This window comes from Streptomyces sp. NPDC001880, assembly GCF_053594575.1.
Genome location: NZ_JBSFET010000008.1, coordinates 1 through 168474, shown reverse-complemented (window position 1 = coordinate 168474; position 168474 = coordinate 1). Strand labels below are relative to the sequence as shown.

140 protein-coding genes and 1 pseudogene are annotated in these 168474 nt (G+C 70.9%); 54 read left to right on the top strand and 87 right to left on the bottom strand.

The window, feature by feature from the left end; all coding sequences use genetic code 11:
- The first annotated feature begins 606 nt into the window (after positions 1-606).
- Complete coding sequence (locus ACWCQ6_RS07735; protein WP_451086505.1) at positions 607-1785, top strand: Cmx/CmrA family chloramphenicol efflux MFS transporter; 1179 nt, start codon at positions 607-609, stop codon at positions 1783-1785.
- A gap of 124 nt (positions 1786-1909) precedes the next feature.
- On the opposite strand, the gene ACWCQ6_RS07730 is transcribed toward ACWCQ6_RS07735, so the two are convergent.
- The 4 genes from ACWCQ6_RS07730 to ACWCQ6_RS07715 form a co-directional block, all read right to left on the bottom strand.
- Positions 1910-2689, bottom strand: coding sequence for an exodeoxyribonuclease III (locus tag ACWCQ6_RS07730; RefSeq protein ID WP_451086503.1), 780 nt, complete (start codon positions 2687-2689; stop codon positions 1910-1912).
- A 48-nt stretch (positions 2690-2737) separates the two neighbouring features.
- Positions 2738-3394: an MBL fold metallo-hydrolase gene (locus ACWCQ6_RS07725; protein WP_451086501.1), complete on the bottom strand. Its 657-nt coding sequence runs from the start codon at positions 3392-3394 to the stop codon at positions 2738-2740.
- Between the two features lie 13 nt (positions 3395-3407).
- Complete coding sequence (pcaDC, locus tag ACWCQ6_RS07720) at positions 3408-4685, bottom strand: bifunctional 3-oxoadipate enol-lactonase/4-carboxymuconolactone decarboxylase PcaDC (RefSeq protein WP_451086499.1); 1278 nt, start codon at positions 4683-4685, stop codon at positions 3408-3410.
- A 147-nt stretch (positions 4686-4832) separates the two neighbouring features.
- Entirely contained in the window at positions 4833-5270 is a 438-nt protein-coding gene (locus tag ACWCQ6_RS07715) for a contact-dependent growth inhibition system immunity protein (RefSeq protein ID WP_451086497.1), read from the bottom strand.
- Positions 5271-5404: 134 nt separating this feature from the next.
- Between ACWCQ6_RS07715 and ACWCQ6_RS07710 the strand changes: the two genes are divergently transcribed.
- The gene (locus ACWCQ6_RS07710; protein ID WP_451086495.1) at positions 5405-5707 is read left to right on the top strand and encodes a hypothetical protein; all 303 of its coding nucleotides are present in this window, start codon (positions 5405-5407) and stop codon (positions 5705-5707) included.
- On the opposite strand, the gene ACWCQ6_RS07705 is transcribed toward ACWCQ6_RS07710, so the two are convergent.
- From ACWCQ6_RS07705 to ACWCQ6_RS07665, 9 genes are all read right to left on the bottom strand, one after another.
- A complete protein-coding gene (locus ACWCQ6_RS07705; protein ID WP_451086493.1) occupies positions 5695-6411 on the bottom strand; it encodes a hypothetical protein in 717 nt (238 codons plus the stop codon). The two genes, ACWCQ6_RS07710 and ACWCQ6_RS07705, sit on opposite strands and share 13 nt — an antisense overlap.
- A 373-nt stretch (positions 6412-6784) precedes the next feature.
- Positions 6785-9028 (bottom strand): protein kinase domain-containing protein, encoded by a 2244-nt coding sequence (locus tag ACWCQ6_RS07700; protein WP_451086491.1) that lies wholly within the window; start codon positions 9026-9028, stop codon positions 6785-6787.
- Positions 9029-9465: 437 nt separating this feature from the next.
- Positions 9466-11457, bottom strand: coding sequence for an acetoacetate--CoA ligase (locus ACWCQ6_RS07695; RefSeq protein WP_451086489.1), 1992 nt, complete (start codon positions 11455-11457; stop codon positions 9466-9468).
- A 52-nt stretch (positions 11458-11509) separates the two neighbouring features.
- The gene (locus ACWCQ6_RS07690; protein WP_451086487.1) at positions 11510-12070 is read right to left on the bottom strand and encodes an RBBP9/YdeN family alpha/beta hydrolase; all 561 of its coding nucleotides are present in this window, start codon (positions 12068-12070) and stop codon (positions 11510-11512) included.
- Complete coding sequence (locus ACWCQ6_RS07685) at positions 12067-13398, bottom strand: MFS transporter (RefSeq protein WP_451086485.1); 1332 nt, start codon at positions 13396-13398, stop codon at positions 12067-12069. The genes ACWCQ6_RS07690 and ACWCQ6_RS07685 overlap by 4 nt, the downstream gene beginning before the upstream one ends.
- 31 nt (positions 13399-13429) lie before the next feature.
- Positions 13430-14347 (bottom strand): TauD/TfdA dioxygenase family protein, encoded by a 918-nt coding sequence (locus ACWCQ6_RS07680; RefSeq protein ID WP_451086483.1) that lies wholly within the window; start codon positions 14345-14347, stop codon positions 13430-13432.
- An 85-nt stretch (positions 14348-14432) separates the two neighbouring features.
- Positions 14433-15404: a quinone oxidoreductase family protein gene (locus ACWCQ6_RS07675; RefSeq protein WP_451086481.1), complete on the bottom strand. Its 972-nt coding sequence runs from the start codon at positions 15402-15404 to the stop codon at positions 14433-14435.
- Positions 15405-15508: 104 nt separating this feature from the next.
- Positions 15509-16567 (bottom strand): 3-keto-5-aminohexanoate cleavage protein, encoded by a 1059-nt coding sequence (locus tag ACWCQ6_RS07670; RefSeq protein WP_451086479.1) that lies wholly within the window; start codon positions 16565-16567, stop codon positions 15509-15511.
- Between the two features lie 384 nt (positions 16568-16951).
- The gene (locus ACWCQ6_RS07665) at positions 16952-17971 is read right to left on the bottom strand and encodes an AraC family transcriptional regulator (RefSeq protein WP_451086477.1); all 1020 of its coding nucleotides are present in this window, start codon (positions 17969-17971) and stop codon (positions 16952-16954) included.
- 320 nt (positions 17972-18291) lie between these two features.
- Here ACWCQ6_RS07665 and ACWCQ6_RS07660 point away from each other — a divergent pair, with 320 nt between their 5' ends.
- The 4 genes from ACWCQ6_RS07660 (at position 18292) to ACWCQ6_RS07645 (ending at position 25713) form a co-directional block, all read left to right on the top strand.
- Positions 18292-19377: a TauD/TfdA family dioxygenase gene (locus ACWCQ6_RS07660; protein WP_451086475.1), complete on the top strand. Its 1086-nt coding sequence runs from the start codon at positions 18292-18294 to the stop codon at positions 19375-19377.
- Positions 19378-19409: 32 nt separating this feature from the next.
- A complete protein-coding gene (locus ACWCQ6_RS07655) occupies positions 19410-20915 on the top strand; it encodes a long-chain-fatty-acid--CoA ligase (protein ID WP_451086473.1) in 1506 nt (501 codons plus the stop codon).
- A gap of 122 nt (positions 20916-21037) precedes the next feature.
- A complete protein-coding gene (locus ACWCQ6_RS07650) occupies positions 21038-24397 on the top strand; it encodes an outer membrane protein assembly factor BamB family protein (protein WP_451086471.1) in 3360 nt (1119 codons plus the stop codon).
- A gap of 14 nt (positions 24398-24411) precedes the next feature.
- Positions 24412-25713, top strand: a complete 1302-nt coding sequence (locus tag ACWCQ6_RS07645) for a nickel/cobalt transporter (RefSeq protein ID WP_451086469.1) — start codon at positions 24412-24414, stop codon at positions 25711-25713.
- Positions 25714-25847: 134 nt separating this feature from the next.
- Here ACWCQ6_RS07645 and ACWCQ6_RS07640 read toward each other — a convergent pair whose 3' ends face one another.
- Together ACWCQ6_RS07640 and ctaD are read right to left on the bottom strand one after the other, a co-directional pair.
- Positions 25848-26210, bottom strand: coding sequence for a hypothetical protein (locus ACWCQ6_RS07640; protein ID WP_451086467.1), 363 nt, complete (start codon positions 26208-26210; stop codon positions 25848-25850).
- 62 nt (positions 26211-26272) lie between these two features.
- Positions 26273-27994, bottom strand: coding sequence for an aa3-type cytochrome oxidase subunit I (gene ctaD, locus ACWCQ6_RS07635; RefSeq protein WP_451086515.1), 1722 nt, complete (start codon positions 27992-27994; stop codon positions 26273-26275).
- A 466-nt stretch (positions 27995-28460) separates the two neighbouring features.
- Here ctaD and ACWCQ6_RS07630 point away from each other — a divergent pair, with 466 nt between their 5' ends.
- Positions 28461-30155, top strand: coding sequence for a sensor histidine kinase (locus ACWCQ6_RS07630; protein WP_451086465.1), 1695 nt, complete (start codon positions 28461-28463; stop codon positions 30153-30155).
- Positions 30156-30181: 26 nt separating this feature from the next.
- Here ACWCQ6_RS07630 and ACWCQ6_RS07625 read toward each other — a convergent pair whose 3' ends face one another.
- On the bottom strand, positions 30182-30943 hold the full coding sequence (locus ACWCQ6_RS07625; protein WP_451086463.1) for a response regulator: 762 nt from the start codon (positions 30941-30943) through the stop codon (positions 30182-30184).
- A 241-nt stretch (positions 30944-31184) separates the two neighbouring features.
- On the opposite strand from ACWCQ6_RS07625, the gene ACWCQ6_RS07620 reads away from it, so the two are divergent.
- Positions 31185-32522: a globin domain-containing protein gene (locus tag ACWCQ6_RS07620; protein ID WP_451086461.1), complete on the top strand. Its 1338-nt coding sequence runs from the start codon at positions 31185-31187 to the stop codon at positions 32520-32522.
- Here the strand turns inward: ACWCQ6_RS07620 and ACWCQ6_RS07615 are convergent.
- Positions 32473-33237, bottom strand: coding sequence for a vitamin K epoxide reductase family protein (locus ACWCQ6_RS07615; RefSeq protein ID WP_451086459.1), 765 nt, complete (start codon positions 33235-33237; stop codon positions 32473-32475). The two genes, ACWCQ6_RS07620 and ACWCQ6_RS07615, sit on opposite strands and share 50 nt — an antisense overlap.
- Complete coding sequence (locus ACWCQ6_RS07610) at positions 33234-33713, bottom strand: hypothetical protein (RefSeq protein ID WP_451086513.1); 480 nt, start codon at positions 33711-33713, stop codon at positions 33234-33236. The genes ACWCQ6_RS07615 and ACWCQ6_RS07610 overlap by 4 nt, the downstream gene beginning before the upstream one ends.
- A 183-nt stretch (positions 33714-33896) precedes the next feature.
- On the opposite strand from ACWCQ6_RS07610, the gene argB reads away from it, so the two are divergent.
- Positions 33897-34745 carry an acetylglutamate kinase gene (gene argB / locus ACWCQ6_RS07605; protein ID WP_451086457.1) on the top strand — a complete coding sequence of 283 codons (849 nt, stop codon included), beginning with the start codon at positions 33897-33899 and terminating at the stop codon, positions 34743-34745.
- Positions 34746-34778: 33 nt separating this feature from the next.
- Here argB and ACWCQ6_RS07600 read toward each other — a convergent pair whose 3' ends face one another.
- A complete protein-coding gene (locus tag ACWCQ6_RS07600; RefSeq protein WP_451086455.1) occupies positions 34779-35300 on the bottom strand; it encodes a GNAT family N-acetyltransferase in 522 nt (173 codons plus the stop codon).
- A gap of 17 nt (positions 35301-35317) precedes the next feature.
- Entirely contained in the window at positions 35318-35527 is a 210-nt protein-coding gene (locus tag ACWCQ6_RS07595; protein ID WP_451086453.1) for an MbtH family protein, read from the bottom strand.
- 263 nt (positions 35528-35790) lie between these two features.
- Here ACWCQ6_RS07595 and ACWCQ6_RS07590 point away from each other — a divergent pair, with 263 nt between their 5' ends.
- Positions 35791-36918 (top strand): alpha/beta hydrolase-fold protein, encoded by a 1128-nt coding sequence (locus ACWCQ6_RS07590; RefSeq protein WP_451086450.1) that lies wholly within the window; start codon positions 35791-35793, stop codon positions 36916-36918.
- A gap of 235 nt (positions 36919-37153) precedes the next feature.
- On the opposite strand, the gene ACWCQ6_RS07585 is transcribed toward ACWCQ6_RS07590, so the two are convergent.
- From ACWCQ6_RS07585 to ACWCQ6_RS07550, 8 genes are all read right to left on the bottom strand, one after another.
- Positions 37154-38854 carry an ABC transporter transmembrane domain-containing protein gene (locus tag ACWCQ6_RS07585; protein ID WP_451086448.1) on the bottom strand — a complete coding sequence of 567 codons (1701 nt, stop codon included), beginning with the start codon at positions 38852-38854 and terminating at the stop codon, positions 37154-37156.
- Positions 38841-49733 carry an amino acid adenylation domain-containing protein gene (locus tag ACWCQ6_RS07580; RefSeq protein WP_451086446.1) on the bottom strand — a complete coding sequence of 3631 codons (10893 nt, stop codon included), beginning with the start codon at positions 49731-49733 and terminating at the stop codon, positions 38841-38843. The genes ACWCQ6_RS07585 and ACWCQ6_RS07580 overlap by 14 nt, the downstream gene beginning before the upstream one ends.
- A 286-nt stretch (positions 49734-50019) precedes the next feature.
- Positions 50020-51831 carry an ABC transporter ATP-binding protein gene (locus tag ACWCQ6_RS07575; protein ID WP_451086444.1) on the bottom strand — a complete coding sequence of 604 codons (1812 nt, stop codon included), beginning with the start codon at positions 51829-51831 and terminating at the stop codon, positions 50020-50022.
- The gene (locus ACWCQ6_RS07570) at positions 51831-52880 is read right to left on the bottom strand and encodes an iron-siderophore ABC transporter substrate-binding protein (RefSeq protein WP_451086442.1); all 1050 of its coding nucleotides are present in this window, start codon (positions 52878-52880) and stop codon (positions 51831-51833) included. The genes ACWCQ6_RS07575 and ACWCQ6_RS07570 overlap by 1 nt, the downstream gene beginning before the upstream one ends.
- A 146-nt stretch (positions 52881-53026) precedes the next feature.
- Positions 53027-53899 (bottom strand): ABC transporter ATP-binding protein, encoded by an 873-nt coding sequence (locus ACWCQ6_RS07565; RefSeq protein WP_451086440.1) that lies wholly within the window; start codon positions 53897-53899, stop codon positions 53027-53029.
- A 39-nt stretch (positions 53900-53938) separates the two neighbouring features.
- On the bottom strand, positions 53939-55000 hold the full coding sequence (locus tag ACWCQ6_RS07560) for a FecCD family ABC transporter permease (protein ID WP_451086438.1): 1062 nt from the start codon (positions 54998-55000) through the stop codon (positions 53939-53941).
- On the bottom strand, positions 54997-56055 hold the full coding sequence (locus ACWCQ6_RS07555) for a FecCD family ABC transporter permease (protein ID WP_451086436.1): 1059 nt from the start codon (positions 56053-56055) through the stop codon (positions 54997-54999). Before ACWCQ6_RS07555 ends, ACWCQ6_RS07560 begins: the two co-directional genes overlap by 4 nt.
- 11 nt (positions 56056-56066) lie before the next feature.
- The gene (locus ACWCQ6_RS07550) at positions 56067-57419 is read right to left on the bottom strand and encodes a lysine N(6)-hydroxylase/L-ornithine N(5)-oxygenase family protein (RefSeq protein WP_451086434.1); all 1353 of its coding nucleotides are present in this window, start codon (positions 57417-57419) and stop codon (positions 56067-56069) included.
- 245 nt (positions 57420-57664) lie between these two features.
- Between ACWCQ6_RS07550 and ACWCQ6_RS07545 the strand changes: the two genes are divergently transcribed.
- Positions 57665-58612, top strand: coding sequence for a methionyl-tRNA formyltransferase (locus ACWCQ6_RS07545; protein WP_451086432.1), 948 nt, complete (start codon positions 57665-57667; stop codon positions 58610-58612).
- 294 nt (positions 58613-58906) lie between these two features.
- Here the strand turns inward: ACWCQ6_RS07545 and ACWCQ6_RS07540 are convergent, their stop codons facing one another.
- From ACWCQ6_RS07540 to ACWCQ6_RS07510, 7 genes are all read right to left on the bottom strand, one after another.
- Complete coding sequence (locus ACWCQ6_RS07540; RefSeq protein ID WP_451086430.1) at positions 58907-59497, bottom strand: hypothetical protein; 591 nt, start codon at positions 59495-59497, stop codon at positions 58907-58909.
- A 14-nt stretch (positions 59498-59511) separates the two neighbouring features.
- The gene (locus ACWCQ6_RS07535) at positions 59512-60675 is read right to left on the bottom strand and encodes an ROK family glucokinase (protein WP_451086428.1); all 1164 of its coding nucleotides are present in this window, start codon (positions 60673-60675) and stop codon (positions 59512-59514) included.
- 130 nt (positions 60676-60805) lie between these two features.
- Positions 60806-61666 (bottom strand): ATP-binding cassette domain-containing protein, encoded by an 861-nt coding sequence (locus tag ACWCQ6_RS07530; RefSeq protein WP_451086426.1) that lies wholly within the window; start codon positions 61664-61666, stop codon positions 60806-60808.
- The gene (locus tag ACWCQ6_RS07525) at positions 61663-62715 is read right to left on the bottom strand and encodes an ABC transporter permease (RefSeq protein ID WP_451086424.1); all 1053 of its coding nucleotides are present in this window, start codon (positions 62713-62715) and stop codon (positions 61663-61665) included. Before ACWCQ6_RS07525 ends, ACWCQ6_RS07530 begins: the two co-directional genes overlap by 4 nt.
- On the bottom strand, positions 62712-63725 hold the full coding sequence (locus ACWCQ6_RS07520; protein ID WP_451086422.1) for a sugar ABC transporter substrate-binding protein: 1014 nt from the start codon (positions 63723-63725) through the stop codon (positions 62712-62714). Before ACWCQ6_RS07520 ends, ACWCQ6_RS07525 begins: the two co-directional genes overlap by 4 nt.
- A gap of 164 nt (positions 63726-63889) precedes the next feature.
- Entirely contained in the window at positions 63890-64888 is a 999-nt protein-coding gene (locus ACWCQ6_RS07515) for a sugar ABC transporter substrate-binding protein (RefSeq protein WP_451086420.1), read from the bottom strand.
- A gap of 92 nt (positions 64889-64980) precedes the next feature.
- Positions 64981-65739 carry a GntR family transcriptional regulator gene (locus tag ACWCQ6_RS07510; RefSeq protein ID WP_451086418.1) on the bottom strand — a complete coding sequence of 253 codons (759 nt, stop codon included), beginning with the start codon at positions 65737-65739 and terminating at the stop codon, positions 64981-64983.
- Between the two features lie 137 nt (positions 65740-65876).
- Here ACWCQ6_RS07510 and ACWCQ6_RS07505 point away from each other — a divergent pair, with 137 nt between their 5' ends.
- Positions 65877-66899: a Gfo/Idh/MocA family protein gene (locus ACWCQ6_RS07505; protein ID WP_451086416.1), complete on the top strand. Its 1023-nt coding sequence runs from the start codon at positions 65877-65879 to the stop codon at positions 66897-66899.
- Between the two features lie 24 nt (positions 66900-66923).
- Here ACWCQ6_RS07505 and ACWCQ6_RS07500 read toward each other — a convergent pair whose 3' ends face one another.
- The 8 genes and pseudogenes from ACWCQ6_RS07500 to allB all read right to left on the bottom strand — a co-directional run bounded on the left by ACWCQ6_RS07500 (position 66924) and on the right by allB (position 73505).
- Positions 66924-67349, bottom strand: a complete 426-nt coding sequence (locus tag ACWCQ6_RS07500) for a PaaI family thioesterase (protein ID WP_451086414.1) — start codon at positions 67347-67349, stop codon at positions 66924-66926.
- A gap of 16 nt (positions 67350-67365) precedes the next feature.
- Positions 67366-68562, bottom strand: a complete 1197-nt coding sequence (locus tag ACWCQ6_RS07495; RefSeq protein WP_451086412.1) for a cytochrome P450 family protein — start codon at positions 68560-68562, stop codon at positions 67366-67368.
- A gap of 63 nt (positions 68563-68625) precedes the next feature.
- Entirely contained in the window at positions 68626-68886 is a 261-nt protein-coding gene (locus ACWCQ6_RS07490; RefSeq protein ID WP_451086410.1) for a hypothetical protein, read from the bottom strand.
- Positions 68887-68989: 103 nt separating this feature from the next.
- Positions 68990-69173, bottom strand: a pseudogene (locus ACWCQ6_RS07485) (EamA family transporter); the annotation flags it as partial.
- Positions 69174-69272: 99 nt separating this feature from the next.
- Entirely contained in the window at positions 69273-69896 is a 624-nt protein-coding gene (locus ACWCQ6_RS07480) for a dihydrofolate reductase family protein (RefSeq protein WP_451086408.1), read from the bottom strand.
- A gap of 451 nt (positions 69897-70347) precedes the next feature.
- A complete protein-coding gene (locus ACWCQ6_RS07475; protein WP_072486142.1) occupies positions 70348-70677 on the bottom strand; it encodes a putative quinol monooxygenase in 330 nt (109 codons plus the stop codon).
- Between the two features lie 366 nt (positions 70678-71043).
- The gene (alc, locus tag ACWCQ6_RS07470) at positions 71044-72159 is read right to left on the bottom strand and encodes an allantoicase (protein WP_451086406.1); all 1116 of its coding nucleotides are present in this window, start codon (positions 72157-72159) and stop codon (positions 71044-71046) included.
- A 2-nt stretch (positions 72160-72161) separates the two neighbouring features.
- Positions 72162-73505 carry an allantoinase AllB gene (gene allB / locus ACWCQ6_RS07465; protein ID WP_451086404.1) on the bottom strand — a complete coding sequence of 448 codons (1344 nt, stop codon included), beginning with the start codon at positions 73503-73505 and terminating at the stop codon, positions 72162-72164.
- A 363-nt stretch (positions 73506-73868) separates the two neighbouring features.
- On the opposite strand from allB, the gene ACWCQ6_RS07460 reads away from it, so the two are divergent.
- Positions 73869-74669, top strand: a complete 801-nt coding sequence (locus ACWCQ6_RS07460; RefSeq protein WP_451086402.1) for an IclR family transcriptional regulator — start codon at positions 73869-73871, stop codon at positions 74667-74669.
- Positions 74670-74722: 53 nt separating this feature from the next.
- Here the strand turns inward: ACWCQ6_RS07460 and ACWCQ6_RS07455 are convergent, their stop codons facing one another.
- Positions 74723-75403, bottom strand: coding sequence for an ABC transporter ATP-binding protein (locus ACWCQ6_RS07455; protein WP_451086400.1), 681 nt, complete (start codon positions 75401-75403; stop codon positions 74723-74725).
- On the bottom strand, positions 75400-76494 hold the full coding sequence (locus ACWCQ6_RS07450) for an ABC transporter permease (RefSeq protein ID WP_451086398.1): 1095 nt from the start codon (positions 76492-76494) through the stop codon (positions 75400-75402). The genes ACWCQ6_RS07455 and ACWCQ6_RS07450 overlap by 4 nt, the downstream gene beginning before the upstream one ends.
- Positions 76495-76604: 110 nt before the next feature.
- Here ACWCQ6_RS07450 and ACWCQ6_RS07445 point away from each other — a divergent pair, with 110 nt between their 5' ends.
- Together ACWCQ6_RS07445 and ACWCQ6_RS07440 are read left to right on the top strand one after the other, a co-directional pair.
- A complete protein-coding gene (locus tag ACWCQ6_RS07445; protein ID WP_451086396.1) occupies positions 76605-77813 on the top strand; it encodes a sensor histidine kinase in 1209 nt (402 codons plus the stop codon).
- A complete protein-coding gene (locus tag ACWCQ6_RS07440) occupies positions 77810-78454 on the top strand; it encodes a response regulator (protein ID WP_451086394.1) in 645 nt (214 codons plus the stop codon). Before ACWCQ6_RS07445 ends, ACWCQ6_RS07440 begins: the two co-directional genes overlap by 4 nt.
- 21 nt (positions 78455-78475) lie before the next feature.
- Here ACWCQ6_RS07440 and ACWCQ6_RS07435 read toward each other — a convergent pair whose 3' ends face one another.
- Positions 78476-78778 carry a DUF5955 family protein gene (locus ACWCQ6_RS07435; protein ID WP_451086392.1) on the bottom strand — a complete coding sequence of 101 codons (303 nt, stop codon included), beginning with the start codon at positions 78776-78778 and terminating at the stop codon, positions 78476-78478.
- A 257-nt stretch (positions 78779-79035) separates the two neighbouring features.
- On the opposite strand from ACWCQ6_RS07435, the gene ACWCQ6_RS07430 reads away from it, so the two are divergent.
- Together ACWCQ6_RS07430 and aceB are read left to right on the top strand one after the other, a co-directional pair.
- The gene (locus tag ACWCQ6_RS07430) at positions 79036-79641 is read left to right on the top strand and encodes a nucleotidyltransferase family protein (RefSeq protein ID WP_451086390.1); all 606 of its coding nucleotides are present in this window, start codon (positions 79036-79038) and stop codon (positions 79639-79641) included.
- A gap of 234 nt (positions 79642-79875) precedes the next feature.
- The gene (gene aceB, locus ACWCQ6_RS07425; protein WP_451086388.1) at positions 79876-81495 is read left to right on the top strand and encodes a malate synthase A; all 1620 of its coding nucleotides are present in this window, start codon (positions 79876-79878) and stop codon (positions 81493-81495) included.
- Positions 81496-81564: 69 nt separating this feature from the next.
- Here the strand turns inward: aceB and ACWCQ6_RS07420 are convergent, their stop codons facing one another.
- Positions 81565-82833: an ABC transporter substrate-binding protein gene (locus ACWCQ6_RS07420; protein ID WP_451086386.1), complete on the bottom strand. Its 1269-nt coding sequence runs from the start codon at positions 82831-82833 to the stop codon at positions 81565-81567.
- Between the two features lie 120 nt (positions 82834-82953).
- On the opposite strand from ACWCQ6_RS07420, the gene ACWCQ6_RS07415 reads away from it, so the two are divergent.
- Both ACWCQ6_RS07415 and ACWCQ6_RS07410 read left to right on the top strand, forming a co-directional pair.
- A complete protein-coding gene (locus ACWCQ6_RS07415; protein WP_451086384.1) occupies positions 82954-83583 on the top strand; it encodes a TetR/AcrR family transcriptional regulator in 630 nt (209 codons plus the stop codon).
- Positions 83584-83779: 196 nt separating this feature from the next.
- Complete coding sequence (locus ACWCQ6_RS07410; protein ID WP_451086382.1) at positions 83780-84841, top strand: amidohydrolase family protein; 1062 nt, start codon at positions 83780-83782, stop codon at positions 84839-84841.
- Between the two features lie 50 nt (positions 84842-84891).
- On the opposite strand, the gene ACWCQ6_RS07405 is transcribed toward ACWCQ6_RS07410, so the two are convergent.
- Both ACWCQ6_RS07405 and ACWCQ6_RS07400 read right to left on the bottom strand, forming a co-directional pair.
- Entirely contained in the window at positions 84892-87021 is a 2130-nt protein-coding gene (locus ACWCQ6_RS07405; protein WP_451086380.1) for a hypothetical protein, read from the bottom strand.
- 101 nt (positions 87022-87122) lie between these two features.
- Positions 87123-87806: an alpha/beta fold hydrolase gene (locus ACWCQ6_RS07400; RefSeq protein ID WP_451086378.1), complete on the bottom strand. Its 684-nt coding sequence runs from the start codon at positions 87804-87806 to the stop codon at positions 87123-87125.
- A 259-nt stretch (positions 87807-88065) separates the two neighbouring features.
- On the opposite strand from ACWCQ6_RS07400, the gene ACWCQ6_RS07395 reads away from it, so the two are divergent.
- A complete protein-coding gene (locus tag ACWCQ6_RS07395) occupies positions 88066-88374 on the top strand; it encodes an SH3 domain-containing protein (RefSeq protein ID WP_451086376.1) in 309 nt (102 codons plus the stop codon).
- 192 nt (positions 88375-88566) lie between these two features.
- Positions 88567-89445: a chitosanase gene (locus ACWCQ6_RS07390; protein WP_451086374.1), complete on the top strand. Its 879-nt coding sequence runs from the start codon at positions 88567-88569 to the stop codon at positions 89443-89445.
- Positions 89446-89656: 211 nt separating this feature from the next.
- Here the strand turns inward: ACWCQ6_RS07390 and ACWCQ6_RS07385 are convergent, their stop codons facing one another.
- The 6 genes from ACWCQ6_RS07385 to ACWCQ6_RS07360 form a co-directional block, all read right to left on the bottom strand.
- The gene (locus ACWCQ6_RS07385) at positions 89657-91048 is read right to left on the bottom strand and encodes an 8-oxoguanine deaminase (RefSeq protein WP_451086372.1); all 1392 of its coding nucleotides are present in this window, start codon (positions 91046-91048) and stop codon (positions 89657-89659) included.
- Positions 91049-91279: 231 nt separating this feature from the next.
- Positions 91280-92212 (bottom strand): factor-independent urate hydroxylase, encoded by a 933-nt coding sequence (gene pucL / locus ACWCQ6_RS07380; protein ID WP_451086370.1) that lies wholly within the window; start codon positions 92210-92212, stop codon positions 91280-91282.
- Positions 92213-92217: 5 nt separating this feature from the next.
- Positions 92218-92610 (bottom strand): hydroxyisourate hydrolase, encoded by a 393-nt coding sequence (gene uraH / locus ACWCQ6_RS07375; RefSeq protein WP_451086368.1) that lies wholly within the window; start codon positions 92608-92610, stop codon positions 92218-92220.
- Positions 92611-92615: 5 nt separating this feature from the next.
- Complete coding sequence (gene uraD, locus ACWCQ6_RS07370; RefSeq protein WP_451086366.1) at positions 92616-93125, bottom strand: 2-oxo-4-hydroxy-4-carboxy-5-ureidoimidazoline decarboxylase; 510 nt, start codon at positions 93123-93125, stop codon at positions 92616-92618.
- A 191-nt stretch (positions 93126-93316) separates the two neighbouring features.
- Positions 93317-93694 (bottom strand): helix-turn-helix domain-containing protein, encoded by a 378-nt coding sequence (locus ACWCQ6_RS07365; RefSeq protein WP_451086364.1) that lies wholly within the window; start codon positions 93692-93694, stop codon positions 93317-93319.
- Complete coding sequence (locus ACWCQ6_RS07360; RefSeq protein WP_451086362.1) at positions 93691-93942, bottom strand: hypothetical protein; 252 nt, start codon at positions 93940-93942, stop codon at positions 93691-93693. Before ACWCQ6_RS07360 ends, ACWCQ6_RS07365 begins: the two co-directional genes overlap by 4 nt.
- A 390-nt stretch (positions 93943-94332) precedes the next feature.
- On the opposite strand from ACWCQ6_RS07360, the gene ACWCQ6_RS07355 reads away from it, so the two are divergent.
- From ACWCQ6_RS07355 to ACWCQ6_RS07345, 3 genes are all read left to right on the top strand, one after another.
- Entirely contained in the window at positions 94333-95058 is a 726-nt protein-coding gene (locus tag ACWCQ6_RS07355; protein WP_451086511.1) for a hypothetical protein, read from the top strand.
- A 29-nt stretch (positions 95059-95087) separates the two neighbouring features.
- Entirely contained in the window at positions 95088-95642 is a 555-nt protein-coding gene (locus ACWCQ6_RS07350) for a GNAT family N-acetyltransferase (protein WP_451086360.1), read from the top strand.
- A 76-nt stretch (positions 95643-95718) separates the two neighbouring features.
- Complete coding sequence (locus ACWCQ6_RS07345; protein WP_451086358.1) at positions 95719-95940, top strand: hypothetical protein; 222 nt, start codon at positions 95719-95721, stop codon at positions 95938-95940.
- A 22-nt stretch (positions 95941-95962) separates the two neighbouring features.
- Here the strand turns inward: ACWCQ6_RS07345 and ACWCQ6_RS07340 are convergent, their stop codons facing one another.
- Complete coding sequence (locus ACWCQ6_RS07340) at positions 95963-97570, bottom strand: AMP-binding protein (RefSeq protein ID WP_451086356.1); 1608 nt, start codon at positions 97568-97570, stop codon at positions 95963-95965.
- Positions 97567-99243: an AMP-binding protein gene (locus tag ACWCQ6_RS07335; RefSeq protein WP_451086354.1), complete on the bottom strand. Its 1677-nt coding sequence runs from the start codon at positions 99241-99243 to the stop codon at positions 97567-97569. Before ACWCQ6_RS07335 ends, ACWCQ6_RS07340 begins: the two co-directional genes overlap by 4 nt.
- Before the next feature lie 135 nt (positions 99244-99378).
- Here ACWCQ6_RS07335 and ACWCQ6_RS07330 point away from each other — a divergent pair, with 135 nt between their 5' ends.
- The 3 genes from ACWCQ6_RS07330 (at position 99379) to ACWCQ6_RS07320 (ending at position 102087) form a co-directional block, all read left to right on the top strand.
- Positions 99379-100221, top strand: a complete 843-nt coding sequence (locus ACWCQ6_RS07330) for a response regulator transcription factor (RefSeq protein ID WP_451086352.1) — start codon at positions 99379-99381, stop codon at positions 100219-100221.
- A gap of 437 nt (positions 100222-100658) precedes the next feature.
- Positions 100659-101534 (top strand): DMT family transporter, encoded by an 876-nt coding sequence (locus ACWCQ6_RS07325; RefSeq protein WP_451086350.1) that lies wholly within the window; start codon positions 100659-100661, stop codon positions 101532-101534.
- A gap of 127 nt (positions 101535-101661) precedes the next feature.
- Positions 101662-102087, top strand: a complete 426-nt coding sequence (locus ACWCQ6_RS07320) for a cold-shock protein (protein WP_451086348.1) — start codon at positions 101662-101664, stop codon at positions 102085-102087.
- Positions 102088-102136: 49 nt separating this feature from the next.
- Here ACWCQ6_RS07320 and ACWCQ6_RS07315 read toward each other — a convergent pair whose 3' ends face one another.
- Entirely contained in the window at positions 102137-102367 is a 231-nt protein-coding gene (locus ACWCQ6_RS07315) for a DUF6296 family protein (RefSeq protein ID WP_451086346.1), read from the bottom strand.
- A gap of 245 nt (positions 102368-102612) precedes the next feature.
- On the opposite strand from ACWCQ6_RS07315, the gene ACWCQ6_RS07310 reads away from it, so the two are divergent.
- A complete protein-coding gene (locus ACWCQ6_RS07310) occupies positions 102613-103071 on the top strand; it encodes a DUF5709 domain-containing protein (protein WP_451086344.1) in 459 nt (152 codons plus the stop codon).
- Between the two features lie 93 nt (positions 103072-103164).
- On the top strand, positions 103165-103299 hold the full coding sequence (locus tag ACWCQ6_RS07305) for a hypothetical protein (protein ID WP_451086342.1): 135 nt from the start codon (positions 103165-103167) through the stop codon (positions 103297-103299).
- 42 nt (positions 103300-103341) lie between these two features.
- Here the strand turns inward: ACWCQ6_RS07305 and ACWCQ6_RS07300 are convergent, their stop codons facing one another.
- Positions 103342-103842 carry an SRPBCC family protein gene (locus tag ACWCQ6_RS07300; protein ID WP_451086340.1) on the bottom strand — a complete coding sequence of 167 codons (501 nt, stop codon included), beginning with the start codon at positions 103840-103842 and terminating at the stop codon, positions 103342-103344.
- Here ACWCQ6_RS07300 and ACWCQ6_RS07295 point away from each other — a divergent pair.
- The 10 genes from ACWCQ6_RS07295 to ACWCQ6_RS07250 all read left to right on the top strand — a co-directional run bounded on the left by ACWCQ6_RS07295 (position 103841) and on the right by ACWCQ6_RS07250 (position 115471).
- On the top strand, positions 103841-104155 hold the full coding sequence (locus ACWCQ6_RS07295; protein ID WP_451086338.1) for a hypothetical protein: 315 nt from the start codon (positions 103841-103843) through the stop codon (positions 104153-104155). The two genes, ACWCQ6_RS07300 and ACWCQ6_RS07295, sit on opposite strands and share 2 nt — an antisense overlap.
- Positions 104152-104868: a nitroreductase family protein gene (locus ACWCQ6_RS07290; RefSeq protein WP_451086336.1), complete on the top strand. Its 717-nt coding sequence runs from the start codon at positions 104152-104154 to the stop codon at positions 104866-104868. The genes ACWCQ6_RS07295 and ACWCQ6_RS07290 overlap by 4 nt, the downstream gene beginning before the upstream one ends.
- Before the next feature lie 213 nt (positions 104869-105081).
- Positions 105082-106635: a peptidoglycan-binding protein gene (locus ACWCQ6_RS07285; protein ID WP_451086334.1), complete on the top strand. Its 1554-nt coding sequence runs from the start codon at positions 105082-105084 to the stop codon at positions 106633-106635.
- 265 nt (positions 106636-106900) lie between these two features.
- Positions 106901-108352: an MFS transporter gene (locus tag ACWCQ6_RS07280; protein WP_451086332.1), complete on the top strand. Its 1452-nt coding sequence runs from the start codon at positions 106901-106903 to the stop codon at positions 108350-108352.
- A 94-nt stretch (positions 108353-108446) separates the two neighbouring features.
- Positions 108447-110018, top strand: a complete 1572-nt coding sequence (locus ACWCQ6_RS07275) for an FGGY family carbohydrate kinase (RefSeq protein WP_451086330.1) — start codon at positions 108447-108449, stop codon at positions 110016-110018.
- Positions 110019-110092: 74 nt separating this feature from the next.
- Positions 110093-111766 (top strand): FAD-dependent oxidoreductase, encoded by a 1674-nt coding sequence (locus ACWCQ6_RS07270; protein ID WP_451086328.1) that lies wholly within the window; start codon positions 110093-110095, stop codon positions 111764-111766.
- The gene (locus ACWCQ6_RS07265) at positions 111763-113316 is read left to right on the top strand and encodes an FAD-binding oxidoreductase (RefSeq protein ID WP_451086326.1); all 1554 of its coding nucleotides are present in this window, start codon (positions 111763-111765) and stop codon (positions 113314-113316) included. The genes ACWCQ6_RS07270 and ACWCQ6_RS07265 overlap by 4 nt, the downstream gene beginning before the upstream one ends.
- A 48-nt stretch (positions 113317-113364) precedes the next feature.
- Positions 113365-114027 carry a glycerol-3-phosphate responsive antiterminator gene (locus ACWCQ6_RS07260; RefSeq protein ID WP_451086324.1) on the top strand — a complete coding sequence of 221 codons (663 nt, stop codon included), beginning with the start codon at positions 113365-113367 and terminating at the stop codon, positions 114025-114027.
- Positions 114028-114032: 5 nt separating this feature from the next.
- Complete coding sequence (locus ACWCQ6_RS07255; RefSeq protein ID WP_451086322.1) at positions 114033-114335, top strand: putative quinol monooxygenase; 303 nt, start codon at positions 114033-114035, stop codon at positions 114333-114335.
- Entirely contained in the window at positions 114332-115471 is a 1140-nt protein-coding gene (locus ACWCQ6_RS07250) for a zinc-binding dehydrogenase (RefSeq protein WP_451086320.1), read from the top strand. Before ACWCQ6_RS07255 ends, ACWCQ6_RS07250 begins: the two co-directional genes overlap by 4 nt.
- 66 nt (positions 115472-115537) lie before the next feature.
- On the opposite strand, the gene ACWCQ6_RS07245 is transcribed toward ACWCQ6_RS07250, so the two are convergent.
- Positions 115538-115972, bottom strand: a complete 435-nt coding sequence (locus ACWCQ6_RS07245) for a nuclear transport factor 2 family protein (protein ID WP_451086318.1) — start codon at positions 115970-115972, stop codon at positions 115538-115540.
- 356 nt (positions 115973-116328) lie between these two features.
- Here ACWCQ6_RS07245 and ACWCQ6_RS07240 point away from each other — a divergent pair, with 356 nt between their 5' ends.
- Positions 116329-117375 carry a hypothetical protein gene (locus tag ACWCQ6_RS07240; protein WP_451086316.1) on the top strand — a complete coding sequence of 349 codons (1047 nt, stop codon included), beginning with the start codon at positions 116329-116331 and terminating at the stop codon, positions 117373-117375.
- A gap of 54 nt (positions 117376-117429) precedes the next feature.
- Here ACWCQ6_RS07240 and ACWCQ6_RS07235 read toward each other — a convergent pair whose 3' ends face one another.
- Positions 117430-117945, bottom strand: coding sequence for a DinB family protein (locus ACWCQ6_RS07235; protein ID WP_451086314.1), 516 nt, complete (start codon positions 117943-117945; stop codon positions 117430-117432).
- Between the two features lie 239 nt (positions 117946-118184).
- On the opposite strand from ACWCQ6_RS07235, the gene ACWCQ6_RS07230 reads away from it, so the two are divergent.
- Entirely contained in the window at positions 118185-119420 is a 1236-nt protein-coding gene (locus tag ACWCQ6_RS07230; RefSeq protein ID WP_451086312.1) for an MFS transporter, read from the top strand.
- A 204-nt stretch (positions 119421-119624) separates the two neighbouring features.
- Here ACWCQ6_RS07230 and ACWCQ6_RS07225 read toward each other — a convergent pair whose 3' ends face one another.
- The 5 genes from ACWCQ6_RS07225 to ACWCQ6_RS07205 form a co-directional block, all read right to left on the bottom strand.
- Positions 119625-123386, bottom strand: a complete 3762-nt coding sequence (locus ACWCQ6_RS07225; protein ID WP_451086310.1) for a S8 family serine peptidase — start codon at positions 123384-123386, stop codon at positions 119625-119627.
- Between the two features lie 136 nt (positions 123387-123522).
- A complete protein-coding gene (locus tag ACWCQ6_RS07220) occupies positions 123523-124674 on the bottom strand; it encodes an XdhC family protein (RefSeq protein WP_451086308.1) in 1152 nt (383 codons plus the stop codon).
- A 92-nt stretch (positions 124675-124766) separates the two neighbouring features.
- A complete protein-coding gene (pucD, locus tag ACWCQ6_RS07215) occupies positions 124767-127151 on the bottom strand; it encodes a xanthine dehydrogenase subunit D (RefSeq protein ID WP_451086306.1) in 2385 nt (794 codons plus the stop codon).
- Between the two features lie 2 nt (positions 127152-127153).
- On the bottom strand, positions 127154-127747 hold the full coding sequence (locus ACWCQ6_RS07210) for a (2Fe-2S)-binding protein (RefSeq protein WP_451086304.1): 594 nt from the start codon (positions 127745-127747) through the stop codon (positions 127154-127156).
- Positions 127748-127749: 2 nt separating this feature from the next.
- Positions 127750-128640 carry an FAD binding domain-containing protein gene (locus ACWCQ6_RS07205; protein ID WP_451086302.1) on the bottom strand — a complete coding sequence of 297 codons (891 nt, stop codon included), beginning with the start codon at positions 128638-128640 and terminating at the stop codon, positions 127750-127752.
- A 433-nt stretch (positions 128641-129073) separates the two neighbouring features.
- Between ACWCQ6_RS07205 and ACWCQ6_RS07200 the strand changes: the two genes are divergently transcribed.
- Positions 129074-130798, top strand: coding sequence for a PucR family transcriptional regulator (locus tag ACWCQ6_RS07200; RefSeq protein ID WP_451086300.1), 1725 nt, complete (start codon positions 129074-129076; stop codon positions 130796-130798).
- A 161-nt stretch (positions 130799-130959) separates the two neighbouring features.
- Positions 130960-131745 (top strand): hypothetical protein, encoded by a 786-nt coding sequence (locus tag ACWCQ6_RS07195; RefSeq protein ID WP_451086298.1) that lies wholly within the window; start codon positions 130960-130962, stop codon positions 131743-131745.
- 17 nt (positions 131746-131762) lie between these two features.
- Here the strand turns inward: ACWCQ6_RS07195 and ACWCQ6_RS07190 are convergent, their stop codons facing one another.
- Entirely contained in the window at positions 131763-132512 is a 750-nt protein-coding gene (locus ACWCQ6_RS07190) for a GntR family transcriptional regulator (RefSeq protein WP_451086296.1), read from the bottom strand.
- A gap of 146 nt (positions 132513-132658) precedes the next feature.
- Between ACWCQ6_RS07190 and ACWCQ6_RS07185 the strand changes: the two genes are divergently transcribed.
- Entirely contained in the window at positions 132659-133507 is an 849-nt protein-coding gene (locus ACWCQ6_RS07185; protein WP_451086294.1) for a (2Fe-2S)-binding protein, read from the top strand.
- 191 nt (positions 133508-133698) lie between these two features.
- Positions 133699-134772, top strand: coding sequence for a DUF2637 domain-containing protein (locus tag ACWCQ6_RS07180; RefSeq protein WP_451086292.1), 1074 nt, complete (start codon positions 133699-133701; stop codon positions 134770-134772).
- Between the two features lie 41 nt (positions 134773-134813).
- On the opposite strand, the gene ACWCQ6_RS07175 is transcribed toward ACWCQ6_RS07180, so the two are convergent.
- Complete coding sequence (locus ACWCQ6_RS07175) at positions 134814-135188, bottom strand: ATP-binding protein (protein WP_451086509.1); 375 nt, start codon at positions 135186-135188, stop codon at positions 134814-134816.
- A gap of 389 nt (positions 135189-135577) precedes the next feature.
- Here ACWCQ6_RS07175 and ACWCQ6_RS07170 point away from each other — a divergent pair, with 389 nt between their 5' ends.
- Positions 135578-136000 carry a ribonuclease domain-containing protein gene (locus ACWCQ6_RS07170; protein ID WP_451086290.1) on the top strand — a complete coding sequence of 141 codons (423 nt, stop codon included), beginning with the start codon at positions 135578-135580 and terminating at the stop codon, positions 135998-136000.
- A 109-nt stretch (positions 136001-136109) separates the two neighbouring features.
- On the top strand, positions 136110-136499 hold the full coding sequence (locus ACWCQ6_RS07165) for a barstar family protein (RefSeq protein WP_451086288.1): 390 nt from the start codon (positions 136110-136112) through the stop codon (positions 136497-136499).
- A gap of 98 nt (positions 136500-136597) precedes the next feature.
- On the opposite strand, the gene ACWCQ6_RS07160 is transcribed toward ACWCQ6_RS07165, so the two are convergent.
- The gene (locus ACWCQ6_RS07160; protein WP_451086286.1) at positions 136598-138982 is read right to left on the bottom strand and encodes a M9 family metallopeptidase; all 2385 of its coding nucleotides are present in this window, start codon (positions 138980-138982) and stop codon (positions 136598-136600) included.
- A 330-nt stretch (positions 138983-139312) separates the two neighbouring features.
- Here ACWCQ6_RS07160 and ACWCQ6_RS07155 point away from each other — a divergent pair, with 330 nt between their 5' ends.
- Complete coding sequence (locus ACWCQ6_RS07155) at positions 139313-140791, top strand: aminopeptidase P family protein (RefSeq protein ID WP_451086284.1); 1479 nt, start codon at positions 139313-139315, stop codon at positions 140789-140791.
- Positions 140792-140868: 77 nt separating this feature from the next.
- On the opposite strand, the gene ACWCQ6_RS07150 is transcribed toward ACWCQ6_RS07155, so the two are convergent.
- From ACWCQ6_RS07150 to ACWCQ6_RS07120, 7 genes are all read right to left on the bottom strand, one after another.
- On the bottom strand, positions 140869-141597 hold the full coding sequence (locus tag ACWCQ6_RS07150) for a GntR family transcriptional regulator (protein ID WP_451086281.1): 729 nt from the start codon (positions 141595-141597) through the stop codon (positions 140869-140871).
- Between the two features lie 88 nt (positions 141598-141685).
- Positions 141686-142636, bottom strand: coding sequence for an ornithine cyclodeaminase family protein (locus ACWCQ6_RS07145; RefSeq protein ID WP_451086279.1), 951 nt, complete (start codon positions 142634-142636; stop codon positions 141686-141688).
- Positions 142633-143634 carry a proline racemase family protein gene (locus ACWCQ6_RS07140; protein ID WP_451086277.1) on the bottom strand — a complete coding sequence of 334 codons (1002 nt, stop codon included), beginning with the start codon at positions 143632-143634 and terminating at the stop codon, positions 142633-142635. Before ACWCQ6_RS07140 ends, ACWCQ6_RS07145 begins: the two co-directional genes overlap by 4 nt.
- Positions 143635-143932: 298 nt before the next feature.
- Positions 143933-144841 (bottom strand): dihydrodipicolinate synthase family protein, encoded by a 909-nt coding sequence (locus ACWCQ6_RS07135; RefSeq protein ID WP_451086275.1) that lies wholly within the window; start codon positions 144839-144841, stop codon positions 143933-143935.
- A gap of 175 nt (positions 144842-145016) precedes the next feature.
- Entirely contained in the window at positions 145017-146483 is a 1467-nt protein-coding gene (locus ACWCQ6_RS07130; protein WP_451086273.1) for an FAD/NAD(P)-dependent oxidoreductase, read from the bottom strand.
- Positions 146464-146790: a (2Fe-2S)-binding protein gene (locus ACWCQ6_RS07125; RefSeq protein WP_451086271.1), complete on the bottom strand. Its 327-nt coding sequence runs from the start codon at positions 146788-146790 to the stop codon at positions 146464-146466. The genes ACWCQ6_RS07130 and ACWCQ6_RS07125 overlap by 20 nt, the downstream gene beginning before the upstream one ends.
- Before the next feature lie 52 nt (positions 146791-146842).
- Positions 146843-147997, bottom strand: coding sequence for an NAD(P)/FAD-dependent oxidoreductase (locus tag ACWCQ6_RS07120; RefSeq protein WP_451086269.1), 1155 nt, complete (start codon positions 147995-147997; stop codon positions 146843-146845).
- A gap of 158 nt (positions 147998-148155) precedes the next feature.
- Between ACWCQ6_RS07120 and ACWCQ6_RS07115 the strand changes: the two genes are divergently transcribed.
- Positions 148156-151275: an alpha-mannosidase gene (locus ACWCQ6_RS07115; RefSeq protein WP_451086267.1), complete on the top strand. Its 3120-nt coding sequence runs from the start codon at positions 148156-148158 to the stop codon at positions 151273-151275.
- Positions 151276-151310: 35 nt separating this feature from the next.
- On the opposite strand, the gene ACWCQ6_RS07110 is transcribed toward ACWCQ6_RS07115, so the two are convergent.
- From ACWCQ6_RS07110 to ACWCQ6_RS07100, 3 genes are all read right to left on the bottom strand, one after another.
- Positions 151311-153053, bottom strand: coding sequence for a pyruvate dehydrogenase (locus tag ACWCQ6_RS07110; protein WP_451086265.1), 1743 nt, complete (start codon positions 153051-153053; stop codon positions 151311-151313).
- Positions 153054-153119: 66 nt separating this feature from the next.
- Complete coding sequence (locus tag ACWCQ6_RS07105; protein WP_451086263.1) at positions 153120-154376, bottom strand: protein phosphatase 2C domain-containing protein; 1257 nt, start codon at positions 154374-154376, stop codon at positions 153120-153122.
- A gap of 126 nt (positions 154377-154502) precedes the next feature.
- Entirely contained in the window at positions 154503-158270 is a 3768-nt protein-coding gene (locus ACWCQ6_RS07100; RefSeq protein WP_451086261.1) for a S8 family peptidase, read from the bottom strand.
- A 209-nt stretch (positions 158271-158479) separates the two neighbouring features.
- On the opposite strand from ACWCQ6_RS07100, the gene ACWCQ6_RS07095 reads away from it, so the two are divergent.
- The 3 genes from ACWCQ6_RS07095 (at position 158480) to ACWCQ6_RS07085 (ending at position 160294) form a co-directional block, all read left to right on the top strand.
- The gene (locus ACWCQ6_RS07095; RefSeq protein WP_451086259.1) at positions 158480-159469 is read left to right on the top strand and encodes a helix-turn-helix domain-containing protein; all 990 of its coding nucleotides are present in this window, start codon (positions 158480-158482) and stop codon (positions 159467-159469) included.
- A 56-nt stretch (positions 159470-159525) separates the two neighbouring features.
- Complete coding sequence (locus tag ACWCQ6_RS07090; RefSeq protein WP_451086257.1) at positions 159526-160008, top strand: DUF456 domain-containing protein; 483 nt, start codon at positions 159526-159528, stop codon at positions 160006-160008.
- Positions 160009-160111: 103 nt separating this feature from the next.
- A complete protein-coding gene (locus ACWCQ6_RS07085; protein WP_451086255.1) occupies positions 160112-160294 on the top strand; it encodes a hypothetical protein in 183 nt (60 codons plus the stop codon).
- Between the two features lie 6 nt (positions 160295-160300).
- Here ACWCQ6_RS07085 and ACWCQ6_RS07080 read toward each other — a convergent pair whose 3' ends face one another.
- Positions 160301-161653 (bottom strand): DNA-3-methyladenine glycosylase 2 family protein, encoded by a 1353-nt coding sequence (locus ACWCQ6_RS07080; RefSeq protein WP_451086507.1) that lies wholly within the window; start codon positions 161651-161653, stop codon positions 160301-160303.
- Between the two features lie 102 nt (positions 161654-161755).
- On the bottom strand, positions 161756-162928 hold the full coding sequence (gene rsgA, locus ACWCQ6_RS07075; protein ID WP_451086253.1) for a ribosome small subunit-dependent GTPase A: 1173 nt from the start codon (positions 162926-162928) through the stop codon (positions 161756-161758).
- Positions 162929-163303: 375 nt separating this feature from the next.
- On the opposite strand from rsgA, the gene ACWCQ6_RS07070 reads away from it, so the two are divergent.
- The gene (locus tag ACWCQ6_RS07070; protein ID WP_451086251.1) at positions 163304-163804 is read left to right on the top strand and encodes a DUF5949 family protein; all 501 of its coding nucleotides are present in this window, start codon (positions 163304-163306) and stop codon (positions 163802-163804) included.
- A 160-nt stretch (positions 163805-163964) separates the two neighbouring features.
- Here the strand turns inward: ACWCQ6_RS07070 and ACWCQ6_RS07065 are convergent, their stop codons facing one another.
- The 6 genes from ACWCQ6_RS07065 to ACWCQ6_RS07040 form a co-directional block, all read right to left on the bottom strand.
- Entirely contained in the window at positions 163965-164375 is a 411-nt protein-coding gene (locus tag ACWCQ6_RS07065) for a rodlin (RefSeq protein ID WP_451086249.1), read from the bottom strand.
- 119 nt (positions 164376-164494) lie between these two features.
- Entirely contained in the window at positions 164495-164695 is a 201-nt protein-coding gene (locus ACWCQ6_RS07060; protein WP_451086247.1) for a hypothetical protein, read from the bottom strand.
- Positions 164696-164957: 262 nt separating this feature from the next.
- Positions 164958-165368: a rodlin gene (locus tag ACWCQ6_RS07055; RefSeq protein WP_451086245.1), complete on the bottom strand. Its 411-nt coding sequence runs from the start codon at positions 165366-165368 to the stop codon at positions 164958-164960.
- Between the two features lie 187 nt (positions 165369-165555).
- The gene (locus tag ACWCQ6_RS07050; RefSeq protein ID WP_451086243.1) at positions 165556-165846 is read right to left on the bottom strand and encodes a hypothetical protein; all 291 of its coding nucleotides are present in this window, start codon (positions 165844-165846) and stop codon (positions 165556-165558) included.
- A gap of 250 nt (positions 165847-166096) precedes the next feature.
- Entirely contained in the window at positions 166097-166330 is a 234-nt protein-coding gene (locus ACWCQ6_RS07045; RefSeq protein WP_451086241.1) for a chaplin, read from the bottom strand.
- Between the two features lie 305 nt (positions 166331-166635).
- The gene (locus ACWCQ6_RS07040) at positions 166636-167037 is read right to left on the bottom strand and encodes a rodlin (RefSeq protein ID WP_451086239.1); all 402 of its coding nucleotides are present in this window, start codon (positions 167035-167037) and stop codon (positions 166636-166638) included.
- A 533-nt stretch (positions 167038-167570) separates the two neighbouring features.
- On the opposite strand from ACWCQ6_RS07040, the gene ACWCQ6_RS07035 reads away from it, so the two are divergent.
- Complete coding sequence (locus ACWCQ6_RS07035) at positions 167571-168347, top strand: chaplin (protein ID WP_451086237.1); 777 nt, start codon at positions 167571-167573, stop codon at positions 168345-168347.
- The last annotated feature ends 127 nt before the right edge of the window (positions 168348-168474 follow it).

Sequence of the window (168474 nt, the reverse complement as noted above, 5' to 3'; positions counted from 1 at the left end):
CCCAGCCAACTCCCAATTCCGGCGAGTCGGCCCGAGTAACCGCAGGTCAGAAGCCATCCCTGGAACGTTATTGGAACGTGAAAGGGATGTTCATGCCACTCAGGGTCGCATCCCTCCCGTGTTGTGCACCACAGGGCGCGCGGCCTGTCGTTCGAGTGGTGAATCCGACGCGCGCTCCCCGCCACGCGCACCGGGTGCACCGTCTCACGGTTCCGGCCGAAAAGGGGTGGAGGCGAGGCGATCCGGCCTGGTAGCTTCACAATCATGTCCAGCCCCGAGTCCGACAGAGGCTAGTGCCGGTCCGCTGACGGCCGATCCGCCGCAGAATCGCTCCCTCGCGCCGCATAGCCGGCCCACAGACGATTCCCACCGGCTGCCGCCGCCGCAGGACCACCGCTGTGTGGGCTGCGTTCCTCCCGTCCGCGCTCATGGGCCGCTCTCGATGCGGCCGTGCGCGGAATCTCCGGCTCCGGCGCCCGCCGCCGTCGTCGAGTCACGTCCATGAACTCCTGTGACGTTCTTCCGCGTTGCCGCCCCTCGCGACGGGCGGGCGTGGGCCCACACCCCCTGCCTGGTCCATCCATCTGCCGTCCATGGGGTTCCTTCATGCCATTCGCCGTCTACGCGCTCGGGCTCGCCGTCTTCGCCCAGGGCACCTCCGAATTCATGCTCTCCGGTCTGCTCTCGGACATCGCCGACGACCTGAGCGTGTCCATCCCCGCCGCGGGGCTGCTGACCTCGGCCTTCGCGATCGGAATGATCGTCGGGGCGCCGTTGACGGCGCTCTTCAGCCGGAACTGGCCGCGCCGCCGCGCCCTCCTGTTCTTTCTCTGCGTCTTCGCCGCCGTCCATGTCGTCGGCGCACTCACTCCCGGCTACGGGCTGCTCCTCGCGACACGGGTCGTCGGAGCGCTGGCCAATGCGGGCTTCTGGGCGGTGGCCCTGGTGACCGCGGTCTCCATGGCCGGGCCCGAGGCCCGGGCACGCGCCACCTCGGTGGTGGTCGGGGGCGTCACCGTCGCCTGCGTGGCCGGGGTGCCCGCCGGTGCGGCGCTGGGCGGGCACTGGGGGTGGCGGTCGGCGTTCTGGGCCGTGGCCCTGGTCTCCGTACCGGCCGTCCTCGTGATCGCCAGGGCCGTTCCGGCGGGGCGGCCGGAGTCCGCTCCCGCCCCCGCGAGCATGGAGCTGCGGACCCTGGCCGGACCGCGGCTGCTGCTGACCCTGCTGACGAGCGCCCTCGTGCAGGGGGCGACGTTCTGCGCGTTCTCCTACGTGGAACCGCTCGCCACCCATGTCACCGGGCTCGCCGCGGGCTGGGTCCCCGGGCTGCTGGCGCTCTTCGGACTGGGCTCGTTCATCGGCGTCACGATCGCCGGCCGGCTCGTCGACACCAGGCCGGTCGCCTTCACCGCGACCGGTCTGGTGGCGCTGGCGACCGGCTGGGCCGGCTTGGCGCTGACCGCGGGCAGCCCGTCGGCGACGGTGGTGCTCGTCCTCGTCCAGGGAATGCTCGCGTTCGGCACCGGTACGGCGCTGATCTCCTGGGTGTTCCGGCTGGCGGCCGACGCACCGACCCTGTCCGGCTCGTTCGCCACGGCCGCGTTCAATGTGGGTGCCGCGCTCGGCCCCTGGCTGGGCGGCCTGGCGATCGGCGCGGGCTTCGGCTTCCGGTCGCCGCTGTGGGTGAGCGCCCTGCTGATGGTCCTGGCCCTGGGCGCCGCCGGGGCGGCACTGGGGATGAACCGTGCCGCCGATCACCGCCGAGGCGGCGTCGCCACGACCTGACCGGCAGCGGTGGATCGGAGCCCCGCCCGGCGCTGAACGGGCGGGGCCGTCCCGGTCACAGCAAGCAGCCAGCAAGCGGAACAAGGACAGGAACCACGCTATCGGCCGCCACTGACAACGGGCCTCAGATGTCGAGGTCCACGACCACCGGGGCGTGGTCGGACGCGCCCTTGCCCTTGCGCTCCTCGCGGTCCACATAGCTGTCCTCGACCGCCGCGACAAAGGGCGCGTTGCCGTAGACCAGGTCGATCCGCATGCCCTTGTTCTTCGGGAAGCGCAGCTCCCGGTAGTCCCAGAAGGTGTACGGACGGTCGTACTTGAGCGGGCGCGGCATGACGTCCGACAGCCCTTCCTCGCGCAGTGCGGCGAGGGCGGCGCGCTCGGCGGGGGTGACATGCGTGGCGCCCTCGAACAGCGCCGGGTCCCAGACGTCCTCGTCGGTCGGGGCCACGTTGAAGTCGCCCAGGACCGCGAACGGCTGCGAACCGGCGGCGTCCGCGGCGACGGCCTTCTGCAGGGCCTCGAACCAGCGCAGCTTGTACGCGTAGTGCGCGTGCTCGACCTCGCGGCCGTTGGGCACGTAGACCGACCAGACCCGGACGGGGCCGCAGGTCGCGGAGATCGCCCGCGGCTCCTGCACCCCCTCGTAGTCCGGGCCGTCCGGCAGTCCCTCGACCACGTCGGACAGGCCGGCCCGGGAGACCAGCGCCACGCCGTTCCACCGGCCCGTGGCATTGACCGCGGACTCGTAGCCGAGCTCGCGGAGCGCGTCCGCCGGGAACTGTTCGGCGGTGCACTTGGTCTCCTGGATGCACAGCACATCCGTGCCGGTGCTCTCCAGCCAGGCCAGCAGCCTCGGGAGCCGGGCGGTGATCGAATTGACGTTCCAGGTGGCGATGCGCATGTACGTAAACCTAGCGGCTCGCACCGACAGCCGCCGGACGGGCGCCGGTCACAGACCGGTCGAGTCCCCCGGGACCAGACGGCCGTGGTCGGCGCCGCCGAGGCTGCCGATCTGGTTGTCGTAGATCGGGCGGGCGAGATCGGTGAGCAGCGCGTCGTGGATGTCGATGGCGCGCCGCGGCCTGACCTCGCGCACGTAGTCGATGACCTCGGAGATCTTGTTCCAGGGGGCCATCACCGGGAGCAGCAGGGTGTCGACCGGCCGGTCGGGGACGGTGAGCGCGTCGCCCGGGTGGAACAGCGAGCCGTCCACCAGGAAGCCGATGTTGGTGATTCTCGGGATGTCCGGGTGGATCACGGCATGCAGCTCGCCGTGCACCTGTACGTCGAAGCCGGCCGCGGTGAAGGTGTCGCCGTGGCCGACGGTGTGGACCCGGCCGGGGAAGGCCGCCGTGAGCCGGTCGGCGACGCTGCGCAGCGTCCAGATCTCTGCGGCCGGGTTGGCCTCCATGCCCGCGCGCAGCCGTCCCTCGTCGAAGTGGTCGGGGTGCTCGTGCGTCACCAGCATCGCGTCGGCGCCGACGGCGGCGTCCTGCTCGGAGAAGCCGCCCGGGTCGATGACGAGCGTCCGCCCGTCCTTCTCCAGACGGACGCAGGAGTGCGTCTTCTTGGTCAGTGTCAGGTGCACGGGGTTCACGGCGTCCATGGCTCCCATCCTTCTACGGGCGGGGCCGCGTTTCTTCCTGAATCACGGTCCGGGCGACGGAGAAGGCGGCATCGGCGGCGGGCACGCCGCAGTACACGGCGGTCTGCATCAGCACCTCCTTGATCTCGGCCGGGGTGAGGCCGTTGCGCAGGGCGGCCCTGACATGTGCGGCCAGGCTCTCCATGCGGCCGGAGGCGACCAGCGCGGTGAGCGTGACACAGCTGCGGGTCCGGCGGTCCAGGCCCTCCCGGGTCCACACCTCGCCCCATGCGTAGCGGGTGACCAGCTCCTGGAAGTCCTCGGTGAAATCATCGGCAGAACCCAGGGCCCCGTCCACATGGGCATCGCCCAGCACCTCGCGGCGCACCTTCAGACCGGGCTCGTACGGGTCGGGGCGTCCACCGGTGGCGGGCCGGGGCTGCGGGGCGGCGGCGGTGATCTCCGCGACGGGCAGCACGGGCGTGGAGAGCTGCGGGGTGGACGGCGGGACGGGGATGGCGGCGAGGGTGTCCTGCCAGGCCGTCGAGAAGTGGGTGAGCAGCAGATCGGTGACGGCTCCGGGCTGCTCGACCGGGGCGAGGTGGGAGGCGCCGGGGACGAGGGCGAGCCGGGCGTCCGGTATGCCCGCGACCAGGACGCGGGCGTCGCCCGGTCCGGTGACCCGGTCCTCGGCGCCGACCAGGACGAGGGTCGGGGCGGTGATGCGGCCGAGCTCGCCACGGACGTCGAAGGCGGCGAGGGCCTCGCAAGCGGCGATGTAGCAGCCGGGATCAGTGGTACGGACCATCTGGACAGCCCAGTCGACGATGGCCGGCTGGGCGGCGGCGAACCCGGGGGTGAACCAGCGCTCGGGCGCGGTGCGTGCCATCGGCTCCAGCCCGTTGGTACGCACCACCACCCCGCGCTGACGGAATTCGTCGGCGCTGCCGAACCGGGGCGAGGCGGCGACCAGGGCCAGCGAGGCGACCCGGTGCGGGTGGCGCAGCGCCAGGTCGGCGCCGATCGCGCCGCCGATGGAGCAGCCCGCGTATCCGAAGCGCTGGACGCCGAGTCCGTCGAGGGTGGCGAGCAGCCGGTCGGTGAGGTCACCGATGGCGGTGGCGGGATGGGCGGGGGCGCCGCCGTGACCCGGGAGGTCGTAGCGGAAGACCCTCCAGTGCGGGATGAGCTCCGGTATCTGCCGGTCCCACATGTGCCATGAGGTGCCGAGGGAGGGGCCCAGGACCAGGATCGGTGCGTCCTCGGGGCCGTCAAAGCGGTATTGCAGGGTGTTCGGTGGTGTCTCGCTCACTCTTCAGACCCTCTCATCTCTCACGGAAGCTCCTGTGGCGGGGGGCGGTCCGAAGACGGACCACATCGTGTCACGAGGGCCGAAGCGACAAGGTCACGTCCCGGCCTGAGCGCAACGCTCGGCACCGGGGGACGTGCAACGCCACGGTCAGCTGTCAGGTCGGCGCAGCGTCTCGGGCCGTGCGACGAAGCGGGCGAGATCCTCGGCGGCACCGCGAGGCAGGTCGGCGACCATCGCCTCCGGCAATGTCGTGATCACGGCCCGCAGGCGCGCGCCGAGCTCAGACAGCGGGGACCAAGCCGAAGCAGGGGCATTGACGGCAGCAAGGAGCAGGTCGCCTTCGTAGAAGCAGGCGTCGAGCAGCGGCTCCTCGATCAGCAGGCGCACGGCGAGTGGAAGGACGTAGGACAGTGCCACCTGCTGTGAAAGGAGAGTGCGCAGATCCGCCGCGCTGAGTTCGCCCAGGGGCACACGCCGCAACTCATGCACTGTGTGCACCAACCGGGTCGCGTCAGCGGCAGGAGGCGCCCACCGGGGTGGGTCCAGCTCATCGAGCGTGCGATTGAGGTGCAGCAGATGGTCCATGGGGTCCATGTTCGCCGAAACAGGCAAGGACTCTCAGAACCCCGACCGCGAGCGGGCTGAGGAGGTCGGCGTTTTCGGACCGGATGCGTACGGTGAAACCGTGCCTGTCGGCGAGCCGGAGGACCGGCCGGACATTGCCGGACATCAAGCGATGGCTGTTGGCGCATCCACGGTTCCACCCTCACCTCACGCCGACCAGCGCGTCCTGGCTGAACCTGACCGGACGGTGGTTCGCCGAGCTCCCCCAGAAGAAACTCAAGCGCGGCGTCCACCGCCCCGTCCAAGCCTTCGAACGCGACATCCGGATCTGGCCGGCCGACTGGAACGAGCAGCGCCGGCCCTTCGCCTGGACGAAAACCGCAGACGAGATCCTCGACGGAGTCGCCCACTACTGCCGACGTCTCTGGCTCAGGTCACTGAGCCGTCACGAGTGGTAGAGCACCCGCACGACCATCGTGTCGCCGGGCAGGCCGTCCAGGTAGGCGTTGAACATCCGCTCGTAGTCGAGGCCACCGGCCTCCACCCACCGGCCGTCGAGGGTGAGCAGGGCGGGGGTGGGCAGCACGGCGGCCACATGGCGGGTCACGTAGGTCTCCAGGTCCTCGTCGAAGCAGCGGACGGGGTCGAATGTGAACCGCTCCTCCAGGGCGGGGTCGGCCTCGATCGCCTGGATCAGGGGCTGTTCACGGAAGGCGGCGACAGCGGCCTCCCTGGCGTGGTCGGGCTCCAGGTTCCTGACCCGCTCGGCGAAGTGGCGGAAAGGCAGCGCGGGCGGGTAGCGGTCGGCGAAGGCGTGGTACGCCGTCCAGGTGCCGGCCGCCCGGCGGGCCTCGGCGGCGCGGGGAGTGTCGAGGTCGAGGATGCCGCGCGGGCCGCCGTGGCAGCGGGAGGGCGGCAGGTCCTCGGGGGGGTTGGTCCAGTCGTCGTTCCGCACGAGCCGGGGGTCGGCCTCGTGGCCGGGCAGTACGTCGAAGAGACAGCCGGCCCCGGAGACGAACCAGTAGCTCCACTCGCCCACCCAGTCCGGGTGGGGGCGGTCCTCGCGGTCGTACCAGAAGGGGGCCATGACTTGTCCGATCGCCTGCTTCAGCCCGTCGTGGCCGACGGGTGGCAGGCAGACGGTGATGCGCTGTTTACCCATGTGTCCCCTTGTGTGGTGTGGTGTGCGGTCCACCTCGGCAAGCCGCGCCGGTCAGGCGGTCGGCGGGGGCCGCAGGAGATGACGACGTTGTCGCAGCCGCGTTCCAGTGTCTTCCAGCCCTCCCAGATGAACGCCAAGTCGCCGAGGATGCCGGCGCCGTTCATCACCTTGCCGCCGAGACCACCGCCGCCGGGCCTTTCGCCTGTGGCCCAGCCGCCGCGGAACCCGGCCCGGCACAGAAAACGGCTCCGCGCCCCTCCCGGGTGCGCGGAGCCGCTGTACATGTCCACTCCGGCTTGTCCGGCGCCTGCGCACCGAGCGCCGCGGCAAGCGGCGGCAAGTCCGAAGCGGCCGTTGTCCGGTGCCGCCCGGGTCAGCCCGACTTCGGCGGCTTCTGCGTGTCGAAGGCGAAGAGAGTGTTCTTGGCCGCGGCCACGACCACCGCACGCCCCGCAACGGTCACGCGCGGGCTTGCGCCCTGCTCGCCCGTCAGACCATCGGCCTGCGGGTCTGTTGACCACAGGGCTTTGCCATCATGCGGCGACAGCGCGACCACCCGGCCGGTGGCCGAGCTGAAATACAGCGCGTCGGCTCCCGCAGCGGGACCCGACGCACCCTCCACGCCGGTCTGCCGCGACCACTTCTTCCGGCCGGTCGCGGGGTCGAGCGCTGTGACGAGACCGGTCTGGCTGCTCACGTAGAGGGTGCCGTCCGCCATGCCGGGCGTCCCCGCGTAGGTCTCGGCCAGTCGGGAGTACGTGACCTTCCGCGAAGCCGGGTCGACCCGCGCCACCCCGTCGTAGCCGTCCCGCGCCGGTCCCTCCATGTGTACCTGAAGGAGTACGAGCCTGCCGTCGGCGACGCCCATCGGCACGGCGGGGCCGTCGACCGCGATGGGCCTGCCCAGTGTCCCCGAGGCGCGATCGACCGTGTACAGGGTGGGGTGGCGCACCTCTGAGGCATCGACCTCCGCACCCGTCGCGCACATCGCGAGGAGCTGTGGGCCCATCGGGACGGGAGCGCATTGCGTACCCGCGGGGAACGGCGTCGTCCAGGTGACCTCACCGCTGTGCGCGTCCCGGGCCTCGAAGCGGGAGTTGGAACCGTCGACCGTCACGACGGCGGAGCCGACGACAAGGGCGTCCTGAGTCCGGCCCGTGACCGCCGTCGACTGGGCGCCGGACGGCACGGACCACAGTTCGCGGCCGTCGTTCGCGTCGATGGCCACCACCTCGCTGGGAGGGTCCTGCGGGGCGTCCTGGGCGGCGATGCGGTATCCGAGCACCGTGTCGTCGGTGGCGCCCACCAGGTGCATGCCCTGGACGGGGACACCCGGGCTCTTCGCCGTCCACACCCGCGAGCCGTCCTGGACCCTGATACGGGTCGCGACAACACCGCCGCCCCCGCAGAACAGCGCGTCGCCGTGCGCGACGCAACGCAGTTCGTCGGGGATGTCCTCGCGACCGCCCTGCACGGTCTTGCGCCACGGCTCGAAGCCGTCCGGAAGTGCGGCACTCGGCGCCGCAACGCTGTTGTCCTTGTCGCCGCCGCCGTTTCCCCCGAAGCCGCCCGACTTCAGTGCGGCGACTCCCCCGCCGATCGCTGCCACCGCGACCGCGGCCGCGAGGACGGGACGCCATCGGCGGCGCAGACGGCGGCCGATGGGGGTGCCGGTGGTCCCCGTATCGGGACCGGGCGGGGTGGTGGGCGGGGCAGTCGGCGCCGGAGTGGCCCGCACCGCGAGGTGATGCTGGGTGATCATGTCGCGGGTGCGGCCCGCGCCGGCCCCGTTCGCGTCGGTCCCGCCGAAGTCCGCCGGCAGGTCCCGCAGCAGCACGAGGAGTTCCTCCGCAGAGGGGCGCGCCTCGGGATCCTTGTCCAGGCACGGCTCGACGACCGCGCGCAGAGCCACCGGCACGGCATCCAGCGACGGCTCCTCGTGCACCACCTGGTAGGCCGTCATGTACGGGCTGTCCGCGTCGAAGGGCCCGCGGCCCGTCGCCGAGTACACCAGCAGCGTCCCCAGCGAGAAGACATCGGACCGCGGCCCCACACCACGCGGCGCCTGCAACTGCTCCGGCGACATGAAGGGCGGCGTACCGATGACCCGCCCGGTCATCGTCAGCGTCTGCTGGTCCACGGCGCGCGAAATGCCGAAGTCGATGACGCGCGGGCCCTCGGGCGAGAGCACGACGTTCGAGGGCTTCAGGTCACGGTGGACGACCCCCACCCGGTGGATGTCGCGCAGCGCCTCCGCCAGCCCGATGGCGAGCCTCCTCAGCTCCGCTCCGTTCAACGGGCCCTCCGCGGCGATGCGCTGGGCGAGCGTGGGCCCCTCGATATAGGTCGTCGCCATCCACGGCTGCTCGGCCTCGGGGGCGGCGTCGACCACGGCGGCGGTGAACGCGCCGCTCACCCGCCTCGCCGCCGCCACCTCCTGCCGGAAACGGATGCGGAACTCGTCGTCATGAGCGAACTGCTGGTGGATCAGTTTGATGGCGACAGGTCGCCCCGAACTCGTACGGGCCAGAAAAACCGTGCCCATGCCACCCGAGCCGAGCCGTGCCTCGAGCGGATAGCCGCCGATCTCGGCTGGATCACCTCCGCGCAGCGACACTCTTCCCGACCTCCCGTCCCCCGTGCACCTCTGTCACCACGGGCCTGCGTACCTGTCCTGACACAAACTAGCCGCAGGGCAGTACGGCAGAGCACAGCGGGTGACGAACAGGGAGCTCAGGGATGCTCCCCTTGCCGCACACAGAACCTCCGTCGGCACAGGCCGACGGGGGTTCGTGACCTCTCGCACGGGTGTCACCGACAACGTCGTCGGCGCCCCTGGACCACAATGGCCTGACCTGCGCTGACGTACCTCACAGGGACCACCTGGACCGCACAGGACACGATCTACGGCCTGTGCCGTGAAGTGCCGAGGGAGAGGCCCAGGACCAGGATCGGTGCGTCCTTGGACCCCTCAAGCCACGAGCTGACCGTCCGCGACCGGAGCCGGGATGAGACGCCCTCATCCCCCTTTCGGGGCCGTAAGCCTCGTCGCCACTACGAACCGGAGGTACGACGGGTGGCGAAGTCGGCGAACCAGGTCAGCATTTCAGGATGGGTGACGGCACCCTCGGCGCTCACATCAGCGACCCGAGCACCCTGGAGGATGCGCTTGACGGGAACTTCCAGTTTCTTTCCCGTCAGTGTCCGCGGCACGGCCCTGATCTGGACGATGGCGTCCGGAACGTGCCGGGGCGAAAGGCTCTGCCTGATCGACGTGGCGATGCTGTTCCGGAGCGCGTCGTCGAGGGTTGTGCCCTCGTCGAGGACTACGAACAGCGGCATGAAGTACCGGCCGTCCTGAAGTTCGGCACCGACGACGAGGCTGTCGGAAATCCGTGGAAGACGCTCGACGACGGAATAGATGTCGGCGGAGCCCATCCGCACACCCATCCGGTTGAGCGTCGAGTCCGAGCGCCCTGCCACCACGACCGACAGGTCGGCGTCGACCGTGACCCAGTCGCCGTGTCGCCACACTCCTGGATATACGTCGAAGTAGCTCTCCAGATAGCGGCGGTTCCCGGGGTCGTCGACGAAGTGCAGGGGCATCGAGGGCAGAGGCGCCGTCACCACCAGCTCTCCCTGGTGCCCGACCAGCGGCTGCCCCGAGGGATCCCAGGCGGCGAGGGCGACCCCCAGGGCGGGGCACTGGATCCGGTTCGCACGTACGGGAAGCAGTGGGGAACCGCCGGCGAGTACCGAGCAGATGTCGGTCCCTCCGCAGATCGACTGCAGCCATACATGCGGGGCAAGACGGTCGTAGACCCAGCGCCACGTGCTTTCGGGAAGCGGCGATCCGGTCTGCAGAATGGATCGCACGGCGCTCAGGTCCACATCCGCCACCGGGCCCGTGTCCGCCTTCTCCGTGGCGACGAGGTAGGCCGCCCCCACGCCGACCATCGTCGCACCGGTCTGCTGGGCGACCTTCCAGACGCCATTGACGTCGGGACAGGTGGGGCTGCCGTCGTACAGGACGAGCGTGGCCCCGTGCAGCAGGCCTGCGACCATGAGGTTCCACACCATCCAACTGGTGGACGTGTGGAAGAAGTAGCGGTCGTCGCTCCGCAGGTCGAGGCCGAGTCCGAGGGCCTTGAGCAGTTCCACGACAATGCCGCCGTGGGACTGCACGATGCCCTTCGGTACGCCTGTGGTGCCGGACGACCACAGGATCCACAGTGGGTGGTCGAACGGGACGTCGGCAAAGCTGAGTTCCGCCTGCCGCTCCACCAGTTCGGACCATGCGTGCTGCTCCACCGCAGGCTGCCGCGACCATGGCGATCCGGCCGAGGACGTGTGGAGGTGGTCGATCGCGAGCAGGTGCCGGACCGTGGGCAGCCCGTCCACGATCTCGGCGATCGCCGGACGCCGGTCGAACTCCTTCCCGCCGTAGTGGTATCCGTCGGCCGCGACAAGAACCGTCGGCTGTGCCTGCCGCAGCCGTGCGATCACACTGGCCGTTCCGAAGTCCGGCGAACACACCGTCCACACCGCACCGACAGCGGCGGCGGCCAGCAACGCGACCACGGCGTCCGCCGTGTTCGGCAGGTACCCGGCGACGCGGTCGCCGGGCCTCACGCCCATGTCCCGGAGGGACGCGGCGACGGCCGAGACCCGGCGTCCCAGCAGGTCCCACGACATCTCCACAGGTGCGCCGCCCTCGGACACACTGATCAGGGCGGGCCGCGCGGCGGTGGCACGGGCGAAGCATCGCTCGGCGAAGTTCAGCCGTGCCCCCCGGAACCAGGATGCCCCGGGCATCGACGGGTCGGCCAGCACCTCCTCGTAGCCGCTGACGGCGTCGAGGCCGTAGAACTCCCATACGGCCGACCAGAATGCCGGCACGTCGGCGGTGCTCCACCGCCACAGTTCCGTGTAGCCGGAGAAGGACAGTCCACGTGCTTCGCTCAGCCAGCGCATGAAGCCGGCGGTGTTGGAACTGTCGGCCGCCGAGCGGCTCGGGGACCACAACAGGTCGGTTTCGGTGCTCATCAGCGCCTCCGGAGGCGGGGTCGTGCGGGTGGGACCGGGTGTCGGACGGAATTCAGCCGAGCTCGCGGACGAGCTCTTCGGCCCGGGGCCATTCGCCGTAGCCGGATGCGGGGTTGAGGTGTCCTACCTGGCCGAGATTCACGAGGCGGCTCCCCCACGCCCTGGCGAGATCGGCGACGCGCTCGAAAGCGGACAGGGGGTCGTCGGTGCCCGCGGCGACGATGCTGGGGAAGGGCAGGGGCGCCAGCGGCACGGGAAGCCAGCCGTTCTCGCGCAGGGCCTCCTGAGTGGGGTAGCCCTCGGGCAGCGGCGTGCCGAAGTCCGGGGGCGCCGCCAGCAGCGCCCCCTCGATCGGGCGCCGGTGTTGTCGCGCCCAGTGTGCGACGGTCATGACTCCGGCGCTGTGGGCGACCACGACGACCGGACCGGAGATGTCCGCCAGCACGTCGTCCAGCGCGGTGACCTGGGCTCCGCAGCTCAGCCTGCCGCTTGTCAGCGGCGGAACGGTCCGGGCGCCGGCGATCCTGCCGGCGAGGATGGTCTGCCAGTGGTCCGGCACGTGATCGCGCAGTCCGGGGACCAAGACGACCGTCGGTGTTGCGGTGGGATTCATGTGGACAGCTCCGGATTCGTGAGAGTCACGGCGGGAAGCAGGGTCGAGCGGCGCAGATCGTGCTCGTAGCGGAGCTTGCCGATGACGAAGGCCACGCCGCTCAGGACCGCGACGAACGGGACCAGGCGCAGTGCGCCGAGCAGGCCCATGCGGTCCGCGAGCATGCCCGTCACCGCGGGCCCCGGGGCAAGCCCGAGCAGGCTGTTGGCCAGGGTGAGGGTGGCCATGGCCGTTGCCGCGACGGCGGCAGGGGTCAGATTCGCCACCATGGCCGCCGCCGGGCCGGCCGTGGCGTTGGACAGCAGGGTCCCGGCGCCGATCAGCAGCAGCTGCCACGGGCCGACCGGCAGGTGGAATCCGGCCGTCAACAGCACGAGCGTCCCGAGACTGCAGATGATCGCAACGGTCCACTTCCGGCCGCGGATCCGCCGGCTGAGGCGGTCGGTGACGAACCCGCAGAGGATCATGCCCGCCCCTGTGATCAGTGCGAAGGCCCCGGCCACCACGCCGGCCTTCGCGGTGGGCATGTCGTAATAGCGATTGAGGAAGCTGGGCATCCAGGCGAGCAGGGCCATCGCGATGAACATCTGAAGACCGCTGCCGATGTAGGCGCAGAGCACCGAGACCGAGGAGAACAGCCGCGGCAGCAAGGTCCGGACCGGGGCGCGTCCGCCGGATGGGCCACCGCCGCCGACGGCCCCCGGCCCCAGTCGCTTCTCCTTGACCACGATGCCGTAGACGGCGGCCATCACCAGTCCGGCGATCCCCATGACCCCGAACGCCCAGCGCCAGCCGAGGTGCTGGGCGACGACGCCACCGATCGACACACCCAGCACGGATCCGAAGGCGCCTCCCGCGATGAACGCGCCGGAGAGCGTGGCCCGCAGGGTGACGGGAAAGACGCTGAGGACCACCGCGATGCCGACACTCCCGTAGGCCGCCTCGCCGACACCGACCATGAACCGCCCCAGGAACATCTGGCCGTAGCTCGCCGCGACGGCGCAGCCCAGCGTCGCCAGGCTCCACACCGTCGCGGCGACGACCAGGCTCCTGACCCGGCCCCAGCGGTCCGCCAGGAGCGACAGGGGGAAGGTGAGCACACCCACCATCAGGGCCACGATGCCGCTGAGCGAACCCAGTTGGGCATCGGCGAGCAGCCACTCCGCCTTCAGCAGGGGAAAGACCGCGTTGAGGACCTGCCGCGACATGTAGTCGATCAGCAGGAGCCCGAAACTCAGCGCGAACACCAGCCGGGCGTACCCACGGGATACGGCCGGCGTGGCGTGAGACGTGCCGGGCACTGCCGTGCCGGCGGTGTGAACTCCCATTGGCGTCACCTTCTCGTCTCCGGTCGGGGGCTCAGAAGGGTCTGTCGCCGACGATCCCGGCGCGCTCCATCCTGCGGACGGCGGGCCAGTAGTCCTGGACGGCGTAGTGCTGGGTGGAGCGGTTGTCCCAGATGGCGAAGCTGTTCCGCGTCCAGCGCCAGCGCACCTGGTACTCGGGGACGGCCGCCTGGCTGATCAGGTAGTTCATGAGGTTGTTCGCCCCGGGCGCGTGGTCCTGGCCGAAGCGCACGTTGTCGGGCGTGTGGAAGTTGACGAAGTGGGTGGTGAACGCGTTGACGAAGAGGATCTGCTCACCGGTCTCCGGGTGGGCGCGCACCACCGGGTGTTCCGCGTCCGGGTACCGGGCCTTCAGCCGGTGGCGCTGTTCCATGGGCATGACGGCACCGAAGCTCGCCTCGATGCTGTGCCGTGCGCGCAGACCCGCGATCTGTGTCTTGATGTGCTCCGGCAGCCTCCGGTAGGCCTCCGCCATGTTGACCCAGACCGTGTCTCCGCCGACCTCGGGTCCTTCCACACAGCGCAGCACGGCCCCCATGGGCGGGCACTCGCGCCAGGTCCCGTCGCAGTGAAGCGCGTTCTCGTAGTGCTCGGGCTTGCTGTCCAGGTCCTTGTAGATGCGGACCAGCCCCGGATGGTCGGGATCGCTGCCGGCCACGGGGTGGTCCTCCAGCGGGCCGAAGCGCGAGGCGAGGGCGACGTGCTCGGCCCGTGTGATGTCCTGGTCCCGCAGGAACAGGACCTTGTACTTCAGCAGCAATTCCCTGACCTCGGCGAACAGGTCGTCGTCGCGCGAGGCGTCGCCGAGGTTCACTCCGAAGAGCTCGGCGCCGATGGTGCAGGTCAGCGGCTCGGCCTTGATCGATGTACGGAGGACGCCCGGCCGCACCAGGGCGGGCGCGTGTTCCCTCGGGCGGACTGATTGAGGCATGTGTTCACTCCTGGGGTGAGGTGCGAGGCACAGCGTGTTCAGAAGTGCCGGGCACGGCGTTCTCGAGGTGCGCGGCACGGAGTGTTCACAGGACGAAGACGGATGATCCCGTGGTCCGTCCCGCTTCCAGATCGCGGTGTGCGTGTACCGCGTCCTGGAGTGAGTAGCGCTGATTGATCTGGATCTTGATACGTCCGGACGCGACGTGCCCGAACAGTTCGCTCGCCAGGGCGTCCCGCTCCGCAGGTTCGGCGATGTAGTCGGCCAGCGCGGGCCGGGTCACGAACAGGGAGCCGTGGACGGCGAGTTGCATGGCGTCGAGGGGCGGCACGCCGGATGCCGTGCCGAAGCACACCAGCAGGCCGCGGCGCCGGAGCGAGGCCATGGAACCGGCGACGGTGTCCTTGCCGATGCTGTCGAAGACGACGGGGACCCCTGCGCCGTCGGTCAGTTCCCGCACCCGCGCGGCCACGTCCTCGCGGCGGTAGTGGATGATGTGGTCGCAGCCGTGTGCGCGGGCGATCTCGGCCTTCTCCTCGCTGGAGACCGTGCCGATCACATTGATTCCGAGCAGCTTCGCCCACTGGGAGAAGATCAGGCCGACGCCTCCCGCCGCCGCGTGGAGCAGCACGGTGTCGCCGGGCTTCAGCGGATGGATCCGGCGCAGCAGATAGGCCGAGGTGAGGCCGCGCATGGTCATCGCGGCGGCGGTCTCGCAGCTGATGCCGTCCGGCAGCTTGATCAGCGACCCGGCGGGCATGACCCGCTCGGTGCTGTAGGCCCCCAGCGGACTGCCGGTGTAGGTGACGCGGTCGCCCTCGGCGACTTGTGTCACCCCCCCGCCCACGGCCTCGACCACACCGGCGGCCTCGACGCCGAGCCCCGCGGGCAGCGGGGCCGGGTACAGACCGGAGCGGAAGTAGGTGTCGGCGAAGTTGAGTCCGACGGCGACGTGCCGGATCCGTACTTCGCCCGGACCCGGGTCGCCGACGGGGACCTCCTCCCACCGCATGACGTCGGGGCCGCCGGTCTCATGGAAGCGGATGGCGTGTGCCACGGGTTGCTCCGTTCGCTCGTGTGCGGGTACGGCGGTCGCGGGGCGACCCGGATCGGCCGGGACGGATGCCGTATCTGCCCCGGGACCGCCTGGTGGGGGGTGGGTCAGTTCTTGATGTCGCGCAGCATGAATCCGCGCCGGCCGGGGCGGCGGTTGGGCACCATGCCGAGCCGGTCCAGGGTCTCGTCGGTGTCCGCGTACCACTCACCGAGCTTGTAGATCTTCTTCGCCTCCGGCCCGGTGGCGATCTCACGGCCGAGCGCGTCGGCGATCTTGACCATCTGCTCGACCTGCTGCACGGAGGACATCCGCTCGCCCTTGCGCCGCCAGAGGTTGTCCTCGTTGCCCACGCGTACGTGCGTGCCCAGGGCGATGCCGATCGCGTTCATCGGCGCCACCGCGCGCATGGACGCCTCGATGCTGAGCACGGCGCCGTCCGGGACGCGTCGGATGAACTCGATCAGGTCGGCCGGATGCCGGCCGGCGAACCCGCCGCCGATGGCGACGTAGTTGAGCACCATCGGCCCGTTGTAGACGCCCTTGCGGACAAGCCGTTCCACGGTCTCCAGTTGTGCCATGTTGGCGAGTTGGAAGTGCGGCTGGACGCCGTTGGCGCGCAGTCGCTCCAGGTGCTCCAGGTAGAAGTCCGGTCCCGCCTCGACCACCATGTCCCGGTAGGCCTTGTAGTACGCGGGCTTGGCCATCGAGGTGCCGTCGATGTCCTCGTCGTCGAAGAGTTCGACGATGTTCATCTGGTTGGTGTTGATCGCGATCGTCACCTGGTCCGGGCTGGGGGTGATCTCCGCCAGCAGGTGGCGCGTGTCGTAGCTCAGCCACTTGGCATCGGCGCCCTCGTCCTCGGGGGCGAAGGAGATCGACCCACCGATCTGGAGGATCATGTCCGGCACGGCTTCGCGCAGCCGGGCCATCAGCTCGTTGAACATGGACATGCGCTTGGAGCCGTGGCCGTCCAGCTCGCGCACGTGGATGTGGAGTGCCGTGGCGCCGGCGTTGTAGCAGTCGACCGCCGCCTGCACATGCTCGTCCATGGTGAGCGGGAGGTCGTCGGCGTCACCGGGCAGCCACTCCGGCCCGTAGGGGGCCGCCTGGATCACCAGCTTCTCCTGGTTCTCCGGATAGAGGGAATCGTCGAGGAAGTGCACGGTCCATCTCCTTTGTCGGACGGGGCTTCACTCGCCGCGCGTCACTGCCCGTCATGCGTGGCCCGAACGGCCTGGTGCGGGGATCAGCGAGCTCGCGTGCGGGGTTCCCGGGCCCGCTGGGCGGCTCGGATTCGATCAGCGGGTCCGGAGGGGGCTCTCGGCTGCGAGCAGGGGTCCTGCTCGCCCTTGTGGGGGCCGTCTGTATCCCCTGCGGTAATGCAACGTTAAGCGCGGGTTACACGCCGCGCTTTCCCCTGGGTGACAGCCCACTTGTCACTTGGGGACAGGCCCTGCTCCCGTCGGCGCCACCCCGGCCCGGCCCAGCCCGGGGCGGGGCGGGGCGGCCGGGCCGCTGCGGGTCCGGCTCCCGATCGTCGGTGATCACTACTCGCCGACGTGCTGCTGCCCGGTCCTCCCCATGCGCCACTGCCTCGGGCTGCTGCCGAACTGCTCACGGAACCAGCGGGAGAAGCCGCTCGGCCCGGAGAATCCCAGCAGCCCGGAGATCTCCGTCAGCGAGCGGCGCGGGTTCGCCACGAGTTGCTCCGCGAGCTCGGTACGCGTCGCGTTGAGGAGCGAGGAGAACGTCTCTCCCGAGCCGGCCAGGTGCCGGTGGACGGTTCTCCGGTCGACGCCGAGGCTGGACGCGACCTGCTCGATCGAACAGCGCCCGCTCGGCAGCAGGACTTCGATCAGCTCTCGCACACGGTCCGGCACAGACGTGTCCCGTGAGACCGCGATGGACTCGAAATACTGCTGTGCGTAGTTCCGGAGCAGCGGATCCGACATCGCATTGGGAGTATCGAGGTCGCTCGCGCAGAAGACGATCCCGGTGAATTCTTGGTCGAATTCCACCATCCGGCCGAAAATGCGCCGATAAGTACTGAGATCTTTGGGGGCGCTGTGCGTGAAACATACGGATACCGGCTGCCACCTGGCGCCGAGGAACGTCCGGAGAAAACCATGAAAGGCACCCACGGCCAGCTCCTTGGCCTGCCGGGCCTCCATTGCCTCACCCAGCTCCAGCCCCACCTTGAGGGTGGCCAGGCCGTTCACCTCGGAGACTCGGCCCCGGAGCATTTCGTTATACATGTAGTCATGCCGCATGAGCAGCCCGAGTGCGCTGCGGACATCGGGCTCCTCGCGGATGACCAGGCTGATCGGCCCGAGGTTGGCGAAGCGGCGGCGTTCGGCGAGGAGCAGGCCGAAGTCCTCGCGGCGCGAGGCCGCCGCGGAGAGTTCGAGCAACTGGGCCGCGGCCACGCCGGAGATCCATCTGTCCTGGACGGTGAGACCCACGGGGTCCAGACCGACGCTCTTCATCAGCACCTGCGGATCGATGCCGAGGGACTGGCTGAGCTCGACGTAGCTGTTCAGCGCTGCATTGCGGACCAGTGGCTTCAACGGCGCACTCCAAGGCTCTGTCCCCAAATGGTAAGTACGATGTCACCTCAAGTAAAGCGATGCGCCAGGCCGTGACCTAGCGTTGCAGCACCGCGATGGAGGCAGCCTCCCGGGTTCGGCGTCCCGGCCGATCGGAAATCCTGCGGAGAGCACCATGACAAATACTCCGAACATTGACCAGCCCTCTGGAAAATCGGCAGGGAATCCCATGCAGGTGAATGACTCTCGACAAAATGACCTGATTCGGACCCGCGGAATTCTTCCGCGCGGAAAGGAGCAGGTTTCCGGCCGGACGGATGCACGACCCGAGTGAGGCCGGTATGACGAGCGTGGACAATATGCTGCGCCGGCCCTGTGCGGGGCCGGCAGTGTGGAAGGGCCCGGATCTGGCGGACTCCACCGAGTGGGTCCTGAGACTGTCGCCGACGCAGACCGGCGAACTCGACGCGGCTCTGCGGTCGGTGCGTGAGCGTGGCCTTCCGCTTCTGAAGGTGACCGCCGACGACTTCCCGCTGCCGACCCTGGCCGGCGAACTGGCCCGACTCTCCGACGTACTGGAGAACGGGCGGGGCTTCGTACTCGTCAAACGCATTCCGGTCGAACAGTACGGCCGGGCGGCGGCGAGCACCGTTTTCTGGGGGCTGGGTCAGCACCTGGGCGTCCCGGTGTCGCAGAACGCCGCGGGCCACATGCTCGGTCATGCCCGGGACACCGGCGCCACCTTGGCCGACCCCGCGACACGCGGCTATCAGACAAGGGCGCGGCTCCCGTTTCACACCGACGGTTCCGATGTCCTGGGGCTGTTGTGCCTGCGAGCGGCGCGCACCGGCGCACGGACAGCCGTCGTCAGCTCGGCGGCGCTCTACAACGCCGTGCTGGCGCGGCGGCCGGACCTGGTCGAGCGCCTGTACCGCACACACTTCCTCGACCGCCGGGAGGAACAGTCTCGCGGTGAACTCCCTTACTCCGCAGTGCCGTTCGCTTTCTGGAACGGAGGGAAGCTGAGCGTGCGGTACAACCGCTGCTACGTCGAGTCCGCACAGCGTTTCTCCGATGTTCCCCGCCTGGAGCCGGCGGATGTGGAGCTGTTCGACCTCATCGACGAACTGGCCGAGTCGCCGGAATTCCGGCTCGACATCGACTTCGAGGCCGGTGATCTGCTGCTTCTCAACAACCATGCGGTTCTCCATTCCCGCACGGAGTACGAGGACTTCTCCGCACCCGAGCTGAAGCGCCACGTGCTGCGGCTGTGGCTGGCCCTGCGGCAGGGACGCGACCTGCCGCCGGGCTTCTGGGGGAATCCGCGCAGCGCCTGCGACCGCCCCGGCCGCGGCGGGATCACCCCGCGCGACGTGATCGCGAAGCAGAACCCCGCGGGCCCCTTCGGCGCCCGCGGCCCATGGTGACCGTCATCAGCTCAGTTCGAAGGGGAAGCCGAATGAACAACCTCGCCTCGCTCCTGGCGGAATCCGCCTCCGCCGGTGGCGACCGCATCGCCGTACGACAGGACGAGACCGTCCTCACCTATGCCCAACTCGACCATGCGAGCGCCCGGTTCGCCAGTCTGTTGTGCGCCAGGGGTGTCCGGCCGGGCGATCGGGTGGCGTTGGTCGTGCCCAACGTCATCTGCTTTCCGATCGCGTACTACGGCATCCTCCGCGCAGGCGCCGTAGTGGTTCCGATGAACCCACTGCTGAAAGCCCGTGAAATCGAGTTCACTCTCCTGGATTCCGGATCCCGCATCGTGGTGGCGTCCCCGCTGTTCGCCGGCGAGGCCACGACGGCCGCCGCGGCGGCAGGGGCCGAATGCCTGATCACTGACCCGGCGTCGTCCCGCGCCCTGGTGCGGTCCGCCGAGCCGGTGCCCGGGATCGTCGAGCGGGGTGCGGACGACACCGCCGTGATCCTCTACACCTCGGGCACGACGGGGACCCCGAAGGGCGCCGAACTGACCCACCGCAATCTGATGACCAACGCCGCCACCACGGTCGAGACGCTGATCCCCGTCGGGCCGGGCGACGTACTGTTCGGCGGCCTGCCACTGTTCCACGCCTTCGGGCAGACCTGCGCCCTCAACACGGCCGTCGCCGCAGGCGCCACCCTGACCCTGTTGCCGCGATTCGATCCGGCGAAGGCGCTGGAGGTCATGCACCGGGACGGGGCCACCGTCTTCCTGGGCGTCCCCACGATGTACACGGCCCTGCTCCGGGCCGAGATCCCCGAAGGCCATGACCTCTCGCGGCTGCGCCTGGCCGTTTCCGGCGGTGCTTCCCTGCCGGTCGACGTACTCCACGGCTTCGAGCGGGAATTCGGCGTCACCGTGCTGGAGGGCTATGGGCTCTCCGAGACTTCTCCGGTCGCCGCGTTCAACCCTCCGGACCGGCCACGCAAGGCCGGCTCGATCGGGCTGCCCGTCCGCGGGGTGGAACTGAGGCTCGTCGCGGACGACGGCAGCACGGTCGGTCCGGGTGAGGTCGGTGAGATCGCGATCCGCGGCGAGAACGTCATGAAGGGCTACCGGAACCGTCCCGGTGCGACCGCGGAAGCCATCCGGGACGGGTGGTTCCACAGCGGTGATCTCGCCCGGGTCGACGAGGACGGCTACTACTTCGTCGTCGACCGGAAGAAGGACCTCATCATCCGCGGCGGATACAACGTCTACCCGCGCGAGATCGAGGAAGTGCTCTACGGACACCCTGCCGTCGCCGAGGCGGCGGTGGTCGGCGTGCCGCACCGGACGCACGGGGAGGAGGTGGCCGCCGTGGTCACCCTCCGGGACGGCGAACGGGCGACGGCCGATCAACTGCGCGACTACGTCAGACAGCGTGTGGCCGCCTACAAGTACCCCAGGATCGTCACGTTCACCGACGGACTCCCCAAGGGTGCCACGGGCAAGATCCTCAAGCGCGAGATCGCCCTGGAGCACCAGGCGTTCGAGGACTGAACCGATCCGGTTCCGCGCCGGACCCGACGACTGGGGATCGCAACTGAACTCTCGTGGACGGCTTGATGAAAACCGTTCGATCTTGATCGAACAGCCGCGACCGTTGGCTAGCGTCCGCTTATATGAAACATATACGCACAGCGGCCGGGCTCTGTCTGGCGCTGCTGTTCCTCGCACTGGGAGTCGGCACCCAGCCGGCGCTGGCGCATGTCTCGCGCCAGCATGCAGAACTCGTCGTCGCCACCGGGGACGACGTCACCAGCGGCCGCCTCGTCGTCCACCGCGGCCTCGTGTCCCCGGAGCAGGCCGGAGCGTGGGCGACCGGGCTGCTCGCGGCCGACTGCCCGGCCGGCGGCTCCGGCGTTCCGGGCGACAACGGCGGGGTGCCCGGCGGGGTCGTGATCGAGCTGGCGTGGAGCTGCCACATCGACGCGCTCGATCTGAGCCCGCTCATCGACAAGGGCGGACTGACCCAGGTCGTCGTCGAGTTCGACGGAACGGCGGTCGATGCCACCGCTGCCACGCCGCTGGTCGACGCCGAAGGCGCGCACGCCCTGCCCCGCTTCCCGTGGCTCACCGTCGCACTGACAGCGGCGGCCGCTCTCGCGCTGGTACTCGCCGCGCTGCGACTGCCTGCCCTGCTTCGGTCGTCGCCGACACGCCGCCGGTTCCAGCTCGCCACCACGGGTGCCGTCGCTCTGTCCTGCCTCGCTCCGCAGGCGGCTTTCGCCGACGACACGGCACCGTCCACCGTCACCGTCGAGGGCACCGTCTTCAAGGACGCCAACGGCAACGGCAGGCGGGACAAGCGGGAGCGTGCCATGTCCGGCATCGATGTCACCGACGGCGCCGTGTGGACCACGACCGGCGCCGACGGCTCGTACTCCCTCGCCATCGATCCGAGCCGGCGCGAGACCGACATCGTCAGCATCGTCTCGCCCGACGGCTATACGCCCGCCCTGCGCAAGGACTACATCCCGCAGTTCTTCCACAAGGTCCCCGAGACCGGCGGCAGGGACGTCGACTTCGCGCTCGTACCGGACCGCCATGCCTCCGACCCGACCGAGACCTGGGTCATGAACTCCGACCCCGAGGTCAGCAACGTCAGCGACGCCCAGGCGCGCACGGCGCTGCCCCAGTGGACGGGACAGGTCCAGGCCATGTCCGAGGTCGACGGTGCGACGATGCAGATCGCGACCGGCGACCTCACCGTCACGGACTACGCCGCCGAGCCGCGCCGCCAGGCCGCGTACGACATCTTCAGCAAGGGCCTGGAGCAGGGGCGGCTCGGCCACCCCTTCTACCCGGTCATGGGCAACCACGACTTCGGCGGCACGGCCACCTCCCAGGGCTACGCCGGCAGTCTGGAGTACTACCGCCGCAACCTGGCCCCGGAGTGGTACAGCTTCGACCGCAACGGCCGCCACATCGTCGTCCTTGAGGACAACTACGACGCGAGCGGGCTGAAGCCGCAGCTGGAGTGGCTGCGCAGGGACCTGGCCCGGCACGCGGTCGGCAAGCAGGTGCTCGTCTTCGCACATCGCTCGCTGTTCACCCAGTGGGGCCCTGGCGCAGGCATGCAGCCGACGATCGACGAGCTGGCCAAGTACGACGTCCGGCTGGTCGCGGCGGGCCACAACCAGCAGGCCGAGTTCCGCCGTGGTGCCTTCGAGCGGTCCGTGGAGATCAACAACCAGGGCACCTACGGAATCGACGGCGCCCACCCCGATTACAAGGTGCTGGACTTCAGCAGAATCACGGACGATCCGCGCACCCGCCGCAACGAGGACACCGGCCATGTCACCGGTATCCACCGGCAATTCGACATCGACGACGACAGCGCGCTGGTCAGCCCCGCACCGCGCAGCGTGCACGGCTCGGCCGGAGTCCCCGTCGAGGTGTACGCCGAGGACGACGGCCGCACCCCGGCCAGGGCCTCGCTGACCGTTCGGGACAGCCGCGGGCACGTCGTGAAGCGGACCGGCCTGCGCTTCGGCCGGGAACCCGGCAGGCCCGGCATCGAGAACTGCTACACCCCGCCGGGCGGCAGGCCCGAACCGTGCCCCGACGCGCGCGGGGCGTGGACCCGGGCGAGCAGCACACTGCACGGGCTGCGGCCCGGCACGTACACCGCCAGCACGACCGTGTACGACACCCGGGGCAAGGCGTTCCCCGCGCTTCCCGCGCTCGGAAGCACCTTCGACGTCGTACGGCAGTCCGAGCTCTCCGAGCCGAGGGCCGGGCAGAACTGGCTCCGGCAGGGCGGCGACGAGGCCGGGCGGTCCTCGGCCGCCGACGAGCCGGGCACCGCACTGGATCTGAAGTGGGCCCGGCACACCGGCGAGCAGTTCAACCTGAACGGCTCGGTGGTCGCGGACGGCAAGGTGATCGTCTCGTCCCGCGCGTTCGACTCCCCGTACAGCATGATGCTGGCCTACGACATCGAATCCGGGCGGGAGATCTGGCGTACCTACCTGGACGGCGACGCCGAATCGGCGCCCACGCTCCACAAGGGACGGGTGTATCTGACGACCGGTGTCGGACGGATCTACGCACTGGACGTCCGGGACGGCCATGTCGCCTGGGAGTCGGTCGACCGCGAGGAGCAGCACGGCGACACGGTGCGCCGCTACGGCCGTGCGGGCGGTCCGGTCAGTGTCTTCGCACTCACCGGCCAGGACCGCACGGTGGCCGTCTACCAGGACTGGGACACCGTCCGCTGCCGTGACGCGAAGACCGGCACCCTGTTGCCCGGCGGCTTCGGCGCCGCCGCCTCCTGGGGTCAGTCCCACAGCACCGCGGTGCGCGAACCCGGTTCCGACACCGCCTATCTGCACTCCTCGTCGAGCAACACGGTCATCGCCATGGACCTGACGAGCTGCAAGCAGCTGTGGGTGAAGGACACCGCGGGCGGCATCGACAGCCACTCGTCGCCCGTGCTCACCGATCCCGCGTCGGGCCCGGCTCAGCTGGTCACCTTCACCGCCTCCGGCACCCGCGGGCACGACCCGGCGACGGGTGCGGTGACCTGGGAGTCCGCGATGGGCGGCAGCAGCACCTGCGAGCCGGGCAGCGCCCCGCTCACCAGCCCGGCCGTCCGGGGCGGCACGGCCTACGTGGCGGGACGGGACGGTGTCGTACGCGCCTACGACACGAGCGCGGCCGATCCCTCGGAGCCGGTGTGGGAGACCAAGTCCGGCTATCTGCCCGGGAAGAGTCCACTGGACGACAAATGGCGGGTCGCCATGGGGTGTTCGGTCGGCGACGGTTCGCCGACGATGCATCCGCTGGTGACAGAGTCACTGGTGTATGTGGGGACGTGGGACGGGCGCCTGCTCGTCCTGGACCGTGCCACCGGCCGGCAGCTCGCCGCGTACAACCTCGGCGCAGGCGTCGCCTCGGCCCTCTCCGTCAGTGGTGACTGGGTTTTCGTCCTCACGGACGACGGCACGGTCCACGCACTGGCCGCGCGCCGGAACTGAGAGGAAGCACCACCGTGCGATCACTCCGCACCGGGGTGCTGCTCCTGCTGGCCGCCGTTCCCGCGCTGCTGTTCGGCAGTGCGGGGACGGCCCTGGCGCACCCCTTCGGCACACCCCCCGTCGTCAGGGTCGAGGCGGCGGGCCCCTCCGCCGTGAACGCGACCTGGTCCGCGCAGCAGGACGACGTCGCCGTCCTGCGGAAGAGCTCCGGCGGCGATGTGACGGGCTATCTGCGCGCGCACATCGTCGTACGCCAGGACGGCAGCCCCTGCCCGGCGGACCGGGTGGACGGCATGACGCTCCACTTCTCCTGCCCGCATCCGGTGGACCGGATCACGCTGACGGTCACCGCGCTGACGGACACCGATGCCGCCTACCGAACGCTGTCGGTGACCGATGCGGGCGGCGGAGGACTGCACACGGCGAAGGAGCCGACGCGCACGCTCGCGCTGAAATCCGACGCACAAGCCGACTCGGTCTCCTCCGGCGGGAGTTGGACCACTGATCTGAGCTCGCTGCTGGACCGCGGGGTGGCCCTTCCGATGGCGCTGCTCGTAGCGGCGGCCGTGGGCGCGCTGCATGCCTGTGCTCCCGGGCACGGCAAGTCGCTGGCCGCCGGATATCTGGTGGGCGGCCGGGGCAGACCGCGGGACGCGGTGTGGCTCGGAGGCGTCGTCGCCGTGATGCACACGCTCTCGGTCACCGTCCTCGCGATCGGCTGGTGGCTGGCGGCGAAGAACGCGCCTGACATGAAGGCGCTGACGGAATGGCTGCAACTGGCCGCCGCACTGGTGGTGGCAGGGGTGGGTGCGGGCCTGCTGCGGCGGAATCTGCGTCACCGCGGCCACCGTCACAAGCACGAGCACGAGTACCAGCACGGGCATGAGCACGAGCACCGGCACGGGCACCGTCATTCGCCCGACGGCCACGACGCGAGTGGGCACGGCCACGGTCACAGCCACGAGATCCCCGACGCCCCCTCGCTGCTCACCTGGCGCGGGCTGGCCCTGCTCGGTGCGTCCGGCGGCCTGTTGCCCTCGCCGTCCGCCTTCCTGGTCCTGCTCACCGGGCTGCTCACGGGCAGGGCCGGTTTCGCCCTCGCGATGGTGGCCTCCTTCGGCGCGGGTATGGCCCTCACCCTGACGGGTGTCGGACTGATCGTGCTGCGCGGCCGTGACGCGTTGCTGGACCGTGTCTCCCGTTCCTCGCTGCTGCGCACCTGGACCCCGAGGATTCCGCTGTTCGCCGCCTCGGCGGTGGTGGCCGGCGGCACGGTGGCCTCGGCGCTCGCGGCGGTACGGCTTCTGGCACCGTAGAGGGGCTTGAAGAAACCGTCGACCGACCCGCGGGCGGAGCCCGGCCGACGGAGCGGTACCGGCGGACGAAGATCCTCCACATCCGGCTTCGCCCGCCGGCGCTCCGTGGTCCCGGGACCGGGACCACGGAGCGCTCACCGCTCGTCCTCGGTGGTCCCGGCCGGGCCGGCGGTCCGTACCGGAAAGAGCGTGGACCAGCGCGCCTCCTCCTCACGCTGTTCCTGGCCCCGTCGCAGCCGTGCCTGGACGGCCAGGCACACCACGGCCGCGCCGCCCGCGATCGCCGGCAGCGCGGCCAGGACCCGGGCGACCGGCACGAGCAGCAGAAACATCGTGAGGGCCGCCGAGCCCCACCCGGTCAGCACGGCGACCGCGGCCGGCCGCCGGGAGCGCGGCCGGTCCTGGCCCGCCCGCAGGTCGACATAGGCGGGCAGGTACCAGACGTTGCCGGCCGCGAGGAACACGACGACACCGACCGCCAGAACACCGTGGGACATCGGCAGCACTCTCCTGAGGGCGGGCTTGCGGGGACGGGGCCGAAAGAGCGGAGCAGGAAGGGTCAGTGCGGTACGGCGGGTTCGAGTTCGAGTGCGGCGATCTCCGGGTGGTGCAGATCCAGGGCCGGGGACTCGCTGCGGATACGGGGCAGGGAGGTGAAGTTGTGCCGGGGCGGCGGGCAGGACGTGGCCCATTCCAGGGAGCGGCCGTATCCCCAGGGGTCGTCGACGGTGACCTTCTTGCCGTACTGGCTGGTCCTCCAGACGTTGTAGAAGAAGGGCAGGAAGGACAGCCCGAGCAGGAACGACCCGATGGTGGAAAGGGTGTTGAGAGCGGTGAAACCGTCGGCGGCGAGATAGTCCGCGTACCGGCGAGGCATTCCTTCGGCTCCGAGCCAGTGCTGCACGAGGAACGTGAGGTGGAAGCCGACCGTCAGCACCCAGAACGTGATCTTGCCGAGGCGCTCGTCGAGCATCTTCCCGGTGAACTTCGGCCACCAGAAATGGAATCCGGCGAACATCGCGTACACGACCGTACCGAAGAGCGTGTAGTGGAAATGAGCGACGACGAAGTACGAGTCGGAGACATGGAAGTCGAGCGGCGGCGAGGCCAGGATGACTCCGGTCAGTCCGCCGAATACGAAGGTGATCAGGAATCCGGTGGTCCACAGCATCGGCGTCTCGAAGGAGAGCGATCCCTTCCACATCGTGCCGATCCAGTTGAAGAACTTCACCCCCGTCGGTACGGCGATCAGGAAGGTCATGAAGGAGAAGAAGGGCAGCAGCACCCCACCGGTCACATACATGTGGTGGGCCCAGACGGTGACGGACAGTCCGGCGATGGCGATCGTGGCGGCGACGAGACCGATGTAGCCGAACATCGGCTTCCGGGAGAAGACCGGGACGATCTCGGAAACGATTCCGAAGAACGGCAGGGCCAGTACATAGACCTCGGGATGGCCGAAGAACCAGAAGAGGTGCTGCCACAGGAGCGCGCCCCCATTGGCCGGATCGAAGATGTGCGAGCCGAACTTGCGGTCCATCTCCAGCGCGAAGAGCGCCGCGGCCAGGACCGGGAAGACCAGGAGGACGAGTACGGCGGTCAGCAGGACGTTCCAGGTGAAGATCGACATCCGGAACATGGTCATTCCCGGGGCACGCATGCAGATGATGGTGGTGATGAAATTGACCGCGCCGAGAATGGAGCCGAAGCCGGAGAGCGCCACCCCCATGATCCACATGTCGGCTCCGATGCCCGGTGAATGCGTGGCGTCGGACAGCGGGGCGTAGGCGAACCACCCGAAGTCGGCGGCGCCCTGAGGGGTGAGGAACCCCGCGGCGGCGATCAGTGAACCGAACAGGAAAAGCCAGTACGCCAGCATGTTCAGCCGTGGGAACGCCACGTCGGGCGCGCCTATCTGAAGCGGCATGAGCCAGTTGGCGAATCCGGTGAACAGCGGCATCGCGAACAGCAGCAGCATCACCGAACCGTGCATGGTGAATGCCTGGTTGAACTGCTCGTTGGAAATGATCTGCGTCCCGGGGCGGGCGAGTTCCGCGCGCATCACGAGTGCCATCACGCCGCCGATGAGGAAGAAGACGAACGCGGTGACGAGATAGAGCGTGCCGATCTGCTTGTGGTCGGTCGTGGTGAGCCACGAGACGACGATCCGCCCGCGGGAGGAACGGCCGTTCCCGGTGGGGTGCGTGTCGGCGGTGGCGGCTTGGGGGCCGGGGGGCCTCGGCCCCTGTGCGGGGGCGGCTCTGTTGCCCTGCGATTCCATTGCGTCCACCGGACCGTGTCCTCCAGCTCTTGCGGTTCTTCGAGCGCTCCCCGGCCGCACGGGCGGCGGGGAGCGGTCGGAAAGGTCCGGCGGTTTGCGAGGGGACGGGACCGGACCTTCCCGGCCGCACCATGCTGGCCGCGCCCCTCGGGGCCCTCCAGGGACCGACGGGCACGTGCCGCCGGGCCGACCGGCCCTACTCGCCGGGTCGTCGGGGGAGCCGGCCGGCCTCACCGGGCCGGCCCCGCAGCCGACGGCGTACGGCCGGACGCGCCCGGCGGCTGCCGTAGGCTGACCGTCCGTGGACCGGTCCCAGCCCTGTGTTGATCCGGTGAGCGATTTCCCGGCATACGGCACACGGACCCCCGAGAGCGGCATCCCGATGACAGAGACAGCACCCAGGGCCTTGCCCGACTCCCCCTGCGCCGGCCCGGCGGCCTGGCCCCAGCCCAGCCGGCCGGACAGGATGCGCAGTCTGCTGGATGCCGTGATGAGCCTGGGGCGGGGCCTGGAACTGCCCGAGGTGCTCCGCGGGATCGTGGAGGCCGCGGTGACCCTGACCGACGCGGAGTACGGAGCGCTCGGCATCGTCGGGGACGGGCAGAAACTGCTGGAGTTCCTGCCGGTCGGTATATCGGAGGAGCTCGCCGCCGTGATCGGCCAGACGCCGTGCGGGCGCGGAATCCTCGGCGAGCTGATCCGGCACCCGGAGCCGCTTCGGCTCACCGATCTCAGCAGCCATCCGCGCAGCTTCGGCTTTCCGCCCCACCACCCCCCGATGCGTACCTTCCTCGGGGTGCCGGTGCGGGTCCGGGACGAGGTGTTCGGCAACCTCTACCTCACCGAGAAGCGGGGCGGGGTGAGCTTCGACGCCGACGACGAGGCGGTGCTGACCACCCTGTCGATCGCGGCCGGGGTAGCCATCGACAACGCCCGCATGTACGACGAGAGCCGTCGCCGGGAGCGGCGGCTGGAGGCCCTGGGCGAGATCACCCGCACCCTGCTCTCGGGGACGGACGCCGACGAGGTACTGCATCTGATCGCCGAGCGGGCGATGGAGGTGGCGGGGGCCGACCGGGCCGCGATCCTGCTGCCGACACCCTCCTCGTCCCTCTCCGGGGCTTCGGAGACCTCCGGGGCCGAGGCCCGTCTGACCGTTGCCGTCGCCCACGGCAGGGACTCCGAACGCGTCACGGGGCTGTCCGTCCCCGCGCGGGGTTCACTGGCCGGGCTCGCCGCCCTTACCGGGACCCCGGTGCACTGCGCCGATGTGCGCACCGATCCCCGGGCCCACCCCTTCGGCGACGGTGCCGAGGACGGTCTGGGGCCGGTGGTGACGGTGCCCCTGCGGGTCGACGCGGAGACCAGGGGCGCGCTGCGCCTGGGGCGGCCGGTGGACCGTCCGCCGTTCGACGACACCGAGGTCGCGCTCGTCTCCGGCTTCGCCGACCAGGCGGCCATCGCCCTGGAACTGGCCCGCAGACGGGCCGAGTCCGAGGAACTCGCCGTGATGCACGACCGGGACCGGATCGCCCGCGATCTGCACGATCTGGCGATCCAGCGTCTCTTCGCGACCGGGATGACCCTCCAGAGCACCACGCGTGCCATCGCGGACCGGCCGGACGCGGCCGAGCGGGTCAGCCGGGCGGTGGACGATCTGGACACCACGATCCGGATCATCCGGTCCACCATCTTCGATCTGCGGACGGCGACCGGTTCGGGCCGTGGCGGGCTGCGGCACCGGATGGCGGAGACCGCTCGCACGGCGTCCCGTGCCCTCGGTTTCCGGCCCTCCTTGCGCATCGACGGGCCGGTGGACACCACGGTCCCGGACGAGCTGGCCGAACATGTGGTGGCGGTCGCCGCCGAGGCGGTGTCCAATGCCTCGCGCCATGCCCGTGCCACACGTATCGGCATCGTGCTGTCGGCCGACGACGTGGTGACCCTGACCGTCACCGACAACGGCATCGGAATCCGGGACGGTGTCACGACCGCGCCCGGGAGCGGGGCGGCGGGCGATGCCGGAGAACCGGCCCCCGAGCGCCTCGGAGGGCTGGCCAACATGCGTACGCGGGCGGAACTGTGCGGCGGCACCCTGGCCGTCGAACGGCCGGCGGACGGCGGCACCCGGATCATCTGGCGCGCACCGCTCCACGACTGACGCCCGGAAGCACGTCCGATCTCCCGTCAGGCTCTCGGTCCCTGCGGCCACCCCTGGCGGTCCTTGACCCGGCCGACGAGCATCGCGGCCTGGATCCGGCGGCCCACGCCCAGTTTGGCGAGGATCGAGGAGATGCGGTTCTTGACGGTCTTCTCGGCCAGGAAGAGGCGTTCCGCGATCTCGCGGTTGGTGAGTCCCTCGCCGATGAGATCCAGGATCTGCCGCTCCCTGGGCGTGAGTCCGTCCAGTTCCGATCCCTCCGACGCCTCGGCAGGCGGCCGCTCGGTGCCCCGCAGCCGTGCCATCACGCGGGCGGTCGTCCGCGGATCGAGCATCGAGGTGCCCGACGCGACCCTGCGTACGGCGGTGATCAGATCGGCTCCGTTGATCTGCTTGAGCACATACCCCGCGGCGCCCGCCATGATGGCGTCGAACAGTGCCTCGTCGTCGTCGAACGACGTCAGCATCAGGCAGGCGAGTTCGGGCATCAGGGCGCGCAGCTCCCGGCACACCTCGATGCCGGCGTGATCGCCGCCCCGGTCGTCGCCGAGGCGTACGTCCAGCACGGCGACCTGCGGCCTGGTGGCCGGTACGCGGGCCAGCGCCTCCCGGGCGCCGGACGCCTCGCCGACGACCTCGATGTCGCCCTCGGCCTCCAGCAGATCGCGTACGCCGCGCCGGACGACCTCGTGGTCGTCGAGGATGAAGACGCGTACGGGGGCCGCGGTCTGCGGCGGGTTCGTGCTCGACGGGGTCGTGCTCGGTGGGGTATTCGCGAACTCATTCACATCGGGCTCGATCGGTTCGGGGAGGGGTCCGGCAACAGTATGTGCCCGTCCGCGGGGCTGCCCGCGCCGGGGTGCGACAGCATGGAAAACGGCATCTGAACAGGGTCGAAAGACCCTGTGAACAGGGGCCGGTCAGCGGGTGGGGCGCGGTGCCATACTGACGCCGCCAAGATCGTCCGGGCACCACGGACATCTCCCTTCCCGGCCACCCCACTGTGCTGCAACGAGGAGCAACCGGCCCATGAACACCCCGAGCGAGGACTACCACGCACTGCTCGCACGGCATGACGCGATGCGGCTTCGACGACGGATCCTGGCCCCCTCCGGCAGCCGCGCCGGGGAGTGGAGCGCAGAGGCCCCGCAGGCGTACGACGGAACAGCCGACCAGCGGCTGATCAGTGACACGCTGCCCCTGGTGAACCCGCTTGAGGAGCTGATCGCCGAGCTGTACCGGATCCTGTTCGAACGGCACCCGTATCTGCGGTCGTTGTTCCCCGAGTCGATGGCCTTCCAGCAGGCCCATCTCGCCCGGATCTTCCGCCATCTGATCGGCAATCTGCACCGTACGGACGAAATGATCGGCGTCTTCGCACAGTTGGGGCGTGATCACCGCAAGCTCGGTGTGCGCCCCGCGCACTTCGAGGCCTTCGAGGCGGCGCTGATCGAGGCGCTGCGCCTGCGCGCGGGCGCCCGGTGGACCCACGCGCTGGAGCAGGCCTGGCTGCGGATGCTGCGGCTGGCCGTTTCGGCGATGGTCAGGGGCGCGGACGAGGCGATCGCCGAACCGCCCAGCTGGGAGGCGACGGTGACCTCGCACGAACTGCGCACCCCCGATCTCGCGGTACTGCGGGTTCGACCCCATCAGCCCTACGCCTTCGAGGCCGGGCAGTACGCGTCCCTGGAGTCGCCGCTGCTGGAGCAGGCCTGGCGTCCCTACTATCTGGCCCGCGCCCCGCATCCGGACGGCGAACTGGAGTTCCACGTGCGGGCCCGGGGCGCCGACGGGGTGAGCGATGCGCTGGTGCACGGTACGCGGGAGGGCGGCACCGTCCGTCTCAGCGCCCCGCGCGGCGCACTGGCCCTGCCGGATCACCTTGCGGCCGCGGACCTGCTGCTGATCGCCTCCGGTACGGGCTGGGCCCCGATGAAGTCGCTGCTCCAGCGGATCGACGCCGACCGCTCCCGCACCCACCGGGTACGGCTGCTGCTGGGTCCCGCGGGACCGGAGGAGATGGCGGCGGCCGAGGTGATGTACGACGCGGCGTATCTGGAGGCGTTCCGGCACAAGCGCCCCTGGCTGACCGTCATCGCGGCCGACGCGGCGAGTGCCCGCTTCGCGGGTGCCGGACTGCGGGCCCTGAACGGGATACTGCCCCCGCAGCCCGGGGCCGCCGCCCGGCAGCATGCCTTCGTGGCGCTGGCCCCCGAGGCCGCCACGGCCGGGCCGACGCAGGCAGTCTCCGACCGGCTGGCCGCCGCCGGGGTACCGGCCGAGCAGATCCGTCACGACGTCACCGACATGGTCGCGGTCACAGAAATGTCCGCCAGTACGGCCAGAACCGGATTGCTATCAGCATGACGACGGCCAGGCACCAGGTCACCGGCACCACGAGGGGGAACTCCAGCACCGCCGCGACCAGGGCGCGCGGCGCGGGCAGGACCCCGTGGCGCAGGTTGTGCACCGTGGTGTGCCAGAACATGAAGATGGTGGCCACCCACACGAGCACGCACCACAGGCAGAGCGCGCCGATCTCGAACAGCGCCTGTGTCATCAGCCACATGCAGAAGCCTGCACCGAACAGCGTGCCGAGGTTCAGCCCCAACCAGTACCAGCGCCGGTAGCGCGCACCCGCGAGCAGGCCCGCGCCGGTCCCCATCACCGTCCCGAAGGCGACCAGCCCGATGAGCGGGTTGGGAAATCCGAACGCCGACGCCTGCTCGCTGCGCATCACATTGGTGCAGGACACCACGGGGCTCAGCGAGCAGGCGGGCACGAAGCCGGGGTCGGCGAGCAGTTCGAACTTGTCGATCGTGATGACGAACGAGCCGAGCAGCCCGAGCGCGGCGGTGACGACGAGCAGCCACCCGAACCCCCGCCTCGGGCGTGTTTCGGAAGTCCTGCCCGGCCCAGAACGCCCGGCCCCGCCCTCCGGGCGGACGACGCTACTGTCGCAACACGCCCCAGCCGCGGCGCACTCCCGCTCGTCGCCCGCCCCGGACGCGCCGGCACAGACCGGCTCGCCTGCCCGGAGTCCTACCGCAGCACTCGCCGTCCCGCGCTCCGACAGCTTCATCCCCGCCCCCGTACGGACCCGTCCGGCCAGACGACCTCCACGCGGATTCCTCGCGCACGCGCGAAGGCGACCAGATGCGCGGTGGCGTCCCGGCCGTCCGACGGCGATCCGTCCCACACGGCGATCACGGTCCGGCAGGTTTCCACCAGCTGTTCATCGGCACCGACACACGCATCGCGGTCGGCCGGATCGAAGGCCAGCAGCCGTACGTGTTCGGCCAGGACCAGCAGTTCACCCGCGGCCGACCGGTCCCGCTCGGGCAGCACGGCGGGAACCGCGCCCTGAGCGGGCAGCATCACCGTCAGCTTCCGCCCGGCCTCCCGGGCGGCCCGCCCGAACACCAACGGAAGCCCCGCCCCGGCCCGTACCAGGGCGGCGGCGCCTTCCGCCAGGCGGTCCAGCCGCGCTCTCAGTTCGGCTTCCACCAGCTCCAGGGTCCTGTTGCCGAGGTCCCTGTGCCCGACGACTGCGATCACCATGATTCCCTCCTCGCGCACCCGCGGCGTGCGATGCATCGCAGTGAACCCACCGGAGGCCCGGCACCGCTAGGGCCGATCGGCCCTGTCGGCCGGACCTCGGTCGAATCGGCTGCGAAGCGAACGGCAACTCCCTTCACACACAAAGGATCACGGCGATTTAGGTTAGGCTAAGCTAATCTCGTGAACACGGTGCGGGGCGGCACGGTCGTCGTCAAGTTCGGCGGGAACGCCATGGTGGACGCGAGCCTGAAGCGGGCGTTCGCCCGGGATGTCGTGGAGTTGTGGCGCACAGGACTGCGCCCGGTCGTCGTGCACGGGGGCGGGCCGCAGATCAGCGCGATGCTGGATCTCCTCGGCCTGGAATCCCGCTTCGAGGCGGGGCTGCGGGTGACCACGCCGGAGACCATGGACGTGGTGCGCATGGTGCTGAGCGGCCGGGTCCAGCGGGAGTTGGTCGGCCACATCAATGAGCACGGACCCTTCGCCGTGGGGATGACCGGTGAGGACGCGCACACGATGACGGCGGTGCGGCGGCCGGCCCGGGTGGACGGGCGGCCGGTGGACATCGGCCTCGTCGGCGACGTGGTGGACGTGAACCCGGGCATGGTGCGCATGCTTCTGGAGCAGGGACACATCCCGGTGGTCTCTCCCGTGGCACGCGGCGAGGACGGGCAGGTCTACAACGTCAACGCCGATCTCGCGGCGTCCGCCCTGGCCGTGGCTCTCGGGGCCGAGCGGCTGGTGATGCTCACCGATGTGGCGGGGCTGTACGCGAACTGGCCGCACAGCACCGAGGTGATCGAGCACCTGACGGCCGACGCGCTGGACGGGATGCTGCCGGGGCTGGCGAGCGGGATGCTGCCGAAGATGGAGGGCTGCCTGCGGGCCGTCCGCGGCGGAGTGCACAAGGCCCATGTGCTCGACGGCCGCGTACCGCACGCGATGCTGCGCGGCGTCCTCGACGGGACCGGCCCCGGCACCACCGTGGTTCCGGGCGGCAGCCCGGACCACCGCGGCAGCACCGTGTGACCAAGGCGGCCGGCGCGCACGGGCGGCCGGCCGTCACAGGGTCTTCGAGAGGATCCGCGCGTTGCGCCGGGGGTCCAGGGACCGCGCCCAGGACGAAGGCGCCCGGCACGCGGTCGTGGGCGCGAAACCGTACCGGAGGAACAGACCGCCACCGCCGGTCGTCGCCGTGAACAGCGCATCGAGCGACCGGGCGTGCGCCACGGCCAGCGCGGCGCGCAGGAGCCCGGCCCCCACTCCGCCGCCCTGCCGGTGGCCGGCCACGCAGAAGTTGTACAGAACGCCCACGGGACCGTGGCCCTCCTCGGGCCCGGCCGGGTGCACGCGCAGGCCGAGGGAGCCCTCGATGGGGCCCGAAGGGGCCCGCGCCACGAGGAAGTCGGACGCGTGGGCGGCGTAGAGGGAGACGGGCCGCTCCCGCAGCGCTCCCGAGCGCACGAACGGCCGGGACAGTGCGGCGAGTTCGGCGGCGTCCTCCTCGCGGGCCGAGCGCACCGAGTACGCCGGTACGGAGCGCGCGGGCGGCGGCGGGGCGGGCCGGGGCGAGACCGTGATCAAGACGTTGCCTGATCGGTTCAGTCGGTGGACGCGGCGAGGGAACGGGGGCGCAGGTCGGTCCAGTTGGCCTCGATGTAGTCCAGGCACGCCTCCCGGGTGTTCTCGGCGAGGACGGCCGTCCATCCCCCGGGAACCTCGGCGAAGGACGGCCAGAGCGAGTGCTGTCCCTCGTGGTTCACCAGCACCAGGAAGCGGCCTTCGGGGTCGTCGAAAGGGTTGGTACTCATGTGTCGGTGTCTCCTCGGGCCCAACGGGCCGGCGCCGGCCACGTCGTGACTGTGCGTCGGATCGAGGGGCGGATCGGGAACAGAGGGAGCAAAAAGCATTAGGTTAGGCTCACCTAATGCAGGATCAGCCTAACTTCTCCCTTTCCCTCTCACAAGGAGACGTACATGCGCCTGGTGATCGCACGGGTCCGCACGAAGGAGGGCACGAACGCGCCCTCGGGCACACGCCGCCGGACCACGAACGACCGCCGCACCGGCCGGCCATGACCTCTCCCGGTTCCGGCCCCACGGCCGACGAGGCAGGCCCCTTCGCCGAGTTCGGCCTGCCCGGCAGCCCCGGCACCGACGCGTTCTGGGCGGCGGCACGGACCCCCGCGTCGGTGGCCGACGGCGACGGCGGCTGGCGGACCCTGTTCCTGTGGCGGGGGTCCGGGGCCCGCATCGATTTCGAGAGCTGGTCGCCGCCGGTTCCCCTGCGCCGATGGGACGATACGGACTGCTGGTACGCCGAAGTGCGCATGCCCGCGCGGCTGCGGGTGACCTACCGGATCGTCGCGGGCGACGCGGCCCACGCGGATCCGTACAACCCGGCCGGTGCCGGCGCGGACCGGTCCATCGCCGCGACCCCGGACGCCCCGGCGCAGCCGCACTGGCCCGTCGTCGGCCCCGACGACATCCTGCCCCTGCCGTCGGCCCGGATCCGCTGGAACAGCGCGCGGCTCGGCGGGCGGCGCACCGTGCGCATCCACCCGGCAGGTGGCGGCGGGCCGGTGGTCCTGCTGCTCGACGGGGACGACTGGCTCCATCTCCACCCGGCCATGGCCGCGTTCGACTCGGCCGTCGCCAGTGGCGCGATGCCCCCGGTGACGCTCGTCTTCGTTCCGGCCAAGGACCGGGCGGCCGAGTTCGGGTGCAGGCCCGAACTGTGGGAGGCGGTCCGGGACGAACTCCTGCCGCTGGTCGCGGAATCCGGCGTACCGGCCGGCCTGGACCGGCTGGTGGTGGCCGGGCAGAGCCTGGGCGGGCTGAGCGCGCTGTACGCGGCGCTGGAGTTCCCGGACCTGGTCTCGCGGGTCGCTCTCCAGTCGGCGTCCTTCTGGTGGGCACCCGGCGTCATGGACCTGGCGGACCCCCTGGGCGGCCCGGTCGGCGGCGCCGTCGCCGCGCGGCTGCGCCGGGGCGCCGATCTGTCCGGCCTGCGGTGCGCGTTCGACGTGGGGGAACACGAGACGCGGATGCTGCCCCACTGCGAGCTGGCCGAGACCCTGACCGAACAGGCCGGCGCGACGGTGCGGGTCTCCCGGTCGCCCTCGGACCACGACCGGGCGGGCTGGCGGCACGCCCTGCTCAGGGATGTCGCCTGGGCCCTCGCCCGAGAGGCTGTCGGGTGACCTCCGACCGGGCGGCCACGCCCTGGCACGCACGCTTCCCGCATTGTCGTCGGTCGCCGACGCTCCTTCCCCGAGCTCTCGGCTCCGCTCGAGCAGGGGAGGCCCCACCCGACTCCCTCCTCCGCCTTGGAATCGCACGCACCGGACCGCGTCCGCTTTCCGATCCGAGGTCACCCGAGAGCCTCTGAGCGGTTCGGGGACGTGTCCGGGCACGCCCCCGAAACCACCGGGCGTTTCACCGGGCCACGGCCAGGCAGTAGTCGGCGTCGCGGGCCAGGAGATTGCGGTGGGTGTCCTCGGCGGTGATGACGCCCTCGTCCAGGACGAGAACACGGTCGGCGGCGTCCAGCAGGGCCGGACTGCTGGTGATCACGACGGTGGTGCGGCCGCGGCGCGACTTCGCGACGTTGCGCGCGATGAGCTGCTCGGTGACCGCGTCGACCGCTGTCGTCGGGTTGTGCAGGACCAGTACGTCGGTTTCGGCGGCCAGGGCGCGGGCCAGGGACAGCCGCTGGCGCTGCCCCCCGGACAGGTTCGCGCCGCGGTCGCGGACCGCGTGGTCGAGTCCGTCGCGGTGGAGGGCGACGACATCCGTCAGCATCGATGCCTCGACGGCCTCGGCAATCGTCCGGCTGGTTCCCGACGGGTCGATGTTCGTGCGGAGCGTGCCCGCGAAGATCTCCCCGTCGTACGGATTCACCAGCATGTGCTCGCGGACCGCCTCGACCGACAGCTCCGCGATCGGCTGCTCGCCGAGCCGCACCACTCCCTCGTACGCGTCCGGGGCGACGTTCACCGCGAGGACCGCCGCGAGGTCGGCCGCCGAGCGCGGCTGATAGACGGCGATAGCCACGAACTCACCTGCGGCCACGTCGAACTTCAGCCCGCGCAGCGTCCCGTGCCGAATACCGTCGACCGCGAGCCCTTGGCCCGGGGCCGTGCGCCGCGAGCCCGGGGTCGTCACCGGCGGCGCGGAGAGCACCAGTGCCATCCGCTCGGCCGAGGCACGCGCCGTCATCACGTACTTGGGCATCTCCGAGAACATCTTGAGCGGCTCGATGATGAACTGCGCGAGGCCCACGGACATGACCAGTTCCCCGATGGTGATCCGGCCCTCGAACGCCAGGTGGCCCGCCGTCAGGGACACGGCGGCGGCGAGGACCGCGTTGAGGGCCAGCGCGGTGCCCGCGTACGCGCCGTTGACCCGGGCGACGGTGACCGCCTGGCGCTTCGCGTCCGTGCTGACTTTCCGGTACGACCCGAACGCGGCGTGGTTGCCGCCGAAGCCGTGCAACGGGCGCAGGCCGATGATGAGGTCGGCGACCTTGGCGCCCGCCCGCGCCACCCGGGCCTGCTGTTCGCGGGTACCCGCCCCGATCCGCCTGGACATCACGGCCAGGACCGACAGGATCGCGACGGTCCCCACGATGACCAGCAGGCCGAGCCGGATGTCGGCCAGACTCAGCGCGAGGGCCGCGACCACCACCGCGACCAGCGAGCTGATCAGCAGCGGCACCACCTCGACGATGTCGGCGGTCTGGTCGGCGTCCTCGGTGGCGATGGTCAGCACCTCCCCGGACTTCAGGCCGACGTCCCTGGCCACCGGCTGGAGCCCGCAGGCGGCCACCCCCACTCGCCAGCGGTGCGCCTCCGTCGTGTTGGCCTTCTGCAGGACCCGCATCCCGAACCGCCACGACAGCGACACCGTCGTGATGATCACGGCCAGCGCGCCGATCGACAGGCCGAGCGCGGCCGGGCTGCGGTTCTGCATCGTGTGCTCGACGATCAGGCCGAGCGCGATGGGGAAGGCGGTCTCCCCCGCCTGGTACAGGCCCATGAGGACGGTGCCCCGGACCATGGCGCCGACGTTGCGGCGCAGCGCGGTGCGCAGGATGTCCGCCCCCGGCCCGGGGCGCTGCGTGTCAGGAGTTTTCATCAAGGTGACGGGCAATCGCTTCCGGGGTTCGCAGGGTGAACAGATCACGGATGGTGATCACGGGACCGTACTCGCGGCGGAGCAGCCCGGTCAGCCGCACCGCCAGCATGGAGTGCCCGCCGAGGGACACGAAGTCGCTCACCGCGCTCACCTCGTCGTCGTCCAGGTCCAGTGCCTCGGCGAAGTACTCGCACACCACGGTCTCGGTGCCGGTCTCCGGGGCGCGTTCACCGGCCGTGGCCAGCGCACCGAGCGGCCTGGCCTCCGGCAGTGCCTTGGTGTCGGCCTTCCCGTTCACGGTGAGCGGGATGCTGTCGACCCGGGCGAAGTGCGTCGGGCGCAGGAAGTCCGGCAGCCCGGCGCCCACTTCGGCGGCGACCTGCGCCAGGTCGGCGCCGTCCAGTACGAGATAGGCGGCCAGCCGGTACGCGCCGTCGACCTGGGGGTCGGGCTGGGCGACCGCGGCGGCGAACCGCACCGCCGGGTGCGCCGCGAACACGGCCTCGACCTCTCCGAGTTCGACCCGGTGCCCACGGATCTTGACCTGCTGGTCGGTGCGGCCCAGGTACGTCAGGTTCCCGTCGGGCCGGCGGATCACCAGGTCGCCGGTGCGGTACATCCGCTCGCCGGGTCCGGCGAACGGGCAGGCGACGAAGCGGTGCGCGGTCTGGGCGCTCTGCCCAAGGTAGCCGCGCGCGATGCCGATGCCCGATACGTACAGCTCGCCGGGGACACCGTCGGGCAGCGGGCGCAGCCACGGGTCCAGTACGTACACCTCGGTGTTGTCGATGGCGACGCCCACCACCGGGTCCTGGCACTCGAAGGTGCCGACGCCGAGGGTGTTGATGGTGTACTCGGTGGGGCCGTACAGGTTGTAGCCGGCCGTTCCCTCGGTGTCGGCGAGCCGCTGCCAGAGCGTCGGGGTGACGGCCTCGCCGCCCAGCAGCACCAGCGCCGGCCGCCGTGCCGGATTGTCCAGCAGGCCCTCGGCCACGAGCTGTTGTGCGTAGGTCGGGGTCGCATTGATGACATCGATCGCGTGCTCACGGCAGTAGTCGACCAAGCGGGGTGCGTCGCGGCGCAGTTCCTCGTCGCAGATGTGGACCTCGTGGCCGTCGGCGAGCCACAGCAGTTCCTCCCACGACATGTCGAACGCGAACGAGACGGTGTGCGCGATCCGGAAGACCCGGTTGCCGTGCTCGGCGAGGACCGGTTCGAAGATGCGGCGCTGATGGTTGATCAGCATGTTGGTGAGCCCGGCGTATTCGGTCACCACACCCTTGGGCTTCCCGGTGGAGCCGGAGGTGTGGATGGTGTACACGGGGTGCCTGAGGCGGTCCGGGTCGCCGGGCGCGAACGTCACGTACGGATCGGCCTCGGGCAGGGGCCGGTCCAGCTCGATCAGCTCGCCGCCGAGCCGGGGCGACACGGTGCTCACGGTGAGGATCACCTCGGGCCGGGCGTCCGCGACGATGGCCGCGATCCGCTCGTCCGGGTGGTCCAGTTCCAGTGGTACGTACGCGGCGCCGACGCGCAGCACGGCGAACAGCGCCACGATCGAGTCCATCGAGCGCGGGATCGCCAGACCCACGGTCCTCTCGGGGCCGATGCCCCGGCGGGCGAGTACACCCGCCAATGCCCGGCTGCGGTCCTGTAGTTGGGCGAAGGTCATGGTCGAGCCGTGGGCGACGAGCGCGACCCGCCCGGGATCACGGTCCGCCGCCAGGTCGAAGCGGTCGACGACGGTGTCCGTGCCGATGTCGGTGCGTTCGGCGGGCCCGGGGGCCGGGGCGAGCCCCGGCAGCGCGCCCACCCGCCCCGTCGACCGGGCGAGGTCCTCCAGTACGCGGAGGTAGTCGCCGAGGAGACGGCGGGCGCCCTCGGGGTCGTCGTCGCGGTGCTCCAGCTTGACCGTGAGCCGCTCTCCGGGTGTGACGACCCAGGTGAACGGGTAGTGCGTGGAGTCCTCGGCCCGCACCGAGGTGATGCCGTGCCGGCTGTTCATCTCGGCGAACGCGTCCAGGTCCAGGAAGTTCTGGAGCACGAACAGGTTGTCGAAGAGGACGTCGTGCCCACTGGCCCGCTGGATCTCGCCGAGCCCCAGGTGCTCGTGCTCCATCGCCTCGACCCGGGCCGCCTGCACGGCCGACAGGTACGCGCCGACCGTGTCGCCGGGCCGGGCCCGCGTCCACATGGGCACCGTGTTGAGCAGCACACCGACGATGCCGGAGTGGCCCTCGCCCTCCCGGCCCGAGACGGTCACACCGAACACGGCGTCACCGCGGCCGGTACGGGCGCCGAGGAGCAGGCCGAAAGCGCCGGTCAGCACCGTGTTCAGGGTGACGCCGTGCACCCGGGCCGCGTCCCGCAGCAGGTCGGACAGTTCGGCGGAGAAGGTGTGCGTGAGCGCGCGCGGCAGGTCGTCCGGGAGTGCCGGGGCCGGCCCGGCGAGCAGCGTCGGGCCCGGCAGGAGGGCCAGGTGCTCCGCCCAGAAGCGGTTCGACACCTCGGGGTCCCTGGCGTCGAGCGCTCGGGCGTAGTCCTCGAAGCTCGGTGCGGCGGGGACCGCGACCGGCGGCTCCCCCGCCACGACGGCCTCGTACGCCTCGAACAGGTCCCGCAGCACGATCTCGCGGGACCAGCCGTCCCAGAGCAGCAGGTGGTAGCTGAGCAGCAGGCCGTCCCGGCCGTCGGGCAGCCGCACCACGGTCAGCCGGATCAGCGGCGGCCGGCCCGGGTCGAATCCCGACTCGCGGTCCCGGGTGCGCAGTTCCTCGGCCTCCGCGTCGCTCGTCACGGCGATCGTGCGGACGTGGACCCGCCGGTCCGCCCTGAGGACCTGGACCGGGTTTCCGCTCTCGTCGGTGGTGAAACCGGCGCCCACGACCGGATGGCGCGCGATCACGTACGCCATCGCCTCGGACAGCGCGTCGGGGTCCAGGCGCCGGTCGAAGGTGAACCAGCTCTGCGCGACGTAGTGTCCGGCCGTGCCCGCCATCTGGGCCTGGAAGAACAGGCCCCGCTGGAGCGGAGTGACCGGTGCGGTGCGCTCGGCCGTGGCGGAGGCGTCCGCGATGTGCTCCAGGGCGGTGCGCCAGTGCCCGGTGATCTCCTCGGGTATGCCCCCGGCGAGGGTGAAGGCCGCGTGCAGGCATCCGGATACGTCGTCGGTCCAGGCGTTGACCTCGACGGCGTACGGGCTGCCCTGGTCGCCGCCGGTGAGGTGGAGGGCCCGGGACTCGCTGCCCCGGCCGAGGTAGTTGAAGAGCACCTGCGGGCGGGCGTCCAGCAGCGGGGCCGTCTGCGTGTCGAGGTACCGGAGCCGGCCGTAGGCGACGTGTTCGCGCTCGTCCGGCAGGCGTTCGGCGACCTCGCGCGCCGCCGCGACGGGGTCGGTGTGCGCCGTGAGCCGTACCGGTGCGATGGCGGTGAACCAGCCGACGGTACGGGAGTAGTCGTGGTGCTCCAGGGCCGGGACCCGGCCGTGCCGCTCCAGTTCGACGGCGAGATCGGTGGGCGCGGGCTGGATGCGTGTCAGCGCGGTGCGCAGCGCGCCGCACAGCAGTTCCGTGAGGCCCACGCCGAGGGCTGCGGGGGCGCTGCGGGTCACGCGGTCGCTCACCTCGGGGGCGAGCACGACCGTGGTCTCGCGCAGGTCCTGGACCTCGGGCAGCAGGGCGGGCGCCGCCAGCGTGGTGATCCAGTGTCCGAGGCCGGCGGCCCCCCGGCCGGACTGTACCGCCAGCGCCTCGGCGTACTCGGCGTAGGACGTGGTCGGCGGCGGCAGGGGCGCGCCGGCGAGGGCGGTGGCCAGGTCGTCGAGGAGGATCAGCCAGGACACCGTGTCGACGGCGAGGTGGTGGACGGTGACCACCAGGGTGCGGCTCGCCGCCAGCCAGGAGAACGCGATGACGTCCCCGGACTCGGGGTCGAGCCGTCCGGCGGCCTCGTTCGCCGCGGCCGTGGCGTCGGGGGCGTGGGTCGGTGTGACGGCGACCTCGCGGGCGGGTTCGGTGCTCAGGGTCCACACCCCGTGCTCGACGCGCAGCCGCAGCCGGAGGGCCGGGTGTGCGGCCACGACGGCTTTCGCGGCGCGCCGGACGCATGCGAGGTCGGTGCCCTCCGCCACCACCACCGCCCTGGCCTGGGCGAACCGGGTGAGCGAACCGCCCAGTTCGCGTCGGCGCAGGATGATCGGGGTGGCAGGCAGCGGGCCGTCCTCGCGGCGGGCCGGTGCGAAGGCGGCGGGCTGCGGGGTGTGGGTGGCCAGATGCTCGGCGAGCGCGCGCGGTGTCTTCAGCAGGAACACGTCCCGGGGGGCGATCCGCAGGCCGATCGCCCTGGCCCGGTTGATCACGGTGATGGCGACGATGCTGTCTCCCCCGGCGCCGAAGAAGTCGGTGTCGGCGTCCACGGCGACGCCGGGCAGCGTCCCGGCGAAGATACCGACCAGTGCGGTGAGTGCGGAGTCGCTCGTGGCCACCGGGGTGTCGTCCTGGGCGGCGCGCGCGGTCAGGGCCTTGCGGTCCAGCTTGCCGTTGACCGTCAGCGGCAGGGCGTCGGACGGCAGCACCCGGCCCGGCACCATGTGCACGGGGAGCTTGGCGGACAGCAGGGCGGTGAAGTCACCGGGCACCCGGCCCACGACGTGTGCGACGAGGTGGTCGCCGCTGTCCGCCACGGTGACGGCCGCGTCGACGACGCCGTCGAGCTCCCGCACGGCGGACTCCACCTCGCCGAGCTCGATGCGGAAGCCCTTGAGCTGCACCTGGTCGTCGGCGCGGCCGGTGAACTCCAGCTCGCCGTCGAGGGTGCGGCGGGCGAGGTCACCCGTGTGGTACATGCGGGAGCCGTCGGCCGCGAACGGGTTCGCCACGAAGCGGCCCGCGGTGAGTCCCGGCCGGCCCAGGTAGCCGAGCGCCACCTGGTCCCCGGCGACGTAGATGGCACCCACCCGGCCCGGCGGCACCGGCCGCAGCCGTTCGTCGAGCAGATGGACGGCCAGACCGGGGATCGGCCCGCCGATCGGGCTGACGTCGTCACCGGGGCCGAAGTCCTCGTCGGTCAGGACCCGGTGGGTGACGTGGACGGTGGTCTCGGTGATGCCGTACATGTTGACCAGTTCGGGCGCACGGGTGCCGTGCCGCTCGACCCAGCCGCGCAGCCGTCCCAGGTCCAGTGCCTCGCCCCCGAAGACGATCCTGCGCAGCGCCGTGACCGGTTCGGCGGCGAGCCGGTCGGCCTCGATGAACTGGTGGAACGCCGACGGGGTCTGGTTGAGCACGGTCACCCCGTGCTCGCGGACCAGCCGGTGGAAGTCGACCGGGGAACGGGTCAGCGCGTACTCCGGAACCAGCAGTTCACCGCCGTGCACCAAGGCGCCCCACAGCTCCCAGACGGCGAAGTCGAAGGAGAAGGAGTGGAACTGGACCCAGACGTCGTGCGGGCCGAAGTCCATGTCGGGCCGGGTGTTCGCGAGGAGCGTCACCACGGCGGAGTGCGGGACCGCGACGCCCTTGGGGCGGCCGGTCGAGCCGGAGGTGTAGATCACGTACGCGGGGTCGCGCCAACCGGCCTTGGGCCCGGTGGTGGTGGCCTGCGCCGGCGCCGGCTCCTCGCCCTGGACGAGCACCCGGGCCTCCACGCCCGCTCGGGCCAGCAGGCGGGTGAATCGGCCCTGGTGTTCGCGGTCGACGAGCACGACCTGCGGGGCGGCGTCGGCGAGGATGTACTCCAGCCGCTCGTCCGGGTAGGCCAGATCCAGCGGTACATACGCGCCACCCGCGGTGACGACCGCGACCAGGGCGACGACCTGCTCCAGGGAGCGCGGCAGGGCGACGGCGACCCGCGTGCCCGGCCCGGCCCCGGACGCGCACAGAACCGAAGCCAATTCGGTCTTCGAAGCGCTCAGTTGACCGTACGTCAGTGACCGGATGGTGCCGTCGAGGGCGCACTGGGTGACGGCGGTGGCTGCCGGGTCGCGGTCCGCGGCGGCGTCGAACAGCTCGCCCAGGGTCGCCGGGAAGACCGGCGCAGGGCTCCGGCCGTCCTCGGGGGCCAGGAGGTCGTCGACCGGGGTGTCCGGCCGTTCGAGCAGGCCGGTGAGGGTCCGGGTGAAGGTGTCCAGGATCGCCTCGGCGCTCTCCCGGCGCAGCAGCTCCTCGTCGTGGATCAGGCCGAAGCGAGGACGGCCGTCGGCGGCGCGTTCCACGACCAGCGTCAACGGGTAGTGCGGGGCGCCCTCGTTGACGATGTCGGTGATGACCAGTTCGTCGCCGGGTCCGCGCAGCGCGTCCACATCGGTCGCGACGTCGAACACCACGAGGGTGTCGAACAGCGGACCGGTGCCGGCCCGGCGGCCGATCCTGGCGAGCGAGACGTGCTGGTGCGCCAGCACCCTGCTCTGGTGTTCCCTCACCGAGGCGAGCAGCTCGCCCGCCGTGGTGTCCGCGGACCAACGGGCCCGCAGGGGAATCGTGTTGATGAACAGGCCGACCATGTCCCCGATGCCGGCCACCTCCGCGTCGCGCCCGGAGGCCGTGGAGCCGAACACGACGTCCCGGCCATGCAGGATTCCGCCCAGCGTCACCGCCCACGCGCTGTGCACGGCCACGCTCAGCGGCACCCCGGCCGACCGGGCGGCGGAGTCGATGTCGACGGCGGGCTCGACGGCGGTGTCGGCGAACCGCTCGGAGGGGGTGTGCCCCTCGGCCACCAGCGAGGGGCCGGGCAGACCGGCCAGCTCGTCGTGCCACACCCGGTCGCTCTCGTCCTGGTCTCGCCCGGCGAGCCAGGCCAGGTAGTCGCGGTAGCCGCCGAGCGGGTACACGCTCCCCGGCGTGTGGTATTCGGCGAGCAGCGCGCGGAGCATCGGCGGCACCGACCAGCCGTCGGCGACGATGTGGTGCACGGTCTGCACCAGGACGTTGCGGCCGGAGCCTGCGCGGATGAGCGTGTACCGCATCAACGGCCCGGCGGCCAGGTCGAATCCGGCGCGGCGGTCCCGCTCGGCGTGGTCGCGGATCTCCTCGTCCGTGAGGCCGGGGCGGTCCAGCGTGGTGAAGGGCGCCTGTGCGCCGCTCTCGACGACCGAGACGACCCGGCCGTCGGCGAGAGCGGTGAACCGGGCGGCCAGGTTGGGGTACAGGGTGAGCAGCCGGGTGGCCGCTGCCGCGAGCCGGTCGGCGTCCACCTCGCCGTCCAGCGTCAGGATCTGCTGCTCGACGTAGCTGCCGGTCGCGTCGTCGTCGAAGACCGAGTGGAAGTACAGGCCCTCCTGCAAGGGGGTCAGCGGCAGGACGTCCCGCAGCGCCGGGCCGTCCAGGTCGTCGACATCGGCCTGGGTGAGCCGCACCAGGGCGAAGTCGCTGGGCGTGTGGCCGCCTTCTTCGAGCGCGGCCAGGCCGGACAGGGCGGCCCGGAAGTACTCGCCGAGGGCGGTGATGTCCTCGTCGGTGAACATCCCCTCGGGCCAGGAGATGGTGGTGACCAGTTCGTATGCGCCGCTCGCGTCGGGTTCGGCGATGGCGTTGAACTCCAGGGCGCGCGGAAGTCGCATTCTTGGGTCGCGCTTCTCACCCAACTGACCTGTGATACCGGCCAGTTGCCAGTCGCCGGACGTGCCCGCGCCGAAGCGGCCCAGGTAGTTGAACAGCACCTGGGGTGCGGGTGCGGTCAGTCCGGTGTCGCTCAGGTAGCGCAGGGCGCCGTACGAGACGCCGTTGCCCGGCACTGCGGCGAGGTCCTCCTTGACCGCCTTGAGGGCAGCGGCCAAATACGCGGGGGCGGTGAAGTCGGCCGCGGCGCCGGGGTCGACGGTCACCGGAAACAGGGTGGTGAACCAGCCCACGGTCCGCGAGAGTTCCGGTTCGAACCCGGTCGCGTCCGCCACATGGCTTCCCTCGCGGCCGTGTCCCTCCAGTTCGATGTGGGCGAACGTCTGGTCCTGTCCCCGGTCGCGGCGCCACCGGGCGAGGGTGACGGCGAGCGCGGTCAGCAGTACGTCGTTGACGCCCGCGTGGAACTGTGCGGGGATCGTGCCGAGCAGCGCGGCGGTGTCCTCGGGGCCCACGGAGACGGCCCGCGTCCGCTCCCGGGCGACGGTGTCGGCCCCGGACGGCGCCCGTCGGCCCAGCGGTGCGTCGGCTGCCGGCAGGGGGCGCAGGAAGTGGGTGCGGTCGCGGTCGAAGGCCGCGCGGCCCAGCAGTTGTGTCCAGCGCCTGAACGACGTTCCCACGGGGGGAAGTTCGACCGGTGCGCCCGCGACGTACAGGCGCCAGGCCGTGGCCAGGTCGTCCATCAGGATCCGCCAGGACACACCGTCGATGACGACGTGGTGGGCGACCAGGACCAGTTGCCGTGCCTCGCGGCGCCACACGGCGCGCAGCATCACACCGTTGTCCGGGTCGAGCCCGCCTGTGGCGAGCTCCACGCACTGGGCCGGCGGCCGGTCGCTCTGCTGCCACCCGGCCGCGGCCCGTCCGGCCTCGGGAATGTCGAAGCTCCAGCGCTCGCCGCGCACCAGCCTGGCGCGCAGCATGTCGTGCCGCCCCAGCAGCGCGGCAAGGATCTCGTCCAGCGCGCCGGCGGTCAGCTCAGCCGGTGTGTTCAGCACGACGGACTGCACGAAGCCGTCGATCGCGTCCGTGGTCCGGCCGAGCCACTGCACGATGGGCGATCCCACGACGGAGCCGGTCGCGACGTCGCCGTGGTCCACGGCGAAGACGTCCTCGCGGCTCGCCACCGCGGCCAGCGCTCCGAGGACGCTGTGGGTGAAGATCTGCCGTGCGGTGACGTGGAGTCCGGCCTCCCGCAGCGCGCTCAGCAGTGAGATCGCCAGAATGCTGTCTCCGCCGAGCTGGAAGAAGTCCTGGTCGACCCCGGCCTTCTCCAGCCGCAGCACCGCCGCGACGGCCGCGCACACCACCCGCTCGTTCTCGGTGGCGGGCGCCACGACGGAGCCCGTGCCGGTCTCGGGTTCCGGCAGGGCGCCCCGGTCGAGCTTGCCGTTCGCGGTGAGCGGGAACTCCTTCATCACGACGAGGTGGGCGGGCACCATGTACTCCACCATGTGCCGGGCGGCCCATTCCCGGACCTCGTCCGCCCGCAGCTCCTCGTGGCCGGCGGCCGGGATCACGTACCCGACCAGGTAGGTGCCGCCCGACGTGTTCTTCTTCGCGACGACGCAGGTGTGCCGCACGCCGGGGTGTTCGGCGAGGCCGACCTCGACGTCCTCGATCTCCAGCCGCATGCCGCGGATCTTGATCTGGTTGTCGGCGCGGCCGAGGAAGTCCAGCGACCCGTCCGGGGCGAACCGCGCCAGGTCGCCGGTCCGGTACAGCCGGGACCCGTCGTCGGCGAAGGGGTTCGCCACGAACCGGGAGGCGGTCAGACCGGGTGCGTTGACGTACCCGCGTCCCAGCAGGAGCCCACCCACGTACAGTTCGCCGCCGACCCCGACCGGGACCGGGCGCAGCTCGTCGTCCAGCACGTACAGCTGGGTGTTGGGGTTGGCCCTGCCGATCGATGTCGACAGGCGTTCGGCCTCGCCCCGGTAGACGACGTGGGAGACACCGATGGTCGTCTCGGCCGGGCCGTAGCCGTGGTACAGGGGGATGCCGAGCCGGGCACGGAACCGCTCGTACAGCTCCGGGGTCAGCACCTCGCCGCCGCACCAGACGTGCCGCAGGCTGTCCAGGCGGCCGGAGTCGCCCGCGATCTCCAGCAGCACGTCCAGCATGGACGACACCAGGTAGGTGAAGGTGACGCGCTGCTCGGCGATCACGCTCAGCAGGTGGTGCGGGTCGCGTTCGCCGCCGGGCCGCAGGATCACCAGCCTGCCGCCGGAGACCAGGGGCAGGAAGATCTCGTTGATGGAGATGTCGAAGGACAACGGTGCCTTGAACAGCGAGGCGTCGTCGTGGCCGAAGCGCAGGATCTCGTCGACCTGCCACAGCAGGCGCTCGCTGATCGCCTCGTGCCGGATCATGGCGCCCTTGGGCCGTCCGGTCGAACCGGACGTGAAGATCACGTACGCGAGGGCCGTGCCGGGGACGGCCGTCCGAGGCCCCTCGGTGGGGTGGCCGCCGAACCGCCAGTCGTCGAGGTCGACGGCCACGGCGTCCGGTTCATCCGGACCGTGCTCGCCGGAGTCGTTGAGCTGGAGCACGACCCGGGCGTCCTCGACGACGACGGCGCGGCGCGCCGCGGGCCACTGCGGGTCGAGCGGCACGAACGCGCACGTGGCCCGGAGCACGGCGAGGAGTCCGATGACCATGCCGGCGGAACGGCCGAGCGAGATCCCGACGACCTGCTCGGGGCCGAGGCCGCGTTCGATCAGGTGGTGGGCCAACTGGGCTGAGTATTCGTCTGCTTGACGGTACGTCAGGGTGTGATGCTCGTCGACGATCGCGATGGCGTCCGGCCTGGCGTGTGCCTGCTCGCGGAACATCTCCATGATGGTCGGGCGGACCCGGTCGGCCCGGTTGTCGTTCCACTCGGCCAGGGCTTCGAGCCTCGCCGCCACGCCGGACGGGCCGATGGTGCCGAGGGGGCGGTCCGGGAAGTCGGCCAGGTCGTCCAGTGCGAGCTGCGCGTCGGCCGGGCCGGCGCCGTCGGGAACGGCGATGCTCCAGCCGTCCGCGACCGGCTCCCAGCCACCGCTCCCGGCACCGCCGTTGTCGACCCACCCGAGGACATCGGTGAACAGTGTGCCGGGGGTGAGGTCCATGCCGTCGGGACCGAGGCCGGTCGCCCAGTACGACAGCCCGATGGCACAGGCTTCGGCGATGGTCCGGTCATCGTAGTCGCCGGTTCGCCGGCGCACGCCGGCCAGGCTGGCGGGAGACAGCAGTACGCAAGGAACGCTCGGTTCCGTCATCGAAGACTCAGCATCCTTCCACGGCATGCAAGTTGACCCAACCTGACTCCGGTTCACCCGACTCGGGATCACCTGGGGCGTGTTTCGAAAGTGGCGTCGTCCGCCCGGAGGGCGGGGCCGGGGGCGCCCGGTGCGTGCGCTCGCAAGGCGGAGGGAGGAGAGCGCAGCGGGCTGCGCCGACGACCGACAACGCGGCGAGCGATGGGCTCTCCCCTGCTCGAGCGAAGCCGAGAGCTCGGGGTGGTGCCGGACGCCCCCGACCCGGCGGGACCTTCGGAGACACGCCCTAACTGCCCTCGCGCCAGGCGCGCCACAGACGCGCGTACTGACCGCCCAGGGCCACCAGTTCCCCGTGCGTTCCCTCCTCCACCACGCGCCCCGCGGAGAGCACGGCGATCCGGTCCGCCGCCATCGCCTGGGTGAGCCGGTGCGCCACGAACAGCGTGGTCCGGCCCGAGCACGCGGCAAGCACGGCCCGCTCCAGCTCGGCGGCGCCCTCGCTGCCCGCCTCGGCGGTCGACTCGTCGAGCACCACCACCGGCGCACGGCCCAGAACCAGCCGGGCCAGGGCGATCTGGGCGACCTTGGTGACATCCAGGCGCTCGCCGCCCTCGCCGACCGTGGTGTTCAGCCCGTCGGGCAGCAGCTCGACCCACTCGCCCGCGCCGACCGTGCGCAAGGCATCCATCAGCTCGGCGTCGCCCGCCCCGGGTGCGGCGAGCCGCAGATCGTCGGCGAGCGGCCCGGAGAACACATGGGTCTCCTGCGTCAGGATGCTCACCAGGGCCCGCGCCCCGGCTTCGTCCAGACCGGCGAGGTCGTGCGGACCGATGCGTACCGAACCGGACTTCGGGGTCCCGATGCCGGCGATCAGCGCGGCCAGAGTCGACTTGCCGGCACCCGTCGCCCCCACCAGGGCCAGCGAACCACCGGCCGGGACGGACAGGTTCACGTCCCGCAGGACCGGTTCCTCGGTGTCGGGATAGCTGAAGGTCAGCGCCTCCACCGTCACCGGGTACGGCCCGGCGCCGGCCTGCGCGACGGACACGTCGCCCACCAGCCGGTCCTCCGCGGGCTCCCCCAGCACCCCGACCAGACGGGTGAGACTCGCGCCCGACTTCTGCGCCTCGTCGAAGGTGAACATGATGGCGCCCAGCGGGGTGAACAGCCGGTGGAACATCAGCGGGGCCGCCGAGACCTCGCCCAGGCTGGCGGCGTCGGCCTCCAGCAGGGCGTACCCCACCACCACGATCAGGACCAGCCCGATGAACTCGGCGCGGTTCTCCCTGCCGACGAACCGCCCGAAGAGGCGGAACACATCGATGCCGAGATCGCGCACCCGCCACGACTCGCGGGTGACCTTCTCGCGGACGGCGTCCTCCAGGCGGTACGCCCGGACCGTGTCGATCCCGTTCAGACCGCTGATCAACGCCTGGGCGCGGTCGGCCTGGGCGGCCCGCTGCTTCCGGTAGAGCGGTGCGGACCTCGGCAGGTACCACCGCAGCGCCAGCCCGTACGCGGGCAGCGCGCCGGCGCCCGCCAGGCCGAGCCGCCAGTCCAGTCCGAACATGCCCGCCGTGGCGATGACGACCAGCACACCTGCGGAGAACACCGTGGGGACGGCGGACCGGATGCCCTTGGACAGCACGGCCACGTCGTCGCCGACCCGGGACAGCACATCGCCCCGGCCGACCTGCTCGACGCGTGCGCTCGGCATCCCCAGCACGGCGCGGACGGCGCCTTCCCGCAGCCGGGCGAGCAGATCCGCCCCCAGCCGCCCGATCAGGTACGTCGACACGGCGGTGGCTGCCGCGCCGAGCAGCGCGGCAGCCACCATCAGCACCCCGACCCTGACGAGCACCGAGCGCGATTCGCCCTCGGTCACTCCGTCGACCACCTGGCTCAGCAGGAGGACGGGGAGCACCTGGAGCGCCGCCCCGGCCACCGTGGTGAGCAGGGTGGAGGCCGTCAGCCACGGGGCCCGGCGGCAGTGCGCCGCGACCCACCCGGCGGCCTCACCCCCGGTCGCCGTGCGCAGCTGCCGAGAGCACGCACCGGACGCCGCTCCTTGACGGGCGAACGTTGCCTGCCGCGGCACTAGCCGACCGACTTGACGAGTTCGTCGATCGCGTAGGGCAACGACAGCAGGGTGCCCTGGGACATGGCCGCGCCGACCGCCGGACCCTCGCTGTCCAGCAGGTAGGACACCTTGCCGTCCCTGACCGCGGACAGGTTGGTGAACAGCTCGAACTTCTTCAGCGCTTCCGTGTCCGCCTTGTCGTTGATGACGAAGATGCGGTCGACGTCGACCAGGTCGACGCGCTCGGGGGACAGCGTGGTGAAGAACTTGCCGTCCGCGATCGTGTCGATCTCGGTCTGGTACGTGAAGCCGATGCCCGTCGTCAGCCGCCCGCGCACATCGGTGGAGGTGAACGGTGCGACGGAGTCCTTGTACCAGGAGAGCGCCACGGCGGTCTTGTCGGCGAACTCCGGGTGCGCCTTCTTGGCCGCGTCGAGCTTGTCCTGGATGCCCTGCACCAGCTCGGTGCCCTCGCGCTCCTTGCCGAGCGCCTTGGCGATGTGTACGGCGTTGTCCTGCCACGGAGCGCTGAAGGGCTCCTTCTCCCCCTTGGTGCGGCCCACCGTCGGGGCGATCCTGGAGAGCTTCTCGTAGGCGGCCTTGTCGATCTCGGAGTAGACCGCGACGATCAGGTCCGGACGCAGGGAGGCGATCTTCTCGTAATTGGGGCCCGAGTCACCGTTGTTCATGACGACCTCGGGGCGGGTGTCGCCCCACTTGTCCTTCACCCAGGGCCACTGGGTGTTGATGTCGGGGGACTTGCCCGCCGGGTTCGGGTACTGGTCGACCATGCCGACCGGCTTGATGCCGAGCGCCAGGACGGCCTGGTCGTCCGTGTAGCCGACGGAGACGACGCGCTGGGGAGCCTTGGTGATCTCCGTGGATCCGAATGCGTGCTCCACGGTGACCGGGAACGCGCCGGCGGCCGCAGCCGGGTTGGCGTCGCTCTTCCTGTCCTCCGAGTCGGAACCGCATCCCGCGAGGAGACCGACACCGAGGGCCGTGGCGGACAGCGTCGCCGCCACCCGCCGCCAGGGCTTCACAAGCGTCGTTCGATGGAGAAGCATCCGGAATCCCTTGCTTTCACACAGTCCGCCGCACCTCTTCATAAGGGCAGCCAAACCTTACCTTGCATAAGTGAGGGTAGCCTAGCCTAACCAGACAAATTCCCTCCGTCGGCCACGAGTTGAGCTCTCGGCCGCACTCATGACCGTCAGAACAGCCCCTGCGGATCCAGCCGTACGTGCGTGCGTCCGATCGGCACGATGAGCGGCCGGTCCCCCACCGGGTCGTCGATCACCATGGCGCGCAGCCCGAACGCCTCGTCCAGCAACTCGGCGGTGATCACGTCACGCGGGTGCCCCTGCGCCAGGACGGATCCCGCCCGCATCACGATGAGGTTGTCGCTGTACCGCGTGGCCATATTCAGGTCGTGCAGCACCATGACCACGGTCCGCCCCGACTCGTGCAGATCGTCCACCAGATCGAGTACGTCGATCGCGTGCGCCAGGTCCAGATAGGTGGTCGGCTCGTCCAGCAGCAGCAGGTCGGTGCCCTGGGCCAGGGTCATCGAGATCCAGACGCGCTGGCGCTGCCCGCCGGACAGCGAGTCGACCGGGCGGTCCGCCAGCTCCAGGACCCCGGTCATGGCCAGCGCGCGCTCCACCACACCGGCGTCGTCCGAGGACCACTGCCGCAGCCAACTCTGGTGCGGATGGCGCCCCCTGGCGACCAGGTCGGCCACCGTCAGCCCGTCCGGCGCGACCGGCGCCTGCGGCAGCAGGCCGAGCTTCTTCGCCACGTCCCTGGTCCTGAGCCGAGCGATGTCCTCGCCGTCCAGTACGACCGAGCCACAGGCCGGCTTGAGCAGCCGGGTCAGGGTGCGCAACAGGGTCGACTTTCCACAGCCGTTGGGACCGATGATCGTGGTGATCACCCCCGGGGGGATCGTCACGTCGAGATCGTCGATGACCGTCCGGCCGCCGTACCCGACCGTGACGCCCCTGGCCGCCAGCCGCGGGATCCCCTCGACTCCGGTCTCCCGCACCGTCCCGGCCTCGGCCTCGGTGATGAACTGAGCGGCCACGAGCCCCCCTTGGTTGGATTCGCCTTGATTTCTCACCGTCTACCTCAGGTTCGCCCGCACCAGCAGATACACGAGGAACGGGCCGCCGATCGCGGCGGTGACCACGCCGACCGGCAGAGTGACCGGCAGCGCCGTGCGCGCGACCAGGTCCGAGCCGATCAGCAGCAGCGCCCCCACCAGGCCGGACGCCACCATCGGCGGCGTCGGGAACCTCACCAGACGCATCGCCACCTGCGGCGCCACCAGAGCGACGAACGGAACCGGGCCCGCCGCGCTCACCGCCACCGCGGCCAGCAGCACCGCGCACAGCAGCAGGACCGCCCGCACCCGCGCATACCGGACGCCCAGACCGGCGGCGACCTCGTCACCGAGGTGCATCGGCCTGAACTGGAACGCGGCAGCGGCCACCACGACGACGAGGACGGCCGTGCACCGGAGCGCCACCTCGATCTCGTCCCACGACCGGTCGGCCAGCGAACCGACCAGCCACGCCTGGGCCCTGGCCACGTCCCTGATGTCGGCCTGGACCAGCAGCCAGGTCGTGATCGCCTCCATCACGGCGCTCACCGAGATGCCGATGAGGATGAGCCGGAAGCCGTCGATCCCGCGCCGCCACGCCAGGAAGTACACCAGCAGCCCCGTGCCGAGACCGCCCGCGAGCGCCGCCGCGGGCAGTCCCACCGAGCCGACGACCGCCGCGGCGGTGCCCCCCGACATCGTCACCAGGAAAACCGCGACCGCGCCGGCTCCCCCGGTGATGCCCAGGATGTCCGGGCTGGCGAGCGGGTTGCGCGCGACGGACTGCGTGATCGCCCCGGACACCCCCAGCGCGATCCCCACGACGAGACCGGCCAGCGCACGCGGCATCCGCAGATCCATGACCACGAACTCGTCGACCTGTTCGCCCCGGCCGAGGATCGTGGCGATCACCCGGGACAGGCCGATGGGGAAGTCCCCGACGCCGATGGAGAGGCAGAACACCAGGAAGGTCGCCGTCGCCAGCACCACCGTGACCAGGACCGGCCAGGGCCGCCATACGAACGACACCTGCCCGAACCGCACGCCCGGCGCCACCGATGGGTTCACTTCTGTCCCGTTCATGCGTTCCTGAACTTTCCGCGCCACACGAGAATCGCGAAGAACGGGGCGCCGAGGAGAGCGACCACCACACCCGCGTCCAGCTCACCCGGCCGCACCACCAGACGCCCCACGATGTCGCAGACCAGCAGGACGACGGCCCCGAGCAGCCCCGCGTACGGCACCAGCCAGCGGTAGTCCGGCCCGGTGAGGTACCGGGCCACATGGGCCACCATCAGCCCGAGGAACGCGATGGGGCCGCAGGCCGCAGTGGCCGCCCCGGCCAGCAGGGTGACGGCCACGATGCCGATGGTCCGGCTCAGCGCGATGTTCACGCCCAGCCCCCGTGCCACGTCGTCGCCCAGGTTGAGCAGATTGAGGGCGGGCAGGGTGATCAGCGCCAGTACCAGTCCGACCGCGATGAACACGGTCACCGGCCGGATGACGTCGAACCCGGCACCGGCCACGGAGCCCGCGTTCCAGAACCGCAGCGCGTTCAGCGACTTCTGGTCGGACAGCGCGACCGCCGTGGTCATCGCGGCGAGGAACACCGTGATCCCCTGCCCTGCCAGGGCGAGCGTCAGCGGATTGCCCGCCCCCCGGCCGATGCTCGCGAGGCCGAAGACGACGACGCCGGCAACAGCCGCCCCCACGAAGGCGAACCAGACGTACTGGAAAGGGTCGGCGAAGCCGAACACGGCGATCACCGACACCACGGCGAACGAGGCGCCGGCGTTCACTCCCAACAGGCCCGTATCGGCGATCGGGTTGCGTGTGTACCCCTGGATCAGCGCACCGCCGGTCCCCAGAGCGATGCCCGCGACGATCGCGAGCACCGTCCGGGGCACCCGCACGGTCTGCACGATGAGCCTGATCTCGGTGAGCCGCCGGTCGGATTCGGGTGCGGCGAACAGTCCGTGCCAGACCTCGGCAGGACTCAGCGCGCGGGCGCCGACGGCCAGGGACACCGCCGCGGCGCTCACCAGGACCGCCACGAGGACGAGCAGACCCACAAGCCGCCGCCGACGGGCCCCTGTTGTCCCCCCGGGGGCAGCACGCTCAACTGCAGTCGTGCGCATGTCGGCGTTCGTTATCCCTTTGTCCCGGTGCCGTCGGCGACCGGCCGGGCCTCGTCGGAGGCGGACCTGGCTCCCCGGTCGAGCAACGAGTCCAGGATCTCGCCGACGCGTACCGCGGTGTTGGACAGCAGGGACGTCGTGATGCCGTGCGTGTGCTCGGTGCCGCCCTGGAGGTAGATGCCGCAGCGCAGATCGGGGCCGGTCGAGACGCGGTAGTCGCGCTCGACGCGCACGCGGCCCTCGTCGTCGCGCCGGCAGCGGTCGGCGACCTCGCCGAGCAGACCGAGCGGGTCGGCGGGGCTGTAACCGGTGGCGAACACCACGACATCGGCGTCCAGGTGCGTCTCCTCACCCGTCACCAGGGACTTCACGGTGGTGCGTACGCTCTCGGGTGTCTCCTCGACATCGCTGACCCGGGACACGTTGAGGAAGCGCAGCCGTTCGGTGCCCAGGACCTTCTCCTGGTACATCTGCCGGTACAGGTCGTCGATCAGGTCGATGTCCACCACCGAGTAGTTGGTGTTGCCGTGATAGGCCATCAGCCGGTTCTTGACGCTGTCGGGCGCGCTGAAGTAGTCGTCGACCGCCCCGGGGTCGAAGATCCGGTTGGCGAAGCTGCTGTCGTCGGCGGGGCTGTAGCCGTAGCGGGAGAAGACCGCGCAGACCTCGGCCCCGGGGAAGCGGCGATGCAGGTACGCGACGTTCTCCGCGGCGCTCTGTCCGGCGCCCACGACGACGAACCGCCGGGGCGAGCCGCCCTCCAGCCCGTCGACCTTGTGCAGCAGCTCGGAGTTGTGCCAGACGCGGTCACCGCGCTCGACGCCCGCCGGCAGGAGGGGGCGCAGCCCGGTGCCGATGACGAGGTTGCGGGCCCGGTGGACCTCCAGCCCCTCCTCCGACCGGACGGTCACGTCCAGGTACTCCACGACACCGTCGTGGACGAAGGGCGTGACGGAGACGACCTCGTGGCCGTAGGAGACCATGTCGTCGACCTTGGCCGCGGCCCACTCGAAGTAGTCGTGGAACTCCACCCGCAGCGGGAAGAGGTTCTTGTGGTTGATGAAGTCGATCAGCCGGCCCTTGCTCTGCAGATAGCAGAGGAAGCTGAACTCGCTGGCCGGGTTCCGGAGCGTCACCAGGTCCTTGAGGAAGGAGACCTGCATGGTCGCGTCGTCGATCAGCATGCCGCGGTGCCAGCCGAAGCTCCGCTGCTGCTCGAAGAAGTGAGCGGTGACCGGCTCCTGCCTGCCGACGCCTGAGTTGTGCTCGCTCAGCGCAATCGCCATGGCCACATTGGAAGGGCCGAAGCCGATCCCGATCAGGTCGTGGACCAGTGGTGCGTCGCCAGGAAGAACCTGTGACATGTCACTCCCATCGTGCGGGAAAGCCGCCTATCAGGCGTGGGGAAGGTACGAAAGGCGGGCACGTCGACAGAGCCGCCCAGAAAACTTAGGTGAGCCTAAGCTAATCAAGCGGGGTTGTCGATAGACCGACCCACCGCGAATGCACTGACAGACCGTCAAGCGTGTTCCGAGATCACCCTGTTGCAAACTAAGGTAAGCCTTGCTTTACTTGCCGCCGATCCATTCCTGCCCTGAGGAGGAACCCCATGCGGGTCGTCATGTTCGGTTACCAGACCTGGGGCCATCGCACCCTGCAAGCCCTCCTGGACTCCGAGCACCAGGTGGTTCTGGTCGTGACGCACCCCAAGAGCGAGCACGCGTACGAGAAGATCTGGAGCGATTCCGTCGCCGACCTCGCCGAGGAGCACGGCGTCCCGGTGCTGATCCGCAACCGTCCGGACGACGAGGAGCTGTTCGAACGCCTCAAGGCGGCCGCCCCGGACATCATCGTGGCCAACAACTGGCGGACGTGGATCCCGCCGCGGATCTTCGGCCTCCCCCGCCACGGCACGCTGAACGTGCACGATTCGCTGCTGCCGAAGTACGCCGGCTTCTCCCCGCTGATCTGGGCCCTGATCAACGGCGAGTCCGAGGTGGGCGTCACCGCGCACATGATGGACGTCGAGCTCGACGCCGGCGACATCGTCCGCCAGGAGGCGGTTCCGGTCGGTCCGGCGGACACCGCCACCGACCTCTTCCACAAGACCGTCGGCCTCATCGCCCCGGTCACCGTCGGCGCACTCGACCTGATCGCCGGCGGGCAGACGGAGTTCACCAAGCAGGACCGCTCCCTGGCGAGCTTCTTCCACAAGCGGTCCGCCGAGGACATCCGCATCGACTGGAACTGGCCGGCAGAGGACCTCGAACGTCTGGTCCGCGCCCAGTCCGAGCCGTACCCCAGCGCCTTCACCTTCCACAAGGGCAGGCGCCTTGAGGTCCTCGCCGCGGTGGTGTCCCAGAACCGCTACGGCGGTACACCCGGCCGCATCTTCTACCGCGAGGGCGAAGGCGTGGTGATCGTCGCCGGAGCCGACGCCCGCACCGGCCGCAACCACGGCCTGGCCCTCACACGCGTACGGACCGAGAACGGCCGGGAGATGCCCGCGACGGAGTACTTCACCTCCATGGGCGGCTACCTGACCGACCGAACCTGACGCTCCGTCATCTCCATGGTTCCGGGGCGCCTCCCACGGGCCCGATGGCCGGGACCATGGAAGCGGTCCCTGAGTTCTGGGGCCTGCCGCCGCGGTTCATGCCGGAAACCGCACCCGCCTCGGGGGTGCGCTCATCCACTCGTGCGCCGGCCTCGCGGGTTGCTTCTCGCTCCGGTTCCTCGCTGCCGTCAGGGCGGACACCGGTTCCTGCGGCACCGGCCTGTCCGTCGTCTCCGGCGTGGAACTCGTAGCGGTGGCACCGGTCGCCCCCTGATCCGTCCGGGACCGGCCGGATCAGGGGGTCGCCGCGGACACGACGTAGACGACGGGGTTCATCGGATCGGTCATGTTCACCGTGATGTCCTGGGTGGGCCGCGGGTCCTCGTTGGTGTGCGTGGTGCCCGCCCATTCGACCCCGGGGCCGAACTTCCAGCCCGAGACCTCCTGGTCGCGATCGCTGATGGTCACCTTGCCGGTCTCCAGGTCGGAGCGCCCGCTGCCCATCCGGCCGAGGAAGCGGTCCAGCCCGGCGGACGTGGTGCGGAACTCCACGTACAGCCGGCTGGCCTTCCAGTTGTTGGTCTCGTAGTACTGCACGTCCTGGGAATTGCCGGGCATCGGCAGTTCGTAGATCCGGCGCTGCATCCGGGACGGCCAGCCCTCCTGGAGCCCCTGCGCGGCGGCCTCGGCCTCCTTGTTCTGGCCGGAGCGGCGGCTCTGTCCGGCGGAGATCAGCAAATAGCCGGCCGGGATACCGATGAGCAGCACGATGATGGTCGCCGTGATCAGCCGGCGGTAGATCATCCGGCGCCGGTCCTGCGGCGGCCGCCCGTCGTCGGGCGGCGAGGACTGACGCGGCAGGACGGGGTGCTCGGCTGCGGTCATGTGTCTGGGGATCCCTAGGAGGTGCGGGTATTGCGCGTGTTACGGATGGTGCTCGCGGCCTGGTCGTAGATCTGGGCGTACCGCTCGTGACGCTCGACGCGGCGACGGTTGGTACGGCGGAATCTGCGGGCCACCAGCCGGGCCAGGTCCGCGGCGCCGACCATACCCGCCTCCGGGCCGAGCTGTGCCTTGGCGATCCGGGCCTCGGGCCGGTAGCCGCGACCGGTGAGATGACGCTTGAAGGCGTCCCTGGCGGGGCTGATGAGCAGGTCGTCGGCGGCGCTGACACCGCCCCCGATGACGAAGCAGGAAGGGTCGAGCGCGGCAGCCAGGTTGGCGATGCCCACACCGAGCCACTGGCCGATGTCCTGGAGCAGCTCGACGCACATCGCGTCGCCCTCGCGGGCCAGTTCGGTGATCAGCGGACCGGTGATGTCGGGGATGTTGCCCTTGACCCGCTCGATGATTCCCTGGGCCACCGGGGAGTCCGCGGCGGCCAGCTCCTTGGCCTCCCGGACGAGCGCGTTGCCGGAGCTGTACTGCTCCCAGCAGCCGCGGTTCCCGCAGGGGCAGCGGTGGCCCCCGGGCACCACCTGCATGTGGCCGAACTCACCGGCGACGCCGTACTTGCCGCGCTTGACCTGGCCGTCCTCCAGGATCGCGCCGCCGATGCCGGTGCCGAGCGTGATCATGACGAGGTGGTCCTCGCCGCGGCCGGCGCCGAAGCGCCACTCGGCCCAGGCGGCGGTGTTGGCGTCGTTGTCGACCATGACGGGGACGACCAGGCGGGAGGCGAGGGCGTCGCGCAGGGGTTCGTCGCGCCAGGCGAGGTGCGGGGCGAAGAGCACCCTGGAGCGGTCCGCGTCGACCCATCCGGCCGCGCCGATTCCCACGGCGTGCACATCGTGCCGGTCGGAGAGGTCCAGGACCAGCTCGACGATGGTGTCCTCGACGACCTTGGGGCTCTTGGACTTGTCCGGCGTCTCGGTGCGCAGCTGCTCCAGGATGTTGCCGTCCGCGTCGACGACGCCCGCCATCACCTTCGTACCGCCGATGTCGATGCCGACGGTGGGAACCCGCGGGGCCGTGAGGTGCGAGCGCCGCTCCCGGGTGCCCACGGTCCGCAGGACGGTGGCGCGGGCGGAGCCGCGGTGTGTGAAGTCGCGGTACGTGCTCATCGTCCCTGCGGGGTCTGGGGGAGCCGGGCGGTACTCCCGGCGGCGGACTGCGCCCGTCGGGCTCGATTCTGCCACTGCCGGGGCGCCGGGGCTGGCGGACCGTGGGTACGGGGCCGGTCCCGGCCGGGGGCTACTCGGGCTTGCGGGGGACCGGATGACCGCCGAGACGGGTAGGCGCGGGGGCCCGTTCCAGCTCGTGGCTGAGCTCCTCCAGCTCGCTGCCGCCCGCCATCTGGCGGGTCAGCTCGTCCAGCGTGACGCTCGCCCTGGTGTGGCTGCCCGACATCGCGCCGCGCTTCAGCAGCACGAAACGGTCACCGACCAGATACGCGTGGTGCGGGTTGTGCGTGATGAGAACCACGCCCAGACCCGCGTCGCGGGCGGCCGCGACGTACTTCAGCACGACCCCGGACTGCTTGACGCCGAGCGCGGCGGTGGGCTCGTCCAGGACGAGGACCTTGGCACCGAAGTAGACGGCCCGCGCGATGGCGACGCACTGGCGCTCGCCGCCGGAGAGGGTGCCGATCGGCTGGTCGACGTCGCGCAGGTCGATACCCATGCGCAGCAGCTCGGAGCGAGTGGTCTCGCGCATCAGCCGTACGTCGAGGCGCTTGAAGGGGCCGGAGCCGGTGGTCGGCTCGGAGCCGAGGAAGAAGTTGCGCCAGACCGGCATCAGGGGGACGACGGCCAGGTCCTGGTACACCGTGGCGATGCCGCGGTCCAGGGCGTCGCGCGGGTTGGCGAGGGTGGTCTCCTCGCCGTCGATGAGGACGGTCCCGGCGTCGTGCCGGTGCAGCCCGGAGATGATCTTGATCAGGGTGGACTTGCCGGCGCCGTTGTCACCGAGCACGCAGGAGATCTCGCCCGCGTGGACCTCCAGCGAGACGTCCGTCAGGGCCTTGATGTTGCCGTAGTACTTGCTGACGTGGTCCAGCTCGACGAGCGCCCGGTGGGGCGCCTCCTGGCCGGCCGGTGCCTTGGGGGCCGTCATTTCGTCGCCTCCGCGCGCTTGCGTACCCATGCGTTGAGCAGGGTGGCCAGGAGCAGCATGGCTCCGAGGAAGAACTTGAACCAGTCCGGGTTCCACTCCGCGTACACGATGCCCTTGCTGGTCATGCCGAAGATGAAGGCACCGACCGCGGAGCCGATCGCGGAGCCGTAGCCGCCGGTGATCAGACAGCCGCCGATGACGGCCGCGATGATGTAGATCAGTTCGTTGCCGACGCCCTCGCCGGACTGCACCACGTCGAACGAGAACAGCAGGTGCTGGCCGGAGACCCAGGCGGCGAAGGCGACCCCGAGGTAGAGCCCGATCTTGGTGCGGACCACCGGGACGCCGACCGCGCGGGCCGCGTCGGCCTCGCCGCCGACGGCGTAGATCCAGTTGCCGAAGCGGGTGCGGAGCAGGATCCAGGTGGCGATCGCGACGAGTACGGCCCACCACAGGATGGTGACCTTGAACTCGACGCCGCCGACGGTCCACTGCGAGGCGAAGACCTTGCGGGCCGAGTCGAAGCCCTCCATGTCGCCGATGGCCTTGGTGGACACGGTCCCGCTGATGAGCTTGGTGAAGCCCAGATTGAGGCCGGTCAGCATCAGGAACGTGCCGAGCGTGATGATGAAGCTCGGCAGTTTGGTGCGGGTCAGCATGAAGCCGTTGAACGCCCCGATGGCCAGGGTGACCAGCAGTGAGACGAAGACGCCGACCCAGACGTTGGCCGTCATCTGATAGCTGAACATCGACGAGATCAGCGCGGAGCTGGTGACCAGCACACCGGCGGAGAGGTCGAACTCGCCGCCGATCATCAGCAGCGCCACCGGCGCGGCCATGATCCCGATCGTCGAGGCCGCGTAGAGCACCGTGCCGAGGCTGGAGGCGCGCAGGAAGCTGTCGGCGACGATCGAGAAGAAGACGAAGACGGCCGCGGCACCGACCACCGAGCCGAGCTCGGGGCGGCCGAGCAGCCTGCGCAGCGGTGAGGTGCGCATCAGCCGCTCGTCCGCCCCGGCCGGGGCGGACGGTCCGGCGATCGTGCTCATCGGGTCCCCCGCTTCGTGTACTGGGCGAGTTCGGCAGCGTCCTTCGAGGTGATGATCTGCGGTCCGGTGAGGACCGGGCGGCCGCCACCGAGCACATTGCCGTTGTAGCGGTAGAGCCAGAGCAGGTCGACCGCCTCGTACCCCTGGAGGTAGGGCTGCTGGTCGACCGCGAAGCCGAGGGTCTTGTCCTGGAGGGCCGTGGCGACCTTGGCGTTCAGGTCGAAGGTGTCGATCTCGGCCTTGCTGCCCGCGGTCGTCTTCGCCTTGACGGCGGCGTCCGCGAACGGCGCGCCGAGGGTGACGACCGCGTCGATGCTCTTGTCGGCCTGGAGCTTGGCCTCGATGGACGCCTGGACGTCGGGCATGCTGGTGCCCTCGACGTACAGGTTCTGCATCTGTCCGTCGAAGGTCTTCTTCGCTCCGGCGCAGCGCTGCTCGTGACCGACGTTGCCCTGCTCGTGCAGGATGCAGAGCGCCTTCTTGCGGCCCCGTGCGTTGAGCTCCTCGCCGACCGCCTCGCCCGCGATGGACTCGTCCTGGCCGATGTGGGCGAGCGCGCCGAACCGCTCGGACTCCGCGGAGCCCGAGTTCACCGTGATCACCGGGATGCCGGCCTTGGTGGCCTTGGCCACGACGTCCTTCATGGCATCGGGCTTGGCGAGGGTGACGATCAACCCGTCGACCTTCTGGTCGATGGCGGCCTGCACGAGCTGGGCCTGCTGCTGCGCCTCGTCGCTGTGCGAGTACAGGAACTTGATGTTGTCCTTGGCGGCCGCCTGCTCGGCACCACGCTGGACGATGTCCCAGAAGGTGTCCCCGTCGCCCGAGTGGGTGACCATGGCGAAGGTCCAGCGGGGCGTGTCCACCACGGGCCGGCCCTCGGCGGCGGCACGGGCCTCGCGCTCCTCCGCCCGCTTGCCACCGGTGCTGCTGCATCCCACGAGGGAGGCCCCGAGCACCGCCGCAAGCACGGCGCCCATCGCACGTACCCCTGTCCGAACCCTTGCCACGACGCCGTGCCCTTCTTGTGCTGCTCGCTGTGCTGCCAGGTGGGGCCGGGGATGGTACACACCCGGCCCGGCTGGCCAAGTATCCCCGAGCGGTCGGCGGCGCCGCCCGGCAGGGGCGGGACGCGTGTGTCGGCACCGGGTGCGCACCGGGGTGTCCGGAAGGTTCACCGGGTACCGCGCGCCGTGTACTTCTCCAGCTGCGGAACGTCCTCGGCGGTGACGATCGCCGGACCGGTGAGCACCGGCTTTCCGCCGCCGACGACGTTGCCGTTGGTCCGGTTCAGCCAGAGTTCGTCGACGGCGAGGTAGCCCTGGAGATAGGGCTGCTGGTCGACCGCGAAGCCGACCTCGTGCGCCTTCAGCCGCTTGACGACCTCGGCGTTCAGATCGAAGGTGTCGACCTCCGCCGTGCTGCCGGATCCCTCCTTGGCCTTGACGGAGGCGGCGGCGAAGGGGGCGCCGAGGGTGACGATCGCGTCGATGTCCTTGTCCGCCTGGAGCTTCGCCTCGATGGAGGAGGTGGAGGCCGGCATGTTGGTGCCGTCGACGTTGAGGTTCTCGACCCGGCCGCCGAAGGTCTTGCGGACCCCGGCGCAGCGCTCCTCCAGCGAGACGTTGCCCTGCTCGTGGATGACGCAGACGGCCTTCTTGCGGCCCCGTGCGTCGAGTTCCTCGCCGACCGCCTCGCCCGCGACCTTCTCGTCCTGGCCGATGTGCCCGAGCGCGCCGAGCCGCTCGGAGAACTGCGCGCCCGAGTTGATGGTCACCACGGGTATGCCGGCCTTCACAGCCTTGGTGACGACGTCCTGGACGGCTTCCGGTTTGGCGAGGGTGACGATCAGCCCGTCGACCTTCTGGTCGATGGCGGCCTGCACGAGCTGGGCCTGTTCCCTGCCCTCCTTGTTCGCCGAGTACAGGAACTCGGCGTTGTCCTTGGCCGCCGCCTGTTTCGCGCCGCTCTGCACGATGTCCCAGAAGGTGTCGCCCTCCCCCGAGTGCGTGACCATCGCGATCTTCATCCGGGGAGTGGTGGCGGCGCCGGCGCCCGCGCCCGCGGGCTTCTCCTCGGCGCTCCTGCCGCCGGAGCCGCTGCAGCCGGAGACGGCGATGCCGATTCCGAGGGCGACGGTGATCAGGGTTGCTGCCTTGCGAGAGCTACGCATGGTGGGTCCGCCTTCTCTCCCGGCCGCCCGAGTGCGGCTGGAGGATTTCTAGCGGCGGGCGTACGGGACGTCAACGGGCCCTGCGGCCGTCGTCAGCGTACGAGCAGCTGGAAGTCGAAGCTGTAGCGCGAGGCCCGGTAGACGTGGGAGCCGAACTCGACGGCCCGTCCGGTGTCGTCGAAGGTGGTGCGCTCCATCGTCAGCAGGGCGGCGCCCTCCGTCTCGGCGAGCCCGGCAGCCTCGTCGGCGGTGGCGAGCCGGGCGCCGACGGTCTGGCGGGCGCTGTGCAGGGTGATGCCGGCGCCGCGCAGCAGCCGGTACAGGCCGGTGGCCTCCAGCCGTTCGGTGTCCAGGTCGACGACTCCGGGCGGCAGGTGGTTGCGCAGCAGTGCCAGCGGCTCGCCGTGGGCGTACCGCAGCCGCTCGACGAGGTGTACGCCGGTGCCTTCGGCGACCGCCAGGGCTTCGGCCACCTCGGGGCCGGCGGGCTCGACGGCGTTGCGCAGCACGCGGGTCGCAGGGTGTCCGCCCGCGGCCTCCAGGTCGTCGTAGAGGCTGCTCAGTTCGAGCGGGCGCCGGACCGCGCTGTGCACGACCTGGGTGCCGACGCCTCGGCGGCGGACCATCAGCCCCTTGTCGACCAGCGACTGGATGGCCTGGCGGACCGTGGGCCGGGACAGGCCGAGCCGGGCCGCGAGCTCGATCTCGTTGCCGAGGAGGCTGCCGGGGGCGAGCCGGCCCTCTTCCACGGCCGCCTCCAGCTGCTGGGCCAGCTGGAAGTACAGCGGGATCGGGCTGGTGCGGTCCACGCCGAGTTCAAGTGCGGCGGGGTCGGTGGTGGGTTTGGACACGCGTGGAGGGTAACCCTCACGTCAGAACCTCCGGTAGTCCGGTCGTCCTGTTGTCAGGACAGCAGGACGAACGAACAAGCCGGACATTGTCAGGACATATGGTTGACAGCGCAGCCGGCGGGCGGCACGTTGGGTCCATGCGTATCGGACTCATCGGCACCGGCCGGATCGGTTCCTTCCACGCGGGCGTGCTGGCCCGCCATCCCGAGGTGGACGCTCTGATGGTGACGGACACCGACGCGGCGCGGGCAGCCGAGGTCGCGCACCGCACCGGCGCGACGGCCGTGCCGGGCGCCGCCGAGGTGTTCGGCGCGGGGGTGGACGCCGTGGTGATCGCCTCGGCCACCTCGGCGCACGCGGAGCTGATCGGCCGGGCGGCGCGGGCGGGACTCCCGGCCTTCTGCGAGAAGCCGATCGCCCTGGACCTGCCGGGGACCCTGGGCGCGCTGCGCGAGGTCGACCGGGCCGGCAGCGTGCTCCAGCTGGGCTTCATGCGGAGGTTCGACGCGGGCTACCGGGCGGCCCGCGCCGCCGTGCGGGCCGGTGCGCTGGGCAGGCTGCACACCGTGCGGGCGGTGACGATGGACCCCGCCCCGCCGCCCGCCGCGTACCTCCCGCTCTCCGGGGGGCTGTACCGGGACTGCCTGGTCCATGACTTCGACATGCTGCGGTGGGTGACCGGCCGCGAGGTGACGGAGGTGTACGCCGCCGGGTCGGATGCCGGGCCCGGGATGTTCCGGGCGGCGGGCGACGTCGACACGGCGGCGGTCCTGCTGACCCTCGACGACGGCACCCTGGCCACCGCGGCGGCCACCCGCTGCAACGGCGCCGGGTACGACGTACGGATGGAACTGGCGGGCGAGCTGGACCAGATCACGGTCGGCCTGGACGGCCGCACACCGGTCACCTCGGCCGAACCCCAGGGCCCGCCGGCCCCTGCCGGCCCGTGGCCCGGTTTCCTGGAGCGGTTCGCCCCGGCGTACGAGGCCGAACTGGACGCGTTCGTACGGGTGGTGCGGGGTGAACTGCCCAATCCCTGCGACGGCCGGGAGGCGTGGTTCGCGCTGCTGGTCGCGGAGGCGTGCGAGGTGTCCCGCCGGGAGCGCCGCCCCGTGACGATCGCGGAGATCGCCGACGGCGCGGCGCGGCCCTCCGCCTGACCGGCGACGGGCTCGCCGTCCGGTTCAGGAGGACGGCGGGGCGGCCGACAGCACGGTCCCCTGGGCGACCGCGCAGAGAGTCCGCTCCCCGTCCTTCCCCTCGGCGAACAGCTCGCAGCGGACCACCGCCTGACGGCGGCCGCTGTGCGCGACCTCGGCGTGGGCGACGAGGGTGGCACCGGTGGCGGGCCGGACGTACTGGATGGAGAAACCACCGGTCAGTACGGCCGGGCCGAGCGTGGTGCCGGCGGCGAAGGTGATCGCATTGTCGGCCGCGTAGGCCAGGACCCCGCCGTGCAGAAAGCCGTTCTGCTGCTGGAGGTCCTGACGCATGTCCACTTCGAGGGTGGCCGAGCCGTCCCCGAAGGCGGTGATCCGCGCCCCCACGAGTCCACTGAACGGCTGGCTGTCGAGCACCTTCCGCGCCATCCGCAGGTCAAGTCCGGTCATGACGGAGCTCCTTGTCTCACCAGCGGACGGGCAGCCCGCGCACCCCGCGCATCAGCATCCCGGGAATCCAGTCCAGCTCCCCTGCTGCCGCGTCCGGGGCGAGGGAGGGGCAGCGCTCCAGCAGTGTACGGATCGCGATCCGGCCCTCCATGCGGGCCAGCGGCGCACCCACGCAGAAGTGGACGCCGTGGCCGAAGGCCAAGTGCCCCTGGGTGTCGCGGCGGATGTCGAAGGTGTCCGGTTCCGGGTAGCGGCCGCGGTCCCGGTCGGCGCCCGCCAGGGACACCAGGACCGGCGCGCCCGCCGGAATGACCCGCTGCCCGATCTCGACCTGCTCACGGGGATAGCGGAACGTGGCGTTCTCCACCGGCCCGTCGTAGCGCAGCATCTCCTCGACCGCGCCGCCGATCAGCTCCGGGTCGTCCCGCAGGGCCGCCAGCTGGCCGGGGTGGTCGAGCAGCGCCCGTACCCCGTTGGCGATCAGGTTGACCGTGGTCTCGTGTCCGGCGACCAGCAACAGGAAGGCCATGCCGACCAGTTCGTCGGGCGAGAGACCGTCGCCCTCCTCGTCGCGCGTCCTGACCAGAGCACTCATCAGGTCGTCGCCGGGCGAGCACCGCTTGTCCTCGATGAGTTCGCGCAGGTACTCGTTCATGGCGCGCACCGCCTCGAACTCCTGCTCCGGCGAGGCGGGGGTGATGACACCGTTCGACAGCCGTCGGAAGGCACCGCGGTCCAGGTCCGGGACACCGATCAGCTCGCAGATGACGGTCATCGGCAGCGGGAAGGCGAGCGCGTCGACGAGATCGGCGCGCCCGGCGGGCACCATCGCGTCGAGGAGTTCGTCGGTGATCTGCTGGATGCGCGGACGCAGGGCCTCGACCCGGCGGGCGGTGAACTCCCGGGCGACGAGCTTGCGCAGCCGGGTGTGGTGGGGCGCATCCAGGTCCAGCATGTTGAGGAAGATGGGGTCGCTCTCGACGGGTGCGCCCGGCAGGCCCCGCCAGTCCTTGGCGAACCTCGGGTCGGCGAGGGTCGCGCGGGCCTCGTCGTACCCCACCACCAGCCAGACGCACTCGAACTCATCGGTGCGCACGGTGTGCACCGGGCCCGCTGCGCGCAGCTTCCCGTAGTACGGATACGGGTTCGCGGTGAAGTCCGCGAACCCGCGCAGATCGACATCGACCTCGGTACGGCCACTGGCATCGGACATGGGATCGCCCTTCCCGGTCTGACGGCTCGTTCGGCCCGGTCGCTCCGGACCGGCCGGTTCACCCTATGTCGCCGGCTGTACGCCGTCGTCGTCGAGCAGGCCCGCGTCGTGCACCAGCAGCGCGATCCGGACGCGGTCGGTGAAGCCGAACCCGGCCAGGATCCGGGACACCCCTGTCGTCACGCCGGGACAGGGCGTCGCGGCGGTCTCGGCGTCGGAACGGCCGCGCGCGGGGGCGCCCGCGACCTCGCGTTCCCGCTCGGTGAGTAACGAGGTCTCCGGGTCGGGGCGCAGATACGGCTGTACGGGGCGAGGACCAGGCAAAGCCACCCGGGCCGGACGGATGACCCCGGCCGCACGGACGCGTCGGACGACCAGAGTCCCGGAACACGAGACGTTCGGACGGGTGTGGAGGCCGCCGCCTCGCTCAGGGAGCGGCCGGAGTCACCGCACGGCGGCCCCAGGCGGTACCGGCCAGGACGAGCACCGCGCCGGCCGCTCCGAGCACCCCGAGCCGTTCGCCTCCGATCGCGATGCCCACGGCGGCGGCCCAGAGCGGGCTCGGTGCCGAGCAGCAGGCTCACCCGGGACGGCGAGGTGCGGCGTACCGACGGGTTCTCCTGGTTCTCCACAGGGACGATGTGGAGACCTCGACGGCTCGCACGGGGAATGATCACCGTACCGGCGTCGCCCCGTCCCGAACAGCCCTCTCAGGCGTCGATCGGGAAGCTCCCGAACCGTGCCGGGCCCGCGGGCCGGTAGGTGTGGATCGAGATGCCGCTGGGGGTCTCCCGCGCTTCGGTCCGCTCGAAGGCGGTCGGCAGCCCGCCCTGCGGGAAGAGACGGTCGCCCCGGCCCAGCACCACCGGGTAGACGAGGAGGTTGTACTCGTCGATCAGGCCGTGGGCCATCAGGGACCGGGCGAGCGCGCCGCTGCCGTGGATCTGGAGCTCGCCGCCCTCCGTGTGCTCCTTGAGGCGGGCGATCTCCTCGGTGACTTCGGTGGAGATGACGGTCGTGTCGTGCCAATCGGGCGATTCGAGGGTGGTCGAGACGACGTGCTTGGGGAGCGCGTTGAGGCGGCTCGCCACCAGGTGGCCGGGGTCGGTCACCCTGGGCCAGTACGCGGCGAAGATGTCGTACGTGCGGCGGCCCAGGAGGAAGGCCGCCGCACGTCCGAACAGCTCGTTGATGAAAGACATCATGTCTTCGTCCGCGAACGGCACGGTCCAGCCGCCGTACTCGAATCCGCCGCTGCGGTCCTCGTCGGGGGCGCCCGGTGCCTGCATGACACCGTCGAGCGACAGGAATGTGGTGAGAGTCAGTTTCGTCATGGTCCTTCTCCTGTTGCGGTCGGGGGGGGCGTCCTTCTCTTCCGACCCCGCCGCCGCCCGGAACTCATCGGTCCGGCCCTGGGCGGAGCCCCGCGTCGGCGCCCGATTCCCGCCGGTGGCGGCCGGCCGGAAGGACTTTTCTCGTCCGTACGGAGCGCACGACGCATGTCGAGGCGCCCGAGGAAACATCACCGACCTGCGAGGACTCCATCATGAGCAACACCGTCACCGACACGGCCCGGGCCACGCTCGTCACCGGGGGCAGCCGGGTGCATCGGCGCCGCTGCCGCCCTGCGGCTCGCCCGGGACGGCGTCGATGCGGCACTGACATACGTACAGGACGAGGCGGCCGCGCCGGCGGTCGTCGAGGAGGTCCGCTCGTACGGCCGGCGCGGCATCGCCCTGCGGGCGGACTCGGCCGGCCCGGAGGCGGTCCCGGCGGCGTGCGACGTCACCGGGAGCGCGGGGTGACCTCCGCCATCCGGGACCAACCCTCGCCCGGCACCTCGACGTTGATGATCTCCGGGGTCTCGGCGACGAGATCCGCCATCAGGTCCATGGCCGAGGCGAAGTGCTCGGACTTCACATGGGCCTCGCCGGCCTCGGGGGAGGCGAAGGCTTCCAGCAGGACGAACTGGTCGGGGTTCTCGACGCTGTACGACCACTCGAAGAAGACGTTGCCCGGCTCCTGCCGGGTGGCGAGGGTGAAGGGCTCGACGGCCGGGAGCCAGTTGTCGCGCTCTTCGCTGCGGACGGTGAACTTGACGGCGATGAAGATCATGCGCCAAGGGTCGCATATGCCCTGGACGAGGACGCATCGGGCACACCCGGACGGCGTCGGACCCGGTCCCGGACTCCTCGTCCGGACCGAGGTCCGATGCATGTGGAAGCCGAGGGCTGTCCCGTGATGCCCGGTGGATCGGCGCGCGGCGTCGGATGCGGTACGCCGAAAGGCGGAGGGAGGTCCGCGCACCGGCCGCATTCGGGCGTTTCGACAACGCGGCGAGGTGCCGCAACTGTCGTCGTGCAGCTCGCCGGTGATTACGGGACAGCCCTCAGGGCTCGCAGAGAATTGACTTGTCTGCTCTGGGACCTTACGTCCCAGGTAAGCACGATGCTCGCGCGCAGGTTGTATATCTGCGAGCCCTCAGCCTCCCAGCTCGCGGTGGCGGGCCGTCAGCCGTGCGGCGCCTTCCTCGGTCGGTGAGCCGAACAGCCGCAGCCGGGAGATTCCGCCGTCCGGGAAGATGTCGATCCGGACGTGCGTGGCCCGGACCGCCTCCGGCAGGACGAAGCGGTGGTCGGTGTCGGGCTGCAGCCGGGTCCGGGGCAGCACCTCGGTCCAGTCGCCGCTCTCGCCGTCACGAGCGGAAAGGCTCGCCCAGCCCGCCGCATTGCCTTTCAGATACGCGGTGTCGATCTCGACGGCGCGGATCTCCGCCTGCTCGACGAGCCGGTAGCGGATCCAGTCGTTGCCCCGGTCGCGCCTGCGGCGGGTCTCCCAGCCGTCGTCCATCTTGCGGGACCGGCCGGGCTGGATGGTGTTGGTGGCCGGGGAGTAGAAGCGGTCGGAGGCGTCCTCCACCGTGCCGCCGTTCTCCAGGGCGACCAGGTCGAAGGTGCCGAGGGCGGCCAGCCAGGCGGGGTCGGGGGTGACCTCGCCGTACACCCGCAGGCGGGCTATTCCGCCGTCGGGGTGCTGGTTGACCCGCAGATGGGTGACCCGCTGCTCGGCCGCGATCACGAAGCCGTTGGCCGCGTGTCCGCCAACGGGCGTACGGGGTACGAGCGTTGTCCACTCGACCTCGGGCGCGAGGAGTTCCTCGGGCGACGGGGAGCCGGGCACACAGGCTGCCTCGACGGAGACCGCCTGCGGGTAGTTGCCGCGGAAGTGGGCGGTGTCGACGACGATGCCGCGGACGATTCCGGGCGCGCCGAGCCGTACCAGCGCCCAGTCGTGGTCCTCGTCGGCCGGGTGCGGCACGTCCGCGCTCGCGCCGCGTCGGCGGCGGGTCTCCCAGCCGTCCATGATCTTGCCCTTGTGGCCGAAGCGCTCGGGGTCGAACTCGGCGGGCTCCGGCCTCAGCAGGTTCTCGCGCTCGGCGAAGAACTCGTCGTTGGCGGCGATCACGCCCGCGCCGAGCCGCCGGTCGGCGAGGTCGACGAGGCCGGTGAAGGGGAAATCCGCGGTGCGGTAGTCGGCGTACGGGTCGCCGCCGCCGTACGGGTTCGCGTCACCGGTGAAGCGCTCGGTCGCCGTCATGGTCACTGGTTCCTTTCGAGGAGTCGGCCGGTGGGTCCGGCGACCGCGCCGTCGGCCGCGATCCGTTCGCCGCGCAGCCATGTCGACCTCACGACGCCGTGCAGGGTCTTTCCGGCGTACGCGGTGACCTGGTTGCGGTGGAAGAGTTCGGCGGGGTCGACGGTGAACGTGTCGTCGGGGGCGAGCACGGCGAAGTCCGCGTCCCGGCCGGCCTCGATGGCACCCTTCCGGGTGAGCCCGGCCAGTTCGGCGGGGGCGGCCGACATCCAACGGGCGAGGTCGCCGAGCGAGTGTCCGCGCCTCCTGGCCTCGGTCCAGATGGCGGGCAGTCCGAGCTGGAGGGAGGAGATCCCGCCCCAGGCGGAGGCGAAGTCCGGCGTCTTGAGGTCGGTGGTGCACGGCGAGTGGTCGGAGACGATGCAGTCGATCGTCCCGTCGGCCAGCCCCTCCCACAGCCTGTCCTGGTTGGCGGCCTCGCGGATCGGCGGGCAGCACTTGAACTCCGTGGCGCCGTCCGGGACCTCCTCGGCGGTGAGGGTGAGGAAGTGCGGGCAGGACTCCACCGTGATCCGTACGCCTTCGCGCTTGGCTGCCGCGATCATCGGCAGGGCGTCGCCGGAGGACAGATGAAGGACGTGGACGCGGGCGTTCAGCCGCCTGGCGTGCGCGATCAGGCCCTCGATCGCGGTGTTCTCGGCGTCGCGCGGCCGGGAGGCGAGGAAGTCGGCGTACGCGGGGCCGCTGCGCTGCGGGGCGGAGGCCAGGTGGCGCGGGTCCTCGGCGTGCACGATCAGCAGCCCGCCGAATCCGGCGATCTCCGCCATGGAGCGGGCCAGCTGCTCCTGGCCGAGCTCCGGGAACTCCTCCACGCCGGAGGGCGAGAGGAAGCACTTGAAGCCGAACACCCCGGCCTCGTGCAGCGGCCGCAGGTCCTTGACGTTGGACGGGATCGCACCGCCCCAGAAGCCGGTGTCGATGTGCGCCTTGGGGGCGGCCACCTGCTGCTTGGTGCGCAGGTGGCCGACGGTGGTGGTCGGCGGGAGGGAGTTGAGCGGCATGTCGAGCAGGGTGGTGATGCCGCCGGCCGCCGCCGCGCGGGTGGCGGTGAAGAAGCCTTCCCACTCCGTGCGGCCCGGGTCGTTCACATGGACATGTGTGTCGACGAGTCCGGGCAGCAGGACGTCGTCGCCGAAGTCCACGAGCCGGGCACCGGCCGGCACCTCGGTGTCGTACGGCAGGACGGCGTCGATCCTCCCGCCGGCAACGGCGACCGCTGCGGGGTGCGTCCCGTCCGGGGTGACCACACGCGTCGAGCGCAATACCAGCCTCACGTCCGCACCGGACACCCGTGCTCCTCACTTCGGACTTTCGAACGCCGACGAATTCAACGAACTGTTGAAGGAGTCTTCACTCGGGATTCGGACCCGTCAAGACCTCACTCTCCTCGCCGGACAACCGCCGGGCCACCCCGCGCCCACGACTGGAGATTTCCACAAAGTAAAAGACACATTTTGAACAGCGGAACTTAACATGGGACCGGTACGCCCCCCGCAGAACTGCCCCGCCGACAGCCGGCACCCGGACAAACGTGCTCTGACCGGCCAGGACGCCGCACCCGGAGCTGTGCGCCGACCGGGAACCGCCCGGTAGGCTGCTGGGTGCCTCGCCGGGCGGGGCACCAGCTCTTCCGCCTCGAAAGGACCGTTGACGTGCCGCCGTCCCACGCCAGCACATCCGACTCCAAGCCCGCCGCGCCCAGCGGTGGTGTGCAGTCCCTTGAGCGTGCCTTCGATCTGCTGGAGCGGATGGCGGACGCCGGGGGTGAGGTCGGGCTGAGCGAACTCTCCGCGAGCAGCGGGCTCCCGCTGCCGACCATTCACCGTCTGATGCGCACGCTGGTGCTCTGCGGATATGTGCGCCAGCAGCCCAACCGGCGCTACGCGCTGGGCCCGCGGCTGATCCGGCTCGGCGAGTCCGCGTCCCGGCTCCTGGGAACCTGGGCCCGCCCCTACCTCGCCCGCCTGGTCGAGGAGACCGGCGAGACCGCGAACATGGCACTGCTCGACGGCGACGAGATCGTGTACGTGGCGCAGGTGCCGTCCAAGCACTCGATGCGCATGTTCACCGAGGTGGGCCGCCGGGTGCTGCCGCACTCCACCGGGGTCGGCAAGGCGCTGCTGGCGCACACGCCCCCGGAGGAGGTACGCGCCCTGCTCGCCCGTACCGGCATGCCCGCCGCCACCGAGAAGACGATCACCACTCCCGACGGCTTCCTCGAAGCGCTGGAGCAGGTCCGCCGGGCCGGCTACGCGGTCGACGACAACGAGCAGGAGATCGGGGTCCGCTGCCTGGCCGTCCCCGTCCCCGACTCCCCCACCTCGGCGGCGATCTCGATCTCCGGTCCGGCGGGCCGGGTGACGGACGCGGCGACCGAGCGGATCGTGCCGATCCTCCAGCAGGCCGCGAAGGAACTCTCCGACGCGCTGGCGAGCAGCGGCTCCACCGGCTGAGACAACGCGAGAGGGGGTGGGTGGCGCCCGGCCACCCACCCCCTCTCCCCTTCTCAGACCGGTTCGGCCGCCGTCAGACGGCCGTCGTCCATCCGGACCGTGCAGTCCACCCGGTCCAGATGGGTCCGGTCGTGGGTGACCAGCACCGTCGCCGTCGAGCGTTCCCGGGTCAGCGTGACCAGCAGGTCCAGCACCGCGGCGCCCCGCTCGTGATCGAGCGCGCTGGTCGGCTCGTCGACCAGCAGCACCGCCGGGTCGTTCATCAGGGCCCGCGCGATGTTGATCCGCTGGCGCTGTCCGCCCGACAGCTGGTGCGGTCTGCGTCCGGCATGGTCCGCCAGGCCGACCGCGTCCAGCAGTTCCAGCGCCCGGCCGCGGGCTCCGCGTACCGCGCCGCCCGAGAGGTGGGTCATCACCTGGAGCTGTTCGGCCGCAGTGAGCGACGGCAGCAGGTTGGGCTGCTGGAATACGATGCCGATCTGCTCGCGGCGCAGCTGCGCCTGTTGCGCGCGGCCCAGGCCCGTGGTGTCCGTACCGGCGACGACCACCCGGCCCTCGTCCGGGGTGACCAGGGTCGCGGCCACCGCCAGCAGGCTGGACTTGCCGGAGCCGGAGGGGCCGACGACCGCGGTGAGCGTCCCGGCGGGCACGTCCAGCGAGATCCGGTCGAGGGCGGTGAGCCGGCCGTCGCCGTCCGGGTAGGTGAGGGTGACGTCGGCGAGGGTGAGGGTCATCGGGCACTCCCGAGTGCGGTGAGCGGGTCGACGGCGGTGATCCGCCGGATGGACAGGGCCGCCCCGAGCGCACCGAGGACGATCATGATGGCCGCCGGGACCAGGACGGTCGCCGCGTCGAGGACGAACGGCACGGCCCCGCCGCTGATCAGGGCTCCGAGCCCGGAGGCGAGCGCGGTGCCCAGGCCCGTACCGATGGCCAGCATCACGACGGCCTGTCCGAGCGCGTCGCGCAGCAGATACGGGGTGGAGGCGCCGAGCGCCTTGAGTACGGCGACGTCGCCGCTGCGCTGGATCGTCCAGACGGTGAAGAAGGCACCGATGACCAGGGCGGAGATGGCGAACAGGAAGCCGCGCATCAGCTGGAGCGAGCTGTTCTCGGCCTGGTAGGAGCCGATGGCGGTGAGCGAGTCGGCGAGGGAGAGCGTGCTGGTGCCGGCCGCCTTGTCGCCCGCGCCGAGATCGGCGCCGTCGGTGGTGGTCAGGGCGATCACGGTGGCGTGCCGGGCCCGGCCCTCCCCGTCGCCGCCGAACCGCTGCCAGTCGTCGAGCGAGGTCCACACGACGGGCGTGTGGCTGTACGAGGCGTCCCCCGCGACGGCCGCGACGGTGACCTCGGTGGAGCCGATCCGCAGCCGGTCGCCTGCTCCGGCCGCGAGGTCCTCGGCGGCCTGGGCGGACAGCACCACCTTCCCCGGGCCGACCCGCGCGCCGCCGGTGGGCGCCAGGCCTCCGTCGGGCTCGACCCCGAAGGCGGACACCGCGGCGGTGTGCCCGCCCCGGACGGCGGCGGCGTTGAGCGTACGGATGCCGAGCGGTTCCGCACCGCTCACATCGGGCCGCTCCGCCCAGCTCCGCCAGGCGCTCTCCTCGACGACCGAGTCGGTGAAGGACACCGACCGGCCGTCGGGCGGGGCGGCGAACGCCAGGTGGTCGGCGTTCAGCCCGGTGACGGCCGAGGTGTTCTCCCGGGCCAGACCGGCGGTGAGCCCGGACAACAGGCCCACGAGCAGCGTGATCAGCACCACGACCGAGCCCATGAGCGCGAACCGGCCCTTGGCGAACCGGAGATCTCTCCATGCGACGAACATGCTCCCAGCCTCGTCGGCGCGGCCGCCGGAAACATCGCCCGGCGGTGGGGCCCGACATCAACCTTTCGATTGACCGGCCCCCGCCGGCCCGCGTCTACGCTGGATGAATCATGGATACCCGCGCCCACCCCCCGGTCAGCGCCGCACTGCGGCTGTGTCTGCACGCGCTGCTGGTCGGGCTGCTCGCCCTCGCGGCGGTACGGGCCATTGCCGACGACACGCACCCCAGGGCCGTCGTCGTGGTCAGCAGCGTGATGGCCGCCCTGTACGCGGCGGGTGCGCTCGCCCCCGCCGTGCAGCCGCGCACCCGCGCCGCCGCGCTGTGGCTCGCGGCGCTCGGCGCCGTATGGCTGACGCTGCTCGTCCTGTCGCCGGACAGCCTGTGGGTGGCCTTCCCGCTCTACTTCCTGCAACTGCATCTGCTGCCGACGCGCTGGGCCCTGCCGGCCGTCGCCGCCACCGCCCTCGCCGCCATCGCGGGCTTCGTGCTGCACGGCCAGGCCATCAACCCGGGCACCTTCATCGGGCCGCTGCTCGGGGCGGCGGTCGCGGTCGCGACGGTCCTCGGGTACGAGGCGCTGTCCCGGGAGAACGAACGGCGCCGGGAGCTCATCGAGGAGCTGATGTCGACCCGGGCGGAGCTGGCCGAGGCGGAACGCGCCGCGGGCACGCTGGCCGAGCGCGAGCGGCTGGCCCGCGAGATCCACGACACGCTGGCACAAGGTCTGTCCAGCATCCAGCTGCTGCTGCGCGCCGCCGAACGCACCCTGGACTCCGACGCCCTCGCCACCGCACACGTCCGCCGGGCCCGCGAGGCCGCCCAGGACAATCTCGCGGAGGCCCGCCGCTTCGTGCGCGCCCTGTCGCCGCCGGACCTGGAGAACGGATCCCTGGCGGCGGCCCTGGAGCGCCTCTCGTCCCGCACGACCGGCCCCGGTCTCACGGTGCAGTTCGCGGTGAGCGGCACGCCGGTGGAACTGCCCACCCCGTACGAGGTGGCGCTGCTGCGTACCGCCCAGTCGGCGCTGGCCAACACGGTGCGGCACGCCGGGGCCCGGCGCGCGGAGATCACCCTCAGCTTCATGGGCACCTCGGTGTCGCTGGACGTGGTCGACGACGGCTGCGGTTTCACCCCGGGCGCCGGCCCGGTCGTCGCGGACCGGGAGACCGGGGGCTTCGGACTGCCCGCGATGCGTGCGCGGGCCCGTTCGCTGGGCGGCACCCTCAGCGTCGAGTCGGCCCCCGGTCAGGGCGCCGCAGTCGCCCTCACGCTTCCCCTCCCGATCCCCGATGGCCGGCCAGGACAGGACGCCGCATGACCACCCCCGCCAACACCCCCATCAGGCTGCTGCTCGCCGACGACCATCCGGTGGTACGGGCAGGGCTGCGGGCCGTGCTCGACTCCGAACCCGGCTTCCAAGTGGTCGCCGAGGCGGCCACCGCCGAACGGGCCGTCGCGCTCGCCGCGACCGGCGGCTTCGACGTCGTCCTGATGGACCTGCAGTTCGGCGCGGGCATGCACGGCTCCCAGGCGACCGCCGCCATCACAGCCGAGCCGGACGCGCCCCGGGTCCTGATCCTCACCACGTACGACTCGGACGCCGACATCCTGGCCGCGGTCGAGGCGGGCGCCGCCGGCTATCTGCTCAAGGACGCCCCGCCGGAGGAGCTGGCGGCGGCGGTACGCACGGCCGCGGCCGGCCGCTCGGCGCTCGCACCGGCTGTCGCCCACCGGCTGATGGACCGCATGCGGACACCCGCGGAGGCCCTGACCAAGCGCGAGCTGGAGGTCCTGCAACTGGTCGGCGAGGGGCTGTCGAACCTCCAGATCAGCAAGCGGCTCTTCCTCAGCCAGGCGACCGTGAAGTCCCACCTGGTGCACATCTACGCCAAGCTGGGTGTGGACTCCCGCACCTCGGCGGTCGCGGCGGCGACGGCCCGCAGGCTGATCCGCCGCTGAATCCGGCCTCTGTGCCGCCGTTCAGCCGCGCGGCGGCTCGCCGAAGAGATCGACGGCGACTCGTACGTCCCTGAGCGCGGGGGCCAGGGCGCTCACCGAGCCGATCGCCCCCGCGATCAGCAGCAGCGAACGGCGCAGGCGCGGAATCTCGGGCACACCGCCCGCCGCCATCTCGTTCAGTGCGGCCAGTTCGTCCTCGGCGATCCCCCGGTCCGGGAATTCGCCCGGATGTCCCGCCAGCTCGCGGCGGAGCCGGGCGACGGCCGTGCGCAGCTCGGTCACCCTCGGATCCTCACCACTGCTGGTCACTCGCGTCTGTCCCACGCTTCGCAACAAAGCACTCCCCCTCGCACATCCTTGTGCCAGTGTTCCGACCGGTCCCCCACACCGTGGCCAAGTGTCCGGACGTGCGCGCAAGTTAACGCCATGACAGGCGTCGAGCGCCACTCCGCAGACAAGATTCGGAGGCTCCCGTACGGGTGATGTGTGTGTAGCGCGGTGGACGCCACTGCCGCTCGCACCTCTTCCGCTTGCTCGAGCGAAGGGTGCGTTTCCGGGGGCCGCTGGGGTATCCAGGCCGCATGACTCCGACAACACCCACCCCCGAGGTCGCCGGACTGCTGCTCGCCGCGGGCGGGGGACGGCGGCTCGGCGGCCGCCCCAAGGCACTGCTCGAACACCATGGCCGGCCACTGGTCGAACACGCGGTGGGGGTGCTGCGGGACGGCGGCTGCGGTCCCGTCCATGTGGTCCTGGGCGCCGCCGCGGACGAGGTCCGGGCCCGTGCCGACCTCGGCGGGTGCACGGTGACCGTCAACCCCGGCTGGACCGAGGGCATGGGCTCGTCGCTGCGGGCCGGGCTCGAGGCGCTGGCCGGCACGGGGGCGGACGCGGCGCTCGTCCTCCTGGTCGACCAGCCCGGCATCGGCGCCCGAGCGGTGGCGCGGGTGCGTTCGGCGTACCGCTCCCCGACCGGGATCGCGGCCGCCGCGTACGGCGGGGAACGCGGCCATCCGGTGCTGTTCGGGGCCGGCCTGTGGGCGGAGGTCGCGGCGGAGGCGGTGGGCGACCAGGGCGCCCGCGCGTATCTGCGGGCGCACCGCGATGCGATCACGCTCGTCGAATGTTCCGATGTGGCTCAGGCGTACGACATCGACACGGTGGAGGACCTGAAGCACCTCGGGTGACCTGACCGGCAGGCTGCGCCGGCAACGCGCCACTTCTGTCGACCCGAGAATCTCGACATCAACAAAGCATTGAACTTCCACCATGAGGAAACTACTATCCACTGGCCAGAAGCCCTCTGCACCTCAGGCGGCGTCCACACCCGTATCCCGGAGCCCAGGCACGCCGTGCCGTTCCAGGCGACCCGGCGGCCGTGAGACGCCACCCCGCACCGCCCGCTGAAGGAGTGACAGCTCATGTCCGCACCGGCGCCGTCCCCGCTGGCCATCGTCGATGCCGAGCCCCTGCCCCGGCAGGACGAGGTCCTCAACCACGCGGCCCTCGCATTCGTGGCCGAGCTGCACCGGCAGTTCACGCCCCGCCGTGACGAGCTGCTCGCCCGCCGCGCCGAGCGCCGCGCCGAGATCGCCCGTACGTCCACACTGGACTTCCTGCCCGAGACGGCAGCGATCCGCGCGGACGACTCCTGGAAGGTCGCCCCGGCCCCGGCCGCGCTGAACGACCGCCGGGTGGAGATCACCGGTCCGACCGACCGCAAGATGACCATCAACGCCCTGAACTCGGGCGCGAAGGTCTGGCTCGCCGACTTCGAGGACGCGTCCTCCCCCACGTGGGAGAACGTCGTCCTCGGCCAGCTCAACCTGATCGACGCATACACCCGCAACATCGACTTCACCGACCCCGGGTCCGGCAAGTCGTACGCCCTGAAGCCCGCCGAGGAGCTCGCCACCGTCGTCACCCGTCCCCGCGGCTGGCACCTGGACGAGCGTCACCTCCGGCTCGACGGCACCCCGGTGCCCGGCGCGCTGGTCGACTTCGGCCTCTACTTCTTCCACAACGCCCAGCGCCTCATCGACCTCGGCAAGGGCCCGTACTTCTATCTCCCGAAGACGGAGTCGCACCTGGAGGCCCGCCTCTGGAACGACATCTTCGTCTTCGCGCAGGACTATGTCGGCATCCCGCGGGGCACGGTCCGCGCGACCGTCCTGATCGAGACGATCACCGCCGCGTACGAGATGGAGGAGATCCTCTACGAGCTCCGAGACCACGCCTCCGGACTGAACGCGGGACGCTGGGACTACCTCTTCTCCATCGTCAAGAACTTCCGCGACGCCGGCTCCGAGTTCGTCCTGCCGGACCGCAACGCGGTGACGATGACCGCCCCGTTCATGCGGGCGTACACCGAACTCCTCGTGCGCACCTGCCACAAGCGCGGCGCGCACGCCATCGGCGGGATGGCCGCCTTCATCCCGTCCCGCCGCGACGCCGAGGTCAACAGGATCGCCTTCGAGAAGGTCAAGGCCGACAAGGACCGCGAGGCCCACGACGGCTTCGACGGCTCCTGGGTCGCCCACCCGGACCTGGTCCCGATCGCCATGGCCTCGTTCGACGCGGTCCTGGGTGAGAGGCCGAACCAGAAGGAGCGCCTGCGCGAGGACGTCTCGGTGGCCGCCGGCGACCTGATCGCCATCGACACCCTGGACGCCAGGCCCACCTACGAGGGCCTGCGCAATGCCGTCGCGGTCGGCATCCGCTACATCGAGGCCTGGCTGCGCGGCCTGGGCGCGGTCGCCATCTTCAACCTGATGGAGGACGCCGCCACCGCGGAGATCTCCCGCTCGCAGATCTGGCAGTGGATCAACGCGGACGTGGTCTTCGAGAACGGCGAGCACGCCACGGCCGAGCTGGCCCGCAAGGTCGCCACCGAGGAACTCGCCGCGATCCGCGCCGAGATCGGTGACGAGGCGTTCGCCGCCGGCAAGTGGCAGCAGGCCCACGACCTCCTGCTCCAGGTCTCCCTGAACCAGGACTACGCGGACTTCCTGACGCTGCCCGCGTACGAGCAACTGGGCTGATCCCCCGCACCTCGGACCGGAACGCCTTGCCCCCGGCACCGCACAGCGCCGGGGGCAGGCATGTGGCCGTCAGGCGGTCGCCGCCTCCATGTCCGCCTTGACGGCCGACTCGTCCAGCGCGGTGAGCACGGCCTCGGGGTCGCCGCCCCTCATCACCGCCTGCGCCACATCGGTGCGGATCATGCCCCTGACGGCGGGCCAGGAGCGCATGTTGACCGGTGCGAACTGGGCGTTCGCCAGCTGCTCGATGAACGGCGACAGAGGCTGCTCATCGGGCTTCCCGGTCGCCGCGTCGGAGGCGGAGTACGTCACGGGCAGCGCGGACTGGCTGCCGCCGTAGGTCAGGGCGGACTTCCCGCTGTAGAGGAACGAGAGGAAGGTGCCGCACTCCTTGCGGTGGTCGTTGCGCCGGAACGCCATCAGCCAGTCGCTGATCCCCACCGGAGGGGCGTCCCCGCCGTCCTTCGTGGGGAACGCGGCGTGCGCATAAGGGATTTTGGCCTGATCGGCTGCGCCCATCAGCATCGGGTGGGCGATCATCATGCCGATCTCGCCCCGCAGGAACTGGGCGTAGGCGTCGGTCCGGTTGAGCTTCGTGGGGTCGGCACCGGCCAGCCCCCCGGCGACCAACTCGTCCCGCAGCCAGGTCAGAGCCTCGACGTTCTCCGGCTTCACGAAGTCGTACTCCCCGACCTCCCCCGTGTAGCCGCCGCCGGCCGCGAGCAGCCAGGACAGCGCCTCGTCCTCGGCCGCCTCGGGTCCGAACTGGAGCCCGTACGGCGTCTTCACGCCGATCGCCTTCAGCGCCTGGGCGGCCGCCCGCAACTCGTCCCACGACGTGGGGGCATCACTGACGCGGGCCCGCCGGAAGAGCTCCTTGTTGCAGAAGAGCCGGGGCGTGCTGGCCAGGAAGGGAATTCCATACGTGACGCTGTCGACCGTGCCCGCCTCGATGAAGGACCGGATGAAGTCGGCCTGGGTGGCGATGTCGAACAGCTGGCTCATGTCGTAGAGACGGCCGTCCTCGGCGTACGGCGCGAAGACGTTCGACTGCGCGATGTCGGGCGCCCGGCCCTCCTCGACCCGCTGGGCGAGCGTCTTGTCGATCTTGGTGTAGGGAACCCGCTCCAGCTCGATCCTGATCCCGGCGTGCTGCTTCTCGAAAGCGGCGACGACGTCGTCCCACTGGTCGCTGAGCGAAGCGCCGATGCTCTTGTCGTAACTGGCCACGAGCAGACGGAGCTTCACATCCTTGCTCGTCGAGCAGCCGGTGAGCCCGAGCGCGGCCGTGGTGCCGGCGAGGCCGGCCGTCTGAAGAAGGAACTGCCGCCGACGCACCGCTCTTGCCACCTCTTGCTAATCCAGCACATGCACTTGTGGCAGATTCTGCCATATCGTCAGTCAGTGCCCATGCGGCTGTCCGGGGGCGAAGTGCCTCCAGGGCATACCCTGATCCGCATGCAAGGTGGTTCGTTGACGGAGCGCCGCAAGGCCGCGACCCGACTGGATATCGCCCGTACGGCGGCGGCGCTCTTCGTGGAGCGCGGCCTGCGGGGCACACGCGCCGAGGACATCGCGCGGGCCGCGGGCGTCGCCCCGCGCACCTTCTACCGCTATTTCGCGACCAAGGAGGAGGCCATTGCCCCGCTGCTCGCCGTCGGCGCCCGGCAGTGGGTCGAGGCCGTACGTGACGCCCCGAGCGCCCTGCAGGTGCCGGACGCACTGCGGCACGCGGCAGCGTGCGCGCTGACCCCGGCGCCCGGTGACACTGCGGCCTCGGAGTCCCTGGAGTGGGTGCGGTCGCTGCTGAGGATGGCGGCGGACAGCCCGGCCCTCCAGTCGGTGTGGAACGCCGCGTGCCACGACGCGGACGCCACCCTGGCAGGGGTGCTCGCTGCGCGCACCGGGCTCCCGGACGGGGTGGGCTCGCTGGAGATCCGGCTGATGGCCGGGGTCGCCGGCGCGGCGGTGCGGGCCGCGGTGGAGACCTGGGCGGCCGGCGACGCCCCGGCAACGGGACCCCAGGGGCCGGCCGCCCTGGCGGAACGCTGCCTGACCTTGGCGGAAGGCGCGCTGCGGGGCGTCTGATCCCGGATGCCGTACGACCGGCTCGCGAGGCCCGGCAGCGCTCCGCGAACCGGCCGGCCGTCCCGGGCCCGCTGTTTCAGGCCGGTGCCCACTGTGTCGCACGGTGCGGGGCCGCCGACAAGAGGGTGGAGCGGAACCTTCCGCAATATGCCGATGTGTGTCGGCCGTTCGGCCCCGGGTGCCGTACCGTCGGCTGATGCTGTGCATACGAGGTGTAGTGCTGCCCGAGCGTGAGGAACGCACGTTCTGGATCGACGGCGAGGTGCTCCGCGCGGGCCCTCCGCCCGGCGGGCTCACGGGCCGGGATACGGAGACGGTCGTCGACGGCGGCTGGCTGCTGCCCGGTCTCGTCGACGTGCACACGCATCCGGGCGCGTCGGCGCCGGATGCGCCCTTCGACGAGGACTTGCTGCGCAGGCAGCTGGGCGAGCACCGGGACGCAGGGGTGCTCGCGGTGCGCACCCCCGGCACCGCGCAGCGGATGCCCGCGTGGGTGGCGAAGGACCCGGAGCTGCCGCATGTGACGTCGGCGGGGCGGTGGCTGGCCACACCCGGCCGGTTCTTCCCCGGTTTCGGACGCGATGTGAGCGAGGCCGAGTTGGCACGGGCGGCCGTGGAGGAGGCGACCGCATCGTCCGGGTGGTGCAAGGTCATCGGTGACTGGGCCGCCGATGAACCCGCCCTGCCGCTGCCGCTGTTGACCTCGGTGGTGGCGGCGGTGCACGCGGCGGGCGGGAAGGTGGCGGTGCACTGCCAGACCGCCGAGGGCAGCCGCAATGCCGTACTGGCGGGCGCCGACAGCCTGGAGCACGGCATGCATCTGGACCCGGCCCTGCTGGACCGGATGGCCGCGCAGGGCACGGCGTTCGTTCCCACGCTGAGCGTCTTCGGCGCGAAGGAGGGCGCGATGCGGGCACGGGAGCCGGGCGTGCGCCGTGATCTGTGGCTGGCCGGCTGGGACGCCATGCTCGACAATGTGCGCGCGGCCCACGAGGCGCGGGTGACGGTGTTGGCGGGGACGGACTCCTTCCCTTGCGGGACGGTCGCGGGCGAGATGGAATGGCTGGTACGGGCCGGTCTGCCGGCCCACGAAGCACTCGGCGCCGCGTCCTGGACGGCACGGGCCTGGCTCGGTCTGCCGGGCCTCGTGGACGGCGCACCGGCCGATGTCGTCGCGTACGCCACCGACCCGACGCTGGACCCGGGCGCGCTGAATCACCCGAGCCGGATCGTGCTCCGGGGACGCGTCGTCCGGTGAGCGATGCGTGTGGTGGACAAGGCGCGCGGTGAGGGCCAGGTCAGGTCCTCTCAGGTCAGTATTCGGGCCGCCTCGCGTGCCTGTTCCCGCAGCCGTTCGTCAGCCGGGGTCATCGCCGGCCCCAGGCCCGAGGCCCGCACCCGGAGGTCCCGTTCGGCCAGGGCGGTCAGACGGCGGTGATGGTCCGGGCCGAGGGCAGCGGGCCCGAGTGCGACAAGGGCGTCCAGCGCGGTGACCGCGTCGTCGTCCTGCTCCGCGGCCTCCAGAAGCAGCGCGGCGGTGCGGGGGCCGTCCAGGGACTCGGGCGCGATCGAGCGGAGGGCGACCACCACCGACGGAACCTGCACCCGGTCGTCGAGCAGCCCCTCCAGCGCGGGAACCAGCGGCCGGGCCGCTTCGCCGATGCGGGCCGCCGCCCCCGCGGCACGGCCGAGCGTCCAGCGCATCCACGTCGGCTCCGCCTCCGCGAGCACACCGGCCAGCACCGGCACCGCTTCCTCCGGGTCACCGGTGATCCGCCACAGCGCCACGGCGATCTCCACGTCGGCGTCCAGCTGCGGGGAGTTGCGCGCGCCCTCGGCACCGCTGAGCGCGGACCGCAGCGCGGGCACCAGCCCGGCCGCCTCCGGGCCGAGCTCCGCGGCGAGCCGCGCGGCCTCCTGCACCTCGCGGTCGCCGGGCGCGAGCCGGTCGGCGACCGCCGCCAGCAGCGGGCCCGTCTCGCCGGTCAGCTCGCGCACCGCCACCGCCGCGGCGAGCCGGCCGTCCACCGGGCCGGTGCGGGCCGCGGCGGTCAGGAGCTCCGCAGTCGCCTCCCGGTGCTCCGGCGGGCAGATCGCGGCCAGCGCCTTCGGCACGGCCTTCGGGGCACCGGGCAGCGCGGACCGCAGCTCGGGCAGGGCAGCCGACGCCCGGCTCCCCCACGCGCCGAGCAGCAGGGCGAGCCGGACGACCTCTCCGGTGTCGAGGCCGTCCGCACCCAGCCGGGCACGGATCGCGTCCAGCAACGCAGCGTCGTACGGGAACGATGCACCGGCCGCGCCTGCGCCCGGGAAGCCGCACGCCGCGCCGAGCGCGCGTGGGCGCCGCCCCAGCTCACGGGCCAGCAGCGGCGCGGCCCGGTCGGGGGCCACGGCGACGAGCGCCTCCAGTGCGCGGTCCGCCGGGTCGCCCTCGCCCCCGGCGAGGGCGACCAGCACCTCAACAGCCGCCGCGGCCCGTGTGCCCAGCTTCGCGAGCAGCGAGTACGCCGAGGGCATACAGGCCGGGTCGGCGGTCAGCGCCTCCACGGCCCCGGCCAACCGCTCCGGCGCGCTGCGCGACAGCAGGCAGGCCGTCTCGGCCGCCCACAGCGCCTCCGTCCGTGCCTCGGGGACCGCACTGCGCAGGGCGGCATCGAGCAGGGTGTACGCGGCATCGCGGTCCGCGTCGGTGTCGCGGCGCAGCAGCGTCTCGACGACGTAGTGCAGCGGTTCGTTGCGCTCCAGGTCCAGCCGGCCCTCGACGAGGTCGTTCGCGGGCAGGAGGGACAGCATCGCCTCGTGGAGCGCGGGCCCCCAGGGCAGTCCGCCGTCCACGCAGGCCAGCAGTGCTGCGATCCGCACCTCGCCGGGCTCGTGCGCGCCGATGGCCGCGGTCGCGTCGGCGGCCGTACCCGGCGGGTCCAGATGCGCCATGGCGCCGAGGAGTTCGGCCCGTACCCGGGGATCCGTCTCGGTCTTCCCGCGCAGGCGGAGCACCGGCAGTACCTTTTCGGCCGCGCCGGTCATCGCGGCGGACCAGGCCGCGGCCCGCCGGAGCCCCGGATCATCGGCGTCGGCCTTCGCGAGAATCAGCGGCAGTTGGCCGACGACAGCCGCCCGGCAGGCCGCTTCGTCGCTGTCGCCCTCGTCCGCCCCGCCCTCGGCTATCCCGCCGAGCAGCACCAGCAGGTCCTCCGTGTGGTACCCAGCCGTGGCGAGCCGCGCGAGGTAGGGAACGGCGTGGGCCGTGGCCCCGTAGACCGAGCCCTGGTGCAGGATGCTGCCGTACAGCTCGGAGATCGCCTCGGACGCGGCCTCCTCGCTCTCCCCGACGAGCGCCCGCAGGCAGTCGGGGACGTCGGCCGCGCTCCCGTAGGCATGGTGGAGATCCGCCCACGGCTGGGCGTCGACGTCGGCGAAGAACCGGGTGAGATCCATGCAGCGGATCATGGCACCCGGCTCTGACAACGCCCACGCCGCCTGCCTTCGGCCGGCCCCGGACAGGCTTCGGCCCTACCCGGACGGGCTTGGGCCGGCCCTCAGCCGGTGAAGAAGTCCGTGACCTCGTGGGCGACCTGGTCGGGGTGGATCTCGTGCACCCGGTGGCCGCCCCCGATGGTGATCAGCCGGCAGTCCGGAATGAGCGAGGCCATGTCCGGCAACCTCCCCTGCGGCATGGTGGATTCCGGGCCGCCCGAGATGATCAGCGTCGGTGCGACGATCTCGCCGAGTCCGGCCGCCCACGCCGGGTCGGGGTCGGTCATCTCGGCCCGGATCGGAGCGACGACGGCCAGGTCGTACTCCACCGGCCCTTCCGGCGCGGCAGCCGGCTTCGGCTCGCTCGGGAACGGCGGCGGGGTCTCCACCAGTACCAGTCGCTCCACCCGGTCCGCGTGTTCCTGGGCGAGCAGATGGGCGACGACACCGCCCATGGAATGGCCGACCAGGCCGACCCGGTCGAGCTCGCACTCGTCCAGGAAGCCGAGTACGTCGTCCCGCATCAGCTCGCAGGAGCACTCGTCCGGCCAGTCGCTCCCGCCGTGGCCGCGCAGGTCGAGGGCGTACACCCGCCACTCCTCGCCGAGCAGGGCGGCGGCCGCCTCCCAGCTCGCGGCGGAGCCGCCGAGGCCGTGCAGCAGGACCACGGGAGAGCCGAACGGGTCGCCCCAGGTCCGGTACGCCAGCCGTACGTCACCGACATCCACTACAGACTGATCTTCCATGCCCATGACGCTACAGGCGCGTGGGCGCCCGGCACGCATCCAGCGGCGCCTACCGCCTCCGGTCCGGTCAAACCCGTGATCGGTGGGCGCGGGAAGCATCCGCCCCGCTGCCGCGCACGCCGGTGCGCACACCATATGACCTGCGCTTTCACTGCTGCTCGAAGTCCGGTCAGGACCCGTGACCCGTCGGTCGGCGACCCCGTTGGGGCTGGCGGACGGCTCACGCCGACGTGGGCCGGATCACGGAGGAGAAATTCGCATGATGAAGAAGATGATGCTGGCCGCGATGGTGCTGACCGCCGGTCTCGGGCTGGCCGTGAGCCCCGCCGCCCAGGCCGCGCAGAGCCCCGCCGCCGCACAGGCCGCGAAGGCGCCCGCGGCGGTCTGCACCGTCAACGACAACGGGGTGAACTTCCGCGGCGGACCGGGTGCCAATTACCCGGTCCTGGGTCAGGTGAACCGGGGTCAGAACCTCGACGCCCGTGGCCAGCAGGGCGAATGGATCATGGGTGACCTGTGGGGCGGACGCACGGGCGTCTGGATCCACGTGGCCTACCTCAACTGCTGAGGCCGCGCCACTCGTCGCGGACCCGTGTCCGTCCCGTACCGGCCCCGCATCGCGCGTTCCGCGGTGCGGGGCTGCCGCGTTGCGGGAAACTCCTCAACTCCCCGGTGCCGGAGGGGTGTACGGCCCTCTTCGACTCTGATAGGAAAGCTTCCTAACAGACCGATGCTACGAAGAACTCCCCTTGGAGGACTGGTGCACGCTCCCCATAAGCGCGCCGCACGTCGCAGTAACCGCTCCGTGCGCATCACGGTCATCGCGGTCGGACTGGCCCTCACGGCGATTCCCGTCGCCGCCTACGCCGGTAGCCCCACCCACCAGGCGGCACAGCAGCCGGCGGCAGCGGCCCCGAAGGCCGCCGCCGCGACCGGGCTGGACGATCCGGCGAAGAAGGAGATCGCCATGCAACTGGTCTCCAGCGCCGAGAACTCCTCCCTCGACTGGAAGTCCCAGTACAAGTACATCGAGGACATCGACGACGACCGCGGCTACACCGCGGGCATCATCGGTTTCTGCTCCGGCACGGGCGACATGCTCGACCTCGTCGAGCTGTACACCGAGCGCAAGCCCGGCAACGTCCTCGCGAAGTACCTCCCCGCGCTGCGCAAGGTCAACGGCACGCCCTCGCACAGCGGTCTCGACCCGAACTTCACCAAGGACTGGGTGAAGGCCGCGTCCGACTCGGCGTTCCGGCAGGCGCAGAACGACGAGCGGGACCGGGTGTACTTCAACCCGGCCGTCAAGCGGGGCAAGGCCGACGGCATCGGCACGCTGGGCCAGTTCGCGTACTACGACGCCATCGTCATGCACGGCGACGGCGACGACAGCACCAGCTTCAGCTCCATCCGCAAGCGGGCCCTCTCCAAGGCGAAGCCGCCGTCCCAGGGCGGCAACGAGGTCACGTACCTCAACGCCTTCCTCGACGCCCGCGTCTGGGCGATGAAGCAGGAGGAGGCCCACGAGGACACCAGCCGGGTGGACACCGCCCAGCGGGTCTTCCTCAAGAAGGGCAATCTGAATCTGGACCCGCCGCTCGACTGGAGGGTGTACGGCGACAGCTACCACATCGGCTGACGCACCGGACGGCACCGCCGCGGCGCGTACGGCGCCCCCGCGAGGGGCACCGTACGCGCCACAGCGCCGTACCGGGCCGGGCCGGGCCGGACCGGACCGGGTCAGTGCGCGGCACCGGTCGCCCCCGCAGTCGTGGACCCCGCTCGGGTCCACGGCGTCCGGCCGAGGGCCGTCCCCCTCGGCCGACCGGTTCCGGGGGTGCCGGGGAGCGTCAGGCTCCTGCGGCGATCCGTGCGAGGCGGCGGGCCTCGTCGCGGGTGGCGCGGGCGATGGCGTCCTCGTCCGCGGTGATCAGGTGGTTGTCCTCGACGACCGGCCTGCCGTTGACGAGGGAGAGGGTGACGGGGGCCGCCGCGCCGAAGACGAGGGCGGTCACCGGGTCGGCGATGGAGGCGTGGGCGAGGGTGTCGAGCTTCCAGAGCACCAGGTCGGCGAGCTTGCCGCGTTCCAGGGAGCCGATCTGGTCGGCGCGGCCGAGCACCTGGGCGCCGCCGTACGTTCCCAGGCGCAGGGCCTGACGTGCGTTCAGGGCCTTCTCGCGGTGGGCGCCGAGGCGGTTGATGAGGAGAGCGTTGCGCAGTTCGGTGTGGAGTTCGCCGGACTCGTTGGAGGCGGTGCCGTCGACACCGAGGCCGACCGGGACGCCTGCCGCGAGCATGTCGGGGACCCGGGCGATGCCCGCGGCAAGCCGGGCGTTGGACGAGGGACAGTGCGCGACGCCGGTTCCGGTACGGGCGAACGCGGCAATGTCGGAGTCGTTCATGTGGACGCAGTGCGCCATCCACACGTCTTCGCCGAGCCAGCCGGTGGACTCGAAGTAGTCGGTCGGCCCCATCCCGAACAGCTCGTGGCAGAACTTCTCCTCCTCGACCGTCTCCGAGCCGTGGGTGTGCATGCGCACCCCCTTGCGGCGGGCCAGCTCGGCGCCCTGTCGCAGCAGTTCCGTGGAGATGGAGAACGGGGAGCAGGGTGCGACGGCGACCTGGGTCATCGAGTCGAACGACGCGTCGTGGTGTGCGTCGATGGTCGCCTCGGTGCCGGCGAGCGCGCCGTTGAGGGTCTCCACCGCGAAGTCCGGCGGCAGTCCGCCGTCCTTGACACTGCGGTCCATGGACCCGCGGGCGAGGGTGAACCGTACGCCCATGTCGCGGGCGGCCCCGACGACGGCGCCGGACAGATCGCCGGATCCCTGCGGGTAGACGTAGTGGTGGTCCATGGCGGTGGTGACGCCGCCGCGGGCCATCATGGCGAGCGAGCCCTGGGCGGCGGCCCGGACCATCGGCTCGTCGATGCGCGCCCACGTCGGGTAGAGGGCGACCAGCCAGTCGAACAGGTTGTGGTCGGTGGCCAGGCCGCGGGTGATCCACTGGTAGAAATGGTGGTGCGTATTGACCAGGCCGGGGGTGACCAGGTGCCCGGTGCCGTCGATGCGGCGTACGACGTTCTCCAGGCCCTCGGGGGCCCGGCCTGCGCCGAGGCACTCGATCCTGTTGCCGGCGACGACGAGGTGGCCGCAGGCGTACTCGGTGTCGTGGGCGTCGACCGTGGCGATGGCCACGTTCTCGATGACGATGCGGGATACGGGGTCTGCCGAAGGTGCCATGGTGCTTCCTTCCGGGATGAGTGGCGATGCGGGCGCGGCAGGACCCTAGTGTTCCGAAAGTCCCGCCTGGCCGGGAACGCCCGGCACTTCCCCAAGCTCTCGGCTTCGCTCGAGCAGGGGAGACCCCATTGCTCGCCGCGTTGTCGGTCGTCGGCGCAGCCCGCTGCGCCCTCCTCCCTCCGGTGTGGCGCGTCCCCGCCGACTGCGGGCGGCGGGGATGCGCGCCCCGCGTCAGAGGTTGGTCATGTCGACCGGGATGTGCGGCTCGCAGCCGTCGCGCAGGATGGTGGCCTCGATCAGGCCGTAGGGGCGGTCGGCGGCGTAGTACACGGCGCCGTCCTTGGCTTCGTTCTCCAGGCCGAAGGCGGAGAGGTCCTGTCGGAAGTGGTGCTTGTTGGGGGCGGAGAAACGGATCTCGTCGATCTCGCTGCGGTTGTTGATGACCCGCGAACCCATCTGGTACAGCGTCTGCTGGAGCGAGAGCGAGTACGTCTCCACGAACGCGTGCAGGATGTGCTTCTTGACCTGCGCGTAGGACTTCTCCCACTGCGGCATGCGCTGCTCGCCGGATGTCCAGTTGTGCCGCCACCACGTCGACAGGGACGTGGCGAGGATCCGGTCGTAGTCCTCCTGGAGCGTCGTGTACTTGTCCTTGATGTAGCCCCAGAACTCGGAGTTCGTGGTGTTCATCAGGGTCAGGTCCTTGAGCCCGGACAGGACTTCGAACTTCTCGCCGTCGTACGTGATCTGCGCGAGGCGGGTCTCCTGCCCCTTGCGGACGAAGGAGTGCTTGACCTCGTCGGCGCCGATGGACTCGGAGTTGCCCTCGGAGCCGGCGATGCGCTCCCAGGCGTACTCCTCGATGCGGATGCGCGCGCGGTGGATCGAGGGCTGGCTGTCCACGAAGTGCCGGGCGAGGTGGATGCCGTACTGCTCGGCCGACTCGATGCCGAATTCCTTGGCGAACGCGAAGCAGGTGTTCTTCGTGGTGTCCGTCGGAAGGCAGTTGGCGTTCGAGCCGTTGTAGTGGACGTCGTCCAGGTCGCCGGAGAGTGCGACGGAGACGTTCAGGTCCTTGATGTGATGGGTGTCGCCGTCCCTCGTGATCTTTACGACGCGGTTCTCCGCTTTGCCGTACTGGTTCTGGCCGAGAATCGTGGGCATGTCTGCTAGCTCCCTCGGTATACGGAGTAGCCGAACGGGTTGAGCAGCAGCGGCACGTGATAGTGCTCGCCCGGCAGGACGGCGAAGGTGATCGCCACTTCAGGGAAGAACGCACCGCTGTCCCTTGCGCGGGGGGCGTCCTGCTGCGCCTCGGCTTGCTTCTTGGCTGCGAAGTACGCCTCGGTCTCGAAGCCGAGGCGTACATGGGTGGTGCCCTCCGGCAGCGCCGGCAGGTCCTTGCATCGACCGTCCGCGTCGGTGGCGGATCCGCCGAGCGGTGCCCAGGGCGCGTCGGCGCCACTGCGGGCGGCGAGCGTGATGGCGACGGCCGCGGCGGGGCGGCCGATGCTGGTGTCCAGGATGTGGGTGGACACCGATGCGGTGGTGTCGGTACTCAAGACCGTCACTCTCCTTCGGTCACGAGACGGGTCAGCCGGATGCGGTTGATCTTGCCCAGCTCGGTGCGCGCGATCCCGCGCTCCTGCTCGGGCGAGTTCCCGATCCGGGACTTCACCGCGTCGCGCATCTGCTCACCGGTGGCTCCGGTGGCGCAGATCAGGAAGACATGTCCGAACCGCTCCTGGTAGGCCAGGTTCAGTTCGAGCATCTCGGCCTTGAGTTCCTCGGTGGCGCCCGCCATCCCCCGCTGTTCGCGGAGGGAGGCCGCGTCTCCGGGCTTCGGGCGGCCTATCGGCGGGTGACCGGCCATCGCGTCGGCCAGATCCTCCCGGGCCAGTGCGGCCGTGGCGGCGTCACTGGTACGAAGGAGGGCTTCCGCGGTGACGTACGGGCGTCGGGAGAGGATCACTCTTCCCCATGCCGCACTGGCACACACCTCGTGCAACACGGCGGTGGCCTCGTCGTCCGCCAGGGTGTTGAACCGGGCGAGGCCCGGCGTGGAGCTCGAAGTCACGGGGAGCCTCCGTGGCTGTTTTCGCTGTGCGTTCTTCGCTTCGCGTCGGTCGGGCTGCGGATAGCTAACGCCCTCCACAACACCGCGTCAACACTTTGTTGAAATTACGCGAACGCAGAAAGCCGCCGCCCGGCTCCCCGGACGACGGCCCTGCGCGGTCTTCCACCGCGTTCGCTCGACTACGGCCTCAACTACTCACCTTTGGTGGCATTTTCCCTGTTCAGGTAGTTGTAGACGGTGAAGCGGCTGACTCCCAGCGCGCCCGCCACCGTCTCCACACCGTGCCGCACCGAGAAGGCACCACGTGCCTCCAGGGCCCGCACCACCGACTGCTTGGCCCTGCGGTCCAGTTCGGCGAGCGGCATCCCGTGCCGGCGCTCCAGGGCGGCCAGAATGTGATCGAGCGACTCCGAGAGCTGGGGCAGCCGTACGGCTATGACGTCCTCGCCCTCCCAGGCCAGTACGACGTCGTCGGGCTGGGCCTGCTCGGGCCCCAGCAGCTCGGCACCCATGGCGTCGACGAGCGGCTTGACCGCCGTGACGAGCGGATGGTCGGCCGGTTCGGTCACTTGGCGTCCTCCCCGATCACATTGACCTGGAGGGACACTCGGGTGGCACCCGATGCCAGGGCCCGGCGGAGCAACGAGTCCACCGCGATGAGCACCGCGTCCGCGCCGCCCTCCGCCGTGTTGCCGAAGGGGCCGACGTCCACGGCGTCCAGGTCGGCCGACTGGATGACCTCGCGAGCCACGACCGCGTGGGCGGGCGCCTCGTCGAGATCGAAGGGCTCGGTGGTGAACTCCACTCTCAAGCGCACTGTGCCTCCCTCATGCGTTCACCGCGCGGCTGTGAGGCCCGCGGCTCGGGCCCGACCCTAACGGAGACGGGCGGGGCGGTCCGGCGCCGGATCCGAGCGCGCGCCCGGCCGGTGCGGGTCAGGCCGCCGTCGCGGGCGTCGATCCGGAAGGAGGTCACCGTGCTCGACCTCCGGCGCGGCCCCCGGGGACCGTCGGGCGCCGGGCGGCGCGGGGGCCGTCGACAGGGCGGCGCCGGCGAGCAGCGCGCCGAGGACGCCGCGACCCCGGCCATGATCCGCCGGACACGCCCTGGTGCGCGCGCCGGTCCACGAAGTGCGCCAAGACCCTCCCCCGGACCTCCCGCTTGGTGGACGATGAGGGTCTGGAGCGGAGCCGGAGGGTGATACATGGTGGAGTCGGTGCCGGTGCGCTGTCCGGCCTGCGGCCGCGACCACGCGTACCGCCCGTCGGCCTACCCCTGCCCGTGCGGAGCGCCGACCGCCCCGCCCGTGCTGCGCGGCGCCCCGGCCGTCCCGATCACCCACCGCACCTGGAACGACGACTGGGTGGCGGTGTGCTGCCCCGCCTGCGGGCGGCTGGATCAGTGGCCGCAGCCGGAGCTGTGCTGCCCTTGCGGTACGGTGCTGCGCATCCCGGTCCGGCCGGCGGCGGCCGACGGCGCCCCCGCACCCGAGGACCGCACCCCGCCCGCCGGCCCCACGCACATCCCGCTGCCGCGCACGGCCCCGGCGCCCCGGACCGCGTTCCGCGCCGTCGCCATCCGCGGTGCGGGCGACGCGCTCGCGACCGCGGCCCGTTATCTGAGCTGGCTGGGCTACCGGGACGTGGTGCGGCCGCCGGAGCCCGCGCCCGACCGGATCGACCTGCGGGCCGCCGGGTTGGTGGCCCAGGTCGACACGGTCACCCGCCCGACCACCCTGCGCGATGTCGAGTGCCTCTGGCTGCACGCGCTCAGCGCATCGGCCACCGGCGTCTTCTTCTCGCTCCCGGGGTACGCGCCGGAGGCCACGGCGCGCGCGGACGGCCTGGGCATGCCGCTCTTCGTGCTGGACCCGGCGGGAACGCCGCGGCCGGTCAACAGCCCTGCCGACGAGCTGCTCAGCACCGGGGCCTGAGCCGTGTCCCGGGGCGACATACTGGCCGTATGCGCATCCGTACCGCCCGTCGCACCGACCTTCCGATGCTCCAGGGCATCGAGCGTGCCGCCGGCGAACCGTTCCGCACCCTCGGCATGTCCGCGATCGCGGACGACGATCCGCCGCCGCTCGGCCTGCTGGAGGAGTACCGCCGGGCCGGCCGCGCCTGGGTGGCCGCGGACCCCGAGGACCACCCGGTCGGCTATCTGATCGCGGACCGGGTCGACGGGGCGGCCCACATCGAACAGGTCTCCGTGCATCCGTCCGCCGCACGGCGCGGCGTGGGAAGCACGCTGATCGACCACCTCGCCGGCTGGGCCGGCGAGCAGGGTCTGGGCGCGCTCACGCTCACGACCTTCTCCCACGTCCCCTGGAACGCGCCGTACTACGCCCGCCTCGGCTTCCGCACGCTCGCCGAATCCGAACTCACCGACGGGCTGCGGAAGATCAGGGCGCAGGAGGCCGAACACGGCCTGGACCACTGGCCGAGGGTCTGCATGCGACGCGAAACCCCGCACACCGGTCACCCCCGGCAGCTCACCGGAGCCGACCGGCAACAGTGAGTGCAATCGGTCACGTTGGGGCCAGGGGGCCACAAATGTTCGGCCACTGTCAGTGGCGGGCCTTAAGGTTGTGCCCATGGCATTAACTCCACGGCATACCCCATCCGCCAACCGGCCGCGCACCTCCCGGCCGGCACCCTCGTCCGCCGCCCGCGCGAACGAGGCGATACGGGCGCTCGTGGACGCGCGCGCGGGCCAGGACTGGTCCTCGGTGGAGTCCGCCGCCTACGAGGTACTGCTGATCGAATGGGCGGCCGCGACCCGGGGCGTCAGCGGCGACATCATCGAGGCCGCCTGACGACGCCCGGGTCGATCCGGCTCTACTGCCCGTAGCCCTCCCGCAGTTCGATCTTCCGGACCTTCCCGCTGACCGTCATCGGGAAGGCCTCCAGGATCCGCAGCTGCCGGGGGATCTTGTAGTGCGCCAACTGCTCGCGGCAGAAGGCCGTCACCTCGTCCAGGGTCGGCGGGTCCGCCGGGTTCCTCGGGATGACACAGGCCAGGATCTCCTCGCCGTAGGTGTCGTCCGGTACGCCCACCACCTGCACATCGGCGATCTTCGGGTGGCCGTAGAGGAACTCCTCGATCTCGCGCGGATAGACGTTCTCGCCACCGCGGATGATCATGTCCTTGATCCGGCCGACTATCTGTACGTAGCCGTCCTCACGCATCACCGCGAGGTCGCCGGTGTGCATCCAGCGACCGGCGTCGATGGCCTCGGCGGTCCGCTCGGGCTGCTCCCAGTAGCCGAGCATCACGCTGTAGCCACGGGTGCGGAGTTCACCCGGCACGCCGCGCTCCAGCGTCACCCCGGTCACCGGGTCGACGACCTTGACCTCGATGTGCGGCATCACGCGGCCGACGGTGCCGGTGCGGCGTTCGAGGTCGTCGTCGCGGCGGGTCTGGGTGGAGACCGGTGAGGTCTCCGTCATGCCGTAACAGATGGACACCTCGTCCATGTGCATCTCGGTGACGACCCGCTTCATCACCTCGACCGGGCAGGGCGATCCGGCCATGATGCCGGTGCGCAGCGAGGAGAGGTCGTACGAGGCGAAGTCGGGGAGGTTCAGCTCCGCGATGAACATGGTGGGGACGCCGTAGAGCGAGGTGCAGCGCTCCTGTTGCACGGCGGCGAGCACGGCGGCTGCCTCGAAGGCGGGGGCCGGGATCACGATGCACGCGCCGTGCGAGGTGGCGCCCAGATTGCCCATGACCATGCCGAAGCAGTGGTAGAAGGGGACGGGCAGACAGATCCGGTCCTGTTCCGTGTAGGCGACCAGCTCCCCCACGAAGTACCCGTTGTTGAGGATGTTGTGGTGGGAGAGGGTGGCCCCCTTGGGGAAGCCGGTGGTGCCGGAGGTGTACTGGATGTTGATCGGGTCGTCGCAGGACAACTCGGCTTCCCGCGCGGCGAGCTGCCGTGCCGTCACGGATCCGGAGGCGGCCAGCAGTTCGTCCCAGGACGGGTCGCCGATGTAGTGCACGGCGCGCAGCTCGGGGCAGTCGGCTCGGACCTGGCCGACCAGGGCGCGGTAGTCGCTGGTGCGGTGCGAGAGCGAGGAGACCAGGAGCGAGATCCCGGCCTGCTTCAGCACGTACGCCAGCTCGTGCGCCCGGTACGCCGGGTTGATGTTGACCATGATGGCGCCGATGCGGGCGGTGGCGTACTGCACGAGCACCCACTCCGGGCAGTTGACCGCCCAGATACCGACCCGGTCCCCCTTGGCCACGCCCGAGGCCATCAGGGCGCGGGCCAGCTCGTCGACCGCCGCGCCGAATTCGGCGTAGGTCCAGCGCCGTCCGGACGCGACGTCCACGAGCGCCTCGCGGTCGCCGAACGCCTCGATCGCGCGGTCCAGATTGCGTCCGACGGTGTCGCCGAGCAGCGCCGTGGTGCCGGTGCCGTGCGCGTAGGAGAGCTCGCTCATCGCAGATCACCCTCGTCGTACTCGGTGCCGGTTCCCTGGGCCGTGCGCTCGCGCAGTTCGATGCGGCGGATCTTGCCGGAGACGGTCTTGGGCAGCTCGGCGAACTCCAGCTTGCGGACCCGCTTGTACGGGGCGAGGACCGACCGGGAGTGTTCGAACAGCACCTTCGCCGTGTCCGGGCCGGGCTCCCAGCCCTCCGCGAGCACGATGTACGCCTTCGGGACGGCGAGCCGGACCGGGTCGGGGGCGGGGACGACAGCGGCCTCGGCGACCGCCTCGTGTTCCAGCAGGGCGCTCTCCAGCTCGAACGGCGAGATCTTGTAGTCGGATGCCTTGAACACGTCGTCGGCGCGGCCGACATAGGTGATGTATCCGTCCGCGTCGCGCGAGCCGATGTCGCCGGTGCGGTAGTAGCCGCCGGCCATGGCCTCGGCGGTACGGTCCGGGTCGCCGTGGTAGCCGGTCATCAGGCCCACCGGGCGGCCGGACAGATCGAGGGAGATCTCGCCCTCGGCCGCGCCGGGCTCGCCGGTGACCGGGTCCAGGAGCTCGACCTTGAAGCCGGGGCTGGGCCGCCCCATCGAACCGGCCTTCAGCAGCTGGCCCGGGGTGTTGGCGACCTGGACGGCGGTCTCGGTCTGGCCGAAGCCGTCGCGGATGGTGACGCCCCAGGTGCGCCGCACCGTCTCGATGACCTCCGGGTTCAGTGGCTCACCGGCCGCGACGACCTCGCGCGGCGGGGTCTTCAGCTGGGAGAGGTCGGCCTGGATCAGCATCCGCCACACGGTGGGCGGGGCACAGAAGCTGGTGACTCCCGAGCGGTCCATCTCGGCCATCAGCCGGCCCGCGTCGAAGCGGGTGTAGTTGAAGATGAAGACGGTCGCCTCGGCACTCCAGGGCGCGAAGAGGTTCGACCAGGCGTGCTTGGCCCAGCCGGGCGAGGAGATGTTGAGGTGGACGTCCCCGGGCTTGAGGCCGATCCAGTACATCGTCGACAAGTGGCCCACGGGGTACGAGACATGGGTGTGCTCGACGAGCTTGGGGCTGGCGGTCGTGCCGGAGGTGAAGTAGAGCATCAGCGGCTCGTCGGCGTCGGTCTTCCGGTCCGCCTCGAAGGTCTCCGGCTGCTCGTCGGCCCCGGCGTACGACAGCCAGCCGGGCACGTCCACGCCGACGGCGAACCGGGAGTATTCGCCGGGCACCTCGTCGAACTTCGCGGTGTCGGTGTCCCGGACCAGGACGTGCCGGACCCGGCCGCGCTCCACCCGGTCGCGCAGGTCGACCGGGCCGAGCAGCGGGGTGGCGGGGATGACCACGGCGCGCAGCTTCATCGCGGCGAGGGCGGTCTCCCACAGCTCGACCTGGTTGCCGAGCATGACGAGGATCCGGTCCCCGGCGCGCACGCCCTGGGCGCGCAGCCAGTTCGCGGCCTGGTTGGACCGGGCGGACATCCGTGCGAAGGACACCTCGGTGCGGCCGCCGTCCTCCTCCACGATGTGCAGAGCGGTGCGGCCGTTGTTCTCGGCGATGACGTCGAACCAGTCGAGGGCCCAGTTGAAATGGTCGGTCCTGGGCCAGCTGAAGCCCTCGTAGGCCGCGTGGTAGTCCTCGCGGTGCTTCAGCAGAAAGTCCCGGGCAGCCCGGAACGATTCCGTCGCGCTGGTTGCCGACATGTGCCCTCCTCATTGCGGACCGGACCGGTCGCTTAACATCATGTAAACAGTGACCCAGGTCTCACCACCCCCGAACGGGGGTGCTGCGAGGGGGTGGCCGAGCCCCCCTCGGAGCCGGGCAGGAAAGGCGTCAGCGTGCCGGATTCCGTCGATGCGGTCGAAATGCAGACAGCGCTGCTGCGGCTGCGCCGGACCAGTGGGCTGCCGGTGGCCTTCGGCGGGCTGCTCGCCGACCCCCGTCATGCCCGGATCGCCGAGCTGAACGGAGCACAGACCGCCGCCCTGCGCGGGCTCGTCATCTCGGCGGGCAGCGGGCTGGGCGGCAAGGCGATCGCGCTGTCCCGGCCGTGCGCGGTGACCGACTACCACTCCTCGCGCCACATCAGCCACGAGTACGACCTGGCGGTCGCGGCCGAAGGCCTGCGCTCGGTGGTCGCGGTCCCCGTCGTGGTGCGGCGCAAGGTGCGCGGGGTGCTGTACGGGGCACTGCGTGAGCCGATCACGCTCGGAGACCGTACGTTCGACGCGGCGGTCGCCGCCGCCCGCGATGTGGAGCAGGCCCTGGTGGTGCGGGACGAGGTGCAGCAGCTGCTGGCGATGACGCGGGAGCAGGTCACCGATCCGAGGGCGGCCCCGGAGGCGTGGGAGGACGTCCGTGAGGCCCACCGCGAGCTGCGGGCCCTGGTCCCGAAGGTCGTCGACCCGGCGTTGCGGGACGAGCTGCTGGCGGTGTGCGGGCGGCTCGCCTCGGCGGCCGCGCCCCGCTCGCCGAAGTCCTGCGAGGTGCAGCTGGCGCCGCGCGAGCTGGATGTGCTGGCCTGCGTGGCGGCGGGGGCGACGAACGCGGTGGCGGCGGGGCGGCTCGGGGTGCGGCCGGAGACGGTGAAGGGCTATCTGCGTTCGGCGATGCGCAAGCTGGGGGCGCACACCCGTCTGGAGGCGGTGGTGGCGGCCCGGCGCGCAGGGCTGCTGCCGTAGCCGGCGATACCCGAAGGCTCCCCTCTCACTCCCCGAATCTCACTCCCCGAAGTCGACGAAGGTCGCGAACCGGATGTCGTGGCCGGTTCCACCCGACGCCGTCATGACCGAGGAGAGCATCCGTACGGCCTCCTCCGTGGCCGCGCCGCGCTCCGCCCGGCCGAGCGGGCGCAGGATGAGCGCGTCGGCGGCGGTGTGCAGGGATGGTGGACCGCATCGTGACGATGTGCACCGCCTCGCGGGACTCCATCAGCGCGGCAAGTTCCGCCGGGCCGAAGCCGTCGAGGCGGGGCGCAGAGCTGGTAGTAGGGCGGCGCTACGCGTCGCCGCGGACGGCTTCGGTCCGCATCAAAGGTCGTGCTCCGGTCCGTACGCCCCGCCATGCCGCCGCGCCGCAGGACCCGGGATCACGGGACGACCGCCCGCATCATGGGGCGGTGATCAGTGTCCTGTTCGCCGTCCTCACCGCGCTCAGCAACGGCACCGCCTCCGTGCTCCAGCGCCGTGCCGCCCGCACCGTCCCCGACAGCGAGGCGATGCGTCCGTCGCTGATCGGGCATCTGCTGCGCCAGCGGCTGTGGCTCGCCGGGATCGGTCTGGTGATCGTCGCGGCCGTCTGCCAGGCCGTGGCGCTGGCCACCGGACCGATCTCCGTGGTCCAGCCGATCTTTGTCATCGAGCTGCCCGCCACGCTGCTGATGGCGGCGTTCGTGATGCGCGTCCGGCTGCCCCGGCGGGTCTGGTACGGGGTGGTGGCCGTGACCTTCGGGCTGGCCCTCGGCATGGCCTCGGCGGCCCCCGGCGGCGGCAGTGACTCCGTGCGGGGAGCGGCCTGGGTCCCCGCGCTGGTCCTGACCGGAGTCTTCGAGGCCACGCTGATCGGCGCGGCCCTGAAGAGCCGCGGCGACACCCGGGGCGCACTCCTCGGCCTCGGCGCCGCATGCGGGTACGCCCTGACTGCGGCGTTCATGAAGGACGCCATGGCGCGGCTCGGAGGCGGCGGTGGAGCGGTGGCGCTGCTGACGTCCTGGCAGCTGTACGCCACCGCGGTGGCCGGGGTGGGCTCCCTGTTCCTGCTCCAGAACGCCCTCCAGGCGGGCACGCTGGCCGCCGTCCAGCCGATGCTGACCCTCGGGGACGCGCTGATCAGCGTGACGTACGGGGTGACGCTCTTCGGCGAGGAGCTGCGCACCGGCTGGTGGGTGCTGCCCGAGCTGCTCGCGCTCGCGCTGATCGCGGCGGGCTGCGTGGAACTGGCCCGTTCCCCGCTGGCGGCCGGGAACCCGGCCCCGCCCGCGCGCCGGGTCAGGTGAGCCGGCCCGGCCCGGGAGGGCGATTGCCTGCGACCGGGTCGCGCCGCCCCGCGCTCGGCGCTATTCTCCGGTCGAGCCTTGTGTGGCGTACGGGCAAGGGGCCCGGTTCTTTTTTCTGGGGGTCGGTGTGGTTGCTGGTCGCGTCGTGCGGTTCGACGGAGCTCGGGGATACGGCTTCATCGCGCCCGATCACGGGGGTGAGGACGTCTTCCTCCATGTGAACGACATGTTGATCCCCGAGTCCTACGTACACACGGGTACGGCGGTCGAGTTCGAGATCGAGGACGGTGACCGCGGACTGAAGGCGTCGTCGGTCCGGCTGGCCGAGGGGCCCGACGGTAAGCCGTTGACCCCGCCGAGGACCTCGGGCATCACCGTTTCCGGAGCACCGGACGACGACACCCTGTGCGACGTGCTCAGCGCGGCCGAGTACACCAGGGACGTCACCGACATACTGCTGGAGTCCGCACCGTCGTTGACGGGTGCCCAGATCCTCCAGATCCGGCGCGGGCTGCTGCAGTTCGCCAAGAACCACGGCTGGACCGAGGGCTGACGACCCCGGGGCCGTCCTCGCATTTCCGGCGCCGGGCCGTCCCGCCCGTTCAGCCGCTCGGCTCCCGTACCACCAACGGGGTGCCGAGTACCTGGTGTCCGCCGGTGGCCAGCATGCGTACCTCACCCCGGTCACTGATCTCCGCGCGCACGATTCCGGTCTCGTCCTCGTAGATCGGGTAGCCGCCGGCTCCCGACTGTTCCGTGCGCCGGACGGTCACCGTGTCGTCCTCCACGGCGGACGCCTGAAATACCAACTGGTAGCTCTCCGGATAATCCATGACCGTTCTCCGATGCGGATGGGGCAGGGCATGTTCCTCCCGCACCTTCCATGGTCCCTCCGACCGGCCCTCGGCGCCCGAGCAGCGGCCCACGGCTGCGGACTCATGCCCGGCCCACTTATCCTGAACCCATACGGGCGGTTCGACAGCACTCGGGTGCATACCGCATGAATAGCCCCCTTTCTCCCCGAGTCGTGTGCACGGCATGCACGCCCGGGATCCCCGAAACCGGGAAGGGACACACCATGATGGATGCCGACAGGGGAGACGATGTCTACCAGCCCCAGCAGCCGGAGGCCTCGGACCTCACCGAGCAGCTCGACGTCGAGGACACCCTGGACAACCGGGGGCTGACCGACGCTCTCGACGAGGGCTACTCCCCGCCCGAGCGCCCGTGGGCGGTGGAGGACCGGGGCACCACCGCCGCCGAACAGCACGACGGCGAGTCGCTGGAAGGCCGGCTGGCCCGTGAACTCCCCGACTCCCCCGACACCGACGGGGACGGCGACGGAATGGGGGATCTGCCCGGCGGTGACGGCGAGCTCTGGGACGCGGAGGTCGGTACGGCACGGGCCGGCCGGCTCACCCGGCAGCTGGACATCGACGAGCCGGACACCATGGCGGGCGAGGACGTCGGGATCGACGGGGCCGGCGCGTCCGCCGAGGAGGCGGCCATGCATGTGGTCTCGGACGGCCAGGTCTGAGACGACAGCCCCCTGGCACCGTTCGCACGGACCCGGCGCGAACCGCGCGCCCAGTTCCGGGTCACCGGCGCGCCGGACGGGCACCACGACATCGTGCGCTTCGGCTGGGGAGTGGTCTCCACCGCCGACGGTTCGGCGCCCGTCGCCGGGTCGGACGTGGCCATCCTCGCCGAGGGCGGCCGCATCTGCTCGGTCAGCGGCTTCCTCGACCGGGTGCCCGGCGCCTGAACGTGCGCCGGGATGCCCGGGGCGGGCCCGGTACCACCCGCCTCAGGCCGGCTCGTCGAGAAACTTCCCGCCCTCCAGAAGCGTCTTGAGCGTCGAGAGGATCGCCACCCAGCCGCTGCTGACGCCCTCCAGCATCCTGCTGTCGGGGCTGTCGAACCCGTCATGGGTGAGCGTCAGCTTGATCCCCAGCTCGGGTTCCTCGGCCGGCTCGATGTCGAAGGCGACCTTCGACCGCTCCTGGACGGCCCTGTCCCACTCCTCGTCCGAGGCGAAGTCGAACATCTGGCGGTGCATGGGCTGGAGGGTGTGCCAGGTGTACGAGAGCCGCCTGCCGGGTTCCGCCTCCAGGACCCGCTGGCCGACCTCCTCGAACTCGCCGTCCGGGTCCATCTTCCAGCGGACCGGTGCACCGGGTTCCCAGGTCGAGTCGGGGCCGTAACCGCCCATGTAGATCTTGATGAGCTCGGGGTCGGTCAGCGCGTGGTAGAGCTTCTCGGCGCTGGTCTGGATGTAGAGGGCGTAGACGAACTCGGGCTTGTCCATGACGGTTCCTTCCTACGGGGTGTCGGCGAAGTCCACTGCGGCCGGTGACCGCGATGCCCGCGACTGCGCCGGGAGTGCCAACCGGTCCGGGCGCCGGCTCCAGCAGGCGGTCGGTGAAGAACCGGGCCGCGAGGTCCGCGACGTCGTCCGGGCGCTCCAGGACGAACTCAGTGATATATACGCCTTCGCGAAGGTGATTCCGATCCGCGTTCCCCCGTGCGGCGGGAGGTCGTTCAGCGGTACGCATTCAGCGGTCGCGGCGGACGGCGCACCCCCGCCGCCGATGGCCGGCCCGTACACTCCGCGATCATGACGATCGACATGACTCACGCCGACGGGCCCGCACTCTTCCCGACGATGTCCACCATGCGCGCGATGCGCCGTCTGAAGCCGGAACCGGTGCCGGACGAGACGCTGGAGCAGCTCATACAGGCCGCGGTCTGGGGCCCCAGCGGCGGCAACATGCAGTGCTACGAGTACGTGGTGGTGACCGACCGCGAGGTGATGGCACGTCTGGCGCCGCTGTGGAAGCGATGCGTGGACGCCTACCTGGCGACGACCGGGAAGTACGCGCCCAAGGGCATGGACGACGCGGCGTACGGCCGGATGGTCGCCGCGATCGAGTACCAGCGCGACCACTTCGCCGACACTCCGGCGCTGATCGTGCCCTGCTACCGGTTCCCGGAGCCGCGTCTGGACGAGGAGGGGCTGCTGGCCTCCGCGCAGGCGCTCGGCCCGGCCGCGACCGAGCACATGATGAACACCCAGGCACGCTTCCAGGCGCTCGCCGAGGGCTCCTGCGTCTACCCGGGCGTACAGAACATCCTGCTCGCCGCACGGGCCCTGGGGCTCGCGGCGAACATCACCATCTGGCACCTGATGCTGGAGCAGGAGTGGAAGGAAGCCCTCGGCATCCCCGAGGACATGCACACCTATGCCGCCATCCCGGTCGGGTGGCCGCTGGGCAACTTCGGCCCGGTGCGGCGCCGCCCGGTGGCGGACGTCATCCACCGCGACCGCTGGTAGTTCCCGGGCATCGACGGCCCGTCCGTTCACCGGGCGGGCCCACGCCTCGAACCTCAACTCCGTTGGAGTGAAAGGGAGTTCGACGCACCGCAACAGTGATTGTCATGCCCTGGACGGATGGATACGCTGAGCGGGCTTCACGGCCCCCGGCCCACCCCACTCGGCCCCGGGGGCCGTACTTCTCTCTCCGCCCCCCACCGAGCAGGAGCAGGTATGCCCAGCCGCGCCGCCGCCCACACCAAGGGCCGCGCATCCGTCCTGGCGGCCCTCACCGCCACCGTCCTCACCGTGACCGGCACGCCGGCCCTCGCCGCCGCGGACGGCGACCACCCGATGAACCGGGCGTTCGCGCTGGCCGCCGCGGAGTTCGACGTGCCGCGCGATCTGCTCGCCGCCGTCGGTTACGGCGAGACCCGGCTCGACGGCCACTCCGGGCGCCCCAGCCAGGCCAACGGCTACGGCGTGATGCACCTGGTGAGCAACCCCACGAACAGGTCCCTGGAACAGGCGGCGGCCCTCACCGGCAAGCCCCTCGCCGAGCTCCGCACCGACACCGCGGCCAACATCCTGGGCGGCGCCGCGGTGCTGCGCAGTCACGCGGACAAGCTCGGCCTCGATGCCCGGGACCGCGAGGACATCGACGCCTGGTACCCGGCCGTCGCCCGGTACGGCGGCGCGCAGGGGCGGGCCGCGGCCCTCTACGCCGACACCGTCTACACCTTCCTGGCCGACGGGCTGAAGGCGCTCGTCCCCGGCGGCGAATGGGTCTCGGTGACGAGTCGTCCGATCTCCCCGGACAAGGGGGAACTCTCCGCCACCGACGTACGCACCCAGAGCCCGGACTACCCCTCGGCGCTGTGGGTCCCGGCCAACTCGAACAACTACGCGACGGGCCGCTCGGCGAAGATCGACAAGGTGGTCGTCCATGTCACGCAGGGCTCGTACGCGGGCTCCATCAGCTGGTTCCAGAACCCGACCTCGGAGGTGAGCGCCCATTACGTGGTGCGCTCCTCCGACGGCGAGATCACCCAGATGGTGCGCGACAGCGACACCGCGTACCACGCGAAGAGCGCCAACGCCTCGGCACTCGGCATCGAGCACGAGGGCTTCATCGACGATCCTTCCTGGTTCACGGACCCGATGTACCGCTCGTCGGCGGCGCTGACCAAGTACCTGTGCGACCGCTACGGGATCCCGAAGGACCGGGCGCACATCATCGGGCACAGCGAGGCACCGGGCAACGACCACACCGACCCGGGGCCCTACTGGGACTGGACCCGCTACATGCAGCTGGTCGGCGGGGACACCGGCGGCGGTGAAGGCTCCGACGGGCTGAGCTTCACCTCGTACGCGACCCAGCAGAGCGGTTCGACGGGCGCCCAGGTCAAGGCGGTTCAGCAACTGCTCAACGAGCAGGGCTACTCCGCGGGCGCGGTGGACGGCAGCTTCGGCCCGGCCACGAGAACCGCGGTGACGGCGTACCAGGTGGCGCGCGGACTGGATGCCGACGGCGTGGTGGGGGCCAGGACCTGGACCGCGCTGCTGTCGGCCGGCGCGACGCCGAGCCTCCAGCAGGGCACGTCGGGCGACGACGTGAAACGGCTCCAGCGCTCGCTGACCGCGGCGCTCGGCTCGACGGTCGGCATCGACGGCAGCTTCGGCCCGGCGACGGCGACCGCGGTGCGCAACTACCAGACGAGCCGGGGACTGACGGCCGACGGCATCGTGGGGCCGGACACCTGGGCGGCGCTGCAGACGGGGCGCTGACGCACCGTCCCCACGAGCGGGGCGGACCGCACCGCCCCGCTCGTGGGGGCCATGTCACGTTCAGGTAACCTGCCGGAAACCCTTGACGTTTCTCCTGGCGGGTTCTTAACCTCACTGCGTAGTTCGCATTCCTTGCAATTCACGTGCTGCGGCGCTTTCCGCAGTGTTTTGACAGGCACAGACATAGACCACCTGTCGGTGGTTCGTCATGCCTGTTTTTTTGTGCCCCCCGTGCCGCCGATGGGTCTTCCTCGAAGGCGGATTCATGGCACAACGTCCGAGCGTCAAAGGCGTCGCCGACGTCGTTGCGCTCATCGATGGGCTGGGAAAGATCACCGGCCGGGCGCAGGTCATCTGGTTTCTCGTGTTCGGCGGGCTGTTTCTCGACGCCTATTCGAACGCCGCGCTGAGCGCCGGTCTGGGGCCGATGACGACCCAGATGGACCTCACCAGCACCCAGGTCTCGATCCTCACGGCCACCGCTCCGGCCCTGGCGATCGTCTTCAACCCGGTCGGCGGCTGGCTGGCCACCCGGATCGGCCGTGTGCCCCCGCTGCTCATCGCCAAGGTGTTCGCCATCGCGGGCGCCCTGCTGGCCGCCTTCGCCGGTGATTTCACCGTCGTCTGGCTCGGCCGGGTCCTGGTGGGTGTCGCGTACGGCATCGACTTCGCCGTGGCCATGGCGCTGCTCGCCGAGTACACCCCCGCGAAGCTGGGCGGCCGGCTGAACCTGTGGCAGGCCGTCTGGTACGTCGCCACCACCAGCAACCTCGCGCTCGCCCTGTTCTGCTTCAACATGGACGTCGGCGCGGACATCTGGCGCTGGTCGGTCGGCTCGGCCGCGGTCGTGGCCGGCGCCCTGCTCCTGGGCCAGTGGCTGATGCTGCGCGAGAGCCCGACCTGGCTGGCGAGCAAGGGCCGGCTGGACGAGGCCGTCGTCAACCTGGAGAAGATCTACGGGATCGAGGCCGTCGCCGGGAAGCCCGACGAGGCGACCCGCGCCGCCACCGAGGCGCCCGCCATCGGCTTCCGCCAGGCCGGGCTGCTCTTCAAGGGCGAGTACCTGCCGCGCACGATCCTCTCCTCGGTCATCTCGCTCGGGCAGTCGATGCAGTACTTCGCGGTCGGCTGGTACCTCCCGCTGATCAGCCTGACGATCTTCGGCGAGAGCTTCGAGAAGGCGACGATCGGCTCGATGGTCTTCAACGCCTTCGGTATCGCGGGCGGGCTCCTCTCCGCCTATTTCGGCCGTCGGCTGGGACTGCGGCTCAGCTCCGCAGTCGGCTTCGCCGGTGTCTTCGTGGCGCTCCTCGCGATGGGGCTGACCTTCGAGAAGGTGCCCACGGCCGTGGCGTTCCTGCTGCCCGTGCTGTTCATCCTCTGCCACTCCGCCGGCCCCGGCGCCAACGGCAAGTCCATCGCCGCGCTCTCGTACAGCAGCGACGTCCGGGCTCTCGGCACCGGTGTCACCGGAATGGTCGGCAGCTTCGGCAGTGTCGCCGGGCTGTACGTCTTCCCGCAGATCAAGGACTCGCTGGGGCTTGCCGACACCTTCCTGGTGATCTCCGTCGTGCCGCTGCTCGGCCTGATCACCTGCCTGGCGATCAAGTGGGACCCGACGAAGGCCGCTTCCCCCGACGAGGCCGTCGGCCAGGACCGGGCCACAACCGCGCAGACGGGTCCGTCGCAATCCGCGGAGTCACTGACCGCGCGCTGACCGGCCGCCGGGCCTGTCGCACCACACGATGGTCCTCTCCCCTCTCTCCCCCTCCGCACAGCTCGCTCGCGATGCTCGCAATGAAAGGGCTGCAATGACGCAGACGCTCCCCGGCGCCGCCGCACAGCGCGGTGTGCTGTCCATCGACGAGGGCACCACGGGCACCCGGGCCGGAGTCGTCCTCGACTCCGGCGCCGCCCACGAGGTGTTCTACCGGTCGATCAAGGTCAGCCATCCGGACGACCTCTCGGTCGAGCAGGACCCGATGGAGATCTGGACCGCCACCGTCGAGGTGGCGCGCCGGGCCGTCGGCCGGGCCCGCGAGGAGGGCATCGAGATCACCGCGGTGGCGCTCTCCACCCAGCGGGCGACCGCGATGCTGTGGGACCGGGTGACCGGGCGGCCGCTGCTGCCCGCGGTGGTGTGGCAGGACCGGCGGTACGCGGCCGAGCTCACCGCGTACGAGACGGAGTGGGACGCTGCCCTGCTGGCCCGCCAGGGCCGGCCGGTCGGCGCCCGCGCACCGTTCCTCTGGGCCGCCCGGCAGATCGCCGCGCATCCGGAGGTGGCCGCCGCGCACCGCGAGGGCCGGCTGCTCTTCGGCACCGTCGACACCTGGCTGATCTGGCGGCTCACCGGCGGCGCCGTGCACGCCACGACGCCGACGAACGCCGCCTCCAGCGGTGGCTATCTGCTGGAGCGGCACGCCTGGGACGAGGAATGGATCGGCCACCTCGGCTTCCCCCTCGACCTGCTCCCGGAGCTCCGCTCCGACGACGCCGGATTCGGCACGACCGACCCGGCCGCCCTCGGGATCGCCGTCCCGCTGACTGCCTCCATGGGCGACCAGCACGCCGCACTCGTCGCGCTCGGCGGCCTCGCCGCCGGGCAGGGCATGTGCGTGTACGGGACCGGCGCCTTCGTCGACGCGGCGACCGGCACCACGCCCGCCCTGCCCCGGCCGGACATCTCCGGGGTGCTCGCCCAGCCCGGCCGGCGGCAGGGCGACATCAGCCACTACAGCCTGGAGGCGTACACCTCCACGGCGGGTTCGGCGCTGCGCTGGCTCTGCGACGACCTGGGCCTGTTCGCGTCGCCGAAGGAGCTCGGTGAGGAGGCGGGCCGGGTCCCCACCCGGCCGGGCCGCACCCCGCGTTTCGTCCCGGCACTCGCCGGGGTCCGTACGCCGGTCTGGCACCCGGAGGCCACCGCCGCCCTCACCGGGCTCACCCTCGCCACCACCCGCGCCGATCTCGCCCGCGCCGTGCTCGACGGGATCGCACACTCGGTGTGCGACCTGATCGACGGCGTCGCCGAAACCATGGGAACACCGTTCACCCGGCTCCGGGTCGGCGGCGGTGTCTCCGGCAGCGACCCGCTGATGCGGATCCAGGCCGATCTGACCGGTCTGCCGCTGGAGCGGGTCTCCGACTCCGCCACCGCCAGCCTGCGGGGCACCGCGTATCTCGCCGGTGTCGCCCAGGGCCTGTGGTCCTCGCTCGAAGAGGTCGTCGAGGCACAGCCGCTCGGCCGGATCTTCGAGCCCTCGATCACGGCGGCCGAGCGCACCGCGCAGCGCTCCGCCTGGCGCGACGTGCTCATCGCCCACCTGAACGACCCGGCACTCCTCCCCCTGAAGGACCCCGAACCTCCCACCCCCCACTGACGGCCCCCCGACCGTCACCCGGCGGCCCGTACCGACCACGCGGCCGCCGCACCGAAACACCAGGAGTTGATGTTGTGATCACCATGCCCGCCCGGAAGCCGCGGCGCAGCGCCGCGGCGACCCGTCGAACGCCCCTGCTGCTCGACCGGGCAGCCCTCAAGCGCCGGCTGGCCGATGACACGTACGACGTACTCGTCATAGGCGGCGGCATCACCGGGGCGTACGCCGTGCTCGATGCGGCCTCGCGCGGGCTGCGCGCGGCGCTGGTCGAGAAGGACGACTTCGCCTCCGGTACGTCGTCGAAGTCCTCGAAGATGGTGCACGGCGGCCTGCGCTACATCGAGCAGGGCAATGTCAACCTGGTCCGCCACTCGCTCCTGGAGCGGCACCGCTTCCGCAAGAACGCCCCGCACCTGGTGCACCGGCTGCCGTTCCTCTTCCCGATCCTGGAGAAGGAGGGCATCTTCGACGCCCGCCTCGCCAAGGGCTTCGAGGGACTGCTGTGGACGTACGACCTGGTCGGCGGCTGGCGGATCGGCAAGCTGCACCAGCGGCTCACCGTTCCCGAGGTCCTCGCGCAGGCGCCGACCCTGCGCGCGGAGAACCTCAAGGGCGGGCTGATGTACTTCGACGCCCGTACCGATGACGCGCGCCTCGTGCTGACCATCGTCCGGACCGCGGCGGCGCTCGGTGCGACGATCCTCAACGGTGCCCGGGCCGAGGGTCTGCTGATGCAGATGGGCAAGGTGGCCGGCGCCCGGGTCTCGGCGGACGGCGACACCTTCGACATCCGTGCGCGGGCCGTCGTCAACGCCACCGGCGTATGGACCGACGAACTCGACGCGAAGGCGGACGACGGTCACAAGCCGCAGGTCAGGCCCGCCAAGGGCGTCCACATCGTGGTGCCGTGGGACAAGGTGCGGATCAACTGCACGGTCACCGTGCCGATCCCCGGCCGGGCCCGCCGCGCGACCTGCACCCGCTGGGGCAACAGCGTCGTGCTCGGCACCACCGACGAGGACTACCAGGGCTCCGCCGACGATGTGCACTGCACCCGGGAGGAGATGGAATTCCTGCTGGAGGGCGCCAACACCGCCTTCGAGGGGAAGCTCACCCCGGACGACGTGGTCGGCTCCATCGGCGGTCTGCGCCCGCTGGTCGGCGGCAAGGAGGGCGCGACCCTCGACATGCGCCGCGACCACCACATCACCATCGGCCGCACCGGCATGGTGACGGTGACCGGCGGCAAGCTCACCACCAGCCGGCACATGGGCGAACTCGTCATCGACAAGGTGATGACCGTCCTCGGCCGCAAGGGGAAGAGCCGCACCACCGACCTCCCGCTGCTCGGCGGCGCCGGTTACGACGCCGAGGCCGTCGCGGCCTCCGGCGGCATCGCCGCGCACCTCGGCGAGCGCTTCGGCACCGAGGCCCGTTTCGTCGGCGACCTCATCCAGGACGACCCGGCGCTGGCCGAGCCGATCGTCGCGGGACTCCCGTACACCAAGGCCGAGGTCGTCTACGCGGCCCGCGCCGAACTGGCCCGCTCGGTCGACGACGTGCTCTCCCGCCGGCTGCGCGCCCGGCTGTTCGCCCGGGACGCGTCCGTCGACGCCGCCGGGGCCGTGGGCGCGATCCTCGGCCGGGAACTGAACCTCACGGAGGCCGAGGTGGAGCGTTCGGTCTCCGACTACCTCACAGCCGTCCGTCACGAAAAGTCCGTACTCCTCGAAGGGGCAGCAGCATGATCAGCCGTCAGACCATCACCCACCCGTTCAACCGGGGCAACTACACCATCGGCGCCCCCAGCTTCGCCAAGTGGGCGCAGAACACCCCGATCGGGGACGGCGAGGCCGCCCTCCAGGTGAACCCGGTCGAGGTGCCCGAGACCGTGATCGAGGCGCTGCGCGAGGCCGCGCACGCGGTGCACACCTCCCGCGACGAGGTCGTCAGCCGGACCCGTGACTGGTGGGCCGGCTCGATGATCGGCGAGACCGAGGGCCGTCCCGCGACGCCGGACGCCGTGATCGTCGAGGCGGCCGACGCCGACCAGGTCGCGGCCGTGCTGCGGATCTGCCACGAGGCCGGCATCCCGGTCACCCCGTCCGCCGGCCGCTCCAATGTCACCGGTGCGGCGCTCCCCGTCTTCGGCGGCGTCGTCCTGGACGTCTGCGGGCTGAACCGGATCACCGGTTTCGACGCGGAGTCCAACATCGTGGACGTCCAGGCCGGCATGTTCGGCGACCTCTTCGAGAAGCAGCTCCAGGAGGAGTACGGCGTCACCACCGGCCACTGGCCGTCCGCGTTCGCCGTCTCCACGGTCGGCGGCTGGATCGCCTGCCGCGGTGCCGGTCAGCTCTCCACCCGGTACGGCAAGATCGAGGACATGGTCGTCGGCGTCGACGTCGTGCACGCGGACGGTACGCGTGCCACGTACGGCGACTACGCCCGTGCCGCGGTCGGCCCGGACCTGCGCCAGCTGTTCGTCGGCTCCGAGGGCACCCTCGGCGTCATCGTCTCGGCCCGGCTGCGGGTCCACCCCCTGCCGGAGTACGCGAGCGCCGTCGCGTACGGCTTCAAGACCTTCGCGGAGGGCCTGGACGCCTGCCGCAGGATCATGCAGCGCGGTGCCACCCCGGCCGTCCTGCGGCTGTACGACACCCTGGAGTCGGGCACCCACTTCGGCCACCCGGAGACCAACCTGCTGCTCGTCGCCGACGAGGGCGACCCGGCCATCGTCGACGCCTCGATCAAGGTGGCGAAGGAGGTCTGCGAGGAGTACGGCCCCGAGCTGGACAGCAAGGCGGTCTTCGAGCGCTGGCTGGACGAGCGGATGCTGGTCGGCAAGTCCGCCGACGGATTCAAGCCCGGCCCCGGCTTCGTCGCCGACACCCTGGAGATGGCCGCGTCCTGGACCGATCTCCCGGTGATCTACGACGAGGTGGTCGCCGCGATCCAGTCGGTGTCCGGCACCCTGGCGGCCTCGGCCCACCAGTCCCACGCGTACACCGACGGCGCCTGCGTCTACTTCTCGCTGCGCGGCGACGTGGCTCCCGAGTCGCGCCGCGACTGGTACCGCTCGGTGTGGGACGCCGCCAACGCCGTACTGATCAAGCACGCGGCGGCGCTCAGCCACCACCACGGCTGCGGTCTGCTGCGTGGCCCCTACCTGGAGGAATCCCTCGGGGCGGGCTTCGCGACCTTCGTCGCGGTGAAGAAGGCCCTGGACCCGGCCGGCATTCTCAACCCTGGCAAACTGGGCCTTCCCAGCCGATTCGGTACGTCTCCGCTGAGCTGACGCCAGGCCAGCAGCCACGAACCCCTTCCTCCCAGGCAGGTTCTTGCCATGACCCCTTCCCCCTCCCGGTCCGGTGCCCCGCTCGTCGACCCCCGGCTCACCGCGGCGTTCGCCGAGGTGCCGGTCGTCGCGTCGGTCATCGGCGCCCAGCCGCTGCGGCAGTTCCTGACCGCGCCGGCCAAGGTGGGCATCCTCGCCTCGTTCGCGGTGGGGCAGCTGCCCCAGGTCGTGCCGGCGCTGGGCCGGGCGGGGAAGACCGTGTTCGTGAACGTGGACAGCAGTCCCGGTCTGGCTCAGGACCGGGGCGCGCTGGAGTTCATCAAGAACATGGGCGCGCACGGCGTGGTCAGCACCCGGCTCTCCCTCATAGAGAAGGGCCGCCCGCTCGGCCTGCTGACGATGATGAAGGTGTTCGTCACCGACCGGTCCAATCTGCGCCGCTCCACGGACGCGATCTCGCGCGGGGCGCCGGACCTGGTCGAAATCATGCCCGCCCCGATCATCGGCCGGATGAGCGCGCAGGCACAGCGCGCGATGTCCCCGTCGGTGGCCGCGGGCTTCGTGGAGAGCCCCGCGGACGTCGCGCTGGCGCTGGCCCTCGGGTCGGCCGCCGCCGCCACGTCCGACCCCCGCCTCTGGAATCTGCGCCGGGACCAGCTGCCGCCGGTCCCGCCCGCCGCCCTGAAGAGGCCCGCCGCACCCCAGGAGTAACCCCCATGACGTATGTGGTCGTAGCCCGCTACCGCACCCGGGCCGGTGAGGAGAACACCGTCCTGCCCCTGCTCGACACGGTGGCCACCGCCTCCCGCGAGGAGCCCGGCAACCTCGCCTACCGGGTCCACCAGGGCACCGAGGACCCGCGCGCGATCGTGCTCTACGAGGAGTACGCCTCCGAGGCCGACTTCACCGCGCACTGCGCCACCCCGCACTTCCAGGAGACCGTGCTCGGCAAGGTCGTCCCGCTGCTGGAGAGCCGGGACGTGCTGCGCTGCGCCCCGCGTCCGGAGGTGGCGGCATGAAGACCCGTGCGGTGGTGCTGCGCGGGACGTCGACGGCCCGACCGTACTCCGACACCCGTCCGGTCGAGGTGGAGGAGCTGGATCTCGGCGCCCCGCGCGAGGGCGAGGTGCTGGTCCGGATCGCGGCCGCCTCGCTCTGCCACTCGGACCTCTCGGTGGTCAACGGCGACCGGGTCCGCCCGCTGCCGATGGCGCTGGGCCACGAGGCGGTGGGCGTGGTCCAGGACACCGGACCGGGCGTCGGCCGGGTCTCCCCCGGCGACCATGTGGCGCTGGTCTTCGTGCCGAGCTGCGGTTTCTGCGTCGACTGCGCGGCGGGCCGGCCGGCCCTGTGCGCACAGGCCGCGGCGGCGAACGGCTCGGGGGCGCTGCTGCACGGTCCGTCACTGCTGACCGACGCCGCGGGCAATCCGGTCCACCACCAGCTGGGTGTCTCCGCGTTCTCCGAACACGCGGTGCTGGCCCAGGAGTCGGTGGTCCCGATCCCCAAGGACGTTCCGTTCACCGTGGCGTCGATGTTCGGCTGTGCGGTGCTGACGGGCGCGGGCGCGGTGATCAACACGGCGGCCCTGCGTCCCGGGCAGTCGACGGTGGTCTACGGCCTGGGCGGGGTGGGCCTCTCCGCGGTGCTGGGCGCCCGCGCTGCGGGGGCGTATCCGATCATCGCGGTCGACCCGGTCCAGGAGAAGCGCGAGCTGGCTCTCCGGCTGGGTGCGACGCACGCGTACGACCCCGATGACGCGCTGCGGCAGATCCGTGGACTCACCTCCGGCGGAGCCGAATTGGCGGTGGAGGCGGTGGGCAGTCCGAAGGTGATGGCGCAGTGCCTGTCGGCCGTGGCACGGGGCGGCAAGGTCGTCTCGGTGGGCCTGCCCGCACCGGACCGGGTGCTGGAGGTACCGGCCCTGGCGTTCGCGGGCGAGGGCAAGTCCCTGCTGGGCTCGTACATGGGTGACGCGGTGCCGCGCCGCGACATCCCGAGGTTCCTGGACCTGTGGCGGGCGGGCCTGATGCCGGTGGAGCAGATGCACACGGGCACGCTGCCGCTGAGCGACATCAACGCGGCGATGGAGGAGCTGGCCTCGGGCAGGGCGATCCGTCAGGTCATCGACACCTCGGGCATGCTGAACGGCTGACGCCCGAGCCGTTCCCCGGCCGGCGGCGCCCCTGGTTGTCCGAGGGGCGCCGCCGGCCGTCGGCCGTCAGCTGTTGGCCTCCTCCGTGTCCGACGCATCGACGGCGGGAGTGAAGTGCAGGGTGATCCTGCGGCGACTGATGCGCCATCCCTGCTCGCCGCGCACGATCACGTCCTCGTAGGTCACGCTTCCGCACTGACCGTCCGCGCTTACACCGATCCCCTTGGACCGCGCGTGGACCCGGCCGTCTTCGGCCTCGGTGAGGGCGATATTGGTGACGTGATGGCCGACGGGCGCGCCCGGCTTGCCCGCCCGCGCCCGCGCCATGTCCCGGAAGGCGGCCAGCCCGCGCAGCGCCCCGTGCCCGAGGTTCGAGGCTTCATAGACGATGTCGTCGGTGAACAGCTCGTCCAGCCGGTCCAGTTCGTCGTTGTCGACCAAGTGCCCGTGCAGGGCGAGCAGTTCGGAGATTTTCAGACGGTCCTCGACACTGAGCGTCATCGCCGGTCCTTTCGTGAGATCTCGCGATGGTGCGGCAGTTATACGGGGAGAGAGCCGCGGGCGACCCGGCACGGCACCGGTCACACACCGTCGCGGCTCGGGGAGTTCATTCCGCTGGAGCAACCGCGCGGCGTTCGTGACGAAGCAGCACGACACCGTTGCCGAACTCCAAGGTCCCGGCCGGATGGAGGCCGGTTCGGACCGCCGAGGCCGGAAACAGGGGTTTGCCACGGCCGATGAGGGCCGGATGGACGTACATGCGGCAACGCGCGGCGCGGCGGGACCGGGTTACGGTGATTCCGTCGAAGGGGCATCGGTACGGCCGGTGCGTGCCCGTAGCCGGAATGAGGTCCGGAATGAGAGTCGGTACGGCCCGATCGGCCGCAGTCCAGTGGGTCACCGAGCATGCCCGGCCCGATCCCGGCTTCCGCGGTGCCTATTTCAGCGGCTCCACGGTGGGCCTGCCGGACGATGCCGAGCTGTCCCCGTTCTCGGACGTGGACGTGGTGGTCGTCGCCGCCGCACCGGTCCCGCCGGTCGGGCCGGGCAAGTTCCGCTTCCGCGGTGCGCTGCTGGAGGTGAGTCATCTGTCGTGGGAGGAACTCGCCTCTGCGGAGGGGGTTCTCTCCTCGTACCACCTGGCGGGGAGTTTCCGCCGCGACACGGTCATCGACGACCCGACGGGCCGGCTGCGCGAACTGCGGGCGGACGTGTCGCGCCGGTTCGCCGAACGGTGCTGGGTACGCAGCAGATGCCTGGATGCCGAGCGCCGGATCGAGGCCCGCCTCGCGGCCTTCGACACCTCGGCGCCGTTCCACGAGCAGGTGCTGTCCTGGTTGTTCCCGACCGGGGTGACCACCCATGTTCCGCTGGTCGCGGCTCTGCGCAATCCCACGGTCCGGCTGCGGTATCCGGCGGCCCGAGAGGTCCTCGACGCGTACGGGCAGTCGCAACTGTACCCAAAGCTGCTGGAGCTCCTGGGGTGCGCGCGGCTGTCGGCACGCGGCACGGGCCGTCATCTGGACGAGCTGGCCCGTACCTTCGACGTCGCCGCGGAGGTCGCCCGTACGCCGTTCTTCTTCAGCGGCGACATCACCGCCGGGGCACGGCCGGTCGCCATCGACGGCAGCCGGCACCTCATCGAGCGGGGCGACCACCGCGAAGCGGTGTTCTGGATCATCGCGACCTTCGCGCGATGTCACACCGTACTGGCCGCGGACGCCCCGGAACTGCACCGCGCACGCCTTCCGGCCTTCCGGGAGGCCGTCGCCGATCTCGGCATCACGTCCACCGATGACCTGCTCCGCCGGGGCGAGGAGGTCATCGCCTTCCTTCCCGAACTCCGGCGGACCGCCGGACGGATCCTGGCGGCCAACACCGGCATCACCGGCACCACCGAATGACGCGGGCGGACGGTGCGCGCCAGGCGGGCTGCGGGCGCCCCAGGTGGGCGGGCCTCAGTAGTGGCCCGTCCTCCCGTCCAGGATCTCTCTGATGGCGTCCAGGTGGCCCGCGTGCCGGGCGGTCTCCTCGATCATGTGGAACATGATCCAGCGCAGGCTCGCACCCGAGGCCTCGAAGTCCGGGTGCCGGCCCACGTCGTCGAGCGACCCCGCCGCGACGATCTCGTTCGACACCGCGACCTGCCGGTCGTAGTCGTCCAGCAGCTTCGCGAGCGGAACGCCGTCGACCATCATGTCGGCGTCCTCCGGCCCGTCGAACACCGGCCCAACCGCCGGGCGGCCCAGCAGGACGACCTCGAACCAGAGGTGCTCGGCCCAGCGAAGGTGTGACATGACACCCGCCATCGTCATGAGCGGCGAGGACGGCAGGACAGGACGGTGCGCGTCCGCCTCCGAGAGCTCTTCGCACTTCCAGCGAGTGATCGCGCGCTGCGAGTCGAGCCAGCCGACGAGCTGGGTCCGCTCGTCCGCGTCGTAGGCGGGGCGCATGCGGGAGGGGTAGGACGACATGGGCGCCGAGGCTACCCCAGGCAATGTCACACCCCGCACCGCACGTCCTCCTGGCCGCCCGGGGAGCCGAACTCCCCCTCCTCCCAAGCCAGTCGCCCTGATACCTTGACCGGCATGTTCCTCTCCCTTGCGTAGGACCCCGCACTGACCGCACCCCGCTTCCGCCGGGTGCGGCACCTCGGTGTCCCCGCATGCCCGCAGCGCCCTCTGCCGCGCTGCTCTCACGAGGAACGTAATCGATGCCTTCGCCATCACTCGTGCCTTCGCGCACGCCTTCGTACGCCACCGTCCTGCGCACCCGCCACGCCGCCCGCACCTTCGGTGCCGCCCTGCTGGGGCGGCTCTCGTACGGGATGGTTTCCCTCTCCCTGATGCTGGCCGTGAACGCCACCACCGGCTCGTACTCCGTCGCCGGCGCCGTCATGGCGCTGTACGGGGCGACCAGCGTCTTCGTCTCCCCCGCCCGTGCCTCACTGATCGACCGGCACGGGCCGCGCCGGGCTCTGCCGCCGATGGCCGGCCTCTACGCGGTACTGCTCGCCGCCCTCGCGTACGCCACCTGGCGGCCGGGGGCATCGGCGTTCCTGCTGGGTACGTTGGCCGCCGCTGCAGGGGTCTGCACACCACCGCTGGGGCCGGTGATGCGGACCCTGTGGAGCGGTCTCGTCGCCGACCGGGAGCTGTTGCGGCGCGCCTACAGCCTGGACGGTGTGGCCGAGGAACTCCTTTTCGTCACCGGCCCGTTGCTGGTGGGGGTGGTGGTGAAGCTCGCCTCGCCCGCGGCCGGGATCGCGGTCAGCGCCGCGCTGATCCTCGCGGGCACATTGGCGCTGGTGTCGTCACCGGCGGTACGCGGTACGGGCGTGGCGCCGTCGGACGACAAGGCCGCCGGGCCGGATGGCCCGCCGGCCGGGCGGCGGCTGCTCGGCTTCGTCGGGCTGCGGCACGCGGTGCTGGTGACGGCGGCCATGGGGTTGTGCCTGGGGGGCCTGGACCTGCTGGTGGTGGCATTCACCGAGCAGCGTCACCAGGGCGCGGGGGCCGTGTCGTGGGTGCTGGCCGCGCTCTCGGCCGGAAGCGCGGTCGGAGGACTCACCTATGGCGCCGTCCCCTGGCGGGCGTCGAACCGGGCGCGGCTGCCGCTGCTGGCCGCCGGACTGGGCGCGGCCGTGGTCGGGGCCGGACTGTCGTCCGGTGTGTACGTGCTGGCCGCGCTCGCCGCGGTGGCCGGGCTGTTCGTCGCGCCGGCGCTGACCACCGCGTACCTCATCGCGGACGAGTCCGTGGGCGCGGGCAGCCGCACACAGGCGGGGGCCTGGGTGAACACCGCGTTCAACGCCGGGGCGTCGGTGGGCGCCGCGGCGGTGGGTCTGCTGGTGGACCGGCTCCCGCCGGCCGTCTGCTTCGCGGTCGCGGCGGTGCCCGCGCTGTTGTGCGCGGCCGTGGTGGCGCGCGGCGCGGTCAGCCGCTCCTGACCGTGATCGAACCGTTTGCGGTGACCAGATCGATCTTGCGGTCGCCCGCCGGCCCGTCCAGCTCGATCCGCCCGGCGCGCGTGGCCCCGGGGTTCAGTGACGACCGCCAACTTGCTCATGTGGAGCCTCATCAGTTGCCGAAAGAGGAAGCCGCACACCCCCGGTCAGGGGTGTGCGGCCATCTCAGGGGCGAACCTCAGAAGGTCACTTCAGGCCGAACGCGCGGATGATCTCCTGATCGATGCCGAGACCGTCCTCGCCCTCGGCGTGCGCCTTGATCGAGACGAAGCCACCGGCCTTCTCGGGCGTCTTGAACCGGGCGGTCCAGCTGCCTTCGGAGGTCTTGCGCAGCTCCACGGCGTTCCAGCTCTTGCCGTCGTCATAGCTGACCGACAGCGCTGCCTTCTTCGCCTTCACCGCACCGTCCAGCCACTCCTGCGTACCGGAGCCGATACCGATCTCGGTCCACCGGCCGGCCTCGACGTCACCGGCGAGGTCGGTGTCGACCTCGTAGTCCAGCTGGAGCATCGGGATGTCGGTCCGGTACGGGCCGTTCTCGTCCGTGGCGCCCGAGACGAAGTTCCACTCGGTGTGCGTGCGGATGGAGGTCTTCCACACATCGGCATCCCGGGCCGAGTCGAGCACCACGCGGTACGGCAGTCTCTCGGGTGAGAGGTTCCCGGCGGCTCCGGACTGGCCCGTGCCCTTCTTGATCAGGGTGTCGCCCTGGTAGAAGGCGTTGGTGGTGGTGGCGGTGAGCTCCTCCCTCGGCATGGCGCCCGAGTGGCCCGCGCCCGAGTCCGTCCACGGGGTGAGGTTGAACTGGATCTGGTTGCTGACGGTACGGAACGGACCCCAGTAGGCGAGGCCCAGACGCGGGCGGGTGATCGGCCCGAACCACTCGGCGGGGTAGGTGCGGCCCGCCTCGTAGTCCATTTCGCCACTGCGCATCTCCTGCGCGAACCCGTTCTGCGCTGTGTTGAAGATCGAGTGCTCCTCGTACCAGAACGACGCGCCGGGAAGCGGGTTGACCCACTCCGTACGGGTACTGGGGAACATCTCGTACTGTTCGAAGCCGAGGGCGGGCCCGTATTCCGGGACGTCGAAGCGGTTGCCACCGCCGAGCATGTCCTTGTGGCCGTAGAAGGTGTTCTGCACCTTGGCCAGTTGACCGGTCGAGGGGGCGAACTCCAGCGAGCGGTCCGGAATGACGCCGTCGTGACGGTCGACCAGGTCGTACACGTAACGCGCGAACCGTTGCTGATCAATCGCCAGCTTGACGCCCCGTTGGACGGACTTGATCAGGTTCTCGCCCGCCAGGCGCTGGACCGAGGCGACAGGAATGGTGGCCTTGGTTCCTTTGGGGCCGTAACTTTCCATCAGGACGCCGTCACCGTCGTTGACGACGAACAGCGCCTCGGCGCCTGCGGCCACCGCATTGGCGAGCCGGTCGGCGGGAGCGACCGCGTCGCTGCGGCGGATCACGACGGCCTTGCCCTTGGCATCCAGGCCCTTGTAGTCGGCCACGGCGCCGTTGCCCGCGAAGACACTGGCCAGCCGCTTCTCGCTGTCTTCGGTGACGGCCGCACCGACCTGCGTAGTGACCCGCACGTCACGTCCCTCGGCCGTGACGTCCATGTGCTTCTCGCCCTGCCGCCAGCGGGTCAGGAAGGAGAAGCTGCCCTGGGTGACCTTCTTGGTGGGGCTCGCCCACAGCTGGTCGTACATCACAGGGATCTGGTACGCGTCGCGCTGGACGGTGCCGTCCAGTGCGGTACGTGCCATGTCGAATCGCAGCTGCTGGTTCTCGGTCTCCTTCGGCGTCCGCACGCTGATCTTGCGGGCCTTGGACGCGTCGAGGGTGACCGTGGTCGACTTGTCGAGGATGGTCTCAGGGGCCGCGAGGAAGGCCAGGGCCTTCGAGTCGGCGCGGTCACCGGCGACTTCGGTGGTCGCCCAGGCGGTGTAGTTGCCCGGCGGCATCCGCAGCGTGGTCTCGCCCGACACCTGGACGACGCCCAGGTTCGGATCGCCGAGCGCGCCGAGGACGACCCGGCCGTTCAACGGCTTGCCGTCGCGGTCACGGAGCCTGAGCGTCAGGTCGTACAGCTCCTGCTCCTTGTTCAGGGCGAAGCCGGTGTGCGCGACGACGGTGCCCGTCTCGTCCTTGGCGATGACCTGGCCGGAGAACTGGGTGTCGTTCGCGACCGTCGACGGGTCCAGCGAGAGCACGGCCTCGGCAGTGGAACCGGCCGGGACCGTCAGCTGCTTCGTCGACAGGGTGTAGGCCTCGGCGTCCGTGTCCGTGGCCAGGTCGAGGGTGACGTCCTTCGTACCGGTGTTGCGGTACGTGATGGTCCGCTGGGCAACCGGGTCGGACGCGGAGTGCGGCCAGGTGTAGGAGGCGACCTCGACGGAGCCGGTGGCCTCGATCGTGCTGTCGACCGCCGCCTTGACGTCGAGTCGGCCGGTGCCCTGCTCGTACGGGGTGTACGCGTCGAGCTTCTTCGACGTGCTCATCAGCGCGTCCTTGATCCGCTGGCCGGACCAGTCGGGGTGACGCTGCTTCAGGATGGCTGCGGCGCCTGCGACATGCGGGGTCGCCATCGATGTGCCGGACATCGTGCGGTACATCCCGCTGGCGCCCGGCACCGACTGCGAGGCGGCCGCGTTGATGTCCACACCCGGTGCGGACAGGTCGGGCTTGAGGCCGAAGGAACGCACCAGCGGGCCCATCGAGGAGAAGCCCGCGCGGTTGTCCCGCTTGTCGACGGCGGCGATGGTGAGCGCCTTCTCCGCCGAGCCGGGTGCGCCGATGGTGCCCGCGTCGTACGCGTTGCCCGCGGCGATCACGAACAGCGGGCCGCCGTCGGCGGAAAGGGCGTCGACGGCCTGGGACATCGGGTCGGAGCCGTCGTCCGGGATGCTGGAGCCGAGGCTCATGGAGACGACGTCGGCGCCTTCGGCCTTCGCCCACTCCATGGCTTCGATGATGCCGGAGTCCGCACCGGAACCGCCGTCGCCGAGCACCTTGCCGATGATCAGGTCGGAGCCGGGGGCGACGCCCTTGTTGACGCCCTCCGACGCGGCGCCGGAGCCCGCGATCGTGGAGGCGACATGCGTGCCGTGGCCGTTCCTGTCCACGACCTCCTCGCCCGGCACGAAGCTCTTCGTTTCGAGAATGCGGTCCTTGACGTCCGGGTGGGACGCGTCGATGCCGGTGTCCAGGACGGCGACCTTGGAGCCCTTGCCGTCGTAGCCCTCGGCCCACGCCTGCGGAGCGTTGACCTGCGGCACGGAGTCCTTGAGCGCGGCCTCCACCCGGCCGTCGAGCCAGAGCTTGGCGATGCCGTTGTCCAGCGAACGGGCCGTGGAGGTGCGGGCGATGTCGTTCCAGAAGGCCCGGGTGGTGTCCTTGTCGGCCTTCAGTGCGGCGCCGTGGATGCTCTCCAGGGTGCGGGTCTTCTTCGCGCCGCGTGGGGCGGCGGGCAGCGAACGGCCCTGGCTCGCCGGGTAGGTGGCGATCAGCGGGATGCCGCCGGACTTCTTGTCGTCGTACCCCATCTCGGCGAGAGCCGAGACGTTGAACAGCCGACGGTCCAGCTTGCCCGCTGCGATGAGAGAGCCGGCCTCGTCGGGCAGGACGTACAGATCGTCACCGACCTGCTGGACATGCACGCCGCCGACCGCACCGTCGGGGCGGTCCACGGTGACGGTGTCCTGCTTGCCGGCACCGTCCGAGTAGTGCACGACATCGCCCGTGACCAGGGTGATGTCGTACTCCCTGACGGGGGCGGTGGTCTGGGGGGCGGCAGGCCCCGACTTCCCTGCGGCAGCGGAAGCGGAGCCCGCTGCGGGAAGCAGTGCACCACTCACCAGGGCGACCGAAGTCGCTATGAGCAGAGCCCTGCGTCCCACGCGAGCGGATCTCGTCCGGCCGGAGGCGGAGGAGGGTGTCAATGTCATGCAGATGATCTAAAGGCAAAGCCACGGCTACGGTTGAGTCCACATCTGGCGTGAAGCCGCCGTGGCGGAAATCCGCCTCGGACCCGCATGGTTCGTGGGACGGTTCAGAGCCTGCCGGGTGGCCTCCGGCAGGCTCTCAGGCCACGGACGTGATCACCCCACTCGGCGACCGTCCGCCCTCGTGGTGGATCGGGGTGTGTGCACCCTTGAGCGGTACGCCGCTGCCGCCGCGCCGGTCGGCGACGATTTCGGCGGCGATCGACAGCGCGGTCTCCTCGGGGGTACGGGCGCCGAGGTCGAGGCCGATCGGTGAGTGCAGCCTGGACAGTTCCGCCTCCGTCATCCCGACTTCGCGCAGCCGGTCGTTGCGCTCCAGATGGGTGCGGCGCGATCCCATCGCTCCGACGTACGCCACCGGCAGCCTCAACGCCATTTCCAGCAGCGGGACATCGAACTTGGCATCGTGGGTGAGGACGCACAGGACGGTGCGGGCGTCGACATCGGTCGCCGCGAGATAGCGGTGCGGCCAGTCGACAACCAGTTCGTCGGCCTCCGGGAAGCGGGCTTTCGTGGCGAAGACGGGGCGGGCGTCGCACAGTGTGACGTGGTACCCGAGAAACTTTCCCGCCCGGACCAGCGCCGCGGCGAAGTCGATGGCCCCGAAGACGATCATCCGGGGTGGTGAGACGCTCGATTCGACGTAAACCGTGAGCGGTCGCCCACACCGTGATCCCTCGGCGCCGATGGTGACGGAGCCGGTGCGGCCCGCGTCCAGCATGGCGCGGGCATCGGCCGCAGCGGTGCGGTCCAGCTCCGGGTGTCCGCCGAGCCCGCCCTCGTACGAGCCGTCGGGGTGGACGAGCAGAGGGCGGCCGAGGAGTTCCGCCGGCCCGTCGGTGATCCTGGCGACCGCCGCCGCTTCCCCTCGTGCGGCGGCGGTGAGCGCAGCGGCGAACACCGCCCGCGCGGGGTCGTCCGCACGGACCGGTGTCACCAGGATGTCGATCACGCCGCCGCAGGTCAGTCCCACCGCGAAGGCGCCCTCGTCGCTGTAGCCGAACCGTTCGCGCACGGTGATGCCGTCGTCCAGCGCCTGCCCGCACAGTTCGTAGACCGCACCCTCCACACACCCGCCGGAGACCGATCCGATCGCCGTGCCTTCGCGGTCGACGGCCAGGGCGGCTCCCGGCTGCCGGGGCCCGCTGCCGTCGACCGCCACGACGGTGGCCACGGCGAAGTCGCGTCCCTGCTCGATCCACCGGTTGAGCTCTTCGGCGATGTCCAGCATGGTGTTTCTCCCTCTACGGGTGTGCGGAGGAGCGGAGAGGCGGAAGAGCTGAGAGGCACGTACCGCCCGGAGGTTCAGGAGGGAGCCGTGACTCAGGTGCCGGTGAGGTGCTCGGGGCGTACCGGCGTTCGGTTGAGCTCCAGGCCCGTCGCGTCCCTGATCGCCGCGAGGACGGCCGGGGTCGACGACAGGGTGGGCGCCTCGCCGACGCCACGGAGTCCGTACGGGGCGTGTTCGTCGGCGAGTTCGAGCACATCGACCGGCATGGTCGGGGTGTCGAGGATGGTGGGGATCAGATAGTCCGTGAAGGACGGGTTGCGCACCTTCGCGGTCTTCGGGTCGACGAGGATCTCCTCCATGACGGCGACACCCAGCCCCTGGGTGGTGCCGCCCTGGATCTGACCGACGACGGAGAGCGGGTTGACCGCCTTGCCGACGTCCTGGGCGCAGGCCAGCTCGATCACCTTGACCAGGCCGAGTTCGGTGTCGACCTCGACGACCGCGCGGTGGGCGGCGAAGGAGTACTGGACATGTCCGTTGCCCTGTCCGGTGCGGAGATCGAACGCCTCCGTGGGCCGGTGGCGCCACTCCAGTTCGATGTCGACCGCCTCGTTCTCCAGCACGTCGACCAGGTCGGCCAGCACCTCGCCGCCGTCGGTGACGACCTTGCCGCCTTCCAGGACAAGATCGGCGGTGGCCCACGCGGGGTGGTACGTACCGAACTTGCGGCGGCCCATCTCCAGGACCTTCTCGCGGACGGCCTCGCAGGAGTGCTTCACGGCGCCGCCGGTGACGTAGGTCTGCCGGGACGCGGAGGTGGAGCCGGCCGAGCCGACCCGGGTGTCGGCCGGGTGGATGGTGACCTGGGCGACGCCGAGTTCGGTACGTGCGATCTGGGCGTGGACGGTGACGCCGCCCTGCCCGACCTCCGCCATGGCGGTGTGCACGGTCACGACCGGCTCGCCGGCGACGGCCTCCATGCGCACCCGGGCGGTGGAGTAGTCGTCGAAGCCCTCGGAGAAGCCGACGTTCTTGATCCCGACCGCGTAGCCGACGCCGCGTACGACACCTTCGCCGTGGGTGGTGTTGGAGAGCCCGCCGGGCAGGGCCCGTACGTCGGCCTGTTCGCCGGCCACCTCCCACTGACGCTCGGGCGGCAGCGGCCTGGCCTTGACCCGGCGCAGCAGTTCGGCGACCGGCGCGGGCGAGTCGACGACCTGTCCGGTCGGCAGGAGGGAGCCCTGCTCCATGGCGTTGAGCTGCCTGAACTCGACCGGGTCCATGCCCAGTTCGGCGGCGAGCTTGTCCATCTGGGCCTCGTAGGCGAAGCAGGCCTGCACCGCCCCGAAGCCGCGCATGGCGCCGCACGGCGGGTTGTTGGTGTAGAGCGCGATGGCCTCGATGTCGACGTCGTCGATGACGTACGGGCCGACGGAGAGCGAGGAGGCGTTGCCGACGACAGCCGGGGAGGCGGATGCGTAGGCCCCGCCGTCCAGCACGATGCGGCACTTCATATGAGTGAGCTTGCCGTCGCGGGTGGCGCCGTGCTCGTACCAGAGCTTCGCCGGGTGCCGGTGGACGTGGCCGAAGAACGACTCGAACCGGTTGTAGACCATCTTGACCGGCTTGCCGGTGCGCAGGGCGAGCAGGCAGGCGTGGATCTGCATCGACAGGTCCTCGCGGCCGCCGAAGGCCCCGCCGACGCCGGAGAGCGTCATGCGGACCTTGTCCTCGGGCAGGCCCAGGACCGGTGCGATCTGGCGCCGGTCGGAGTGCAGCCACTGGGTGGCGATGTACAGGTCGACACCGCCGTCCTCGGCGGGCACGGCCAGACCGGACTCGGGGCCGAGGAACGCCTGGTCCTGCATGCCGAAGACGTATTCACCGCTCACGACGACATCGGCGCGGGCCGCCGCCGCGTCCGCGTCGCCGCGGACGATGGGCTGGCGGTGGACGATGTTGGGGTGCGGTACGTGCCCGGCGTGGTGGTCGTCGCGTCCCTCGTGGACGAGGATCGCGTCGGGGGCGGTGGCGGAGGCCTCGTCGGTGATGACGGGCAGTTCGCGGTAGTCGATCCTGATCTTCGCGGCGGCGCGGCGGGCCGTCTCCGGGTGGTCGGCGGCGACGAGCGCCACCGGTTCGCCGTGGTGGCGGACCTTGCCGTGGGCGAGGACGGGGGTGTCCTGGATCTCCAGGCCGTAGTTCTTCACCGTGCTCGGCAGGTCGTCGTAGGTGAGTACGGTGAAGACGCCGGACGTGGCGAGCGCCTCCGAGGTGTCGATGGAGACGATCTCGGCGTGCGCGACCGTGGAGCGCAGTGTGTGGCCCCAGAGCATGTCCTCGTGCCACATGTCGGAGGAGTACGCGAACTCTCCGGTGACCTTGAGGATGCCGTCGGGGCGGAGCGTGGACTCGCCGATGCCGCCCCTGGTGCGGGTGCCCTGGTCGATGCTGGTGGGATTGCCGGTTACGCCCATCGTCAGACCGTTTCTTCCGCGCGGGCGGCCGCGAGGCGGACCGCGTCGAGGATCTTCTCGTAGCCGGTGCAGCGGCAGAGGTTACCGGAGAGCGCCTCGCGGATGTCCGCGTCGGACGGTTCCGGGTTGCGCTCCAGCAGCTCGTCGGCTGCGACCAGCAGGCCGGGGGTGCAGAAGCCGCACTGGACGGCTCCGGCGTCGATGAACGCCTGCTGGATCGGGGAGAGTTCACCGGATTCCCGGCCCTCCTCACCGCTCGGCCGGGCCTTCCGCTGCCGGGCCTCGTCGAGCGCCGTGCCGCACGCGCCGGAGGCGCAGCCGCTGCCCGGGTGCTGCTCGGCGCGGTGGGCGGCGAAGTCCGCGAGGCCCTCCACCGTGACGACCTCGCGCCCCTCCACCTGGCCCGCCGCGACCAGGCAGGAGCAGACCGGCACCCCGTCCAGGCGGACCGTGCAGGAGCCGCACTCGCCCTGCTCGCATGCGTTCTTCGAGCCGGGCAGGCCCATCCGCTCGCGCAGCACGTAGAGGAGGGACTCCCCCTCCCAGACGTCGTCCGCCTCGTGCCTGCGGCCGTTGACCGTGAAATTGACGCGCATGATCAGGCAGCTCCTTCGGTGCTGCGGCCGTTGCCGCGGTACGACTCCCAGGTCCAGCCGAGGGTGCGGCGGGCCATGATCCCGACCGCGTGCCGGCGATAGCTCGCGGTGCCGCGCACATCGTCGATCGGGTTGCAGGCACCGGCGGCGAGTGCGGCGAACTGCGTGGCGATGGACGGGGTGATGATCGTACGGCTGTCCCAGAAGCCGCCCTCCTCGAGCGCGGCATTCAGGAATTCCTCGGCCTCCTTCGCCCGTACGGGCGTGGGGGCGGCCGAGCCGATGCCGGTGCGCACCGTGCGGGTCTCGGGGTGCAGGGCCAGGCCGAAGGCGCAGACGGCGATGACCATCGCGTTGCGGGTGCCGACCTTGGAGTACTGCTGGGGCCCGTCGGCCTTCTTGATGTGCACGGCCCGGATCAGCTCGTCGGGTTCGAGGGCGTTGCGCTTGACGCCTGTGTAGAAGGCGTCGATCGGGATCATCCTGGTTCCGCGTACGGACTCGGCCTCGACCTCGGCGCCCGCGGCGAGCAGGGCCGGGTGGGCGTCCCCGGCGGGCGAGGCGGTGCCCAGGTTGCCGCCGACACCGCCGCGGTTGCGGATCTGGGGCGAGGCGACGGTGTGCGAGGCGAGCGCCAGTCCGGGCAGCTCGGCCCGCAGGTGCTCCATGATGTGGCTGTACGGTACGGAGGCGCCGAGCCGTACGTTCTCCTGGCCCACCTCCCACTCGGTCAGCTCTCCGATGCGGTTCAGGTCCAGGAGGTACTCGGGCCGCCGGTGGTCGAAGTTGATCTCGACCATCACATCGGTGCCACCCGCGATGGGCACGGCCGTCGGGTGCTCGGCCTTGGCGGCGAGCGCCTCCTCCCAGCTGGCGGGGCGAAGGAAGTCCATGAGTGGCTCTCTTCTTCTCAATCGGGTCGTTCACTGGGGGCCGGGGCCCGTCGTGGGTCTGCCGTCGTCGTCCGCAGGACGGCCGCGCGGCGTCCGGTGCGTGCGGCCGCAAGGCACCGAGGGCCCTCGTTGCGGAGCTACCAGGGCTCTTCGGCAGCACCGCGAGCGTGCGTGCCGGGCGTCGTGCGGCAGGCGGCGGACCGATGGCAGACCCCGGATGCGGCCGGCCCTCGACTGGTCGTTCATGTGTTGTTGACGCGATGTGGGACCAAGTACACAAGCCGTGCTCCACCCGGTGCAGTCACCGAAAACATGAAGGAGTTGGCTGGTCGATCTCCTCGTCTTGTAGATTCGAACGAATGGCGGGGATCAGTGACCTCACCGCAATACCCAGTTTTCACCCGCACCAACGAAAGAGATCGGCGGCGACGAGATGCGGCTGCGCGCACTGCTGGAGACCGACGCGCTGGGCCTGCGGCTGCTCGGCGGCGAGGACGAGCTGGACCGCTCGGTCCGTGGCGTGATGACCACCGACCTGCGGGATCCCAGCCGCTACCTGTCGGGGGGCGAGCTGGTCCTGACGGGTCTGGCCTGGCGCCGGGACGCGGCGGACTCGGAGCCGTTCGTGCGGATCCTGGCGGCTGCCGGCGTCGCCGGGCTCGCGGCGGGCGAGGCGGAGCTCGGCGACATCCCCGGCGATCTGGTGGAGGCCTGTGCGGACCACCGGCTGCCGCTCTTCGCCGTCCATGAGACCGTCGCGTTCGCAACGATCACCGAGCATGTGGTGCGCCAGGTGTCCGGTGAGCGGGCGGGCGATCTGGCCGCGGTCGTGGACCGGCACCGCAGGCTGATGACCTCGGGCCCGGCGGGCGGCGGCCCCGAGGTGGTCCTGGATCTGCTCGGATCCGACCTGGACCTGCATGCCTGGGTGCTCTCCCCCACCGGCCGGCAGATCGCGGGCGCCGGGGAAACGTCACTTCCCGGACCGGTCGGCGCCGAGCTGGCCGGTCAGCATCTGGCCGCCACCCGCACCGGCCACCGGGCCCCGCACCGGGCCACTGTCGGAAGCACCACGTATTCGCTCTTCCCGATCCGGAACACCGGCCGCGGCGCCGTCCCGGCCTCCGGCGACGTCCGCGAGTCGGTGCTCTCCGACTGGCTGCTCGCGGTCGAGGCGGACGCGAGCGACTGGCCGCCGGCCCGGCTGGACCTGCTCCAGGGCGTCACCCAGCTGATCGCCGTCGAACGGGACCGGCGCGACGCGGCCCGTACGGTACGCCGCAGGCTCGCACAGGAGGTCCTGGAACTGGTCCAGACGGGTGCCGCGCCGGCCGAGATCGCCGCCAGGCTGCGGGTCGCGGCCCCGGTGCTGCTGCCGGGCCTCGGGGCGGCGCCGCACTGGCAGGTCGTGGTGGCGCGGGTCGAGTGGGGCGGCGCGGAGGGCCGGTCCGCGGCCTCCGCCGTCCCGGGCGGCCCGGTCGCCCAGGCGCTGCTGGAGGAGATCCTGGTCGACCCGGCGGTCACCGGCCCCGACACGGTGGACCGGATCGCCGTCGCCCATACGGGGGATGAGGCCGTCGCCCTCGTACCGCTGCCCGCCGTCACCGCGCCGGACCGGGGCGCCGGTGCGGACGACGCGCGCGGTGAAGCGCACGAGGATCCCGCACTCCATGCCGATGTGCTGCTCGCCGCCGTCCGCGAACCGCTCTCCGCGGGCCTCGCCGACGACGGCCGGCTGACACTCGGCGTCAGCGCGGCCGTGCATTCGCCCGAGGGACTGCGCGGCGCCCTGGAGGAGGCCCGGCATGCCCGCCGGGTGGCGGCGGCCCGCCCCGGCCGGGTCTGCGCGGCCGGGCACCACGAGCTGGCCTCGCACGTGCTGCTGCTGCCGTTCGTACCGGACGACGTGCGCCGCGCGTTCACCGCACGGCTGCTCGACCCACTGCGCGACTACGACCGGCGCCACCGCGCGGAACTGATCCCGACGCTGGAGGCGTTCCTGGACTGCGACGGTTCCTGGACCCGCTGTGCGGCCCGGCTCCACCTGCACGTCAACACGCTGCGCTACCGGGTCGGGCGAATCGAGCAGTTGACGGGACGTGACCTTTCCCGGCTGGAGGACAAGCTCGATTTCTTCCTCGCCCTGCGTATGAGCTGATTCCCGGCCCTGTCAGGGCCGTTGGCGGCTCCGATGGTTTGTGAAATCTTTCACCTGAGATCGAACGACCCCTTGGCCCGGCGTGCCGATCCGTGCTGAGATGCCGCCAGACTCAACAGCACAATGGCGCGCTCGGGGAGGGCAATGTGGCGCATACCGCCATGTCTGGTTCCGGAACGACAGCCGATGACGATCCGCCGCTCCAGACAGCGGTATGGCGGCTGCGGTCGCGTGCCTGCTGGACGGATGCCGCCGCGCTGCTCGAACCCGGCGCCGGCACCGATCCGGCCGCGGCCCTCCAGCGGACCGCCCTGCTGACCGAGCGGTGCCTGTACACCGGAAAGGGCTGGACCGACGCCGAGGACGCGCTGCGCACCGCGGAGGCGCTGGCCCACGACGACGACGAACGCGGCGCGGCCGCCTGCGAGCGCGGCCATCTGGCGTACGCGTCGACACTTCTGGGGGTACGCGACCGGGCCGACGAGGCCAGTGTCGCGCTGAGCCGGGCCGCCGCGCTGCTCGCCCCGTCCGCGCCGGGCCGCCCGTTACTGGACTTCCGACGGGGCCTGATCGCGCAGAACATCGCCGACTCGCCGCAGGCCGCGCGCGCCGCGTACCGCAGGGCCCACGCCGGGGCCACCGCCCAGGGCGACGCGCTGCTGCTCTCCTCGACCTGGCGGCATCTCGCCCTGCTGGCCCTGCGCGAGGGCGAACTGGCGGAGGCCCGGCACGGCTTCGCCGAGTCCTTGCGGATAAGGGAGGAGCTCGGCTATCTGATCGGTACGGCCCCGGCCCTCGTCGCCCTCGCGGACTGCGAACCGGAGCCCGAGCTGGCGACCCGGCTGCGCGCCGAGGCGGGCCGGCTGTTCCGGCTGCTCGGCGGCGTGCCGACGTGGCTGGCGCCGCATCTGGACCCGCCTCCGGCGGAGACGGCCGAGGCGAACTGAGGGCGGGCCGCAGTCGGTCAGACCTCGGCGCCGTTGAAGTGTTCCCGTACGAGCGACTGCACGACGGCCAGGTCCTGGGCGATCAGCGCGTCGAGCAGCGCGGTGTGCTCGGCCGCGTCGGCGAGCAGGTCGGCGCGGCGGGTGGCCGGGTTGCTCTCCAGCGGCCACTGGGAGCGGCGGTGCAGGTCGTCGGCGACCTGCACCAGCTGCTCGTTCCCGCAGAGCGCGAGGACCGCGCCGTGGAAGGTCCGGTCGGACTCGGCGTAGCTCGCCCGGTCGCCCACGGCCGCGGCCGCCACCGTGGCCTCGGCCAGCGGGCGCAGGGCGCACCAGGTGCCGGGCGGGACGGTGCGGGCCAGCCGCAGCATCACGGGAACCTCGATCAGAGCCCGCACCTCGGCCAGCTCGGCAAGCTCGCGCGGCCCCCGCTCGGCGACCCTGAACCCCCGGTTCGGTACGACCTCGACGGCGCCCTCGATGGTCAGCTGCTGCATCGCCTCGCGCACCGGTGTTGCGGAGACCCCGAACCGGGCGCCGAGGGCCGGGGCCGAATAGACCTGACCCGGAGCCAGCCGGCCGTCGACCAGGGCGGCGCGCAGCGCCTCCAGGACCTGGCCGCGTACGGAGTGCCGGCGCACCGCCGGCCGCGGGGCGGGGGGCTCGCCGTGGGTGTGCTCGCCACGTGCTTGTTCGGGCACCCGGACGACTGCCGGGGTGGCCGGGGGCGCAGCGGTCCCGTGCCCCTCACGCGCTCTGCCCTGCTCCACTCGGACCTCCTCGGCCTGCCGTGGGCGCGGCTCGCGCGCGCCATGCTGTTTGTGCACGATAGGCGCAGAAGGGCGCAGTTCAAACATCGATCCGGTCGGGTAAGGTAAGGCTAACCTGCAAACGATCGCGATTCGGTGGTCCCTGCATGACACTCCCCGCCCTGCTTCCCGGCACCACGGCGTCCGCCGTGACGGACGCCTACGAACGCCTGGCCGAGGTCTTTCCCGGGCTGCGCGCACAGGTCCTGGCCGACGGCGAGAGCGCCCCCGGCGGCGCCGGCTGGGTGGGGGCGGACGAGCTCGCGGCGGGCGGCCCCGCGCTCGACACCTTCCTCGCCTGGGACCACGCCCAGGTGTTGCGGGACTACGGACAGGAGCCCCGCCCCGACGTGGTCGCCAGTTTCGGGCTGCACCGCTACGCCTGGCCCGCCTGCCTGCTGGTGACGGTGCCCTGGTTCCTCCACCGGCGGGTGCCGCGGATTCCCGTCGGGGACGTGGCGTTCCAGCGGGCGCTGGGTCATCTGACCCTCAGGGTGCGGGAGTTCGCCTGCCTGCCGGACGACCCGGCCGCCACGCTGCCGGGCGCCCGTGTGGTGCCCGACGAGGCGGCGCTGCGGGCCGAGGTGCTCGCGGCGGTGGCCGACCACATCGGCCCGGTGCTCGACGGCTTCGGGCCCCGGATGCGGCGCGGCAGGCGCGCGCTGTGGGGCATGGCGACGGACGAGGTCGTCGAGGGGCTCTGGTACATCGCCCATCTGCTGGGCGAGGAGCGGCGTGCGATGGCCGAGCTGGAGGCGCTTCTGCCGGGCACCACGAAGCCGTACGCCGGCTCCGCGGGCTTCCGCGATCTGACCGGGCCGAACGGCGAGTCGCTGCCCACCCGTGACCGGGCGAGCTGCTGCCTCTTCTACACCCTGCGCCCCGAGGACACCTGCGTCACGTGCCCGCGCACCTGTGACGCCGACCGGGTACGGAAGCTGACGCCCACTCACTGATCAACACCACTCGCGCCAGTAGTACAATTCGAACGCAACTCATCGGACGCGTACGGTTATTCGACCCGATCCCGGTCTTCCGTGCGTCGTGCCGACCCAAAGGCGTTCTCTTGCCCCGAAACCCCCTGCGCATGACGGGGTTTCGGCAATCATGGCGCCCGAAATGCCCTACGCACTGCAAGGGACCGCGCATGAGACTGACCGACATATCGCTGAATTGGCTGCTTCCGGGCGCCGTGCTGCTCGTGGGAGTCCTGGCGGCGGTGGCGGTGGTCGCGCGCGGAAAGCGCGCCGCTGACGCATCCGCGGCCGAGGACAGCTGGGAACGCAGCGAGGAACGCCGCAGACGCAAGGAGGCCCTGTACGCCACCGCCTCCTACGTCCTGCTGTTCTGCTGTGCGGCGGTCGCCGCCGCACTCTCCTTCCACGGGCTCGTCGGCTTCGGCAAGCAGAACCTCGGCCTCTCCGGGGGCTGGGAGTACCTCGTCCCGTTCGGCCTCGACGGCGCGGCCATGTTCTGTTCCGTGCTCGCGGTCCGCGAGGCCAGCCACGGTGACGCGGCGCTCGGCTCGCGCCTGCTCGTGTGGACGTTCGCCGGTGCCGCAGCCTGGTTCAACTGGGTGCACGCGCCGCGCGGCATCGACCACGCGGGCGCCCCGCACTTCTTCGCGGGGATGTCGCTCTCGGCGGCCGTGCTCTTCGACCGGGCCCTGAAGCAGACCCGCCGGGCCGCGCTGCGCGAGCAGGGCCTGGTGCCCCGCCCGCTGCCGCAGATCCGGATCGTGCGGTGGCTGCGCGCCCCCCGGGAGACCTTCAACGCCTGGTCGCTGATGCTGCTGGAAGGCGTACGCACGCTGGACGAGGCCGTCGAAGAGGTACGTGAGGACAGGCGGGAGAAGGAGCAGAACCGTCTCCGCCGGAAGGAGCAGGAGAAGCTGGACCGGGCCCACATCAAGGCCCTGAACCGGCAGAACCGGGCCTGGCGACGGGTCGGCCGCGGCGGCACCCAGGTGGACATCCAGGCCATCGCCCCCACGGCGGGCTCCGCGCCCGTCGTGGAGCCCGCCATAGCCGAGCCGGGGCAACTGCCCTTGCGTGCCCGGCCATCGCTGCAAGCCGTGACGGGTCCGAGCGCCGATACTCCGGGTCGGAGCCCGGCTGACCCGGTCACCGTCGACCTCACCGCCGAGGACGACACCCAGGCACTGCCCCGGCTCGATTCGCTGGAGCGGAAACTGAAGGATCTGGAGCAGCAGTTCGGCTGATCCACAGGCACAGGCCCTGACGACCCGGTCCCTCCGGTCCGTCAGGGCCTTTCGCCGTCCAGCTCGAACCAGACGACCTTGCCCGGCGCATGGGCGCTGACTCCCCAGGCGTCCGCGAGACTGCGCACCAGGAGCAGCCCCCGGCCGTGCGTACCGTCGTCGGCGTTCGGTACGTACGACAGGGGCAGCCCGGGCACGAAGTCCCGGACCTCCACCCGCAGTCCGGCGGGCGCCACGCTCACCGTGACGACCGCGCCGTGTCCGGTGTGGATCAGTGCGTTGGTCACCAGCTCGCTCAGCAGGAGCTCCGCCACCTCGGCCGGCTCGGCCTGCCACCGGTGGCGCAGGAACTCCCGTAACTCACCGCGCACTTCACTCACCGCCGCCAGATCGGTGCGGGCCAGTCTGCGATACATCCGGACCGGCTGCCGCTCCTTGGCCCCCGGCCGGTGCGAGGCCTCGCCTGCCATGGAATCAGCATCTCCCTGACGTTCCATCGTCTCCCCCGCCCGCACAGTGAATCGCCCCCTGCTCGTCGTTCCGGCATCCCGTGTCGTCTGCTGCTCGTCGAACTCCTTCGCGGAACACTTCACCGGATGCATGCCCCACAGACGGGTCGCCACGCTTGTCGACTCATCAATAGGACCGACCGGCAATTGGAGGGTGGGAGAAGGAGCGGGGCTGGGTGCCGCCGGGGACTGCCGGACATCTGCGCGACACATTTCCTTCTCTCGGATCAACTTCCAAAAAATTCACATCGGTTGGCGTTGACGGGACCGTATCTACGCGCGTCATCATGGTGCTTATGCGAATCCCCCCACGGATCACCACGCTCGGTGGCGCTGCCACCCTCCTGTCCGTCCTCCTCGTCGGAGCCCCGGCCACCGCGGCCACCGCCCCGACCGGATCCCCGGCCGCCGCCTCCCCCGTCTCCATCACGTCGGCCGGCAGCATCTGTTACTCGTCGCTGCCCTCCCAGGCGCACGACACCCTCGACCTCATCGACGCGGGCGGCCCGTTCCCGTATTCCCAGGACGGCTCCGTCTTCCAGAACCGTGAAGGCGTCCTGCCCAGCCGGAGCACCGGCTACTACCACGAGTACACGGTCGTCACCCCCGGCTCCCCGACCCGCGGCGCGCGCCGGATCGTGACGGGCGAGAGGGCGCAGGAGGACTACTACACCAGCGACCACTACGCCACCTTCGACCTGATCGACCAGGGCTGCTGAGGCCCGGCCCCTCTGGACCGATCCGCGTCGCAGTCCCCCACCTGCGGCGCGGATCACGGACCGGGGAAGCAAGCGGACCCGCACGTTCCACGACTTGTATGCTCCCTCCATGACCGTGACCTATGTGATCGACGGCTCGCGGGTCACCGGCCTGGAGCAGTTCTGGGAAGTGATCGGCGAGGCCGTGAACGGCCCCGGCGGGTACTTCGGGCGCAACCTCGACGCCCTTGCGGACTGCCTGGGCGGCGGGATGGGCACCCCGGACGACGGCGACTTCGTCTTCGAGTGGCGGCACCACACGCTCTCCGCACAAGCCCTGGGCCACGAGGAGACGGCCTGTCATCTGCGGCGGAGCCTGGAGCGGGCGCATCCCACCAACCGGCCCGCGATGCGGGAGCGGCTCGACGAGGCCCTGGCCGGAAGGGGACCGACGCTCTTCGACCTGATCGTGGGGATCCTGGCGGACGGCGCGACGCCCGGCACGTTGCGGCTGTCGTGAGCCCCGGGCCGTGTCCGGCGGACGCGGCCCGGGGGACGGCACCGGCCGGCCGAGCGGGATCATCACTCGGCCGGCCGGCACCATGGGGGTCGTAGGGATCAGAACTCGGTGGTGACCTTGGCGCCTTCGAACGCCTCGTTGCCGTAGAGGCTGATGAAGTGGTAGCCCTCCGCCGGGTTGTTGACGGTCAGGGTGTGCTCGTTGCCCGCCCCGACGGACTTGTCGGTGTAGACCTGGGTGGTCGCCCACTCCTTCGCGCTGTAGTAGAGGTCGGCGTCACCCGTGCCGCCGGAGGCGGTGATCTTCAACTGCTTGACACCGGAGGGTATGAGGATGGCCAGGTAGGTGTAGTCGCCCTTGACCGCCTTCAGCTCGCTGCGCATGCAGTTCCGGCCCAGCAGCCTGGTGTCGGCGTCCTTGCACTCGGTGATCTCACCGGGCGGGTTGGTGGACCCGCCGCCGCAGGCACCGGCCGCGCAGGCGGCCAGCCAGGTGTCCCAGTCGGCGTCGTAACGGTTGCCGATGGTCGACGTGAGCAGGGTGCGGGCACCGTCCCAGTCGCCCTTGCGGTAGAGGCCGAGCAGGGTGTCGATGTCGCCTCGGTGGGATTCGAGCATGTAACGGACTGCCAGGTAGCCCCAGTTGTACACGCGGGTCTGGTCGGCGTTCTCGTAGGTGGTGTCGAACAGGGTGCTCAGGCGGTAGGTGCGGTTCGCGGCCTGGGCGATGGCGGCCTCGTAGTCGAGCTTGCGGTACGAGTAGGAGACGAACTCCGCGAAGCCCTCGACCCACCAGACGGTCGGCGTGGTCATTCCGGCGGTGAAGTCGCCGTACATGTTGTAGCGGCCGTCGAGGTAGTGCGTGTACTCGTGGTTGAGGTTCCAGATCTGGAAGTCGGGGCGGGCCCACTCAGCCTCGTAGGCGATGAACCGGGGCTGGTTGCCCTCGACCTTGGGGTCGCCCTCCAGGTACATGCCGCCGTTGTTGGTGTCGATGCCGAAGATCACGCCGGCGTAGGTCTGGTAGTCGGCGCTGGAGTCGAAGGCCACGACCTCGATGGTCTTGTTGTTGTCGTCGGCGACCGCCCCGTTGTCCCGGGCCACCTCGTGGAAGTAGGCGTCCTGGTTGCGCAGGCTGGTGCAGCTGGCTTCGAGCTCCTCCGCGACCATGTCCTGCGCCCGGATGGTGATGCTGTCGCTACAGGTGTGCTTCACCGGCAGGACGACCTTCTCAAGACGCTCCGCGAGGTTGCAGGCGTCGTACTTCGCGCAGTTGTCCTTGTCGTAGGCGTCGACCATCTTGGCCAGGTTGACCCAGAGCGGGGCGGTGGGGCCGTCGATGGAGCTCTTGCCCATCAGGTCGACCGCGAGCGGGCTCGCCTCGTCGCGCAGCGAGTCCTCCTTGAGGAAGCGGCCGAGCTCGAGCCCCGCGTTGGCGGCCAGGAACGAATTCTTGGTGCCCAGCAGGTCGAGGTGGTTCGCGGCGAAGTCGCGCAGCGAGGTCAGCACGCTGGGGTCGGCCTCGATGGCGGTGATGAACTCCGGCACCTGGTGACCGCGGAACATGACCGTGTACACGCTGTTCACGGCGTTGCGCATGTGCCACAACTCGTTGTACGACTCGTCGTAGTCGGCCAGCATCTTCTTGACGATGTTCAGGTAGCGGGCGTTCTCCTCGGCGCTGTCGACCAGGATGATCGCCTCGGACAGGCTCTCGCCGTTGGCGTCGGTGACGTCGAAGGCGTGCGAGGAGCCGAAGAAGCCGTCGAGCGCGCCCTGGATGGCCGTGCGCAGACGCGGCCCGTACTCCCCGACGGTGTCGGGGTCGTAGTACTGCACGTAGTAGCCGGCCCGGAGGAAGAGGATCAGCTGCGGCATGCCGGTGCTGACGTCACCCGGGTAGGAGGCCGACGCGTCGCGCATCGCGTCGGCGATGGTGACCATCTGGTCCTCGCGGAAGGCGTGGTAGCCGTCCTGGCCCTGGATACGGAACAGCGTGTTGACGCAGTCGGTGGTCGCCGCCTTGACCTTCTCGACCAGGGCGCTTCCGGTGTTGTTGGTGAAATCGGTGGTGTTGCACTCGGCTGCGGCCTTGCCGAGCTTCTTGGCGCGGCGCTTCTCGGCCTTCATCGAAGGTGCCTGGTGGCTCGGAAGCGCGGTGGACGGGTCGTCGTAGTCCCGCTTGAGCGCGTCCTGGGAAGCGGACTGCGGCGGCAGGTCGGCGGCCTTGAGCGACTTGCGTTGGACGTGAGCGGCATCGTCGGCGGGTGCTGTCAGCGCCTCGGCGGTGGGACCGCCGGAGTCCTCGGTCCGGGTTTCCGCCCGTTCCTGAGCAGCGCCCGAGGAGTGGGGGGTCGCGGCCGAAGCGGCGGGGCGTTGCTCGACGGCCTGACTCGGTGCCGTGAACAGGCCCACACCCAGGCATGCTGCCAGAACCGCAGTGGACAGTCCGGTTATTCTCTGTCGAACCCTCAGGTTCTTCACGTGCCGCCTCCCAGCGGAGTGGTGACCGCGCGACAGGGCGCGGTTGTGGGGGAATGCAAGGGGGCAGTGCAGGACCGGGTCTGAACTGCACCGACGCCGTGACATGAGCACGACTTCCTTCCCCTTGCGCGCTGTACAATGGCACATGTCACATGTTCTTTGGAACCCCTCTCGCGCACATTCATCTGCGCGACAACTTCTCGTCGCAGCACGGGATATGACACACGGACCCGAACACACCGGTCGCCACCACCGGTTTCCCGACCACCGTGTCCCCGGAGAGCCGGAATCCCGGCCTCGGCCCCGGTCCCACAAAGCCCCCGAGGAGCAATGCCCGTGTCCCGTTCCTTCTCCACACCCCGCACCGGCAGCCACGATCTGCCGGTGTCACCCGCCCTGGACGTCTTCATGAGTACCGGGTGGGCCAAGTCTCCGTTGCCGGCGGACCTTCGCGTCCCCTCCATCGACGCCACCCCCGCTCGCCGCGCCCGGCTGGCCGCCCGCTTCCCCGGCGAGCGCCTGATCATCCCTGCGGGTGCGCTCGCCGTCCGCTCCAACGACACCGACCACCGATTCCGGCCGCACACCGGCTATGCCTGGCTCACCGGCCTCACCGGCGAGGACCAGGCCGGCCATGTCCTCGTCCTGGAACCGGACGGCGACGAGCGCCACGAGGCGGTGCTCTATCTGCGGCCCCGGTCACCGCGTACCGGCCAGGAGTTCTACCGTGACCGCAGATACGGGGAGTTCTGGGTCGGCCGCAGGCCCGACCTGGCGGAGGCCACCCGGCTGACCGGCATCCGCTGCGCGCATCTGGACGCCTGGGAGAAGCTGCTCACCGGGCCACAGCCACCGGTGCGGGTGCTGGGCGGCGTGGACCCGTCCGTGGACGAACTCCTCCGCTCCTGCCGTCCGTTCCCGCTCGGGCGGTCGGCGCCGGCCGGGCTCGAAGCGGTGCTCAGCGAACTCCGGCTCGTCAAGGACCCCTGGGAGACCGGCCAGTTGCAGCAGGCCGTCGATGCGACGACGGCAGGGTTCGAGGACGTGGTGCGAAGCCTGCCGCAGGCACTGCGTCACCCGCGCGGCGAGCGCTGGATCGAGGGCGTCTTCGATCTGCGGGCCCGGCTGGAGGGAAACGGTCCGGGCTACTCCACGATCGCCGCGGCCGGGGCGCACGCCTGCGTCCTGCACTGGATCCGCAATGACGGACCGCTGGCACCCGACCAGTTGCTGCTCCTGGACGCCGGAGTGGAGACCGACTCGCTCTACACGGCCGACATCACCCGCACCCTGCCGCTTTCCGGCCGATTCTCCCCCGTGCAGCGAACGGTCTACGAGCTGGTGCTGGCGGCACAGGACGCGGGCATCTCGGCCCTGCGCCCGGGGGCGCGATTCCGAGACTTCCACATGGCGGCCATGCGGGTCATCGCCGAAGGACTGCACGAGTGGGGCGTGCTGCGGATGCCGGCGGACGAGGCGCTCGACGCGGACAACGGCTTCTACCGCCGGTACACGCTCTGCAGCAGCGGCCATATGCTCGGCATGGACGTGCACGACTGTGCGCAGGCGCGTGCCGAGACCTATCTGGACGGGCGTCTGGAAGCCGGTCAGGTGCTGACCGTGGAGCCCGGGCTCTACCTCCAGCCCGACGACGAGACGCTGCCCCGGTCGCTGCGCGGAATCGGGGTGCGGATCGAGGACGACCTCGTGATCACGGCCGACGGCGCTCGCCTCATGTCGTCCGCGCTGCCGCGCACCGCCGACGGCATTGAGGAGTGGATGGCCTCGCTGCTGGAGACCGGGGCCTGAGTGCCGCTTCAACGGCCGTCCGGTGGGCGGCCGTTGAAGGGCAGGGGTTGGACGACGGGTGCCGGGCGAGTGGCGAGTCAGGCCTCCGCGGCCGGCATCCTCACGCTTCCGATCCGCTTGTCTTCCGCGCCCGTGTCATTGGGTTCCTCCTCGGCCCAGAGGTTCCTGACATGTGACATATGACCCAGCATGCACTGCTCCGCGCGCTCCGCGTCGCCCGCGATCAAGAGGTCGAGCAGCTGGGCGTGTTCCTCCGCCGACTGGACCAACAGCCCGGTTTCGTCGAGCCGGTTCAGCCCGAAAAGGCGCGACCGCTTGCGCAGATTGCCGACCTCCTCCACCAAGCGGCGGTTTCCCGCCAGGCCGAGCAGTTCGAGATGGAAGCGGCGGTCGGCCTCCAGGTAGCCGAGGATGTCGTGCTCGGCGGCGGCCGCGACGATCGCCTGGGCGAGTGGCCGCAGCGCCTCCAGCTCCTCGGTCTTGCCCATCCGGGCGATGCGGCCGACAGTGGGAACCTCGATCAGGACCCGCAGTTCGGTGAAGTCGTCGAGATCCTGATCGGTCAACTCCGTTATCCGGAAGCCCTTGTTGCGTACCGCTTCGACCAGGCCCTCGCGAGCCAGGTCGAGCATGGCCTCACGGACCGGGGTGGCGGACACACCGAAGTCCGCGGCGAGAGCGGGAGCGGAGTAGATCATGCCCGGACGGAGCTCCCCTGCGATCAGGGCCGCCCTGAGGGCGTTCGCCACCCGGTCGCGCAAATGCTCCTGCGCGGAGATGACGTTGAGCGTCGACAGGCGGGCCATAGCTATTCCTCCAGCGCCGTGCGGAGCCTCAGAATACAATGTCACGTTTCCACCGGAGCCAGTCGTTCCGAGCCGTGGACAAACTCGCTCAGAGCACCGAATTCCGGTACACCGCCGCGGCCACGGCGAGGTCTTCCCAGCCCATTCCGACACTCTTGAAGAACCGGGGGCCCTCGAAATCGGTCGGCTTTCCGCCAAGGTTGCGACCGGTCACCAGCTCGGCGAGGTTGCCGCCGATGTCCTCGGCCCTGAAAGCCCCCTCCGCCAGCGGGATCAGCAGATCGCCCGCCTCCACCAGCGCCGCCGCCCGTGATTCGACGACGACGGCGGAACGCGCCACCAGCGCGGTGTCGACCTCGCGTGCGTCGGGGGTGTGCGAGCCGACCGCGACGACCGTCGCCCCGTCCGGTACGAGGGAACCGTCGAACAGCGGGGTGGCGGAGGTGGTGCAGCACAGCACCAGATCGGCCGTGGCGACCTCCCCGGCACCGTACCCCTGTCCCTGCCCCACGCGGGCGTCCACCCCGATCCGCCGGGCGTGCTCGGCGAACGCCTCGGCCCGGTCCGGGTTGCGGCCGACCACGGTGACCCGCTCGACCGGGCGTTCCGCGAGCACCGCCGCCAGGTGCCCGTACGCCTGGGGGCCCGTTCCGAAGAGCACCAGGTGGCGCACGACGGGCCCGGTGAGGTGGCGGATCGCCAGTGCGGACACGGCCGGCGTACGCAGGGTGGTGAGCGCGGCTCCGTCCAGCAGGGCGAGCGGCAGCAGCGTGGCGGCGTCGAGCAGCAGATAGCTCCCGGTGATCCGGGGCAGGCCGCGCGCCGGGTTGTCCGGGGCGACCCCGGCGATCTTCACCCCGGTCACCTGCTGGGTGGTGGCGGGCATGATCAGCAACTCGCCGCCGGGCACTGTGACATGGTGCCGGGCGGGTGCCGTCTCCGGATCCAGGCCCCCGCTCAGCGCCGACTCCAGGGCGTCCACGGCTCCAGCAGTTCCCAGGGCCTCGATGTCGTCGGCGCCGAGCAGGGGCAGGTTCACAGCAGGAATCCTTCGGGAAAGGGATCGGACGGGTTCAGGAAGAATTGTGCGGTACCGGTGATCCAGGCACGGCCGGTGACAGTGGGCACGACGGCCGGCAGCCCGCCCACGGTGGTCTCCTGGACGAGACGTCCGGTGAACGAGGTGCCGATGAAGGACTCGTTCACGAAGTCGGTGTCCAGGGGGAGTTCACCGCGTGCGTGCAGCTGCGCCATGCGCGCCGAGGTGCCGGTCCCGCAGGGTGAGCGGTCGAACCAGCCCGGGTGGATGGCCATCGCGTGCCGGGAGTGGCGGGCGTCGGACCCGGGTGCGATGAACTGCACGTGCTTGAGACCGTGGATGTTCGGGTTCTCGGGGTGGACGGGCCGGTCGGTGGCGTTGACCGCGTCCATCACGGCGAGCCCGGCGGCCAGGATGTCGTCCTTGCGTGCCCGGTCGAAGGGCAGTCCGAGGTCGGACAGGTGAAGCATCGCGTAGAAGTTCCCGCCGTAGGCGAGGTCGTAGCGCAGCTTCCCGTAACCGGGTACGTCCACCGTCCGGTCGAGCGCGACGCTGAACGCCGGAACGTTGGTGAGGGTCACGGCGGTGGCAGCGCCGTCCGTCACCTGTACGTCGACGCTGACGAGCCCGGCCGGGGTGTCCAGCCGCACGGTGGTGACGGGTTCGGTGACCTCCACCATGCCGGTCTCCACCAGAACGGTCGCCACCCCGATGGTGCCGTGCCCGCACATCGGCAGAAAGCCTGAGACCTCTATGAAGAGGACTCCGTAGTCCGCGTCCGGCCGGGTGGGCGGCTGGAGGATCGCGCCGCTCATGGCGGCGTGGCCGCGCGGTTCGTACATGAGCAGGGTGCGTACGGCGTCCCGGTGCTCCTGGAAGTAGTTGCGCCGTTCGGCCATCGTGGCACCGGGGATGGTGCCGATGCCGCCGGTGATGACGCGGGTGGGCATGCCCTCGGTGTGCGAGTCGACGGCGTGGAAGATGTGACGTGTCTGCAAGGATCCCCCTGATTGGTCACGACGTACACGAAGAACGCGGGAACGGGACAGAGCGGGACGGAATGGAACGGGCTGACCCGGTCCGGGCGGGGCCTGGCGCGGCTCCGCCCGGACGTACGGGCCGGGCGCCGCTCCCAGAGGCCGTCGGGTGACCTCCGACCGGGCGGCCACGCCCTGGCACGCACGCTTCCCGCGTTGTCGTCGGTCGCCAACGCTCCGCGTCGGCTCCCTCCTCCGCCTTGGAATCGCACGCACCGGACCGCGTCCGCTTTCCGGTCCGAGGTCACCCGGCAGTCTCTCAGTGAAGGCCCCCGGCAAGTGCCTTCTCCGTCGCGGCGCGTACGGCGGCCTCGTCGTCGGCGGGGAGCGGGAACCGCGGCGGGCGGGTACGGCCGCCGTGTCGACCGGCGACATCCATGGATGCCTTGATGGCCTGGACGAACTCGGGCTTCGAGTCCCACCGCAGCAGCTCGTGCAGCTCCCGGTACAGCGGCAGCGCGGTTGCCATGTCACCGGTGACAGCGGCCCGGTACAGGTCTACGCAGCTGGACGGCAGCATGTTCGGGCAACCGGCGATCCACCCGACGGCGCCGGCGAGTGCCAGTTCCAGCAGTACGTCGTCGGCGCCCACGAGCACGTCGAGGCCGGGCGCCTTTTCGGCGATCTCGTACGCTCTGCGTACGTCACCGCTGAACTCCTTGACGGCCACGATGCTGCCCTCCTGGTGGAGGCGGGCGAGCAGGCTCGGTGACATGTCCACCTTGGTGTCGTACGGGTTGTTGTACGCGACGATCGGCACGCCGGCCTTGGCCACCTCGGCGTAGTGGGCGCGCACCGCCTCGTCATCGCAGCGGTATGCGTTGGGCGGCAGGAGCAGTACGGAACCGGCGCCCGCGTCGGCGGCCTGTTCGGCCCAGCGTCGTGATTCCGCGCTGCCGTAGGCGGAGACGCCCGGCATGACCCGGCTGCCGTCGCCCGCGGCTTCGACGGCGACCCGGACCATCTGGTCGCGTTCGCTGTCGGTCAGGGTCTGGTACTCCCCCAGTGAGCCGTTGGGCACCACTCCGTCGCAGCCCGCCTCGATGAGCTGGCGCACATGGGTCGCGTAGGCGTCGTAGTCGATGGTGCAGTCTTCGCGCAGGGTGACCGGGGTGGCGACCATGACCCCGTGCCAGGGACGGGTGCGCGGGTGGGTGTTCGTCTGCATCGTGGCTCCTTGAGAGGCGTGACATGTCACGGTGTGGCGGTACGCGGACGACGGTTGTCGAACGCGGTGTTCCGGAGTGCGGGAACCCGAACCGGCGGGCCGGCGGGCTCCGGGGCAGGACTGACTGCGGGGGCTGGTTGCGTGGGAGGGCCGACCGCAGGGGCCGGTCGCCGGACTACCCGGGGTCGGCCAGGTCGGCGAGTGTGGAGAGCTTCACGGGGCAGGCCAGCGGGCGCCGGTCGGGGCCGCCCGGGTCCTGCCCGGCGCCGTGTGCGGCGGCGAGCTCGCGGACGGCGAATCCGCACGTCCGGCCCTGGCACCACCCCATTCCGGCCCGGGTGAGCAGCTTGACGGTCCTGGTGTCACCGGCTCCCAGCTCCTCGCAGGCCGTACGGATCCGTCCCGCGGTGACCTCTTCGCAGCGGCAGACCTCCGTATCGCCGGTCAGCCACTCGCTCCACCCGGTGCCCGGCCGGTGCACGGTCCCCATCAGCGCGGCGAAGGCCCGCAGCCGGCGTCGGGAGCGTCGCAGCGCGACCGCTCTGCGGGCCTCCTGCCGCCGCACCCCGCCCCGCACCTCGCGGACGATCGACAGTGCCGCCAGCTCACCCTCGGAGAGGGCGAGTTCGACACCACCGATGCCCCCGGTCTCACCGGCCGCCCAGACGCCGGGGACGGTGGTCCTGAGCTGCTCGTCGAGGATGACGGCGTGCGTGCCGTCGGGGCCCTGGCGCGTGCCGCAGCCGGCTGCCACGGCGAGTTCCAGCTGCGGCACGAGTCCGTGTCCCACGGCGAGCGCGTCGCAGGCGATCCGGCTGCCGGTCCCCGCGACAGGGCGCCATCGACGGTCCACCCTGCTGACGGTCACCGCCTCCACCCGTTCGTCGCCGTGCACCTCGGTGACCGCCCGGTGCGTCAGCACCCGGACCCCCGCACGGGCCAGCGCCGCCCCGAACCGCGCTCCCTCCGCCGCCTTGCCGGGGTTGGCCGCCAGCACCCGTGGAGCACGGGCGTACGCTCCGTACCCGGCCGCCTCGACGAGCGCCGGGACACGCGCCCCCGCACGCGTCAGGGAGAGTGCGACCGCCTGGAGGAGCGGACCGCTCCCCGCGACCACGATCCGGCGCCCCGGCAGCACCAGCCCGGACTTGAGCATGGCCTGGGCCCCCGCCGCACTCACCACCCCCGGAAGTGTCCAGCCGGGGAAAGGTAGTTGGCGCTCGTGTGCACCCGTCGCCAGCACCATGCGGCGGGCCTGGACGGTGGTGCGGGCCTCCTCGGTGCCCCCGGTGACCGCGTGCAGGATCCAGTCGCCGTCACCGGTTCGTTCGACCGTCCACACCTGGTGGTCGGTGAGATGGCGGATCGCGCCGGTGTCGCGGTGCGCGGCAAGTCTCGCGGAGAGTTCCACGAAGGCGTGCCAGTGGTGGTGAAGGGCCTCGGGCCGGGTGGCGCCGAGTCCGTCGGCCGGGCTGCGGTAGTACTGGCCGCCGGGCGCGGCGGCCGCGTCCAGCAGAACCACGTCGAGCCCGTGGTCGGCGGCGGTGACGGCTGCGGCCAGGCCTGCCGGTCCCGCTCCCACCACGGCGATCGTGGCGCGCTCGGTCTCCCGCACCCGGCGGTCATCCGTCGAGTGCGGCATGCCCGTCGCCCTCCTGAGTGGTGATGACGTCGCCCGGTGCGGCGGGCAGCAGACAGGCGCGCTGATTGGGCCGGCCGTTGATGGTGGCCAGGCAGTCGTAGCAGGCGCCGATGCCGCAGAAGGCGCCTCGCGGCCGTCCGTGGACCCGGGTGTTGCGCCAGGTCAGGATGCCCGCCGACCAGAGCGCGGCAGCGACGGTCTGGCCCGGCAGTCCGCGGATCGGGCGGCCGTCGAAGGTCAGCCGGAACTCCGGTTCCGGTTCGGCCCCGACGAGTTCGGCGGGGGTGCGTGCACGGGTGCGTCTCACGGGGTCCTCTCCTGGGGCACGGGCGCCCCGCTCTCCACCGTCGTGTGGCATGTCATGTGGCATCGAATCGGTCGGGGGCGAACGGTGCGAGGTCGAGTGCGGGCCGCTTCCCCCGGATCGCGTCGGCGATCAGCTGCCCGGTCGCGGGCGCCAGCCCGATTCCGGCGCCCTCGTGACCGCAGGCGTGGAAGAGCCCCGGTGCCCGGGGGTCAGGTCCGATCGCGGGCAGATGGTCGGGCAGGTAGGGGCGGAACCCGTGGTAGGCGCGCAGTACCCGCACATCGGCGAGCACGGGGAAGAGGTCGGCGGCGCGGGCCGCCAACTGGGCGACCACCGGAACGGACAGCGTCCGGTCGAAGCCGACCCGTTCGCGGCTCGCCCCGATGAGTACCGGACCCGATGGTGTCCCCTCCACCACTGGAGAGGTCTGCAGCGCCGCCGACCCGCTCGACACGTCGGCCACGTACTCCGCCGCGTAGACCTTGTGCCGGATCAGCCGGGGCAGTGGTTCGGTGACGAGCACGAACCCCCTGCGCGGCAGGACCGGCAGGTTCACTCCGGCCAGTGCGGCGAGGTCACCGCCCCAGGTCCCCGCCGCGTTGACCACGACGGGGGCCCGCAGCTCGCCCCGGGTCGTCCGTACCCCGCATACGGCGCCCTCCCGGTCCCTGAGGATCCCCACCACCTCCTCCCCCGGGCGCACAAGCGCACCGGCGCGAGTGGCCGCACGCAACAACTCGGCTGCTGCCAGGGCGGGTTGGACCTGGGCATCCTGCGGATAGTGGCAGCCGCCGGCCAGGTGCGGCGCGAGATGGGGTTCGAGCTCGCGCAACTGGTCGGGGGTGACGTGGTATGCCTCGACACCCGCCTTTCGCTGGCCGGCGGCCGTCGCGGACAGGGTGGTCAGGGAGTCCTCGGTCGCCGCGACGACCACACCGCCCTTGAGCTCGTACTCCATGCCCGGGGGCAGCTCCTCGGCGAGTTGCTGCCACAAGGAGGCGGAGAGCAGGGCCAGTTCCAGCTCCGGTCCCGGCACTTTGTCGGAGACCAGGAGGTTGCCCTCGCCGGCGCCGGTGGTGCCACCGGCCACCGGCCCGCGGTCGACGACGGCTACGGAGAGTCCGGACCGGGAGGTGTAGTAGGCGCAGGCGGCGCCGACCATTCCGGCCCCGACGATGACGACGTCCAAGGTGTGTCTCGTGAGCACGCCAGTAATATGTCACATTGCTCAAGGGGCGCCAAGGGTGCGGACAGGGCCAGTTGATCTACCGTCACCCCCTCGCGCACTTCGCAGGGGTGCCGGGCCGGCCGCCGGGGAAGTGGAGCCATCGAAACCCCCGCAGGCGCCGACTCCGAGGAGCCGTGATGCACGACGACCGCACCTTGGTGGAGGACCGCCTCGAACGGGCCCTTCACCAGTTCATCCGCCCCGCCCAGTACGCGGACCGGACCCCGCTCGCGCTCTTTGTCCGGCACGTCCCCGGCGAACCCGTGCCGGTGGCACAGGTGATCCAGGAGCCGTTCGAGCCGTTCAGTACCGGCAGCGAGTGGGGGAAACCCTGGTCCACCAGCTGGTTCCGGCTGGAGGGATCCGTGCCGACGGGGTGGGCGGGGCGGCGGGTCGAGGTGGTCGTCGATCCCGGGTTCTCCGGTCAGGGGCCCGGCTTCCAGGCCGAGGGCATGCTGTACGACGCCGCGGGCGTCCCCATCAAGGGCATCCATCCACGCAATCGCCATCTGACGCTGCCCTCCCCCGCGGCGGGCGGCGAACCGGTGTCCCTGCTGCTGGAGGCGGCGGCCAACCCGTCCGTACTGGAGCACGGCTTCGCGCCGACACCGCTCGGCGACCCGACGACGGCGGGCGACCGGCCACTCCACCGGTTCGCCGCCGCGGACCTGGCGGTGCTGGACGAGGAGGTCTGGCATCTGGTCCTGGACATCGAGGTGCTCTCCGAGCTGATGCGGGAACTCCCCGTCGAGCGCTCCCGGCGTCACGAGATCCTGCGGTCGTTGGAGCGCATGCTCGATGCGCTGGATCTGCACGATGTGGCGGGCACGGCGCGGGCCGGCCGGGACGAGCTGACCGAGGTGCTGTCCCGCCCGGCTTCGGCGAGCGCGCACCGGATCTCGGCCATCGGTCATGCGCACATCGACTCGGCATGGCTGTGGCCGCTGCGGGAGGCGGTACGCAAGACCTCACGCACCTTCGCCAATGTCACGGCGCTCGCCCGGGACTATCCGGAGCTGGTCTTCGCGGCCTCGCAGGCCCAGCAGTACGCGTGGGTGAAGGAGCACCAGCCGCACATCTGGGAGCGGATCAAGCAGGCCGTGGCGGACGGGCAGTGGGTACCCGTCGGGTCGATGTGGGTGGAGTCCGATGCCAACATGCCCGGCGGCGAGGCGCTGGCCCGGCAACTCGTGCACGGAAAGCGGTTCTTCGAGCAGGAGCTGGGGACGGAGACCGAGGAGATCTGGCTGCCGGACTCCTTCGGCTGCACGGCCGCCTTCCCGCAGCTGGCCCGGCTGGCGGGGGTGAAGTGGTTCCTGACCCAGAAGCTGTCCTGGAACCAGAGCAACAAAATGCCACATCACACCTTCTGGTGGGAGGGCATCGACGGGACCAGGATCTTCACCCATTTCCCGCCCGTGGACACCTACAACGCACAGTTCCACGGTCGTGAGCTCTCCCACGCCGAGCGGAACTTCGCCGAGAAGGGCCTGGCGACCCGCTCCCTCGTCCCGTTCGGCTGGGGTGACGGCGGGGGCGGCCCCACCCGCGAGATGATGGAGAAGGCGCGCCGGCTCGGGGACCTGGAGGGTTCGCCGAGGGTCGGCATCGAGCGGCCCGCTGCGTTCTTCGCGGCGGCCGAGGAGGAATACGGGGCACAGGCTCCGGTCTGGTCGGGCGAGCTGTATCTGGAGCTGCACCGGGCCACGTACACCACCCAGGCCAAGACCAAGCAGGGCAACCGCCGCAGCGAACATCTGCTCCGCGAGGCGGAGCTGTGGGCCACGGCAGCCGCGCTGCACGATCCCGCCCACCGCTACGCCTATCCGTACGAGGCGCTGGACCGGCTGTGGAAGACGGTGCTGCTGCATCAGTTCCATGACATCCTGCCCGGGTCGTCGATCGCCTGGGTGCACCGCGAGGCCCGCGAGACTTACGAGCGGGTGCGCACGGAGCTGGCGGATCTGGTGGCGGACTCGGTGGTCGCGCTGGGTGCGCCCGAGGGTCTGGTAGCGCTCAACTCCTCTCCGTACCACCGCCGTCAGGTGGTCGAGCTGGACGCGGCGGCGAGCGCGCTGCTGCCCTCCGGTGCGCAGGTGCAGCGCCTGGGTGGCGGTCGCACGGCGGTCATGGCCGACGCACCCGGGCTCGGCTCGGGTCCGCTGAACGGCTCGGCGGTGCCGGAGCAGCCGGTCATCGCGACCGGTTCGGCCGACGGGGGTCTCGTCCTCGACAACGGGCTGCTGCGGGTGGTGGTCGACGGCGACGGGCTGATCGCCTCCGTGCGCGATCTCGGCGCGGGGCGGGAGGTCCTCGTCCCCGGCCACCGGGGAAACCTCCTCCAGCTGCACCCGGACCACCCCAATCACTGGGACGCCTGGGACATCGACCGGCACTACCGCCGCACCCGGACCGATCTCACCGAAGCCGGCTCCGTCGAGCTGGTGGAGGAGGGGCCGTTGCGGGCGGCGGTCCGGGTGCTGCGGTCCTTCGGGCAGTCACATGTCGCACAGGAGATCCGGCTGACCGCGGGCAGCCGGCGGATCGACATCGAGACCGAGGTCGACTGGCGGGAGTCGGAGAAGGTCCTCAAGGTGTCGTTCCCGCTCGATGTGCATGCCGAACGGTGCACGTCCGAGATCCAGTTCGGCCACATCCACCGCCCCACGCACGACAACACCGCCTGGGACGCGGCCCGTTTCGAGATCTGCGCCCACCGCTGGCTCCGAGTCGCCGAGCCGGGGTACGGCGTGACACTGCTCAACGACTCGACGTACGGACACGAGGTGACCCGGACCCCGCACGCCTCGGGTCTCGGCACGACCGTGCGGCTGACTCTGCTGCGCGCCCCGCACAGCCCCGACCCGGAGACGGACCTGGGCCGGCACCGGTTCGGCTACGCACTGGCACCGGGCGGCGCGATCACGGACTCGGTACGAGAAGGGCTCGCGCTCAACCTGCCGTTGCGGGCGGCCGTGGCGCCCGTGCTGCCACCGCTGGTCGACACAGGACATCCGGCGGTCACGGTGGAGTCGGTGAAGCTCGCCGAGGACCGGAGCGGCGATGTGATCGTGCGGCTGTACGAGTCGGCGGGCGGCCGTGCCGGAACCACGCTGCGGGTCGGGTTCCCCGTCGTGCGGGCCCGGGTCACCGATCTGCTGGAACGGCCGCTGCACGAGGCGGACACCGACGAGCACGGACTCGTACTGTCGCTGCGGCCGTTCCAGATCCTGACACTGCGGCTGACCCCGGCGTGACGCTCCGGGCCGCTGCGGGCGACTCCGGTCCGCGTTCAGGGGCGGGGCACGTTCCGCAGGTTGGAACGGGCCATCTGGACCATCCGGCCCACTCCCCCGTCCAGCACGATCTTGCTTGCGGAGAGCGCGAAGCCGGTCACCATCTCGGCGCTGATCTTCGGGGGGATGGAGAGCGCGTTGGGGTCGGTGACGACATCGACGAGCGCCGGGCCCTTGTGCTTGAAGGCGTCCTTGAGGGCGCCTTCGAGCTGTTTGGGCTTCTCCACCCGCACCCCGTACGCCCCACAGGCGCGGGCGACCGCGGCGAAGTCCGGGTTCTTGTTGGACGTGCCGAACGACGGCAGGCCCGCGACCAGCATCTCCAACTCGACCATGCTGAGCGAGGAGTTGTTGAACAGCACGACCTTGACCGGCAGGTCGTACTGCACCAGCGTCAGGAAGTCGCCCATCAGCATGGTGAATCCGCCGTCGCCGGACATCGAGACCACTTGCCGGTGCGGGTCGGTGAACTGGGCGCCGATGGCCTGCGGGAGCGCGTTGGCCATCGAGCCGTGGCTGAACGATCCGATGACGCGACGCCTGCCGTTCGGGGAGAGATACCGTGCGGCCCACACATTGCACATACCGGTGTCGACGGTGAACACGGCGTCGTCGTCGGCCAGTTCGTCCAGCACCGAGGCGACGTACTCCGGATGGATCGGGACGTGCTTCTCGACCTTGCGGGTGTACGCCTTGACCACGCCCTCCAGTGCCTCGGCGTGCTTCTTCAGCATCCGGTCGAGGAATTTGCGGTCGGTCTTGGGCTTCACCTGCGGGGTCAGACAGCGCAGGGTCTCGCGGACGTCGCCCCAGACCGCCAGATCCAGCTTGGAACGGCGGCCCAGGTGCTCGGGGCGCACATCGACCTGGACGATCTTCACATCGGCCGGGAGAAAGGCGTTGTACGGGAAGTCGGTGCCGAGCAGGATGAGGAGATCGCACTCGTTGGTGGCCTCGTAGGCGGCGCCGTAGCCGAGCAGGCCGCTCATCCCGACGTCGTACGGGTTGTCGTACTGGATCCATTCCTTGCCGCGCAGCGCGTGCCCGACGGGAGCCTTCACCCGTTCGGCGAACTCCATCACCTCGGCGTGGGCCCCCGCCGTGCCGCTGCCGCAGAACAACGTCACACGTTTCGCCGAGTCGACCATCCGGCAGAGCTCGGCGATCTCGTCGTCACCGGGCCGGACGGTCGGCCGCGAGGTGACCAGCGCGTGCTCGATGGACTTCTCCGGGGCGGGCTGCGATGCGATGTCACCCGGCATCGTGACGACGCTGACCCCGCCCCGGCCGATCGCGTGCTGAACGGCGGTCTGGAGCAGCCGCGGCATCTGCTGCGGGTTGGAGATCATCTCGTTGTAGTGGCTGCATTCCTGGAAGAGCAGCTCCGGATGGGTCTCCTGGAAGTAGCCGAGCCCGATCTCACCGGACGGGATGTGCGAGGCGAGGGCGAGCACGGGAGCCATGGAGCGGTGGGCGTCGTAGAGACCGTTGATGAGGTGCAGATTGCCGGGGCCGCACGATCCGGCGCAGGCCGCCAGCGAGCCCGTGATCTGGGCCTCCGCACCGGCGGCGAAAGCGGCGGTCTCCTCGTGCCGGACCTGGATCCAGTCGATGGCCCGATGGCGGCGGATGGCGTCGACGACCGGGTTGAGACTGTCGCCGACGACGCCGTACATACGCTTGACGCCCGCCCGGACGAGGATGTCGACGAACTGCTCCGACACGTTCTGCTTGGCCATGGGGTGCGTACCCTTTCCGCGCTTCGGCTTCCGGACTCCGCATCCATCAACCCATGGCACGCGCGGTTACGCCTCCCAGACGCCCACGCCCGTACGGTCGTCGGAGTACCCCTTCACCCGGAGCTGGGTGTCCGCGAGGAAGGCCACGAGCCCGGGTGCCGTGTCGGAGGCCCAGCGTCCGGCGAGCTCCCGGGCCAGGGCGGGCTCGCCGCGCAACGGCTCGGCCAGTCCGGGGCTGCACAGCAGCAGGGTGTCCCCCGGCCGGGCCACCGAGCCCCGGAAGCGGAACGGTTCTGCGGGCGGGCCGGGAGGGCCGGGCGGGGCCTCGGCGCAGGGGGACGGGGACGTGGCGACGGCCGGATCGGTGGTGCGGCGGTCACCGTCGGGACCGCTCTCGGACGACCCGGACCCGTCACCCGCACCCGCACCCGCGCCCGCACCCGCACCGACCCTGAGGTCCGCACCGAGGCCACCGGCTGCCGGGATCTCCGGTTCGAGGTCCTGCCAGACGCCTTCGCGCAGCCGGAACAATCCGCCGGCGCCGACGCCGAAGAAGATCCTCGTACGGCAGTCGGGGTCGGCCGGTAACAGGAGGCAGCGCAGGCCGGCCGTGTACTGCTGCGGTTCCGTCCCCAGCTCGGCGGCACGGGCGCGAAGCTTGCCATATGTCCGGTCGGTGAGGCGGTGCAGGCCGGATTTGAGCTCTCCGCGACGCCCCGCCCTTATGTCCTCGGAGAGCCGGGCGTGGCTGCGTCCGACCGCTGCGCCGATCCAGCGGCAGGCATCGGCCGCCGCCAGGTGTGCCGCTTCGGTGGCGCGGCCCCCGGTGGCGACGGCGACCAGGACCAGTGCGCGCTCGTCGGTGCCGAAGCGGGCAGTGAGCAGCGCGTCGCGGCGGAGCTCGCCGCGGAACCGTGCGGAGTCCCCGCGCACCGAAGCGGCTCGCAGGGTGTACGTGCCGTAGCGGGCGCCGTCGAGCGCGGTGTCGGCGACGAGTCCGTCCAGTTCCTGCGGGACGGTGGCGGGCAGTGCGGTGGGTTCGGCGTCATAGGTGGGTGGCCGGTCACCCACATGGCGGATGACGGGACGGGGAGCGGGCTCGGTTTCGTGCCCATCCTCCGTTAGGGGTGTGGCAACCGTGGTCCCCGTCTCGCCGTCGGACCCCCCACGCCCGCCGGAACCCACCGCGCCCGACACCGAGTCGAAGCGGTCGTCAGGACTGTCGGCCGCGTTGCCCGTCCCGGTGTCCCAGGCGTTCTCGTCGTACAGCCTGCGCCACCAGTCGTCCTCGTGGGCGGCGGGCCTCTCCCCCTGCTGACTCATGCCCATATTTTCGACCGCGGGGGCCGTACGAAAACGGGTCAACCGGAAACAGTGGCCACGAAAAAGGTCCGCCGGGCGGCCCCACCCCCCACGGGAAGGACGCCCGGCGGACCAGTCAGGGCGTGATCAACGCACGGCGTACGCGTCGGTCACGGTCTGGATGACGGAGTTGCCGTTGGCGTCCGTCAGTTCGGTCTTCAGGGTGACCGGCTTGCCGGCCGCGCCCGCGTGGTTCACGGTCGCGGTCCAGTGACCGTCCTCCTGTGCGGTGGTGGCCCGGGTCCAGGTCTCGCCGCTGTCGTACGAGTAGGAGACCTTGGCATCGACCAGCTTGCCGGGCGTGTAGCCCGCGTGGCCGGTGACGCTCAGGCCGATCGTCTGACCGTCCTTCGCCGCAAGGGTCTTGAACCCGTCGGCGTCCAGGTCGTAGCCCGGGAAGAGCAGCGGAATCCCCTGCGAGTACACGTTCTCGTCCCGCTCGGAGCGGAACTTCCAGGTGGTCACGATGGTGGTGGACCGCTTCCACACTGCGGCGGGCTTGCCCCACTTGGCAGTTTCCATGGTGAGTTCGTACGCGGTGTCCTCGGCCGGGACTTTGAACACCCCGGACGGGTAGATGGACTGGCCCAGCACCTTGCCGCCGCTGGTCAGCTTCATCTTGCCGATGTCACCGAAGGAACCCTGGATACCGGCGTGCTCGGTGTCGCTCCAGAAGCCCGGGGCGACACCGATCAGGTTGTCCTGCCGCTCGGCGGCGAGCTGAACCTTGCCCGCGGCGTCACGCGGGGCGGTCGGGACCGGGATGCCCCGGTACCAGTTCTCCGTGCGCTCGGCGCCGGCCGTGTACGTACGGGTCTGGTCGGTCATGAACTCGCCGTAGGGGGCGCTGGAGGAGAGGAACCGCGTCCAGACGGTGTCGCCCGCCGAGTAGTACTCGGTGCGCTTGCTGGGCGTGGCGACCGTGTCGAAGGCGGCGGAGTAGCGCGCGCCGTACGGCCGCTCGCTGGTCAGCAGGTCGGGGTAGTCGGCTGCGACGCCCATCGCCTCGTACGTGGCGGTGGACTTGGCGAGCTTGCTGTCCCTGACCTTGTAGGTCCGGTCCGAGGTGACGGGGCCGGTCTCGGGGAAGGCGAGGTTGTAGACGAACGGGCTGACGGCGGTGGCCTTCCAGCTCAGCTTGACCGGGCCGGTGGCCAGGGCGGCCTTGAGTGCGTCGGCCTCGCTCGCCTCGACGCCGAGTACGGGCAGAGGCGCCGTCGTACCGAATTTGGCGGAAGGCTGCCAGAGGCCGGCGGACGGCCGGTATGCGATGACCGCCTTTGCGCCCGCGGCCTTGGCGTTCGCCGCATGGGTGCCGATGCGGCCGTCGTCGCCGACCTTGACCAGGGCGATCTTGCCCGAGACACCGGCGGACGCCAGCTCGTCGGGGGTGCCGGTGCCCGCGTCGACGAGTGCGGCTTCGCCCGTTCCGTCGAGGTTCGCGGAGCCGCCGCCGGACACCACCGGGTGCAGTTCGGCGCCGCCGACGACCGACAGCTTCTCGATCTGGGGGGCGTACGCGCGCCAGAAGCTGGCGAACTCGAAGTCGCCGTCACTGGCCTTGCCCTGCACATCGGCGAAGTAGTTCTTGACGATGGCGCCGCCGGTGACGGAGCCGGAGTGCAGCCAGACATCGTCCCAGCTGCGGCCGAAGGAGAGCGTCGTGGAGCGGTTCTCGGAGGCGCGGTCCTCCGTCTTCACCTGGATCCGGTGGGCCTTGCGGGCGTCCAGGACCAGGGTGGTGTCCTCGGTGACGTTCACCTGCGGCCGTGCGAGGTAGCCGACGGACTCGGGCAACTGCCCCGTGGCGTCCTTCGGGTCCATCGTCGTGATGAAACTGGAGACGAAGTACGCGCCGGGACGCACCTGGTAGACCTGGTCGGCGGCACCGTTGTTGAAGCGGCGATCACCGCTGTCGGTGTCGGTGCCGATGACGTCCACCGAGGAGCCGCCCTCGGCAGGCTTGCCCGAACGGTCGATCAGCTTGACCCGCAGGGTGACCGTCTCGGCGCCGACGTACAGCGAGAACGGGGTGGAGACCTTGACGCCGTCGGGCCCGGTGGCCAGGACACGCCCGGTGACATCACCGTACTGGGCGGCCTTCAGCTTCGCGGTCGGATCGATCTGCAGCGGGACCTTGACGGTCGCGCCCGCCGGGACGGTGACGGTGCTCGCGTCGAGCTTGGCGACGGAGGAGCGGACCGCCGAACCGTCGTTGCCGGTGACGCCCTGGACCTTCAGCGACAGCTTCACCGGCTTGGTGCCGGAGTTGGTGTACGGAACGTCGACCGTCGTGCGGTCGGACTTGTCCTGCGGCCAGTTGAACGCACCGCCCTGGACGGCGGGGGCGCCGACGACGGTGGTGTCGATGGCGGCCTTCACATCGAGGCGGCCACCGCCGGTTTCGCGCACGTCGCCGGGGATGTCGCTCTTCGCGGAGGACACGAGAGCCGCCTTGATCTGCTGGGCGGTCCAGTCCGGGTGACGCTGCTTCACGATGGCTGCGGCGCCCGCGACATGCGGGGTGGCCATCGACGTGCCGGACATCGTCCGGTAGGCGTACACCCCGCGGCCACCGGCCGCCGCGGCCGAGATGTCGACGCCGGGGGCGGTGATCTCGGGCTTGAGGATGTGCGAGCCGGTCACGGGTCCGCGGCTGGAGAACTGGGCCGTGGCGTCCTCGCGGTCGACGGCGCCGACGGTGAGCGCGCTCGGAGCGCAGCCCGGCGAGGAGACGGTGTTCGATGACGGGCCCAAGTTGCCGGCCGCGATGACGAACAAGGTGTCCTTGCTCTGCGCGAGTTCCTCGGCGGCGACGCTCATCGGGTCGCTGCAGTCGCCCGGCGTCGCGCCGCCGAGGCTCATGGAGACGACATCGGCCTTCTGGTCGACGGCCCACTGCATACCGGCGATGACCCAGGACTCGGCGCCGGAGCCCTTGTCGTTGAGGACCTTGCCGGCGAGCAGGTCCGCGCCGGGGGCGACGCCCTTCTTCTTGCCGTCGCTGGCCGCGCCGGAGCCGCCCACGGTGGAGATGGTGTGGGTGCCGTGGCCCTGCCGGTCGTCGGTGGTGTCGGAGTCGGTGAAGTTCTTCGAGGCGGCGACCCGGCCCTTGAGGTCGGGGTGTTCGGCGTCGACACCGGTGTCGAGCACGGCGACCTTGGTGCCCTTGCCGTCGTATCCGGCGGCCCAGGCGAGGTCGGCACCGACCTGCTTGGTCGACTGGTCGAGAGTGCCCTGAACCTTACGGTCGAGCCAGAGCTTCTTGAGGCCGGAGGCCGCGCGGGAGCGGGTGTTGGTGACGTCCGCCCAGAAGTCGGCGGCCTTCGCCTTGTCGGCCTTGAGCGCGACACCGTCGATGGCGTCGAGCGCGAGGCCGCGCTCGGCGCCACGCGGGGTGACGGACGCGGAGCGGGCCACGTCCTGGCCGTAAACGGCAATCAGCGGCAGCGACTTGCTGCTCGCGTCGTCGTAACCCTGGCGAATGAGCCCGGTGACGTTGAAGAGTTCCTCGTCGACCGTGCCCGCGGCCAGGGCGTCGGTGGCGTTCTCGGGGTAGACGTAGAGGTCCTTGCCGGACTGCCGGGTCTGCAGGAGCGGAACGATGCCGTCCTCGCGCGGCAGCGCGGTGGCCGACGCGGCCCCCGAACTGTCCGTACTCACCAGGACCTTGTCGCCGGTGACCAGGGTGACGGTCACCGGCTTGCCCGCCTTGGCCTCGGCAGCCGCACTGCCGGTCAGCGGTCTCTTCGCAATTGTGTCGTCCTGCGGCGCTGCCGTGGACGGTGCGATAGCGGTAACGGCCAGGACGGCTGCGGTGGCCGCCCCCAGTGCCGTACGCGATATCGGACGCATCGGTCTCCCCAAATAAAACCGGAATAGCTATTAACAAACCGCTGCATTCCGGATGCTGTTGGTACTGCGGTGGCGCCACATTGGCAGAGCGACGGACGTTCGAGGGATGATGTACATGGCGGGTTTACGCCGTGGCCGCTTTCCGCCACGACCGGGCGCCCGAAGACTGCGACATTGTGCGGAATCAATGCGTCCGGGAGGGGACGGGGATGCTGGGAGCCATAGGTCTCAACGACATACAGGAGTCGGCGTACCGCGCGCTCGTGGCGGTGGGAGCTGCGGAGGTCTCCGACCTCGCGCACCGGCTGGCACTTCCCGAGTCGGACACCGAACGGGCGTTGCGCAGGCTGGAGCAACAGGGCCTCGCCGCACAGTCGTCCGCCCGCACCGGGCGGTGGGTGGCGGCGCCGCCGGGGGTCGCCCTGGGCGCGCTGCTGACCCAGCAGCGCCACGAACTGGAGCAGGCGGAGCTGACGGCGGCGCTGCTCGCCGAGGAGTACCGCGCGGATGCGGCCGAGCCCGCCGTGCACGATCTGGTCGAGGTGGTCACGGGTTCGCGCGCGGTGGCACACCGCTTCCACCAGTTGCAGCTGGGCGCGACGAGCGAGGTGTGTGTCCTGGTCACCGGGAAGCCGGTCGCCGTCAGCGGCTTGGAGAACAAGGCCGAGGAGCAGGTGGTGACCCGTGGGGTTTCCTACCGGGTGGTGCTCGAGCGGGAGGTGCTCGCCCAGCCGTCCGGAATCCTGGAGCTGTCGGCGGCCCTGAGCCGTGACGAGCAGTGCCGGGTCGTCGACCGGGTGCCCACCAAACTGATCATCGCCGACGCGGCCCTTGCGATGGTCCCGCTGACCGGACGGGACGCCGAGCCCGCGGCGCTCGTGGTTCATGCCTCCGGGCTGCTGGAGTCGCTGATGGGACTCTTCGAGGCGGTGTGGCGCGACGCCATGCCGCTCAGGCTCGGCGAGAGCGGCCGGCCGGAGAAGGAGACCACCGGGCCGGATCCGACGGACCTGGAGATCCTTTCGCTGCTGCTGGCCGGGCTGACGGACGCGAGCGTGGCGAAACAGCTGGAGCTGGGGCTGCGGACCGTCCAGCGACGGGTGAAGGGCCTGATGGAGATGACGGGCGTCTCCACCCGGCTGCAGCTGGGCTGGCACGCGTACGAACGGGGCTGGGTGTCCCGCACACCGCGGACCTGAGCGGGCCCCGTCGGCGCTGACGGGCGGGACCGGCCGGACTCCGGCAGGCTGGTCAGATGGGTGTGTGGCAACTCGTCGCCGTCGGCCTCGTCATGCTCCTCGGCCTGTTGGGCGTGCTGGTGCCGGGAGCGCCGGGGCCGGCGATCGTCTGGGCCGCCGTGCTGTGGTGGGCGCTGACCGACCTGACACCGCTCGCCTGGGGCGTACTCATGGGCGCGACAGCGCTGCTGCTGCTGAACCAGGCGCTGAAGCGGCTGCTGCCGCCGCGCCGTCCGCGCGAGACGGGAGCGCCGCGCAAGACGCTGATGCTCGGCGGGATCGGCGCGATCGTGGGCTTCTTCGTGGTGCCGGTGGTCGGCGGAGCGGTGGGGTACGTGGGCGCCGTGTACGGGGCGGAGCGGCTGCGGCTCGGCAGCCGGGGGGCGGGCTGGGCCTCGGTGCGCTCGGTGATGCGGGCGACCGGCTATTCGGTGCTCGTCGAGCTCTATGCGTGCCTCCTGGTGGCGGGGGCCTGGCTGTGCGCGGTGATCTGGGGCTGACCGTCGTATATTCCGTCGGACTCCGTCCAGATATTTCGGAAACACCCTGCTGACCAGCGAGGCCGGTGCCCCCTGCGCCGCACGCCACGGCATCGACGGGCCGATGGAGATCCGGGACCGGCACGGACGGCCGCTGGACCACGAGGAGCCGGCCGACAGCCCGCTACGCATCCGCCTCGGCAAGGGCGAATCGGCGCTGATCACAGCGAGGGGCGACCGCCCGGACCCGACCGTCCGCCCGATGACGGCGAACGCACCCGCGCCGCACTCGGGCCGGCCGGCGTGAGCCCGCTCACAACAGCGCCAGGTGGCGCGTCCCGTACGAACGCCAGGGCCGCCACCGGCCCGCCTCGAGCCGCCCGTCCGGATCCACGTCCGGGTCACCGAGCGCACGCATCCTGATGAGCGCCGCGGCTGCCGGGCCGATCCCCGGCAGCCGCAGCAGCTCCTGCTCGGCCTCGTCGCGGTCGGCCCCGGCATCGAGCCGTACGTCCCCGTCGGCGAGCGCGCCCGCCAGCGCCCGCAGCTCCGGCCCGTCCGCCGCACCGGCCAGCACGCCCGGCTCGGGGAACACATGCGTCAGCCCGCCGCAGGGCACATCCAGCGCCTTCCCGTACGCCTCCACCAGCCGCTCCGCCACGTCCCGGCCCACCAGCGTCCGTACGGCGAACTCCTCCGGGTCCGCGGCCCCCGGCGACCGCAGCCCGGGGCGGGCGGCGACGCCCGGCGCGAGGAGCGGGTCGGCGCCGAGCCGCTCGTCGACGGCGTACGGATCGGCGTCCAGGTCGAAGAGCCGCCGCAGCCGCTGGACGGCCGTCGTCAGGTCCCGCAGATCGGTGAGGTGGATCCGGGCGTCCAGCCAGGACCCGGCGGACCGCTCGTCGACGGCCACGATGCCCGTGCCGTACGGAAGGCGCAGGGTGCGCCGGTAGGTACGGTCCCCGGCCGCACCGCCGACCTCCTCGATCCGGGCGACCGCCTCGGTGGCCAGGAGATCGAAGACCTCACGGGCGGCGTACGGCCCCCGGTGGGCGAGCCGCAGCGGGATCCCGGTGGTCCGTGCCTCCCGGACCGCCGCTCCCAGCCCCGTTCCGGCCTCGGCCCGCAGTGCGCTCGGCGTACGCGCGTAGATCTGCCGGATCGTGTCGTTGAACTGGCGCACGCTGGCGAAGCCCGACGCGAAGGCGATCTCCGTCACGGGCAGCCCGGTCGTCTGGAGCAGCACGCGTGCGGTGTGGGCCCGCTGGGCGCGAGCCAGCGCGACCGGGCCCGCACCCAGCTCGGCGTTGAGCTGCCGCTGCACCTGACGTGAGCTGTAGCCGAGCCGGTGGGCGAGACCGGGCACACCCTCCCGGTCGACCACACCGTCGCCGATCATCCGCATGGCGCGGCCCACGACATCGGCCCGGACGTTCCAGTCGACCGAGCCGGGCACGGCGTCGGGGCGGCAGCGGCGGCAGGCCCGGAAGCCGTTGCCCTGCGCGGCGGCCGCGGTCGGGTAGAAGCGCACGTTCTGCCGCTTGGGCGTGACGGCGGGGCAGCTCGGCCGGCAGTAGATGCCGGTCGTTTCGACGGCGAAGAAGAAGACCCCGTCGAAACGCGCGTCGCGGCTGCTCACCGCCTCGTACCTGGTCCGTTCGTCCATCACACCGTCCAGTGTGCGGCACCCGCCGGCACCGAACTGGCGGTTTTCGGACGTGGACCGGCAGCCCGCGGCCGTGGCGGCCGCGGGCCGGGGAACCACCGTCTACCGGTACCGGCCGCGCTTGGCGTCCATGGCCGCCCGGCCCTCGGCGCCCTTGCGCTTCCAGTCGCGCAGCAGCTCCGAGCGCACCCGGGCATCGGTCTTGGCGGCGATCCGCTGGTTCTCGCGGAGCAGCTTGCGGAAGCTGTCGAGGCGCCGTTCATGCAGCGAACCGTCCTCGATCGCAGCGAGCACCGCACAGCCGGGCTCCGTCTCGTGGGCGCAGTCGTGGAACCGGCACTGTCCGGCCAGTTCCTCGATCTCGGAGAAGACCTGACCGACACCGGTCTCCGCGTCCCAGAGCCCGACCCCGCGCAGTCCGGGGGTGTCGATCAGCACGCCCCCGGAGGGCAGGACCAGCAGATTGCGGGTGGTGGTGGTGTGCCGGCCCTTGCCGTCGACATCGCGCGCGGCCTGCACCTCCATCACGTCACGGCCGAGCAGGGTGTTGGCAAGGGTCGACTTGCCCGCGCCGGACGCCCCGAGCAGCACGCTCGTACCTCCCGAGACGACGGCGGAGAAGACATCGATCCCCTCCCCCGTGGCGGAGCTGACGGTCAGCACCTGCACACCGGGCGCGATGCCCTCGATGTCCTGGACGAGGTACGACAGTGTGGCCGCGTCCGGCACGAGGTCGGCCTTGGTCAGCACCACGATCGGCTCGGCCACGCCGTCGACCGCCGTCCCGCCGTCCCGCAGCAGCGCGGCGCCGCTGGAGCTGGACATGGCGAGCGCGAGAAAGCGCTCCACCCGCCCCAGGTCGAACTCGACCGCGAGCGAGAGACAGATGACGATGTGATCCACGTTGGTGGCGAGCACCTGGCCTTCGGAACGCTGCGAGGACGTCGAGCGGACGAAGGCGGTACGCCGCGGCAGCAGCGTCCGTACGAACTGCGGATCACCGTCGGGGTCGACGGCGACCCAGTCGCCCGTGCAGACGATCCGCATCGGATCGCGCGGGACGACGAAGGCGGTGTCGGCGCGGAGCGTGCCGTTCGGGGTGACGACGTCGCACTGACCGCGGTCCACCCGCACCACGCGCCCGGGCAGGAGGCCCTGCTCGGCGTACGGTGCGAATGCGGCCGACCAGGCGTCGTCCCAGCCGTACGGGGACAGCGGGTGCGACGCGGAGGGGCCCTGAAGAGAAGAGACGGACGGAAAGGACGGGAAAGACAAGGGGAACCCTTCAAAGGGGTGGCCCCGGCAACGCGCGCACGGGCGCGGAAAGTTACGGAGTAGGTCAGCCGGCGACCACGGGGGTGGGAACGATGCTCTTCGAGTCGTGGGCAGCGCCCATCGCAGCGACAGTCATCACGATCCTCACCTCCTGGTTCAAGCACGGGACCGACAGCGGTGGTTGATCTCCGCCGTCCAAAGCAGTGCACACCCTAGTCGGTCCGTGTCGGGAGGCTCAACACATTTGATCGAAGTCGTGAGCAGACGTCGGACGGAGACGATTCGGGCCATGTTCACCGGAGATATCCGACTATCTCCCTCGATCAGGTGATACGCATGCACAACGACCGGTCCGGGGCCGTTATGGTGCCGAACATGACCTCACCCCAGACCTCCACCGGCACGTTCACACAAGCCCAGTTGGGCACGATCACACTGATCGGATGGAGCGGCGAACACCCGGCCGACGGCCACGACGTCGCCTTCCTTCTTGTCTACTCGCTGGGCGACGGTACGGACGGCCCCGAGGCCGGCGAGGCCGCCATGCGCGTGGCTCTGGAACGCAGCGCACTGACCGTCGGCAGCGGTCCGGTGTACGCCGCCGAGAACCCGGGTCTCCCCGTGAAGCTGCTCGTTCAGGCCGGCCAGGCAGTCCTGACGACGCCGCACTTCACGGCGCAGTACCCCGCACCGCCCGAGTGGCTGGCGGCGGCCGGTCAGCGGGGCGAGGTGCACGCGATGTTCGCCACCCGTCCGTGGCCCCAGGGCGCACCCGGCCGACCGGTGAGCGAGGAGTTGCTGCGGTCCTTCGCGGCCGACCCCGTGGTCATCACGACCGCCGCCCACTGCGTCCTTCCGGTACGCAGCCTGGGCTGACCCGCCCCGGCACACCGAATGCCCACCGCCCCCGTGGTGCGGTGGGCATCCTCATGCGTGGAGCCCTGGGGCGTTGCCCCGGATCCTGCTGTACGGCGCCGTGCACCGCGGCGCGGGCGGCCTCGGAGCGGTTCCCCGGGCAGCCCGCACTTCAGGCACGTCAGTTGTTACCGATACCGTTGCCCGAGAGCACCGGGATGTCGTCGACGAGGTGCGACAGCGGCTCGTCACCCTTGGCCTGAGTGGAGTTCTCGGCGCACTGCTGGTTCTGCGGTGAGGACAGCGCGTTGACGTCCTGGACCGCGACCGGCACCAGCAGACCGCCGAGCGAACCGGCGTTGGCCTTGAGCGGCAGACCGACGCAGGCCTTGTTCAGCGTGCCCTGGACGAGCTGGACCTGCGGGCTGCCGTCGCCCCGGGTCATGCTGTTGCCGAACTCGTCCATGGCGCCGTTGCCGTTGACCGACGTGGTGCCCCCGTCATTGCCGATCGCCATGGCCGCGGGGGCCGCCGCGACGGAGAGACCGACCAGGGACACGGCCACTGCTGCGCCGGCCATCATCTTCTTCATCTCGCTTCACCTTTCGGAGCGTCCCGTTGCGGAACGCACTGATCAACCCGCAACGGAAGCTCCGGTTCCGCAATACCACTCAAACGGGTTCGATCCGGCATGAGTTCGACCATCTTCGGTCACCCGTCCACAGCCTCGCCGGAGGTGCGGGCCGCTGGGACCCGGCTTCCCGTGCGTGGCCGCTCGCGCCCTGCGGGTGGGTCCGTCTCCGGGCCGCCGCGGGCCGCCCGCCACTCGGCGAGCAGCCGGTCGTAGATGGGTGTGCCGTCCTGTGCGTGCCGATGCCGGTCGCGGGGGCGTTGACTGTCGTACTGGTCCATGAGTGGCCCCTACCCGGTGCGACGGGTGGCGTCTGCCGGTACTACGGCAACCGGCCCAGTCCACCCGCCCCTTCGAGGGGCCGTGGCAGGCCGGACACACCGGTGGGGCCGGCGCATCCGGGCGGCCGGGAACCGGCTGCCGTGTGGATGTGCCGACCCCACGGGTGTTTCGGGTACTGCGTACAGACAGGCGCGAAGCTGCCCGCGGCGCGCTCCCCGCCGGTTCGGACAACCGGCGAGGAGCGCCCGGAGCGGTACTGTCTTAGTTGTTGCCGGCGCCGTTGCCGGACAGGATCGGGACGTCGTCCAGGATGTGCGAGAGGGCCTCGTCACCCTTGGCCTGGGTGGAGTTCTCGGTGCACTGCTGGTTCTGCGGCGAGGACAGGACGTTGATGTCCTGGACCGAGACCGGGACGGCCCCGAGGACCGAACCGGCGTTGGCCTTGGCCGGCAGCGCGATGCAGGGCTTGTTGAGCGAGCCCTGAATGAGCGCGAACTGCGGGCTCCAGTCGCCGTGGGTGGCGGAGTTGCCGTACGACTGGACGGCACCATTGCCGTTGACCGACGTCGTGCCGCCGTCGTTGCCGATGGCCATGGCCTGCGGGGCGATCGCGGCGGAGACACCGACGATCGAAGCAGCAACGGCTGCCGAGGCCATAATCTTCTTGATCATGAAATAGCCCTTCTGGGGTTCATCTGTTGCCCGCCTGTCCGGAGCATCCTGATCAACTCACGACAACGGGGATGGTTGTGCCCATTCACTCGAACGGTTTTCTTACGTTCGGTTGTTCGCCGAATTCGCGGCACCGGAGGAATGGGAGAGGCCGCGGACCGACGGGAAACTTCCGCAGTGCGACGGATCAGCCGCCGATCGGCAGGCCGCCCATGAGAGGGGCCGCGCCCTTGGCGGCGCCGGTGGCCTGGTCGGCCAGCTTGGTGACGGTGCCGTTCTGCTGCATCGATTCCGCAGCGCCGCCGACTGTGTCGACGATCGGGTCGACGGCCTGCGGGGAGCTCTCCACCACCTGGTTGACGCCTCCGTCGAGGCTGAAGCCGGGGGCCGTGGCGTTGGTGACGGCGAAGGCGGGGGCAGCCGTTCCCAGAGCAACCACGGAACCGGCAACGAACGCAGCAGTCTTCGCGTACTTCACTTTCGGGTTCCCTTCTGCAGCGGCATCTGTTTCGGTCGCGTACCCGCGCCGCACGAGCCTTCTTTAGCCGTGCCTTCTGCCGCTTTCACCCTGGGTAACGATGCGGTCGCGACACGGCAACTGGACAGAGTCGCTTTTCCTGCGGGGCCACCCGATCGAATTCCGGAGGAGAAAAGGGGAAGGCCCCAGGCCGCATCGAATGCGGTCCGGGGCCTTCCGGTCATGCGCGTTCGGCTCGTCCGACCGGAGGTCAGTAGTTGGCGCAGAAGTTGCCGACAGCAGGGTTGAGCACACCGATCACGCTGACGGTGTTGCCACACGCGTTGATCGGAGCGTGGATCGGGACCTGGACGTTGTTGCCGGACACCACACCCGGGGAGAGAGCAGCGCCGCCCTCGACACCGGAGTCGGCGAAGGCAGGCGCGGCGGCACCCATCGCCATCAGGGTTCCGGCGGCGATGGCGGCAACCTTGGTGTACTTCACTTTGATCCCTTTCTTTGACGGGGTCCGAAGCGGCAACGTCTTTCGTGCCGCACGAGTGCGGTCCTGATCACTCGTAACTCCGTCGATGTAATTCGTAACGATTTCAGACGGTATTCGAAACGCTTCCGGTAAAAGATTCTTTGAAGATCACCCGAACGGTGCAGCATCGATCACCGATGACGCCGGCAAGGTCTACCGACAGTCCGATGCGCCAGCACCAGGGAGCGGCAGCAACAGGCCCGGGTCGCGCGGAGGAGGAACGCCTGCGGCCCGGGCCTGCCGTCTGCGGCTGGATCAGCTCCGGATCAGCCGTTGCCGACACCGTTGCCGGAGAGCACCGGGATGCCGTCCAGGATGTGCGACAGCGGCTCGTCGCCCTTGGCCTGGGTGGACTTCTCGGTGCACTGCTGGTTCTGCGGCGAGGACAGGACGTTGGCGTCCTGGACCGCGACCGGGACGCCCCCGAGGACCGAACCTACGTTGGCCTTGGCCGGAAGGCCGATGCACGGCTTGTTCAGGCTGCCCTGGACCAGACCGAACTGCGGGCTTCCGTCACCGTGGGTCTTGGCGTTGCCGAACGACTGCGAGGCTCCGTTGCCATTGACCGAGGTCGTACCACCGTCGTCGCCGATGGCCATGGCCTGCGTCGCCCCCAGACCGAGGACGGCGGCGGCAACGGCCCCCGTAGCCAGAACCTTCTTGATCACGATTAACCCTTCTCGTACCGGATGCCCCGAACCGGAGCTCCCTGCCCAACTCATGACCGGGCGTTTGGTTCTCCCCATTCACCCGAATGCCGGGATTGCACGTACAGCAGTGCGAAACGGCATTTCAGGGGCGCCCGGCCGGGGGGCGGTCGGACCGACCGCCCCCCGGCCCTCAGCAGCCTTTTTCCACTTAAGGAGTCGAGCACCCGCTGCACGCCGACGGGCCTCGAACCGGCGTGCATGTGTACCCCATTCGTGTGATCACAAAATTTCCACGCCCTGTCGAGTTTCCTCAGCAATTTCTACTCGTTATGTGTGACACAAGCGTGCAGGTTCGGGCGCTTGACCGGCAGAAGCACGGACTCTTCGCATGAAGCACATGTCTTCGTGGTCTCTGCGCTTTCCGTAACCGCCGCTTGCCGAGTCACGCACGGGCACCGCCGGAGCGGTCTCCTCCGGCGGCCTCCGCACCGGCCTGATGAATGAACTGCGAGCGTTCTGCTCGCACGGAATGTCCTAAGAAGGGGCAATCAATGCGAAAAGCCTTGAGTAAGAGCGTGCTGGTGATGGCCGCGGCGTCAGGGATCCTGACCGCAGCCGGTGGATACGCGTTCGCGGATGCCTCCGCCGACAGCACGGCCGCCGGTTCGCCCGGCGTCGGCTCGGGCAACAACGTGCAGGTCCCAGTGCACGTGCCGGTCAATGTGTGCGGCAACACGGTGAATGTGATCGGTCTGCTGAACCCCGCGTTCGGCAACAAGTGCGCGAACAAGGACGGCCAGGGCAGCGGGAGCCAGGGTGCGAGCGCCGAGGGCGGCGCGGTCGGCTCCCCCGGGGTGCTGTCCGGCAACAACATCCAGGCTCCGGTGGACGTGCCGGTCAATGTGTGCGGCAACACCGTCGACGTCGTCGGTGCGCTGAACCCGGCGTTCGGGAACAAGTGCGGCAACGAGTCCGGCGGAAACGAGACCCCGCCGCCGGTGCACCCGCCGCAGAAGCCCCCGGTGCACCCCCCGCACAAGCCGCCGGTCCACCCGCCGCACAAGCCGCCGACCACGCACAAGCCTCCGACGCCCCACAAGCCGGACTGCCCGCCCACGCATCACAAGCCCCCGACGCACAACCAGCCGCCTACCCACCAGCCGCCGACGCATCAGCCGCCGAACCACCACACTCCGGCGCACCACGAGCCGCCGCAGCTGGCGCACACCGGTGCCGACGCCGACCTGGGGATGGCCGGCGGAGCCGCCGCTGCCATGGTGCTCGGTGGAACCCTGCTGGTCCGCCGCACCCGCGCCGCGAAGAACTGACCGGCGCGGTCGACAAGTAGCGGACCTGAATAAGCGGTCCGTCGTCACAGCCGGGGCTGTGACGGCGGTGCGCGGGGTTGTGTTGGGTGCGGGGGAGATAACGGCGAGCCCCCCACGGGCCCAGCAC

Bases quoted from the DNA above. Each gene is read 5' to 3' on its own strand.
- ACWCQ6_RS07615 (WP_451086459.1), bottom strand. From the start codon at position 33,237: ATGAAGCTGTCGGAGCGCGGGACGGCGAGTGCTGCGGTAGGACTCCGG.
- ACWCQ6_RS07445 (WP_451086396.1), top strand. From the start codon at position 76,605: ATGGATACCCGCGCCCACCCCCCGGTCAGCGCCGCACTGCGGCTGTGT.
- ACWCQ6_RS07385 (WP_451086372.1), bottom strand. From the start codon at position 91,048: ATGGCACCTTCGGCAGACCCCGTATCCCGCATCGTCATCGAGAACGTG.
- ACWCQ6_RS07535 (WP_451086428.1), bottom strand. From the start codon at position 60,675: ATGAGCACGTACCGCGACTTCACACACCGCGGCTCCGCCCGCGCCACC.
- ACWCQ6_RS07540 (WP_451086430.1), bottom strand. From the start codon at position 59,497: ATGACCGCAGCCGAGCACCCCGTCCTGCCGCGTCAGTCCTCGCCGCCC.
- ACWCQ6_RS07105 (WP_451086263.1), bottom strand. From the start codon at position 154,376: ATGAGTCAGCAGGGGGAGAGGCCCGCCGCCCACGAGGACGACTGGTGG.
- ACWCQ6_RS07195 (WP_451086298.1), top strand. From the start codon at position 130,960: ATGTCTGGTTCCGGAACGACAGCCGATGACGATCCGCCGCTCCAGACA.
- ACWCQ6_RS07620 (WP_451086461.1), top strand. From the start codon at position 31,185: ATGAACACCCCGAGCGAGGACTACCACGCACTGCTCGCACGGCATGAC.
- ACWCQ6_RS07495 (WP_451086412.1), bottom strand. From the start codon at position 68,562: ATGTCCGATGCCAGTGGCCGTACCGAGGTCGATGTCGATCTGCGCGGG.
- ACWCQ6_RS07440 (WP_451086394.1), top strand. From the start codon at position 77,810: ATGACCACCCCCGCCAACACCCCCATCAGGCTGCTGCTCGCCGACGAC.
- ACWCQ6_RS07395 (WP_451086376.1), top strand. From the start codon at position 88,066: ATGATGAAGAAGATGATGCTGGCCGCGATGGTGCTGACCGCCGGTCTC.
- ACWCQ6_RS07685 (WP_451086485.1), bottom strand. From the start codon at position 13,398: ATGGGAGTTCACACCGCCGGCACGGCAGTGCCCGGCACGTCTCACGCC.
- ACWCQ6_RS07065 (WP_451086249.1), bottom strand. From the start codon at position 164,375: ATGAAGAAGATGATGGCCGGCGCAGCAGTGGCCGTGTCCCTGGTCGGT.
- ACWCQ6_RS07280 (WP_451086332.1), top strand. From the start codon at position 106,901: ATGGCACAACGTCCGAGCGTCAAAGGCGTCGCCGACGTCGTTGCGCTC.
- ACWCQ6_RS07475 (WP_072486142.1), bottom strand. From the start codon at position 70,677: ATGATCTTCATCGCCGTCAAGTTCACCGTCCGCAGCGAAGAGCGCGAC.
- ACWCQ6_RS07245 (WP_451086318.1), bottom strand. From the start codon at position 115,972: ATGACGCTCAGTGTCGAGGACCGTCTGAAAATCTCCGAACTGCTCGCC.
- ACWCQ6_RS07500 (WP_451086414.1), bottom strand. From the start codon at position 67,349: ATGACCGGACTTGACCTGCGGATGGCGCGGAAGGTGCTCGACAGCCAG.
- ACWCQ6_RS07055 (WP_451086245.1), bottom strand. From the start codon at position 165,368: ATGATCAAGAAGATTATGGCCTCGGCAGCCGTTGCTGCTTCGATCGTC.
- ACWCQ6_RS07430 (WP_451086390.1), top strand. From the start codon at position 79,036: ATGACTCCGACAACACCCACCCCCGAGGTCGCCGGACTGCTGCTCGCC.
- ACWCQ6_RS07220 (WP_451086308.1), bottom strand. From the start codon at position 124,674: ATGCTGGACATCGCCGAAGAGCTCAACCGGTGGATCGAGCAGGGACGC.
- ACWCQ6_RS07690 (WP_451086487.1), bottom strand. From the start codon at position 12,070: ATGAATCCCACCGCAACACCGACGGTCGTCTTGGTCCCCGGACTGCGC.
- ACWCQ6_RS07335 (WP_451086354.1), bottom strand. From the start codon at position 99,243: ATGTCGGCAACCAGCGCGACGGAATCGTTCCGGGCTGCCCGGGACTTT.
- pucD (WP_451086306.1), bottom strand. From the start codon at position 127,151: ATGGGCGTAACCGGCAATCCCACCAGCATCGACCAGGGCACCCGCACC.
- ACWCQ6_RS07235 (WP_451086314.1), bottom strand. From the start codon at position 117,945: ATGTCGTCCTACCCCTCCCGCATGCGCCCCGCCTACGACGCGGACGAG.
- ACWCQ6_RS07480 (WP_451086408.1), bottom strand. From the start codon at position 69,896: ATGACGAAACTGACTCTCACCACATTCCTGTCGCTCGACGGTGTCATG.
- ACWCQ6_RS07515 (WP_451086420.1), bottom strand. From the start codon at position 64,888: ATGCGTAGCTCTCGCAAGGCAGCAACCCTGATCACCGTCGCCCTCGGA.
- ACWCQ6_RS07300 (WP_451086340.1), bottom strand. From the start codon at position 103,842: ATGGACAAGCCCGAGTTCGTCTACGCCCTCTACATCCAGACCAGCGCC.
- ACWCQ6_RS07730 (WP_451086503.1), bottom strand. From the start codon at position 2,689: ATGCGCATCGCCACCTGGAACGTCAATTCGATCACCGCCCGGCTCCCG.
- ACWCQ6_RS07585 (WP_451086448.1), bottom strand. From the start codon at position 38,854: ATGAAAACTCCTGACACGCAGCGCCCCGGGCCGGGGGCGGACATCCTG.
- ACWCQ6_RS07285 (WP_451086334.1), top strand. From the start codon at position 105,082: ATGCCCAGCCGCGCCGCCGCCCACACCAAGGGCCGCGCATCCGTCCTG.
- ACWCQ6_RS07150 (WP_451086281.1), bottom strand. From the start codon at position 141,597: ATGGCCCGCCTGTCGACGCTCAACGTCATCTCCGCGCAGGAGCATTTG.
- ACWCQ6_RS07505 (WP_451086416.1), top strand. From the start codon at position 65,877: ATGCGTATCGGACTCATCGGCACCGGCCGGATCGGTTCCTTCCACGCG.
- ACWCQ6_RS07275 (WP_451086330.1), top strand. From the start codon at position 108,447: ATGACGCAGACGCTCCCCGGCGCCGCCGCACAGCGCGGTGTGCTGTCC.
- ACWCQ6_RS07450 (WP_451086398.1), bottom strand. From the start codon at position 76,494: ATGTTCGTCGCATGGAGAGATCTCCGGTTCGCCAAGGGCCGGTTCGCG.
- ACWCQ6_RS07555 (WP_451086436.1), bottom strand. From the start codon at position 56,055: ATGCGCACGACTGCAGTTGAGCGTGCTGCCCCCGGGGGGACAACAGGG.
- ACWCQ6_RS07135 (WP_451086275.1), bottom strand. From the start codon at position 144,841: ATGCAGACGAACACCCACCCGCGCACCCGTCCCTGGCACGGGGTCATG.
- ACWCQ6_RS07640 (WP_451086467.1), bottom strand. From the start codon at position 26,210: ATGTCCCACGGTGTTCTGGCGGTCGGTGTCGTCGTGTTCCTCGCGGCC.
- ACWCQ6_RS07570 (WP_451086442.1), bottom strand. From the start codon at position 52,880: ATGCTTCTCCATCGAACGACGCTTGTGAAGCCCTGGCGGCGGGTGGCG.
- ACWCQ6_RS07090 (WP_451086257.1), top strand. From the start codon at position 159,526: ATGGGTGTGTGGCAACTCGTCGCCGTCGGCCTCGTCATGCTCCTCGGC.
- ACWCQ6_RS07225 (WP_451086310.1), bottom strand. From the start codon at position 123,386: ATGACATTGACACCCTCCTCCGCCTCCGGCCGGACGAGATCCGCTCGC.
- ACWCQ6_RS07155 (WP_451086284.1), top strand. From the start codon at position 139,313: ATGCCCGTGTCCCGTTCCTTCTCCACACCCCGCACCGGCAGCCACGAT.
- ACWCQ6_RS07705 (WP_451086493.1), bottom strand. From the start codon at position 6,411: ATGGGTAAACAGCGCATCACCGTCTGCCTGCCACCCGTCGGCCACGAC.
- ACWCQ6_RS07165 (WP_451086288.1), top strand. From the start codon at position 136,110: ATGACCGTGACCTATGTGATCGACGGCTCGCGGGTCACCGGCCTGGAG.
- ACWCQ6_RS07410 (WP_451086382.1), top strand. From the start codon at position 83,780: ATGCTGTGCATACGAGGTGTAGTGCTGCCCGAGCGTGAGGAACGCACG.
- ACWCQ6_RS07660 (WP_451086475.1), top strand. From the start codon at position 18,292: ATGACGAGCGTGGACAATATGCTGCGCCGGCCCTGTGCGGGGCCGGCA.
- ACWCQ6_RS07260 (WP_451086324.1), top strand. From the start codon at position 113,365: ATGACCCCTTCCCCCTCCCGGTCCGGTGCCCCGCTCGTCGACCCCCGG.
- ACWCQ6_RS07290 (WP_451086336.1), top strand. From the start codon at position 104,152: ATGACGATCGACATGACTCACGCCGACGGGCCCGCACTCTTCCCGACG.
- pucL (WP_451086370.1), bottom strand. From the start codon at position 92,212: ATGCCCACGATTCTCGGCCAGAACCAGTACGGCAAAGCGGAGAACCGC.
- ACWCQ6_RS07545 (WP_451086432.1), top strand. From the start codon at position 57,665: ATGCGGGTCGTCATGTTCGGTTACCAGACCTGGGGCCATCGCACCCTG.
- ACWCQ6_RS07560 (WP_451086438.1), bottom strand. From the start codon at position 55,000: ATGAACGGGACAGAAGTGAACCCATCGGTGGCGCCGGGCGTGCGGTTC.
- ACWCQ6_RS07310 (WP_451086344.1), top strand. From the start codon at position 102,613: ATGATGGATGCCGACAGGGGAGACGATGTCTACCAGCCCCAGCAGCCG.
- ACWCQ6_RS07265 (WP_451086326.1), top strand. From the start codon at position 111,763: ATGATCAGCCGTCAGACCATCACCCACCCGTTCAACCGGGGCAACTAC.
- ACWCQ6_RS07650 (WP_451086471.1), top strand. From the start codon at position 21,038: ATGAAACATATACGCACAGCGGCCGGGCTCTGTCTGGCGCTGCTGTTC.
- ACWCQ6_RS07250 (WP_451086320.1), top strand. From the start codon at position 114,332: ATGAAGACCCGTGCGGTGGTGCTGCGCGGGACGTCGACGGCCCGACCG.
- ACWCQ6_RS07725 (WP_451086501.1), bottom strand. From the start codon at position 3,394: ATGGACGCCGTGAACCCCGTGCACCTGACACTGACCAAGAAGACGCAC.
- ACWCQ6_RS07205 (WP_451086302.1), bottom strand. From the start codon at position 128,640: ATGGACTTCCTTCGCCCCGCCAGCTGGGAGGAGGCGCTCGCCGCCAAG.
- ACWCQ6_RS07295 (WP_451086338.1), top strand. From the start codon at position 103,841: ATGACGGTTCCTTCCTACGGGGTGTCGGCGAAGTCCACTGCGGCCGGT.
- ACWCQ6_RS07415 (WP_451086384.1), top strand. From the start codon at position 82,954: ATGCAAGGTGGTTCGTTGACGGAGCGCCGCAAGGCCGCGACCCGACTG.
- ACWCQ6_RS07240 (WP_451086316.1), top strand. From the start codon at position 116,329: ATGAGAGTCGGTACGGCCCGATCGGCCGCAGTCCAGTGGGTCACCGAG.
- ACWCQ6_RS07455 (WP_451086400.1), bottom strand. From the start codon at position 75,403: ATGACCCTCACCCTCGCCGACGTCACCCTCACCTACCCGGACGGCGAC.
- ACWCQ6_RS07340 (WP_451086356.1), bottom strand. From the start codon at position 97,570: ATGAGCGAGCTCTCCTACGCGCACGGCACCGGCACCACGGCGCTGCTC.
- ctaD (WP_451086515.1), bottom strand. From the start codon at position 27,994: ATGGAATCGCAGGGCAACAGAGCCGCCCCCGCACAGGGGCCGAGGCCC.
- ACWCQ6_RS07255 (WP_451086322.1), top strand. From the start codon at position 114,033: ATGACGTATGTGGTCGTAGCCCGCTACCGCACCCGGGCCGGTGAGGAG.
- ACWCQ6_RS07695 (WP_451086489.1), bottom strand. From the start codon at position 11,457: ATGAGCACCGAAACCGACCTGTTGTGGTCCCCGAGCCGCTCGGCGGCC.
- ACWCQ6_RS07085 (WP_451086255.1), top strand. From the start codon at position 160,112: ATGGAGATCCGGGACCGGCACGGACGGCCGCTGGACCACGAGGAGCCG.
- ACWCQ6_RS07115 (WP_451086267.1), top strand. From the start codon at position 148,156: ATGCACGACGACCGCACCTTGGTGGAGGACCGCCTCGAACGGGCCCTT.
- ACWCQ6_RS07655 (WP_451086473.1), top strand. From the start codon at position 19,410: ATGAACAACCTCGCCTCGCTCCTGGCGGAATCCGCCTCCGCCGGTGGC.
- ACWCQ6_RS07230 (WP_451086312.1), top strand. From the start codon at position 118,185: ATGCCTTCGCCATCACTCGTGCCTTCGCGCACGCCTTCGTACGCCACC.
- ACWCQ6_RS07175 (WP_451086509.1), bottom strand. From the start codon at position 135,188: ATGTATCGCAGACTGGCCCGCACCGATCTGGCGGCGGTGAGTGAAGTG.
- ACWCQ6_RS07630 (WP_451086465.1), top strand. From the start codon at position 28,461: ATGCGCAGTCTGCTGGATGCCGTGATGAGCCTGGGGCGGGGCCTGGAA.
- ACWCQ6_RS07580 (WP_451086446.1), bottom strand. From the start codon at position 49,733: ATGACGGAACCGAGCGTTCCTTGCGTACTGCTGTCTCCCGCCAGCCTG.
- ACWCQ6_RS07530 (WP_451086426.1), bottom strand. From the start codon at position 61,666: ATGACGGCCCCCAAGGCACCGGCCGGCCAGGAGGCGCCCCACCGGGCG.
- ACWCQ6_RS07525 (WP_451086424.1), bottom strand. From the start codon at position 62,715: ATGAGCACGATCGCCGGACCGTCCGCCCCGGCCGGGGCGGACGAGCGG.
- ACWCQ6_RS07345 (WP_451086358.1), top strand. From the start codon at position 95,719: ATGGCATTAACTCCACGGCATACCCCATCCGCCAACCGGCCGCGCACC.
- ACWCQ6_RS07595 (WP_451086453.1), bottom strand. From the start codon at position 35,527: ATGAGTACCAACCCTTTCGACGACCCCGAAGGCCGCTTCCTGGTGCTG.
- ACWCQ6_RS07210 (WP_451086304.1), bottom strand. From the start codon at position 127,747: ATGCGCGTCAATTTCACGGTCAACGGCCGCAGGCACGAGGCGGACGAC.
- ACWCQ6_RS07060 (WP_451086247.1), bottom strand. From the start codon at position 164,695: ATGGACCAGTACGACAGTCAACGCCCCCGCGACCGGCATCGGCACGCA.
- ACWCQ6_RS07715 (WP_451086497.1), bottom strand. From the start codon at position 5,270: ATGGACCATCTGCTGCACCTCAATCGCACGCTCGATGAGCTGGACCCA.
- ACWCQ6_RS07170 (WP_451086290.1), top strand. From the start codon at position 135,578: ATGCGAATCCCCCCACGGATCACCACGCTCGGTGGCGCTGCCACCCTC.
- ACWCQ6_RS07070 (WP_451086251.1), top strand. From the start codon at position 163,304: ATGACCTCACCCCAGACCTCCACCGGCACGTTCACACAAGCCCAGTTG.
- ACWCQ6_RS07315 (WP_451086346.1), bottom strand. From the start codon at position 102,367: ATGGATTATCCGGAGAGCTACCAGTTGGTATTTCAGGCGTCCGCCGTG.
- ACWCQ6_RS07680 (WP_451086483.1), bottom strand. From the start codon at position 14,347: ATGCCTCAATCAGTCCGCCCGAGGGAACACGCGCCCGCCCTGGTGCGG.
- ACWCQ6_RS07405 (WP_451086380.1), bottom strand. From the start codon at position 87,021: ATGGATCTCACCCGGTTCTTCGCCGACGTCGACGCCCAGCCGTGGGCG.
- ACWCQ6_RS07590 (WP_451086450.1), top strand. From the start codon at position 35,791: ATGACCTCTCCCGGTTCCGGCCCCACGGCCGACGAGGCAGGCCCCTTC.
- ACWCQ6_RS07185 (WP_451086294.1), top strand. From the start codon at position 132,659: ATGACACTCCCCGCCCTGCTTCCCGGCACCACGGCGTCCGCCGTGACG.
- ACWCQ6_RS07180 (WP_451086292.1), top strand. From the start codon at position 133,699: ATGAGACTGACCGACATATCGCTGAATTGGCTGCTTCCGGGCGCCGTG.
- ACWCQ6_RS07200 (WP_451086300.1), top strand. From the start codon at position 129,074: ATGCGGCTGCGCGCACTGCTGGAGACCGACGCGCTGGGCCTGCGGCTG.
- alc (WP_451086406.1), bottom strand. From the start codon at position 72,159: ATGACGGCGACCGAGCGCTTCACCGGTGACGCGAACCCGTACGGCGGC.
- ACWCQ6_RS07095 (WP_451086259.1), top strand. From the start codon at position 158,480: ATGCTGGGAGCCATAGGTCTCAACGACATACAGGAGTCGGCGTACCGC.
- ACWCQ6_RS07550 (WP_451086434.1), bottom strand. From the start codon at position 57,419: ATGTCACAGGTTCTTCCTGGCGACGCACCACTGGTCCACGACCTGATC.
- ACWCQ6_RS07100 (WP_451086261.1), bottom strand. From the start codon at position 158,270: ATGCGTCCGATATCGCGTACGGCACTGGGGGCGGCCACCGCAGCCGTC.
- ACWCQ6_RS07350 (WP_451086360.1), top strand. From the start codon at position 95,088: ATGCGCATCCGTACCGCCCGTCGCACCGACCTTCCGATGCTCCAGGGC.
- ACWCQ6_RS07130 (WP_451086273.1), bottom strand. From the start codon at position 146,483: ATGCCGCACTCGACGGATGACCGCCGGGTGCGGGAGACCGAGCGCGCC.
- ACWCQ6_RS07035 (WP_451086237.1), top strand. From the start codon at position 167,571: ATGCGAAAAGCCTTGAGTAAGAGCGTGCTGGTGATGGCCGCGGCGTCA.
- ACWCQ6_RS07110 (WP_451086265.1), bottom strand. From the start codon at position 153,053: ATGGCCAAGCAGAACGTGTCGGAGCAGTTCGTCGACATCCTCGTCCGG.
- ACWCQ6_RS07400 (WP_451086378.1), bottom strand. From the start codon at position 87,806: ATGGAAGATCAGTCTGTAGTGGATGTCGGTGACGTACGGCTGGCGTAC.
- aceB (WP_451086388.1), top strand. From the start codon at position 79,876: ATGTCCGCACCGGCGCCGTCCCCGCTGGCCATCGTCGATGCCGAGCCC.
- ACWCQ6_RS07735 (WP_451086505.1), top strand. From the start codon at position 607: ATGCCATTCGCCGTCTACGCGCTCGGGCTCGCCGTCTTCGCCCAGGGC.
- ACWCQ6_RS07080 (WP_451086507.1), bottom strand. From the start codon at position 161,653: ATGGACGAACGGACCAGGTACGAGGCGGTGAGCAGCCGCGACGCGCGT.